Annotated in this window: 213 protein-coding genes and 8 tRNA genes (2 of these 221 only partly in view); 111 read left to right on the forward strand and 110 right to left on the reverse strand. The window is 45.1% G+C overall.

Annotation, left to right across the window (positions count from 1 at the left end; genetic code table 11):
- A protein-coding gene (efp, locus tag PGW99_RS07225; RefSeq protein ID WP_273776923.1) for an elongation factor P crosses the window boundary here: on the reverse strand, positions 1–15 show its 5' portion. The gene continues 555 nt to the left of window position 1, outside the view; only the first 15 of its 570 coding nucleotides appear in the window; the start codon lies at positions 13–15; its stop codon lies off the left edge, out of view.
- Between the two features lie 70 nt (positions 16–85).
- Here efp and epmB point away from each other — a divergent pair, with 70 nt between their 5' ends.
- From epmB to PGW99_RS07240, 3 genes are read left to right on the forward strand one after another with little or no spacing between them, the layout of a single operon-like run.
- Positions 86–1102 (forward strand): EF-P beta-lysylation protein EpmB, encoded by a 1017-nt coding sequence (epmB, locus tag PGW99_RS07230; protein ID WP_273776925.1) that lies wholly within the window; start codon positions 86–88, stop codon positions 1100–1102.
- A 13-nt stretch (positions 1103–1115) separates the two neighbouring features.
- Positions 1116–2867: a GTPase gene (locus PGW99_RS07235; protein WP_273776927.1), complete on the forward strand. Its 1752-nt coding sequence runs from the start codon at positions 1116–1118 to the stop codon at positions 2865–2867.
- Positions 2849–4972, forward strand: a complete 2124-nt coding sequence (locus PGW99_RS07240; protein WP_273776929.1) for an EAL domain-containing protein — start codon at positions 2849–2851, stop codon at positions 4970–4972. The genes PGW99_RS07235 and PGW99_RS07240 overlap by 19 nt, the downstream gene beginning before the upstream one ends.
- A gap of 72 nt (positions 4973–5044) precedes the next feature.
- On the opposite strand, the gene rpmE is transcribed toward PGW99_RS07240, so the two are convergent.
- From rpmE to PGW99_RS07260, 4 genes are all read right to left on the reverse strand, one after another.
- Positions 5045–5272 carry a 50S ribosomal protein L31 gene (gene rpmE / locus PGW99_RS07245; protein ID WP_273776931.1) on the reverse strand — a complete coding sequence of 76 codons (228 nt, stop codon included), beginning with the start codon at positions 5270–5272 and terminating at the stop codon, positions 5045–5047.
- 191 nt (positions 5273–5463) lie between these two features.
- On the reverse strand, positions 5464–6441 hold the full coding sequence (locus PGW99_RS07250) for a bile acid:sodium symporter family protein (protein ID WP_273776933.1): 978 nt from the start codon (positions 6439–6441) through the stop codon (positions 5464–5466).
- Between the two features lie 160 nt (positions 6442–6601).
- Entirely contained in the window at positions 6602–7003 is a 402-nt protein-coding gene (gene gloA / locus PGW99_RS07255) for a lactoylglutathione lyase (RefSeq protein WP_273776935.1), read from the reverse strand.
- A 19-nt stretch (positions 7004–7022) separates the two neighbouring features.
- Complete coding sequence (locus PGW99_RS07260) at positions 7023–9170, reverse strand: AmpG family muropeptide MFS transporter (protein ID WP_273779464.1); 2148 nt, start codon at positions 9168–9170, stop codon at positions 7023–7025.
- 183 nt (positions 9171–9353) lie between these two features.
- Here PGW99_RS07260 and PGW99_RS07265 point away from each other — a divergent pair, with 183 nt between their 5' ends.
- The gene (locus tag PGW99_RS07265) at positions 9354–11987 is read left to right on the forward strand and encodes a Lon protease family protein (protein WP_273776937.1); all 2634 of its coding nucleotides are present in this window, start codon (positions 9354–9356) and stop codon (positions 11985–11987) included.
- Positions 11988–12049: 62 nt separating this feature from the next.
- Here PGW99_RS07265 and grxD read toward each other — a convergent pair whose 3' ends face one another.
- Complete coding sequence (gene grxD / locus PGW99_RS07270; protein ID WP_273776938.1) at positions 12050–12391, reverse strand: Grx4 family monothiol glutaredoxin; 342 nt, start codon at positions 12389–12391, stop codon at positions 12050–12052.
- Between the two features lie 163 nt (positions 12392–12554).
- Between grxD and PGW99_RS07275 the strand changes: the two genes are divergently transcribed.
- Positions 12555–13769, forward strand: coding sequence for an aspartate aminotransferase family protein (locus PGW99_RS07275; protein ID WP_273776939.1), 1215 nt, complete (start codon positions 12555–12557; stop codon positions 13767–13769).
- Between the two features lie 54 nt (positions 13770–13823).
- On the opposite strand, the gene PGW99_RS07280 is transcribed toward PGW99_RS07275, so the two are convergent.
- From PGW99_RS07280 to surE, 3 genes are all read right to left on the reverse strand, one after another.
- Positions 13824–14753, reverse strand: a complete 930-nt coding sequence (locus tag PGW99_RS07280; RefSeq protein ID WP_273776940.1) for a LysR family transcriptional regulator — start codon at positions 14751–14753, stop codon at positions 13824–13826.
- 94 nt (positions 14754–14847) lie between these two features.
- A complete protein-coding gene (locus tag PGW99_RS07285) occupies positions 14848–15657 on the reverse strand; it encodes a peptidoglycan DD-metalloendopeptidase family protein (protein ID WP_273776943.1) in 810 nt (269 codons plus the stop codon).
- Between the two features lie 124 nt (positions 15658–15781).
- The gene (gene surE, locus PGW99_RS07290; RefSeq protein WP_273776945.1) at positions 15782–16558 is read right to left on the reverse strand and encodes a 5'/3'-nucleotidase SurE; all 777 of its coding nucleotides are present in this window, start codon (positions 16556–16558) and stop codon (positions 15782–15784) included.
- A gap of 359 nt (positions 16559–16917) precedes the next feature.
- Between surE and PGW99_RS07295 the strand changes: the two genes are divergently transcribed.
- From PGW99_RS07295 to PGW99_RS07330, 8 genes are all read left to right on the forward strand, one after another.
- Positions 16918–17256 carry an MCR_0457 family protein gene (locus PGW99_RS07295; protein WP_273776947.1) on the forward strand — a complete coding sequence of 113 codons (339 nt, stop codon included), beginning with the start codon at positions 16918–16920 and terminating at the stop codon, positions 17254–17256.
- Between the two features lie 112 nt (positions 17257–17368).
- Positions 17369–18517 carry a D-alanyl-D-alanine carboxypeptidase PBP5/6 gene (gene dacC, locus PGW99_RS07300; protein WP_273776948.1) on the forward strand — a complete coding sequence of 383 codons (1149 nt, stop codon included), beginning with the start codon at positions 17369–17371 and terminating at the stop codon, positions 18515–18517.
- 93 nt (positions 18518–18610) lie between these two features.
- Positions 18611–19159 carry a gamma carbonic anhydrase family protein gene (locus tag PGW99_RS07305; RefSeq protein WP_273776950.1) on the forward strand — a complete coding sequence of 183 codons (549 nt, stop codon included), beginning with the start codon at positions 18611–18613 and terminating at the stop codon, positions 19157–19159.
- A gap of 133 nt (positions 19160–19292) precedes the next feature.
- Positions 19293–19778 carry an NUDIX hydrolase gene (locus PGW99_RS07310; protein ID WP_273776951.1) on the forward strand — a complete coding sequence of 162 codons (486 nt, stop codon included), beginning with the start codon at positions 19293–19295 and terminating at the stop codon, positions 19776–19778.
- 4 nt (positions 19779–19782) lie between these two features.
- Entirely contained in the window at positions 19783–20916 is a 1134-nt protein-coding gene (mnmA, locus tag PGW99_RS07315; RefSeq protein ID WP_273776953.1) for a tRNA 2-thiouridine(34) synthase MnmA, read from the forward strand.
- 13 nt (positions 20917–20929) lie between these two features.
- On the forward strand, positions 20930–21661 hold the full coding sequence (gene hflD / locus PGW99_RS07320; RefSeq protein ID WP_273776955.1) for a high frequency lysogenization protein HflD: 732 nt from the start codon (positions 20930–20932) through the stop codon (positions 21659–21661).
- Positions 21662–21714: 53 nt separating this feature from the next.
- A complete protein-coding gene (purB, locus tag PGW99_RS07325) occupies positions 21715–23103 on the forward strand; it encodes an adenylosuccinate lyase (RefSeq protein ID WP_273776956.1) in 1389 nt (462 codons plus the stop codon).
- 76 nt (positions 23104–23179) lie between these two features.
- A complete protein-coding gene (locus tag PGW99_RS07330) occupies positions 23180–23827 on the forward strand; it encodes a DUF2238 domain-containing protein (protein ID WP_273776957.1) in 648 nt (215 codons plus the stop codon).
- A gap of 95 nt (positions 23828–23922) precedes the next feature.
- Here the strand turns inward: PGW99_RS07330 and PGW99_RS07335 are convergent, their stop codons facing one another.
- The 8 genes from PGW99_RS07335 to PGW99_RS07370 form a co-directional block, all read right to left on the reverse strand.
- Positions 23923–24537, reverse strand: coding sequence for a cytochrome b/b6 domain-containing protein (locus tag PGW99_RS07335; protein ID WP_273776959.1), 615 nt, complete (start codon positions 24535–24537; stop codon positions 23923–23925).
- 194 nt (positions 24538–24731) lie between these two features.
- On the reverse strand, positions 24732–25694 hold the full coding sequence (sohB, locus tag PGW99_RS07340) for a protease SohB (protein WP_273779466.1): 963 nt from the start codon (positions 25692–25694) through the stop codon (positions 24732–24734).
- A 138-nt stretch (positions 25695–25832) separates the two neighbouring features.
- The gene (gene pstB, locus PGW99_RS07345; protein ID WP_273776960.1) at positions 25833–26747 is read right to left on the reverse strand and encodes a phosphate ABC transporter ATP-binding protein PstB; all 915 of its coding nucleotides are present in this window, start codon (positions 26745–26747) and stop codon (positions 25833–25835) included.
- Between the two features lie 13 nt (positions 26748–26760).
- On the reverse strand, positions 26761–28137 hold the full coding sequence (pstA, locus tag PGW99_RS07350; protein WP_273776961.1) for a phosphate ABC transporter permease PstA: 1377 nt from the start codon (positions 28135–28137) through the stop codon (positions 26761–26763).
- Positions 28134–29513, reverse strand: coding sequence for a phosphate ABC transporter permease subunit PstC (pstC, locus tag PGW99_RS07355; protein ID WP_273776963.1), 1380 nt, complete (start codon positions 29511–29513; stop codon positions 28134–28136). Before pstC ends, pstA begins: the two co-directional genes overlap by 4 nt.
- 105 nt (positions 29514–29618) lie before the next feature.
- Positions 29619–30650, reverse strand: a complete 1032-nt coding sequence (locus PGW99_RS07360) for a substrate-binding domain-containing protein (protein ID WP_273776966.1) — start codon at positions 30648–30650, stop codon at positions 29619–29621.
- Positions 30651–30968: 318 nt separating this feature from the next.
- A complete protein-coding gene (locus tag PGW99_RS07365) occupies positions 30969–32501 on the reverse strand; it encodes a pyridoxal phosphate-dependent decarboxylase family protein (protein WP_273776968.1) in 1533 nt (510 codons plus the stop codon).
- 2 nt (positions 32502–32503) lie between these two features.
- Positions 32504–33874, reverse strand: a complete 1371-nt coding sequence (locus PGW99_RS07370) for a diaminobutyrate--2-oxoglutarate transaminase (protein ID WP_273776970.1) — start codon at positions 33872–33874, stop codon at positions 32504–32506.
- A 482-nt stretch (positions 33875–34356) separates the two neighbouring features.
- Here PGW99_RS07370 and PGW99_RS07375 point away from each other — a divergent pair, with 482 nt between their 5' ends.
- Complete coding sequence (locus PGW99_RS07375; RefSeq protein WP_273776973.1) at positions 34357–35058, forward strand: SIMPL domain-containing protein; 702 nt, start codon at positions 34357–34359, stop codon at positions 35056–35058.
- Positions 35059–35220: 162 nt separating this feature from the next.
- A complete protein-coding gene (locus PGW99_RS07380) occupies positions 35221–35700 on the forward strand; it encodes a hypothetical protein (RefSeq protein ID WP_273776975.1) in 480 nt (159 codons plus the stop codon).
- Positions 35701–35785: 85 nt separating this feature from the next.
- Here the strand turns inward: PGW99_RS07380 and PGW99_RS07385 are convergent, their stop codons facing one another.
- Entirely contained in the window at positions 35786–36904 is a 1119-nt protein-coding gene (locus tag PGW99_RS07385; protein WP_443098189.1) for a fatty acid desaturase family protein, read from the reverse strand.
- A 12-nt stretch (positions 36905–36916) separates the two neighbouring features.
- Complete coding sequence (locus PGW99_RS07390; RefSeq protein ID WP_273776977.1) at positions 36917–37984, reverse strand: ferredoxin reductase; 1068 nt, start codon at positions 37982–37984, stop codon at positions 36917–36919.
- Positions 37985–38121: 137 nt separating this feature from the next.
- Between PGW99_RS07390 and fabR the strand changes: the two genes are divergently transcribed.
- Positions 38122–38820, forward strand: a complete 699-nt coding sequence (gene fabR, locus PGW99_RS07395) for an HTH-type transcriptional repressor FabR (RefSeq protein WP_273776978.1) — start codon at positions 38122–38124, stop codon at positions 38818–38820.
- A 48-nt stretch (positions 38821–38868) separates the two neighbouring features.
- Here the strand turns inward: fabR and rapA are convergent, their stop codons facing one another.
- The 8 genes from rapA to PGW99_RS07435 all read right to left on the reverse strand — a co-directional run bounded on the left by rapA (position 38869) and on the right by PGW99_RS07435 (position 47223).
- A complete protein-coding gene (gene rapA, locus PGW99_RS07400; protein ID WP_273776980.1) occupies positions 38869–41706 on the reverse strand; it encodes an RNA polymerase-associated protein RapA in 2838 nt (945 codons plus the stop codon).
- Between the two features lie 141 nt (positions 41707–41847).
- A complete protein-coding gene (locus PGW99_RS07405; protein ID WP_273776982.1) occupies positions 41848–42492 on the reverse strand; it encodes an RluA family pseudouridine synthase in 645 nt (214 codons plus the stop codon).
- A 127-nt stretch (positions 42493–42619) separates the two neighbouring features.
- Entirely contained in the window at positions 42620–43330 is a 711-nt protein-coding gene (locus PGW99_RS07410; protein WP_273776983.1) for a phosphopantetheine-binding protein, read from the reverse strand.
- Positions 43331–43482: 152 nt separating this feature from the next.
- Positions 43483–43899 carry a GlcG/HbpS family heme-binding protein gene (locus PGW99_RS07415; protein WP_273776984.1) on the reverse strand — a complete coding sequence of 139 codons (417 nt, stop codon included), beginning with the start codon at positions 43897–43899 and terminating at the stop codon, positions 43483–43485.
- A gap of 85 nt (positions 43900–43984) precedes the next feature.
- Positions 43985–45283 (reverse strand): glutamate-1-semialdehyde 2,1-aminomutase, encoded by a 1299-nt coding sequence (gene hemL / locus PGW99_RS07420; RefSeq protein ID WP_273776985.1) that lies wholly within the window; start codon positions 45281–45283, stop codon positions 43985–43987.
- Positions 45284–45330: 47 nt separating this feature from the next.
- The gene (gene thiE / locus PGW99_RS07425; RefSeq protein ID WP_273776986.1) at positions 45331–45948 is read right to left on the reverse strand and encodes a thiamine phosphate synthase; all 618 of its coding nucleotides are present in this window, start codon (positions 45946–45948) and stop codon (positions 45331–45333) included.
- 165 nt (positions 45949–46113) lie between these two features.
- The gene (locus PGW99_RS07430) at positions 46114–46542 is read right to left on the reverse strand and encodes a YqaA family protein (protein WP_273776988.1); all 429 of its coding nucleotides are present in this window, start codon (positions 46540–46542) and stop codon (positions 46114–46116) included.
- A 45-nt stretch (positions 46543–46587) separates the two neighbouring features.
- Positions 46588–47223, reverse strand: coding sequence for a hypothetical protein (locus tag PGW99_RS07435; RefSeq protein WP_273776989.1), 636 nt, complete (start codon positions 47221–47223; stop codon positions 46588–46590).
- A gap of 105 nt (positions 47224–47328) precedes the next feature.
- Between PGW99_RS07435 and PGW99_RS07440 the strand changes: the two genes are divergently transcribed.
- Complete coding sequence (locus tag PGW99_RS07440) at positions 47329–47724, forward strand: DUF3144 domain-containing protein (RefSeq protein ID WP_273776990.1); 396 nt, start codon at positions 47329–47331, stop codon at positions 47722–47724.
- Positions 47725–47758: 34 nt separating this feature from the next.
- Here the strand turns inward: PGW99_RS07440 and PGW99_RS07445 are convergent, their stop codons facing one another.
- A complete protein-coding gene (locus PGW99_RS07445; RefSeq protein ID WP_273776991.1) occupies positions 47759–50530 on the reverse strand; it encodes a M16 family metallopeptidase in 2772 nt (923 codons plus the stop codon).
- A gap of 135 nt (positions 50531–50665) precedes the next feature.
- Complete coding sequence (locus tag PGW99_RS07450; protein ID WP_273776993.1) at positions 50666–51469, reverse strand: PhzF family phenazine biosynthesis protein; 804 nt, start codon at positions 51467–51469, stop codon at positions 50666–50668.
- 130 nt (positions 51470–51599) lie between these two features.
- Between PGW99_RS07450 and PGW99_RS07455 the strand changes: the two genes are divergently transcribed.
- Entirely contained in the window at positions 51600–52190 is a 591-nt protein-coding gene (locus PGW99_RS07455) for a flavin reductase family protein (RefSeq protein WP_273776994.1), read from the forward strand.
- 59 nt (positions 52191–52249) lie between these two features.
- Here the strand turns inward: PGW99_RS07455 and icd are convergent, their stop codons facing one another.
- Positions 52250–53503, reverse strand: coding sequence for an NADP-dependent isocitrate dehydrogenase (icd, locus tag PGW99_RS07460; RefSeq protein WP_273776996.1), 1254 nt, complete (start codon positions 53501–53503; stop codon positions 52250–52252).
- 199 nt (positions 53504–53702) lie between these two features.
- Here icd and PGW99_RS07465 point away from each other — a divergent pair, with 199 nt between their 5' ends.
- On the forward strand, positions 53703–54488 hold the full coding sequence (locus PGW99_RS07465; RefSeq protein ID WP_273776998.1) for a pseudouridine synthase: 786 nt from the start codon (positions 53703–53705) through the stop codon (positions 54486–54488).
- Between the two features lie 9 nt (positions 54489–54497).
- Here PGW99_RS07465 and PGW99_RS07470 read toward each other — a convergent pair whose 3' ends face one another.
- A complete protein-coding gene (locus PGW99_RS07470) occupies positions 54498–55874 on the reverse strand; it encodes a heavy metal sensor histidine kinase (protein WP_273776999.1) in 1377 nt (458 codons plus the stop codon).
- On the reverse strand, positions 55871–56542 hold the full coding sequence (locus PGW99_RS07475; RefSeq protein WP_273777001.1) for a heavy metal response regulator transcription factor: 672 nt from the start codon (positions 56540–56542) through the stop codon (positions 55871–55873). Before PGW99_RS07475 ends, PGW99_RS07470 begins: the two co-directional genes overlap by 4 nt.
- Before the next feature lie 120 nt (positions 56543–56662).
- Between PGW99_RS07475 and PGW99_RS07480 the strand changes: the two genes are divergently transcribed.
- The 3 genes from PGW99_RS07480 to paaI all read left to right on the forward strand — a co-directional run bounded on the left by PGW99_RS07480 (position 56663) and on the right by paaI (position 58094).
- Positions 56663–57163: a heme-binding protein gene (locus tag PGW99_RS07480; RefSeq protein ID WP_273777002.1), complete on the forward strand. Its 501-nt coding sequence runs from the start codon at positions 56663–56665 to the stop codon at positions 57161–57163.
- A 12-nt stretch (positions 57164–57175) separates the two neighbouring features.
- A complete protein-coding gene (gene uraH / locus PGW99_RS07485) occupies positions 57176–57574 on the forward strand; it encodes a hydroxyisourate hydrolase (RefSeq protein WP_273777003.1) in 399 nt (132 codons plus the stop codon).
- Between the two features lie 127 nt (positions 57575–57701).
- Positions 57702–58094, forward strand: coding sequence for a hydroxyphenylacetyl-CoA thioesterase PaaI (gene paaI / locus PGW99_RS07490; RefSeq protein ID WP_273777005.1), 393 nt, complete (start codon positions 57702–57704; stop codon positions 58092–58094).
- A gap of 23 nt (positions 58095–58117) precedes the next feature.
- On the opposite strand, the gene PGW99_RS07495 is transcribed toward paaI, so the two are convergent.
- Together PGW99_RS07495 and PGW99_RS07500 are read right to left on the reverse strand one after the other, a co-directional pair.
- Positions 58118–59182, reverse strand: coding sequence for a DUF2971 domain-containing protein (locus PGW99_RS07495; protein WP_273777006.1), 1065 nt, complete (start codon positions 59180–59182; stop codon positions 58118–58120).
- A 79-nt stretch (positions 59183–59261) separates the two neighbouring features.
- Positions 59262–60965 (reverse strand): M61 family metallopeptidase, encoded by a 1704-nt coding sequence (locus tag PGW99_RS07500; RefSeq protein WP_273777008.1) that lies wholly within the window; start codon positions 60963–60965, stop codon positions 59262–59264.
- A 180-nt stretch (positions 60966–61145) separates the two neighbouring features.
- Between PGW99_RS07500 and PGW99_RS07505 the strand changes: the two genes are divergently transcribed.
- The 3 genes from PGW99_RS07505 to PGW99_RS07515 all read left to right on the forward strand — a co-directional run bounded on the left by PGW99_RS07505 (position 61146) and on the right by PGW99_RS07515 (position 64981).
- Complete coding sequence (locus PGW99_RS07505) at positions 61146–62441, forward strand: D-alanyl-D-alanine carboxypeptidase PBP6B (protein WP_273777010.1); 1296 nt, start codon at positions 61146–61148, stop codon at positions 62439–62441.
- 492 nt (positions 62442–62933) lie between these two features.
- On the forward strand, positions 62934–63416 hold the full coding sequence (locus PGW99_RS07510; protein WP_273777012.1) for an FKBP-type peptidyl-prolyl cis-trans isomerase: 483 nt from the start codon (positions 62934–62936) through the stop codon (positions 63414–63416).
- A 131-nt stretch (positions 63417–63547) separates the two neighbouring features.
- Positions 63548–64981, forward strand: coding sequence for a cryptochrome/photolyase family protein (locus PGW99_RS07515; protein ID WP_273777013.1), 1434 nt, complete (start codon positions 63548–63550; stop codon positions 64979–64981).
- Between the two features lie 1001 nt (positions 64982–65982).
- Here PGW99_RS07515 and yaaA read toward each other — a convergent pair.
- On the reverse strand, positions 65983–66762 hold the full coding sequence (gene yaaA, locus PGW99_RS07520; protein ID WP_273777015.1) for a peroxide stress protein YaaA: 780 nt from the start codon (positions 66760–66762) through the stop codon (positions 65983–65985).
- A gap of 122 nt (positions 66763–66884) precedes the next feature.
- Between yaaA and PGW99_RS07525 the strand changes: the two genes are divergently transcribed.
- A complete protein-coding gene (locus PGW99_RS07525; RefSeq protein WP_273777017.1) occupies positions 66885–67523 on the forward strand; it encodes an alpha/beta hydrolase in 639 nt (212 codons plus the stop codon).
- A gap of 85 nt (positions 67524–67608) precedes the next feature.
- Here the strand turns inward: PGW99_RS07525 and PGW99_RS07530 are convergent, their stop codons facing one another.
- The 5 genes from PGW99_RS07530 to PGW99_RS07550 all read right to left on the reverse strand — a co-directional run bounded on the left by PGW99_RS07530 (position 67609) and on the right by PGW99_RS07550 (position 74156).
- Positions 67609–67974, reverse strand: coding sequence for a hypothetical protein (locus PGW99_RS07530; protein ID WP_273777019.1), 366 nt, complete (start codon positions 67972–67974; stop codon positions 67609–67611).
- Positions 67975–68097: 123 nt separating this feature from the next.
- Positions 68098–70344 carry a bifunctional prephenate dehydrogenase/3-phosphoshikimate 1-carboxyvinyltransferase gene (locus PGW99_RS07535; RefSeq protein WP_273777020.1) on the reverse strand — a complete coding sequence of 749 codons (2247 nt, stop codon included), beginning with the start codon at positions 70342–70344 and terminating at the stop codon, positions 68098–68100.
- A 3-nt stretch (positions 70345–70347) separates the two neighbouring features.
- Complete coding sequence (gene hisC, locus PGW99_RS07540; protein WP_273777021.1) at positions 70348–71439, reverse strand: histidinol-phosphate transaminase; 1092 nt, start codon at positions 71437–71439, stop codon at positions 70348–70350.
- Between the two features lie 66 nt (positions 71440–71505).
- Positions 71506–72615, reverse strand: a complete 1110-nt coding sequence (gene pheA / locus PGW99_RS07545) for a prephenate dehydratase (protein ID WP_273777023.1) — start codon at positions 72613–72615, stop codon at positions 71506–71508.
- A 194-nt stretch (positions 72616–72809) separates the two neighbouring features.
- Complete coding sequence (locus PGW99_RS07550; RefSeq protein WP_273777024.1) at positions 72810–74156, reverse strand: dicarboxylate/amino acid:cation symporter; 1347 nt, start codon at positions 74154–74156, stop codon at positions 72810–72812.
- Between the two features lie 417 nt (positions 74157–74573).
- Here PGW99_RS07550 and PGW99_RS07555 point away from each other — a divergent pair, with 417 nt between their 5' ends.
- The gene (locus PGW99_RS07555) at positions 74574–75587 is read left to right on the forward strand and encodes a glycosyl transferase family protein (RefSeq protein WP_273777026.1); all 1014 of its coding nucleotides are present in this window, start codon (positions 74574–74576) and stop codon (positions 75585–75587) included.
- A gap of 59 nt (positions 75588–75646) precedes the next feature.
- Here the strand turns inward: PGW99_RS07555 and PGW99_RS07560 are convergent, their stop codons facing one another.
- Positions 75647–75919 carry a YeaC family protein gene (locus PGW99_RS07560; RefSeq protein WP_273777029.1) on the reverse strand — a complete coding sequence of 91 codons (273 nt, stop codon included), beginning with the start codon at positions 75917–75919 and terminating at the stop codon, positions 75647–75649.
- A 2-nt stretch (positions 75920–75921) separates the two neighbouring features.
- Entirely contained in the window at positions 75922–76827 is a 906-nt protein-coding gene (locus tag PGW99_RS07565) for an NAD(+) kinase (protein ID WP_273779468.1), read from the reverse strand.
- Between the two features lie 296 nt (positions 76828–77123).
- Here PGW99_RS07565 and mrcB point away from each other — a divergent pair, with 296 nt between their 5' ends.
- Complete coding sequence (gene mrcB / locus PGW99_RS07570) at positions 77124–79514, forward strand: penicillin-binding protein 1B (RefSeq protein ID WP_273777031.1); 2391 nt, start codon at positions 77124–77126, stop codon at positions 79512–79514.
- A 12-nt stretch (positions 79515–79526) separates the two neighbouring features.
- The gene (locus PGW99_RS07575; protein ID WP_273777033.1) at positions 79527–79706 is read left to right on the forward strand and encodes a hypothetical protein; all 180 of its coding nucleotides are present in this window, start codon (positions 79527–79529) and stop codon (positions 79704–79706) included.
- An 86-nt stretch (positions 79707–79792) separates the two neighbouring features.
- Here PGW99_RS07575 and PGW99_RS07580 read toward each other — a convergent pair whose 3' ends face one another.
- On the reverse strand, positions 79793–80695 hold the full coding sequence (locus PGW99_RS07580; protein ID WP_273777034.1) for an NUDIX domain-containing protein: 903 nt from the start codon (positions 80693–80695) through the stop codon (positions 79793–79795).
- A 140-nt stretch (positions 80696–80835) separates the two neighbouring features.
- Between PGW99_RS07580 and hemP the strand changes: the two genes are divergently transcribed.
- A complete protein-coding gene (gene hemP, locus PGW99_RS07585; RefSeq protein ID WP_273777036.1) occupies positions 80836–81006 on the forward strand; it encodes a hemin uptake protein HemP in 171 nt (56 codons plus the stop codon).
- A 94-nt stretch (positions 81007–81100) separates the two neighbouring features.
- Here hemP and PGW99_RS07590 read toward each other — a convergent pair whose 3' ends face one another.
- Positions 81101–82852, reverse strand: coding sequence for a GspE/PulE family protein (locus PGW99_RS07590; protein ID WP_273777037.1), 1752 nt, complete (start codon positions 82850–82852; stop codon positions 81101–81103).
- Between the two features lie 265 nt (positions 82853–83117).
- Between PGW99_RS07590 and PGW99_RS07595 the strand changes: the two genes are divergently transcribed.
- Positions 83118–84392, forward strand: coding sequence for an MgtC/SapB family protein (locus PGW99_RS07595; RefSeq protein WP_273777039.1), 1275 nt, complete (start codon positions 83118–83120; stop codon positions 84390–84392).
- A 12-nt stretch (positions 84393–84404) separates the two neighbouring features.
- Here the strand turns inward: PGW99_RS07595 and tsaA are convergent, their stop codons facing one another.
- Positions 84405–85124: a tRNA (N6-threonylcarbamoyladenosine(37)-N6)-methyltransferase TrmO gene (tsaA, locus tag PGW99_RS07600; RefSeq protein ID WP_273777040.1), complete on the reverse strand. Its 720-nt coding sequence runs from the start codon at positions 85122–85124 to the stop codon at positions 84405–84407.
- A gap of 102 nt (positions 85125–85226) precedes the next feature.
- On the opposite strand from tsaA, the gene PGW99_RS07605 reads away from it, so the two are divergent.
- The 4 genes from PGW99_RS07605 to PGW99_RS07620 all read left to right on the forward strand — a co-directional run bounded on the left by PGW99_RS07605 (position 85227) and on the right by PGW99_RS07620 (position 88820).
- A complete protein-coding gene (locus tag PGW99_RS07605) occupies positions 85227–86006 on the forward strand; it encodes a ferredoxin--NADP reductase (protein WP_273777042.1) in 780 nt (259 codons plus the stop codon).
- A gap of 308 nt (positions 86007–86314) precedes the next feature.
- A complete protein-coding gene (locus PGW99_RS07610) occupies positions 86315–86962 on the forward strand; it encodes a TetR/AcrR family transcriptional regulator (protein ID WP_273777044.1) in 648 nt (215 codons plus the stop codon).
- 233 nt (positions 86963–87195) lie between these two features.
- Positions 87196–88566 (forward strand): prephenate-dependent tRNA uridine(34) hydroxylase TrhP, encoded by a 1371-nt coding sequence (gene trhP / locus PGW99_RS07615; RefSeq protein ID WP_273777046.1) that lies wholly within the window; start codon positions 87196–87198, stop codon positions 88564–88566.
- Positions 88566–88820 carry a YfhL family 4Fe-4S dicluster ferredoxin gene (locus tag PGW99_RS07620; protein WP_273777047.1) on the forward strand — a complete coding sequence of 85 codons (255 nt, stop codon included), beginning with the start codon at positions 88566–88568 and terminating at the stop codon, positions 88818–88820. The genes trhP and PGW99_RS07620 overlap by 1 nt, the downstream gene beginning before the upstream one ends.
- Positions 88821–88937: 117 nt before the next feature.
- On the opposite strand, the gene ahpF is transcribed toward PGW99_RS07620, so the two are convergent.
- The 3 genes from ahpF to glyA all read right to left on the reverse strand — a co-directional run bounded on the left by ahpF (position 88938) and on the right by glyA (position 92668).
- On the reverse strand, positions 88938–90500 hold the full coding sequence (gene ahpF, locus PGW99_RS07625; RefSeq protein ID WP_273777049.1) for an alkyl hydroperoxide reductase subunit F: 1563 nt from the start codon (positions 90498–90500) through the stop codon (positions 88938–88940).
- Positions 90501–90736: 236 nt separating this feature from the next.
- Complete coding sequence (rnk, locus tag PGW99_RS07630; RefSeq protein ID WP_273777050.1) at positions 90737–91141, reverse strand: nucleoside diphosphate kinase regulator; 405 nt, start codon at positions 91139–91141, stop codon at positions 90737–90739.
- 273 nt (positions 91142–91414) lie between these two features.
- Positions 91415–92668 carry a serine hydroxymethyltransferase gene (gene glyA, locus PGW99_RS07635; protein ID WP_273777052.1) on the reverse strand — a complete coding sequence of 418 codons (1254 nt, stop codon included), beginning with the start codon at positions 92666–92668 and terminating at the stop codon, positions 91415–91417.
- A 356-nt stretch (positions 92669–93024) separates the two neighbouring features.
- On the opposite strand from glyA, the gene PGW99_RS07640 reads away from it, so the two are divergent.
- The 4 genes from PGW99_RS07640 to PGW99_RS07655 all read left to right on the forward strand — a co-directional run bounded on the left by PGW99_RS07640 (position 93025) and on the right by PGW99_RS07655 (position 95532).
- Positions 93025–93471: a hypothetical protein gene (locus PGW99_RS07640; protein ID WP_273777053.1), complete on the forward strand. Its 447-nt coding sequence runs from the start codon at positions 93025–93027 to the stop codon at positions 93469–93471.
- Between the two features lie 91 nt (positions 93472–93562).
- Positions 93563–94252 carry a putative quorum-sensing-regulated virulence factor gene (locus PGW99_RS07645; protein WP_273777054.1) on the forward strand — a complete coding sequence of 230 codons (690 nt, stop codon included), beginning with the start codon at positions 93563–93565 and terminating at the stop codon, positions 94250–94252.
- Between the two features lie 95 nt (positions 94253–94347).
- Positions 94348–94956, forward strand: a complete 609-nt coding sequence (locus PGW99_RS07650; protein ID WP_273777056.1) for a hypothetical protein — start codon at positions 94348–94350, stop codon at positions 94954–94956.
- A 213-nt stretch (positions 94957–95169) separates the two neighbouring features.
- Positions 95170–95532 carry a hypothetical protein gene (locus tag PGW99_RS07655; protein ID WP_273777057.1) on the forward strand — a complete coding sequence of 121 codons (363 nt, stop codon included), beginning with the start codon at positions 95170–95172 and terminating at the stop codon, positions 95530–95532.
- Positions 95533–95584: 52 nt separating this feature from the next.
- Here the strand turns inward: PGW99_RS07655 and PGW99_RS07660 are convergent, their stop codons facing one another.
- Together PGW99_RS07660 and PGW99_RS07665 are read right to left on the reverse strand one after the other, a co-directional pair.
- The gene (locus PGW99_RS07660; RefSeq protein WP_273777058.1) at positions 95585–97555 is read right to left on the reverse strand and encodes an acyltransferase family protein; all 1971 of its coding nucleotides are present in this window, start codon (positions 97553–97555) and stop codon (positions 95585–95587) included.
- Positions 97556–97741: 186 nt separating this feature from the next.
- A tRNA-Arg gene (locus PGW99_RS07665) sits at positions 97742–97818 on the reverse strand.
- A 190-nt stretch (positions 97819–98008) separates the two neighbouring features.
- Between PGW99_RS07665 and PGW99_RS07670 the strand changes: the two genes are divergently transcribed.
- The 7 genes from PGW99_RS07670 to PGW99_RS07700 all read left to right on the forward strand — a co-directional run bounded on the left by PGW99_RS07670 (position 98009) and on the right by PGW99_RS07700 (position 104393).
- Positions 98009–98944, forward strand: a complete 936-nt coding sequence (locus PGW99_RS07670) for an ABC transporter ATP-binding protein (protein ID WP_273777060.1) — start codon at positions 98009–98011, stop codon at positions 98942–98944.
- On the forward strand, positions 98941–99714 hold the full coding sequence (locus PGW99_RS07675; RefSeq protein WP_273777062.1) for an ABC transporter permease: 774 nt from the start codon (positions 98941–98943) through the stop codon (positions 99712–99714). Before PGW99_RS07670 ends, PGW99_RS07675 begins: the two co-directional genes overlap by 4 nt.
- Positions 99711–100526: an NADPH-dependent 7-cyano-7-deazaguanine reductase QueF gene (gene queF / locus PGW99_RS07680; protein ID WP_273777064.1), complete on the forward strand. Its 816-nt coding sequence runs from the start codon at positions 99711–99713 to the stop codon at positions 100524–100526. Before PGW99_RS07675 ends, queF begins: the two co-directional genes overlap by 4 nt.
- A gap of 25 nt (positions 100527–100551) precedes the next feature.
- Positions 100552–101202, forward strand: a complete 651-nt coding sequence (locus PGW99_RS07685; protein WP_273777066.1) for a hypothetical protein — start codon at positions 100552–100554, stop codon at positions 101200–101202.
- A gap of 127 nt (positions 101203–101329) precedes the next feature.
- Positions 101330–102472 (forward strand): rod shape-determining protein RodA, encoded by a 1143-nt coding sequence (gene rodA, locus PGW99_RS07690; RefSeq protein ID WP_273777068.1) that lies wholly within the window; start codon positions 101330–101332, stop codon positions 102470–102472.
- Between the two features lie 53 nt (positions 102473–102525).
- Positions 102526–103491: a lytic murein transglycosylase B gene (gene mltB, locus PGW99_RS07695; protein WP_443098219.1), complete on the forward strand. Its 966-nt coding sequence runs from the start codon at positions 102526–102528 to the stop codon at positions 103489–103491.
- 290 nt (positions 103492–103781) lie between these two features.
- Positions 103782–104393: a septal ring lytic transglycosylase RlpA family protein gene (locus PGW99_RS07700; protein WP_273779469.1), complete on the forward strand. Its 612-nt coding sequence runs from the start codon at positions 103782–103784 to the stop codon at positions 104391–104393.
- A 604-nt stretch (positions 104394–104997) separates the two neighbouring features.
- Here the strand turns inward: PGW99_RS07700 and tsf are convergent.
- Positions 104998–105873, reverse strand: a complete 876-nt coding sequence (gene tsf / locus PGW99_RS07705) for a translation elongation factor Ts (protein WP_273777071.1) — start codon at positions 105871–105873, stop codon at positions 104998–105000.
- Positions 105874–106013: 140 nt separating this feature from the next.
- Entirely contained in the window at positions 106014–106760 is a 747-nt protein-coding gene (gene rpsB, locus PGW99_RS07710; protein ID WP_273777073.1) for a 30S ribosomal protein S2, read from the reverse strand.
- 206 nt (positions 106761–106966) lie between these two features.
- Here rpsB and map point away from each other — a divergent pair, with 206 nt between their 5' ends.
- The 3 genes from map (at position 106967) to PGW99_RS07725 (ending at position 109280) form a co-directional block, all read left to right on the forward strand.
- Positions 106967–107797: a type I methionyl aminopeptidase gene (map, locus tag PGW99_RS07715; protein WP_273777075.1), complete on the forward strand. Its 831-nt coding sequence runs from the start codon at positions 106967–106969 to the stop codon at positions 107795–107797.
- A 135-nt stretch (positions 107798–107932) separates the two neighbouring features.
- Positions 107933–109153, forward strand: coding sequence for an MFS transporter (locus PGW99_RS07720; protein ID WP_273777076.1), 1221 nt, complete (start codon positions 107933–107935; stop codon positions 109151–109153).
- Entirely contained in the window at positions 109146–109280 is a 135-nt protein-coding gene (locus tag PGW99_RS07725) for a hypothetical protein (protein ID WP_273777077.1), read from the forward strand. Before PGW99_RS07720 ends, PGW99_RS07725 begins: the two co-directional genes overlap by 8 nt.
- A gap of 145 nt (positions 109281–109425) precedes the next feature.
- Here PGW99_RS07725 and sthA read toward each other — a convergent pair whose 3' ends face one another.
- On the reverse strand, positions 109426–110841 hold the full coding sequence (gene sthA, locus PGW99_RS07730; protein ID WP_273777079.1) for a Si-specific NAD(P)(+) transhydrogenase: 1416 nt from the start codon (positions 110839–110841) through the stop codon (positions 109426–109428).
- A 210-nt stretch (positions 110842–111051) separates the two neighbouring features.
- On the opposite strand from sthA, the gene lipA reads away from it, so the two are divergent.
- Both lipA and PGW99_RS07740 read left to right on the forward strand, forming a co-directional pair.
- Positions 111052–112065, forward strand: coding sequence for a lipoyl synthase (lipA, locus tag PGW99_RS07735; RefSeq protein WP_273777081.1), 1014 nt, complete (start codon positions 111052–111054; stop codon positions 112063–112065).
- A 135-nt stretch (positions 112066–112200) separates the two neighbouring features.
- Positions 112201–112593 carry a carboxymuconolactone decarboxylase family protein gene (locus PGW99_RS07740; protein ID WP_273777082.1) on the forward strand — a complete coding sequence of 131 codons (393 nt, stop codon included), beginning with the start codon at positions 112201–112203 and terminating at the stop codon, positions 112591–112593.
- Positions 112594–112686: 93 nt separating this feature from the next.
- On the opposite strand, the gene PGW99_RS07745 is transcribed toward PGW99_RS07740, so the two are convergent.
- Positions 112687–113226: a cysteine peptidase family C39 domain-containing protein gene (locus tag PGW99_RS07745; protein ID WP_273777084.1), complete on the reverse strand. Its 540-nt coding sequence runs from the start codon at positions 113224–113226 to the stop codon at positions 112687–112689.
- Between the two features lie 338 nt (positions 113227–113564).
- On the reverse strand, positions 113565–115802 hold the full coding sequence (locus tag PGW99_RS07750) for an NADP-dependent isocitrate dehydrogenase (RefSeq protein WP_273777086.1): 2238 nt from the start codon (positions 115800–115802) through the stop codon (positions 113565–113567).
- An 836-nt stretch (positions 115803–116638) separates the two neighbouring features.
- On the opposite strand from PGW99_RS07750, the gene ahcY reads away from it, so the two are divergent.
- From ahcY to pal, 11 genes are all read left to right on the forward strand, one after another.
- A complete protein-coding gene (gene ahcY, locus PGW99_RS07755) occupies positions 116639–118021 on the forward strand; it encodes an adenosylhomocysteinase (protein ID WP_273777088.1) in 1383 nt (460 codons plus the stop codon).
- 76 nt (positions 118022–118097) lie between these two features.
- Positions 118098–118934, forward strand: coding sequence for a methylenetetrahydrofolate reductase [NAD(P)H] (metF, locus tag PGW99_RS07760; RefSeq protein ID WP_273777090.1), 837 nt, complete (start codon positions 118098–118100; stop codon positions 118932–118934).
- Between the two features lie 40 nt (positions 118935–118974).
- A complete protein-coding gene (locus PGW99_RS07765; RefSeq protein ID WP_273777091.1) occupies positions 118975–119688 on the forward strand; it encodes a 16S rRNA (uracil(1498)-N(3))-methyltransferase in 714 nt (237 codons plus the stop codon).
- A 357-nt stretch (positions 119689–120045) separates the two neighbouring features.
- A complete protein-coding gene (locus PGW99_RS07770; protein ID WP_273777093.1) occupies positions 120046–122316 on the forward strand; it encodes an NADP-dependent malic enzyme in 2271 nt (756 codons plus the stop codon).
- An 89-nt stretch (positions 122317–122405) separates the two neighbouring features.
- Positions 122406–123641: a multifunctional CCA addition/repair protein gene (locus PGW99_RS07775; protein WP_273777095.1), complete on the forward strand. Its 1236-nt coding sequence runs from the start codon at positions 122406–122408 to the stop codon at positions 123639–123641.
- Positions 123642–123969: 328 nt separating this feature from the next.
- A complete protein-coding gene (ybgC, locus tag PGW99_RS07780) occupies positions 123970–124377 on the forward strand; it encodes a tol-pal system-associated acyl-CoA thioesterase (RefSeq protein WP_273777097.1) in 408 nt (135 codons plus the stop codon).
- 22 nt (positions 124378–124399) lie between these two features.
- On the forward strand, positions 124400–125098 hold the full coding sequence (gene tolQ, locus PGW99_RS07785; RefSeq protein WP_273777098.1) for a protein TolQ: 699 nt from the start codon (positions 124400–124402) through the stop codon (positions 125096–125098).
- Positions 125099–125551: a protein TolR gene (tolR, locus tag PGW99_RS07790; RefSeq protein WP_273777100.1), complete on the forward strand. Its 453-nt coding sequence runs from the start codon at positions 125099–125101 to the stop codon at positions 125549–125551.
- Between the two features lie 2 nt (positions 125552–125553).
- Entirely contained in the window at positions 125554–126708 is a 1155-nt protein-coding gene (tolA, locus tag PGW99_RS07795; RefSeq protein ID WP_273777102.1) for a cell envelope integrity protein TolA, read from the forward strand.
- A 100-nt stretch (positions 126709–126808) separates the two neighbouring features.
- On the forward strand, positions 126809–128095 hold the full coding sequence (gene tolB, locus PGW99_RS07800) for a Tol-Pal system beta propeller repeat protein TolB (protein ID WP_273777103.1): 1287 nt from the start codon (positions 126809–126811) through the stop codon (positions 128093–128095).
- Between the two features lie 41 nt (positions 128096–128136).
- Positions 128137–128712, forward strand: coding sequence for a peptidoglycan-associated lipoprotein Pal (pal, locus tag PGW99_RS07805; protein WP_273777105.1), 576 nt, complete (start codon positions 128137–128139; stop codon positions 128710–128712).
- A gap of 54 nt (positions 128713–128766) precedes the next feature.
- On the opposite strand, the gene PGW99_RS07810 is transcribed toward pal, so the two are convergent.
- The gene (locus PGW99_RS07810; protein WP_273777107.1) at positions 128767–128955 is read right to left on the reverse strand and encodes an NF038105 family protein; all 189 of its coding nucleotides are present in this window, start codon (positions 128953–128955) and stop codon (positions 128767–128769) included.
- A 172-nt stretch (positions 128956–129127) separates the two neighbouring features.
- On the opposite strand from PGW99_RS07810, the gene PGW99_RS07815 reads away from it, so the two are divergent.
- The 5 genes from PGW99_RS07815 to PGW99_RS07835 all read left to right on the forward strand — a co-directional run bounded on the left by PGW99_RS07815 (position 129128) and on the right by PGW99_RS07835 (position 132429).
- Entirely contained in the window at positions 129128–130099 is a 972-nt protein-coding gene (locus PGW99_RS07815) for a class 1 fructose-bisphosphatase (protein WP_273777109.1), read from the forward strand.
- A 59-nt stretch (positions 130100–130158) separates the two neighbouring features.
- Positions 130159–130935: a TrmH family RNA methyltransferase gene (locus PGW99_RS07820; protein ID WP_273777110.1), complete on the forward strand. Its 777-nt coding sequence runs from the start codon at positions 130159–130161 to the stop codon at positions 130933–130935.
- Between the two features lie 169 nt (positions 130936–131104).
- Positions 131105–131725, forward strand: coding sequence for an RNA polymerase sigma factor (locus tag PGW99_RS07825; protein ID WP_273777112.1), 621 nt, complete (start codon positions 131105–131107; stop codon positions 131723–131725).
- Positions 131715–132035 carry a hypothetical protein gene (locus PGW99_RS07830; RefSeq protein WP_273777114.1) on the forward strand — a complete coding sequence of 107 codons (321 nt, stop codon included), beginning with the start codon at positions 131715–131717 and terminating at the stop codon, positions 132033–132035. The genes PGW99_RS07825 and PGW99_RS07830 overlap by 11 nt, the downstream gene beginning before the upstream one ends.
- Positions 132025–132429, forward strand: coding sequence for a DUF3106 domain-containing protein (locus PGW99_RS07835; RefSeq protein ID WP_273777115.1), 405 nt, complete (start codon positions 132025–132027; stop codon positions 132427–132429). The genes PGW99_RS07830 and PGW99_RS07835 overlap by 11 nt, the downstream gene beginning before the upstream one ends.
- Positions 132430–132496: 67 nt before the next feature.
- Here the strand turns inward: PGW99_RS07835 and hda are convergent, their stop codons facing one another.
- Both hda and cxpE read right to left on the reverse strand, forming a co-directional pair.
- Positions 132497–133204 (reverse strand): DnaA regulatory inactivator Hda, encoded by a 708-nt coding sequence (gene hda, locus PGW99_RS07840; RefSeq protein WP_273777118.1) that lies wholly within the window; start codon positions 133202–133204, stop codon positions 132497–132499.
- 14 nt (positions 133205–133218) lie between these two features.
- Positions 133219–134415 carry a chloramphenicol efflux transporter CxpE gene (cxpE, locus tag PGW99_RS07845; protein ID WP_273777120.1) on the reverse strand — a complete coding sequence of 399 codons (1197 nt, stop codon included), beginning with the start codon at positions 134413–134415 and terminating at the stop codon, positions 133219–133221.
- 132 nt (positions 134416–134547) lie between these two features.
- On the opposite strand from cxpE, the gene purM reads away from it, so the two are divergent.
- Positions 134548–135618 (forward strand): phosphoribosylformylglycinamidine cyclo-ligase, encoded by a 1071-nt coding sequence (gene purM / locus PGW99_RS07850; RefSeq protein WP_273777122.1) that lies wholly within the window; start codon positions 134548–134550, stop codon positions 135616–135618.
- Complete coding sequence (gene purN, locus PGW99_RS07855; protein ID WP_273777124.1) at positions 135615–136244, forward strand: phosphoribosylglycinamide formyltransferase; 630 nt, start codon at positions 135615–135617, stop codon at positions 136242–136244. Before purM ends, purN begins: the two co-directional genes overlap by 4 nt.
- A gap of 59 nt (positions 136245–136303) precedes the next feature.
- Here the strand turns inward: purN and PGW99_RS07860 are convergent, their stop codons facing one another.
- Together PGW99_RS07860 and sppA are read right to left on the reverse strand one after the other, a co-directional pair.
- Positions 136304–137107, reverse strand: coding sequence for an alpha/beta fold hydrolase (locus PGW99_RS07860; protein WP_273777126.1), 804 nt, complete (start codon positions 137105–137107; stop codon positions 136304–136306).
- Positions 137108–137124: 17 nt separating this feature from the next.
- The gene (sppA, locus tag PGW99_RS07865) at positions 137125–138141 is read right to left on the reverse strand and encodes a signal peptide peptidase SppA (RefSeq protein ID WP_273777128.1); all 1017 of its coding nucleotides are present in this window, start codon (positions 138139–138141) and stop codon (positions 137125–137127) included.
- A 138-nt stretch (positions 138142–138279) separates the two neighbouring features.
- On the opposite strand from sppA, the gene PGW99_RS07870 reads away from it, so the two are divergent.
- The gene (locus tag PGW99_RS07870; RefSeq protein ID WP_273777130.1) at positions 138280–139269 is read left to right on the forward strand and encodes a lysophospholipid acyltransferase family protein; all 990 of its coding nucleotides are present in this window, start codon (positions 138280–138282) and stop codon (positions 139267–139269) included.
- On the opposite strand, the gene PGW99_RS07875 is transcribed toward PGW99_RS07870, so the two are convergent.
- The 3 genes from PGW99_RS07875 to PGW99_RS07885 all read right to left on the reverse strand — a co-directional run bounded on the left by PGW99_RS07875 (position 139187) and on the right by PGW99_RS07885 (position 143646).
- Complete coding sequence (locus PGW99_RS07875) at positions 139187–141640, reverse strand: DNA internalization-related competence protein ComEC/Rec2 (RefSeq protein ID WP_273777131.1); 2454 nt, start codon at positions 141638–141640, stop codon at positions 139187–139189. The genes PGW99_RS07870 and PGW99_RS07875 overlap by 83 nt on opposite strands.
- Before the next feature lie 94 nt (positions 141641–141734).
- Complete coding sequence (gene lolD / locus PGW99_RS07880; RefSeq protein WP_273777133.1) at positions 141735–142418, reverse strand: lipoprotein-releasing ABC transporter ATP-binding protein LolD; 684 nt, start codon at positions 142416–142418, stop codon at positions 141735–141737.
- Positions 142411–143646 carry a lipoprotein-releasing ABC transporter permease subunit gene (locus tag PGW99_RS07885; RefSeq protein WP_273779470.1) on the reverse strand — a complete coding sequence of 412 codons (1236 nt, stop codon included), beginning with the start codon at positions 143644–143646 and terminating at the stop codon, positions 142411–142413. The genes lolD and PGW99_RS07885 overlap by 8 nt, the downstream gene beginning before the upstream one ends.
- A gap of 25 nt (positions 143647–143671) precedes the next feature.
- Between PGW99_RS07885 and PGW99_RS07890 the strand changes: the two genes are divergently transcribed.
- On the forward strand, positions 143672–144259 hold the full coding sequence (locus PGW99_RS07890) for a PilZ domain-containing protein (RefSeq protein ID WP_273777134.1): 588 nt from the start codon (positions 143672–143674) through the stop codon (positions 144257–144259).
- Here PGW99_RS07890 and PGW99_RS07895 read toward each other — a convergent pair.
- Both PGW99_RS07895 and PGW99_RS07900 read right to left on the reverse strand, forming a co-directional pair.
- Positions 144256–145167 (reverse strand): DMT family transporter, encoded by a 912-nt coding sequence (locus tag PGW99_RS07895; RefSeq protein WP_273777136.1) that lies wholly within the window; start codon positions 145165–145167, stop codon positions 144256–144258. The genes PGW99_RS07890 and PGW99_RS07895 overlap by 4 nt on opposite strands.
- A 9-nt stretch (positions 145168–145176) precedes the next feature.
- Positions 145177–145647 (reverse strand): YaiI/YqxD family protein, encoded by a 471-nt coding sequence (locus PGW99_RS07900; RefSeq protein WP_326518364.1) that lies wholly within the window; start codon positions 145645–145647, stop codon positions 145177–145179.
- Between the two features lie 266 nt (positions 145648–145913).
- Between PGW99_RS07900 and PGW99_RS07905 the strand changes: the two genes are divergently transcribed.
- The gene (locus PGW99_RS07905; protein ID WP_273777138.1) at positions 145914–146846 is read left to right on the forward strand and encodes a hypothetical protein; all 933 of its coding nucleotides are present in this window, start codon (positions 145914–145916) and stop codon (positions 146844–146846) included.
- 473 nt (positions 146847–147319) lie between these two features.
- Here PGW99_RS07905 and serC read toward each other — a convergent pair whose 3' ends face one another.
- The 10 genes from serC to PGW99_RS07955 form a co-directional block, all read right to left on the reverse strand.
- Positions 147320–148399, reverse strand: coding sequence for a 3-phosphoserine/phosphohydroxythreonine transaminase (gene serC, locus PGW99_RS07910; RefSeq protein ID WP_273777139.1), 1080 nt, complete (start codon positions 148397–148399; stop codon positions 147320–147322).
- Between the two features lie 331 nt (positions 148400–148730).
- Positions 148731–151703 carry a DNA gyrase subunit A gene (gene gyrA / locus PGW99_RS07915; RefSeq protein ID WP_273777141.1) on the reverse strand — a complete coding sequence of 991 codons (2973 nt, stop codon included), beginning with the start codon at positions 151701–151703 and terminating at the stop codon, positions 148731–148733.
- Positions 151704–152078: 375 nt separating this feature from the next.
- On the reverse strand, positions 152079–153011 hold the full coding sequence (locus tag PGW99_RS07920; RefSeq protein ID WP_273777143.1) for an FAD-binding protein: 933 nt from the start codon (positions 153009–153011) through the stop codon (positions 152079–152081).
- Positions 153012–153028: 17 nt separating this feature from the next.
- On the reverse strand, positions 153029–153778 hold the full coding sequence (locus tag PGW99_RS07925; protein ID WP_273777145.1) for an electron transfer flavoprotein subunit beta/FixA family protein: 750 nt from the start codon (positions 153776–153778) through the stop codon (positions 153029–153031).
- 574 nt (positions 153779–154352) lie between these two features.
- Positions 154353–155255, reverse strand: coding sequence for a site-specific tyrosine recombinase/integron integrase (xerA, locus tag PGW99_RS07930; protein ID WP_273779474.1), 903 nt, complete (start codon positions 155253–155255; stop codon positions 154353–154355).
- Positions 155256–155294: 39 nt separating this feature from the next.
- The gene (locus PGW99_RS07935) at positions 155295–155912 is read right to left on the reverse strand and encodes an alpha/beta fold hydrolase (RefSeq protein WP_273777147.1); all 618 of its coding nucleotides are present in this window, start codon (positions 155910–155912) and stop codon (positions 155295–155297) included.
- Between the two features lie 114 nt (positions 155913–156026).
- A complete protein-coding gene (gene dapF, locus PGW99_RS07940; RefSeq protein WP_273777148.1) occupies positions 156027–156872 on the reverse strand; it encodes a diaminopimelate epimerase in 846 nt (281 codons plus the stop codon).
- Between the two features lie 6 nt (positions 156873–156878).
- A complete protein-coding gene (gene lysA, locus PGW99_RS07945; RefSeq protein ID WP_273777150.1) occupies positions 156879–158129 on the reverse strand; it encodes a diaminopimelate decarboxylase in 1251 nt (416 codons plus the stop codon).
- A 21-nt stretch (positions 158130–158150) separates the two neighbouring features.
- Positions 158151–158366 (reverse strand): LPS translocon maturation chaperone LptM, encoded by a 216-nt coding sequence (lptM, locus tag PGW99_RS07950; RefSeq protein WP_273777152.1) that lies wholly within the window; start codon positions 158364–158366, stop codon positions 158151–158153.
- Positions 158367–158503: 137 nt separating this feature from the next.
- Positions 158504–159901 (reverse strand): amino acid permease, encoded by a 1398-nt coding sequence (locus PGW99_RS07955; RefSeq protein ID WP_273777154.1) that lies wholly within the window; start codon positions 159899–159901, stop codon positions 158504–158506.
- A 268-nt stretch (positions 159902–160169) separates the two neighbouring features.
- On the opposite strand from PGW99_RS07955, the gene radA reads away from it, so the two are divergent.
- Together radA and PGW99_RS07965 are read left to right on the forward strand one after the other, a co-directional pair.
- Entirely contained in the window at positions 160170–161561 is a 1392-nt protein-coding gene (gene radA / locus PGW99_RS07960) for a DNA repair protein RadA (protein WP_273777155.1), read from the forward strand.
- Positions 161562–161663: 102 nt separating this feature from the next.
- Positions 161664–162626, forward strand: coding sequence for a Tim44 domain-containing protein (locus PGW99_RS07965; RefSeq protein ID WP_273777157.1), 963 nt, complete (start codon positions 161664–161666; stop codon positions 162624–162626).
- Positions 162627–162956: 330 nt separating this feature from the next.
- On the opposite strand, the gene PGW99_RS07970 is transcribed toward PGW99_RS07965, so the two are convergent.
- The gene (locus tag PGW99_RS07970) at positions 162957–164129 is read right to left on the reverse strand and encodes a S1C family serine protease (RefSeq protein WP_273777159.1); all 1173 of its coding nucleotides are present in this window, start codon (positions 164127–164129) and stop codon (positions 162957–162959) included.
- A 178-nt stretch (positions 164130–164307) separates the two neighbouring features.
- On the opposite strand from PGW99_RS07970, the gene PGW99_RS07975 reads away from it, so the two are divergent.
- The 7 genes from PGW99_RS07975 (at position 164308) to PGW99_RS08005 (ending at position 167234) form a co-directional block, all read left to right on the forward strand.
- Positions 164308–165066 carry a Nif3-like dinuclear metal center hexameric protein gene (locus PGW99_RS07975; protein ID WP_273777161.1) on the forward strand — a complete coding sequence of 253 codons (759 nt, stop codon included), beginning with the start codon at positions 164308–164310 and terminating at the stop codon, positions 165064–165066.
- A 152-nt stretch (positions 165067–165218) separates the two neighbouring features.
- A complete protein-coding gene (locus PGW99_RS07980) occupies positions 165219–165845 on the forward strand; it encodes a superoxide dismutase (RefSeq protein WP_273777163.1) in 627 nt (208 codons plus the stop codon).
- Between the two features lie 149 nt (positions 165846–165994).
- Positions 165995–166070, forward strand: a tRNA-Asn gene (locus tag PGW99_RS07985).
- A 5-nt stretch (positions 166071–166075) separates the two neighbouring features.
- Positions 166076–166151: transfer RNA gene (locus tag PGW99_RS07990), tRNA-Asn, on the forward strand.
- Between the two features lie 114 nt (positions 166152–166265).
- Positions 166266–166547 carry a hypothetical protein gene (locus PGW99_RS07995; RefSeq protein ID WP_273777165.1) on the forward strand — a complete coding sequence of 94 codons (282 nt, stop codon included), beginning with the start codon at positions 166266–166268 and terminating at the stop codon, positions 166545–166547.
- 106 nt (positions 166548–166653) lie between these two features.
- Positions 166654–166729: transfer RNA gene (locus PGW99_RS08000), tRNA-Asn, on the forward strand.
- 58 nt (positions 166730–166787) lie between these two features.
- Positions 166788–167234: a DUF2726 domain-containing protein gene (locus tag PGW99_RS08005; RefSeq protein ID WP_273779475.1), complete on the forward strand. Its 447-nt coding sequence runs from the start codon at positions 166788–166790 to the stop codon at positions 167232–167234.
- Between the two features lie 8 nt (positions 167235–167242).
- On the opposite strand, the gene PGW99_RS08010 is transcribed toward PGW99_RS08005, so the two are convergent.
- The 5 genes from PGW99_RS08010 to glnA all read right to left on the reverse strand — a co-directional run bounded on the left by PGW99_RS08010 (position 167243) and on the right by glnA (position 170854).
- A complete protein-coding gene (locus tag PGW99_RS08010) occupies positions 167243–167461 on the reverse strand; it encodes a hypothetical protein (protein WP_273777167.1) in 219 nt (72 codons plus the stop codon).
- 202 nt (positions 167462–167663) lie between these two features.
- Positions 167664–168542: a 4-hydroxybenzoate octaprenyltransferase gene (gene ubiA / locus PGW99_RS08015; RefSeq protein WP_273777169.1), complete on the reverse strand. Its 879-nt coding sequence runs from the start codon at positions 168540–168542 to the stop codon at positions 167664–167666.
- An 11-nt stretch (positions 168543–168553) separates the two neighbouring features.
- The gene (locus PGW99_RS08020) at positions 168554–169015 is read right to left on the reverse strand and encodes a chorismate--pyruvate lyase family protein (RefSeq protein ID WP_273777171.1); all 462 of its coding nucleotides are present in this window, start codon (positions 169013–169015) and stop codon (positions 168554–168556) included.
- 57 nt (positions 169016–169072) lie between these two features.
- Entirely contained in the window at positions 169073–169348 is a 276-nt protein-coding gene (locus PGW99_RS08025; RefSeq protein WP_273777172.1) for a hypothetical protein, read from the reverse strand.
- 90 nt (positions 169349–169438) lie between these two features.
- Complete coding sequence (glnA, locus tag PGW99_RS08030) at positions 169439–170854, reverse strand: type I glutamate--ammonia ligase (protein WP_273777173.1); 1416 nt, start codon at positions 170852–170854, stop codon at positions 169439–169441.
- Between the two features lie 633 nt (positions 170855–171487).
- Between glnA and PGW99_RS08035 the strand changes: the two genes are divergently transcribed.
- The 7 genes from PGW99_RS08035 (at position 171488) to PGW99_RS08065 (ending at position 177666) form a co-directional block, all read left to right on the forward strand.
- Positions 171488–173254, forward strand: a complete 1767-nt coding sequence (locus PGW99_RS08035; protein WP_273777174.1) for a bifunctional metallophosphatase/5'-nucleotidase — start codon at positions 171488–171490, stop codon at positions 173252–173254.
- A gap of 216 nt (positions 173255–173470) precedes the next feature.
- Positions 173471–174055 carry an anthranilate synthase component II gene (locus PGW99_RS08040; protein ID WP_273777175.1) on the forward strand — a complete coding sequence of 195 codons (585 nt, stop codon included), beginning with the start codon at positions 173471–173473 and terminating at the stop codon, positions 174053–174055.
- A 17-nt stretch (positions 174056–174072) separates the two neighbouring features.
- Positions 174073–175134 (forward strand): anthranilate phosphoribosyltransferase, encoded by a 1062-nt coding sequence (trpD, locus tag PGW99_RS08045; protein WP_273777176.1) that lies wholly within the window; start codon positions 174073–174075, stop codon positions 175132–175134.
- A 9-nt stretch (positions 175135–175143) separates the two neighbouring features.
- On the forward strand, positions 175144–175950 hold the full coding sequence (gene trpC / locus PGW99_RS08050; RefSeq protein WP_273777177.1) for an indole-3-glycerol phosphate synthase TrpC: 807 nt from the start codon (positions 175144–175146) through the stop codon (positions 175948–175950).
- Positions 175951–175961: 11 nt separating this feature from the next.
- Positions 175962–176651, forward strand: a complete 690-nt coding sequence (locus PGW99_RS08055) for a Smr/MutS family protein (protein ID WP_273777178.1) — start codon at positions 175962–175964, stop codon at positions 176649–176651.
- 91 nt (positions 176652–176742) lie between these two features.
- Positions 176743–177291, forward strand: coding sequence for a GTP cyclohydrolase I FolE (folE, locus tag PGW99_RS08060; RefSeq protein WP_273779476.1), 549 nt, complete (start codon positions 176743–176745; stop codon positions 177289–177291).
- 15 nt (positions 177292–177306) lie between these two features.
- Positions 177307–177666 (forward strand): cupin domain-containing protein, encoded by a 360-nt coding sequence (locus PGW99_RS08065; RefSeq protein ID WP_273777179.1) that lies wholly within the window; start codon positions 177307–177309, stop codon positions 177664–177666.
- 43 nt (positions 177667–177709) lie between these two features.
- Here the strand turns inward: PGW99_RS08065 and PGW99_RS08070 are convergent, their stop codons facing one another.
- From PGW99_RS08070 to hemE, 4 genes are all read right to left on the reverse strand, one after another.
- Positions 177710–179596 (reverse strand): Lnb N-terminal periplasmic domain-containing protein, encoded by a 1887-nt coding sequence (locus tag PGW99_RS08070; protein ID WP_273777180.1) that lies wholly within the window; start codon positions 179594–179596, stop codon positions 177710–177712.
- Between the two features lie 88 nt (positions 179597–179684).
- Positions 179685–180155, reverse strand: a complete 471-nt coding sequence (locus PGW99_RS08075; RefSeq protein ID WP_273777181.1) for a DUF3015 family protein — start codon at positions 180153–180155, stop codon at positions 179685–179687.
- Positions 180156–180317: 162 nt separating this feature from the next.
- Positions 180318–181115, reverse strand: coding sequence for a DUF817 family protein (locus tag PGW99_RS08080; RefSeq protein ID WP_273777182.1), 798 nt, complete (start codon positions 181113–181115; stop codon positions 180318–180320).
- 5 nt (positions 181116–181120) lie between these two features.
- Positions 181121–182194: a uroporphyrinogen decarboxylase gene (hemE, locus tag PGW99_RS08085; protein ID WP_273777183.1), complete on the reverse strand. Its 1074-nt coding sequence runs from the start codon at positions 182192–182194 to the stop codon at positions 181121–181123.
- A gap of 203 nt (positions 182195–182397) precedes the next feature.
- Between hemE and PGW99_RS08090 the strand changes: the two genes are divergently transcribed.
- From PGW99_RS08090 to PGW99_RS08105, 4 genes are all read left to right on the forward strand, one after another.
- Positions 182398–183606 carry a L,D-transpeptidase family protein gene (locus PGW99_RS08090; RefSeq protein WP_273777184.1) on the forward strand — a complete coding sequence of 403 codons (1209 nt, stop codon included), beginning with the start codon at positions 182398–182400 and terminating at the stop codon, positions 183604–183606.
- A 143-nt stretch (positions 183607–183749) separates the two neighbouring features.
- Positions 183750–184400, forward strand: a complete 651-nt coding sequence (locus PGW99_RS08095; protein ID WP_273777185.1) for a potassium channel family protein — start codon at positions 183750–183752, stop codon at positions 184398–184400.
- 15 nt (positions 184401–184415) lie between these two features.
- Complete coding sequence (locus tag PGW99_RS08100) at positions 184416–185762, forward strand: TrkH family potassium uptake protein (protein ID WP_273777186.1); 1347 nt, start codon at positions 184416–184418, stop codon at positions 185760–185762.
- 138 nt (positions 185763–185900) lie between these two features.
- On the forward strand, positions 185901–186602 hold the full coding sequence (locus tag PGW99_RS08105) for a DUF542 domain-containing protein (RefSeq protein WP_273777187.1): 702 nt from the start codon (positions 185901–185903) through the stop codon (positions 186600–186602).
- A gap of 31 nt (positions 186603–186633) precedes the next feature.
- Here PGW99_RS08105 and PGW99_RS08110 read toward each other — a convergent pair whose 3' ends face one another.
- From PGW99_RS08110 to greB, 4 genes are all read right to left on the reverse strand, one after another.
- Positions 186634–187701 carry an ArsO family NAD(P)H-dependent flavin-containing monooxygenase gene (locus PGW99_RS08110; protein WP_273777188.1) on the reverse strand — a complete coding sequence of 356 codons (1068 nt, stop codon included), beginning with the start codon at positions 187699–187701 and terminating at the stop codon, positions 186634–186636.
- Positions 187702–187895: 194 nt separating this feature from the next.
- Positions 187896–188813: a cation diffusion facilitator family transporter gene (locus tag PGW99_RS08115; protein ID WP_273777189.1), complete on the reverse strand. Its 918-nt coding sequence runs from the start codon at positions 188811–188813 to the stop codon at positions 187896–187898.
- 196 nt (positions 188814–189009) lie between these two features.
- Positions 189010–189099 (reverse strand) — tRNA-Ser (locus PGW99_RS08120).
- Positions 189100–189193: 94 nt separating this feature from the next.
- Positions 189194–189682: a transcription elongation factor GreB gene (gene greB, locus PGW99_RS08125; protein WP_273777190.1), complete on the reverse strand. Its 489-nt coding sequence runs from the start codon at positions 189680–189682 to the stop codon at positions 189194–189196.
- 362 nt (positions 189683–190044) lie between these two features.
- On the opposite strand from greB, the gene PGW99_RS08130 reads away from it, so the two are divergent.
- A complete protein-coding gene (locus tag PGW99_RS08130; protein WP_273777191.1) occupies positions 190045–191157 on the forward strand; it encodes a transglycosylase SLT domain-containing protein in 1113 nt (370 codons plus the stop codon).
- 59 nt (positions 191158–191216) lie between these two features.
- Here the strand turns inward: PGW99_RS08130 and PGW99_RS08135 are convergent, their stop codons facing one another.
- Together PGW99_RS08135 and ttcA are read right to left on the reverse strand one after the other, a co-directional pair.
- Positions 191217–191600, reverse strand: coding sequence for an SCP2 sterol-binding domain-containing protein (locus PGW99_RS08135; protein WP_273777192.1), 384 nt, complete (start codon positions 191598–191600; stop codon positions 191217–191219).
- Positions 191601–191812: 212 nt separating this feature from the next.
- The gene (gene ttcA / locus PGW99_RS08140; protein ID WP_273777193.1) at positions 191813–192724 is read right to left on the reverse strand and encodes a tRNA 2-thiocytidine(32) synthetase TtcA; all 912 of its coding nucleotides are present in this window, start codon (positions 192722–192724) and stop codon (positions 191813–191815) included.
- A 497-nt stretch (positions 192725–193221) separates the two neighbouring features.
- Between ttcA and PGW99_RS08145 the strand changes: the two genes are divergently transcribed.
- On the forward strand, positions 193222–194079 hold the full coding sequence (locus tag PGW99_RS08145; protein ID WP_273777194.1) for a lytic transglycosylase domain-containing protein: 858 nt from the start codon (positions 193222–193224) through the stop codon (positions 194077–194079).
- A gap of 161 nt (positions 194080–194240) precedes the next feature.
- The gene (htpX, locus tag PGW99_RS08150) at positions 194241–195146 is read left to right on the forward strand and encodes a protease HtpX (protein WP_273777195.1); all 906 of its coding nucleotides are present in this window, start codon (positions 194241–194243) and stop codon (positions 195144–195146) included.
- A 99-nt stretch (positions 195147–195245) separates the two neighbouring features.
- Here the strand turns inward: htpX and PGW99_RS08155 are convergent, their stop codons facing one another.
- The 3 genes from PGW99_RS08155 to PGW99_RS08165 form a co-directional block, all read right to left on the reverse strand.
- Entirely contained in the window at positions 195246–195818 is a 573-nt protein-coding gene (locus PGW99_RS08155; RefSeq protein WP_273777196.1) for a DUF4112 domain-containing protein, read from the reverse strand.
- 7 nt (positions 195819–195825) lie between these two features.
- Positions 195826–198933 carry a multidrug efflux RND transporter permease subunit gene (locus tag PGW99_RS08160; protein ID WP_273777197.1) on the reverse strand — a complete coding sequence of 1036 codons (3108 nt, stop codon included), beginning with the start codon at positions 198931–198933 and terminating at the stop codon, positions 195826–195828.
- Positions 198934–199174: 241 nt separating this feature from the next.
- On the reverse strand, positions 199175–200134 hold the full coding sequence (locus PGW99_RS08165) for an MBL fold metallo-hydrolase (RefSeq protein WP_273777198.1): 960 nt from the start codon (positions 200132–200134) through the stop codon (positions 199175–199177).
- A 100-nt stretch (positions 200135–200234) separates the two neighbouring features.
- Here PGW99_RS08165 and PGW99_RS08170 point away from each other — a divergent pair, with 100 nt between their 5' ends.
- The gene (locus PGW99_RS08170; protein ID WP_273777199.1) at positions 200235–200609 is read left to right on the forward strand and encodes a diacylglycerol kinase; all 375 of its coding nucleotides are present in this window, start codon (positions 200235–200237) and stop codon (positions 200607–200609) included.
- Positions 200610–200683: 74 nt separating this feature from the next.
- On the opposite strand, the gene groL is transcribed toward PGW99_RS08170, so the two are convergent.
- From groL to PGW99_RS08190, 4 genes are all read right to left on the reverse strand, one after another.
- Positions 200684–202318, reverse strand: a complete 1635-nt coding sequence (gene groL / locus PGW99_RS08175; protein WP_273777200.1) for a chaperonin GroEL — start codon at positions 202316–202318, stop codon at positions 200684–200686.
- A 58-nt stretch (positions 202319–202376) separates the two neighbouring features.
- Positions 202377–202667 (reverse strand): co-chaperone GroES, encoded by a 291-nt coding sequence (locus tag PGW99_RS08180; RefSeq protein WP_000065579.1) that lies wholly within the window; start codon positions 202665–202667, stop codon positions 202377–202379.
- A gap of 177 nt (positions 202668–202844) precedes the next feature.
- On the reverse strand, positions 202845–203621 hold the full coding sequence (locus PGW99_RS08185; RefSeq protein ID WP_273777201.1) for a metallophosphoesterase family protein: 777 nt from the start codon (positions 203619–203621) through the stop codon (positions 202845–202847).
- A gap of 1 nt (position 203622) precedes the next feature.
- Positions 203623–204543 (reverse strand): diacylglycerol/lipid kinase family protein, encoded by a 921-nt coding sequence (locus tag PGW99_RS08190; protein WP_273777202.1) that lies wholly within the window; start codon positions 204541–204543, stop codon positions 203623–203625.
- A gap of 405 nt (positions 204544–204948) precedes the next feature.
- Between PGW99_RS08190 and PGW99_RS08195 the strand changes: the two genes are divergently transcribed.
- Entirely contained in the window at positions 204949–206781 is a 1833-nt protein-coding gene (locus tag PGW99_RS08195) for a phosphoenolpyruvate carboxykinase (GTP) (RefSeq protein WP_273777203.1), read from the forward strand.
- A gap of 188 nt (positions 206782–206969) precedes the next feature.
- Positions 206970–207398 (forward strand): hypothetical protein, encoded by a 429-nt coding sequence (locus tag PGW99_RS08200; RefSeq protein ID WP_273777204.1) that lies wholly within the window; start codon positions 206970–206972, stop codon positions 207396–207398.
- A 25-nt stretch (positions 207399–207423) separates the two neighbouring features.
- Here PGW99_RS08200 and PGW99_RS08205 read toward each other — a convergent pair whose 3' ends face one another.
- On the reverse strand, positions 207424–208089 hold the full coding sequence (locus tag PGW99_RS08205; protein WP_273777205.1) for a class I SAM-dependent methyltransferase: 666 nt from the start codon (positions 208087–208089) through the stop codon (positions 207424–207426).
- Positions 208090–208179: 90 nt separating this feature from the next.
- Complete coding sequence (gene folD / locus PGW99_RS08210) at positions 208180–209028, reverse strand: bifunctional methylenetetrahydrofolate dehydrogenase/methenyltetrahydrofolate cyclohydrolase FolD (protein ID WP_273777206.1); 849 nt, start codon at positions 209026–209028, stop codon at positions 208180–208182.
- Positions 209029–209180: 152 nt separating this feature from the next.
- Between folD and PGW99_RS08215 the strand changes: the two genes are divergently transcribed.
- From PGW99_RS08215 to PGW99_RS08225, 3 genes are all read left to right on the forward strand, one after another.
- A tRNA-Cys gene (locus tag PGW99_RS08215) sits at positions 209181–209254 on the forward strand.
- 10 nt (positions 209255–209264) lie between these two features.
- A tRNA-Leu gene (locus tag PGW99_RS08220) sits at positions 209265–209351 on the forward strand.
- Positions 209352–209672: 321 nt separating this feature from the next.
- Positions 209673–209759: transfer RNA gene (locus PGW99_RS08225), tRNA-Leu, on the forward strand.
- A gap of 149 nt (positions 209760–209908) precedes the next feature.
- Here PGW99_RS08225 and PGW99_RS08230 read toward each other — a convergent pair.
- The 4 genes from PGW99_RS08230 to rlmE form a co-directional block, all read right to left on the reverse strand.
- Positions 209909–210223, reverse strand: coding sequence for a DUF5713 family protein (locus PGW99_RS08230; RefSeq protein ID WP_273779478.1), 315 nt, complete (start codon positions 210221–210223; stop codon positions 209909–209911).
- A gap of 64 nt (positions 210224–210287) precedes the next feature.
- Positions 210288–211139, reverse strand: a complete 852-nt coding sequence (gene folP, locus PGW99_RS08235; protein ID WP_273777207.1) for a dihydropteroate synthase — start codon at positions 211137–211139, stop codon at positions 210288–210290.
- 134 nt (positions 211140–211273) lie between these two features.
- On the reverse strand, positions 211274–213163 hold the full coding sequence (gene ftsH, locus PGW99_RS08240; RefSeq protein WP_273777208.1) for an ATP-dependent zinc metalloprotease FtsH: 1890 nt from the start codon (positions 213161–213163) through the stop codon (positions 211274–211276).
- Positions 213164–213296: 133 nt separating this feature from the next.
- Positions 213297–213947 (reverse strand): 23S rRNA (uridine(2552)-2'-O)-methyltransferase RlmE, encoded by a 651-nt coding sequence (gene rlmE, locus PGW99_RS08245; protein WP_273777209.1) that lies wholly within the window; start codon positions 213945–213947, stop codon positions 213297–213299.
- Positions 213948–214142: 195 nt separating this feature from the next.
- On the opposite strand from rlmE, the gene yhbY reads away from it, so the two are divergent.
- Complete coding sequence (gene yhbY, locus PGW99_RS08250) at positions 214143–214466, forward strand: ribosome assembly RNA-binding protein YhbY (protein WP_273777210.1); 324 nt, start codon at positions 214143–214145, stop codon at positions 214464–214466.
- A gap of 11 nt (positions 214467–214477) precedes the next feature.
- Entirely contained in the window at positions 214478–215014 is a 537-nt protein-coding gene (locus PGW99_RS08255) for a DOMON-like domain-containing protein (RefSeq protein ID WP_273777211.1), read from the forward strand.
- 50 nt (positions 215015–215064) lie between these two features.
- Here PGW99_RS08255 and PGW99_RS08260 read toward each other — a convergent pair whose 3' ends face one another.
- Positions 215065–215529, reverse strand: coding sequence for a hypothetical protein (locus tag PGW99_RS08260; protein ID WP_273777212.1), 465 nt, complete (start codon positions 215527–215529; stop codon positions 215065–215067).
- A gap of 313 nt (positions 215530–215842) precedes the next feature.
- Between PGW99_RS08260 and carA the strand changes: the two genes are divergently transcribed.
- The 5 genes from carA (at position 215843) to PGW99_RS08285 (ending at position 222522) form a co-directional block, all read left to right on the forward strand.
- Positions 215843–216982 (forward strand): glutamine-hydrolyzing carbamoyl-phosphate synthase small subunit, encoded by a 1140-nt coding sequence (gene carA, locus PGW99_RS08265; RefSeq protein WP_273777213.1) that lies wholly within the window; start codon positions 215843–215845, stop codon positions 216980–216982.
- A 14-nt stretch (positions 216983–216996) separates the two neighbouring features.
- Positions 216997–220230 carry a carbamoyl-phosphate synthase large subunit gene (gene carB / locus PGW99_RS08270; RefSeq protein WP_273777214.1) on the forward strand — a complete coding sequence of 1078 codons (3234 nt, stop codon included), beginning with the start codon at positions 216997–216999 and terminating at the stop codon, positions 220228–220230.
- Between the two features lie 90 nt (positions 220231–220320).
- Positions 220321–220797, forward strand: a complete 477-nt coding sequence (greA, locus tag PGW99_RS08275; protein WP_273777215.1) for a transcription elongation factor GreA — start codon at positions 220321–220323, stop codon at positions 220795–220797.
- Positions 220798–221274: 477 nt separating this feature from the next.
- Complete coding sequence (locus PGW99_RS08280; protein WP_273777216.1) at positions 221275–221907, forward strand: CatB-related O-acetyltransferase; 633 nt, start codon at positions 221275–221277, stop codon at positions 221905–221907.
- 177 nt (positions 221908–222084) lie between these two features.
- A complete protein-coding gene (locus tag PGW99_RS08285) occupies positions 222085–222522 on the forward strand; it encodes a universal stress protein (RefSeq protein WP_273777217.1) in 438 nt (145 codons plus the stop codon).
- Positions 222523–222592: 70 nt separating this feature from the next.
- Here the strand turns inward: PGW99_RS08285 and PGW99_RS08290 are convergent, their stop codons facing one another.
- The 3 genes from PGW99_RS08290 to PGW99_RS08300 form a co-directional block, all read right to left on the reverse strand.
- Positions 222593–224092 carry a cation:proton antiporter gene (locus PGW99_RS08290; protein WP_273777218.1) on the reverse strand — a complete coding sequence of 500 codons (1500 nt, stop codon included), beginning with the start codon at positions 224090–224092 and terminating at the stop codon, positions 222593–222595.
- 235 nt (positions 224093–224327) lie between these two features.
- Positions 224328–225227, reverse strand: a complete 900-nt coding sequence (gene ypfJ, locus PGW99_RS08295; RefSeq protein WP_273777219.1) for a KPN_02809 family neutral zinc metallopeptidase — start codon at positions 225225–225227, stop codon at positions 224328–224330.
- A gap of 68 nt (positions 225228–225295) precedes the next feature.
- Positions 225296–226216: a DUF808 domain-containing protein gene (locus tag PGW99_RS08300; RefSeq protein WP_273777220.1), complete on the reverse strand. Its 921-nt coding sequence runs from the start codon at positions 226214–226216 to the stop codon at positions 225296–225298.
- Positions 226217–226418: 202 nt separating this feature from the next.
- On the opposite strand from PGW99_RS08300, the gene trpS reads away from it, so the two are divergent.
- Entirely contained in the window at positions 226419–227432 is a 1014-nt protein-coding gene (trpS, locus tag PGW99_RS08305) for a tryptophan--tRNA ligase (RefSeq protein ID WP_273777221.1), read from the forward strand.
- 61 nt (positions 227433–227493) lie between these two features.
- On the opposite strand, the gene PGW99_RS08310 is transcribed toward trpS, so the two are convergent.
- Positions 227494–228489, reverse strand: a complete 996-nt coding sequence (locus PGW99_RS08310) for an NAD(P)H-quinone oxidoreductase (RefSeq protein ID WP_273777222.1) — start codon at positions 228487–228489, stop codon at positions 227494–227496.
- A gap of 132 nt (positions 228490–228621) precedes the next feature.
- Here PGW99_RS08310 and PGW99_RS08315 point away from each other — a divergent pair, with 132 nt between their 5' ends.
- Positions 228622–228948 (forward strand): thioredoxin family protein, encoded by a 327-nt coding sequence (locus tag PGW99_RS08315; protein ID WP_273777223.1) that lies wholly within the window; start codon positions 228622–228624, stop codon positions 228946–228948.
- Between the two features lie 33 nt (positions 228949–228981).
- On the opposite strand, the gene PGW99_RS08320 is transcribed toward PGW99_RS08315, so the two are convergent.
- A complete protein-coding gene (locus PGW99_RS08320) occupies positions 228982–229959 on the reverse strand; it encodes a LysR family transcriptional regulator (protein ID WP_273777224.1) in 978 nt (325 codons plus the stop codon).
- 205 nt (positions 229960–230164) lie between these two features.
- Here PGW99_RS08320 and benE point away from each other — a divergent pair, with 205 nt between their 5' ends.
- Positions 230165–230686 carry the beginning of a benzoate/H(+) symporter BenE gene (benE, locus tag PGW99_RS08325; RefSeq protein ID WP_443098220.1) on the forward strand. It continues 681 nt past the right edge of the window, so only the first 522 of its 1203 coding nucleotides appear in the window; its start codon is at positions 230165–230167; the stop codon falls past the right edge of the window.

A 230686-nucleotide genomic window follows, 5' to 3' on the forward strand; every position in this document is an offset into this window, starting at 1 on the left:
AGAATAATTGGCCATGACTGGCACACTCCAAACTTACTAACTCAAATCTAATAATGCTAGACTAGCATTATTTTTAACGTGTGGCATGATAAACTATTTATATCAAGAGCAAAACTGGCAATCACAACTCAGTGACCTGATTACTGACCCGCTAGAATTACTCACGACGCTTGAGCTATCACCCGATGACTTATTATCGGGCGCGATTCTGGCTTCTGAACAGTTTAAATTGCGTGTGCCACGTGCATTTGTCGGAAAAATGAACATTGGCGATCCTTATGATCCGCTTCTGCTGCAAGTTCTTCCTCATCACCTCGAACTAGAAGATCATCCTGGCTTTGTAACGGATCCGCTCGGTGAAGAAGCAGCCAATCAATTTCCCGGTATTCTACATAAGTATAAATCGCGCTTCTTGCTGACCCTGACAGGGGCATGTGCTGTACATTGCCGTTACTGTTTCCGTCGCCATTTCCCCTATCAAGAGAATCTTCCAAAGCGCGAAGACTGGCCACAGATGAAAGCTTATATTGAAAGCCAGCCCGATATTAATGAAGTAATTTTAAGCGGTGGTGACCCCCTTACCTTATCTAATCGCAAACTTGCCGAGTGGATTGAACGACTTGAATCCATCGCGCAAATAAAATTTTTGAGAATCCATTCACGGGTTCCGATCGTAATCCCCAACCGTGTCGATAAAGAGCTGATTACGCTGTTAAAAAACAGTAGGCTACGTATTATTCTGGTGATACACTCAAACCATCCAGCTGAGTTAGATGACTTCACCTGCTCCAAACTTTCTGAGTTGGTTCAACATCATATTACGGTATTGAATCAGGCAGTATTATTAAAAGGGGTGAATGATTCAGCCCCAGTCTTGGTAAATTTAAGCTATCGCCTGTTTGAGGCAGGGGTGATGCCCTACTATTTACACGTACTTGATAAGGTGAAAGGGGCACATCATTTCGATTTATTGTCATCACAGGTGAATGACATTTATCGTGAAATTTTAGCGAATCTACCGGGGTTTTTGGTTCCTAAACTGGTCAGGGAAATAGCGGGCGAAAAGAATAAAACACCGCTTTTTGGGGATTCAACTTTTTGAGTTTTACAACAATATGATGAATAGTGCGATTTCGGATACTTTTCAGACACCTACCGCTTTAATACGCGACCATTTAAGTTTTTCCGGTACCTCCGTGAAAGAAGTACAGGACTGGATTTCTTCGTTGTCTATTCTTCAATTGGGTGACTCATCTAAATTGCTGTTTAATGCCCTGATCGAAATCTCTGAACTCAAATGTGCGGAAACCTTGCGTTTTGACCTGATCCAGGTCTTGCACCATAGTATTGAAAATGTGCTATTAAGTTTGGAAAAACATTTTTCCAATCATGCCTTGATCAGTTCAGACCGGAATGAACATATTATTGAATTGGCGATGTTGCTGCGCAGTTATTTCGCCAAGATCTATCAGGACATTACCCTGCGCAGTCACGATCAGTTACAACATCAGAAATTTTCCCTGTTTGCCTTTAGCCAAAAGAAAAATTTACAGACTGCACGCTCCCTGGCAACTTTTTATAGTTTGCGCCAGTTTGCAGGCCTACTCTATCAACAGCAAATGTTGTATAGCAGTGCCTTACCAGGTCAATGGCAAGCTGCCCATCGACTCTATAATCTGGCATTGGAGCATGACTATTACAACACCAGCCTCAGTCAAATTAAAGAAAGTGCACATGGCCTACAGAATATTGCTCAAGCCTATGCTCAATTAATCCTATTGGATATCTTCAACACGCACCAAATCCGTCCGTCAGAAATTAATGCCTTGTACGAATGTACTTTTGATTGGGCCCGTCTGATTCAACTTTCAACACGAGAAAATAATACGAGTAAATATCTGGTCGATACACGTACAGATGAACGACCGGTATTCAATAAAAAGCAAAGCGATGATTTTCAGGCCAATCTATTCATCAGCACACAAAGTCTACTCGAGCATATCAATAACACCTTAGGTAAAAATCCAGAGTACCTTTCAAAGAATGAAAAACTGTTCCTGAGCCCTGCATTAAAACACCATGTGCAAACTATTCTCGATAATGATCACATCGAACGTCAGCATGAGCGTTATGAATATTCAGCACAGTTACAGTTATGTTTTAGCTTGATGACTGCACATTTTTACATGTCAAAAGCGAAAAATTTTTACGAAACGCTAGAAATCAGCACACGCTTTGACAGGTTGAATGAATCACGAATGCTGGCAGGTTGGACAGATGCGAGCACTTCAGGCACGGCACACACCAAGTTACTCGATCGAGAAGCAAAACAGATTTATCAGGCTGACGTGATTGATATTAGTGCCAATGGTTACCGCATTAAATGGACCGGTGAAACGCCAAAAAATCTTCGTACCGGTGAATTCATTCTGGTTCAGGAAAATAACCAAGGAAAATGGCGCTCTGCGGTCATTCGCTGGATTAAACAAGCGGCTGATAAAAGTTTAGAGCTTGGCATAGAAATTCTGGCGCAAGAGATTTATCCTTGTGCAGTGCATATCAAGCCAGAACGACATCTAGATAACTACCATCCCGCGCTGATCTTACAAAATGAACAAGATGGCCTAGTGAAAACCAGTCTGGTTCTGCCGGGTTCACAAATGTTTAAAGATCAACAAACCATTTATTTACGTCTCGGCAAAGAAGAAATCAAAATCTATCTACTGAAGACACTGGCAATCACACAAAGTTTTGTCCAATTTGAATTTGAATTATTAAATGATCAGCAGCAATCTATTGTAGATCAGTTTATCCACCAGAAGGCCGATGAATTGAAAGATCATGATTTATGGGAATCATTAAAATGAGAAACTCTTTACTGTCGAAAAAGTTAAAGCGTACAGAAACTCGCTTACTCATTATTGATGACAACCAGATTCGTTATAACCAAATTCTTGAGTTGCTGGATGCTAAAGGCCATCAGGTTAAAGCCTGCTTACTCGACGATATCAAAAGCTTTGAAAAACAGCTGCACAATGTCTGGGATGTGGTAATTTTTGGTCGTGCCTATGACTTGAAAGTTGAACAGGCGATTGCCTTGATTCAGGCGTCAAAACAACCGCACCTCCCCGTCTTGATGCTTAAACCTGAGGATTATCAGTTCGAACAATATATGACCTTTATCAATAAAGGCATTTATGATCTGGTCAATCTGGATTACAGTGCTCGTTTTTATATCGATGTCATTCGTGCCTTATCTTATAGCCGTCTGGTACAAACCCAACAGCATCTAGAAGATGAACTGGAAAATGCCCAGTCACAAGCACAATCCTTAGTCGAAGACAGTAATAAGGCTGTTGCCATCATCCAGGAAGGTATCCATTTACAGGCAAACCCTGAATATTTAGCTTTATTTGGCTTTAAAGATGAAGATGAGATTATTGGCCTCCCCCTATTAGATGTCTTACAACCTGCAGATCTAAATGATTTTAAACAGCGTTTTAAGAAAATTTCACAGGGTCAATTTGATCAGGCATGTTTTGAGATGCATACACGCCAGTCTCAGGCAGCCAGTAAAAATCCTTTACATATCGAGTTCTTGCCTGCTGCTGAAGAAGATGCTTTACAGCTGACGATTGATTGTGGCACTGCAAGCAATTACGCTACGCCACATTCCAAAACCACCGAAGGATCTGAAAAAAGCGTTCTGCAGCAACCTGCGAAGACCTATCAACACATTAATCGCACCTTGCTCAACCAGCCCGCGAATTGTAATGCATTGGTTTCAGTTTCATTAGCCACATGTCCTAATGAAATTTTCCATACCAATCTCAACACGCTGCAAGGTTATTTCCACAACATCCAAAACTTCCTGAAAGAACAGACTCACTTACCTGTCTTTAAAATCGAAACGGGACTTTTTGCTGTACTGGTGCAGGCTGAATCAGCTTCGGTATTAAAATCGCGTTTAGCAGGCTTAGCCGCCCTAGAAAAACCGCAATTGTTGGCTGTAGGCAATAGCAGTTACCCACTCCACTTAAAACTGGGTTATGCTGAATTAAAAAGTGAACTGGGCAATGAAGATCAATTGGAAGAATTGCTTAACCGCGCCTTCCATAACAGTCTGGCAACCCTGACTCAAGCATCGGATCTTGAATTATCCGCCAAACTTGAAACGACTCCATTAGGTTTTGAAGCCGATCCACAACTCTTGGAACAGCCAACAATTTTGCAGGCTTTACAGCAAAGACTGGAAAGTGGTGATATCCGGCTAAAATATCAGCAGCTGTATGATAAATACGATACTAATTTGTATACCTATGAAGTCACTAGTGGTTTCATCTATGAAAACCAATGGCACAATTTAGCCGATTTTAGAGAATTGGCGGATGATCCAGAACTGTCTATCAAAGTCGATCGCTGGGTATTGGTAGAGGCGTGTAAGCAACTCCATAACTTTATTACGCAGTATCCTGAGGCTAAACTAATTGTCAATCTGAATTCTCCGATCCTGCTAGAAGATCCACAATTCCCACAACTCGTGGAAAAACTGCTGACCATTGTGGGCAGTCGCGTTAGCCATCCATTGATTCTACAATTCTCGGAAAAAGCACTCAACCATGATCTCCCTCTCGTACAGAAACAGATACGGGTATTACGCCAGCATGGTGCTGAGATTTCATTGCGAGATTTCGGAATGTCGATGTACAGTGACTCCTTCCTGAATCAGGTCGAGATTAATTATCTGAGCTTGGATAGCCGCCTGTCTACCATGCTGGCAGACGATGCGCAAGTCGAACAGCTGCAAGAGAAAATTGCCAACTTCCTGATTATTCGTCCGGTTGAAATTCTACTTTCCGAATTAAATGATATGAATCTGTTCGCAAATGCCTGGAATGTCGAAGCGCGTTATTTGCAGGGTGACTATTTCCAGAAAAAACTCGATCATTTAAGCGATGTGCAAGATCATTAAGATCTTGCCAACCCAGATAAAAATGCAGAGACAAAAAAACGGGCGAATTGCCCGTTTTTTTCATTTTGAGGATTAACCACGTTTGATAGAACGTGACATACCTGCAAAACGTTGTTTGAACTTGTCGATACGACCGCCAGTGTCGACGTTCTTTTGCTTACCAGTATAGAACGGGTGGCATGCTGAACATACGTCAAGATAAAGTGTTTCTTTACCTAAAGCTGAACGGGTTTCGATCACGTTACCACATGAACAAGTTGCAACAAGTGTTTCGTATTTTGGGTGAATATCGGCGCGCATCGTCGATTACTCCTAATTGAAGAAAGGCTTAAGCTGTCATCGCAATTGATCACTCCCAAAATTAGGGGAAAAGGCGAAAATTCGCAGATCAACACCACAACAGACCATTCTTTTGGCCCACCGAGGTTCTAAACCAGAGCTAAGCACAACAAGTGGCACGCATTATACGTGAACTCCTGCCAGATTGCGAATCATTCTATAGATGAATCTGAGGATTTCGACCAGGCATTGGCTAATATGCCACACACCATCAACTGGATCTGGTGAAAAATCATGATCGGCAACAATAGAATCCCGAGAGGTAAACCCATAAATAAAATTTGCGCCATAGGAACGCCACTGGCCAAAGTTTTTTTGGAGGCACAAAAGAAAATCGTTTTCTGATCGGCAAGGTCAAACCCAAGCAATCGCGCACACCAAAAAGCCAAACCCATAATCACGGCCAGTAAAACCGAGCAAACCAGAATCAGCACGAACAAAGTCGATAAGTCCACTTGCTGCCATAGGCCATTGACCACTGCACCGCTGAAAGCACCATACACCACCAATAAAATCGACCACTGATCAAAATTTTTCACTAAATTCGGAAATTTTTGCATTTTGGGATAGATCCAAGGTCGCATCAATTGACCCAAGACAAAAGGCACCAGTAACAAGCCAATAATCTGCAGAATCGCCTGACTCGGGTCATACTGTGGCGTATTACTCCCCATAATAAACAAGCTCACCAGCAATGGAGTAATCAACATACCAATAATGTTGGAAAAAGAGGCACTACAGACGGCTCCAGCGACATTGCCTTGTGCCATAGAGGTAAACGCGATGGAGGACTGCACGGTTGAGGGCAAGAAGCATAAAAATAGAAAACCCCAATACAGCATTTGCCCCAATAAAGGTTCCAAGATCGGTCGAGCCAAGAGCCCCAATCCCGGAAACAAAGCAAAAGTAAACAGGAAAATAATACTGTGTAATTTCCAGTGGAATAATCCCTCACGGATCGCATCACGTGATAATTTGGCGCCATGCAAGAAAAACAGCAATGCAATTGCACTGGTAGTGAGTACAGAAAAATACTCGGCCGCCTGCCCGGAAATCGGCCACAGACTCGCCAGCAAAACCATTACAAACAATAGAATGGTAAAACGATCCAAAGCCAACAATTTCAACATGACATGCATCCTGCATTTCGATAGTTAATAAAAAGCCCAGCAGACGAAATTCACCAACAGGTCAAATTTCGTCAAGCTGAGCTTAGGGGATTCGGACTGAACTTTCAAGAAAATCAAGCAGAATCGAATGATCTCTTAATCATCCAGTTCAATCGCCTTATTAATTATTGCGGGCATTCTCATCTTGCTGAATCAGCTCGACTTTATAGCCATCCGGATCCTCAACAAAGGCAATCACGGTGACGCCTCCTTTCATGGGCCCTGCTTCACGCACCACTTTACCACCACGGGCTTTGATCTCTTCACAGGCTTGGTAGGCATCCTCGACAGCGATCGCAATATGGCCATAACCATTACCGAGGTCATAACTTTCAGTATCCCAGTTATGCGTCAATTCCAGCACAGTTGTGCTGTCCTCATCACCATAACCGACAAAAGCCAAGGTAAAACGCCCTTCTTCATAGTCACGCTTGCGTAATAAGCGCATACCTAAAACTTCAGTATAAAAAGCCAATGAACGTTCCAGATTCCCCACACGGAGCATGGTATGTAACATACGCATTATCTTGTCCTCACTCTCTCTAAACTTGCTGTTGTTGATGTTTTGCCAGAAGGCGTGCGACCCAGAGAATCAAGATCAGGATCGGAATTCCCATCAGAGTGGTCATCAAGAAGAAGCTTGGATAACCGATATGGGTCACAATCGTCCCCGAATAACCGCCTAGAATTTTCGGGGTCAAGGTCATCAAAGAGCTAAAAATGGCATATTGTACTGCGGTAAAAGATACACTGGTCAGGCTAGAGAGGAATGCAATAAAGGCTGCTCCTGCCAGTCCAGATGCTAAATTATCCACGATAATGGCAAAATACAACCAAACACTGCTATAAGGCTTGATGACTTTCCCTTGAAGTTCAATATCCTTCTGATCTGCTTTCACAAGTCCTAGCGGCTGTATATCCACATCGAGTCCGGTCGTTTTCGCACTACCACTCTGATATTGCAGGGTTTGGGCTTTTAAGACCTGGCCTTGAGCATTAATCACCTGCGCTTTTAACTGGTGGGAGTCTGAAGCTGCAAGTTGTTTTCCATCAACCGCAGCGCTCCAGATACCAGCATCATCCACGGTAGCATCGAATTTTTTACCATCCAGCCACACTTCTATTTTTTCGGAACGTGCGGTATCCAGACCAAAGACCTGTCCACGAATGACCAGACTTTTTTCAGCTTCTTGTGTATCAACCCGATTGTCGGAAGTCACAGGTAAGATCTGTAATGCAAGTCTGGAATCACCCGATTCAGTTTTCAAATAAGGTAAACGGACATTCATCCTTTGATTCGGCTGATCCGTATAGGCTGCATGCACTTCAAGATGATCCGTCTGCAATAATTGTTCAGCTGGGATTTTCAGTTTCCAGTATCCGACCTCATCGGCTGTCGTACGGTAATGTTGCTCGCCGATCTGAATCTCAACCGGTGCTAAAGCATTGCCTGATTTTACCAAACCAATAAAAATCAGATTGGTTGAACTGGCCAGGATCGCACCGATCAACATGATTTTCATAATGTTAAAACGCTGAGCCAGCAAACCACCCAGAAAACCACCAATCAAGGTAAAGATCACCCCGTAGACTTTTACCGCTTCGGCAATTTGTTCCTTACTGAAATTTAAATCCTGATAGAACACATTGGAAATCACACCCGCGATAATGTCAGAAATACGGTAAAAACCAATCAGCAATAACAAAACCAATGCCAGTTTCAGGCCATAACGCTGGAAAAAATCCTGAATCGGGTTAATCCAGGTCTCATGTGCCATCTGCTGATTCACCACTTTAGCCTTAACCAACAGTGATCCCAGCACAAGTGCCACCAACGCTGAACCAATAAAACGAACGCTCTCTAGCAAAAACTTTAAAAAGGTATCGCTAATTTGTGCGGCTTCTATGACTGCCTGCACCAGTCGATCGGAATAGATATAGCTCAGAACAAAACCAGCAACCGCGACCAGAAACACCAACACCAGACGGAAATAATCGCTGCGTGCATAGGTTTTATAAACTCGTTCGACCTTCGGTTCACGAATGATGAATGTCGTGATGACACCAACCAGCATCACCGCCGCCATGCTTAAATACGTGTATTTCCAGGCCTCATAAATATAGTTGCCTTTCGCAGTACCGAGATACGCTGCCAAAAATAAGGCACCTGCCCCTGCAACGATCATCCCGATACGATAGCCTGCATTATAGGTCGAGGCCAAAACCGTCTGCATTTGCGTCTCTGCCAGTTCAATCCGGTAAGCATCAATCACAATATCTTGGGTAGCCGAAGCAAAACCCAACAATACCGCTCCGATAGCCATCTGAATTAAGGAACTTTGTCCTAAGGCAGGATTGGAAAAGGCCATAATGCCGATGGCAAGGATAATCAGCGATTGGGCGATCAGTAACCAGGCACGACGCCGACCAAGACTGCGGGTGAGTACAGGAACGGGTAATTCATCGATTAACGGTGCCCAGACAAATTTAAATGAGTAACCTAACGCGGCCCAGCTAAAGAAAGTGACGGCACTTTTATCAATACCGGCTTCACCGAGCCATAAAGACAAACTGGAAAAAATCAGCAGAATGGGAATACCGGCAGAAAAACCTAAAAACAGCATAATGATCGCACGGCGATCCCAAAAGGCCGTAAAGGCGTTTTTCCATCCTGTTGATTGTGTGGTCATCCGCGTCTGTTGTTCCATGATCTTACAAAGATTGTTATTCAAACCGTTAATCACAAATGTTGCAACCCGATTTGTGCAAGGATTATTTTATTTTGTTGATAAACCGGACGGCTCGCTTGATATTTTCGGTTAAACCTGTATACCTTAAAATCTATTACGCAGCTTCAGTTTTGGATTTTCACAGTGACGCAAAGACTCGACCAGATGACTTGTTCTTCCACCCCCGCTTTACTTCCCCAAATCGCAAAAAATATTCAGGAAAATCCTTCTGCATTTGAGCAAGCCGACATTCAGGGTACATTACAAAAAACCGCATTACACAATAAACAACTCACCCATATCCCTAACCTGGAAAATATTCCTGCTTCAACCAAACGGATTAAACCATTAAATAACTTTCTCGGTCAGGATCGTGCGAAAGCCTCAGTAGAAGCAGGGATCTCATTACCTTATTCCGGCTACAACATTTTTGCTGTCGGTACCGCAGGTCTTGGTAAAAGAACCATGATTCGACGTCTGTTACAGCAGCATGCCAAGAGCATGCCGACCCCAGACGACTGGGTCTATGGTTATAACTTTCAAAGCCCGCGTCAGCCAATTGGCCTATGTTTTCCAGCAGGTCAAGGAAGCAAATTTGCCGATCTACTGCATCAAACCTGGCAAACCTTACTCAAGCAGCTCGAACGCCGTTTTAGTGCAGAAACCTATCACAATAAAATTGAACAGATCCGCCAACGTACCGGCACGGAACAGCAACAAGCGTTGATTGCGATCACTAAGGAAGGTGAAGCACTCGATTTGAAACTGATTTCACGTCAGGAAGAACACTGTTTTGTTCCTGTTCATCTTAAAAATGACCAGATGCAGGAAATGACACAAGATGAAATCAATGCTTTAAGTAGTAAAGAGCGTGCCGAAATCGCCGCCAATATCCGCTATATGGATAAAAAGCTGGAACGTCTCGGTTTACATCTGGGCGATCTCGAAGATGATGCTCGTGACCGTGTCTTTGACCTCAATCGTGATATTGCAAAGCAGGTGGTACTACCACGGATCGAGCAAATTCTGAATAAATTCAGTGAAGTTAAAGGCTTAGAGCAGTATCTAAAACTGTATGCTCAAGACATCATTGACCATGTAGAAATGATTCTGGATCAGGAAGAAGATGATTTCTCTCCGGCGATGTTTAGCCGTATTCCCGCGCGCTATCAGGCGAATGTCATTGTCAGCAATAAAGCTAACAGTGGTGCACCGGTTATTTTTGAAGACTTTCCAACCCACTACAATTTGTTAGGTCACGTTGAGCAACTGACGCATAACGGTACTATTACCACGGATTTCACCCTCATTCGTGCGGGTGCCTTACATCGTGCCAATGGCGGTTTTCTCATGCTCGAAGCTGAGCAATTATTGGAACAACCGTATGCTTGGCAAGGTCTGAAACGTGCACTGAAATCGGGTCAGTTAAAGCTCTCTTCGCTAGAACATATGCTTACCCTGACCGGTAGTATTTCGATTGAACCCCAGGCCATTCCACTGAATTTAAAAGTCGTTTTGCTGGCCGAACCGGAAATTTACTATGAAATTCTGGAACTAGAACCTGAACTGGGTAGTATTTTTAAAATCCGGGCAGATTTTACTGATACCCTGCAACGTACAGCAGAAAATGAACATGCTTACATGCAGCTGATCGCTGATTATGTACAGGCAGATAAACTGTTGCCGTTTGACCGTTCTGCACTCGCTGCCCTGCTAACCGATTCAAGCCGTCAAGCTGAAGATCAGAGTTCACTCTCCCTGCATGCGCTGACTTTGGGGGACTTGATCCGTGAATCGCATCACCATGCGGTACAGGCAGAAGATAAAATCGTCTCGGCCAAACATATCAACACAGCCTTACATAACCGCCAATACCGCTTAGGCTATTTGCGTGAATTGTATTGGCAGGATCTGTCAAGTGGAACTCAGCTCATCGAGACACGTGGCCACCGCCTCGGCCAAATTAACGCCATTTCTGTGATTCATTATGCGGATGTAGAGTTTGGCTTGCCATCGCGTTTGACCGCTTCTGTCTATCAAGGCGGTGGAGATATTCTGGATATAGAACGTAGTGTAGAGCTGGGTGGTTCATTACATGCCAAAGGTGTGTTACTGATGGCCAGCTTTCTGAAAGCCCACTTTGGCCGTGAACAGATTTTGCACTTCTCGGCTGCATTGGCTTTCGAACAAAGCTACGGACAAATTGATGGCGACAGTGCCACCGTTGCTGAACTCTGCGCCCTCATTTCAGCCATTAGCCAAATCCCGATTGATCAATCCTGGGCAATTACCGGCTCTATGAACCAGCTTGGCCAGGTGCAGCCGATTGGGGGTGTCAATGCCAAAATTGAAGGCTTCTATGATGCCTGCAAACTGCAAGGTCTAACCGGTAAACAAGGCGTCATTATTCCGCGCCAGAACATGCAACATCTGATGTTACGCCAGGATGTGATTGATGCCGTACAGGCCGGACAGTTCCATGTTCATGCCATTGATACCATTGATCAGGCACTGGAAATCCTGATGGCCCGCCCTGTTGGCACCCTCAACAAGAAAGGCCGTTATAGCAAAAACTCGATCTATGCGGCTGTGATGGAGCAACTGGAATACTGGCAAGCAATCGAAGATGGTGCTGAACTGGAAGAAGAGCCGAAGAAAAAGAAAAAAAAGAAGAAAAAAAAGAAAGCAGATGAAAGTGCTCGTCCGGATCAATCACTGAATGCAGAACAGAAAGCGAGCGATGAAAATACCAATCAGTCTGCAGAACTGGTGAATTGAATCAGTCAAGCCCCATAAAAAAAGCGCCTGATCAACAGGCGCTTTTTTTGACTGTAAGCAAATTATGCTTCAGGTGCTGCACTATGTGCTTCGATCAATGGCTTGAGTTCGCCGCTCTGGAACATTTCAAGCATGATGTCGCTACCGCCAATCAACTCACCATTCACCCACAATTGTGGGAAAGTTGGCCAGTTGGCAATTTTTGGTAAAGTTGCACGAATATCTGGATTTTCAAGAATATTCACATAAGCAAACGGACGGCCAATCTGACTGAGCGCTTCCACAGCACGTGCTGAGAAACCACATTGTGGAAATTGCGGCGTACCTTTCATGTAAAGGAGTACAGCATGTTTAGCAATTTGATCGCGAATTAATGCTTCAGTATCACGTGCTTGTTCAGTCATAGAAAGATCCTCAACTCATCTGCGCGCATTATACCTAAAACTTCGGCAAACAGGACCAATCGCCACGATATTTCTGTTTTAATTTTACATTTGGGCTTTTATTCTGAGGCAGATTTTGCTTATATAAACTTTTTCTAGTCACTTAACAGATAAGAGTTCTGTCATGAATCATATCACCCTTGCTCCGGTACAACCTGATCAACCATCTCATTTGATGCCAACTTATGGCCGTCAACCGATCAGCTTTGTACGAGGACGAGGTGCTTATCTTTATACAGCAGATGGCAGTGAATACCTAGATGCACTCACCGGGATTGCCGTATGCGGCTTAGGTCATGCCCATCCTGTGATTGCAGAAGCGATTGCTGAACAGGCAGCCACCCTGATTCATACCAGTAACCTGTTTGAAATTCCATGGCAAACGGCCGCTGCACAAAAACTGGCTGAAGTCTCCGGTATGGAAGAGATTTTCTTCTCCAACAGTGGTGCGGAATCCAATGAAGGTGCAATCAAAATTGCACGTAAATATGGCCACCAACAAGGCATCAGCCATCCTAAAATTATTGTGGCAGAGAAATCTTTCCATGGCCGTACCCTTGCGACGCTTTCTGCGACAGGTAATGCCAAAGTGCAGGAAGGTTTTGCTCCACTCGTAGAAGGTTTTATCCGTGTGCCTTTTGGCGATATCGAAGCCATTCAGGAAGCAGCGATCCAGCACCCAGACATCGTGGCGATTTTGATTGAACCGATCCAGGGTGAAGGCGGTGTCAATACTGCACCACAAGGGTTTAGCTATCTTGAAGACGTCCGTCAGATCTGTAACCAGCACAACTGGCTCATGATGCTGGATGAAGTCCAGACGGGTAATGGCCGTACCGGAAAATATTTTGCCTATCAGCATACCAATATCGTGCCAGATGTTTTAACCACAGCAAAAGGATTGGGTAATGGTTTCCCGATTGGCGCGGTCATGACTCAAGGACGTGCTGTTGGCGTATTGGCAGCAGGCAACCACGGTTCAACTTACGGTGGTACGGCTTTGGGTTCGCGCGTAGTCTATACCGTGATCGACCTAATGCAAAAAGAAAACACCATGGAAAATGCCGCTCAAGTGGGTCAGTACATCGTGGATCAACTGCGTGAAAAACTGGCAGTCCAGAACGTGATTGTTCGTGGTTTCGGCATGATGATCGGGATTGAACTACCAAAAGCTTGTGCGGAACTGGTGAATATTGCTCGTGATCAGCAAAAACTCATTATTAACGTAACCGCTGGCAATGTGGTACGTCTGTTGCCGCCATTGAACATGACCCGCGAACAGGCTGACGATCTTGTGCAGCGTCTGGTTCCATTGATCCAGGATTTTCTTGCAGCCTAATGATTTAATGCATTGAAAAAGCCGCGGTTCGCGGCTTTTTTTATTCTTCAGCTTTTATAAAGCGTCTTGAAAAATTCGGCCACCGGGTAACTGGCTAAAATATTGTTTCAATGCATCAACACAGCGATGGATTTTAATCGGTTGTTGTTCTTGTTTCGAAATCATCGCACATAAAGTGAACGCGGGTAATTTCCATTCCGGAAGGACTTCCACTAACGACCCGTTCTTTAATTCTTTTTGCACATCCAGATAAAAAATGCGTGCAATACCGTGGCCCTGTTTACACAAGGATTTGGCGACTGAAACATTATTGGAATGCAAACGGGCATTCATCTCAACCTCAACTGCTTCGCCAGTGCTGTTGTGCTGAAATGCGAAATGCCGATCATTCTTGATGATATTGGTTGGAAGCAGTTCATGATGCTGTAAATCTTCCGGCCGGGTGAGCGGTACGGTCTGATTTAAATAGCTCGGTGCAGCAACCAGAATCTGTTCAACCGGTGTTAATGGTACAGATGCAATATGCTGATCTTCTGCCTGAGGATTCATCCGCAGTGCAATATCAATCCGCCCTTCTATCAAGTCGACATCATGGTTATTGGTTTCTATTTTAACGGATAGGCCACGATGCGCCGCCATCCAGTGCGACAAAGCAGGCACCAGATGGTTTGCCCCCAATTCAGGCGTCGTAGCGATACGTAATTCACCAACCAGATCATCACGCAATTCATTGATACGCGTTCTGCCGCGTTCCGCAGCAGCGAGCATTTCTTGGCAGCTGTGGAAAAAAGTCTGGCCCGCCTCAGTCAAACTCAGCTTTCGTGTCGAACGGTGCAGAAGGGTGACTTCCATTTCATGTTCTAAGGAGCGAATCTGTTGGCTGACAGCACTGGTGGTAATGCCCAAAGCTCGGGCAGCACCACTGAATGAACTTTTTTCTACAACACAAGCAAAGACACCCATTGCTCGAAGTTGGTCTAACATAAATTTCCCTCTGAAATTATGAGATGCTCCATCCTTTTTGATAAAAGCAACTCATTGTATTATACGAGGAATTTCACATAATGCATTATTTTTATCAATTAGTTGGTAAAACACCGACAGGATTCACCGGCTTACCATCTAAACGGACCTGAAACTCCAGCATCACACGATTGGTTCCACTCGATCCCATCTCAGCAATCTTCTGCCCTGCTTTCACATTTTCACCACTTTTCACATTCATTTTACTGTTATGTGCATAGGCAGTGATATAACCATCAATATGCTTAATCAGCACCAGATTGCCATATTCTTTTAAGCCATCTGCAGCGTAGACTACCTGACCATCTGCTGCTGCATATACAGGATCCCCCATATTACCCGCATAGCGAATCCCCTTCACATTGCTGGCTAGATTGAAACCTTGCAGCACGGCACCATTACTTGGTTTCACCCAACGTAAGCTACTCGCTTTCGCAATTGCAACCGAAGTAGCTGATTGAACAGGTGGACTGCTCACGACTGGGGCACTCGGAAAATTCATACTTTGACGTTGAATCGGTGCAGCTTGTGTAACAGCTTGGGTCGTAGTACTGCGACGCGCTGTCCCAGATTGTTTCAGGCGTAATGACTGATTCACATAAATCCGGTAAGGCGGTGTAATATCATTCATTTCAGCAATACTGGTGTAACTCAAGCCGTAGCGCGCAGCAATCCCACTCAAGGTATCTCCGGAACGCACAGTGTAGAACTCAGGAGCAATCGCATAACGTGCAGGATTATTGACTTGAGGTTTAGAGGCACAACCAGTCAGTGCAATCGTTGAAACAACGGCTACGGACAACACGATGGTTTTTAGCATATTTGTCGGCACATAAAAGAATGGCTGTTGTCGAAGCAATTGCATTGATCTCCCTCTCCAGGTTCAGTCAAACATAAAAATCAAGATGGGCTAAGGTTAACAAAAAAGACAGCTAAAACACCTGTATCCAGCTGTCTTTTTCACAAAGTTATAACATTCTATTTTGTTTTTATCGCATTGCACTTAATTGGTTTTGTAAACTGCTGAGAACCTCATAATTGGTTGCATCCATCTGAATCGGGGTAATGCTCACGTAACCATTCGCAACCGCAAAAAAATCGGACTGAATATCAGCAACATTTTTACGAGGTTCAGCAACTGCTTCACCGGCCAGTCCGATCCAGTAGACTTGACGGCCACGTGGATCGACATGGCTGGTAATCGGTTTAGACTGTGTCCGGCAGCCCTGATAGGTAATCTGTGCGCCCTGTAGCTCTTCCACATCTGGAATATTGATATTCAGGATATGGCGTGGAGGCAATTTGGGCACCCCTGCGGCAATAAAATCATGCATCCATTTTGCTGCAACGGCATAATCATTCGGATGCAAATAAGAACGAACATTACTCCCTGCCAAGGAAACCGCAAGTGCTGGCTGTTTCATCAGACGCCCTTCAAATGCAGCACCCACGGTTCCCGAATACAGCACATCATCACCAAGGTTGGCACCACTGTTAATGCCGCTGACCACCAGATCAAATTCGAAATCAAACAGGCCATTCATAGATAAATATACACAATCCGCCGGTGTACCATTGACTGCCCAGACATCTTCAGCAATCGGTACAGCACGTAAAGGGCGGTCTAGGGTTAGGGCACTAGAAAAACCGCTACGTTCGCTTTCTGGTGCCACAATCACGACACGGCCTAACGGTCGTAATGCGTGTGCAAGTGCTTGAATCCCGGGTGCAAAAACACCATCATCATTGGCAAGAAGAATATTCACAACAATCTCAATCTATTAATAAACAGCGAAAAGTAAAAATACAAAATCGATTATGGATTATAGCGACTTCAACAGTTTCATCCAGTCATTACATGAACAGGTTCACAACTTCGGTGTAAGCCTAGATCTATAAGCTTCGCGTTTATTCGTTGCCCCGCTACAGTCATTCAAACCATACATGAGTTATTTAAATAACACCCCAGACATGTGATTCAAAGCAACAGCATTGATACATTTTTTTGCGACATTTCGATTGCAAAAGCATTAGGCTATTTTGCATTATGGTTTGATCAAGACGCATCAGGAATAACATGAAATTCAACTGGATAAAAACGTGTGCATATGGCCTCGGATTAAGCATGGCGTTCGTACTGAGCAGTACTCAGGCAGCCTCTACGGAAAATATTGAAGTCACTCAACAGCAAATTACTCAAGAAGAGCTGGCAGCGATTTACGTTTTGTCGGACATTTGCCCGAAATTGGTCGGTGATAACCCACAGTTCAAGCAAGGGATGGCAGCCTTAGCCGCTGAACATTTGCCACAAGAAAAAGATCCCGTTGCTGCATTAAAACAACTGAGCCAAACAGCGCAATTCGAGAAAGTCCTGAAAGAAGCTCAAAACGATGCCCAAGTGGCTGGAGATACTGAAAATAAACAAATCTGTGAAGAGATCATGGCCTACGATCGCAAAAACTAAATAGTTACAATACATTCTGAAATAAGCCGACTTTGCCCATAGCAGTCGGCTTTGCTTTGTCCTAAAATGCTAGCTCGTTTGTGCCCCTGTACTAAGATTGGAAACACCTAGAATGACCCGAAAAAGCGCCATTGCTGCATTGTTACTTATACCTAGTTTTTCTTATGCAGCAACAGTCTTATCCTCTCCACCAGAATTAAACAATAAATCATATGTGTTGATGGATTACGAGACGGGACAAATCCTGGCTGCCAAAAATGAAAATGAAAAGCTAGCCCCTGCATCGATGACCAAAATGATGACCAGTTACCTCATCGAGCAAAAATTATTAAAAGGCGAACTGACGGAAAATGAAAAAGTTCGCATGAACGAATCCGCATGGTGCCGTGGTAGCAGCACAGAGTCCTGTATGTATGTCCCATTGAATGGTACGGCAACCGTATTGGAGATGCTGCGCGGGATTATTATTCAATCGGGTAACGATGCTTCTAAAGCCATGGCAGAGCACATTTCTGGCAATGAAGGGACTTTTGCTCATGCGATGAACCAAGAAGCAAAACGTATTGGCATGACCAATACACACTTCATGAATTCAACCGGTATGCCAGCTGAAGGTCACTACTCTACAGCGAAAGATATGGCAACACTGGCACAGCACATCATTAAAGACAGCTCAAAATATTATCCAATCTATTCAGAAAAAGAATTTACCTTTAACGGTATCAAGCAAGGTAACCGTAATGCCCTGCTTTATACCGATCCAAGCGTGGATGGTTTAAAAACCGGTCATACTGAAGAAGCTGGTTACTGTCTGACAACATCCAGCAAACGTGGTCCAATGCGTCTGATCTCGGTGATTTTTGGTGCACCAAGCATGAATGAACGTGCTTCACAAACACGTGAACTGCTCGCTTGGGGCTACGCGAACTTTGAAACCGTTAACGTACAGCCAGCCAATCAGGTGCTTGCAAAGAGCAAAGTCTATTTTGGTAAAGAAAATGAAGTACAAATCGGTCTAGCGGAAAACTTCAACGTCACTATGCCAAAAGGCCAAGCTGACAAGATCAAAACCCAGTTGGTGGTTCAGCCTAAACTGAATGCGCCACTACAAAAAGGTCAGGTGATTGGTAAATTAGTGGCAAGCCTAGATGGTAAAGTGATTGCTGAAAAACCACTCGTTGCCTTAAAACCAGTAGAAGAAGCCGGCTTCTTCTCACGTCTGATTGACCATATCAAGCAATTCTTCAGCAACCTGTTCTAAATTCAGGTCGCTGCAAAAAAGCATTCATATCTACGGTATGAATGCTTTTTTATTTTATACTTTATCCCTATCTATAAAAATTCAGCTAAACCTATGCAAAAGAATATCCGGCCGTACCTCGAACATCAGCCCCAAATTGATTCCAGCTGTTATATTGATGACATGTCCGTCGTAATTGGCGATGTCAAACTGGCCGAAAATGTTTCGGTTTGGCCTTTTGCAGTCATCCGTGGGGATGTCAACAGCATTGAGATCGGCCGTAATAGCAATGTGCAAGATCATGCCATGCTGCATGTCAGCCATAAAAATGAGGTAAAACCAAATGGTTCTCCGCTCATCATCGGGGAAGATGTCACCATTGGCCACCATGTCACCTTGCATGGCTGTAGCATTGGTAATCGGGTCTTAATCGGGATCAATACTGTGGTACTCGATGACGTGATCATTGAAGACAACGTGATGATTGGTGCAGGTAGTCTGGTACCCCCACGCAAGGTATTAAAAAGCGGCTATCTGTATGTGGGAAGTCCGGTACAGCAGGTACGTCCACTGACCGAAAAAGAAATCGCCTTCTTGCCATATTCAGCCTTACATTATGTGAAGGTCATGAACCACCATAAAGACAATCAGGCTGCAGATTAAAGATTTGCTAGTTTAGACATGTGAGCCTGATGATCAGTATTTTATCTGATATCAGGTACCTCACGGTTAGATCGGCATAGCCATGTAGCGAGAAATTTCGTAGAATACGACTTTTATCCTATGGTGCTTTTTGATGACCGCTTGGACACCCCATGTCACTGTTGCGACTGTCGTAGAAAAAGACGGGCGTTATTTATTCGTTGAAGAACATACTGAAGGGGTGGTTCATACTGTCTTCAATCAGCCTGCAGGTCATGTGGAATGTGGGGAAACCCTGATCCAGGCCGCGATCCGCGAGACCCAAGAAGAAACTGGCCACACGGTGGAAATTGATTCCTTACTCGGGATCTATACCTATACACCGCCAATGTTTCCTGATCGTACCTATTACCGCTTCTGTTTTTTGGCACATAGCATTGAGTATGATGCTTCAGCTGAGCTAGACGATGGTATTACCGGCATTTGCTGGATGAGCTTAGATGAACTGCAAGCTTCAGCACGTGCGCGTAGTCCTTTGGTTATCAAAGCCATTCAAGATGCCCTAGCGGGTCAGAAATATCCACTGTCGCTAATTTATGAGCATTTTTCTCCCTCATTAACCTCTCATTTGGATGCCTAATCCTATGCAACAACGTGTCATTGTCGGTATGTCAGGTGGTGTAGATTCTTCTGTTTCTGCAGCGCTATTACTTCAACAAGGGTATCAGGTTGAAGGTCTTTTCATGAAAAACTGGGAAGAAGATGACGGCACGGAATATTGTACAGCACTGGAAGATTTGGCCGATGCACAGGCTGTATGTGACAAACTCGGAATTAAGTTGCACACTGCAAATTTTGCCATGGAATACTGGGACCGGGTGTTTGAACATTTTCTGGCGGAATATGCAGCTGGCCGTACGCCGAACCCGGATATTCTCTGCAATAAAGAAATCAAGTTCCGTGCTTTTCTCGACCATGCGATGACACTGGGAGCAGATTTTATTGCCACAGGCCACTACGCACGTCGAGGTGAGACACTCTACAATTCGAAAGGCGAAGCCTACGCCCCTCTGCTGCGCGGTTTGGATAAAAATAAAGATCAGACCTATTTCTTGCACGCAGTACATGGTCGCGAAATCAATAAAACCCTTTTCCCTGTAGGTGAAATTGAAAAACCACAGGTGCGTAAAATTGCCGAAGAATTAGGTTTAGTGACCGCAAAGAAAAAAGACTCAACCGGTATCTGCTTTATTGGTGAACGCCGTTTTAATGATTTCCTTAAACAATATTTACCCGCTCAACCCGGCAAGATCGTGCTAGATAATGGTCAGGAAGTGGGTGAGCATCATGGCCTGATGTATTACACCTTGGGACAGCGCGGTGGTATCGGTCTCGGTGGCATGAAAGGTGCCCAAGAAGGTGCCTGGTTTGTGCTGTATAAAGATGTTGAAGGCAATCGTCTGGTCGTTGGTCAAGGACATGAGCATCCGCTGATGCAAAGCACCATGCTCTGGACAGACAATGTCGACTGGGTTGCTGGAGAACAAGAAATTCCCGCGAATGGTTTACGCTGCACAGCTAAAACCCGTTACCGTCAGCCAGACCAAGCCTGCACACTGTATCGCGATACGCCAGACAGTAGCCGAATTCGTGTTGAGTTTGACGAGCCACAACGTGCCGTGACACCGGGTCAAAGCGTGGTATTTTATCAGGATGAGAGCTGTTTGGGTGGCGGGGTCATTTTACAGACCAACGCACCTAAACCGGATTTTATTTAAAGGAATGTCAGGCATGGTTGAGCTACCTTTTCAGCAACCACCCGCTTTAAGCACACGGCAAAACCGTGCACTGGCCTTGGCTGGTGTTTTTCAGGCTGCCCAGCTCACACATATGACGGCTATGAGCGGGCGTCACAGCATTGGTGAAAGTGGCAATTTCTATTTTGAACAGTTGCTCAAAGCCAGCCTGAATATTCGCCCCACTCGCAATCATTCCACTCAAACGCTGGATTTTTTTCATCAGTTGGCTGATGTGTCCTTGGGACTTAAAACATTGGAAAGTAGTATTACCCAGCCCTTTTCGGTGATGCCCAAATCCAAATTGCCCAAACTCAGCCATGCCAAATTACCGCTTTCCTATGCGATGTCACTACTGCAACTAGAAAAAAAAGTCTACAGCAATCCTAAATACGTTGAAATTATTGAACAATCACAGCAAAAAATTCTGAAACAGCTGTCTTTCTTCGACAATAATTATCTGCATCCAAGCATTCTTGCCAATCTGGCACAGACCTATGTGGATACCGCCGGTCAGATCAACCCGCGGATTCTAGTCAGAGGAAATCCAGAAGCGTTTAAAGACAGCCAGCACACCAACCGGATTCGTGCCAGCCTGTTTACTGGCTTGCAACTGGCGCATCTCTGGCGTCAGCTGGGTGGCAGCTCCTGGAACATGATTTTTAGCAAGCGTAAGCTATTGCACGATATTCAAGATTTGGCCCGTTTGCAGTATCAGGTCATTTAACCATACTGCAAAGACTTTCACTTTTACCTTTATTCCATGATTAAGGAATCCCTATGAATGCTTTAACCGCACTTTCTCCACTTGATGGACGTTATGCCAGCAAATGTGATGCGCTGCGCCCTTTCCTTTCTGAGTTCGGCTTGATTCATGCTCGTGTAACGGTTGAAGTACGTTGGTTACAAGCCTTGGCGAACCGCCCTGAAATCACTGAAGTTCCTGCATTTTCAGATGAAACCAATGCAGCACTTGATGCAATCATCACACAATTCTCTGAAGATGACGCTAACCGTATTAAAGAAATTGAACGCACGACCAACCATGACGTGAAAGCCGTTGAATATTTCTTAAAAGAGAAAATTGCAGGGATTGACGCACTGAAAAATGCTGGTGAGTTTATTCACTTTGCCTGTACGTCTGAAGACATCAACAACTTGTCACATGCCTTGATGTTAAAAAATGGCCGTGAAGTGCTTGCAGCATCTATGCAAAAAATCCTAGATGCGATTGTCGCTTTGGCTGAAACCCATGCAGACCAACCAATGTTGTCTCGTACTCACGGTCAAACTGCCAGCCCAACCACTTTGGGTAAAGAAATGGCCAACGTCGCTTACCGCTTGGCACGTCAAATCAAACAATTCAATAACGTAGAATTGCTTGGCAAAATCAACGGTGCTGTAGGTAACTACAATGCGCACCTGTCTGCTTACCCCAATATAGACTGGGCTTGCCATTCACAAGCTTTTGTTGAATCTTTGGGCTTAACATTCAACCCATACACTACACAAATCGAACCACATGATTACATGGCTGAACTGTTCGATGCGTTACGTCGTTTCAACACCATCTTGATCGACTTTAACCGTGACGTCTGGGGTTATATTTCTTTGGGTTATTTCAAACAAAAACTTAAAGAAGGCGAAGTCGGTTCTTCAACTATGCCGCACAAAGTGAACCCAATCGACTTTGAAAACTCTGAAGGTAACTTAGGGATTGCCAACGCCGTATTGGCACACTTGGGTGAAAAATTACCTATTTCTCGCTGGCAGCGTGACCTTACAGACTCAACAGTATTGCGTAACATGGGTGTTGGTTTTGCACAAAGCTTGATCGCATTTGATGCCTGCTTAAAAGGTATTGGTAAGCTTGAGTTGAATGCTGCACGTTTACTTGAAGACCTTGATCAGGCTCAAGAAGTTCTGGCAGAGCCAATCCAGACGGTAATGCGTCGTTACAACGTAGAAAAACCATACGAGAAATTAAAAGCACTTACTCGTGGTCAAGCAATGACTCGCGACATGATGGTGAATTTCGTGAATGGTGAAGAACTTGTACAAGTTCCTGCCGCTGACCGTGCACGTTTGGCTGAAATGACACCTGCAAGCTATACCGGTAATGCCGCTGAACAAGCAAAACAAATCAAGGTGTTAATTGAAAAACTGTAATTGTTGACAATTCACATTCAAAAAGCGAAGCTCTATGCTTCGCTTTTTTATTTTTAAGAATAACTCGATAATCCCCATGATCTATAAAAATTTTGGCATGGCCCATTGGGGCAGTTTAGGACTGGTACTACTGGCCTCTCTGCTTGCATCAATTCATCCACTTGAATTTGCTGCCTACCTGCTACATCAGTCTGGCACTGTGGTTATGGTGATCTTGTTAATTCTTCTGAATAAACGTTTTGGTTACAGCTTATGGGCGTTCCATCTCTACAACGTATTTTTGATCCTACACATTATCGGTGCCCATTATCTATATTCTTACGTTCCCTATAATGAACTATTGATCCACGAGTTCGGGTTTGATCTCGATCAATTTATGGGCTGGCCCCGCAATATGTATGATCGGCTGATTCATTTTGGATGTGGTTTATTACTTTATCCTTTTATTTACCGCACATTTGAGGCCTGGCTACCACCGGTCAAGCCCTATGTGCTGTTTCTGCTCGCTATTCAGTTTATTATGGCCTCCAGCTTAATTTACGAGCTACTGGAATGGTGGATTGCACTGACCATGTCACCAGAAGCTGCAGAAAACTATAATGGCCAACAAGGTGATGCGTGGGATGCCCATAAGGACATGTTCTTGGCCATTCTAGGCGGTGTGTTTTATGGCCTGCCTGCCTTATATGCTGCCCATCGTAAAAACAAACAAGTTTCTTACTAAACAATTTATGACGTTCTTATAGAAAAAATGGGCAAATCGATTTGCCCATTGTCATTTTTATCATCCTAATTTTTATATGTATGATTCAAACACAATTAACTGAGATACCAATACCAGAAAGCCATTAACCCACCTAACATCAAAGCCATACTGAACAAAGCGGTTCCTGAAAATTCCTGTCCCCAGAACATTTTTTTTGCCCAGAATTTTTTCTGAACCCCCATATTCAACAGTAGCGATGCAATATGCAATAGCACGGCAGTTAAAAACAGGTTAGCCAGGAATTCATGTATTTCTTTTAGCGTATGATTAAAGGTATTTTCTGTAGCATAGCCAAAAATTACAGTAAAAGGTAACACCAAAAAAATCAGCAAAATACTGACCTGAAACAGGCCGGAACTTAAGGCTTGAAGACTAGCTTGTGATATCAAATGAGCAGGTGCTTTGAAAACCCGCTGCAGAAAGTTTTTGCCGATGGTCAACCGCTTACGCAAACCAAACGGCTGACTCACCCCAAGCATCGGTGCCAGAAATTGCCATACCAGACGCAATCCCAAACTGATCGCCAAGGTATAACCAAACATCATGTGCCAGTCATGCCAATCTTCGCTATCACCGGTCAAATAGGCAGCTAAAAAGCTCAACATAATAATGAGATGCAGAAAGCGAATTGCGCTATCCAAATGAATCTTGCTCTGCAAGGTCTGCATGAATGATTCCCCCTAAATGTTATACTTATTTTACAATCTCTAACTTAATCAATGATTAAACGACAATGCATATTTTGATGAATGAACATCTATAATGCTCAAATTTAGCAAGAAATCATACATAACATCACGATAAATTATTTAAATAAAAAGCACTGAGATTCAGTGCTTTTTACAAAGTCGCATCTAGCTCATTAAAGCTGGCTATCACGCAACTGAACGAGACTGTGGTTAGTCTTAGTCACCTGATTAATCAACTTATCCACCAGAGTCGGGATGACATGATCCGCCAGTTGTGCAGCCTGTAATCCGAGCTTTTCACCGAGTGTAGGCTTGCGGCGGGTACTGATCACATAAATGTCATGCTGGGCCAATAATCCGAGTAGATATTCATCTGAGGTCTGTAACTGATCCACCAAATTCAGATCCAGAGCATCCTGACCATACCAATGCTCACCAGTAGCAATCTTCTCAACATTCAATTTAGGACGGTACTTTTCAACAAAATGTTTGAACAGTCGATGTGTCTGCTGTAATTCCTGCTCGAATTTGGCCTTACCCTCTGCGGTATTTTCACCAAACATGGTGACGGTACGCTTATATTCCCCCGCCGTGTACAGCTCAAAATCTACATGATGCTCTTTCAGCAAACGATTAAAGTTCGGCACCTGTGCCACCACCCCAATCGAGCCTAGCACCGCAAACGGTGCAGAAAGAATCTGATTGGCGATACATGCCATCATGTAACCCCCACTCGCCGCAACTTTATCGACACAAATGGTCAAATGGAAACCGGCATCACGTAACCGCACCAATTGCGCAGCGGCTAAACCATAACCATGCACCATTCCTCCCGGGCTTTCTAGACGCACCACCACGCGGTCACGTCCGGCTTTGGCTGTAGCGAGAATCAAGGTGATTTCTTCACGCAGATTTTCAACCGCTGAAGCCTGTATATCTCCTTTAAAATCAATCACAAAAATTTTCTGGTTTTGTTTCTTGCGAAGTCTTGCCTCTTTGGCCAGCTGTTGACTTAATTGTAATAGTTCAAGTTTGGATGCTGTATTCTGTGCAATCTTTTTACGTTGCTCATTCACCCGGGCATTCAAATGAGTGACATGAAGTTCCGCTGGAAATTTAGGCAAGTGAAATAACATACCGGTACTATTCTCAAAATTCATTTACGATCATAAAGATGAAGGCCAATCGCTTAAAATTCAATATGTTTTTTGCAATAGAGAATAAAAAAGCCGTTCACACTCTAGTGCAAACGGCTCCTTCACCGAGGAAATCGATTAACCGAAACGTCCGGTAATGTACGCTTCTGTCAACTGATGATCAGGTTGAGTAAAGACTTTCTCAGTTGAGTTCACTTCAATCAAGTCACCCAAGTGGAAGTATGCTGTACGATCCGACACACGTGCAGCCTGTTGCATTGAGTGCGTCACAATCGCAATGGTGTACTGAGTGGATAATTCAGAAATCAATTCTTCGACTTTTGCTGTCGCGATTGGATCGAGTGCAGAACATGGTTCATCCATCAAAATCACTTCAGGACTCACGGCAATAGTACGCGCGATACACAAACGTTGTTGCTGACCACCTGAAAGACCTGTACCTGGCTGGTTCAAACGATCTTTAACTTCATCCCAAAGACCAGCTTTGCGTAAGCTGTTCTCTACGATTTCTTCCAAATCATATTTGTCACGTGCCAAACCATGCAATTTTGGCCCATAAGCCACGTTATCAAAAATTGATTTCGGGAATGGGTTTGGTTTTTGGAACACCATACCCACTTGTGCGCGCAGCAAGACCACATCTAGATTTGGATCATAAATATCCTGGTTATCCAGCATGACTTTACCTGTCACACGACATGAATCAATCGTGTCATTCATACGGTTTAAAGTACGCAGGAAGGTCGATTTACCACAGCCTGAAGGACCGATGAAGGCAATCACTTCATTTTGATAGATCTCTAAATCGATCCCTTTGATGGCTTCAGCTTCACCATAGTAGACATGCACATCGTTGGTACTGATTTTGACGGTTTTATCCGCATTTTTTTTGCTTGAAGTACCAGTTTCGAATTGCGAAGTAAACGAAGTGCTTGGACGGCTTGGCTCAGTAGACTGAGAAGTAAATTGTGTATGTTCAGAATTCACAGCTTTATCCTGTTTTAAGGAATTTGTTACATCAAGAGTATTCATGGTGTGGCCTCAATTACCAACGCACTTCGAATTTTTTACGTAGCCAGATGGCTAGACTGTTTAGTCCGATCATCAAGGCAAGAAGTACAATAATCGCTGCAGCAGTACGACCTTCAAAGAAGTTACGTAGCTCGTTACCCTGCCATAAGTAGACTTGTACTGGTAAAGCAGTTGCCTGATCCATTGGAGTCGCAGGAATGCTGGCAACGAAGGCACTCATACCAATCAATAGCAGTGGCGCAGTTTCGCCCAATGCATGTGCAACACCGATAATCGCACCCGTCATGATGCCTGGAAGTGCTAATGGCAAGACATGATGGAAAACCGTTTGTACTTTAGATGCACCAAGCCCCAAAGCCGCCTGACGGATCGAAGGAGGTACAGCTTTTAGCGATGCACGTGTAGTAATGATCACCGTTGGAAGCGTTAATAAACTTAACACTAGACCACCCACCACGGGTGCAGACAAAGGCAAATGCATCCAGCCAATGAAGATCGCAGCACCTAGCAAACCAAAGACAATCGATGGAACAGCAGCAAGGTTATTGATGTTCACTTCAATAATATCAGTCCAGATATTTTTTGGTGCAAATTCTTCAAGATAAATCGCACTCGCAACACCAATTGGAATTGAAATCAGGATAACGATCAACATCATGAACAATGAGCCCATGAATGCACCTGCCATACCTGAAGTTGCTGGCGAACTGCGTGAATCTGGATTAGTAAAGATATTGGTGTTGAACTTGCTTTCCAAAATTCCTTTTGCTTCCAGATCATCAACTAGCTTACGAGTATCTGCATCAAGCTGTTGTTGATCATCTGGCAAGCTACGGTCAATTTTACCGCTCATCCAGACATCAACGTTGGCATCTGCAAGAAAAGTCATTTCTTTCTTTTGACCAATTAACGCAGGGTCTGCCATCACCATGTCACGTAAACGATACGCTTCAGAACTGGTATAAATGCTGTTGAGATAATCACGACGAGCTTCAAGCGTTGGATCTTTTGCAATCATGCCATTCACAATCAGTGCATCCCAATCCACCATACCCATCTTGGTTTGCCATTCGACATAACGCGCTTGGTATTGTGCTGGGTTTTCATTGGCATTCTTGGCCGGCTGTGGGCCAGCATCAATCAGATCAGGATCGAAATATACCGGAATCGTGATGCTCGCTTGCCAGAATGCAGGCAAGCCTTTTGACATGATGCTACCAAATAATAGCGCTACGAAAAACAAGCCCACCACGACAGCGGAAAGACCAAATAAACGGAAAGTCTTCTCTTTGCGGTGACGCTTAGCCAAAGATTTCGTGATCTTGTCTTTACGCTCTTCACGTAACTGAGCGGCATTTTGGTCCAGAAGAGATGTATTGGATGTACTCATTCGTATTGCTCGCGGTATTTACGCACGATGTAAAGTGCGATGATGTTCAAACCTAGGGTAATCACGAATAACGTAAGACCCAATGCAAATGCCACCAATGCTTGTGGACTAGAGAAGTCAGTATCACCTGTTAGCTGTTTCACAATGGTTACAGTCACGGTTGAAACGGCTTCAAATGGGTTTGCATGCAGTAATGGACTGTTACCCGCAGCAAGAACCACGATCATGGTTTCACCCACTGCACGAGATACAGCAAGCAGGAACGCACCAGTAATCCCTGGTAAGGCAGCAGGTAAAACCACCTGACGAATCGTTTCCGATTTGGTTGCGCCGAGTCCCAAAGAACCATCACGGAGTGCACGAGGTACCTGAGTAATAATGTCATCTGATAAAGATGAAACGAATGGGATAATCATGATGCCCATTACGAAACCAGCGGTCAGTGCACTTGTTGCATTGATTTCCAGACCGACACTATCACCGAGCATTTTAAAGAATGGGCCAATGACCATCATGGCGAATACGCCATATACAATCGTTGGAATACCTGCAAGCACTTCAATGGTTGGTTTAGCCCAAGAACGCAAACGCGCAGAAGCGTATTCTGCAAGATAAATCGCGATCATCAAACCGATCGGTACCGCCACCAGTAAGGCGATCCCGCTCACCATCAATGTACCCCACAACAGTGGAAGTAAACCGTAGCTTCCTTCGGCATTACCTGAAGTACTGAAACCCGGGTTCCATTCAGTTCCAAAGAAGAAATCAACAGGGCTGACAAAGCGGAAGAAATGCATTGCTTCACCGAACATTGACATCACAATGCCCACGGTGGTCAAGATGGCAACGCCTGAACACAAAGCCAAGGCAACATTAATGACACGTTCCACCTGGTTACGTGCACGATATTGCTGGCTCACATGTTTTTTCGCCCAGACCAAACCAGCCAAGGCAACACTAATAATGACAGCTAATTTAGCGTATGCACTGATACTTTGCATTTTCGCCAGTTGTTGTGCTGCAGCAACTTCATAAGCGGCAGGTTGATCACTTACACCAAATCCTGATGCAATCGACTGTACGCGATCCATAAGCACTTCAACTGCTGCCTGATCCATCCCTGCTGCAACAGCTGCAGGCAGATTGGTTAGAACCAGGTGACGAAGAATGGTCGGTTCAGCAAGACCCCAAACAATCAAAATTAAAAAAGCAGGGATGCCACACCACAATGCAACCAATGCCCCATAGTAACCAGGACGTGAATGCAAAGAAGCCGAGTTATTTCCCTGACCTGCTAGAGTACGGCTCTTACGAAGCCCAATCTGATACGCAATGGCTACAAGAGCCAATAATACGCCAATTAGTAGCAGATTCATGTATTCTCCACTGTTTTTTCAATTTTCATTCTTTGAAAAAACCTCGATTTAGCAAAAAAAGCCGATGCTAGAGTTTCTCTAGCATCAGCTCTGATTTGTTTAAACTTAGTTTACAGTTTTACCTGCTTTGAACGCTGCAAGAACTTTTGCACGTTCTGCATCGCTCATTGAGATCAAGCCAGCGCGATCCAATTTAGAACCTTTACCAGATACTTTCTTGTTCAGGAAGTATTCTACGTATTGTGGTAAACCTTTGATTGATTTCAAGTGGTCGCCTTTTACATAGAAGTAAAGTGGACGAGATACAGGGTACTTACCTGAAAGTATCGTTGCTTCGCTTGGTACAACGTTGTTTACAGTTGCAACACGCAATTTGTCACGGTTTTGATCATAGAAGCCTAGACCGAATACACCTACAGCGCTTGGAGAAGTTTTCAAACGTGCTAGAGTTTCAGTATAGTCACCCGCGATTTCAATTACGCGACCGTCTTTACGGAAAGTAGAACATGCTTTTTTCTGTGCATCTTTGTCTAGGTTTTTGAAGTATTCGTACGCTTCACAACCTGCTTCAACCATTTTCTCTTGGAACACTTCACGTGTACCGTGGTTAGATGCTGGGATTACCAAAGTGATTGGTTCGTTTGGAAGTGATTTATCAATCTGGTTCCAACGCGTATATGGGTTAGCAACCAATTTACCTTTAGATGGCAATTGCGCAGATAATGCAGCAAATACATGGTATGGCTTCAATTTAAAAGCAGCTTTATGCGAGTTTGAAGCAAATACAATACCGTCATAACCGATTTTGATTTCGTGTACTTTAGTTACACCGGCTTTTTTACAAGCAGCTAATTCTGTATCTTTAATTTTACGAGAAGCGTTCGCAACGTCGATAGTATTGTCACCAACACCTTGACAGAACTGTTTTAAACCAGCTGAAGAACCACCAGAACCAACAACTGGTGTTTTGAATTGTGGGAAAGTATTACCGAATTCTTCAGCAACGATACTTGCGTATGGAAGTACAGTTGATGAACCAGCGATCTGGATAGTGTCACGTGCTGCGTTAGCTGCAGTAGCAATAGTGGCACCTGATACAGCTAAAGCGATTGCGATTTGACGTGGGCTGAAGCGCATGCTCTTCTCTCTTTAATGTGAATGTAGTTTGCTGTACGTCACTTTTTTGTAGTGCGCTGTACATTTTCGATAGGTGCATTTTGATTTTAAAATATGACAATTAAGTGACAACTTGATGACGCTTTGATGATTTTTATAGTCTTATCTTTGATTTTATTAAAATTCTTTAATTTTCAATATGTAACACAAAATATTTCTTTGTGAAAATGATCACATTGTTTGTAATATTTTTTTAAATGCAAAATTGAGACAATAAAAACGGCCACCAAGGTGACCGTTTCTAGATACTACAGATTTTTCAGTGCAGAAATATCGAAATTAATCGATTGGCGGCACATACGTTCCAGTTGCAATCGCATCTTTAATACGGTCTGCTTCTGCCAGAACCTGAGTCAACAACGCTTTAACATTGTCAAGTGTCGCCACCGGGCTGAGGGTAGTCATTTTCAATGACTGAACCTGACCTACCTTGGTTACACCAATATTGGCTTCACCACGCGCAAACAGCTCATCTGCAACGTTCTGGTTTAAGGTATCAAGGAACTCAGCAGGATAGCCTTCTGGCACCACACGGAACAGCACAGATGCAAATTGCGGCTCAACCAGCAACTCCAAGCCTTGAGTTTGCTTGATGTAATCCGCGACTTCACGTGTCAGTTTCACACCATGGTCAATCATAGAGCCATAGAGCTCTTCACCCAGGGCTTCAACGGTCATCCAAAGTTTCAATGCATCAAAACGGCGAGTCGTTTGCAACGATTTAGAGACCAAGTTTGGTACACCATGCTCTTCGTCGTATGCAGAGTTCAGATATTCTGCTTCGTAGTGCATGAAACGATAGTTCGCTTCATCTTTCAGCAAGAAAGCACCGCACGAAATCGTCTGGAAATAATGCTTGTGGAAGTCCAGCGTAATCGAATCGGACAATTCGATCCCATCCAGCATGCCACGGTATTCATTAGACAGGATCAGTGCACCACCCCAAGCAGCATCGATATGCATCCATGCGCCATACTTATTGGTGATCTCACGGATCTGCTTCAATGGATCAATCGCACCGGCATCGGTTGTCCCCGCAGTTGCAACAACACACGCCACGATTTTGCCTTCTGCCTGTAAATGCGCCATGGTTTTTTCCAGGGCATCCACATCCATTTGAGCATTTTCGTTGACCGGTACAGTCACAACAGACTGGAAGCCCATGCCCATCATGGCCATGTTCTTTTGTACCGAGAAGTGTGCGTTCTCCGAGCAGATCACTTTAACGTTACGCATCGCCTCTGCAGGGATACCGTCACGTTGTACCGACCATGGGTTACCGTTTTCGTCTTTCCAGTTCTTGGAAATACATGCATCTCGTGCCAGTAACACACCCATCAGGTTAGATTGAGTACCACCTGAGGTGAACACACCTGCCTGGCCTGAACCATAACCAACTTTTTGGCGGAGCCAGTCAATCAGCTGCACTTCCATCAATGAACCTGCAGGACTTTGATCCCAAGAGTCCATCGACTGGTTCGTGGCATTGATCAACACTTCTGCAATCTGGCTGGTCACCATGGTTGGGCAGTGCAAATGAGCCAATGAGTGAGGATGGTGAACTTTCAAGCTTTTATTCAGGAAAAGCTCAACCATACGTTCAAGCGCTTTATGGACACCTAAACCTTCTCTTGACGGGTGGAAAGCAATTGCTTTACGCAATTCCTTGATGCTACCACCCGTATACATTTTGTCGTTTTGCAACCATGCTGCAACTGCGTGCGTTGCTTCAGCCATTGCTGACTCATAGTCAGCAATAGACTGCGCATCATTGCAGAGTAACGCTTTACGATGTTCTGCAAAATCAACCATGATTAGCCTCGTACCGCTTTCAATGCTTCAGCAACGGCTTTCTTGAAGCGAGCGATCACTTCAACACATTCGTCTTGAGTAATGATCAACGGGCAAAGTAGACGGATCACTGTACCGTTACGACCACCTTTTTCCAGCAACAACTGGTTGTTGAAACACGCTGTTTGAATCGCAGCAGCCAATTGTGCATCCGCAGGATAAGCACCAATATGATTTGGTTGCTGGCGTTCATCAACGATTTCAATACCAAGCATCAAACCACGACCACGAACATGACCAATACATGGGAATTCAGCAGCAAGTTTTTTCATTTCTGCTTGCAGGAAATCACCGCGTTCTTGTGCATTTTGTGCAAGGTTTTGCTCTTTGATCACTTGCAGTGAAGCTAGACCTGTACCCATCGCTAACTGGTTACCACGGAAAGTACCCGTGTGACCTGCAGGTTGCCATGCATCAAATTTACGTTTGATACCGAGTACCGCAAGTGGCAAGCTACCACCAACGGCTTTAGACATCACCACAACATCCGGCTCAATACCAGCATGTTCAAAAGCAAACATTTTACCTGAACGGGCAAAGCCAGCTTGAACTTCGTCTAGAATTAACACGATGTTGTGTTTTTCAGTCACTTCACGGATTTTTTGCAACCATTTTGTTGGTGCAATAACCACACCGCCTTCACCTTGAATTGCTTCAAGAATCACGGCAGCCGGTTTTGTCACACCGCTTTCTACATCTTCAATAAACTGTTCAAAGTAGTAAGTTAAAGCGTCAACACCTGCTTCACCACCTAAACCTAACGGGCAACGATATTCATGCGGATATGGCATGAACTGTACGCCTGGCATCAAGCCATTAACTGCATTTTTAGCACTCAGGTTACCTGTCATGGCCAAAGAGCCATGGGTCATACCATGGTAGCCACCAGAAAAACTGATCACTGAACTGCGGCCTGTATACGTTTTCGCAAGCTTGATCGCAGCTTCAGTCGCATCGGCACCAGAAGGTCCACAGAACTGTAAGCAATATTCTTCTTTACCACCTGGCAAGTGAGAAAGTAAAGCTTCTGTAAATGCATCTTTTAATGGAGTAGTTAAGTCCAAAGTGTGCAAAGGAAGACCACTTGCAAGGGTATCCTGGATACTTTTGATCACCGCAGGATGGTTATGACCTAAAGCCAATGTCCCTGCCCCAGCTAAACAATCAAGGTACTTTGTACCTTCAACATCAGTAACCCAGCAACCATGTGCTTGTGCAATTGCTAGCGGTAATTTACGCGGATAGCTACGCACATTCGATTCCATTTGACTTTGGCGAGTCAAGTAGTATTCGTTAGTGGAATTGGTGGCAGGGTTTACAGAAGTAACGCTCATATCGGATTACCATCTCTGATAAGGGTAAAAGAAATAAGTCTGGTGACTTGTGGTCCTTTGACTCGGTGCTTGTTAGAATCTAGTGAAGACACAACAGTGTTATATATCTTATAACTAGGAGCGCGATGATACCTAATTTTCAAAGAAAATAAACGTATTTTGTGCAGTTTACCGAGCTAGATTCATGGAAAAACTTTATCAATCTCATTATTAGATTGAATTATCATCATACTATGTGACAAGCCAAAGAAAACTTTAATTTTTATACGATTTATTCCACATGTTTCTACCTCGTAGCATCATCCTCTTTCATCAAAATTAATCGATTGATATTTATTGTTTTTTTATAGAAAACCTGCCCAAGCAAACTACCCTTCATTACAATTTAAAGACAAAATCTACCTAATAGACTCATAGAGTAGAATTATTATCTTACACAACAGCCAACAATTTCTTAAGAATCAACAAACAAGGTTAACAATATGCGTCGTTTTATCTTATCTAGCGTTTTACTGAGCAGTTCAGTACTTGCCCATGTGCAAGCTCAACCCGTAGAAAGTCTGAATTATCAAATTATCAATCTACAAGCTGAGGCCTCACGTGAGGTGTCTAATGACGAAATGCAAGCCATTCTGTTTATTGAAAAATCCAACCGACAGCCTGCCGAATTTGCTGCTCAGATGAACCAATTAATGTCTCAAGCAATACAGACTGCACGCAAATATCCTCAGGTGAAAGTAAAAACGGGTTCGCAGAGCACTTACCCGATTTATGATACGGATAACCGTAAACTGAAAGAATGGCGGGGTCGTGCAGAAATCCAGATCAATAGTCAGGATTTTAAAGCTGCCAGTCAGCTCATCAGTGAATTACAGCAGAATTTCCAGACTGAATCGATTAGCTTTAGTGTATCTGACCAGCAACGAAAAACTGTTGAAAACGAATTGATGATCGAAGCTTCGAAAAACTTTCAACAGCGTGCACAAGCCGTCAGTAAGGCTTGGAACAAAAATCAGTACACTTTGGTTAACCTCAATCTCAACACCAACAACTATTTTCCACAGCCAATGGTACGTAGCAGCATGAGTAAATTGGCGAGTGCAGAGGCCATGCCTGTACAAGACATGAGTGCAGGTGAATCAAAAATCAGCGTCAATGCAAATGGCAGTATTCAATTAAAATAAGTCAGATGAAGAGGGTGAGTTTACTCATCCTCTTGACTCCCACTAAAGCACTATGAAGTTTTACTTTATAAATCTTTACATCTCGGATATTGTGAAAATGAATTAGTTCACAGTACATTAATGAAGCAAATGATAAGAATAACAACATGTAGGACGACCTCAATGAAGAAAATACTGTTATTTAGTCTCATCGCTGGCTGTAGTCTTCCCTTGTGGGCAGCAGATCTACAATGTGAAGGATCCATCAAAAATCGCACTATTTATAGTAATATTCAGGTCAAAAAGAACTGTTCTTTGGAAAAAGTGACGGTTACGGGCAATGTTTTACTGGAGAACCAAGCCTCGTTGCATTTAAATCAGGTCACCATTAAAGGCAATCTGGAATCACATGATACCTTTGACCACGTGTCTGCTAAAAGCAGTCGTTTTAATGGTAATATTCAACTAGAAAACGGACATCGTGTAGATTTAATAAACAATCTTATTCTTGGAAATTTAGCTTTAGAAAATAACAAAGCACAGATCCAGGTCAGTCAAAATACCATTCAAGGCAATATGACCTGCTCCAATAACTTACAAAATCCGCAAGGTCAGCAAAACGAGATTCTGGGCAACAAAGCCGAGCAATGCTCAAGCCTCTAAGATCTATCTTGAATTCATCACTAGATAATGAAAAACCCCCAAATAGGTCACTATTTGGGGGTTTTTATTTTGGGTTTATTCAGTCTTATTTGTTAAAAGGCAACGCGTATTTGAAAATACGACCAATCACCTGTCCATACTGTTTAACCAGGCTGGCATTGTTATAGTTCAAACCATATTTTTTACATACGGCTTCAACTTTTGGTGCCATTTTACGGTAACGACGTGCTGGAATATCTGGATAAAGGTGATGCTCAATCTGATGGCTCAAGTGACCTGTCATGATATGGAACAGCTCTGAACCCGTTAAGTTTGAGGAACCACGAATCTGGCGCATATACCAGTGACCACGGCTTTCGTCTTGTAGAACGGTTTTCGGGAACACTTCCACATCTTTAGTAAAGTGACCGCAGAAAATCACACTAAAGGTCCATACATTACGAATACCATTCGCTGCCAGGTTGCCTAGAAACACAGGTAATGCAGCCGGACCAGCAATTAACGGGAAGAAAACATAATCTTTAAACAGCTGTTTGCCAATTTTCTTCTGTAAAGGTTTCCATTCTTCTTTCAGTTCCTGCTTGGTTTTGCGGCCCATCCATACTTTACCAATTTCCAGGTTCTGAATCGCAACGCCCCACTGGAACAGCAAGCAGAATGGGACACTATAAATCGGTTGTAACAAGTAACCTGGTTTCCAGCGTTGTTCTGGGAATAAGCGTAGCAAACCATAACCGATATCATCATCCATACCTTTAATATTGGTATAGGTATGATGTTTGTAGTTATGGGTTTGACGCCAGTTGTCTGCAGTCCCCACGATGTCCCATTCAAAAGTTTGACCCTTGAATTTTGGATCGTTCATCCAGTCATACTGGCCGTGCATAACGTTATGGCCTAATTCCATGTTTTCTAGAATTTTAGACACGCCCAACAAGCCTGTACCTAACACCCACGCTGGTGGGAACCAGCCTGCAAAAAGCAAAGCACGGCCGGCAATCCCGGTATAACGCACTGCTGAATAGATCTTGCGGATGTACTTAGCATCTTGTTCACCCAAATCATCCAGAACTTCTTGCTTGATGGCATCAAGCTCTTTAGCGAGTTCATCCAGTTCGGTTTTGCTTAATTCACGGTTTTTCGGGTTTTTAAAATATTGGATTTTAGATGCAACTTTTGATGCAATATTCGCTGGCATATTCATAGAACAATACTCTTAAAGATCAATCACAAGGTCAGACTGGGCTGCGTTTACACACAATTTGAGCGCATCACCTGGCTCTGTACTTTGTGCACCATTGACTAAGTTTTTCGTTGCACCTTGCACCTTGTTACAGACGCATTTATGGCAGATTCCCATACGGCAACCATATTCTGGGTTCAGGTTGGCTTGTTCCAAGCCCACCAGGATAGACTGGCCTTTTGGAATAGCCACAGTCTTGTTGGATTTACTCAGGGTAATATTGACGAAACCAGTTTCATCTGAAGCCAACTGGGTCAGACTAAAAGCTTCACCTTTGAACTGTGCTGCACCAGTAAACAATTGCTCTGCTGTCGAGACGAATCCAGACGGACCACAAGCATAAACAGTCAGCTGATCAAGCTGTTGCAGGTCTTCAAGATGACGGGCATTTAAGCGCTGATCCGCTTCAACATCCTGGGTATAGAATACTTTGAACTGAAACTGAGGATGCTGGTCTGCCATTTGTTCAAAACGTGCTTTAAACGCAACATCCTGATGGGTTTTCACCCAGTACCACAATTGTACCGGTGTTTGCTCGGCCTTATCCTGTTCAAGCAAGGCTGTAAGCAAGCTCAACATTGGGGTAATCCCGCTACCGGCTGCGAGTAACAACAACGGTTGTATTTGTTGTGGAAGCTGCATGTCACCATAAGGCTGACCGAATTCAATGACGTCGCCCACTTGTGCCTGCTCAACCAGCCAGGTGCTGACTAGCCCCTGCTCAACTTTTTTCACGGTAAGCATGACATGTTCAGCGTCAATGCGAGTCAGACTATACGTCCGCTCATAACGACGGCCTTTGATCTCAACAAAAACCGGATGATGCTGCCCTGCCTGCCCCATCACAAAGTGACGATTGCAACGTAATGTCAGACTGACAATCCCGTTGGCAGTGGTTTCTTTCTGTGTAATTTGGCCCAAGGCTTGTTGAACGGACCACATAGGGTTGATCTTTTGCAACCAAAAATTTGCTGCATTCGGATCGAAAACCGCTTCCGCAAGGATATTCAGGGGAGATTTTCGTTTTTGTAGAGCTTGCATGACATCTGAACTCTGATGATTTTTAATTATTATACATGTGTATATATATTTGTATATACATTCGTGCAATTTATTACATTTCCCAAGCTGCAGTGTTGTGGCTATAATCCGAAGAGATGTCCAAATCATGGAAAACTATGCCGTCCTCTTCTACCGTTCACAACAGCATTGATACTCGTGCTCAAGACAACCTGAATGTCCTTGAGAAAATGCCTACACGCAGTGTGGGCCGTAAAGCCACGATCACGAAAGAAGAATTGTTTCAGGCGGCATTGAACCTGATTGGTCCAGAAAAAAGTATCGCTTCACTCAGCCTGCGTGAAGTTGCACGTGAAGCCGGCATTGCACCCAATAGTTTTTATCGCCATTTCAAAGATGTTGATGAACTGGCTATTGCCCTGATCGATCGTGCCGGCATTGTTCTGCGTCAAATTATTCGTGAAGCACGTTTGGAAGCGACTAAACAGAACAGCATTATTCGCAGTTCGGTGGAAATTTTCCTGCAACAACTGGATGCTGATGAAGGCAACCTGAGTTTATTGCTGCGTGAAGGGTATACAGGCTCTTCCTCCTACAAACAGGCAGTGGAACGCCAACTGAATTTTTTTCAGCAAGAATTACAAGAAGATTTGGTTCGCTTGGAGCAACTGCACAACAATAAACTGTATCGTCCAGAACTGGCTGCCAAAGCCATTACCCAACTGGTCTTCCATATGGGTGCCAAAGTGATTGATCTGGATCAAAATGAACGTCGAGTCGTGGCAGAACAAACCATGATGATGATCCGCATGATTCTGGAAGGCGCACGTCATTTACATGAGGAACCAAACGCTTAAACGCGATAACAAAAAGCGCCCGAAGGCGCTTTTTTATGCTCTGCAGTATTATGGTTTAACCACCACCAGAACCTGAATGGCTTCCGGTGTCACGGCTAAACCGTTTAACAGGCTCAGACCTTCTTGTTGCAGCTTTTGTAAACGGTCAATTTCATCCTGACGAATGCTCGGGTTGAACTGTTTCAGATAGTTCAAACGATCGATTTCATATTGCCACTTGCTGCCATAGATCTCTTTCGCCTGCTGTTTCAGACCATCCAATGAACCGCGTGCAATTTCCAGTGCCTGTGTATATCGTTGTTCGATCACTTCTCGGCGTGCTTTTACCACCTGACGGCAGCTATTGCCATCTAAATGATGCAAGTACGGTTTCAAAATGGTTGGATCGATTTTAGCAGAGAGATCCTGACCATTTTCACTGAGCAAGACACGAATCAACTGTTGTGGCAAGCTGGCCGGTAGATTCAAGGCTCTCGGTGCGATCACATCAACCTTAAACCAGACTTCAAGCAGCACGGTCCCTTGTTTCAAGGCATTGGATTTGAGCAGTGCAACATTGGTACTGCCAAAGGCCTGGGTTTGCATCATTTCCATGACGCTTTCGATAAATGGATGCTCAAGGGTGAGATATTGTGCATCTTCACGAATCTGAGCCTGATCACGATAAAAGGTCGCAGTCATGCCTTCTTCATCCAGCGTCAGACCTTGCACCTGCATCTGGTCGGTCGGCTTGATGATTACCGTACCATTGCTTTGCTCATCAAAATCGATATTGGTGGCGGCCATGAAGCGTTTAACAAACATCGGCAACAGGGTGTTGTCATCATAATCTTCCAGTGCCTGCACAATTTCTTGCGCTACCACAGGACGGCATGAGTTGTATTCGAGCAAACGGTCACGTCCAGCCTGCAGTTCGACTTCAAGTGCCTGACGCTGAGTATTCACTTCTTCCAGTAAATCTTCAAACACCTGACCTTGATCAGACAACAGACAGTCTTTCAGATCGACAATAAAGTTTTCCTGCAAGGTCTGCGCCGTTGGTGAAATATTACTGAAAATGTTCAAAGCTTCGTTGTACCAGCGGAACATGCGTTCTTGCGCAGTTCCAATCAGATAAGGCACATGAATCTGGATACGGTTTTGCTGACCAATACGGTCCAGACGGCCAATACGCTGCTCGAGCACATCTGGATTGGCAGGTAAATCAAACAGGATCAGATCCGAAGCAAACTGGAAGTTACGCCCTTCTGAACCAATTTCAGAACAGAGCAGGATTTGTGCACCATAACTTTCTTCTGCAAAGTATGCAGCCGCCTGATCACGTTCCAACAGACTCATGCCTTCATGGAACATGGCAGTACGGATACCGGCATGCAAGCGCAAGGCATTTTCCAATGCTTCCACTACAGGTCCACTACGGGCAATCAACAAGACTTTTTTATGCTTGAGTTCTTTGCGCAGGATGTCCATTAGCCATGGCACACGCGGATCAGTCTGCATCCATGAGCCATCAAGCTGCGATTCTTCTGGCCACATCTGCTCGCGCATTTTGCCGTCTTTCGACCAGTTTTCTGGCGCCGGCAGTGGCGCAGGCTGACAGTCACGCCCCGGGAATCCCTGAATCGCTTCACGGGTATTACGGAACAGGATACGGCCTGTTCCATGACGATCCAACAATTCATGAATCGCACGGAAACGCTGTTCTGGCTGGTCTTCAATACGATGACCCAACAAACCTTCCAAAGCTGCCAAATGCTGTTCGCTCAGAGGCTGGTCAGACATCAACACTTCAGCAATTTTTGCCGTGTGTTGGTATTGTTCTTCTTCATCCAGGAAGCGGTCTAACGAGCTAAAACGTTGCGGATCGAGCAAACGTAGACGGGCAAAATGACTTTCCACCCCGAGCTGCTCTGGAGTTGCAGTCAGTAACAATACACCCGGAGTCAGTTGAGCCAACTCTTCTACCAGGTCATAGCGGTCATTGCCACCGTCCTCTTCGTTCCACATCAAGTGATGCGCTTCATCCACCACCAGCAGATCAAAGCCGGCTTCAACGGCCTGCTCACGCAAGTCCTCATGGTCAATCATCAGATCGACACTGGCCAGGATACATTGCTCGGTCAGGAACGGATTCTGTTCCGGATCGTGTTCCTTAATGGCTGCGGTACGCACCAAATCAAAAATCGAGAACTGCAGATTGAAACGGCGACGCATTTCAATCATCCACTGATATTGCAGTGAATCCGGTACCAAAATCAGTACGCGTTCAGCACGGCCGGTTTTCAGTTGCTGGTGAATGATCAGACCCGCTTCAATGGTTTTACCCAAGCCAACTTCATCGGCCAAAAGCACACGCGGTGCAAAACGCTTACCCACTTCATGCGCGATATACAGCTGATGCGGAATCAAACCGACGCGTGGTCCAACCAGACCGCGTAACGGACTGGTCTGCATCTGGGCCTGCATTTGCATGGCCTCAATACGCAGGTCATACCATTCTTTATAATCGATCTGGCTGGCCAACAGACGGTCGAGCGGTTTGGATAACTGGATTTGTGCGCCAATCCGGGTTTCATTCAGGGCCTTACGTTCCTGTTCACCATCTTCAAGTGTACGCACCACATGATAACGGACCACGCCCTGCTGCTCTTCGAGTGACTCGACCATCCACAGGTTGCCTTCCTGATCGTGGACTTCATCTTGCGGGTTAAAGATAATTCGCGATAAAGGTGCATTATTGCGGGCATAGACCCGGGTTTCATCACTTTTGGGGAATAAAATGCTGATGGAACGCTCATCCACATCAATAAGAACCCCTAGACCGAGTTCCGTTTCTGTATCTGATAGCCAACGCTGACCAATAGCAAATTGCTGCAATTTTTCCACCTTTATCTTAAGTTAGGACTACATCTGATCATTCAGACGGTACGTACACGTTGCACGGTGTAGTCTTTTTTCAGCATTCTATTTTGACACAACCACTCATGAAAAGTGAGTAGATTCAGTCATCATAAAATGGTTGTTACATTAAAACGGCGCTGCACAGTAAAAGTTCAGCATTTCATCGCTCTGAGGATGTGCGAAACTTAACTGTTCCGCATGTAAACATAAACGGGGCGTCAATTCCTGCTGCTCAGGCTGAGCATACAAGGTATCTCCTACAATCGGATGACCTAAATACTGCATATGCACACGCAACTGATGCGAGCGTCCGGTAATCGGCGTCAGCTTGACACGGGTGACTGGCTGATCGTGCAGAGTAAAATGCTCAATTGCCTGCCAATGGGTCAATGCCGGTTTCGCTGCGGTCGGATCCGCGATATGCAGGGGGGGCCGTGTCGGATCATAGACCACAGGAACATCGATGGTTCCTTCACCGGTCAAATGCCCCGCCACCAGAGCGTGGTAGGTTTTCTCGGTCTGGCGTTCCTGAAACTGGCGGGAAATTCGGTTCTGTCCCAAACGGGTGAGACCAAAAACCAGAATACCTGAGGTATCCCGATCCAGACGATGAATTAATAAGGTTTTGGGTTCTAAAGCGACAAGACGGGTTAACACACTGTCTTGCAGGTCTTCACCTTTGCCGGGCACGCTGAGGATACCAGAGGGTTTATGGATCACCATAAAGTCTTCATCACGATGAATCAGGTGTTCGGTTAGAAAATTAGGCAATGTTCTATTCCAAAGGTGATTTCGAAAACGAGCCGGCAATAATAAAAATCTTAGCCCAGAATTACAATGCAAAATCAGCAAATCTGCTCAAGTTTTTCTGCTTTTCACCAAAAAGCATGACTCGACTTTAACGCTGCGGATGCAATGGCAATTGTTGCAGTAACGCCTGCAAGTTTGGACGCTGCAAAAAATCCTCATAGCTAATATTCGCTCCGTTGGCACGCCATAGGCCAATCAGAGTTACCATGGCCACTGAGTCTAGACCATACTCACGTAAATCAGTCGCTAGATCTATTTCCATCGGGTGTAAATCCAGCTGTTCCGCCACGGCCAACAAAATGCCCTTTTCGGATAGAATCTGTTCAGCAGGTGCACTCAGGGACCAGAGACGAGTCAGACTATAAGTATTCATATGATGAATCTGTTGCTGACTCATCGAATCAATCCACTGGATATGCTGCTCGACGCTACTGGCCAAAACTGCGTCATCCACCACACAGACCTGCTCTGTCACACTATGCACATGTCTTAACACCTGATTAAACAAGCCATCCATCTGGCCGGCCAAGACCAGTTGACTGTCAGCAGCTAAATATTGCCCCAACGCCATCAGTTCTTTTTCTGGCTGGTCACTGTTAATCGAAAGTACAGGGATTTCCAGCGCCTGGGCTTTTTTCAGCAGACGCTGCAGATGCACCGCCAAATCGCTTTCAGCCCAGCCTGATAACTGTTCCAATGCGTTTAGATTCAGCAGGATCAATACACTACGGGAGGACTGAATCGACCATTTGGCCTGACTGGGTGTGAGCTGGATTTTTTTAGGTAAGGCATACAACATGGTCATTCCAAACAGCAGTAATCAACAGACAATACATTCAGGTCGGACAACTGACCCTTGGCAAAATTTCCTCGCGCGGCAAAAGCACTCGAATTTTTATCTTAGAACTGATCAGATAAAATAAATCCACCAGATCAGCACCTTGCTTTCGCTTAATCTTGAGCCGCCAAAAACTGTGCAATCGCAACTTGGGCAATTTCAGCATCTTCATAGGATTTAACGCCTGAAACACCAAAAGCACCGATGACTTGACCTTGATAAAGAATCGGTTCACCACCTTCCAGCATTCCCGAGAAGCTTTGCATGGTGACAAACCCGATCTGGCCTTTTTGAATCAGGCTTTCCAACACTTGTGAAGGAATCCGGCTGAGTGCTGAACAGCGTGCCTTTTCTACCGCTAGATTGGCAGTCATTGGAGATGCGCCATCTAGACGTTTCATCGCCAGCAGACAGCCCGAATCATCGACCAGTGCAATACTGACATTCCAGTTTTTCTGTTTGGCGTAATCGACAGCCAACTGCAGCAATTGCTCAGCATCCTGCTCGGTTAAATAGGCTTTGGTTTTCATTGTTTCATCTCTATATCGTCAATGCGAATTCAATTAGGTCGACACGAAAAAAGCCCAGAGACTGGGCTTTTTGCTTCCTGCCGGATTATTTCATTTCAGCAAAGGTTTCACGCGCAGCCTGAATGGTATAAGCAATATCTTCATCACTGTGGGCAGAGGAGATAAAGCCGGCTTCAAAGGCAGAAGGGGCAAAATTCACACCACGCTGCAACATGCCATGGAAGAATTCCTTAAATGCTTCCACATCGCAAGCCAGCATGGAATCAAAGCTGGTAATGTCCTCTTGATCGGTAAAATACAAACCAAACATCGCGCCCGCCTGCTGGGTCTTGAACGGAATGCATGCTTCATCGGCAGCCGCCTGTAATCCGCTCAACAACTTTTCCAATTGCGCAGAGAGATTTTCATAGAAGCCCGGGGCACGTAAATGCTTAAACATTTCAATCCCGGCGCGCATCGCCAACGGGTTACCGGACAAGGTTCCTGCCTGATACACCTTACCGAGTGGTGCAATGCATTGCATGATTTCGCGTTTCCCACCGAAAGCGCCCACTGGCAAACCTGCGCCAATAATCTTGCCCAAAGTGGTCAAGTCCGGTTTGACATTGTAATGCGCCTGCGCGCCACCTAAGGCCACACGAAAACCGGTCATCACTTCATCAATAATAAACACGGATTTATATTCATCACAGACTTCACGAATCGCTTGCAGGAAACCTTCCACCGGTTTCACCAGGTTCATGTTGCCCGCCACAGGCTCAACAATCACTCCGGCAATTTCATGGCCGAATTTGGCAAAACATGCTTTTAAGGTTGCAATATCGTTATACGGCAAAGTCAGAGTGTGTTTAGCAAAATCAGCCGGTACACCCGCTGAAGTCGCTTCGCCTTCGCCACTGGTCAATAATCCGGAACCGGCTTTCACCAGTAAAGAATCCGAATGGCCGTGGTAACAGCCTTCAAATTTCACGATCTTGTCACGGCCAGTATAACCACGCGCCAGACGGATCGCGGTCATGGTCGCTTCAGTTCCCGAGTTGGTCATACGCACCAGCTCAATCGACGGCATGATTTCACAGATAATATCGGCCAATGTGGTTTCATGAACCGTTGGCGCACCAAAGCTCAAACCGTCCTGCGCTGCTTCCTGTACCGCCTTGATAATCGCAGGATGGGCATGACCTAAAATCATCGGTCCCCATGAACCGACATAATCTACATAGCGTTTGTCATCTTCATCCCACAAATACGCACCTTGGGCTTTTTTAATGAAGACTGGTGTGCCACCTACCCCGTTAAAGGCACGTACAGGAGAATTGACACCGCCTGGAATATGTTTATTGGCCTGTTTAAATAACTGTTCTTGCTTTGCAGATAAACTCATGGAAAGTCTCAACTGATTTTAAATTCTAAATAACGATCAAATCTGGCTTAATTTTGGCTAAATAAGTTCGCCCAGGCCTGCACACGTGCAGGAATCTCTGGGGTTGGCAACGCCAGAATATCACTGATCACCGCACACAGGTTCGCACCACTTTGCACAACCACCCCGGAATTTTCCACCGTCAGACCACCAATCGCACAAATCGGCAGATCAAACTGTGGACGGGCAGCTTTTAGCGTTTCAAGGCCGATATGACCCGCTTCAGGCTTGGTTGCTGTTGCATAGATGGCACCAAAAGCCACGTAACTCGCGCCATCCTGTACCGCCTGTTCTGCCAGTGCAATCGAGTTGGCACAGGTTCGCCCAATGATGGCATCTGCTGGCAAACGGGATCTGGCTTCATAAATTTCGCCATCCGTTTGTCCCAAATGCACACCCAGCCCGAATTGCTCCGCCAGTTGCAGGTTGTCATTAATCAAAAAAGGCACCTGATACTGCTGACAGAGCTGCTGAATGCGTTCGATTTCAGCGGGCTGATCGGGTAGCGATACTTTTTTGCGACGATATTGCAAGATCGCCACATGGCCGGTTGCGAGCGCAGCCTGGAGTTTTTCCAGTAACAGATCAATCGGATGATCATTGGTGATCAGATATAAACCGCGCATAATTCCTCGCCTACCGACAGAAATACAAAAGACCTCGCGAGTATAGCAAAATCAGGCTCATGCTCTCTCCTCTTACGTTTATTTTATAAGGATTCGCGTGTTTTTCTTCCACATTTAAATGAGAAAACTATCCACGGATGATCAGCACATTCTTTCAGGATCTCTTCAGCCCATAATACCGCGATAGCCCAGATACAACACCAGATAGCGTGATACTTTGGCAATGCTGACCAAAATCAGAAAACGCCACCAGGATTCTTTTAAAAATCCGGCAATCAAGGTCAAAGGATCACCAATCACCGGTACCCAACTCAGCAATAGCAAACCCGAACCATACTTGGCATACAGCGCTTGGCTCTTAGCAATTTGCTGAGGCGAAAAAGCAAACCAGCGTTTATGCTGAAAATGCAACAATGAACGCCCCAGATACCAGTTGACTGTCGAACCAAGAATGTTGCCCACTGACGCGACCAAAATCAGCAGCCAAGGTGCATAGCCTGAGTAATGCAGGCTTGAAACCAGTACGGCTTCAGACTGTAATGGCAATAAGGTCGCTGCGCCAAAAGCACTGAGAAACAGGATCAACAGAATCATGCGTGTGTTCGATTCGGTTGATTTAAAGTAGGCGCATCCAACCGATTAGCCACGATATTTACCATAGACTTTCCAGGTATTGTTGTCCGCCAAGGGATCGCTATAACTGTCACTGCGCTGTTTACGCGGCTTATCGCGAGCGTCCACCAATTGAAAATGTGGCTCCACACTCAGCACAATCCCGTTGACATAAAACCGGGTACGCGTGTACTCACTCTGCCCATGCTGGAACACATAAGTGCGCAAATCAATAAATTCACGATGTGCCACTAATGCAGCCGTATCATCACTGTGCAACCACTGGCTCATCGCCTGCACCTGTTCCGGTTCAAACTGGCCGCACTTGTCGAGCAGACTGGCGATACCACGAAAGGTTTTCGATTCTTTGGCACGGGTTTTATTGATACGGATGCGATCGACATGAAAATAAAACAGCGGCAGATTCAGATGGCTGGGTAAATGCACGGCATCGAGGACTTCGTCTTGCATAAAAGGTTGAAACAGATCCTGAGCCCGTTCAATCAGTCCCTGCCACTGTCGATAGTAACCATCGACCTCATGCTTCTGGCCATAATAGATCGGCAACCCTTCCACATGCGCCAACTGCACGGGAGGCCAGATATTCTGTCGCAGTAAGGCAATGTCACTTTTCAGGCTTTGTACCGCAATCGCATCTTGCATTGGTGCATCCACACATACTTAGGCTATTTTTAGACTACGGCAAAGGTTCAGTTTCTGCAAGGCTTTGCCTATAATAGAGCCTTATTCTTGCGTTGGAAAATTGCCATGTCTCAAAAAATTGAAGCAACGGATGTCACTGAAGAAGAAGCGCTCAATGCTGTTTTTTTTGAACGTGCTGATGGATTTATCAAACAGGCCAATGAGTTTTGCCGTCCTCAACCCGGACAGCAGCCGAATCCCGCCGAGTTGCGTGGACAAGTGAGCGCGGCCATGCTGTTTGCAACTGCACGTTTTAATACTTGGGTGGCTGCCAACAATTTTAAAGATGGCAAGGAAATGCTGGATGCCAAAGATCAGGTGATGGCCTATCTGGTTCAGCAATTCCAGATGATGCTCGAAGACAATTACGATGAATACTGCGAGCAGTTTGATAACTATCTGCGTTTCCGTAAAAACGAGGAATTTCATCTGCACAAGCATGACCATGATCACGAGCATTAATCGCTCAAAAGAAAAGCCCCAGATGGGGCTTTTTTTACGACTTTTGTTTTGGCGCAGGCTGTCCATACTGGTCGGCCATTACCTCGACCAACTGTTCCGGTTTCAGATATTTCTGGATGACACGATCCAGATCTGCCTTGGTCAGTTTGGCAATTTGCTGGTCACGCTCCGCACGATGGGCCAGCGTTTTACCCAGCTCAAGCTGGCTGTTGAGCATACGGTGAATCGAGCGTTCATCTTCAAGTGAGGTGACACGCTGTTTCATAATGTCGGCTTTTGCGGCTTCCAATTCCTGCTCGGTCACACCACTGGCCAATAAATCTTTCAAGACTCTATGCACTGCCTGGCTCACCTGTGCCGCTTTGCCTGCGGTGTAGTTGGCTTCAATGGTCAAAGCTCCGACATCCTGATGCGCATCCAGTTCCAACTGACTGCCAAAACCATACACCAGTGCATTCTTCTCGCGCAGCTCTTGTGCCAGACGGGAAGATAGTTGTGAATTGCCTAAAATATGGCTCAGTACCAGCAAGGCCGGCGCATCCGCATGATAGATGCCGACTGGCATACTCAGCATACTCTGATAATTGCCAAACTCACGCTGTTCAGACAGCACATGTAACTGCTGGGCAGGATAACGGTGATATTGCGGTACCACTTTGCTGAAAGCCTGCTGAGAATTCCATTGTCCCAACTGCTGTTCCAAAGTTTTTTGCATACTGGCTGGATCAAACTCGCCGGTAATGGCGATTTGTGCATGATTCATGGCAAAAAACTGCTGATAAAGCTGTTTGACCTTGGCTTGAGTAGACTCATTCAGCTGCTGTTTGGCCCATTCAGGTTCAAAGTGATAACGTAGATCTCCCGGCTGATAAATTTCCAGTTGACGTGCCATGGTCAGTGCTGCCACGGTTTCCGGTTCGGTATAAGGACGGTTCAGGCTGGCCAGACTTTGTGCCTTGATCAGGTCAAACTGGGATTGCTCAAAGCTCGGTTGCTTCATCAGCCCGAGCACAAAATTGAAATAATCCGCGAACTGCTCTTTTTTCGCCTGGATGCGAATAGTCACCCCATTCCCGCTGGCTTCAGCGGTTGCTTCACCGCCTGCCGCAATCGAACGGTCGGCAATTTCTTGCAAGCTATGCTGATCTGTACCGCGTAGCAACAAATAAGCCATCAAGTCCAGCACCTCACCCTGTTTAAACAGGGATTGGGCATTGCCAAAATCAACGGTCAGCGTGGCATAGGTTTTATTGTCACGCGTCGAAGTTGGAAACAAGGCATAACGCAGGCCATTTTTCAGTTGACCGCGCTGGATTTTTTGTTCAGTCGTGTCTAGCAGTTGATGAGAGGCCGTCACAAACTGCTGCACTTCCTGGCGATAGATATTCGGATCTTTTAACGCTTGTGACGGCATTTGCTGGCTAGCCAATGTTTTGCTTGGCAAGGCCTTTTGCTGCACCGCCTTTTTTTGCGCTTCAGGAGTCGGTTGAATATCACCGGTGATGCGATGCTTGGCATTCAGGAATGCATCAAGCTGCTGGTTCACTTCAGGCAAACTCAACTGCTGGATGCGCTGCTGATCGGCAAAATACTGCGACCAGTTGCCGTCCTCCGTCACTACATAATCACTTAACATGCTTCCCACGGCCACCGCATTGGTGAGCAAACTGTCATGATCATTCTGAATCAGGTTTTTCACCCGTTTCAATTCCGTTTCAGTAAACGGTGCATTCTGCTCCACGCCCTGAGTCAGGCCTTGCTCGACCTTTTGAGCATCATGGTTCGGTGCATAAATTGCGCCGAGAAAAACTAGATTAAAATCCTTTTCTGACCAGGTGGTGGCCTGTACCTGAGTGCTCAGTCCGCTTTCCACCATGCCCTGATACAAATGCCCACTCGGCTGCATGGTATACAAATACGGCGTTAAAGCCAGAATTGGCTGTAACTGTTTATTCTGGCCATCCATATAAATGTGGAATCTGGCCAGATCACTGCCCTTTTTCACCACAAACTGACGCTGCTTGATCTGGCTGACATCTAACGGTGCCACTTTCGGTTGTGCAGGCACCTGACGTGCAGGAATCGGACTAAAGTACTGGTCGATCTGTTTCAGCACCTGGGCCTTATCAAATTTACCGGCAATCACCATCACCGCGTTATTCGGTGCATACCAGGTCCGATAGAAGCGTTGCAGTTCCGGCATCTTGATGGATTTCAATTCAGCCAGGTCACCAATCGGCAACCGTCCTAATGACTGGTTGCCATAGGCCGATTTCCACATCTGATCAATCAGCACAGCAAAAGGCTGATCCAAACGGATTTCACGTTCGCGTTTGACGATCTCAATTTCACTGGGCACAAACTTCTGTTGCAGTACCAGCTTATCCATGCGCTCGGACTCAAGATAGATGATCTCATTCAGCGCTTTCGCATCCGGGCGAACAATGTTGGTGTATTTGGTCGAGTAATAATCCGTGCTGGCATTGGTCATCAAGGTATATTGATCCAGACGGCGCTGAAACTCATCCCCTTTGACATTCACCGTGCCTTTAAACGCCAGATGTTCCAGCAAATGAGCCAAGCCGCCTTTGCCCTTTGGATCATTTAATGCACCCGTGAAGTACACCGTGTTCATAAACACTTTATTTTCTTTTTCATTCGGCGCAAGAATAACGCGGAAACCGTTGTCCAGCTTGTATTCTTCAATATTCTGCTGGCTTTTCACCAAGACGACTTCTGCACCTGAGACGGCACTGACCGCCATCACGCACATAGCAAGGGTAAGTTGCTTGAACCGCATCAACATAATCGTTCCAATTTTCTTTGAGGATTTCAAACCGTTATCGAGTTTTATAATAAAAAATCAGGCTATTTTTAAATAGTAGAGTTTTGCAAATACAGCCTAGCACACACACGGGTGATGCGGAGAAAAGATCTGTTTTTATAACAGCAACTCGGCGCGCATATACATTTTGGCATAGCCAGAAATTTCGATACGTCCATCGGCCTGTAAACAACACTCCAACTCACCACCACGTTTGGATGCCTGATAAGCCAGAATACGCGGCTTCTGCAACTTTTCCGCCCATAGTGCAGCGATACCGGTATGCAACGAGCCAGTGACCGGATCTTCAGGAATCCCCTGATGCGGAGCAAAATAACGGCTGACACAGTCATAAGCAGCCCGGCCAGGTGCAGTGACAGCTACACTGCGTGCATAGTCTTGGCCAATCTGTTCGATCAAGCGCATGTCCGGCTGTAGCTGTTCTACGGTTTCGGCATCCTCACACAACACAATAAAGGCCTGACTGTTTGTATACACTTCAACGAGATGATCCAGTCCCAGCGCTTGCGTCAAGGCTTTGGGATAATCTTCCACACGATACGGCATACGTACCGGAAAATTCATCTGGATCTTGCCGTCCTGCACTTGCGTAATATGAAACACGCCCAAGTCAGCCACATGAAAATGGATCTGAGACACAGTGGTATAGTCTTGAAACAGTACAAAACTGCTGGCCAAAGTGGCATGCCCACAAAAATCGACTTCATTGGTCGGTGTGAACCAGCGAATGGCATAGTTTTCAGCATCAATGATTTTGACAAAAGCCGTTTCGGAAAGGTTATTTTCCATCGCAATGTTCTGCATCAAAGATTCGTCCAGCCATTCTGGCGTGATCAACACGGCGGCAGGATTGCCCTGAAACAGATTGCGGGTAAACGCATCAACCTGATACATCTTCATATGACTGTTCTCTCTTCATGTTCATGCCGTTCTATCCCAACGGAGCATCGGGTTTTCGCCTATGCTAGGCAGCAGGATTGGGCTTCTTTTATAATACAAAACATGACATTTTCCAGAAGAATGAATCGTTATGTTTGCCCATCTACAGCCGGTTGAACTCGAAAAATCATATCGTTTAATCAATCACGGACCGACTGTTCTTGTGTCTGCACAGTATCAGGATGAACGTGATGTAATGGCAGCATCTTGGGCCTGTGCCGTCGAATTTTCTCCAGCCAAAGTCAGCGTGGTACTGGATAAAAGCTGCAAAACCCGCAGCCTGATTGAACAGTCCGGTTACTTTGCCTTGCAAGTAGCGACCTTAAAACAGCTGGAGATACTGTACCATTTGGGAACGCACAGCTTGTATGATCTTCCCGACAAACTCAAGCAGAGTGGAGTCCGTTTATTCCAGTTTGAAGGCTTCGAGCACATTCCAGTCGTGCAGGATTGCTCGGCTTGGCTGTTATGTCAACTGATTCCTGAACCGCACAACCAGCAAAACCACGATCTGTTTATGGGTCGTGTGGTGGCAGCTTTTGCGGATGACCGGGTGTTCCATCATGGACACTGGCATTTTCAGGATGCCGCGCCGGAATGGCGCAGCCTGCATCATGTCGCGGGTGGACATTTTTATACGATTGGTGAACCTGTCAGCGCCAAAAATGCAGTCACACGCTGATCTCTCAAAGACAAAACCCACGGTCAACGCGGGTTTTGACTGGATTACCAATGGGAACATTATTCCATATTGTTGATAATCGCCTGGCCAAATTCGGAACAACGCAACAAGGTTGCATCTGGCATCAGACGTTCAAAGTCATAGGTCACGGTTTTTGCTGCAATCGCTCCCGATATCCCTTTGATGATCAAATCCGCTGCTTCGGTCCAGCCCATGTCACGCAGCATCATTTCCGCAGACAGGATGATCGAACCCGGGTTGACCTTGTCCTGCCCCGCATATTTTGGTGCAGTACCGTGCGTGGCTTCATACATGGCGATAGCCCCGCCAATATTGGCACCGGGTGCAATCCCGATCCCGCCAACTTCAGCCGCGAGTGCATCGGAAATATAGTCACCGTTCAGGTTCAGTGTGGCAATCACTGAGTAATCCGCCGGACGCATCAGGATTTGCTGCAAAAAGGCATCTGCGATCACATCTTTAATGATAATGTCCTTGCCGGTTTTAGGATTTTTAATCTTGACCCAGGGACCACCATCAAGCAGCTCGCCACCAAAACGTTCCAGTGCGATTTCATAACCCCACTCTTTAAAGGCTCCTTCGGTGTACTTCATGATGTTGCCTTTGTGCACCAAGGTTACAGAAGGCTTGTCATTGTCGATTGCGAACTGGATGGCTTTACGCACCAGACGCTGCGTGCCTTCTTTCGAGACCGGCTTAATGCCAATGCCGCAGTTCTCTTCAAAACGGATCTTGGTGACACCCATTTCTTCTTTTAAAAATTTGATGACTTTTTTCGCTTCTTCAGAATCCGCTTTCCATTCAATCCCAGCATAGATATCTTCCGAGTTTTCACGGAAAATCACCATGTCGGTCAATTCGGGATGCTGCACCGGTGAAGGTACGCCCTCAAACCAGCGCACCGGACGTACACAGACATAAAGATCCAATTCTTGACGCAACGCCACGTTCAGAGAACGGATCCCGCCACCGACTGGCGTGGTTAAAGGCCCCTTGATCGAAACCACAAATTCACGCAGAGCCTCAAATGTTTCTTCCGGCATATAGCTGCCATAGATGGTATTTGCTTTTTCACCGCAATATACTTCCATCCATTCGATCGAACGTTTGCTACCATAGGCTTTCAACACGGCTGCATCGACAACAGCCTTCATTGCTGGTGTAATATCAACACCAATCCCATCGCCTTCAATGAACGGGATGATTGGATGGTTGGGTACATTAAGGGATAAGTCAGCGTTTACTGTAATTTTTTCACCGTCCGCTGGTACTACGATCTTCTGATAACCCATTGTGCAGGTTCTCCTCATGGCGCTGGCAAATTATAAATGTAGGCTTATTTTTAGGAATATACTTTTATCTTTTGTATACGCGTTTTATCTTAGAGCAAATGAATTCTTGAGGTGATTTTTGTGGAAAATATGATCATTTTTCCAATGAATCCATCCTCGCTATTTACTTATTTTTTACAGACTAAAGTTGCAATTTTTCATGAAAATCGTTCTATTTAACAAGCCCTTCGACGTCATGTCGCAATTTCGTGAAGATGAAAAGCATTTGACGCTCTCGCATTTTATTCACGATCCTGACTTGCGTATTGCCGGTCGTCTGGATTTGGATTCAGAAGGATTAATGTTTTTAACGGATCACGGCGGACTGAATCAGTTTATTACCAATCCGGCCAGCAAAAAATACAAGACCTATCTGGCTCAGGTCGAAGGTGAAATTACCGAAGAAGCTCTTGAGCAGTTGCGCAAAGGGATTGAACTCAATGATGGTATGACCCTGCCTGCACGCGCGCACAAAGTGGATGAGCCGACCTGGTTATGGGAACGTCATCCACCTGTACGCTACCGTGCCAGCGTGCCAACCTCTTGGGTGGAAATCCAGATTTGTGAAGGTCGTAACCGCCAAGTGCGCCGCATGACAGCTACTGTCGGCTTCCCGACTTTACGACTGATCCGCACCAAAATCGGTTCCATCGATTTGGTGCAAATGGGATTGCAACCTGGTGAGCAGAAAGAAATTGAACCTCTACTTTACCCAGACTTTAAAGATGTGCCAGCAGAACAGCCCTATCGCTCGCGTTCTTACGTGAAAAAACCGGGCGGTACTGGTGGAAAACCACTGCATCAAAAGAAAACCAAAGAAGGTGAAAAGAAAAAACCATCTGGCACCAAGCGCATCTGGCAGATGGATGAAAGCGAAAAACCGCGTCGCAAGACCAACGGTACGACCCGTCCCAACACCAAAAGTCGCGGCCGTCGTCCTCGCTAATCCTTTCGCTTACACCGTCTTGGGAAATGTTAAGCGAAATATCACACCTTGTGCTTGGTTCATCACGGTCGCCTGACCGTGATGTAACTGCATAATCGAAGCCACAATCGCCAGCCCTAAGCCTCCCGTCTGCGCTTTGCTGTGCCGACTACGATCCACCTGGTAAAAACGTTCAAAGAGATGCGCGAGATGGTTTTCCGGAATCGTAATGCCTTCGGTCAGCACCTCAACGTGAATGTCTGTTTCACTCTGCTGTGCGCACAGCAGGATTTTTCCGCCCCATGGGCCATAATCAATGGCATTCATCAACAGGTTGGATAAGGCTCGCTTGAAAAGATCGGGATGGGCGCTGAGTTGTAAATCCGGGGTGATCTGGACATCAATCTGCATCTGACGCTCTTCAGCCAGAAAGGCAAAATACTCCACCACCTCCGCAACCACGCTTGCGACATGAAACGGCACCCGCTCTAGCGGCACAGTGCTCTGTTCAGCACGCGCAATAAACAGCATGTTATCAATCATGTGTTTGAGGCGTTCATATTCTTCCAGATGCGAATCTAACAGCTGTTCCAGCTCCTGCGTTTGCCGCGGCTGCATCAGCATAATCTGAGTTTGTCCCATCAGGTTGTTCAAGGGGGTACGCAATTCATGGGCAATATCTTCGGAAAAACGCGCCAACTGTTCATAACTGGCCTGAATTTTTACCAGCATTTCGTTCATGGCCAGACGTAACTGTTCCACTTCCAATGTCGAACTGGCGATATCCAGCAGCTCACCACGTTCGGGATGATGAATCATTTGCGTTTGTAGCACCAGCGCATTCAGCGAGCGCAACAAATATTGCCCTGCCCAGCGTGCCAGTAATGTGGCCAAGACAGTACCCAACAGACTCAATAGTACCAGCCGACCCAAATAAGCATTCAGGATCTGATCGCCTTCATCCAGCTGTTTACCTGCCAACAGCAGATAGGGCTGTTGCTGGAATAACACGGTTTTATAGGCCAGCCGGGTCGTAGCATTGTGCGGTTGATTATTCAGGTAAATGATTTCTGGACTTGTAGGCAAAGGTGGTAATTGAATTTGTAAGGGATTGATCGAGATCAGGGTCTGCTGTGCATTTCTCAGCATCAACAGATTATCTTCCTGCCCCAACATATTTTCATACAGTTCAGGATGCACAATTAAGATCTGGAAGCTTTGCTGGTCTTGTAAAAACAGCTCAATCCGTTCCAGTCGTGCTTTTAAAGCCTGATCCTGCTGTTCAGCCACGATGCGCTGCATCTGCTGGTAAGACAACACACCGATACAGCCAAACACCACACAGCAAATCAGGCCAAAGATCCAGCTGAGCCGTGCAATTAAACTTAAATTTCGCCAAAACTTCATGGCAATACATCCAGTTTATAGCCCAGACCGCGAATGGTATGAATCAGTTTCGGCTGAAAATGGTCATCTATTTTGCCACGCAAACGGCGAATGGCGACATCCACCACATTGGTGTCGGTATCAAAATTAATATTCCAGACCGATGAAGCGATTTGTGCTCGGGTCAGCACCTCACCACGATGCTGCATCAGCAACTGTAACAAGGCAAATTCTTTCTGGGTCAGCTCAATCTTGATTTGGTCACGATGCACCGTATGTTGCACACGATGCAAACACAAATTTGCGACCTGATAGCTTTCGTTTTCCATCTGCCCACTACGGCGCAAAAGACTTTTAACCCGGGCCAACAATTCAATATACGAAAACGGTTTGACCAGATAATCATCCGCCCCTAGCTCCAGTCCTTTCACCCGATCCAGCACATGATCTTTTGCGGTCAGCATCAGTACAGGCACTTTAGTAAAAGTTCTCAGGGTTCTAAGAACCTGCCAGCCATCTAGCTCAGGCAACATCACATCCAGAATCACCAGATCAAAATGGTATTCTTTTAGGCAAAGCAAAGCGTGCACACCATCTTGCGCAAGCGAACAGAAATAACCGGACTCTGTTAAGCCTTTGGCCAGAAAACTGGCAATTTTGGCTTCATCTTCAACAATTAAAATATGCATGTCGCTAGTCTAGCCTGTATCACCAGAAGAAAGATGACAAAGCTGTAATCTGATTATCATCTTGCCGAGGCTTGAGAGAATTTAAGCTAGTCGCATCATTTTAGTTTATCTCAACGCATAATGAAGAAATTACTTTTCAGCCTAGCCTTTTCTAGTGGCCTGTTAGCCCAAACCGTCTGGGCGACGCCGGCTACAGCCTATATTCTTGATTTAAAACTTTCCAATCAATTGGCACAGCAGGTTATGCAAACCTGCATTAAAAAAAGTAAACCTGCTGCGGTAGTAATTCTAGATCAGACTGGGCAGGTGTTGGCGAGCCAGCGACACGAAAGTGTTGGCCCGCATAATCTGATTGCAGCACAACGCAAGGCTTTCACTGCCTATTCCACGAAAACCAGCACCTTGGATTTTATGCGTTCTGCTCAGAAAAATCCGGATGCCACCAACCTGAATACACTGCCTGAACTCCTGCTGCTTGGAGGTGGCGTCCCGCTTTTGTATAAAAACCAGCTGCTGGGTGCCGTAGGTGTCGCAGGTGCAGGCGGTTCGGTACAGGATCATGCCTGTGCACAACATGCAGTTGGTCAAATGCTTAAAACCCTTGAGAACTCTCAACGCTAAAAAGGATACGTCATGAAAAAATTACTGTTCGCAACCGCTAGTCTGTTTCTTTCCAGTTATACGCTGGCGCAGAATCCATTGAGTGTGCATGTGCTGAACCTGGAAAATGGCTTGCCTTCAGCTGAGGTAAAAGTGACCTTAGAAGAACAGCAACAAGGCAAATGGGTACAGATTGCGCAGGCCACGACCAACGCACAGGGCCGGATTAGCGGGCTTTTCCCAGAAAATAAAACATTTGTCAAAGGACTGTATAAAGTGACCTTTAAAACCGGAGACTGGTTCCAACAACGTCAGCAAAAGACCTTCTTTCCAGAAGTTCCGGTCATTTTTACCGTGGATGGTTCAGTCAATCACTACCATATTCCACTACTGCTCAGCCCTTATGGTTATTCAACCTATCGGGGCAATTAATCTTGTCTAAACTCAGAAGGCCCGCAACTGGGCTTTCTTTTATCTTGCCATTTCGGATCTATAATGCTATTTATGATTCAAATTATAATTAATTTAAAATAAAACGTATCTAAAAAGGAGTTTTGCTATGGATCAGCCCGTCAACCAGATGTTTAATCAGGACATGTTAATGCAGCAATTGGGAGCCCATCTGGTTTCACATCAACACAATACGGCGCAAGTTGAACTGAAAGTGACTGAACAGCATTTACAGGGCCATCAAACCTGTCATGGCGCAGTCATTTTTGCACTAGCGGATGCGGCTTTTGCAATTGCCTGTAATAGTGGTGAACATCCGGCGGTCGGCCAGCATTGCAGTATTAATTATTTAAAACCCGGCTTATTGGGCGATACCTTAACCGCGAAAGCTGAACATAAAGCCAGTAGTGGCCGTAGTGGAATTTATGACATTACCATCAGCAATCAGAAACAGCAGGTTGTTGCTGAGTTTCGTGGAACTTCGCGTTTGATTGTTAAGTAATCGTTATTTTGTTTTTTTAAAGCTCATGAAAGTGGGCTTTTCTCATTTAAACCCAATCTCCTATACACGTTATCTATTTCATCTAAATTGAAATATATTTTAATTGGGATAATATCCTCCTTATTCTTATAAAAACTTGCAAATATTATCGGCTCATTTCTTATTTCAGATTGATATGTAGATATCGCTATAGAATTTAAATAATCGAAGTAAGGATCTCGTCTAATAATTTCGGCAACTTTGTCGAAATAATCTGACGAAACATCCCAAGCATAACCATTATAATCAATACACGATTTATCGATGAATTTTAAAGTGTCTTTATATTTAGTTCCGTCCTTATATAAATCCTCAATCTCAATGCAGTTAAACCTATAACTATTAGGTTCAAGTTCGATTTGGTAATACTTGATTCCTCTGCCTTGCAATTCTTCCATCACTTGTTCTTGACATACTTTTGCAGCAGTCTCAGGAAGTTCCTCATTTTGAGATGACAAATCTTGTATAGTCTTAGGCATGCGCAAACCGAAATAAATTGCTTTTACTGCTCGAAAGTCATACTGTACTCTTCCATAATTATCCGTAACAATTCTAATTTCTTGTTCGTGTGCCCAGCTTGTTGATTTAGTACCTGACGTATACTGAAGTAATTTTTGAAAACTCTTATTATCATTATTAAGAAGTTTTTTTAAATCCAATTTTGGGGCAACATCTTGATACATAACATCAAGTGATATACTAGAGGATGTCCACTCCATTAGTTTTTCTAAATCATATTCAATACAAAAACCTGCATGAGAATCTGCATAATAGGCCCAAAGCAACTCATGCATAGCTGTTTTACTCAATGAATAAATGCCAACTTTTTCACGGATCTTATTACAAAGGTTATTCACACAATCTTTTAAATTAGCAACATCTTGAGCATATGTTTTTTCTAATAATTCGATTTGGTGATGAATCTGATCCTCTAAGAATAAATTTTCAAAGGGATCATTTAATCTGGATGGATGCGGAGCATAAAAATAATCATCTTTCAAAGAATTTAAATCACGCTGTGTACCATATCTATATTTGTATACTTTCATACTTTACTAACTTTTTTCTGTTTATAACAAAAAACCGATGTCTTTAACATCGGTTTTTTCACTTTAATCTGGTAATAAATTAAGCCTTTAACCAAGTCTCCAGTTTTGCCTGATCTTCAACTTTTAGCTCAACCGTGGTTAACCCAGTTTCCCCACCCTGCACTTCAAACTGCATCAATTCATCACGGCGGAAAGCAAACACTGTAAAAGTCCCCTGCTGTTTGGCGTATTTGGCCAGGAGTTTTTCTGAAGCTTTCAAACCATCAATCGCGATAATCACATCATTGGCAGAAAGGCCGGCTTGTGCTGCTGCACCATCACGGCGTGCTTGCTGAACCATTACGCCTTCAGGTTTATCTACCAGTTTCAAACCAAATGGCAAAGACTTGTCATTTTTCAGCGCGTAACTGAGACCAAACTCAGGCAATAACTGATCCAATGGCAATTCATCGGTGGTATTGATCAGGTGATTGATCTGCTCCACCCATTTTTGACCGGTAAGCTGTTCACAGATTTCAAAAATGCTGCGCTCATGCACCTGAATGCCCTGTTGTGCATTTTCATACAATTTACGCATCACGGCATCCAGACTCGAACCACGTAACCGCAGCCCTAAATCCAGACACAAGGCCACCAGACAGCCTTTGTTGTAATAGCTGGTGCCAGCATTGTTGGAGTTTTCATCCTGGCGGTAGAATTTCACCCAGGCATCAAAACTGGATTCAGCGACTGTTTGAATGAAACGCCCTGGATTCTGCAGATAACGGTCAATCTGGGTTTTTAGCAATTTCAGATAAGAATCTTGTGAAACCACGCCACTACGTAGCAAGATCAGATCATCGTAATAAGACGTGAAACCCTCAAAAATCCACAGCAGTGAGGTATAGCCTTCCTTATTCAGGTCGTAATTGACGAAATTTTCCGGACGGATAAATTTTACCAACCAAGAGTGGAAATATTCGTGGCTGCACAATCCCAAGAAACGTTGATAGTCTTCTGAAGGTTCCGCAGGTTCATCGGCTTTCGGCAAGTCTTCACGTGGGGTAATCAGACTGGTACTGTTCGGATGCTCCAGACCACCATAACTGTTGCCCGTCGCTATGGTCATAAAGGTATAGTCTGCAAAGGGTGCGGAACCGAACATCGCGATTTCAGTGGCACAGATTTTTTCAATGTCCTGCTTCATGCGCGCGGCATTCATGGCGTGCTGGCCAGACACCACAAACTCATGTGAAATGCCCTGTGCTTCAAAGCTGAAACGGGTTTGCTCTGCCAGCTCAAAAGGCGCATCAATCAGTTCCGCATAGTTTTGTGCTTTCAGTGTGTAACGACCACGTACCAGACTTTTCGCAGTCAAACCGGTGGCCAATTGAAAATGCTTGAGCTCATCCGGCAGGAAAATTTCCAGCTCAATCGGTGCCAGCTCTTGGCCTTCCAGCCCCAGACAGGCACAGGCCGGATTGACGTATAAACGGTTCTGATCGACATAGGCACCGCGTACTGACAGATCATAGGCATACACATCATATTCCACGGTGATCAGTTCGTGATCGGTGTTAAACAGACGCCATTTGTTTTTTTCGAACTTGCTGATTTTCAGTTGGCGGCCCGCTTCGTCGTAGGCTTTGACGGCTTCAATATGTTTGGCAAATTCACGGATCAGGTAGCTGCCGGGAATCCAGCTCGGCAACCAGAGCACCTGGTTGGGATTTGCCAAAAAACGCGCTGTAACGTGGATTAAATGTTGACGGTAATCATCGAACTCAATTTGATAATGCAACATAAGTCGGTATTCAGAAGCTATAAGCAGATAAATTGGCAATTAGCTTAACATTTTTTTATCCCTGATGCGGGTCTGTATTATTTGTCTACAAAATGGACTAGCCTTGCGAAAAAAAAAGGCATAGCATGCCGGTGTTTTCTGCATTTATTGCCACGGGATGGCACAACAAGGTATTGTCCGTTGAAAAGTTTCATTTACCTCTTTGCATTCTTCAGTTTTCTCTGCTCGACACTGGCCAATGCCAGCCTGCTCAATATTGTTCCAGAATCGGTTGAAGCTGAGGCCTGGACCATTGTCGATGCCCATTCCGGGCAAGTGATTGCCGAGCATAATAGCCATGTACAGCGTGCACCTGCTTCTCTCACTAAAATGATGGTAGCCTATATTGCCCTCAAGGAAATTCAGGCAGGTAAACTGCGCAAAGACGAAGTACTTACTGCAACACCGGTGGTGAACATGGTGCAGTGGGATGAATCGCAAATGTACCTGAAACCGGGTGAAAAGATTTCAGTGGATCAACTGTTGGCTGGTTTGGTGGTGATGTCAGCCAATGATGCAGCGGTGACTCTGGCGGAACGGATTTCAGGCAGCGTACCTAAATTCGTTGCCCGTATGAATCAGGAAGCCCAAGCCCTCGGCATGAACAATACCCATTTTGCCAACCCGGCCGGGATTTCCATGCCCGACCATTTTTCCAGTGCACACGACTTGGCACTGCTCGGTGAAGCACTGGTGACCACTACACCCGATTATCTGTTTTATTCCAAGCAGCAAAGTTTCAGCTATAACCAGCGTTTCCACCGTGCCACTAACTTGTTGTTAAAACAGGATCCTACAGTCGATGGTTTAAAAACCGGTTTTACCAAAGCCGCTGGCTATAACCTGGCCGTCACGGCCAATCGTCCAACCTTAAATCCAGACCTACAAAACCGTCGTCTGATTGTAGTGGTCATGGGAACCAAGAGTGCGATCAAACGGGCTGAAGTTGCGCACAAACTGATGAACTTGGCCTATAACTACACCCGTGATGAAGTGGTGATTAAGCGCCATCAACTACTCGCAGAACTGCCAGTGGTCAAGTCCACCTTAAAAATGTTCAAACTGGAAACTGAACAGCCGAAAACGGTCACCACTTCTTTATATGACCATCCCTACCCGATTGACCTGCAGGCTTTTGACAATCAGCGTCAGCGTTTGGTGCTGAATAATCTGACCATTGAGCCGCTACAGACTACAAAAACCCGTCTGAACATTGAAGTACATGAAAAACAACTCACCGCCCCATTGGCGCAGATCATGCAACTGGCCAGTGTGCATGTTTACCAAAATAATCACCTAATCCAGACCATCCAGATTCAAGCCAAAGTACAGATTGAAGAAGCCAATATTTTCCAGCGTTTCTGGATGTGGTTGGTTAACTTGCTCCCTTTTGGTGATCAATCCAGCTATATGGTAAAAACCTACCCTCTGGATTAATGTTTAGACCCTAAACATTCGTGCTAAGAGAAAAAAGATGGCTGAATCTGCCATCTTTTTTATGCCTGACGCATACCCTATACCCTATCTATAGACCAAAAACCTGCCACATTCACTACAAGACAAATCTATGGCTGTTTTAAATTCTTAGAACAAAGTACGATTTCATCTTCTCTTGAACAGCGAGCATTTGTAAAGCGACTAGGTCAAGTGACTGTGCAAGATCCAGATCAGCACATGAAGGACAAAAAAACTATTGATCAATCCTCTTTACTGATGATCTACGGTGATGCTGAAATGCAACCTCATTGAATCCAAGTTTTTATGTGAAAAAAATTGCCCCTTCTAAAAAAAATAATCTTGAAATTATCCAATCAACCCTAATTAATGAGTGAATTGACATCAAAAAGTAGAAATTTGCGCGAAGGTAGTCTACAAACGCCGCTTTTCACTTTATGATGTAACCCTGAAAAAATTGAATGGATCAATAACATGACCGCTATTGCAGATAACCACGTGGTTTCATTCCACTACACTTTAACAAATGCTGAGGGTGAAACTCTTGACCAGTCTCAAGGTGAACCACTTGCCTATTTGCACGGTGCAGGCAACATCATCCCTGGCCTAGAAAAAGCGCTTTTGGGTAAAACAGTGGGTGAGAAATTCACTGTAAACGTGCCTGCAGCAGAAGGTTATGGCGAATACAACCCAGCACTTGTACAAGAAGTTCCAGTACAAATGTTCCAAGGCGTAGAAAATGTACAGCCTGGCATGCAATTCCAAGCGCAAACTGATGATGGCGTACAAATCGTTACTGTTAAAGCGGTTGAAGGCGACAACGTGATCGTTGATGCCAACTTCCCATTAGCGGGTCAAGATTTGACGTTTGAAGTTGAAATCGTTGAAATCCGTGAAGCTTCTCAAGAAGAACTTGATCACGGTCACGTACATGGTGCAGGTGGTCACCACCACTAAGATCAACTTGATCGATAAAAGCAAAGCTTCGGCTTTGCTTTTTTTATGCCTGCACGGCTGATCTTCACAGATTTTTCTCAGGTCTGCAGCATAAAATATCGCTATAGCTAATTTTGCAGAGTTTGGATCACATGTCGGCTTATCAACTCATCTGGTTTCGTCAGGATTTACGCATTCAGGATCATGCTGCTCTCTGGCACGCTCAACAGGCTGGCCCTTGTATCGCACTGGTGATTTTGTCTCCTGAACAAAGCCGTTTACATGATGATGCCCCGATCAAGCTCGACTTTTATCTACGCCAGCTCGTACAACTGAAACAGCAGCTGAATGCACTCAACATTCCCCTGTTGATTGAAACCGTCAATCTCTATGGGGACATTCCAGCTTTTATTCATCAGTTGATGCAACAGCTTGAGATTTCACAAGTGTTTGCCAATATGGAACTGCCGGTCAATGAACAGCAACGTGACCAGCAGGTCGCGGCTTATCTCCAGCAGAATGGTCAACGTTTCACGCTGCTACAAGATCGTACCCTGTTCCCAGTCGCCAGTATTCGTAACAAGACGCAGCAGCCTTATCAGGTCTTTACAGCCTTTAAGAATGCCTGCTACGAGCGTCTGCAGCATAGCCTACCAGGTTGTTTCCCGGCTCCACACCTACAGCAACAGAACTGGCCGGATCTCAGTGCTTTCAATCAGCAAATTCCTGAGCTAGAGGCCTGTTTCGGCTATACGGTCACGGCGAAACAACAAGCTTTATGGCCCGTGGGTGAACAACATGCGCTGTCTGTGCTCGATGATTTTGTTGAACAGCGGGTCAAACAGTATAAAGAACAACGTGACTTTCCAGGTATCAGGGGAACCAGCCAGCTGTCTGGCTATTTAACCATTGGTATCTTATCCGTGCGTCAATGTATCCGGGCACTGTTTAGAGAGCAGCAAGGACAATTTATTCTGGACAATCCCGGGCAGCAGACCTGGCTGAATGAGTTGCTCTGGCGTGAATTTTACCAGCATATTCTGTTTGATTTCCCGCAGGTGTCCAAACACCGTGCCTTCAAAACCGCTACAGAACAAGTGCAATGGCGTGATGACCCGGAAGGTCTACAGCGCTGGCAACAAGGTCAAACCGGCATCCCAATCGTGGATGCAGGCATGCGACAATTGCTGGCGACGGGCTGGGTGCATAATCGGGTGCGTATGATTGTGGCGATGTTCCTGACCAAGAATCTGTTGATTGACTGGCGCCTCGGGGAACAGTGGTTTATGCGGCACTTAATTGATGGAGAGCTTGCCGCCAATAACGGTGGCTGGCAATGGTGTGCCTCCACAGGTACGGATGCAGCACCGTATTTTCGGGTGTTTAATCCAATCAGCCAGTCCGAAAAATTTGATGCGAACGGTGATTATATTCGCCAATGGGTGCCTGAACTGGCACATTTAAGCGCAGAACAGATTCATGAGCCGTATGGCAAAAATCCGATATTACGACTGAATTATCCACGTCCGATAGTAGATTTAAAATCCAGCCGCGTGCGTGCGATTGAGGCTTTTAAAAATCTTTAATAATGTCCAATTCAAACCAAATAGAACAGAAATTTTTATAGCCACACTTTCAATGAGTTGCTGAAAACGGCGGGATTGATGAAGAAATACGATAGACCTTGGTAACAAAACTTTACTTTCCCATGGTATACTCCATTTGTTCATCTACCCAACGGTATTCTAGTTGAATTTGGCATTTCCTTTGCTAAAAATACACTGATTGAACTGCTAGATTGGATTCTCTCCCTATCCAGGAAATACTGCTCGTTCAGATCAAGCTTGCGTCAACAAAATCGCCCTTTAGATTTTGTTTTTGGCATTTATCCCAATCAGACCTCCAAGCAACAATCAAAAACTGAATGGTGCTGATACAGAACTGTATCCGCCTTGATCGTTCAACGAAGTCAAGACGACGAAATTAAGTGTAACCAAGAAACACATGGATGCTTTCGCGTGTAATGGATTGAAGTCCTTGATAGGATTTTGAGCTCATTTCATTCGACTGCATTATGATGAATGCATTTGGCCAAGTTTTTTTAATTTTCGGCAGCAGTGAATTTGATGTGTCTTTCTGCGGTTAACTCAAAGATCTAGTCGCCATTTGGTGTGCATATAACACATGCACCAGCGTAATTCCGCATTATACGTCTAGTCATTGAATCAGCGAATACGATAGATGTACTCAATCTTGTTTCTTTTAGCGGACATTATTATGCGTAATTTTTTTATAGTATTTCTCATCTCCTATGCTTTAGTGGGCTGTCAAGGTGCTGTTACACCTCAGCCACCAACTAATCAGCCACTGATCCAAGATACGCCTAGCGGTTGGGTCGGTTAACTGAAAAAGCCCCAATCATGGGGCTTTTTTTACCACACGACGATCAATAAAATCAGCCTAATCGCTTTAATTTACACGCCAAAACAGCTACTTAAAACTATAAAAAACGCTAGCCAACGCCAGAATTGATTTAGGCCTGCCGAAATGTTCTACGAATTTCGACGGATGGATTAGCTCTATATCCTCAGGCAGTCTGTTCATCGCGCTTAAACACCAATTCTTGTGCAGTAGAATTATCCGCATCAAAATAATAGCCTTCGCTGTTAAAGGCTTTGAGATCTTCTGCACCTTGAGGTTGATGTTCAAGCATAAAATGCACCATCAGACCACGGGCTTTTTTGGCATAGAAACTGATCACTTTGTATTTGCCATTTTTCTGGTCTAAAAACACGGGTTTGATGATCTGTGCCTGAACCTGCTTTTCTTTTACCGCCTTGTAGTATTCATCAGAAGCCAGATTGACCAATAAATCAGATTCAGCATCCAGCAGATCCGCATTGATTTGCTGGGTGATGATTTCTCCCCAGAATTCATACAGGTTAGATCCACGTGTATTGCGTAATTTGGTTCCCATTTCCAGACGGTAGGGCATCATCAAATCTAGAGGTCGCAACAACCCATACAGACCAGAGAGCATACGCAGTTGTTGCTGTGCAAGATCAATTTGTTGGTCATTCAGCTGATAGGCATTCAGACCGGTATAAACATCCCCTTTAAAGGCAAACAGAGCCTGACGGGCATTTGCCAGGTTAAAATCCGGCTGCCAATCCTGAAAACGCGCAACATTCAATTGCGCAATCTTCTCACTCACACTCATCAGGCTAGCAATCTCGGTCGCAGACAATTTCTGGCAATCCTGAATCAACTCCTCTGAATGTTGCAGTAAGCGCGGGAAGGTATGAAGATCTGTGGGTAAGGCAGAATCGTAATCGAGTGTCTTAGCAGGAGAAAGAAGAGCGAGCATGGATAACCTGGTCAAATAATAATGAATCAAACGATAACAGTCGGCTCATTTTAACGCCACTTTATGTTTTTGTTGCGTCAAGGCAGTAAAATATTCCTTCTTCCATTTTCTCCTGTGCCTGTATGTCTGAACAAATTTTTATCCCTGGTCCTGTCGGTCAAATTGAAATTTTTGTTGATGCGCCGCAGGATAAAATCAAAGGCTTCGCGGTCGTTTGCCACCCTCATCCGCTACAAGGCGGCAACCCACAGCATAAAGTGCCTGCCCTGCTGGCGCAGATTTTTGTGGAACAAGGCTATGTGGTCTATCGTCCAAGTTTCCGTGGTTCAGGTCAAAGCGCTGGCGTACATGATGATGGCTTTGGGGAAACACAAGATATTTTGGCCGTGATTGCGCACTTAAGAAACCTGTATCCAGATTTGCCTTTTTATGCCGGTGGTTTCAGCTTTGGTGCGCATGTGCTGGCCAAGTGTCAAGCCAGTCTAGACATAACCCAACAGCCACAACAACTGATTCTGTGTGGTCTACCGACAGGGAGTGTCATTGGTTTACGCCATTATCAGACTCCAGACATTCAGGGTGATCTGCTGTTTTTGCACGGCGAACAGGATGACATTACTCTGCTTTCGGATTTAATTGCTTGGGCATCTCCACAAAAACATCCCATCACGATTTTACCGGGAGCCAATCATTTCTTTACCGGTTATCTCAAACAGCTCCGTCATGAAATCAAGCGCTTTCTGCTGAGTCCTACGCGCTAAAATATAATGTCTAAACATTTCATTCAGTAAGATATCAAAAAAGCAGCAAAAGCTGCTTTTTTAGGATTTTTCAGATCAATGCCTTTTACTTCCACTCAAACCCGCTAAAACGATCGTCACTTTTCAGGCTGTTTTCCACCGCTTGGGCTAACTGTTTCACCACGCTTTCCGTTGCAATCTTATCAAACCAGTCCTGTTCCTGTTGTGGATGGGCCGAAATTTCACAGACCAGATGCCCGTCCTCATCACGCTTTTGACAGCTCACGGATAATGGCAAAGTCCGATTCTCGACACTGACCTGCAACTGATTCGGTGTTTCCCCTACAGTATTGGTCGCAAAGCCATAGTGGCTTAGCTGCTCAGACAATACGGAAGCAACCTGTGCTTGGGTTTGGGAGGGATAAGCAGAAGACGTTGCATCTGGATGGGCGGTAAATTGTAATTTTTTCATCTCGTATCCCCAAGGGTATTATCGTTATCGGGGATTAGCATAAGCAATAAAATGCAAACAGCCAAGCATTTGCCTGGCTGTTTCTCGGATAATCTTGCGTTCGGTTTTTGAATCAATAACCGATTAGTTACTGACCTGAATGGTTAATCCAGCTTGATTTGCTAGCTCGGTAAAGGTAGGAAAGCTGGTCGCGACGGTTTCTGTACCCACAATGGTAATTTCACCTGCAGTACGTAAGCCCGCCATACTGAAGCTCATGGCGATACGGTGGTCATGGTGTGATTCAATCTGCGCACCTTGGAAAATCGCGGACCAGTCACCGTCTTTGCCTTTCCCTTCAATGATGATGCCGTCAGCCGTTGGGGTACAGTCAATGCCCATCGCTTGCAAACCATCAGCCATCACCTGGATACGGTCAGACTCTTTCACACGCAGTTCAGCCGCCCCGGTCAATACCGTCTGGCCTTCCGCACACGCCGCAGCAATAAATAAGGCAGGGAATTCATCAATTGCGAGAGGCACCTGATCTTCAGGCATGTGAATGCCTTTCAGGGTACGGCTACCACGGATACGGATATCCGCAATCGGCTCGCCACCCGCAATGCGTTCATTTTCCACGCTAATGTCTGCACCCATCTGTTTCAGGATATCAATCACACCGGTACGCGTTGGGTTGATGCCCACAGCTTCCAGAGTCACATCCGAACCTTCGGTAATCGCTGCACCCACCATAAAGAATGCAGCTGAAGAAATATCCGATGGCACCTGAATGTCTGTGCCGACCAATTTACCGCCACCTTGCAGGCTAATACGGTTACCTTCAGTTTTTACTTCATAACCAAAGGCACGCAACATGCGTTCAGTATGGTCACGGGTTGGTTCTGGTTCAGTGACCGAAGTTTCACCCTCTGCCCAAAGACCCGCCAGTAAAATACCGGATTTCACCTGTGCAGAGGCCATTGGCAAATCATAATCGATGCCTTTGAGCTGCTGGTTCCCGGTAATGCTCACTGGTGGTGTGCCTTTCTCACCCGTGGTCTGGATCTTGGCACCCATCAAACGTAATGGTTTGGCAATTCGCTCCATTGGACGTTTAGAGAGTGATGCATCACCGGTCATCACGGTATCAAAGGCTTGTGCCGACAGCATACCGGACAGCAGACGCATACTGGTGCCTGAGTTGCCCATGTACAACACGCCCGCCGGTTGTTTCAAGCCATGCATTCCCACGCCATGAATGGTGACTTCACCATTTTTTGGCCCTTCAATGCTCACGCCCATATCACGGAATGCCTGCAAAGTCGCCAAGGCATCTTCACCTTCAAGGAAACCAGTCACATGCGTGGTGCCTTCCGCAATCGCACCAAACATGATGGAGCGATGTGACACAGACTTGTCACCTGGCACGGTAAATTTACCTTTAAATGTCTTCTTTCCCGGCAAAATGGTAAATTGTTGTGTCACCTTATTGTTCTCCATCAAGGGTTTCTGGGCTAGCATATGGTTAAAGTGCTGACGCGCAGCTTGGGCATGTCCTAGTAAGCCCATAATCGCCTGCGAATCTTCGTCTTCAATCATTTTACGCAAGATGGCGAGCTGCTGCTCAAAACCATCTACGGCATTTAAAATCGCTTTCTTATTGGCAAAGAAAATGTCATGCCACATTTGCGGATCGCTCGCGGCAATGCGCGAAAAATCACGGAAGCCGCCTGCAGCATAACGGAAAATATCGAGATTATCCTGGCGGTTGGCCAATTGCTCCACTAGGTTAAAGGCCATCAGGTGTGGAAGATGACTGGTATGGGCCAGCACTTCATCGTGCTTTTCGACATCCATACAAATCACTTCTGCTTTGGCCGCAGCCCACAGATGAATCAGTTTTTGCAGCGCCCAGTCGGCACTCGTCGGCAAAGGGGTCAGGATCACCTTGTGATTGGCAAACAGATCCACTTTACCCGCATGTACGCCGGTGTGTTCACTGCCCGCTATCGGATGCCCCGGCACAAAACCAGCTGGAAGCTGCTCGCCAAATACGGCTTTGGCCGCTTCTACCACATTGCCTTTAGTACTGCCAACATCCGTTAAAATGGTATGTTCAGACAAATATGGCTTGATCGCTTCCAGCACTTTTTGCGTCGCGCGTACTGGCAAAGCCAGTACCACCAGGTCAGCGCCTTGTACCGCTTCGGCAGGATTACTAAAGCCTTGCTGAATCAAGCCTAAGGCTTTGGCATCATCCAAGGTTTTTTGCGAACGTGCAGAAGCAACCACGCAATCTGCCAGTTGTTCAGCAGCAATCACACGAGCCAAGCTGGAGCCAATCAGCCCCAGCCCGATAAATGCAACTTTTTCAAACAGTGGGTGTGCCATGGTTTAAGCTTTTGCCTCTAAGCCTAACACTTTTGCCAGTGCGGTCAGGAACTTGGCATTTTCTGCTTCTGTACCGATCGAAACACGCAAATGATTGCTAATTCCGACTGGACGCACGATCACACCTTCTTTTAATAACGCATTAAAGGTTTGTCCGGGATCAGCCTGCACATCGACCAAGATAAAATTGGCGCGTGACGGTACATAATTCAGACCCAAGGCCTTAAAGCCTTCTTCGAGCTGCTTCATGCCGGCTTTGTTCACTTCACGTGATTTCTCGATGAAGGCTTCATCTTTCAATGCAGCGACCGCAGCCACCATGGCTAAATGGTTGACGTTAAATGGTTGACGGATACGGTTCAGATAATCAGTCACTTCAACAGATGCCAAAGCAAAACCGACACGTAATGCAGCCAAGCCATAGCACTTGGACAAAGTACGGCTGACGATCAGGTTAGGATATTGCTCAAGATATTTCAGGCTGTTGAAGTTTTCTGGGAAATATTCCACATAAGCTTCATCAAGAACCACAATCACATGGGCTGGAACTTTCTGCATGAAGGCTTCAAATTCAGCTTCTTCAAACCAGGTGCCGGTTGGGTTGTTCGGGTTGGCAATAAAAACGAGTTTAGTGTTGTCCTTGATTGCAGCCGCCATCGCATCGAGGTCGTGCGCAAAGCCTTTCGCTGGAACTTCAATCGCTTCAGCATGAATCGCCTGAGTCACCAAGGCATACACGGCAAATGCGTGCTGGCTATACACCACGGAATCTTTTTCTGAAACGAAAGCACGGGCAAACATTTCCAGCAGATCATTTGAACCATTACCCAGGGTAATACGGTCGTGTGCAAAGCCAAATTGTTGTTGAATCTGATCTTTCAGGATAAAACCACCACCATCCGGATAACGGCCAATTTCTGCCAGTTCTGCAGCAACTGCTTCTTTCACTTTGTCTGAACAGCCCAATGGGTTTTCATTTGAAGCCAGTTTGACAATATTGCTAATCCCTAACTCACGCTCAAGCTCACTGATTGGCTTACCCGGTTGATAAGGTTTTAATTTTTCAATGCCTTCATTCGCAGGGACAAATGTCATTTCACACTTCCAATTATTTTAGCTAACAGCAAAAAGGGACCGGTATGCCGGCCACCGAAAAGAAATTTAGAGTACTGCCGCCGGATAAGAACCCAGTACACGCAGCTCTTTCACCAATGGGCGGATTTCTTCAATCGCAGCCGCGACGTTTTCCTGTTCGATATGACCTTCTAAATCAATAAAGAACACATAGGCCCATTTTTCTGGCAAGGCTGGACGGGTTTCAATACTGGTTAGGCTAATGCCATGTTTGGCAAACGGTGCCAATATGTCCAGCAAGGCCCCTGCACGATCATGCGCAGAAATCAACAGGGAGGTCTTGTCGTTGCCACTTGAGGGTACTTTTTCACGGCCAATGACAAGGAAACGCGTGGTATTTTCCGGATTGTCTTCAATATTGCTATGCAGAATTTCCAGATCATACATTTTCGCAGCAATATCAGATGCGATTGCGGCGGAGTGCCATTCATTACGGATACGGCGTGCGGCTTCAGCATTGGAACTAAGCGCCACACGCTCCACACCCGGATAATGGGCATCGAGCCATTGACGGCACTGTGCCAAAGTTTGCTGATGCGCGTAGATTTGTTTAATGCTGTCTTTACGGGTGTTTTCTGACACTAAAAATTGATGGTGAATGCGCAGTTCCACTTCACCGATCACATTCAGGCTTGAGCTTTTGAAACAATCCAGCGTGTGATTGACCACACCTTCAGATGAATTTTCGACCGGTACAACACCATAGTGTGCGCTGCCCGCTTCCACTTCACGGAACACTTCATCGATGGTTGGCAAAGGACGTACCAAGGCATCCTGACCAAAATGCTTTAAAGCAGCAGCCTGGGTAAAGGTTCCTTCAGGACCTAAAAATGCAATACTTTGTGGGGCTTCGAGTGCCAGACAGGCCGACATGATTTCACGAAATAAACGTGCCATGGTCAGATCAGACAAGGGACCGGTATTACGTTCCATCACTTTACGCAGCACTTGCGCTTCACGTTCAGGGCGGTAAAACAACGGATTCTCTTCGGATGCAAATTTGGCTTTTGCTACCGCTTCGGCCAAACGCGCTCGACGATTTAATAAATCCTGAATTTGCTGGTCAACAGCATCAATATCATTGCGAATTTGTGCTAAATCTAGAGAAGTCGAAGAGTTCTGATCATCTTGGATCATTGTAATGCAGCCCCTGCAGAATCGTTTATGCTCAACAGTATAACAATAGTTAGCTTTCAAATGTTGCGCAATACAACTTTGATGGATTCAGATTTAAAAACAGGCAGTTGTTTTTATACACAGCGTAATTCCCAATCATGTAAATTTTCAAATAAAAAAGGAAGCCGAAGCTTCCTTTTTAGAACATCCCACTGTTATGCATGAGGTGCTTGCGACTGCTCAAGCATTTTACGATCCACTTCAGCCGGGTTATTTAAAGCATCTTGCAATTTTTGCTGATCTAACTGACCGACCCATTTCGCCACAACAATCGTCGCCAGAGAGTTACCGACCAAGTTGGTCAATGCACGCGCTTCAGACATGAAACGGTCAATCCCTAAAATCAATGCCAGACCCGCGACTGGAATATTCCCCACTGCCGCAAGCGTTGCAGCCATGACGATAAAGCCTGAACCGGTCACACCTGCTGCACCTTTAGAGGAAATCAACAACACCAGCAACAAGGTAATCTGATGCGAGATATCCAGCTGGGTATTGGTCGCTTGGGCAATAAAGATTGCCGCCATGGTCAAGTAGATTGAAGTACCATCCAGATTGAATGAATAGCCTGTTGGAATGACCAAACCCACCACGGATTTCTCACAACCCGCAATCTCAAGCTTCTTCAACATACGAGGTAAGACGGATTCTGAAGAAGACGTTCCAAGTACAATCAGCAATTCTTCACGAATCATCCGGATCATTTTCAAGATACTGAAACCTGCAAAACGGCTGATGGTACCGAGGACCAAGAAAATAAATAATAAACAGGTAATATAGAAGCAGATAATCAGCTGTGCCAACTGTGCCAGACTGCCGATACCATATTTACCAATGGTAAAGGCCATCGCACCGAATGCGCCAATCGGTGCAAGCTTCATGATCATATTCACGATGTTAAAGAACACATGCGAAATCTGATCAATGAATTTTAGAACCGGTTTACCGGCATCGCCCAATTTGTGCAGTGCAAAACCAAACAGGATCGCAAATAGTAGAACCTGCAGGATTTCACCTTCCGCAAATGCACCGACCACCGTGTTCGGAATGATATTCATCAGGAAATCAACGGTAGATTGCGATTCACCACTGCTGACATATTTCTGAATACCGGCGGTATCCAATGTTGCAGGATCAACATTCATGCCTACGCCAGGCTTCACGATGTTAATGACCACTAGGCCAATAATCAGAGCCAACGTCGAGACAATTTCAAAATAAAGTAAGGCCACGCCACCGGTTTTCCCGACCGATTTCATGCTTTCCATGCCGGCGATACCGCTGACCACGGTACAGAAGATCACTGGAGCAATGATCATTTTAATCAAACGGATAAATGCATCACCCAGTGGTTTGAGCTGTTCACCCAAACCCGGAATATGTTGTTCAACGCCATTGATCAGCTGGGTTCCGCTTGGGGAATAATGCCCCACCAGAATACCTGCAATAATGGCCACAATCACCTGGAAGTACAGTGATTTATAAATCGGTTTTTTCGCCATAGCAATTACTTCTTAAGATATTCCTACATGTAGAAATATACGATTGATGATCTATTCTTACGAATACACAGCCCTTCACCCCTTTTGCAAAGCTACAAAAGGCAAAGGAGTTTTTTGTGGAACAAAAAACCCCCATAGACAGAAAACAATCACGTTTTCAAAGATTAAGTGGCATCACGCCAGTAATATTCATTAGCAAGAGAAAGATGCCAATGTGGTTGAACAGGAGATGGTATATAACCTTGGCTGTTTAAAAATTCTTAACACAGCACAACAAAAAACTTACAACGTAATTTTGACCAATTGTTAAAACACACCCCATTAGACATTAGTCGCATAAATCGTCTAGGCAGCGTATTTTTCATTTTTATGTCATAGTGCGGACATGAATACTGGCTGTAAAAGACTGATGACGTTATGAACACCAAAAAAAACCTGTATCAAGACTTCGAACATCCTTTCGCTCAGTACGTGCGGATTTTAGGCAAAGGAAAAACCGGTGCTCGCTCCCTCACCTATCAGGAAGCCTATGATGCATTTAGCATGATTCTCAAAGGTGAAGTCCTTGATGTTCAGCTCGGCGCTTTCCTGATGTTATTGCGGGTCAAGGAGGAGTCTGTCGATGAGCTTGCTGGTTTTGTCCAGGCCACCCGTGATCAGCTTAAGTTTAAAGCGCTGCAGGTTGACCTGGACTGGTCCTCTTATGCGGGCAAGCGCAAACATTATCCCTGGTTTTTACTCGCTGCCCTCACTTTGGCACAACAAGGTTATAACGTTGTCATGCATGGCGCTGCCGGACATACCATAAACCGGCTCTACACTGAGCAGGTGCTCGAATATCTGGGTTATCCGATCTGCCAGACAGATCTCGACGTGGAGCGGGAACTGACAAAAAGACATTTTGCCTATTTGCCTTTGGCTGCCATTTCACCAGTGCTGAGTGAGCTAATTGGCTTGCGCAATGTCATGGGACTGCGCTCCCCGATTCACACCTTGGCACGTCTGATTAATCCGTTTAATGCGAATGCGACCTTACAAGCGATTTTTCATCCGGCCTATCGTAGTTCACACCAGCAGGCAGCCTTGAAACTCGGCTATCTAAACAGTGCTGTCATTAAAGGGGAAGGTGGAGAGTTTGAACGCAATCCGGATGCCAAGACCCTGATCTGCGGGATTAAAAACGGCGAACTTTACGAACATGAATTGCCAAAACTGACCGCCGAGCGCAGTCCGGTTGAGGAAGAATTAGATCTCGCCACTTTTAAAGCGGTCTGGGAAGGAAAACAACAGCATGCCTATGGTGAAATTGCCATCACTGAAACCATGAGTATTGCTTTATATACCATGGGGGTGTGTGATTGTTTTGAAACCGCCATGCAGCAAGCGAAAGAATTTTGGCAAACACGTCATCAAACCGCAAAGCTCGGATAAAACTTGCAATAAAAAAGGGCACATAACAGTGCCCTTTTTTCTATCTTAGGTTGAAGGAATTAGACAAAGCGGATTGGCTTGAACTCTTCGTCATCTTTTGGATCATGCGAATCGCAATGTTCGTCTTCTTCTTTCGTGCCACGGTCGATATAACCGGTACGTTCAGTTTCTGGCAGGTTTTTCATTTCCCAGGCGATCACCGCTTGCATACAGGTTTGACGCTGCTCCTTGGTCAATGCCACACCATTCGGCCATTTGCCAATTTCTACCGCAGTTTTCAGACGCTCAACAATTTCCGGATTTAATATGGCAAGCATTTGTTCAATATTCATGGTTAATCCTGCTGATTAAATGAGTCAAAATCTTGATTCCAACCAAGTTTGGTACGGCATGCCATATAAAAATCATAACCTGGTGGATGCAGCAAATTTAATTTAAACGGGTGCTTGCGGATATGCAAACTATCTCCGACATTCAATGAAACACTATATTGCCCATCGGCACTGACCATTGGCATGACACGATTTTCACGTATCACGATTTTCACTTCACTGTGGCCGCCGACCACGATTGGACGCGAAGACAGGGTATGCGGATGCATCGGCACCAGCACAATCGCATCCATACTCGGATGCACAATCGGCCCGCCACCCGATAAGCCATAAGCTGTTGAGCCGGTCGGTGTCGCAACGATCAGGCCGTCACTATGCTGACGATAGACATACTGACCATCAATATTAAGTTCAAAATCAATCATGTGCACAGATTTACCAGAATGCAGCACCACATCATTCAAGGCAATCGCATCATAAATGGTTTGTCCATTCGAGCGAATTTCCATTTCCAGCAGGAAACGGCGATCGAGCTGAAACTGCCCTTGCAACACCTGATCAAGTTTAAAAATGGCTTCGGCGGGTTTGATGTCGGTCAGGAACCCTAAACGTCCACGGTTCACCCCAATCACAGGGGTATTATGTTTTACCAAGGCACGCGCGGCATGCAGGAGAGAACCATCACCGCCCACGACAATCACCAGATCGACCACTTCACCGAGCAAATTACGGCTAACGGTCTGAGTATTCTGGTAAGGAACCAGTTGAGCTGTTTCTTCATCAAATACCGGATGGAGCCCTAAAGACAATAGATGATCATGAATCAGACACAGGGTTTCCACAACAGATGATTTATCAGGTCGCCCTAACAATCCGATATTGCGAAAAGACTTATGTGAAATGTGCAAATGACTCATTGTCAGCCTTGTTTTATCTGCGTTTCAGGGGGATCCATAGCACGGGTAAACATCTCACCCATATGAAGGTAATGACACGGGGTATGCCACAACACATCCCTACCCTTCATGAGTACCTTAATGAATCGTCGCTATCATAGCATTAACTTTCTTGATAAAAAAAACATTGAATCGTCAATTGATAGGGATTTCTGCTGCTATTTTTCGTTTTGATGACGGTTTAATCATTGCAAAATCAGTAAAAGCTTCGCATGATTATGCGATTCGGATGGTTTCCTGCTATTTCTATGAAGTCTCAACGTGGTATTGGTGTTTTTGCACTGGTCTTTTCAGTGCTGGTGATCGGTGCAGTTCTTGCGCTCAGTATATATTTGATTCGTCTTGATAATATTATTCGTGACAAATTTGAAGGGCAACGCTGGGATATCCCAGCGAAAGTTTTTGCTCGTCCTTTAGAAATTTATAATCAGGCCCCTGTCTCGCAGGATGACCTGACGCAAGAATTACAACTACTCGGTTACAAAAATACCAGTAATTTCACTAAATCAGGTAGCTACGTTGTGCAAGGCAGTACCTTGTATGTGCATACCCGTGGTTTCGATTTTGGAGATAGCCAGGAACCTGAGCAAGTACTCGAAATCAACTTTGCTGGTGATCAGATCAGCGAAGTTCGTGCAACCAAACCCTCCAACACCGGGATCGCACGCCTAGAGCCAATGTTGATTGGCGGTATTTATCCGCAGCACAATGAAGATCGTGTCTTGATCAAGCTGAATAAAGTACCTCGTCCACTCATCGAAGCGCTGATCGCAACAGAAGACCGTAACTTCTATAAACATCATGGAGTGTCAATCCGAGGAACTGCCCGTGCCCTCGTCAGTAACGTGACTGGAGGAAAGCGCCAAGGTGGTTCAACCCTGACACAGCAGTTGGTAAAAAACTTCTATCTTTCTCCGGAACGCACCTATAAACGCAAGATCAATGAAGCCTTGATGGCACTTCTCATTGAGCTGCATTACAGCAAAGATGAAATCCTTGAAGCCTATCTGAATGAAGTGAATCTGGGACAAAATGGTAACTATTCCATTAATGGTTATGGTCTGGCCTCCCAGTTTTATTTTGGCTTACCGTTACGTGAGCTGAATATTTCCCAGCAAGCATTCCTGGTGGGTCTGGTACAGGGTCCGACGTTGTATAATCCATGGCGCAACCCGGAAGGGGCCAAAAAGCGTCGTGATGTGGTGTTACATAACATGCTGGTGATGGGTTATCTGGATCAAGCCCGTTACGAGCAAGAAACAGCCCGTCCACTCAATGTCATCGATAAACCAAGCTTAGGTCCATCCAAATTCCCGGACTTTATGGATATTGTACGTCGCCAGTTACGTAGCGAATATCAGGAAATGGATTTAACCAACAAAGGGGTACGCATTTTTAGCACCCTCGATCCAGTTGCTCAAACCCGCGTGGAAACAGCCTTTAAAACCTCGGTAGCACGCTTGGCAAGCGGCAATCCAAAACGCCTGAAAGATTTACAAGGGGCTGTGCTGGTTTCAAATCCACAAAATGGCGAACTGATTGCCGCAGTCGGCTCAACGCAGGACTTCACAGGCTTTAACCGGACGCTGGACGCCAAACGTCAGGTTGGCTCACTATTAAAACCCGTTATTTATTTAAGCGCACTGGAATCAGGCCGCTATACCTGGGCCAGTTCAGTTCAGGATAGTGAAATCAGTATTGAAAGTGATGGCAAAGCCTGGACACCAAAAAACTATAGTGGTGGCCCACATGGCTTTGTGAGCCTGCAAGAAGCACTGGCCAATTCTTACAACCTGTCTGCGGTTCGCCTCGGCCAGGAGTTTGGCATGGCAACCTTTAGCAGCAATTTGCGCAAATTTGGTGTGCAATCCAATATTCCATCCTATCCGTCTATTTTCCTTGGAGCAGTTGACTTATCTCCAATCGAAGTCATGGGCTTGTACGGCAACTTTGCGACGGGTGGACAAAAGAATCCGGTCAAAGCCATCCGTTCTGTTGTCGATGCTGACGGCCGCTTACTGCAACGTTACGCCATGACGGCACAACAGACGATTGATCCTGCTGCAGCCTATTTGCTGAATTATGGTTTGCAACAAGTGATGTATTCGGGAACCGGTCGTGCAGCCTATGCCAGCTTGCCAAGTAGCTTAAAACTGGCGGGTAAATCCGGTACCACCAACGATACACGTGATTCCTGGTTTGCCGGCTACTCGGGTAACCATTTGACTGTGGTTTGGCTAGGTTTGGATGATAACAAAACCACTGGATTGACAGGTTCTTCAGGTGCTTTACCGGTCTGGACACAAGTAATGCAGCAATTACGTCAGACCCCTGTTAATCTGCGCCAGCCAGATACCGTGCAGTGGCAATGGATTGATCGTGCCAGTGGTGACCTGTCTGCAGCAAACTGTGCCGGTGCTGCCTATATCCCATTGTTACGTCATACCGTACCACGTCAGGCGACAGCATGTGCCCTATCCAGTTATCAAACGGAAACTACAGGTCAAGCTGCCAGTGAACCCGCAAGTGGAGTTGTTCCTGAAACTGACTCAATCGAAAACTATATTCGTGAAAGTGAAACTCCGGTTTCACCTGATGAACAAAATAAAGTGATTTCGAGTGGCAGTTATCAGAATTAAGGAGCAAATGTCATGCGTAGAAGCTGTTGCGCTTTGGCTGTGATCAGTATTTCGGCGCTCAGTGGTTGTCAAAACAACAGCACTTTGCCGGTTGCTCCGTCGGTACCACAACCGGTCAAGGTCATCATCCCCTCTGAAGGTGTGACCATCACACCTTATCAACCGGATGAGATCAAACGCCAGAAACTCTAGCCAGGATCGATAACCACAAAAAGGCAGTCAATTGAAGTTGACTGCCTTTTTTATTTGTTCTAGATACTCGGTTGACCATGATTCATCTAGAATTGGCGAATTCCTGCCACCCCATAAGCAAAATGCTGCTGGGCGATTGCTAAATCCTGAGGCTTAACCCCCCCCAAAGCGAAGACAGGTAAATCCGCAATGCTGGCCCATTGAGCAAATGCTGTCCAACCCAGCCCTTTTGCCTCAGGATGTGTCGGTGTGGCAAATACCGGACTGAGAAAAATTGCATCACAGCCAATTTGCTGGGCATGCTGGATTGATACATCATCATGGCAAGCCGCCAGATGACGAATCCCGACCGTGAGTTGTCCTTTCCTTAAACCCATCAACTGACGTTGCGAAAGATGTACGGCGAACACAGCTTTTTGCTGCTCAGGTTTTAAGCTCAACCACAAGGCATGCGGCACAATCAGTCGGCTCAGCTGACCTTCAGTGCACTGTTCCAGCTCAGCCATTGCATAGATGGGTTGCAGATCCGTACGCCAATACATGAGCTGTTCATCGGATAAATGTGCACAATCCGCTAAATTTGCGCTGATCTTGATCTGATGGGGCCAATACAAACGTTGCAGCATCGCACGGTTGGCTTTGGGGAAATTGAGTACAAGCAGTTGATCACGCTGATACCACGTCCACGGCTGCTGAATGAGATCCAGTAATGAGGCAGGTACAGCGGCCTGGAAAATATGCAAATTGACAATCACATCATCATATTCATGACAGATCAAGTCAAAAGGATGCCATTCTTTGATGCCAATTCCCACTTCCTCAAACACCTCACGGCGACAGGCCTGTTCAGGGGTCTCTCCTGCTTCGACTTTTCCGCCAGGAAATTCATGTTTATTGCCCTGATGTTGTGTAGCTTCACGCCAACCGGCCAGCACTTTTCCATGATGCAGAAGAATAGCAATCGCGACATCAACAATCGGTTTTGGCATGTGACTTACTCTTTGAACGAACTGTTTTAAATTGTAAGCAAATTAGCGGCTTTTAAGGATTTTGACAAATCTAGATTGACAGGATCATTTGATAATGATTATCATTTATAAAATCATAAAACTCTGATGGAATGATTCCCATGAATGTACCTTTTCAGCTTTTTAACCGTCACTCTGAAAATCAGTATGCTCTGCCAATGCTGTATTCCAACCATTTATTTGCCTTAGGTCGTGAGATTCGCATTCTACATGCCGGGGAAGAATATCGTTTACGTTTAACCCGTAACAACCGCCTGATTTTGACTAAGTAAATGCAAAACTGAAATGAGTGATTGCCTATTGCAGCAGTATTTCACCCTGTCTACTGCTGCATACAATTATTGTATTAACCTAGCAAAGAATGCCTTAGGTGAGCGGTACAACACGGAGCACTTCATCCAGCGTCGTCACACCTGCCATGACTTTACGTGCACCTGCAATACGTAATGGTTCCACTCCTTCTTTTTTGCTCTGCTGCCGCAACTGATCAAGGCTTGCATCACTGCTCAGCAACTGTTTCAGTTCCAGACTCAGCGGCATAAATTCATAAATACCAATACGACCCCGATAACCGGTATGACGGCATTTTTCACAACCGACCGCCTGATAGATTTGCTGCGGCATTGCTAATGTATAATCAAAAGTAAGATGTTGCCATTCCTGAACATTAATCTGCCCCTGCTGTTTGCAATCCGGACAAAGTTGACGCACCAAACGCTGTGCCAAAACGCCCAAAATCGTGGCTGCGGTTAAAAATGGCTGCACACCCAAATCATGCAGACGCGTCAAACTGGAAGGCGAATCATTGGTATGCAAAGTCGACAAGACCAAATGCCCGGTTAACGCGGCTTGAATCGCCATATTGGCCGTATCCTGGTCACGAATCTCCCCGACCATAATGATATCGGGATCCTGACGCATCAAAGCTCGCACCCCTTCAGCAAAACCCAGTTCAATGCCGGAATTGACCTGCATCTGGTTAAAACTCGGTTCCAGCATTTCAATCGGGTCTTCAATGGTACAAACATTGACTTGATCAGTGGCGAGCTGTTTTAGCGTGGAATACAACGTCGTGGTTTTACCGGAACCGGTTGGCCCCGTCACCAAAATAATGCCATGGCTGTGCTGGGTGAGTGTCTGCCAGTCCTCGAGCAAATGACCTTCAAAACCAAGCTGCTCAAAACTGCGGACCAGCACGTCCGGATCAAAAATACGCATCACCAATTTTTCCCCAAACGCCGTGGGCAAGGTGGATAAACGCAGCTCAGTTTCTTGTCCTTTCGGCGTGCGGGTTTTCAGACGGCCATCCTGGGGTTTACGTTTCTCCGCCACATTTAAACGTCCCAGAATTTTAATCCGGGAAATCACCGCAGTAAGGGTCGTAGCCGGCATGTGATAAACTGTGTGCAGCACACCATCTATACGGAAACGGACCTTGCCTTTTTCCTTGCGTGGTTCTAAGTGGATATCGCTGGCACTCTGTTCAAAGGCAAACTGTAAAATCCAGTCCACCAGTTTGACAATATGCTGGTCATTCGCATCCGGATTCTGCGTATCCCCTAACTGCAGTAGAGCCTCAACGCCTTTATTTTCCAGTTGTCCGCCCGCCTTTTGTGCCGAACTCACGGCCCGACTGACTTGATAATATTCAGTCAAATAACGTTGTAACTGTTCTGGATTCAGCAAAACACGCTGGATTTTTTTCGGCCGTAGACTGCGCTCCAAATTGGCCATCCAATCAGTAACAAAAGGCTGATCGGTTCCGATCAGAATACTGTCGGGCTGGATTTCAACGGCCAAAATTTTATTTCTAAGGGCAAATTCCTGTGACATGATGCTAGTTAATGCGGCCACGTCGGCTTTTAATGGATCAATAATATAAAAAGGTAAGTCCCCTTTGGCAGACAGCCATTGACACAAGCGGCTTAAGGTCAGTGTGGTTTGCGGAAACAAGGCATCTGATAGATGGAAATAGGCAATCCATTGCAGCGGGTGCCAGTGCATTTGTTCTTTTTGACGGTGAGTGGTTTGTACCAGCATGCGGTCACGTTCGCTGATCCGTCCATCTTTTTCTAATTGGTCCAGACACCAAGTGGTATCTACAACAAAATCTCTCATATGTTTCGGTCATTTATTTGTTGGACTTACTATAACAAATCCCTCTCCTCATTCAGCTAGCTTCCATTCAGGTTTACCTGTCTAATTTTCGGAGAAGTGCTGCATCCATCACAATTGGGTTGTTAATATGTTGAAGAAACAGACGGTTTGGACTTTTGCTCCACGAATACAAGTTGAAAAGAATAATGCTATGCTGTTCGATAACAGCGACCTTCAACGCCAATAACAAAAAACAACCAGAGCGTCATCACCTTCGGGGGCAACTATGGAAATTCCAGAACTTATATCCTTACAAAACGCCCCATTTCAGGAGATTTCCATTGTGATGGCAGCGGCACTGGGTTGTGGCCTGCTGATCGGATTAGAACGCGAACGTAACAAGCAAAAAGAAAATAATATCAGCTTTGCCGGACTGCGCTCTTTTGCCATCTGTGCGGTACTGGGTGCCCTGTGTTTCCTGTTTGGTATTGCCACCGGGATCGCAGGCGCCTTGATAATCGGCGGGATCAGTCTAGTTTCACTGGTCAAGAGCCAACCAGATGATCCAGGGGTCACCACAGAATTGGCCTTTATTAGTACTTATTTTATTGGGGCTTTATGTCTGTGGAATATTCCGGTGGCTGCCAGTTTGTCAGTCGTGCTGACTATTTTACTCATGGGCAAACAGTCCATGCATGGCATTGCAGGACAATGGATTACCGAAGCGGAATTAAGGGATGGCATTATTCTGCTGGCACTAGTTCTGATTGCCTTACCGCTGATTCCGAATACCCCACTTTGGGGTCCGGTGCTCAATCCCTATCTGTTATTAAAATTGCTGAGCTTGATCTTAGCTGTTCAAGCACTGGCACATTTGGCTAAACGCTTGTTGTCCTCCAATCATGCTTTAATGCTCTCCTCCTTAGCTTCTGGTTTCGTGTCCAGTACTGCGCTGATTGCCAGTTTAGGTCTAGAAGTCCGTGATGGTCGAGCTAATCCGGTGATTAATGCTGGTGCAGCCTTGATGTCCTGTGTTGCGACCTTGGTTCAACTGCTCATCGTGGTCGGGGGAACCAGTATCGCTTGGCTCAAGGTAATTATTTTACCAACGCTGCTTGCCATACTCATTTTGGCCTTTTGGTCAGCTTGGTTGATGCGTAAGGCTCCAGCCTCTGAAGCCACGGTCAATCTAGACACACGCATGTTTAGCCTCAAAGAAGCCGCCATCATTGCCAGTGCCTTAACGCTAATCCAGGCCGGTGTCTACGGACTTAGCCTGTTACTGGGTGATGCTGGGCTGTTGGCCGGTACATTACTGGCAGCACTGTTTGAAATTCATGCGGCGATCGCAGCCGTTGTTGCCCAAGGCGAACCGCACAGCGCACAAAGTTCAACCTTGCTGTTCGCGCTGATGCTGGGTCTTAGCGCACATGCGGTAGCCAAAAGCATTAATGCCTGGATTTCTGGCGGTTTACGCTATGCACTGGCTTTTATCCCCGCGCAACTGCTGCATATGGCGATTTTGGTGGGACTGCTCTGGACGATGACCGAATTTTTTTAACAGGAAAGCGCTCTATTCAGCCAAATGCAATCCTACGATACACACCTGTTGCTGCTGCACCTGGAAACTAACATCCAAGTCAGCAAAACGCATTTTATACAAACGTTCTGGGTCATCCTGATAGGCAGGTCGCGGATCCAAGGAGAGCACCTGCTGCAACTCATTTATCAATTGTATTGTGATCCTCTGCTGCTGCAAAGCAAGCTGTTTCTGACCCTCTGCCTGTTCTGACCAAATGACCTCTTTACGTGTTGGCTCATCCTGTGCGTAGCCACTTTCTGCTTCCACAATTGCATCGGAATATTGAATATAGGGTTTGATATCCAAAATCGGGGTACCATCCAATAAATCACTGCCCATGACATAGACCCGAACCGACTTACCGATTTTTTTGACCTCTTTAAGCTGAACCACAGACAATCCAATCGGTGCTGGCCGATACATGCTTCGGGTGGCAAATACCCCGATTTTGCGATTCCCACCTAAACGCGGTGGACGTACTTGTGGACGGAATTTGTCTCGCTGCTGATTTTTATTGTCATGAAACTGCCAAACCAGCCATAAATGGCTAAAGGCTTCAATCCCTTCAAAAGCCAGCAGATCATTATAGGGTTCAGCCATTTCGATATAGGACTCAACCTGAACCAAATTGGGCTGGCGCGGGATTCCAAATTTCTCACGGTAAGGTGATTTCATATGACCAATTATTGGCAGCGTGAGTTCTGACTTCATCACTTTTTCTGATAAACACAATTAAATATATTCAGTTTATAGACAATGATTTTAGATTAGAATAGCAACCTGTTCTAATTTGATAACTTATTGAGACCTTTAATGGCTGCATTTAACGTCGAAAAGATTACTCACGTACACCACTGGAATGACACTTTATTCAGTTTTAAAACCACTCGTGACCAGAGCTTGCGTTTTAAGAATGGTCAGTTTGTGATGATTGGACTTGAAGTCAATGGCAAGCCATTAATGCGTGCTTACTCAATTGCCAGTGCCAATTACGAAGAAGAACTCGAATTCTTCTCGATCAAGGTTCAAGATGGTCCATTGACTTCGATCTTGCAAAAAGTACAAGTGGGCGATGAGATTTTAGTGTCTCGCAAACCGACAGGAACGTTGGTTCTTGATGACTTGTTGCCAGGCAAAAACCTTTGGTTATTGTCTTCAGGTACAGGTCTGGCACCATTTTTGTCAATCATCCGTGATCCGGAAACTTATGAACGCTTTGAAAAAGTGATCGTGGTTCACGGTACACGCTTTATCTCTGAGTTGGCTTATCAAGACTTGATCTTGAACGAACTGCCAAACAACGAATTCTTCCAGGAATTGGGTATTCAAGACAAATTGGTATATTACCCAACTGTGACACGTGAGCCATTTAAAACTCAAGGCCGTTTAACTGCGCTGATTGAGTCGGGCCAAATCTTTAAAGATCTAGGCTTACCAGCGTTCAACCGTGAAGATGACCGTGCAATGCTGTGTGGTAGCCCACACTTCCTACGCGATGTGGCAGGTTTACTTGATCAGCATGGTTTGAAAGAATCACCACGTATGGGTGAAATGGGTGATTACGTCATCGAACGTGCTTTCGTTGAAAAATAATTGATCCCATTACCGACCACCTTTTAGTGCATCGGGGCCTGCGGGCCTCGATTTTTTTGACCTCGATTTGGCACAATCTAATTAAAATTTAAGGTAATTTTTACAGTATCATTGAGATAAATCGATACTGAGCATCTGGCTTAAACCGATTATTTACTGTATTTATCATGCAATTAACATGAACTTGATTTAAGCTCTAAAACACAACACGCTTAGCCCTATTTGAAAAAATAGCTCGGAGAATGGTCTAATTCCGAGTAAAAACGTGGGAATGGTAAGCTAATAGAAAGAACGAATAGGAACAAAGCATGAATATTGAACGCCATAAACAATTCTTGCTACGAAAGGAACGTATTCTGGATGTTGCTGAAAACTTGTTACTCGAAAACAATCAGCAAATTACACTAGATGAATTGGTTATTGAATTAGATATTGCCAAAGGCACCTTATACAAACATTTTAAAAGTAAAAATGAGCTGTTGCTTGAACTGATTATCCGCAACGAAGAGAACATTCTCGCGCTTTCTAAAAAGTACAATAATGACTTCAAGGTGTATGTACCGCAGTATATGCTGCATCATCTGCTGGCTCCTGAACGCACCATCTTGCTCCACCAAATTGAAGAGAACCTGACCATGACCGAGTCCTCTTTAAATCACCTGTTTGACAAACTTTATCAGATTCGCCAAGACCGTATTTTAGCCATCAAAGACATGACTGAAGTGTATTTGAAAGCACATGACAGTCCCATTTCCATCCGTGACTACCACTCTTATATCTGGTCATTAACCTATGGTGCCTGCCTACTGCTCAATTCCAGTTTTTATCAACGCTCTATTGGCTCGCGGAAAAAAATGATCAACCTGTATGTCAATCAGGCACTATCCTTACCGACACATCACTTTAGTCTGGATGATGATTGGCCAGCCCAATCTTTGATAGCAGACCAGACATAGTCTTATACAGAATCGGGGGTGAACCCCGATTTTTTGCATGATCTTGCTTTTTCTTAACCCACCCTTTATTAGCCAAGATATTAGATTTTTACGCTGAGATTCATCGCCTTAGCTTCCATTTCAAACCCATTAAATCCATAATTCCGAGTGTTTTAGTAGGTTGTACCTAGGACTTGAAATCCTTAAAATAATCCCCTATTTTTTCCCTGTCTTTAGCTCAAGCGGCGACCAACATGCAAACTGAACTTCTCTCTCCTGCTGGCTCCCTAAAAAACATGCGTTATGCCTTTGCTTATGGTGCAGATGCGGTGTATGCGGGTCAGCCACGTTATAGCTTACGTGTACGTAACAATGAATTTGACCATGACAACCTGCAAATTGGCATTAACGAAGCCCATGCTCTAGGAAAAAAATTCTATGTCGTGGTCAACATCCAGCCCCATAACAGCAAGCTGAAAAACTTTATCCGTGACCTTGAGCCTGTGGTGGCGATGGGGCCGGATGCCCTGATCATGTCTGACCCAGGTCTGATCATGATGGTACGTGAAGCCTTCCCGGATATGCCAATTCATTTGTCAGTACAAGCCAATGCGGTCAACTGGGCCACGGTCAAATTCTGGAAAAGTTACGGCCTAACACGTGTCATCTTGTCGCGCGAATTATCCATTGAAGAAATCGAAGAAATTCACCAGCACGTCCCGGACATTGAAATCGAAGTCTTTGTGCATGGTGCACTGTGCATGGCTTACTCTGGCCGCTGCCTGTTGTCTGGCTACATGAACAAACGCGATGCCAACCAAGGGGCGTGTACCAATGCCTGCCGCTGGGAATATAAGATTCACGAAGCCAAAGAAGATGAAACTGGCGATGTCATTCCTGTAACTCAGGTTGAAGAAAAGCAAGGCTGCTGCTCCAACGAAAATGACCAGCATCAGTTTGATGAACCTGTGCTGTTACAACGCAATGATGAAGATATGTTTGCTGCCGAAGAAGATGAACACGGCACGTACTTTATGAACTCGAAAGACTTGCGTGCGGTGCAACACGTCGAACGTCTAACCCAAATGGGCATTGCATCGCTGAAAATTGAAGGCCGTACCAAGTCTTATTTCTACTGTGCACGTACTGCACAAATTTACCGTAAGGCGATTGATGATGCATTGGCAGGCCGTCCATTTGATCCAAGCCTGATGCTACAACTCGAAGGTCTAGCCAACCGTGGCTATACTGAAGGCTTCCTACGCCGTCATGTACACAGTGAATATCAAAACTACGAAACCGGCTCTTCGCGTTTTGATTTCCAACAGTTCTGTGGTGAAGTTCTGGAACGTAATGGTGATTACATTAAAATCGATGTGAAAAACCGTTTTGTGGTAGGGGATTCTTTGGAATTGATGACCCCACAGGGCAATATCACCTTTACCTTAACTGAAATACGCGATAAAAAAGGCAATTCAATCGACGATGCCAAAGGTTCTGGTCATATCGTGGAAATTCCAATGCCACAAGATGTCGATATCAACTATGCTTTGCTGATCCGTAACTTGCCAGATTCTAAAGAAAGCATCACTGCTTCCTCGCTGGCTTATAATGCAGGTGCATAATGGCCTTATTGATTACGGATGCCTGTATCAACTGTGACATGTGCCTGCCAGAATGTCCGAACACGGCCATTTTTGAAGGCTCGAAAGTCTATGAAATTGATCCGGCACGCTGTACCGAATGTGTGGGTTTCTACGATGAACCGACCTGTATGGCAGTCTGTCCAATCGATTGCATCATTAAAGACCCTGAACATGTCGAGAATCAGGAACAGTTAATGGAAAAATTTAACAGCCTCAACTTATTCGCTAAATAAATCCTCGCATAAAAAAGGAGGGTTGAAGGTGTTATCCATTCAACCCTCTAAAGAGGACAATCCATATCAAGATGAAGGAAGTTTGCTTCCTTCATCTTTTTTTATTGCTTATTTTGCTTATTGCCCGCTACGAATAATGTAATCAAAGGCAGAGAGAGAAGCCTTCGCACCTTCACCCGTAGCAATGATGATCTGTTTGTATGGCACTGTCGTGCAGTCACCTGCAGCAAACACCCCTTTTACATTGGTTTCATTGCGTTCATTAATCACAATCTCACCACGGCTGTTCAGTTCCACCACCTCTTTCAGGAAGTCGGTGTTTGGTAACAGACCGATCTGAACGAAAATCCCGGCCAAGGCTATTTCATGTTCTGTACCCGTCGTACGATCCTGATAACGGAGTGCCGTCACCTGGCTGCCATCACCGACGACTTCCGTGGTCAAGGCTGATTTGATTACGCTGGTATTTGGCAAGCTGTTTAATTTGTCCTGTAATACCTGATCGGCACGCAAAGTATCCGAGAATTCGAGCAGGGTGACATGTTCTACAATCCCGGCCAAATCAATTGCCGCTTCTACGCCTGAATTCCCCCCACCAATCACTGCAACACGTTTGCCTTTAAACAGTGGACCATCACAGTGTGGACAGTAAGCCACACCACGAGTACGGTATTCCGCTTCACCCGGAACATTCATTTCTCTCCAGCGCGCACCGGTTGAGAGAATAACGGTTTTCGATTCAAGTTTTGCACCATTTTCCAGCTCCACTTGCACCAGACCATTCGCGGTTTTGTCTGCACCGACCAAATGTTTCACTCTTTGCAGACTCATGATGTCCACACCATATTCACGAACGTGTTCTTCCATCGCCGCAGCAAATTTAGGTCCCTGGGTTTTCTGTACGGAAGTGAAGTTTTCAATATCCATGGTGTCCATGACCTGACCACCCAAACGCTCCGCCACAATGCCGGTTTTGATGCCTTTACGTGCGGCATAGATGGCAGCAGTATTACCCGCAGGACCACCACCGATGACCAACACATCAAAGGCCGCTTTGGCATTGAGTTTTTCTGCATCTTTTGCGGCTGAATTGCTGTCCAGTTTGGCAATGATTTCTTCCAATGTCATACGGCCTTGACCGATATGCTGGTTGTCCTGGAATACCATGGGAACCGCCATGATTTTGCGTTCTTCAACTTCCTCTTGGAAAAAGGCTCCATCAATCATAGTCGCTGTGGTACCCGGGTTGTAAATGGCGATCAGGTTTAATGCCTGCACCACGTCCGGACAGTTATGACAGCTAAGCGACACAAATACATCAAAGTCAGCTTTTAGGTTCAGCCCTTTAATCTGAGCTAGAACTTCGTCAGACACTTTTGGCGCATAACCGGAAACTTGCAACAAGGCGAGAATCAATGAGGTGAACTCATGTCCCATCGGCAAACCGGCAAAGTTCACCCGCGGCTGTTCACCAGCCTTGCCAATCCCAAAACTTGGACGACGGCTGTTTTGACCGTCAAAGCGAGCAGTGACTTTGTCAGACAATACGGCAATTTCTTCCACCAGTTCTTTGATTTTGACAGCTTTGTCGGAGTCATCGAGAGAAGCCACCAGTTCGATTGGGCCTTGTAAACGTTGTAATAAAGTTTTCAGTTGTGCTGTAGTGTTCTGATCTAACATGTTTTTCTCCAAAGCAGCCAAGTTCAATTCAATAGAACTATCATAGGCTGAATGAAAAAATAGATAAAACAGTTTATTTTTATAAAATTGATCGGATTATAAAATTAGAGTTCCCAAGATCTCACCTCTAAGGCTCATTGATGGCAACTTTCGGCATTTCGAGAGGCCACTGGCTTATCGCTTACGACAATTGTTGATGGAAAAGCCCCATTCATAGGGGCTCATTAGTGAAAAATTTACAGATAATCACCTTCTCGTTCAGGCTGATATAAAACCCGAATCACTTTAATCTGCATGAGATGACCATCCGGTTGTGGCCATTCAATTTCCTGCCCTTCGCTCAAACCTAAAATCGCAGCACCCACTGGAGCCAGAATATTCACCTGTCCTTTTTCACCACGAAAATCATGCGGGTAAACCAGATGAATTTCTGTAGATTCAGCGGAAGGTGCAATATTGATTAACACTTTGGCATTCATCGTAACCACATTTTTTGGCATGTCTTGTGGTTTCATCACTTCAGCTCGCGCCAACTCATCTTCTAAATGAATGACCGTCGGGGTGAGTTTGGACTGTGATTCCAGCATTGTTTGTAGACGTGCCAGATCCTGCTGGGACACAATAATCGAAGGTTTGACCATGCTTTTAATCCTTTTATCCTTATTAAGATGTGCTATTTCATTGTGAATAAAGTATTTATCTTTAAAATTAGATTTAACCTGTATTGCCCTCAAAGTACAGCTTCAAATATGTATCTGCTTGATCAGCTTTATTAGAAAAACCTAGCATTCGAGCCAATAACACATCGAATGTTTGATCTTTTATGCTTTATTCGGCATATGTGCGGACTGAAGACAATAGATGAGACATAAAAAAAGGTCTGGCAAGCCAGACCTTTGCTTGTTTACTGCAAATTATTTTGCATAAACAGGGAATTTTGCACAAACTGCTTCAACTTTTGCTTTTACAGCAGCAATCACAGCTTCGTCACCTTTGCTGTCTAGGATATCTGCCATCCAGCCTGCAAGTTCACGCACTTCCGCTTCACCAAAGCCACGAGTAGTTACTGCCGGTGTACCTACACGGATACCAGAAGTCACAAATGGAGAGCGTGGATCGTTTGGTACAGAGTTTTTATTGACAGTGATATGTGCTGCACCTAACCATGCATCAGCATCTTTACCCGTAATGTCTTGCTTGATTAGAGATAACAAGAACAAGTGGTTAGAAGTACCACCAGAAACAACATCATAACCACGGTCAATGAAAACTTGCGCCATAGTTTGCGCGTTTTTCACAACCTGTTGTTGGTAAGCTTTGAAATCATCAGACATTGCTTCTTTGAAGCAGATAGCTTTTGCTGCAATCGCGTGCATCAAAGGACCACCTTGGTTGCCTGGGAATACTGCAGATTGTAATTTCTTCTCGATTTCTTCGTTAGCTTTCGCAAGGATTAAACCAGAACGTGGGCCACGAAGAGTTTTGTGAGTCGTTGTTGTGGTTACATCAGCGATTTGTACTGGGTTTGGATAAACGCCAGCTGCCACCAAACCAGCAACGTGTGCCATATCTACAAATAGGTAAGCACCTACTTTATCCGCTATATCACGGAAACGTTGCCAATCAACAACACGGCTGTAAGCAGAGAAACCAGCAACGATCATGCGTGGCTTGTGCTCAAGTGCAAGACGTTCAACTTCTTCGTAGTCGATTTCGCCAGTTTCAGGGTTTAAACCGTATTGAACAGCGTTATAAGTTTTACCAGAGAAGCTGACTTTTGCACCGTGAGTCAAGTGACCACCGTGTGCCAAGCTCATACCCAAAACAGTATCGCCCGGATTTAAAAGCGCAAGGTAAACAGCAGAGTTCGCTTGAGAACCCGCATGTGGTTGTACGTTTGCGTAATCCGCACCAAAAAGTTCTTTTGCACGGTCAATCGCCAATTGCTCAATAACATCTACATATTCGCAACCGCCATAGTAGCGTTTACCAGGATAGCCTTCTGCATATTTGTTAGTGAGTTTTGATCCTTGAGCTTCCATCACTGCTGGTGAGCAGTAGTTTTCAGATGCAATTAGCTCGATGTGCGCTTCTTGGCGCTCACCTTCAGCAGCAATGGCTTGAGCTAATTCTGGATCAAATTCAGAAATAGAGATATTGGCAAACATTCGCGAGGTCCTATCAATTAGGGCTTTTTTAGCCGTGCTATGATTGCGGAATATTGTAGCATGAACTTTGAAATTAAACAGAATGAACTTTGTTCAGTTTCAGATAAAAATCGCTCATCCAAAGCCAATCAGCAACAAACTTTTAATATTTTTAAGTGTGGATTCAATCCATTGTTGCGTTCTTAAAATAACCCGCTTCTGACACTCATCCCTGCCGAACTCAGTGAATAAAAAATTGACTCTAAATAAAGTGACTCACTTAAAGGTTATCCAGCCTCTTAATCTAAAGTCCGGAATTTTCTTTCCATGCGCATTGTTTTAGCATATCAAGCAAAATAACATTTCAACTTAACTATATGCTCGCTTTTATCTGCTTAATTCTGGGGATTTTTATCGGCTACACGATGTGCCGGGCACAGTATCGAACATCGAAGACACCCGCCAAAACCCTGTACCGTTATCAGACACCTTTGACCCAGCAACAACGTCTGTACATGAAAAGTTTTCATCAATCGGATAGCGACCGTATCCGTGAACTCAACTTGTTAAGTGCAAATCAAAGTATTTTTCTACGCTTACTGAAACAGACTTTTTCAGCAGATGAAATTGCGATTAAACAGCAACGTTTCATCGTATTAGATCAAGACAAAATGCCTTACGCCATTTTTGAATATCGTGAGGGACATCAACCCAGCAAATTGGTGGATCAGGAAGATGGCTTGCCCCTTTTTCTATATAAAGGCCTGCTGTCGAGTGATGCACTCAAACAGGATTATCATCAACTACATAGTGTTAAAATATAGCAAATGGCACGATAAAGACGCTTTTAGATTTGTTTGCAACGTTGTGAAATGCTAGATTGAGCCAACTTTTTTGCCCGCCTGGAATACCGTCATGCACGCAATTATTCTCGATACTGAAACCCATACCTTGAATGGCCTTCCTATTGAGATTGCTTATGCACCGATTGAAATCAGCGAAGGTAAATTAAGCCTCGACAAACAGCAAATGTTTGATCAACTTTATAGTGTGAATGAGCCGATTTCTTATGCGGCTATGGCCGTCCATCATATTTTAGAGTCGGATTTGCTCGATCAACCGGATTATCACAGCTTCGAATTACCGGAAAACACCAGTTATATTATTGGCCACAATGTTGATTATGATATTCGAGCGATTGAAAAATGTGGTGTAAATACCTCCCACATTAAAGCGATTTGTACGCTTGCACTGGCTCGTCGAGTGTGGCCTGAGGCGGATGCACATAATATCTCGGCATTGATTTATATGATCAGTAAAGGGAGTCCCAAAGCGCGTGAATTATTAAAAGGGGCGCATCGTGCTGATGCCGATATCATGCTGACCGCTAATATTTTGATGCATATTATTTACCATTTAAATATTCAAACCATTGAACAGCTTTATTTAGCTTCGGAAGATGCCCGTATTCCGCGCACGCTGAACTTTGGTAAATATAAAGGTTATGCAATCAGTGAATTGCCGGATGATTATGTGCGCTGGTTATTACGTCAGGAGGATCTTGATGTTTATTTGCGCAAAGCTTTAGAAAATAATCTGAATTAAGTCACAATCATCGGATTTGTAACATTTTATTCATATTAGTGTCATTATCGGCGCTTATCTTAACCTTAATTTATTGTGGGGAGATAAATTAAGGCATGTTGAACTACTATAAAACCGAATTGGGCATTGAAGCCATACAACAACGTTCTCGGGAATTAAACGCACGTCAACGTCGTCTACTGGTGGTTATTGGTACTGAAGCTTTTGATTTACTCAGCGATTCCCATAAGGAGCGCTTAGCACCGCCAGAACTGCTCGAACAGCTACAGGATATGGGCCTCATTGTGCCTGCAACTGTAGATGAAATGGCCAATCCAGATGAGGCCAACGTGAATGTTTCTGAAATTCAAGTATCTAACTCAACACTTGAACAAAATAGTAGCCCTACTGCTAGTGCTGCCAATAATAACCAACCCATTCAAACTTCACTAGGCCATGCAGCAGACGAGCAAGATGCGCTCACCTTAGAAGCGCTCAGCTTTGAAGAAATCAAACAGTTAATGGCGCAATTACTCTCTCAGTACTGTGGTCTGATGGCCAAACAACTTTCACTGAAAATCCAAAGTGCAGAAGATTTGCGCAGCCTGAAATTATGTCAGATGCAATGGATTACCTGCTTGCAGGAAAGCCGGATCTCTCCACAGCAATTGAACCTTGCATTACAGCAGATCAATTTTTCTTTGCAGCAACTTCAACGCTCCTGAATAGATTAGAGTTAATTGATGTTGCATGATTGATAAAAACGCTTAAAAAAGCCGAACAAAAACAATAAAAATTTAAAAAATAAAAATAAAATCAATAAATTACTTAATAAAAATAATCACCTTACATTTTTTCATAACGATAATTACCACTTTAGCGTTATGGCGATAATTCACAATAAGCGCCATATAACATCTTTTCATGGGAGGATGTATATGGCCACAGCGCATTTTATTAAATTTGACCCTGCAGATAATCCAATGCAATTGAGCAAAATCGGCAATTGGGTCATGACTTATCTCAGTCCCGAAGATGAACTGGTCAATATCCGTCTAGCCTTTACCACGATATTACCGCAACACATCAGTGAACATTTACAGCCTCTCAGGATTTGTATTGCGAAAGCTGAGGCTGACAACCATTGGCAGATTGAAAACATTGAATGCTACGACAGCCAGCAAGGTAAAGATGTCCATTTTCATGCTGATGATGCAATGGGTCAGTTGGTCCTTGATAAACTCTTTCATGAATTTGACCACTATGATATTCCCCTCACCCTGATCCGATCTTCCACTTAAGCTCACGGCATCGTGAGCTTTGTTTTCTAAATGACTTCGGAAAACCCTTGGATTACGGATGGACAAGCGCCTGTAATAAGTAAGCGGGTACACGGTGATCCCTAAGATCAGCTTCAGCGATCAGAATCGAGCCTTCCATACTTAAATGATTGGCATCGAAATATAAGGGTTTATTGTGGAGATATGGCGAACAAAAACCATTTGAGCAAATGCGTTCACGCAGACTCAAAACCTGCACATTCGGATAATGTGAGGCCAATTCTACAAGGATCTGATTGGCTTTCTGTTCAGCTTTGAATGGATAGCCTTCGCGCTTGCCACATTGAATAAAGGGCATGCGGATACTTTTTTCTTGGCATTGAAGATCATACGTCGGGAAAACTGGGACTTTACTCGCCAGAATGACCTGCTGGCCAGACTGGGAAAAATCACGCAGCATATTTTCCAAATCTTGTCTAAATTGCTGTTCACCCGCCAGAGTCAAATAATTATTCCAGCTTCCCCCAATAAATAAGGTCTTGTATTGAGCTGCAACTGCCCGAATTTTTCGGTTATAAGACTGACAACTCGTGACCTGATTCGCTGCAGCATAAGTACCGATGACGTTCTCTGCAAATGGCGCACAAGCACTATGCGTATAGTTTTGAAATGAACCACCCCAAGTTTCCACAATTTTTTTCAGATAACCCACATAATGCGCCGCATTAGAATCTCCGATCACCAGAAAATTGGGCGGTGTAGACTTTCCAATTTTACAGTGTGTCTGCTCGAAGACCTGCTCATCAAATACAGCCATCTGGCAATTAAAAGTGTAGGCATTGGCAGGCAATAAATTAGGTGCTAATTGCTGCATTTTTTCACTAAATTGCTGAGTCCCCTGAACCTGCAAAGTTCCCTGTTGCTGAATTACCCAAACAGATAACGCAATGACAGCAGTAAAAACCATTGCGATCAGCCAGTAACTCTTGTTTAACTGGGTTGGATTCCTAAACGGCTTTTCCACCGCGTAATAAGAAAATAACGTCAGCATGACAATCAACAGCAGACTGATTACCGCGAGTTGGGGATTCATCTCAGCATAGGCATAGCGCATAAATGCCAACACCGGCCAATGCCACAAATACAGTGAAAATGAAATCAGACCAACAAAAACCACGGGCTGAATCGCAAGTCCAGCGTTGATCCGGTTCTTTTCATGCGTCCCAGCCAAGATAAACAAGGCAGCACCGAAGGTGGGAATCAAGGCACTCCAGCCTGGGAAATTCATCGATTTATCAAACGTGATACTTGCGTAAGCAATCAGCCCCAAGCCAAATACGGAGGCCAAATGATAAATGACTAAAGGTACTTTTTTCAGCTGAGTAGAAAGCAGGTATGCTAGCGTTCCGACCAACAGTTCTCCGGCTCTCGCCGGCAACATATAATAGGAAAAGGACGGATTAAGCTTGAGATAATATTCACTTAAAGCAAAAGACCATAAAGCAAGTAAAATCGTACACAGCCACAACCAGCCAAGACGCTTCATTTTTGCCAGCACAAAAATCAACAATGGCCAGATCAGATAAAACTGTTCCTCCACGCCCAGCGACCAGGTATGCAATAAAGGCAGCGTATCTGAGGTTGGCGCGAAATAATCGGTTCGAATTCCCTGTAAAAAATACAGATTGGACACCGAAAATAAGGCAGCTAATCCAGATTTGGCGACCAACAACCCATCCGTGGGCGTATAAAAGGCACTACAGACGGCAACCGTGACGCCAACACAAAATAAGGTAGCTGGAATAATCCGTCGAATACGGCGCAAATAAAAGTCGCTAAAACTAAAGCGCTGCTCTGCAATCGCGGGAATCAGGATGCCGCTGATCAAAAAACCTGAGATGACAAAAAAGACATCAACCCCGACAAAGCCCCCAGGCAGCCAATCTTTAGAAAAGTGATAAATCACCACACTTAACACGGCAATCGCACGCAAGGCATCAATATCACGACGATATTTTTTCTCGTGCTGGGGCTGACTTCTCATTGTCGTGGCGATCCTATGACATTTTCATTGAACAAGTTTTAAACCGTTAGATGGCTATTGCGCACAAATAGAGGCTTTTCACCCATTGCGATGGAATAATCATAAACTTGTAGAGATGAGCGATTAAAGCAATTTTGCAAGCGTCTTTTTATTATTTTATCTTTTTATTTCATTAACTTATAAAAATGGTGCGGTCAGCGGGAATCGAACCCACGACCCCAGGCTTCGGAAACCTGTACTCTATCCAACTGAGCTATGACCGCATTTTGTGGCACATCATAACAAAAAAAACTGCAAGGTAAAGCATATTCATTTCTGTCAGTGCATTTAATGTTTATGCTTTAAACAAATCCTGAAGATCGTTTTTTCCATTTTCAGAATTCCATGCGAGTGACTTGGTTTATTGGCCCAGATCGCTCAAAATACCCTTTCCATTGACCATGTGAGAAATTCATGACGGATGCATTGACGCTAAGGGATTTGTGCAAGACTTATCGAAATGGTTTTCAGGCTTTAAAAGGCATTAACTTAACCGTGCCTGAGGGCGAATTCTACGCGCTTCTGGGGCCGAATGGTGCCGGCAAATCAACAACGATCAGCATCATCAGTTCGCTCACGAAGAAGACTTCTGGAACCGTTGAAATCTTTGGGCATAATCTGGATACCCATCCTTCACAAGCCAAGCAATGCCTCGGGGTTGTACCTCAGGAATTCAACTTCGGTCATTTTGAAAAAACCTTTGATATTCTAGTGACTCAAGCCGGTTATTACGGTATTCCGAAAAAGATTGCCGAACAACGTGCTGAACATTATCTGGAAAAGCTCGGTTTATGGGAAAAGCGTAATATTCAAGCCCGTATGCTGTCGGGAGGAATGAAACGGCGCCTGATGATCGCACGTGCCATGATGCATGAACCCAAGCTACTGATTCTGGATGAGCCAACAGCTGGCGTCGATATTGAATTACGCCGTTCGATGTGGGACTTTCTGACCGAGATGAACGAACAAGGAACTTCAATCATCCTGACCACACATTATCTGGAAGAAGCGGAAATGCTGTGTCGTCGCATTGCGATCATTGATCGTGGAGTGATTAAAGAAGACACCAGCATGAAAAATTTCCTGAATCAACTCACTGAGGAATCATTCATTTTTGATTTGGCTGCGCCGATTGAAACCCCACAACTGAATATTATCGGGGTGAAATTCAATCTGCTTGATCCGGTCACGCTCGAAGTTACCATGGACAAAGCCCATAGTATGAATGAACTGTTCCAGTTACTCGAAGCTCAGAATATTCAGGTACGTAGTATGCGTAACAAATCCAACCGTCTCGAAGAACTGTTTGTGAAAATGGTGGAGAAAAATCTGGAAGGAACTTCGGCATGAATTTCAGTCAATTACAAACAGCATTAGGCACTCTGGTTCGTAAAGAAATCCGCCGCTTTATGCGGATCTGGCCACAGACCTTATTACCGCCTGCCATTACCATGAGCCTGTACTTTGTTATTTTCGGTAATTTGGTCGGTTCACGTATTGGTACCATGGGTGGCTATAGCTATATGCAGTTTATTGTACCCGGCCTGATCATGATGGCAGTAATTACCAACAGTTATGCCAACGTGTCCAGCAGTTTCTTTAGTGCCAAGTTCCAGAAAAGTATTGAAGAGCTAATCATGAGCCCGGTGCCCCTGCACCTGATTTTATGGGGCTATGTGATTGGTGGCGTCTGCCGAGGTGCATTGGTGGGTCTGATTGTCACCATCATGAGCCTGTTCTTTACTGAACTGTCAATCCAAAACTGGTTTGTCACCATTTATACCGTGCTGATCACTTCCCTGCTGTTTTCAATCGGTGGCTTTATTAATGCGGTTTATGCCAAGTCTTTTGATGACATTTCGATTATCCCGACCTTCGTCCTGACCCCTTTGACGTATTTGGGCGGTGTTTTCTACGCCATCAGTGCCTTGAGTCCATTCTGGCAAAACCTGTCACTGATCAATCCAATCGTTTATATGGTCAATGCCTTCCGTTTCGGCATTTTAGGCCACAGTGATGTGAATGTTTCCTTATCACTGATCGTCATTACGCTATGCTGTGCTGCTTTATATGGCGTGGCCTACTATTTACTTTCTCATGGCTCAGGAATGCGTGAATGAGTGTAGAACTGTCTCTTTTGGGTAAAGACACCGATTACCCAACACAATATCAACCCGATATTCTGTTTCCGATTGCGCGTGCACAAGCACGTCAGCACTATGCGGATGTTCCGGGTATTGCCAACGGCAAAGACTGGTGGCATGTATTTGAAATGTCATGGCTGAATCAGGCAGGTATTCCACAGGTGGCGATTGGACGTCTGGAGCTGCCGGCGTCATCCCCTAACCTGATTGAATCTAAATCCTTAAAACTGTACTTCAACAGCCTGAATTTCCATCAGTTTGCATCACGCGAAAGTCTGATCGCAACGGTACAGCAGGATTTATCACAGGCTGCGGGTGCAGCAGTCACATTAAGCTTATTTCATGTTGATGAACTGGAGATTGCCAAACCGCAAGGTATCTGCCTAGATGATTTCACACCGACGCAACTGAGTCAGCATCCGGATGCCAGTTTGCTACAGTGGGATGCTCAGACAACATCAGTCGAAGATGTACAACTGTACTCCCATTTATTACGCAGTAATTGTCCGGTCACAGGTCAACCTGACTGGGGCACAGTATTTATTCGTTATCAAGGTAAAAAACCTTGTTATTCCAGCATCTTGGCCTATATTATTTCCTACCGTCAGCATAATGGTTTTCATGAGCAGTGTGTAGAACAAATGTTTGCCGATCTATGGCAGACGCTGCAACCGCAAAAACTGATGGTCTACGCCACTTATACCCGCCGTGGTGGTTTAGATATCAACCCATGTCGGGTATCGGATCTGAGCTGGTTACCCAACCCAATCCGCTTGGCACGACAATAAAACGAGAATATTGAGGTTTTGCTCCATGGCATTTTTTGGTTTTACGCCATCTGAAGCATTGTTAAATGACATTCAGACCATTATCGAAAAAAAGAAATCGAAAGAACCGTTGTATCCACTACGTGACAAAATTGCCCTGCAAATCAATGAAGAAATTATTGATGCACTGTTGACCGGATTGGTCCGCAATTTACCGCGCAGTGAAAAAACAGAAGTTGCAGAGAAATTGGCCGGTTATGTCAAATCAACAGTTGCTGTTTTACTCAAACAGCTGCTGAGTAAAGCAGATAATACGGTGGTGCAACAATCAATTGCCTTCTCCGAACATAGCCTGTTACAAGACCCACAAGGTCAATATAAAGTCGGCCAGCCGCTTGATGCTGGTCTGGTCACGAACTTGAAGCACAGTTTTGCTGAAATTCAGGCCGGACGTGGTGTAAATAAAGCTGCCTTGGCCGAGCTGTATAAACAGTTTGCCGATGAAGCGGTTCGTCATTTTATGTCAGACTTTACCAAGACGCTTGACTTGGGCATGATTAAACGTAAAGCGGCAGATCTTGGAGCCGCTGGGGTTAGCAAAGCCGTCAATATCGCAATTGATAAGCTCATTCCCAACATGAACAAAGATGAATTAATTGCCCTAGCGAAATACCATGACAGTCTGTTTTTTCACTAAGCGGTCTTGCCAATCGGAAACCTAGCCTCGGCTAGGTTTTTTTATTGCAAAATATTGATATACATTGTGTCCAACTGGGTTTATGTTAGCATGCGCTCAGCATCGACCGACCCACGTTTTAAGCCCCATGTCTCCGAGTTCTCAATACAAATTCCTCCGCCAAGCACCTCGTGATGGCTTGAGTACAGCAATGTTGCCCTCACGTTGGCAACGCCTGCATATTGACCCTTGGTTATGCCTGTTTCTGGTGCTGAATGCCATGTTGGGATTGACTGTCCTTTATAGTGCTTCTGCTCAGGATGTAGGCCTGGTTTCCAAGCAGGCCATGAGCTTCGGTATCGGCTTCACGGTGATGTTTACCCTCGCCCAGATTCCTCCCAAGGTCTATCAGGCCTTTTCACCTTATTTCTATGTGTTTGGGGTCTTGTCTCTGATCGCCGTAATGGTGTTTGGTGAAGTCCGGATGGGTGCACAACGCTGGATTGACATTCCCGGTTTTGGCAGTGTACAGCCCAGTGAATTCATGAAAGTCGGCATGCCCATGATGATTGCCTGGTTTTTATCACGCAAGCCTCTACCACCAAGCCTGTCGAATGTTTTGATTTCTTTAGTCTTGACTGGTATACCGTTTTTATTGATTGCTGAACAGCCCGATTTGGGTACCTCGTTGCTGATTTTAGCCAGTGGGATGTTTGTTCTGTTTCTAAGTGGCTTGTCCTGGAAAATGATTGGCGCGGCAGCAGCAGGACTCGGGATCATTATTCCCATTGCTTGGGAGTTTTTACTGCACGATTACCAGCGACAACGGGTTTTAACTCTGCTCGATCCGGAAGCTGATGCACTGGGTACCGGCTGGAACATTATTCAGTCCAAAACAGCAATTGGCTCAGGTGGATTTTCCGGCAAAGGTTATCTTGAAGGTACTCAATCACATCTACACTTCTTACCCGAAGGCCATACCGATTTCGTGATCGCAGCCTATTCGGAAGAATTCGGCCTATTGGGCGTGATGATTCTGATCGCACTGTATTGCGCGATTATCTTCCGTACCTTTCAGATCGGGCTAAACTGTTTCCACAACTACGGCCGCTTGCTCGCCGGTTCACTGGGTTTGTCGTTTTTTGTTTACGTGTTTGTCAATGCTGGTATGGTCAGTGGTATTTTACCGGTTGTTGGTGTGCCCTTACCCTTTATGAGTTATGGGGGTACCGCCATTATCACACTCATGGCCACCTTTGGTCTGGTGATGTCTATCCATACGCATCGATAATAGGAAAATCATAAATAATGTTGGATCTTGGTATTTTTAAAAAATTAAAGCAGATGGCGATATTAGGAGGCTGTCTAACCGTAACAACATTGAGCCATGCCAACGATTTTTACAATCATCCGGATTACCTCAGCTTTAAACAAAAAACCATACAAACCTATGGCCTGAGCAGTGAACAGATTGATCAGGCCATGAATGGCACACAAAATTTACCAAATATTATTAACATTATGAATCGGCCGGGTGAAAGCAAACCTTGGTATGAATATAAAAGCAATTTTTTGTCTGAAAGCACCATCCAAAAAGGGGTGAACTTCAAACGTCTGTATGCCGACACCTTAAATCGTGCCGAACAACAATTCGGTGTGCCACAATCCATCATTTTAGGCATTTTAGGGGTGGAAACCGGTTTTGGCAGCAATAAAGGCTCTTTTCGCACCCGAGATGCTCTGGCAACGCTGGCTTTTGGTTACCCACGTCGTGCCGCTTACTTTAGTGATGAACTAGGTGCACTGATTGCCTGGAGTACCAAAGAAGGCTATCCAACAGAAAGTATTCTCGGTTCTTATGCCGGTGCGATCGGCTATCCACAATTTATGCCAAGCAATATCAGCAAATTTGGTGTGGATTACGATGGCAATGGGCATATCGACCTACGCAACTCTGCAATTGATGCCATCGGTTCAATTGCCAATTATCTGGCACAACAGGGTTGGCAGCGCAATCAGCCGATTGGCTTTTTAGCTCGTTATACGGGTCGTGACCCTCAAAGTATTATTTCCTCAGATTTAACCCAACCTACACCCTATGGTGCACTAAAAAATCAGGGTATTTCTCCACTCAATCCGATTGTCAAAATAGATGATTTGGATATGGTGAATGTCATTCAATTACAAGAGTCTTATGGCCCTGCGTATTACTTAACCTACCCGAACTTTCAGGTCATCACCACCTATAATAAGAGCCGAATGTATGCGACCGCCGTGTGGCAATTAGGCACAGAAATCGCCGACCGTTAAGGTCGGTTTTCTTATAAATACAAAAAGTCAATATTTTTTATCCATTTTTTGCTGACAAAAACAGCATTTCACACCATTTGTTACAATATTGATTATTATTTGATCAACTATTGTTAATATTACAGCATTTTCATATTAATTTTAGAGGAAACACTAGACACCTCAGCACAAGCATGAATATTATCCCCTACCGTCAAATGCAGTTGCAAAGTGAATTTACAGACAGGTTCGCTTTAATTTCAACCGCTTCACTCAGTTGAAACGAGCAAAATGTCACTAGGAGTTTTATGATGCATTCTACACTGAAATATATCCTGACCGCCGCGATTGGACTAACTGTAGCTCAATCGCATGCTGAAATGGTGCAATCTTCATCTTTTAATAATGATGCAGAAAACTCGAGTTTAGCAGCTCGTATCTTGAGTAAAGATTCTCAAAAATTTAACGCTCACTTCTCTAATTTAAATACACTGTCTATCACTGAACGTTCAGGTGACCAAATCCGTCGCCAAACTATTGCCAGTAAAATTGAAATTCCTGAAGAAGAACCTTCAGTCATTGAAAAGTTAAATACCGTTGCCTCAAATACCGTACGTAAATTCAGCCAGACTGGTATGGCATCTTGGTATGGTCGTCAGTTTCATGGCCGTAAAACGGCGAATGGTGAAACTTTCGATATGAATGAGTTGACTGCTGCGCACCGTAGCCTACCACTCAACTGTTACATTCGTGTCACCAACAAAACGAATGGTAAAAGTGTTGTCGTAAAAGTTAACGACCGTGGCCCATTCCATGGTAACCGTGTACTCGACTTGTCTTACGGTGCGGCAAAACGCTTAGGAATTACCAACGCTGGTACAGCAAAAGTGAGTATCGAGCGCGTTGAGGGGCCAAATTCTTAATTTAAGTACTCACTCCTAGACATTTGCATTTGACTCGAAAAGCCACTGTTGTGGCTTTTTCCATTTTTAAATGCTGTGATTTTTCTAGATGGTTTTAATCCGTTTATCTGAAGCGTAGAGTCGCCAAATTCATGCATGAATGAGATATGGTTACTCATCTTGAACCTGTCATTTGATCTGCCCATTTTAGGCTTATGTCAGGGATCAACAAAAACGCAGTGACTTCCGCCTATTTTTGTGTGGTTTTCCACCGAAAAATCCCGCTTTAAGACGTGCAAAATTAACCTATCTAAAATCTATAAAAGTAAAATTGATTTATTAGCGCTCAATTGCGCTCTAAGCTCGATAAAATCCTTTTGCACAACCTTCCCTACACCCAGCAAAGAAAACATGCTAAAAATCGCTTCCTATGCGCAAATACAACACATCATCGAATTATTTATTCGGTAAAAACGGTTTTATCGATTATTTCAGGGCAAAACTCAGCAAAAATGAGGCTATTTTTGAACCCAATTGAAAGAGACTGAAGATTCAATTCGGATACGATAAAAATAGACCATAAAAAAAGCCCCAAACGGGGCTTTTTTTAAAGAAGATGCAAAAATTATTTTGCAGCAGCTTGAGCAGCAGCAACTTCTTCAGCGAAAGAAAGTTCTGCTTTTTTCTCGATACCTTCACCCACTTCGAAACGAACGAAGTTAGCAACAGTTGTACCTGTTGCTTTCAATACGTCAGCAACTTTCTTGTCATTGTCAATCACGTACATTTGACGCTCAAGAACCACTTCGTTCAAGTATTTCTCAACTGAACCAGATACCATTTTCTCAACGATATTGGCTGGTTTGCCAGATTCAATTGCTTTAGCTTCAGCAATTTCTTTCTCTTTAGCAACCAATTCAGCAGGAACTTGTTCAGCAGTAACGGCAACCGGGTTGAATGCAGCAACGTGCATTGCGATGCCTTTACCAGTGTCCGCATCACCTGTGTAAGCAACAACAACACCGATTTTCAAACCGTGTTTGTAAACAGCCAAGTTTTCGCCTTCAACGATTTGCGCACGACGAACCTGGATGTTTTCACCAATTTTTTGAACAAGCGCGATACGAGCTTCTTCAACAGTTTGACCATCTTCAAGTTTCAATTCAGCAATTTTAGCAGCATCAGTTTCGTTTGCAGCTAAAGCAACCGCAGCAACTTTCGCAGAGAAACCAGCAAAGTTTTCGTCTTTAGCAACGAAGTCAGTTTGACAGTTTACTTCTAGAAGGATCGCTTTATTGCCTTCTTGAGCAATTGTGATCGCGCCGTCAGCAGCGATGTTACCTGCTTTTTTAGCAGCTTTTGCTTGACCAGACTTACGAAGGTTGTCGATTGCAAGTTCAATGTCACCATTCGCTTCTGTTAAAGCTTTTTTGCATTCCATCATTGCAAGACCAGTACGGTCACGTAATTCTTTTACCATGCTCGCAGTAACTGCAGTCATGTTGATCTCCTAAAGTCGGTAGAAAAATGAATCTATTCAACAAAAACGGCCCAAAGTAATCTCTGGGCCGTTTGCTTTATCGACGCTTTAATTTGCCACCATTACATGTCGCAAAAATGACAAGCCTGCGTCAAAACGCATTAAGCCTCAGAAGCAGGAGCTTCTTCGCCTTTTGCTTGAGCGTTCGCTTGAGTTTGAGCGTATTCTTTACCAGCAAGAATCGCATCAGCCATAGCTGAAGCGTAAAGCGTTACTGCACGGATCGCATCGTCGTTACCCGGAATAACGTAATCAACGTTGTCTGGGTTAGAGTTTGTATCAACGATACCGATTACAGGAATACCCAAGTTTTTCGCTTCTTTGATCGCAATCGCTTCGTGGTCAACGTCGATTACGAACAATGCGTCAGGTAAACCACCCATGTTTTTCACGCCGCCTAAAGCACGTTCAAGTTTTTCCATCTCACGAGTACGCTCTAAAGCTTCACGTTTAGTGAGTTTAGCGAAAGTACCGTCAGTAGATTGAGTTTGAAGATCTTTTAAACGGTTGATTGATTGACGAAGAGTTTTCCAGTTCGTCAACATACCACCTAACCAACGGTGATCAACGTATGGTTGACCTGCACGTTGAGCTTGTTCACGGATGATTGCAGAAGCAGCACGTTTTGTACCAACGAACAAAACTTTGTTCTTTTTGCTTGCTAATTGGTTAGCGAAGTTCAAAGCATCATTTAACGCTGGAACAGTGTGCTCAAGGTTGATGATGTGAATTTTGTTACGCGCGCCAAAGATGTATTGACGCATTTTTGGGTTCCAAAAACGAGTTTGGTGACCGAAGTGCGCGCCTGCTTGAAGAAGGTCGCGCATGCTTACATTGTAATCTGCCATTTTCTTTACCTTAAAGTTGGGTTAGGCCTCCATATGTCCGCATTCTCCACTCTAAAAAGAGCACCCAGAGGAATGTGACGACATATGTGCGGATTTTGTTATCCCATTACCAATGTTCATGTAATTAATTCATGAAAAGCATTTGATAAAATGGGCGGCTATTTATACCATAGACGTTTACAAATTACCAAAAGTTTTTGATGATCATGAATAGTACGTATCAAGCCCCTGCCCGTTTAATCAAAACGCCTGAAGAAATTGAGAAAATGCGTATTGCAGGACGACTGGCGGCGGAAGTACTGGAGATGATTAAACCGCATGTTCAGCCAGGTGTAAGTACGCTGGAACTCGACCGCCTCTGCCATGACTATATTGTCAATGTACAAGAGGCCATTCCAGCCTGCCTAGGCTATGGTGCAGCACCGGGTCGCCCTGCTTTTCAGCATACCATTTGTACTTCGGTCAACCATGTGGTGTGCCACGGTATCCCATCAGAAAACAAGATCCTGAAAAAAGGCGATATTCTGAATATTGACGTGACCGTCATTAAAGATGGCTATCATGGTGATACCAACATGATGTACATCGTCGGGGGGGAGACCACCATTTTAGCTGAGCGTTTATGTAAAGTAGCCCAAGAAGCGATGTATCGTGGTATGGCGAGCGTCAGACCGGGCTCAACCATTGGTGATATTGGTAATGCGATTCAAAAATATGTTGAATCAGAACGTTTCAGTGTGGTTCGTGAGTACTGTGGCCATGGCATTGGTACGACATTCCATGATGAACCCCAAGTCCTACATTATGGCCAGCAGAATACCGGCATGATTCTCGAAGAAGGCATGACCTTTACCATCGAACCAATGGTCAATGCCGGTGTTTGGCAAACCAAGTTGCTTGGAGACAAATGGACTGTGGTCACCAAAGACCATAAATTATCGGCACAGTTTGAACATACCATTCTGGTGACTAAAACCGGGATTGAAGTGCTGACTGCTCGCCCAGATGAAGATTTATCACGTTTTAATACGATTTAAGTCGTGCTCTCTGAAATACATAAGGTTGCCTTCTGGCAACCTTTTATTTTTACTGTCGGGTTGATTGCCAAAATACAGCCAGATCAAGTAAAACTGCCGACACCCTCCTTCACGTTTTGACCTTACGGATGCCTTATGTCAGAGACTCGTTTTTCCAAACCTTTAGTGGTGATGTTAATTGGAACAGCCATTATTCTGGCCCTCTCTCTCGGCGTACGTCATGCATTTGGTCTGTACCTGGTTCCGATGAGCCACGAATTTGGCTGGGGACATCAAGTCTTTAGCTTGGCCATCGCCATGCAAAATCTGATCTGGGGGGCAGTGCAGCCGATTACGGGTGCCTTTGCAGACAAATACGGTAGTAAAGTCGTGGTTGCAGTTGGTGGAGCACTCTATACACTCGGCTTGCTGCTAATGGCAGTCAGCTCTAGTGCAATGTTACTGAATTTAAGTCTCGGTTTAATTCTTGGACTGGCTTTATCCGCCACCTCGTTTCCAGTATTACTCTCTGCCGTGGGCCGGGCAGCGCATCCTGAAAAGCGTAGTTTAGCCATGGGAATTGCCAGTGCAGCAGGCTCTTTTGGCCAGTTCATTATGTTGCCATCTACACTTCTACTGCTCAAAAATTTGGGATGGTCAGCAGCACTGGTGGTGAGTGCAATTCTGATTGCCTTGATTGTGCCACTTGCCTGGATGTTGAAAGCTCCTATGTATCAGGCACCACAATCTGTTCATGCACACCAGACGACACCTCCGAATTTGGGCTTTAAGGATATTCTGTCCATCGCGGCCAAACATAAACCTTTCTGGTGGCTGGCTCTTGGCTTTTTTGTGTGTGGTTTTCAGGTGGTGTTTTTAGGCGTGCATTTACCCGGTTATCTGATCGATCATGGTTTTGATGCGACTACCGGTACTATTTTTCTGGCACTGGTCGGGCTGTTTAATATTTTCGGTACTTACGGTGCCGGCTGGCTGGGTGGCCATTTTCCTAAAGCCAAACTGCTCATGTGGTTATATGGTTTACGTGGCCTCGCGATTATTGCTTTTCTCATGTTACCGTTAAGTCTATGGACCATTTATGCCTTTGGGATCATGATGGGCTTACTCTGGCTGTCGACCGTCCCTTTGACCAACGGTATCGTGGCAAGCATGTTTGGCGTAAAATATTTAACGATGCTCAGCGGAATTGTATTCTTCACTCATCAGGTTGGTTCTTTTTTTGGCGGCTGGCTGGGTGGTCTGAACCACGACGTTTACGGTAATTATGATGCCGTTTGGCTTTTTTCGATTGTGCTGAGTGTTTTTGGGGTGATAGTACATTTCTTTGTCAATGAGGAGAAAATCGTTCATGACTAGTTCAAGCCTGCTATTCAAGCTCTTGTTACTAACGACCATTGTTTTCTGCTTTGCCTTGGCTGGAGTACTCTGGGGGAACACGCCGGAACTGTTTGACTACTTTAATCAGGCCTTTTGTGCACATTAAGCAGAGCTGAATTTTATCGCTAACTCAAACGCATAAAACGCGAATAAACTGACCAACCTTTATCTTTACGCGCTTTACCGTCGCTTTTAAGCTCACAGAAAAAAAGCCCCTCCGAAGAAGGGCTTTTTCAACGCAATCGCTTCGATTAGAACAGGCGATTCATCCCGTTTAATGCCGCAACACGATAGGCTTCCGCCATTGTCGGATAGTTAAAGGTCGTTTCCACGAAATATTTCAAGGTATTGTTCGAGCTGTTCATCACCGCCTGACCAATATGTACAATCTCTGCAGCGTTGTTACCGAAGCAGTGAATTCCGAGAACTTCCAAGGTATCGCGATGGAACAGGATCTTTAATTCACCCACGGTATCCCCGGTAATTTGTGCACGTGCCAAATAACGGAATGAAGACTGCCCCACTTCATAAGGGACTTTTTCTTCCGTTAATTGCTGCTCGGTCTTACCAATCGAAGAAATTTCTGGAATAGTGTAAATACCAGTTGGAATATCTGTCACCGGTTTGACATTTTTCTCACCACTCATATTGGCACCCGCACAACGCCCTTGGTCGTACGCAGCAGAAGCCAACGATGGCCAGCCAATCACATCACCTGCAGCATAGATGTGTTCTACTTCGGTTTGGTATTGCTCATTGACATGTAACTGACCACGGCTATTTGGCGTTAAACCGACATTTTCCAGGCCTAGGCCATCGGTATTACCTGAACGGCCATTACACCAAAGAATCGCATCGGCCTTGATTTTCTTCCCACTCAACAAATGCAAGACCACATGATCATCATGAGTTTCTAAATGGTCGATCTGTTCATTATGACGGATCAACACGCCCTGCTCACGCAAGTGATACGACAAGGCATCCGCAATCTCATCATCGAGGTAACTCAACAGTTTTTGCTGGGTATTGATCAGATCAACTTTATGATCAAGACCGATAAAGATCGAAGCATATTCACAACCAATAACACCAGCACCATAAATAATGATTTTCTGGATGGTGTAATCAAGATCCAGAATCTTGTCTGAATCGAATACACGTGGATGATTAAAGTCTAAAATCTCTGGATGATATGGACGGCTACCGGTCGCAATCACCAACTGTTTAAAAATCAGGGTTTCCTTAACACCATCCGGACTAAACACTAGAACGGTATTGGCATCCTGAATATAGGCACGGCCGTAATAAATATCGATGCGGTTGCGGTCATAAAAACGCGAGTGCGTATCAACCTGTTGCTGAATCACTTTGTGAGCATGGCGCAACACCTGTTTCATGGTGAAATGCTTCCATTCGCCCACTTTTTGGAACATTGGATCACGTTGATAGCGAAGGATGCTCGAAACGGTTTGACGCAAGGATTTACTTGGGATGGTTCCAACATGGGTACAGTTTCCTCCCAGTTGCTCACGCATATCGACAATTGCAACGCGCTTCCCCGCTTTCGCCAGCTTCATTGCAGCGCCTTCACCGGCAGGTCCTGAACCGAGAACTACAGCGTCATACTTGACGAAATTCCCACTAACGACCTCTTTCTTACGTGGCATTCAAAGCTCCTTCCACCAATCTATATACTAATTTTTTAATCAATTGTGAGCTAATATGCTGATTTCTGCCGTATTTCACAACCATATATTCAGTGATAGCCACATTTTCTAAATGAATAATGATTTTAACCCATTTCAGGTGACGTCCGTTATAATGACAACTATATTACCAAACATCCTCTCCCCTATTAAACAGTGGAAAAGTTGAATATGTCTGAAAACCGTAAGCCTGAACAGGGTGTCAAACTTCGTGGTGCAGAAAAAGTCGCTAGAATTCCTGTAAAAGTTGTTCCTACGGTTGAAGTGCCGCGCAAACCGGACTGGATCCGAGTCAAAATGACGGCACCAGAAGAAGTTCAACGTATCAAAACCACCCTACGTGCGCAAAAGCTGCATACAGTCTGTGAAGAAGCTGCCTGCCCGAATTTACCTGAGTGTTTTGGTGGTGGAACGGCAACTTTCATGATCATGGGCGATATTTGTACCCGTCGCTGTCCGTTCTGTGATGTGGCCCACGGCCGTCCAAATGCACTCGATCCGGATGAACCGCGCCATATGGCTGAAACCATTGCCAACCTCGGCCTCAAATATGCCGTAATCACCTCGGTCGACCGCGATGACCTGCTCGATGGTGGCGCACAGCATTTTGTTGATTGTATTAAAGAGGCACGTGCATTAAGTCCAGATACCTTACTGGAAATTCTGGTACCGGACTTCCGCGGACGTATGGATATTGCGTTACGCATCATGACTGAATGTCCACCGGATGTGTTTAACCACAATATTGAAACCGTGCCACGTCTGTATAAAGCAATGCGTCCAGGTTCAGACTATCAACACTCTTTAAGCCTGTTAAAAACCTTTAAAGACTATTGTCCAGACGTACCCACCAAGTGCGGTTTGATGGTCGGTATTGGTGAAACTGAAGAAGAAGTGATTGCCCTGCTTGATGACCTGAAAGCCCATGATGTGGACTATGTAACCATCGGACAGTATTTACAACCATCGACGCAGCATGCACCTATCGATCGTTTTGTCACCCCAGAAGAATTTGAGCGTTATGCTGAACATGGCCGCAAACTGGGCTTTAAAAATATCTGGTCAGCACCTATGGTTCGTTCCAGCTATTTCGCAGATCGTCAGTATTATGGTGAACCGGTTCCAGCAGTACGTCGCAAGGTAGATCCAGCCAAGAAAATCAATGTACAAACCATTGAAGCTTAAAATAGTGTTCTGATTTTAAAAGCCCTCTCACAAGAGGGCTTTTTTATACCTTAGTCACAACTGATCTATTTCTCGGACAGTTCCACATTTTTTCAGTTAAATTATTGCTCAGTTTAATTCTGAACAGAGAACAGCATGTCGCAAGAAGATTATAAAAATGGTTTACAGGTACGCACTGAAGTGATGGGCGAGGCTTTTGTCAAACGTGCACAAGACAATACCGTACCGTTCACTCAACCTTTGCAGGACTGGATCAATGAACATGCCTGGGGCTCAACCTGGCAACGTGAAGGCGTATTGCCGCGTAAATATCGCTCGCTCATTACCCTAGCGATGCTGACCGCACTCAAAGCACCGACCGAAATCAAAGGCCATGTACGTGGCGCACTCAACAATGGCTGCACAGTGGAAGAAATTCAGGAAACCTTGCTGCACAGCTTGCCGTACTGTGGCGCCCCTGCTGCACAAGAAGCCTTTCGCGCAGCCTTAGAAGTCATCACTGAATATCAACAGCCCAAGCAAGATTAAACCTCTTCATCTGTCTAGATTTGATTTTAACCTTGCAGCTAGACTTTAGAGTACAAACCAGAAAACGCTAAAGTCTAGATGGAGATATTTACATTAACTTATTACCGGCGTCTGAATCTTGGCATGACGGTCATCAATCACAATGGCTTGTCGACAGATCCCATCTGCTCGACGTTGTTGCTCAAATACCTGGGCAGACATCGGCTCAAAATTATCAAAGAAACAAATTTCCTGATCATCAATCGAATACACCAGGGATTGATTCCCCACGCCGTCCAGCGTGTCATAGTAGACAATCACCATTTTGCCACGCTTGATTTCATTCTGAATATCGGCATAACTTAAAGCAGCCTGAATCGGAATGCGCAAGGCTTTTGCTTCGGTATAACTCTGCCGTTCGGTTTTATCGATATTGGGATCAGGATCGGTATGAAAAGCCACCTCAAACCCGATTTTCTTTAATGCCACGGCCAGAGCTATGGTAAAAGTGCCCTGTTGATAATCATGGCGGCATAGCTTAATCAGCTCGCTCATTGCAATTTGTACCCCATGGTGCTGTAACACCATCCATACCGCAAACACTCCACAGTTAGCTTCGAGATTCAGCAATGAATCAGGCATCGTCATGGCCATAGCTTTAAGTCCAGAATTTGAGTCAATCGTTCATGATACTATTTTATCAACAGAAATCAGCGGATTCTCTTGAATTGACTGATCCTGCCTCATTTTTCAATCTTTCTGAAAATATTTGAGTCTGAATCACTTCACTGGCTTTGTCTTACTGCGGTGCAGCTCTCTTCAACACTTAAAACATTTATCTTAAAATCACCTTGCCATCTCATCCATTCCCATACAGTACAGATAGAATTCAACTAATCTCATCTATTGATTTGGTAAAAAATCAGCAATAAAAAAGCCGGTGCAGATGCACCGGCTTTTTTGATTTCATCGATGGTTAAACCGATTACATCTTACACTGCAGCAGAAGCAAGCACTGTGTTAAACGTTGCGCTTGGGCGCATCACAGCATTCACTTTTTCTTGATCAACGGCGTAGTAACCACCGATATCAGCAGGTTGACCTTGAACTTGTGCAAGCTCAGCAACGATCTTCTCTTCATTTGCAGCTAAAGCTTGAGCAAGAGGAGCAAATTTCGCTTTCAACTCAGCATCTTCATCCTGTGCAGCAAGCTCTTGAGCCCAATACATTGCTAGATAGAAGTGACTGCCACGGTTGTCGAGCTCACCCGTACGGCGTGAAGGTGATTTGTCATTGTCGAGCAATTTACCCGTTGCTTGATCTAGGGTCTTCGCAAGCAATTTCGCACGATCATTGCTTTCTTTGATGCCTAACTCTTCAAGAGAAACTGCTAGTGCCAAGAACTCACCGAGCGAATCCCAACGCAAGTGGTTTTCTTCAACAAGTTGTTGTACGTGTTTCGGTGCTGAACCACCTGCACCTGTTTCGTACATACCACCGCCCGCCATTAACGGAACGATAGAAAGCATTTTCGCAGAAGTACCCAGCTCCATAATCGGGAACAAGTCAGTGAGGTAATCACGTAGGATGTTACCTGTTACAGAAATGGTATCCAGACCACGTGCGACACGTTCAAGCGTATAACGCATTGCACGCACTTGTGACATGATGTGGATCTCAAGACCAGTCGTATCGTGGTCTTTCAGATATTTCTGAACTTTTTTGATCAACTCATTTTCATGTGGACGGTATGGGTCAAGCCAGAAGATCGCTGGCATGCCAGAGTTACGTGCACGAGTCACAGCAAGTTTTACCCAGTCGCGGATCGGTGCATCTTTCACCTGACACATACGCCAGATATCACCTTGCTCAACGTTTTGCGACATCAACACTTCACCTGTTTCAAGATCGGTGATGTTGGCAATACCTGCTTCAGGAATTTCAAACGTCTTGTCGTGTGAACCGTATTCTTCTGCTTTTTGCGCCATCAAACCAACGTTTGGCACAGTACCCATGGTACGAGGGTCGAAGTTACCGTTCCACTTACAGAAATTGATCATTTCTTGGTAAATACGTGCGAAAGTCGATTCCGGCATGACTGCTTTACAGTCGTACTGTTTACCATCAGCACCCCACATTTTACCGCCAGAACGGATCATGGCAGGCATAGAAGCATCTACGATGATATCGTTAGGTGAGTGGAAGTTGGTGATGCCTTTTGCTGAATCCACCATTGCAAGTGCAGGACGGTGTTCTTGGCAAGCGTGCAAGTCACGGATAATTTCGTCACGTTGTGATTCAGGCAAGCTCTCGATCTTTTCGTAAAGATTAGCCATACCGTTATTGACGTTAATGCCTAATTCGTCGAACAGTTTACCGTGCTTTTCAAATGCATCTTTGTAGTAAATTTTCACACAGTGACCAAATACAATCGGGTGTGAAACTTTCATCATGGTTGCTTTTACGTGTAGCGAGAACAAAATACCTGCTTCGCGACAATCTTCTAACTCTTTCTCATAGAAGTCGCAAAGGGCTTTTTTGCTCATGAACATTGAATCAATGATCTCACCATCCTGAAGCGCAACTTTTGGCTTAAGAACGATAGTTTCACCACTGTTAGTGATCAATTCCATCTTCACGTTACGCGCACGGTCAAGTGTCATTGATTTTTCGCCATGGTAGAAGTCACCTTCTTGCATGTGCGAAACGTGAGTTTGTGACCATTGCTTCCACTCGCTCATTGAATGCGGGTGTTTTTTAGCATAGTTCTTCACTGCGGCAGGTGCACGACGGTCAGAGTTACCTTCACGCAACACTGGGTTTACCGCTGAACCTAGGCATTTTCCATAACGTACTTTAAGCACCTTTTCTTCTTCAGTTGTTGGGTTTTCCGGATAGTCAGGAAGCGCATAACCCTTGGATTGCAATTCTTTGATGCAGGCCGTCAACTGGCCAACAGACGCACTGATGTTAGGGAGCTTGATGATATTCGTGTCCGGGTCCTGTGTAAGACGGCCCAGCTCTGCAAGATTGTCAGTAACCTTCTGCTCATCTGTCAGGTAATCAGAGAATTCTGCGAGCACACGTGCGGCTACAGAGATATCACTTTTGGTGATCTCGATGCCGGCTGGCTTAGTAAAGGTTTCAATAATCGGCAGTAGCGAATAAGTCGCCAACAATGGCGCCTCATCAGTCAGTGTGTAAATGATATTTGACTTTCCACCAGCCATATGTGTAGCCCCTTGTGTTAAATTGAGTTTTGGCGAACCAGACTTTTGGCCCAGCTCTACGAACTGATTTGCTTAAATAAAACCTCGAAAGTATCGGCTCTCAAGGCATTTCAGTCAATTACAAATCTTGTGATACCAACATTTCAAAAAAAAATACCAATCTTATCCGATCATTTTTAGTACTGAAATTCGTGTCTAAAGCTCAAGTTTTTCCAAAATGATCGGCAACATCATTCACATCCGCCATCTCTATTCATCCCTACTCAGCAGTTATCAAATTAAGAGTAGGATGCTAAATGACGCATGCTGTACAAGTCCCTAGGAATCCTCAACAAAGCGCAGGTCATAGAAATCATAGAACCTAATTATTGCTTACTCAAAAACCACGCACAGAAAAAGTCTCTTCAGTTTGGTCATACTCAAAAGGAAGTATCTCTGATGGAATTAAATCCGTCTTGGCTACGAAATCATGAGGGATGATATGCACCATAAATTTTACGTGCTAAATATTTCATATCCCCTACACGCTCCCTCAACTTAGGCATTAGCTCAGTTCTATTTTTGATAAGCCTCAGACTTCAGATACAGCTGGAAAGAATAAAACGAGACGTTTTACGCCCTGATCTCTTGCAAAATTATACGATTTCACAATGTGCAAATTACAATTGGAACAAAATCGATTTCCAAGTACAATATTCCCCTAGTCGAGGGATGCTGCAACATTTTGGGAATAACTACCCAAATTCGCCAGGCTCGACGATCGGTTGAACATTCGACTCAACCAACAACGGCATCCGCGAACTCAACGATCAACATGTTATTTCTAGGAGATCCTGATGAACGCGGTGAATGCTTCATTTACAGATTATAAAGTTGCCGATATTGCTCTTGCTGATTACGGCCGTAAAGAAATCAAACTTGCCGAAGCCGAAATGCCAGCCTTGATGGGCTTGCGTCGCCGCTATGCGGCTGCAAAACCACTTGCAGGTGCCAAAATCCTCGGCTGTATCCACATGACCATTCAAACAGCAGTGTTGATTGAAACACTGGTTGAGTTGGGTGCGGAAGTACGCTGGACGTCATGCAACATTTTCTCGACACAAGACCATGCGGCAGCTGCGATTGCTGCAAGTGGTGTACCGGTGTTTGCCTGGAAAGGTGAAACTGAAGAAGAATATGTATGGTGCCTGGAACAGCAAATCAATGTGAATGGCAAACCTTGGGATGCCAACATGATTCTGGACGATGGTGGTGACCTGACTGCTCTTGTTCATGAAAAATATCCTGAAATGCTTGAACGTATTCACGGTATTACCGAAGAAACCACCACAGGTGTCGCTCGTCTGATTGAAATGTGCAAAGACGGTTCTTTAAAAGTACCTGCGATCAACGTCAACGACTCTGTGACCAAATCTAAAAACGACAACAAATACGGTTGCCGTCACTCGTTAAACGATGCGATCAAACGCGGTACTGACATGTTATTGTCTGGCCGTCGCGCGCTGGTAATTGGTTATGGTGACGTGGGTAAAGGTTCTGCACAATCTTTACGTCAAGAAGGCATGATTGTACGCGTGACTGAAATTGACCCGATCTGTGCAATGCAAGCGTGCATGGACGGTTACGAAGTTGTTTCTCCATACAAAAATGGCGTGCCAACCGGTAAAAAAGAAGACATCAACCTTGAGCTTCTACAAAATACTGACCTTGTTGTAACAACAACAGGGAACTACCATGTTTGTGATGCGGCCATGCTCGACAGCTTAAAAGCGGGTGCGGTGGTATGTAACATCGGTCATTTCGATACTGAAATCGATACCGCTTATTTACGTGGTTACAAGTGGGTTGAAGTAAAACCTCAAGTACACCAAGTATACCGTTCAGAAAATGACAGCGATTACCTCATTCTGCTTTCTGAAGGTCGTTTGGTGAACCTGGGCAATGCAACTGGCCACCCATCACGCATCATGGATGGTTCATTTGCCAACCAAGTTCTAGCACAAATGTACCTGTTTGAAGAAAAATTTGCTGATCTTCCTGCTGAGCAAAAAGCAGCGAAAATCCGCGTTGAAGTTTTACCGAAAAAACTGGATGAAGAAGTCGCAGCAGCTATGGTTGCCGGTTTCGGTGGCGTATTGACACAATTGACTCAAGAACAGGCTGACTACCTCGGTGTAGCGGTTGAAGGCCCATTCAAATCAGATGCATACAAATACTAAGTAACCCAAGGGCAGTTGCATATGCATACTGCCCTTTTTACTCAGCCGATATTTGTACATCAAAAAAGGATTTGATATGAGCAAACGTGTTCCGATTTCTTTTGAATTTTTCCCGCCAAAAACTGATGCCGGTGCAGAAAAGCTGCAATTGGTACATCAGGAATTACAACAGCTGAATCCTGAGTTTTTCTCGGTGACCTATGGCGCTGGCGGTTCTACCCGTGAGCGTACGTTGGCCGCAATCGATGCCTTTAACGCTAAAGGCACACCGGTTGCTCCTCACCTGTCTTGTATCGGGGATGACAAAGCGCGTATTGCTGAACTTTTAGATTTGTACAAATCCAAAGGTATCAATCGTATTGTCGCCTTACGTGGCGACCTTCCTTCAGGTCAGGTGGGTCTCGGTGAGCTACCATACGCACAGGATCTGGTGCGTTTTATCCGTGAACATTCAGGTGATCATTTCCATATTGAAGTGGCGGCTTACCCGGAAATGCATCCACAAGCAGAAAACTTCGATGCGGATATCCAGCGCTTTGTAGAAAAAGTGAATGCAGGTGCCAATGCTGCAATTACCCAGTTTTTCTTTAATCCAGATGCGTACTTTTACTTTATGGATCGTATCCAGAAAGCGGGTATTGATATTCCAGTAGCGCCGGGCATTATGCCGATTACCAATGCCAGCAATCTGATCCGTTTTGCGGATGGTACGGGTGCTGAGATTCCACGCTGGATTCGTAAGCAACTGGCTGCGTATGGCGATGATGTGGAATCAATCAAAGCTTTTGGTCATGAAGTGGTCATCACACTCTGTGAACGCCTGATTGCTGGCGGTGCTCCAAGCCTACACTTCTACTCCATGAACCAGACCGAGCCAACACGCCAGTTAGTCCTTGACCTGGGTCTGAACTAAACTGCCTATATTCAACACACACAACCAGAGACACGTAACCATGACCCGTTTTTATATTAATGCTGATTTGACTGTCGAGGAAACTTGCGAGCTTTCTGAAACCGTCTTTCATCATTGGGTTCGTGTGCTACGTGCTCAGGTGGGTGATCAAGCCACCCTGTTTAATGGCAAAGGTGGTGAATATGAAGTGACCTTAACCGAGGTGTCGAAAAAGACAGCTTCTGTGCAGGTCACGCATTTTAGTCCAGGCGATCGTACTCCGGCTTTTAAAGCAGTGCTTGGCCAAGTGATGAGTAAAGGCGACCGTATGGATTATGCGATCCAAAAAGCCACTGAACTTGGCGTGGATCAAATCCAGCTTTTGACCTCTGAACGCTGTGAAATGCGCCTCAAATACGATCGTGACCAGAAGAAACTGGAGCATTGGCAAGGGGTAGCAATTGCCGCTTGCGAGCAGTGTGGTATGAACCGGATACCCCAAATTTTGCCACCGCTAGCACTCAGTGAATGGCTAAACAGTGAACTTCCAGCAACACGTTTAGTGCTTGCGCCGAACAAAGATCAGGTCAATGTACTGCAACATGCAAATTCAGAACTGGCCTTATTAATTGGCCCCGAAGGCGGCTTGAGTGAGACAGAAATTGAACAGGCAAATGCAGCAGGCTTCCAGAATTGGTGTATTGGGGAGCGCGTATTGCGTACAGAAACTGCACCGGTTGTAGCGCTTTCGATTTTAAATCACCATTTTGCTTAAGTCCGATTGCTTTTTATAGTTCACCCACAAAACAACCAAAACCAACTCAGCATTGATGTGCTTTTTTTCGCAAAATTTCTTTAAAATTCCTTCATTTCCTTAGATCTTCACCAAAACATCACATCGCTTAAATTAGCTTACTTTTCCATAGAATATCTGCCCAATTTGGGCGATATACCCTCAGATGCATAAACTTATATCTCTTGAGTATTACTCTATAAATTTGAGCTCTAAGTTTGTTCGAAAAAGCAGCAGGCTTGACTGGGCGAAGTGCTCAACTAATGGTATATTCGGGAGAATTTAGCAAAAACCCCCGCCAGCAACGCTGGAATAACTCTTGCAACAATCGAGACTCAGATGGACGATCAATCATTAAAACAGCAGGCTTTGTACTACCACGAATTCCCAACTCCAGGGAAAATCAGCGTGACACCAAGCAAGCAGCTGGTCAACCAACGTGATCTAGCGCTTGCTTATTCTCCAGGTGTTGCAGCACCTTGCTTAGAGATCGAACGTGATCCTTCGCTTGCAGCCAAATATACCGCACGTGGTAACCTTGTTGCCGTAGTCAGTAACGGTACAGCCGTACTGGGTCTAGGTAATATCGGTCCATTGGCCTCTAAACCTGTAATGGAAGGTAAAGGCGTTCTGTTCAAGAAGTTTGCGGGTGTCGATGTATTCGATATCGAAATTGCAGAAAATGATCCAGACAAGATTGTTGATATTGTTGCTGCACTAGAACCAACCTTTGGCGGAATTAACTTAGAAGACATCAAAGCACCTGAATGTTTCTACATCGAGCGCAAACTGCGTGAACGTATGAACATTCCAGTGTTCCATGATGACCAACATGGTACATCGATCATTGTGGGTGCAGCATTGCTGAATGCCCTACAACTGGTTGAGAAAAAAATTGACGAAATCCGAATTGTTGCCTCAGGTGCCGGGGCTGCTGCCCTCTCTTGCCTTGACTTGCTTTGCGCACTCGGTGTCAAAAAAGAAAATATCATCGTTGCCGACTCACGTGGTCTAATCACCACCTCTCGTGAAGGCTTGGATGATTCGAAAAAACGTTACATGCAAGACATTCAGGCGACTCAGTTACACGAAGTCATGAATGACGCTGACATGTTCCTCGGTCTTTCTGCTGCTGGCATCCTCACCAAAGAAATGGTGAAACAGATGGCGGCTAATCCGATCATCTTTGCTTTGGCGAACCCAGATCCAGAAATTCTGCCAGAACATGCGCATGAAGTTCGTCCTGACGTGATCATGGCAACGGGGCGTTCAGATTACCCGAACCAGGTGAACAACGCACTATGCTTCCCTTATATCTTCCGTGGTGCACTCGATGTCGGTGCAACCACCATTAACGAAGAAATGAAGATTGCCTGCGTACATGCGATTGCAAAAATGGCGCATGTTGAGGCAGATGCGGCAACTTATGGTGAAAAATCAGCTTCTTTCGGTCGTGATTACCTGATTCCGCGTCCACTTGATCAGCGCTTAATTCTTGAGATTGCCCCTGCTGTTGCTAAAGCTGCAATGGACTCGGGTGTTGCAACTCGCCCAATCCAAGACTTTGATTCTTACCGTCAACGCTTGTCTGAGTTTGTATATAACTCAGCCTTGATGATGAAACCAATCTTCGCCCAAGCGAAATCGGATCCAAAACGTATCGCATATGCAGAAGGTGAAGACCTACGCGTATTGCGTGCGGTACAAATCGCAGTGGATGAAGGTCTGGTTAAACCAATCTTGGTCGGTCGTACAGCAGTGATCGAAGCCAACATCAAGCAGTTGGGCCTACGTTTACAAAATGGCGTAAACATCGAAATCATTGATCAGGAAAAGAACCCGCACTATCAAGCATTTGCCGATGATTACTATCAAATCATGCAACGCAAAGGCGTGACCGTGGAATACGCACAACGTGAAGCACGTCGTCGTTCAACCCTGATCGCTGCGATGCTAGTTCGTCACGGCCTTGCAGATGGTATGCTCTGTGGTACTTACTCAAGCTATGACATTCACCTTGATTTCGTGAGCAACATTATTGGCTTGAAAGAAGGTCACAATACTTTCTTCACCTTGAATGCCTTGATGCTTGAAGATCGCAACCTGTTTATTGCAGACACCTATGTCAACACCAACCCGACTGCCCAGCAGTTGGCTGAAATGACTATTCTGGCAGCTGAAGAAGTTCGTCGTTTTGGTATGACACCACGTGTTGCTTTGCTTTCTCATTCTAGCTTCGGCAGCGACCAGACAGATCCAAGCGCGCAAAAAATGCGTGAAGTGTTCAATATCCTGTCTAAAATCGCACCGGAACTTGAAGTGGAAGGCGAGATGCACGGTGATGCTGCATTGGATGAAAACATTCGCCACTTTGCATTCCCGAACTCACGTTTCAAAGGTTCAGCGAATTTGTTGATCATGCCAAATCTGGATGCAGCAAACATTTCGTTCAACCTGTTGAAATCAACTTCTGGCAATAACGTGACGATTGGTCCGATCCTGCTTGGTGCAGCAAAACCAGTTCACATCTTGACGCCAACAGCAACAACACGCCGTCTGGTCAACATGACTGCTTTAACTGTGGCTGAAATTCAGCAAGATCAAGCCTAATCCCAGAAAGCCGAGTAAAAAGCTCGGCTTGCTGACTTGAGAAAACCTCTATTCTGTTGCATGATTGCCTCAAGAATAGAGGTTTTTTCATGCAAGTGTATTTAGTGGGTGGTGCCGTTCGAGATCAGTTACTTGGACACCCCTATCAAGAAAAAGATTATGTGGTGGTAGGGGCTCAACCCGAACAACTTTTAGCTCAAGGTTTTCAACCGGTGGGTAAAGATTTTCCCGTTTTTCTCCATCCTGAAACCAAAGATGAATATGCGCTTGCGCGTACAGAGCGTAAAGCAGGTCATGGTTATCATGGCTTTGAATTTTATACCGATCCGAATGTCAGCTTAGAAGAAGATTTAATCCGGCGTGATCTCACCATCAATGCCATGGCAATGGATGAGCAAGGTCAGGTCTATGATCCTTATGGTGGCCAGCAGGATTTACAGTTAAAAGTACTGCGTCATGTTTCGAATGCTTTTGTTGAAGATCCTTTGCGTGTACTGCGAGTGGCACGTTTTGCCGCGCGTTACCAGCAATACGGTTTCACAATTGCCGATGAAACGCTGGCCTTAATGCAGAAATTGGCAACTTCGGGTGAACTTGAAGCCTTAACCCCAGAACGGGTATGGAAAGAAACTTCTCGTGCATTGATGGAACGTGATGCAGATGTCTATTTTGAGGCACTACGTCGCTGCGGGGCTTTAAAAATACTTTTTCCTGAATTAGACGCCTTATTTGGTATCCCACAACGCCCTGAATATCACCCTGAAATTGATAGTGGCCTGCATACCCTCATGTCATTACAACAGGCTTGCCGTGCCAACTATTCCTTGGATGTCCGTTTTGCCGTACTGGTTCATGATCTGGGCAAGGCATTAACCCCAAGTGATGAACTCCCGCGACATATCATGCATGAAGAGCGCGGAGTGAAACCGGTCACTGAAGTCTGTGAACGTTTAAAAGTACCGACTCAGACCAAACAACTGGCGATTGCCGTCTGTAGGGAACATCTCAAAGCACATCAAGCTTTAAGCTTAAAACCGGGTACTTTGTGGCGCTTACTGCAGCGCCTGGATGTTTTACGCCGTCCCGAACGAGTGGAGGCTTTCATACAAGCCTGCGAGTGTGATTCACGGGGTCGTTTGGGGCTGGAAGATCGCCCCTATCCTCAAGCCGCTTACATGTTAGAAGCCATGCGTGTGGTTCGAAACATTAAAGCCCAAGATCTACCTCCTGAAATTCAAGGTCCAGATATTGGTGAAATGTTAATTCAACGTCGTATTGAAGCAATTGCTGAGCTCAAAGCGCAACATAAACATGATGTTGTCTAAGACATTACGATCATTCTATACACAGGCTGTCAAATCGACAGCTTGTTTTTTTTATGGATCGGTCCGATTTCAATCACTAACCTACCCATCAAAATAACTTAGCACGCTCTTACTGTAACCCAAGCTTACCGAATCACGTCGTAATCCTCCATGATTGATAGCTTGTGCCATTTGAGCTTAAAACCCATATTGCTAGAATCTACGCCATCTTGTGCCGGTCAAGTCCTTTCTCCTCTTGAGTTTGCAAAACAATCTCTCGGGTGGCTTGTTGCAGCACAGCCAATCTTACACTTTGCGGTCTTTCATCTAAAAATGGAACTACATTCTTATGGCTAATCTTTTTGCATTCCCAATTCGTATTTATATGGAAGATACTGATGCAGGTGGCATCGTCTATCATGCCAACCATATCCGTTTTATGGAACGCTGCCGTACCGAATGGCTACGTGCTTCAGGGATTGACCACTACTGGCATCAAAAAGATTATAACTTCGTGGTTCACAAGATCGCGGTGAAATACATGCGTCCAATTTTGATGGACGATCTGATCACGGTGACTGCAAGTGTAATTTCATGTAAAACCGCGTCATTTACCTTGCAACAACATATTTATCGTGGTGAAATCTTACTGGCTTCAGGTGAGGTTGAGTTGGCATGTTTAAATGCAAACATGATGCCTTGCCGCTTACCTGATGAAATTCGTGATCTTATTCGTAAAGAATTAGCGCAAGATTAAAAAAACTTGGCACATGTAACTTATGGCAACACAACTAGAATCAACTCTACATATCTCCGATTTAATTTTACAAGCGAGTCCAGTCGTACAACTGGTGATGCTGATCCTGTTTCTTGCATCGCTGTATAGTTGGTATCTAATTGCCAAGTTGCATATGAGTTACAAAAAGGCCCACCAAGAAGACCAGCATTTCCAGAAAATGTTCTGGTCTGGGGCCGAATTGAATACCTTATATAACAATGCCCAGCTCAATTCCAAACGTGCGGGCCTCGAAGATATTTTTTATCTCGGTTTGGGTGAATTTCTTAAACTGAAAAAACGTCAAGCTTCTCTTGAACAAGGGATTGAAAGTACTGAACGAATCTTACGTGTCGGCCTCAGCCGTGACCAAGGACAGCTCGAGCAAGGTTTGGGCACCTTGGCCAGTATCGGTTCGGTTGCACCTTATATTGGTCTATTTGGTACGGTTTGGGGCATCATGAATGCCTTTATTGGGCTTGCAGCAGTCGAACAAGTCACCTTAGCTACGGTCGCACCGGGTATTGCAGAAGCCTTGATTGCCACAGCAATTGGTTTATTTGCCGCCATCCCTGCCGTTCTGGCATTTAACCATTTTACGGCCAAAGGTGAAGCTATTTATTCAAACCGGGCACTGTTTGCCGAAGAAATGGTCGCGCTGTTACAACGTCAATCGGTTGGTACTGCACAGGAAGAAGCGTAAATGGCGATTCAACGTTCGGGCCGTTTTGAACGTATTAAAAAACCCCTGAAAAGTGACATGAACGTGGTGCCGTATATCGATGTCATGTTGGTTTTGCTGGTAATTTTTATGGTCACCGCACCCATGATTACCAGTGGTATTGACGTCGATTTACCACAGGCCAACAGTACCTCCTTTGCCTCGAAAGAATCACCAGCTATCGTTTCGCTTAGCAAAGATGGCCAATACTATCTGAACTACAAAACCTATAAAGATGACCAAGCGCTTAGCTTGAGTCAACTACAAGAAATTTTAACAACAGCACAAACGGAAGCAACAGCTAAACAGCAGCAACTCAGTGTCTTGGTGAATGGTGATCAAAGTCGTCCGTATGGGGATGTCGTCGCCTTGATGGCCAGTCTGCAAGAAGCAGGTCTCAGCCAAGTTGGTCTACTGACTGAACCTTTAAAATAAATATGAAGCATTCTCCTCAGCCACACGTGCAGCAAAAAGCCATTGCGATTGGTTTTACCCTAGGGGTACACACCGTTGCGCTGATTGCTTTACTTTATTTAGGTTTAAGTGACCCACCTAAACCACCTGAGCGCATGCAAGCGGTTCTCATCAAACCCGAGGATCTGCCTCACCCTAAACCTGAAGCAGACACAGAAATCAGTGAAACGGTCCATCAGAAAGTAGCAGCCGAAATTCAGCAAACAGCTGAGCCTGTGCCAGCGGCACCTGTTATTCCTAGCACTGCTGCCCCGATTAAAGTTGAAACTTCACCTGCAGAAACCACACTTGCCAAACAAGATGCAGAGAATGCGGCACGACGTGCTCAAGCCGAACAGCGTGCTGAAGCTGAAGCCAAATTAAAAGCAGAATTAGCAGCAAAACAGCGTGCTGAAGCAGCTGCTAATGCTCAGGCTACTGCGGATGCAAAAGCCAAAGCCGCTGCAGAGGCAAAAGCCAAAGCCACTGCAGATGCAAAAGCTAAAGCTGCTGCAGATGCAAAAGCTAAAGCTGCCGCAGATGCAAAAGCTAAAGCCGCTGCAGATGCAAAAGCCAAAGCCGCTGCAGATGCAAAAGCCAAAGCCACTGCAGATGCAAAAGCTAAAGCTGCCGCAGATGCAAAAGCTAAAGCCGCTGCAGATGCAAAAGCCAAAGCCGCTGCAGATGCAAAAGTCAAAGCCGCTGCAGATGCAAAAGCTAAAGCCGCTGCAGATGCAAAAGCCAAAGCCGCTGCAGATGCAAAAGCCAAAGCTGCCGCCGAAGCGCGTGAGCAAGCGGAACAAGAAGCCAAAGCCTCGGCGGCAAAAAAAGCGAGCGAAGATGCAGCTCAAAAGAAAGCCGAAGCCAAAAGAATCGCTTCTACAGCCAAACGTGACTTTACCAATAAAATTCAACGTGCTTGGGATGTCCCCGCCGGTTCAACGGGTAAACAGGCCACGGCACGCGTGACTTTAAGTGACAGCGGGGCTGTACTATCGGTGGTTGTGAGCGCGAGTGATCCAGACATGAAAGCCAGCGTCGAAGCGGCTGTACGTGCAGCAGCGCCTTACCCGATGCCTGCGGATCCCGATGCGCGTCGCGAAGCCCGTAGTTTTAGCTCAACGTTTACAGCACGATAAATTAATGATGCATAATTACAGGGTTTGAATAGATTTAAATCCGGTAATTATGCTAAACAGAAACACGAAGAAAAATCCCGAATTTGAGTGCAAGACAATTATGGAAAACATGCGTAAACCGCTACTTGCTTTAGCCCTAACCGCAACCTTTGGTCCAATTTTGCCAACAGCCGCCTTGGCTCAACTCCATCTTGAGATTGCTAAAGCCCCTGAACAGGCACCAAAAATTGCGATCGTGCCATTTAGCAATGATCAGTCTATTTACCCGATTGTCGAAAGTGATCTCAACCGTTCCGGACGCTTCAGCAGCTCTTCAAAAAATTTACCGCCAACATCCGCTACACTCAATCATTTACAAGCAGCTGACTGGAAAAATGCAGGTATTCCGTATGTGGTCATTGGTGATGTCAAGCCCGATGCCAATGGTAACTACCAAGTCCATTACCAGTTGTTTGATGTGGAAAAACAACAATATCTGCTCAATGAACTGTTAACCGTGCCAAGCTCACGTATTCGTCAAGCCGGTCATATGATCAGTGATGCGATTTATCAGGCCTTAACCGGAATTCCCGGTGATTTTAGCGGTCGTATTGCCTATGTCTTACGAAATCCGGCGACTCCCGATCAACGCTATACCTTACAAATTGCTGATACCGATGGTGAACAGCCACGGACAGTACTGTCCTCACGCGATCCGATCCTGTCACCCACTTGGACACCGGACGGCAAAAAATTGGCCTATGTGTCTTTTGAAACGAAACGTCCGGGAATTTATCTACAAGATTTAGCCACAGGCCAGCGTGAAGCACTGGCACGTTTTAGAGGGCTAAATGGTGCGCCAAGTTTCTCACCAGATGGCCAATCCATGCTATTTACCGCATCCATGCATGGTAATCCTGAAATCTACCAAATGGATTTGAATACCCGCCAGCTCAAACGCATGACGAATGATAACGCAATTGATACAGAAGCACGTTATGCACCGGATGGGCAATCTTTTATCTTTACCTCGGACCGTGGTGGTTCTGCACAGATTTACCGTTACAGTTTTGCCGATGGTTCAGTCAAACGCCTGACATTCCGTGGTGCATTCAATGCACGCGGTAGTTTGAGTGCCGATGGTAAAAAAATTGCGATGGTGCACCGTCCAGCAGACAGCAACTATAAAGTTGCTTTACAGGATATCAATACCGGGATTACCCAAATTTTGACACCTACCAGTCTGGATGAATCTCCAAGTTTTTCACCCAATGGCCAAATGGTCGTGTACGCAACACGCGAAGGGAACCGTGGCTTGCTGTCAATTATGTCAACAGATGGCCGTTTCCGGATGAACTTACCAAGCGAACAAGGTGAAGTGCGCGAACCGGCATGGGCACCCAAATAAAACCACCGACATGCTTTAAAAAACCATTGATGGAGCTTCAAATGAACCTGATTAAACTGTGTACGCTTCCCCTACTCGCAACGGCTTTGGTCATGACTGGCTGTGCAAGCCGCAAACCAGCCACTGAAATCGCAACAGGTAATAATCTCGGTACGGGCACTGCAACGACGGTCAATACCACTGGCCTCAGTGAAGATGCAGCACTCAATGCACAAAATGCTGCAGGTGCTTCTGCCAAAGGAGTGACTGAAGCCAATAAAGCATTCTTGGCCAAACGTGTCGTACATTTTGATTATGATAGCAGTGAGCTTTCTAGCGAAGATTACCAAACCTTACAAGGTCATGCACAATTCCTAGTGGCAAATGCCAACTCGCGTGTTGCTTTAACCGGTCATACCGACGAACGGGGTACACGTGAATACAACATGGCACTCGGTGAACGCCGTGCCAAAGCCGTGCAAAGTTTCTTATTGACCAATGGTGTACAACCGCAACAGCTTGAAGCTGTAAGCTATGGTAAAGAAATGCCAGTCAATCCAGGTCATACCGAAGAAGCATGGAAAGAAAACCGCCGTGTTGAGCTGAACTATGAAGCGGTACCACCATTATTAAAATAAGCATATCGCAAATAAAAAGCCCGGATACATTCCGGGCTTTTTATTTCTCAACTGTTATTGGGCTTCGTGTTTTTCCGCATCGGCCGCATGCATCGATTCAATTAAGTCATGTTTATTGAATTCTTTATATTCCGGCTTATTTTCATAGCCTTTCCATGCATCTTTGACACTTTCTGCGGAAATGTTTTCTAGGCTGATCGGTTCGCTAGGCGTTGGAGTTGCGTCGAACTTTTTCGTTGTCATTTCTGGCTCCTATGTCATTTCGTCCTTTAGACATCAACATAACATGTTCTTCAGGACTTTCAAGGGTAAAATCAGCGCAAATAACATGGTTTAAATTTTATTTTATTGCGTTCTCATCTAAAATACGCCGATTGATTCATTCACCCCCTTTTGCCGATTGGAGTCATCCTGTATGTCATATCGCACCCTATCCCAATATTTACAACAACAAGATGGGAATTTAACGCCTGAACTTTCACAAGTCATTGAAACGATTGCAAACACCTGTAAAACGATCGATCAGGCTTTACAAAAAGGTGCGCTTGCCGGCATTTTGGGAAGTGCTGAACATGAAAACGTGCAAGGTGAAACCCAGAAAAAACTGGATGTCATTTCGAATGATTATCTGATTGAAGCTTTACGCACTCACGCGCATGTCGGTGGTTTGGCCTCTGAAGAACTTGATGAATTCACACCAGCGCAAGAAAATGGTAAATACCTCGTGTTATTTGATCCACTCGATGGTTCAAGCAATATCGACATTAACATGTGTGTCGGCACTATTTTCTCGATTCTGCCAGCAAAAAATGCAGTTACACAGGCAGAAGACTTTATGCAGCCAGGTACTGCTCAAGTCGCGGCAGGTTATGTTCTGTATGGTCCATCGACCATGATGGCCTTGACAGTCGGTGCAGGTGTAGTATTCCTGACTTTAGATCCTGAAACTCAAGAATTCCTGGTCACCTCAGAAAATGTTCAGGTCGCGGAAGATACTAAAGAATTCGCGATTAATGCCTCTAACCAACGTCATTGGGAAGCACCGGTCAAACGCTATATTGATGAGCTGCTTGCAGGCAAAACCTCAGTACGTGGCAAAGACTTTAATATGCGTTGGGTGGCCTGCATGGTCGGTGATATTCACCGTATTCTATGCCGTAGCGGAATTTTCCTTTACCCTTATGATTTTAAAGACCCGAAAAAAGCAGGCCGTTTACGTCTGATGTATGAAGCGAACCCAATGAGCATGCTGATGGAACAAGCAGGCGGTGCTTCAACTACGGGTCGTGTACGGATCATGGAAATTCAACCGACGGAACTACACCAACGTGTACCCGTGATTATCGGCTCTAAAAATGAAGTTGATCTTGTCACCAGCTACCATTAATCATTTTGCTCAGCCGCTGATACAGTTTCATGCTGTAGCAGCGGTGGACGTTTATACTTATGTCAATTATTTTTCTTGAATCAAAAGATAACCCCAAAATTAAACATCTGCGGGGGTTGATTGAACAGAATTCTTACCGCAAAAAACAACAGCAAACCGTACTCGAAGGCACTCATTTATGCCTGGCCTGGTTACAAGAAAACAAGAAGATTAATGCGATTTTCACCACAGAAAATGCTTTAAAACATCCAGACTGGAATGATATTAATGAGCACTATCACGGTCATATTTTTGTGATCAGTGAATCATTGTATAAAGATCTCAGTACTTTAGGTACGACCCTAGCCTGTCTCGCGATTATCGATCTGCCAAAACATAACGACAGCATGCGTTACGATATCGATACTCTCATTTTAGAAAATGTGCAGGATCCTGGTAATGTAGGCACACTTTTACGTTCTGCAGCTGCAGCCAATATCAAACAGGTGGTATGTACCGCAGGTTCCGCTTCCCTCTGGTCACCACGTGTATTACGTGCGGGAATGGGTGCGCATTTTTCTTTGCAGACTTTTGAAAATGTCGCATTAACCGAAATTTTAGAAAAATTCAAAATTCCAGTCTATGTGACCAGTTCGCATCAATCACGTAGTCTCTACCAGCAAGATTTACGACAACCTTGCGTTTGGATCTTGGGTAATGAAGGTCAAGGCGTCAGTGATTATGCACTCGCACATGCCCAGTCAGTGGCCATTCCTCAGCCAGGTGGACAGGAGTCTTTAAACGTCGCAGTGGCAGGTTCAATCTGTTTCTTTGAAATGGTGCGTCAGCGTCTATAAATCTATAAAATCGTTACGTTATTTTACCTGCTCTGTATTGGCACCAAAAAACGATTACACTAGCTAAAATAATCGCTTGAGTTGTCAACCATTCCCTTGTTTTTGACGTTATATAATCAATAAAGTTAAAAATAAGGGTGGGTACTCCATGACAGGATTTTCCATCTCTATGGATCTAGCGCCCAAACAGTCCAAATCAGAATCAATGAGTGCTCAAACGAGTACGGTTGAACAACGCCTGAAGAATTTTATGCAGGATGTCAGTGGGCGTGCGTTGGTCATGATGGAAAGTGCAACGCAAGGCCAACAGGGGATCGCGACTGACCTGGTACAAGAGGCATTTATTGCCCTGCACCAGTCATATGCAGAGAAAACGCTAGAAGAATGGTATCCCCTGTTCTATACCATTTTGCATAACAAGTTACAGGATTGGCGCCGTAAAGAGGCACGCAGAGCCCAACCTTTTGCCTTTTTCAAAAAAATTAACTTAGATGATGATCAGGAAGAAGCGATCGAACTGGTGGATGAAACCAGCTTAAACCCTTCAGATTTTTTATCACAAGCGGTAACCGTAGAGGAAATCCAGCAGGCGATTGCCCAATTACCAGTTCGTCAACAGCAAGCCTTTATGTTACGTGCCTGGGAGGGGTTCGATACCCAAACCACTGCACAGATCATGAATTGTAGTGAAGGCAGCGTCAAAACCCATTATCATCGTGCCATTCAAGGGCTGCGTGCCAGTTTGGTACATTTGAATCCTTATTTGGGAGGATCATCCGATGAAAAATGATGATTTTACAAAACAGGTGACGTCCAAACTCGATGGACTCGCCCGGCAGCATAAAGATAAACCTATCGTCATGAATCATGTGCTTGAGCATATTCAAACGCGGTCAACTTCGCGTTATGGCTGGTGGAAAATGACTGGCTTTGCGCTGGCTGCTGCTTTGGCAGGTTTTATCGTATTGCCGAATGCACTGGAATTAACAGAGAAACCGCAAAATCAAGTAGTGGTTAGCCCTAAACTTTCACCACAAATGGTTGAAGACTTAGAAATGTTAATGGTTTTAGGCGAAGACAAGGTGCCACATGGCAGCTAAAAAATTAGCACTGGCTTTTTGTGCCATCGGGTTTTTACAGACCAGTTTCGCTGGATTTGAACGTTTCTGGATTTTTTCCAAAGATGCCAATACCCAGGTCAATGATACCTGGGAGGAACTTTCTGAGGGTGAGCAAATTGCGCTGATCAAACGCTACCAGCATCTCAAGGAATTGCCGGACCAACAAAGTGTTGCGCTACAGCAACGTATGGAATGGTTTACTCAATTGCCAGAACAGGACAAACAGAAAATGCGTGAAGCCTGGCAACAAATGAGTACACAAGAGCGCAATGAATTACGGCAACGGATGCAACATGCCACACCAGAACAGCGTCAGACGATTCGACAGGAATATATCAATAAATATGTCGGGATTAACACAGCCAACAAATAAATAAGCGATTAGATAGGTCAAAGTGATAAAAAAGCCTCGTAGTGAGGCTTTTTTTATGGCAATCAGTTTAACTGCGATATTCATCAATCAATGCATAAATCTGGCGTAAGGTGGCATTTGACAGTTTAGTCTTTTCCCCTTTTAACAATTTTTCTAGCTGCTCCAGTGTCTGTAATAATAAAGCGGCCTGATGCGGACCATGCAATAATAAATAGTCCACGATCTGCTGATCCAGATGTACCCCACGGCGTGTCAGCACTGAGTTGACCAAAGCCTGGCGATCGGCATAGAGGCTGCCAGTTGGCACCTTCACACTGACCGCTTGCGTTAGGCGTGATTGCAAATCGGGTAATTCTAGCTTCAGCTCTATTGGAGCAACACGTGAAGAAAAGACCAGTTGCCCACCTTCGGCATTTTGATAATTGATGAGATGAAACACTGCACGCTGCCAATGTGGCACACCGCTGATGGCCTCGATATCATCAAGGGCCACCAGATCATATTTTTCCAATGACGTAATGGCCTCAATCGGCGCATCTAGCAAGGCCAGCAACGATACTTTAATCGCCGACTTCCCCACGTCCAAATAAGAATCACAAATCGCGGAAAGCAGATGGCTTTTACCGGTACCCGCCCCCCCATAGATATAGAAACTACGGATCAGTCCAGCGTGTAACTGGCGCACGGCATCAATCACAGGCCCCCAACCTGGCCCCGAAAAATCACTAATTCGGGCATCCAGTTGCGGCTCAATATCTAACTGCAATTGACGCATATCTACTGTAAACCTTAAGGTTGATCTTGATCAATGTTAATCGATTTTTCAGTCGCTTGCTGATCTTTTCTGTCGGAATCTAGCGCCTGAAGATCTGTAGTGACCAGCAAATTCCCTGACTCAGCAGCCTGTTCAACTAAATTAGGCGGCCCATAAAATGCGCTATGCTCATAGCTCTCGCGTACATGCTTTAACAGCACCACAATAACGGCCGCCACAGGAAGTGCGATTAACATTCCAATCAGACCACCTAAATGGGCACCTGCCAAAACAGCAAAGACCACTGCAACCGGGGAAAGGCCAATTTTATCGCCGAGCAAGAACGGCTGTAAAATATAACCTTCTACGGCCTGCCCAATCATAAACACCACCACAACCAGAATCAGCTGCATCCAGTCGATACCAAACTGGAATAAGGTGGCGACAATCGCAGCAATGATACCCACGGCAAATCCTAAGTAAGGGATAATACTGGCCAGTCCTGCAACCATCCCAATAATCAAACCGACTTCTAATCCGATCAGTTGCAAACCTGATGCATAGACAATGCCCAACAAGAACATCACCAGAAACTGTCCTTTCACAAAGGCACCCAGCACACTGTGACATTCCCTCACAATCACCATGGCATTCGGTTCATAGCGACGTGGGATTAGGCGGTGGAAAGAATCCAGCATCCGCTCCCAGTCCAGCAAGAAATAGAAAGAAATAATCGGAATCAGAACCACGGTGCCCCCAATCTGAATAAAATTCAATCCGGATTGCGCCACTTTTAACACCATCGCCTGAATACTGTTCGCACTGTAATTGGTCTGAATATATTCCATAATGACGGTGGACATCTGCTCCGTGTCAATTTCCATCCGCTCCACATTAAAAGTGTGAGACACCCAAGGCAGGAAAGTGGAATTTAGCCAGTGAATCCCAGCGGGAATACTGTCACGCGAATAGATTAATTGTTTCCAGATCAGTGGCACGACATACCAGATCGCCAAAGTAATCAGAATCCCGATGCCAACAAAGACCACACTAATCGCCAACCAACGCGGTAGTCTCCAGGCATGTAAATAATTAACTAGCGGACTAAACAGGTAGGCAATTAAAAAAGCCCCAATAAAAGGTAAAACAACAGGTTTAAGTAAATATAAAATCCAGAGAACGAGTGCGATGCCTGCAAGGATAAAAATACGGCGCAAGGTACGATCGAGCATAGAATCTCGCCTTTTCTCAGTTTAATCGTTATAGAAGAAAATATTTTAGTAAAGATAGCATTTTAGCGCATAAATAACATAAGAGTTTCGTTTATTCAGGTTATAATCTCACGCCATTGCGGAGACTTCATTATGAGCAACTCAACTTCTACCCCTAACTCTGGTTTAAGCTATAAAGACGCTGGTGTCGATATTGAAGCGGGCGACGCACTGGTCGATCGAATCAAATCTGTAGCTAAACGCACAACTCGTCCTGAAGTAATGGGCGGTCTTGGCGGCTTCGGCGCACTTTGCAAAATTCCGAAAGGTTATGAAGAGCCAGTTCTTGTTTCAGGTACCGATGGCGTAGGCACAAAATTACGTCTGGCATTAAACCTGAACCGTCATGACACAATTGGTCAGGATCTAGTGGCAATGTGCGTCAACGATCTTTTGGTCTGTGGTGCTGAACCTTTATTCTTCCTCGACTACTATGCAACAGGCCATCTTAATGTGGATGTGGCAGCAAATGTCGTAACTGGTATTGGTAAAGGTTGTGAGCTAGCAGGTTGTGCATTGGTCGGTGGTGAAACGGCTGAAATGCCAGGCATGTATGAAGGTGAAGATTACGATCTTGCTGGTTTTGCCGTAGGTGTAGTTGAGCAAAGTAAAATTATTGATGGCTCTAAAGTCAAAGCTGGTGATGTCTTGATTGGTATCGCATCAAGCGGTGCACATTCAAATGGTTACTCACTGCTACGTAAAATTCTTGATGTAAAAAATGTCGATTTAACGCAGGAAATCGATGGTCGCCCATTGGCTGATGTCGCAATGGAACCTACCCGAATTTATGTAAAACCAGTGCTTGAGTTGTGCAAACAAGTGGATGTCCATGCCATGGCACACATCACCGGTGGTGGTTTACCAGGCAACTTGCCACGTGTCTTGCCAAATGGTGCACAGGTGGTAATTGACGAAGCTTCTTGGGAATGGCCAGAACTGTTCAAACTACTACAACGTGAAGGTGGTGTTGAACGTTTTGAAATGTACCGCACCTTTAACTGTGGCGTAGGTATGGTCATTGCTGTTGATGCTGCTGATGCGGAAAAAACCATTGAAGTGCTGAATGCACAAGGTGAAAAAGCCTGGAAAATTGGCTACATCCAGGACAATGCTGAATCGGTTGAAGGCGCAGACGAAAAAATCCGCGTAATTTTTGCATGATACGAATTGCTGTACTCGTTTCAGGCAGTGGTTCTAACCTGCAAGCACTCATCGATGCCCAGTTATCTGGGCAAATCGTAGGTGTATTGTCGAACAAACCAGATGCCTACGCGCTTACCCGGGCAAAAAATGCCGGGATCGATACTGCGGTAATTGAACACAAACACTTTCCAACACGTGAAGTCTTTGATCAAGCCATGCATCAGCAACTGCTGGACTGGCAAGTTGACTTTGTGATTCTTGCCGGCTTCATGCGGATTTTAAGCGAGAAGTTTGTGCGTGCGTGGGAAGGTAAAATGCTGAACATCCATCCCTCGCTGTTGCCCTTTTATAAAGGCATGCATACCCATCAGCGTGTGCTGAATAGTGGGGATGTCTTCCATGGCTGTACCGTACACTATGTCACGCCTGAACTGGATGCCGGTCAGGCCATCGCTCAAGGTATCTTAAAAGTCGGGCCACATGATGATGCCAATCATCTGGCACATCGTGTCCATGGGCTGGAACACCTCATTTATCCGCAAGTCGTGGAATGGATCTGTCGTGGCGATTTGCATTATGTGCAAGGCCAAGCCATCTTTAAAGGGCAGCCTTTAACTGACCCTGTGCAGTTCTGCAAATTCTAAAAAATAAAAAAAGCGCCTTCTCGAAAGCGCTTTTTTTTATTTGTCTTACAAGCAACAAATTAATGAGGTTGTCGAATTAATTGTTTGATCAACTGGGCCACTTCAACGGGATGCTCTAATGGAAACATATGCCCACCCGGCGTAATACTAAACGGAATATCCCATTTTTTCTCAACCAACTGGGGAAATTTACGCTGCAGGAAAATGCTCTCCTGCCCCACGACAAGATGGGCAGGAATAGACAGTTTCTTTTGCGGTAACCACCACAAAGAAGGATTGGTCCGGAAAATCTCAACCTCGGCATTTTTGGGAATGGTTAGTGTCACCCCACCACGCGGATCATCCTGTAAAGCATGTTCGATATAAGCATCAAAACATTCCGCATCAAAATCCCGATAAAATCCCTTAGGGCGCAGCAATTCCGCCGCCTGTGCACGACTCTCCCAATGATCACGACGGCGCGAAGACAAACCAGCCGGCGTGATACGATCCAAAAATTTCGCACTGAACATTTTTGACAGATGCAGGGTCAGTCCATCCTTCCCCATAATCAGTGGAGGATCCAGCATAATCACCTGCCGAAACAAATCAGGACGTTGCATGGCTGCCATAAAGGTCAGCGCAGAACCTAAAGAATGTCCCAAGCCAATCACGCGCTGACCTGATGCCTGTGATTCAATGCTTTCGATGACCTGCTGTACCAGATAAGGCCAATGATTGCTGATCGGATACTTAGGATTGGTTCCAATCAGCGGAATCGACACGACCTCATAATCATCAGACAAATGATCAAAAAGCTTTTGGTACACGGCAGAAGGAACACCATTGGCATGTGCAAAATGCATCACCGGCTTATTGGTCATCTCTTCTCACTCCGCAATTATTGTAATTTAGCGTTCTGGCTACTCTGTAATTGCTGACTGACCGACTGACTCAGTCCCTGCCCAATGGAAGTTCCCACTCGTCCAAGCACTGATTCCAGGGGATTACGTTCAATCGTGTAGTTTACGCTATGTTCCAGTTTCAGCTCGCGTTTCAAACTATTCATACTGCCTGAACGGTCCGCAATGCCAAGTTGAACCGCCTGTTCACCTGTCCAGAATAATCCTGAGAAAATCGCTGGATCAGTGCTTTTCAGTTTAGCCCCACGACCTTGTTTGACGGCCTGAATAAAATGGTTATGCACATTATCCAGTACCCCTTGAATATGCTGACGCTGTACCGGATTAATCGGTTTGGTCATGCTCAGGATATCTTTATTTTCACCCGCAGTAAGCGTACGGTCTTCAATTCCCAATTTTTGTGCTAAACCGTTAATACCATAATTCGGCATAATGACCCCAATCGAGCCAACCAAGCTTGAAGGGTTCACCCAAATTTCATCTGCTGCAGAGGCAATATAATACGCGCCTGAGGCTCCCATATCGCCAATCACCGCATATACTTTTTTATTCGGATATTGCTGCTTGAGATAACGGATTTCCTGCCAGATTTCATCTGACTGTACTGGTGATCCGCCTGGTGAGTTGATATTTAAAGCAATCGCTTTACTGTTTTTCGCTTCAAAAGCACGTTTTAAGGCTTTGATGGTATCTTCACTATTAACCGACTGGTTGCCCGAATCAATGGTTCCAATAATATTGACAACGGCAATATGTGAACCAGCCACGCCCGGTGCTGCAGTATCCTCAACCATGGAACAGCCTCGTCCCATCAAAATAAAGATCAGTAGGACATAGCCAAAGGTCAGGAATTTAAAGAAGATACTCCAACGCCGTGCACGACGTTGTTCTTCGACAGAAGCAAGAACAGCTTTTTCTAAAATTTGCCATTCCTGTCCATTTTTATTGTTCGTTTGTTGCGTTTCGTTCTGAGGTTTTGGTGGCCAATCGGACATACAACACAATCCAAATGATTTGTAAAGTTCATCATTATATACACTGTGTGGTGAAAAACTGTCTTCAAAGGGTGATTTACACTATAATATTTTTTTCGGCGCTTCACCTTTCTTTGACCGTTTTCACCGTTTTGTATCATGACGACATCACATTCAAACAGCGTGACCTATAAACTGCTTAAGTTTATCGGTCGTCAGCCGATCCAGGTTTCCCGTTTTATTGCTCGCTTACTTGCAAGTGCGGTCAATCTATTTCATCTGTCCAATACGGCAAAAACCATTCAGCTTAATTTGCAGATCGCTTTGCCCGACTTATCCGAGCCAGAACGCATCGACATTAGCCGTAAAGCGATCAAAAATGAGCTGATGTCATATTTCGAATTTTTCAGCATTTGGGGTTCTAGTAACCAGAAAAATCTGAGTCGCTTACATTCAGTCACGGGCGAACATTACTTTCATGAAGCACTGGCAGAAAACAAAGGTCTGGTTTTAGTCGTTCCCCATTTTGGCACTTGGGAAATCATGAATGTTTGGTGTGCTCAACACACCGCGATGACCATTTTATATAAACCGGTAAAAGACCCCGCAGCTGAACAATTTGTTCGTGAAGCACGTGGTCGTGAGCAGGCCAATTTGGTCCCCACGGATGAAAGCGGGGTACGCCAAATTTTTAAAGCCCTGAAACAAGGGGGAACCACGGTGATTTTACCTGACCATACGCCCAATACCGGTGGAGATCAGGTGGAGTATTTCGGTGTGCCTGTCGCATCAAGTAACCTGAGTGCCAAACTCATCCAGAAAACCAAAGCTCAGGCCCTACTCTTGTACGCGTTACGAAATGAGCAAAATGGTTTTGATATGTATATCGAGCCGATCAATGAACAGGTCTATCAGGGCTCAGCCGAGCATGGCACACGTGTGATTCATCAGGCGATCGAAGGCTTGGTTCATCGCTATCCTGAACATTATCACTGGAGCTATAAACGTTTTAAGGCTAATCCTGCACTGGCAAACGTCTATAACTTACCCTGCGAACAGGCACTGGTTAAAGTCCAGACCTTAAGACAGCATCAGCAACAGGCTCTCGCTGCAACCAACGCCACTGCTGTCGATGTGTCCGCAACTTGATTTCCTGTTCATTTAGCTGAAATTGCAAGGTTCCCGCTTGTGCTGTCGTAAGCAGAGGAATTCCTAACTCGCGCAATCTGGCCTGTAATTCTTGACTCGGATGACCATAGCGGTTATCCCAACCGACGGAAGCGACTGCTAATTTTGGCTTAAGCTGCTGCAAAAAGGCATAAGAAGAGCTATGCCGACTACCATGATGTCCTAGCACCAGCACATCAACTTTTAAATCTGGATAACGCTGCAATAATTGATATTCGGTTTCCCAACCGGCATCCCCCATGATTAGAAAGTTCTGAATGCCTTGTGCCTGGGTCACCTGTAGATACAATACACAAGAATATTCATTCCGATTGCTTTTCACCTTGGCTAAATCGGTATATATCGGTGACAGTACCCGCAATTGACTATGTTCAAATCGCCATTGCTGTCCTGCATGACAGTATTGAAACTGCTGTGGCAAAATGTCAGGCACGATTTCATTGGCTAATATCTGTTGGACAGGCAGGCCTTTTAGCACGGCCCCCAGTGCCCCACTATGATCCTGATCCAGATGGGACAAAAATAACTGCTGGAGTTGTGTAATCCCTTGCCGTGATAGATAGGGCAAGACAACCTGTTGACCAATACTAAACTTATCCTCGCGGTAATATCCACCGGTATCAATCATCAGTTTATGCTGTCCATCTTCTAATAGAATCGCTTGTCCCTGCCCCACATCCAGAATGTGTAAAGTCCATTGGGGATGTGTCGTGAAACCTAAAAAAACGGGCACTATCGCCAGTGCTGACCACGCTTTAGGAACTACACCACGTGGCAGAAACAGTAACAGCATTCCCAAACCTAACGATACAATTATCAGTGGTGTTGCAGCGAACCGATGCAGTTGAGGGTTGAACAGATGTTCCATCCCATTCAACAGGTACATCATCAGATTTAACAAGTGGTCGGTGATTTGAAAACCCAAACTCCCGAAGGGTTCCCAAATCAAATACAGACATGCCGAGACAATATTCAACGGTACAATAACACCGGCCAAAATCGGAATCGTCAGGATATTGGCCAGTGGTGCAATCCAGCTGAGTTGCTGAAAGAAGATCAAGACCAGCGGCAATAAAGCGATAAAAATCTTGCCTTGTGATTCCACAAGTAACCGAAAATGCTGAAAGAAACGTTGTAGCCCAGTAATCTCGGTACCCAAAGGTTGCTGCTGCAAAGTTTGATAAATTCTTAACAGGATAAAGCTGGCGCCAAAAGACAACCAGAAAGCCGCTGACAACACACTCCACGGATCAAACAGCAGTAAAATACTCGCACTCAGCAACAGGATACTCAGGCTACGCAGGGGCTGCTGCAATAAAATGACCGTTACCGTGACTATACTCATCAGCAAGGTCCGTAATGCAGGAATTTCAAAGCCAACAAAAGCGCAATATCCCAGCACTGCCCCTAAAAAAGGCAACATCAGCACATACACTTTGGGCCATTTTAAATACAACTGTGGTCGATAACGCCCGATGATACGTTGGAGTAGCCAGCTGACCAATAAAGCAAAAATTAAGACATGTGGTCCAGAAATCGCCAACAGATGACTGATGCCTAGACGCTGAAATTGTGCTTCAGTATGTGCTGATAACAGACTACGGTCGCCTGTAAGCAAGCCGAGCAATAAGCCTTTTTGTACGAAAGGCTGATGTTGAATAAATTCACGATAACCGTAACGCAATTGTTCAATATATAAACGGAATTGCATCCACCAACCCTGCTGTTGACGTTGATGTGCAGAAAAACCAAGAGCAGTGACCTGTTCTGTAGTCAAAGGTTGGATCATGTCCACACGCAATCCAGCCATCACATTTTGCTGTAGCCACCATTTTTCCTGATCAAATGCCCCGGATGTCGCATAACTATGTGCCGGTTTAAGCCTCCCTTGAATACGATAATACTGTCCTAATTGCAAAGAGGACGGGGATTGATAACCAGAGCTTTTCATCAACAACAACCACTGAACGGGTTTGGCATGCCACCCCAATACCTGAACCTTTTGCTGAACCGTCTCTTCCTTGAATTCACTGAGACGATCCGCATAAACCACCACCTCTACCTGTTGAGGCTGTGTTTCCCGAAACTGCAAACGTTTCGTTAAGGCATGGTCAGCATAGTAATGCCCACTAGAAAAAGCAGTAGAGACAAAGAGGATCACTTGCACAATCTTGATCGCTAGGAAATCCGTCTTGACCCATTTCAACTGAATCAATACCACTAGAATCAAGGAGAGGATGAATAAAACAGGCCAGATACTAAAAAGCAAAGGGAGACTACTGCCCATGCTTGCGATACCCAAGATCCAAGACAGCAAAATCAGCTTCAACATGAATAATATTGTGAGTTATTGTTTTTGAATGCAAAATATTAAAGCCCAGTAAACTGGGCTTTAACAAGATGAAAATTAGGATTCCGATAGACGGTTATGCCGGTACCCACAGACCATCTTGCATATGCAAAATTTGATCTGCAGCCTGAGCCAGCTGTTCATCATGAGTAACGATCAGCATCGCCATATTTAATTCTTTTTTCAGGTCGCTGAGTAATTCAAAAATACTCAGCGCTGTTTTGCGATCCAGATTTCCGGTCGGCTCATCCGCAAGCATTAGGGCGGGCTTGGTAACCAGTGCACGAGCCAACGCCACACGCTGACGTTCCCCGCCTGATAATTCCCCAGGTTTATGGGTCATACGATGCGATAAGCCGACACGTTCCAACAAATACTCGGCCTGTTGCTTCACCTCTTTATAGACACTGTCACGGCGTAACATTAACGGCATGGCGACATTTTCCAGTGCAGAAAACTCAGGTAAAAGGTGGTGAAACTGATAGACAAAACCCAGATACTGATTACGCTGATAGCCTCGTTCTGCTTCTCCCAAATTGTCAAAGCGTTGACCGTTGAGAAAAACCTGCCCTTCCGTTGGCCGCTCCAATCCACCTAGCACATGCAACAACGTACTTTTGCCTGAACCACTTGCCCCCACCACTGAAATAAACTCACCTGCATCGACTTTCAGTGATAGACCTTTAATCACTTCCACCTTGGATTTGCCATCCGTAAAGTGCTTATAAATATTTTTGGCTTCCAACACAGTTTTATTCATAGCGTAAAGCCTCAGCAGGTTGAATTTTAGCTGCACGTAATGCTGGATAAATGGTCGCCAAAAAACTCAGTAATAGTGAAAGGCTGACAATAATGACGACATCTTGCCATCTTAAATAAGAAGGTAAATAGTTAATAAAGTAGGCATCAAACAGATGTAAACCAAAGGCATTATTCAACCAGGAAATAAAATCACTAATACTGGAAGCAAAGATAATCCCCAAAATTGCACCGGTTACAGTTCCAATCACGCCAATCACGGTACCTTGCACCATAAAGATTTTGGTGATGGTTGCTGGTGATGCACCCAAAGTTCTTAAAATCGCGATGTCTGATTTCTTATCCGTAACTACCATCACCAGAGAAGACACGATATTAAAAGCGGCAACCAGCACAATCAGGAAGAGCAGCAAGCTGACCATGGCCTTTTCCATTTGAATCGCGCTGAACAGATTGCCATGGGTATAAGTCCAATCCGAAGCATAAAAGTTGCTAGGTAGTCCACGAACAATATCTGCCGCAACTTGAGGGGCAACAAAAATATCATCCAGTTTTAAACGCACCCCCTGTGCACCATCCGGCAAACGTAATAAGGTCGCAGCATCATTAAGCGCAATATAGCCCATCATGGAATCGACTTCGGCACCGATACTGAAAATCCCGACAATTTTAAAGCGCTTAAAGCGTGGAACTACTCCGGCAGGTGACGGTGTTGCTTCTGGCAGGACTAAAGTGACATTATCATTCAGGCCAAGTCCGAGGGCATCGGTCATCTGTTTACCCAATACAATACCAAACTCACCTTTTTTCAGCTGATCGATACTGCCTTCGACCATATGATTTTGGATAATCGAGACTTTCTTTTCGTATTCAGGTTCAATGCCCGTGACCATGATGCCGGCGACCTGACCTTGCGCGGTCAGCATCCCCTGGAGTTGGGTAAATGGTGCAACACCAGTAACATGTTCATGCTGTTCAACTTTTTTTGCAAGTTCTGGCCAATCTGTTAGAATTTGATTAGAAGAGACTGTTGCCTGCGGGATCATTCCCAAAACCCGGTTCTTCAGTTCGCGGTCAAAGCCGTTCATCACGGACAAGACCGTAATCAGCACAGCCACCCCTAAGGTGAGACCGATCATCGAAACCAAAGCGATAAAAGAAATAAAGTGATTACTACGCCGTGCGCGAGTATATCTCAGCCCTATATACAGCGAGATTGGTTTAAACATACCACCTAGTCCGAGGTAATTCATTATGGAAACATTACAGCATCAAAGCGGCATTTCAGAACGTCGTGTGATGTCTCGCATCGATGCTGCCTTGCGAATTAATTATCAGATGATTTCTGATGATGTTGCTCTTAATGATCCTTACGATCCTAATTTTGTCTTGCCGCGTTATTTTCTACTACTTGCAGAATTAGATCAATTTGATCATGCAATCAACTACGAATTAGAACAATTAAATGAAAAAGATCAACAAATTGCTCGAATCTTATCCTTATTTGATCAAAAATTGAATCTCATCACCGGCTCATTATACGATGCTATTGTACAATCCATGTTGCCAATCCCTAAACAGGTGAATTTTTCTGAAAGTGGTCTGAGTTTTTCCAGTGATAGTGCGATTGCCGAAGGTAGCTATATCCATGTGACCTTAAGCCATCCAGAAAATTTTTTCCATATTGCGGCCACCGCCCAAGTCGTCTATAGCAAACCTTCAGAAAATGGTCTCTTCCGTACGGGTGCCTACTTTGTGACACTCCATCCGCAAGATCGCGCCAAACTTGCGCAGGTTGTTGCAGAAGCTGAACAAAGTTCGACGAAATCCTCTGCAACTTAAGCAGAGGATTTCAATTTATGCGCCAATTCACGACTGGCCTTGAGATCACGGTAGAAATATAGAAACAGACCACATAACAGAATTGCCGCACCCAACAGCACCATGATTGATAAGCGTTCATGGTTAAACGCTGCACCCACTAACAAGGCCAACATCGGTGTCATTACAGTGGTTAATGACAAAGTGGTCGCCTGAATGTTTTGTACCAGTTTGAAATAACAAAACATCGCGATCAGAGATGCCATTACTACCGTATACATCAATGCAATCAAAGACTTGGTGCTAGGAATATGGTCTGGTGCATACTGCCAAATAAAGGGCAATAATGCCAAGGCACCCACGCTCGAAACCAGAATAGACCCCGTGGCTTGAGCCATGGGCTCCACTCTTGCATTGACTTTCTTTACCCAGAAAATCGACAAGGCATAGGTAAACACACTGATCAACATCAAGCCAATACCGATCGGATTCACATGCTGATTCTCGCCACTAAAGCAAATCACGGCTAAACCGGCGACTGCAACCAGCATCCCCATCCACTGCAAACGATTGAGTTGCTGCTGAAATCCGAACCGCCCAATTAAACCTGCCATAATCGGTGCCAAACCGAACATCAGTGCGATAATTCCAGAGCTGAGATAGCTGGTCGCGATGTAGGTAAAAATCTGTGAGCCAATAAAGCCTGTTGCACCTGCCAGATAGCTATGTAATGCCAATCTGCTCAACGGCAGATGTACGTTTAATATCCAAATCAAAGCCAAGGCAAGCGGTAAGGCAAAAAAGAAACGCAGGACCAAAGCCCACATCAAATGCAGATCAGACACACTCCAGACGATGGCTAGTGGCGTGGTTGACCAGATCAAGACTAGCATGGCGTAGGTCACGATCATATTGACTTTGGATGGCATCACTTCAGCTCACTGTGCCGTCTTGCGTTTTTGTTTCAGGATCGTTTGATCCAGACTACTGGAAAATTCACGTTTATCCCGCTCCGAAATTGGAGGTGGCCCGCCGGTTTGTACCCCTGCACCCCGTAAAGTGTCCATAAAATCACGTAAATGGAGACGTGCCTTAATATTGGACTGGGTAAAAATTTCTCCGCGTGGGTGAATAGCAATTCCACCCTTCTCAATTACTTGCGCCGCGAGAGGAATATCCTGAGTAATTACAATATCATTGCTTTGCATGCGATCAACAATTTCCTGATCAGCCTGATCTGCACCACTCAAAACCTGAATAGAGTTAATCCTTACCGAAGGGGTAATGCCCACATTCTGGTTGGCCACAAAAGTGACCTCAAGTTGATAACGATCTGAAGCCCGTAGAATCACTTCCCGCAGCATTTTAGGTAAAGCATCGGCATCCACCCAAAGTTTAAAGGGCAACACATCTCACCTTTTAATTGTCAATAAAACCATAGTGTAACAAACTCTCATGATGGGCTGCGGGCTAAAATTGCAAAATACCGAATGGTTGATATCAGATTCTCTAAAAATACTGGAGTAAATCCCGAAAATTGCACAATGATCAAAAACCGTATTCGCTCAGATCTAGCAGGAAGAAAAAATTCCTGGCTAAAATCGCACCTAGACCTTGAAAAACTGAGATCATCCTCGATTAAATAAGATAAATATCACCAAAATAAATTGTAGATATGAAAAATCCAAGCAGACCTGAACTGATCACAATTGATGATCAAAACTTTGGTAGCCATGTGGAACACTGGAGTCTACTGACCGATCAGCCCACCACCGAAGTACCCAAATGGTTAGGTCTTGCATTGGATCAACCGGTTATGCCGATGGGACTGTGTACGCAAGAAGCGGATATGGATCCTGCGGTCTGGTTCATTCAAGGACCAAACCACTCGGCCGTTCAGTTATGTCAGGTGATCGCTGTTGAAAACAATCGACCTAAAGCGGTTAAAACAGCTTTTCCGTGTTTTGAAAGTCCGTATAAACTGAATGCCCAAGTTGAGCGTATTATTTGCAGTAGTTCCAATACCCAAGCCGTGTTACGTCTCAAAGTCGGACAAAATGCAACCATTTACGCGTTTGACAGTTTGTATAGTGTCAATCACGATCAATATCAACAAGGTCAGACCTATCAAGCACAGCTGAGCGCTTGGGCTTATGAACTAGAAAGCGTCGCGGAAGGTGAACAAATTGTTGTGGATGATCCGGCATCTGTACGCTATCACCATGCCTTAAATGATATTTTGGCAGAACATCAGGGTGTCGCGCCGGATAATCTGCAGGAACTGTTAGATGCCTGGCAACCTAAATCGGAAGAAGATACCCTCCCTGTGACCGTTGATTTTTCAAAAATGGTGGCCTATTTATATGGTGAAACCCTCGGTCAGGAAGATGAAGCCTGGTTTCAGGGTAAAATCGTGGGTAAAACAGCCATGAGCTTTATGGATCAGGAATATACCCTTTATGATGTCACGTTAATTTTAGAAGAAAATCAGCCTGCAACATTGATCCGTATCGCGACAAAAAATGAGTCTTATAGAAACTTCTCGATTGGACAATATATCCGCGGCAATATCTGGATTCAGGCGCATATTCACAGCAAAATAGTTTAATTCTTCACATTTTCTCTTTTAAGCCAGCGACTTAAACTCACTGGCTTTTTATTGACATGCTATAGTTAATATACGCAATATACTTTTAAATAGTAGAAAAATACCGCCTAAAATATATAAAATATGCAACGATTTTATAGGCCATATTGCTTTATTCAGATTTATATTTATACTAAAAAATAATAGCAATATTAGATTCAACAAAAATATATAAGATTTAGGCTTATTAATGAAAACAATACCTGAACACACGACCAATTTGGTTTTGCCCGGTCATCCGCGACTCAAAATAGATAGGGCTGCCTGCTGTTTTTTTGTTTTAGGCATGTTTTTAGCAGCATTCACGATTCACCATTTCAGTCTATTTGCCTAAGAATTCACTCCTCATTTATGGCATCTGCTCAATGCTGTTTTTTAATGCGAATAAAAAAGCCCTCAATCGTGAGGGCTTTTAAATTTAGGATGAATAGTGATTAACCATTACGTTTCGCAAAGTCATCCATAAAATTCACTAATGCCTGCACACCCGCAAGTGGAACAGCATTGTAGATACTCGCACGCATGCCGCCCACAGAACGGTGACCCGCCAAGTTCAATAAATGGTTTTCTTCCGCTTCTTTCAGGAACAATTTTTCCAGATTGGCATCTGCCAAGGTAAATGGCACATTCATGATTGAACGGTTGGCTTCTGCAATCGGGTTCGCATAGAAGTCACTAGAATCAATATAGCCATAAAGTAATTTGGCTTTTTCCAGATTCACCTGATGAATCGCGTCTACACCACCTTGTTCAAGCAACCATTCAAATACCAGGCCAGACAGATACCAAGCATAGGTTGATGGTGTATTGACCATTGAACCATTCTTCGCTTGTGATGAATATTTCAAAATGCTTGGAATTTCAGGTTTTGCCTGATCCAGCAAATCTTCACGCACAATCACCAAAGTTAGACCTGCTGGGCCAATATTTTTTTGTGCGCCCGCATAGATCAAGCCAAATTTAGATACATCTAAAGGTGCAGACAAAATGCTTGAAGACAGGTCAGAAACCAATGGCGCTTCAACTTCAGGAATACCTGCAAATTGCAGACCACCAATCGTCTCATTGTCCGCATAATGCACATAAGCGGCATCTTTAGACAAATTCCACTGGCTTTGTTCTGTAATCGCCAATTTACCATCGACTTTGGTACCCGCTTCGATGACATTGATGTCACCATAACGCTGTGCTTCTTTGAGCGCTTTTTCTGACCAAATTCCGGTATGAATATAATCTGCTTTGCTGTTTTTACCGAGCAAATTTAAAGGAATGGCTGAAAACTGTAGAGATGCTCCGCCTTGTAAGAATAGCACTTTGTAGTTTTCAGGAATGTTCATCAGCTTACGCAGATCCGCCTCAGCTTTTTCTGCAACCGCGACATAGTCTGCACTACGGTGGCTCATCTCCATAATCGAGAGGCCTTTACCGTGCCAGTCGAGCAGCTCTTGTTGAGCTTTTTCTAACACAGCAGTGGGTAATGCGGCAGGGCCAGCACAGAAATTGTACGCGCGCATGATCTTTCCTTCATGAGATGAAACAAATTTTTTGGCATTTAATCACAGAATGAGTTTTCTTGCAGTATATTCGGACGGAAATATTTCAATGCTGATGCTGAATTAAAATCATCTTGCCAATAATGCTGAATTGAAAGGTTCACAAATTCACGGTGCCCTTTTCATCCAGGTTCGTTTTATTTCCCTTCAATGGCCAAATCCCAATTAAGATTCGATATATAAAGTGATATTTTTGCTCGCTTTTCGACAGCTCAAACTTGAATCTATGACTGCAGTAAATTACATGCAATAAAAAAGGATGCCTAAGCATCCTTTTTCAAGAGATTATGATTTAGCCTTCATCAGACTCATTTAGGTCCGATTCATTCTGGTCTGCATCATCAGCGATGGTCACATCATCTACTAGATGTTCAGATGCCAACAGATCTTCTTCTAGGTCATCTTCAACTGCTTCAATGGAAACTACACCCACCAGAACTTCACCTTCCATGAGGCGAATTAGGCGTACACCTTGCGCATTACGACCTGTGGTCGCGACTTCTGAAGCACGAGTACGTACTAAAGTCCCGCCATCAGAAATCAGCATCAATTCTTTGCTCACATCAATTGATACCGCACCAACCAACTCACCATTACGTTCGGAGGTCTTGATTGCAATCACCCCTTTACCGCCACGTTTTTTGGTTGGGAAATCATCCACTGGCGTACGCTTACCATAGCCATTCGCACAAGCGCACAGTACTTCACCCGTTTCAGGAACCACAACGAGTGAAACGATTCGGCTGGTTACACTTGAATCTGTAGAATCATCTTCTTCATTTTCAAGTTCATTTTCTTCTGCGTCTTCAGCGGCAGCGGTTGCAAAGCTGACACGCATACCACGGACACCTTTGGCAGAACGGCCCATCGCACGCACATCGGTTTCTGCAAAGCGGATGGCTTTACCTTCATTCGAGAACAACATGATTTGCTGTTCGCCATCGGTAATCGCCACACCAATCAAGGTGTCTTCGTCATTTAACTCAATTGCACGTAAACCATTTGAACGGACATTACTGAACTGTTCGAGCTCTACACGTTTGACTGTACCCGATGCAGTCGCCATAAAGACATAATAGTTTTTACGTACACATTCAGCTTGCTGGGCAAACTCAATGATAATTTCGTCATCTAAATCAGCGGTAGAAAGCTCAAGACCGATTTGCTTTAACTGAATACGTAACGTATCCGATAAATCATCGCCTTCAGCCAATTCAGTTAATGCCGCTTCAAGTTCAGCATAATGCGCATTGATGATGGCATTTTGCTGCAGTTTAGCTGCATGCGTTTTTACAAAAGCTTTGAAGTCAGCCAGACGTTCGGTGAATTTCTTCGGCGCATCAATTACCGGTAAAATTGCGGTAATCGTTTCATTGGCATCCAGCGGCAGCAAGTTCACCATTGGACGACCTTTGGCTCCGCGTGAAGCTTGCGGCACCTCAAAGACTTTCAATCGGTAAACTTTACCCACATTAGTAAAGCACAACACCGTCGCATGGTTGGAGGTGACAATCAGATGCTGAATGAAATCATCTTCCTTCATTGAAGTTGCAGACTTGCCACGACCACCACGACGTTGTGCCGCATAATCGGAAAGTGGCTGAGTTTTGGCATAACCGGTTTGTGAAACGGTCAGTACCACCTGCTCTTCTGGAATTAAATCTTCACGTGAGAAATCAATCCGTGATTCAATAATTTCGGTCCGGCGTGCATCGCCATATTGCTGTAAGACTTCCGCCAGTTCCTGACGGATAACGCCCATCAACAGATTAAAATCGTTGAGAATCGCGGTGTATTCGGCAATGTGACCCAAAATTTCCGAATACTCTGCATGTAACTTGTCTTGTTCCAGACCGGTTAAACGATGCAAACGTAACTCAAGGATCGCCGCCACCTGTGCTGGAGATAAACGGTAAATATTGTCTGTCAAACCGAATGGTCGGTTTGGATCTTCACCTTCAATCTCCTCCGGACGGATGGAAATTGAACCCGCTTTTTCTAACAAAGCGACCACACCACCTGCAGCCCATTCACCCGCTTGTAAACGCTCGCGTGCTTCACCTGGATTGGCTGAGGATTTAATGGTTTCAATGATGGCATCAATATTGGCCAACGCAACCGTTAAACCTTCCAAGATATGACCACGTTCACGTGCCTTACGCAATTCAAACATGGTGCGACGCGTCACTACTTCCTGACGGTGACGGATAAAGGCCGCAATGATGTCTTTCAGATTCATCAATTTTGGCTGACCGTTATCTAGGCAGACCATATTGATGCTGAACGAGTTTTCCAGCTGGGTATTCAAAAACAGGTTATTGACAATGACTTCGGCATTTTCACCACGTTTCAGATCGATGGCAATACGCATGCCTTCTTTGTCCGATTCGTCGCGAAGTTCTGAGATCCCTTCGAGCTTTTTCTCTTTGACCAGCTCGGCAATCCGCTCAATGGTTTTGGCTTTATTGACCTGATATGGAATTTCAGTGAAAACAATCGTGGTACGACCGATCTTGGCATCTTCTTCAAAATGGTATTTGCCACGAATATGCAAACGGCCTTTACCGGTACGATAGGCATCGACAATACCGGATTTACCGTAAATGATCCCGCCTGTTGGGAAATCTGGGCCTGAAATGTGTTCCATCAGACCTTCAATCGAGATATTCGGGTTATCCGCGTAAGCCAGACAGGCATTGATCACTTCAGTCATGTTGTGTGGCGCCATGTTGGTCGCCATCCCCACGGCAATACCAGCAGCACCATTCACCAAAAGATTCGGGATTCGGGTCGGCATGACCTGAGGAATACGCTCAGAGCCGTCGTAGTTATCTTCCCAATCCACGGTATCTTTTTCTAAATCAGCAAGAAGTTCATGCGTTAGCTTACGCATACGAACTTCGGTATAACGCATCGCTGCCGCGCTATCGCCATCAATCGAACCGAAGTTACCCTGACCATCCACCAACTGGTAACGCAAGCTAAAGTCCTGCGCCATACGCACGATGGTTTCATAAACTGCAGAGTCGCCATGCGGGTGATATTTACCGATGACATCACCGACCACACGGGCAGACTTTTTGTAGGCTTTGTTATAATCATTGCCCAACTCGTGCATCGCATAGAGTACACGACGGTGAACAGGTTTAAGACCATCGCGTACATCAGGCAATGCACGCGATACAATCACGCTCATGGCATAATCTAGATATGAGTGCTTGAGTTCATCCTCAATGGCAATCGGGCGGATTTCCGATACGCTCATGCATACTCCTTTCTATACCGGTCCTCTACACAACCGATATTTACTTATTTAATTTAGCTAAAATTGTACCCAAATTACCGGGCCAAAAATTTAAAATGCAGCTCGACATAATAGCACAATTGACCTGATTTTTGTGTGTATTGGGCTGGCTTTATCCTGTTAAATTCACACAATTTATTGATCAATAAACCAGCAAAGAGTCAGCATCAGGAGGCAGATCATCTCCTTAGCAGCCGACCAGCGAAATGGATGTGTAAAATTAAGGAATAAGCTGAGATCAAGTCCTTGGTAAAACCCAAACGATAAAAAACATTCAAGAATAAAAAAGCGCCCCTAAGTCTCCTTAGGAACGCTTTGAACTTGTCTAGATCGAGATTAGATCTTAGCAACGAGCTCTGGTACTACCGTATTTAAGTCACCCACTAACCAGTAATCCGCAACTGCATTAATTGGTGCTTCTTCATCTTTGTTGATCGCAACGATCACTTTAGAATCTTTCATACCGGCCAAGTGCTGGATCGCACCTGAGATACCCACAGCGATATACAGCTCAGGAGCAACGATTTTACCGGTTTGACCCACTTGCATATCGTTTGGTACGAAGCCTGCGTCTACAGCAGCACGTGATGCACCCAAGGCAGCACCCAATTTGTCTGCCAATGGATCAAGGATCTTGTGATAGTTCTCACCTGAACCGACACCACGACCACCAGATACTACAATACGCGCAGCAGCAAGTTCAGGACGTTCAGATTTCACGATTTCTTCAGAAACGAACTTCGACACGCCTGCATCTTTAGCTTCGCCAACGGTTTCAACAGCAGCAGAACCACCTTCAGCAGCCACGGCATCGAATGCTGTACCACGTACAGTTGCCAAAATCACCGCTTCTTCTGATTGAACAGTGGCAATCGCATTACCCGCATAAATTGGACGCTTGAAGGTATTAGCAGATTCCACTGAAATAATGTCGCTGATCATGCTCACATCAAGCAGTGCAGCGGCACGTGGCAAAATGTTTTTACCGTTGGTCGTAGCTGCAGCAAGAATATGCTTATAGCCTTTACCCAAGTCAGCAACTAGTGCTGCAACGTTTTCGGCCAACTGGTTTGCATAAACCGCGTTGTCAGCCAGTAAAACTTTGCCTACACCCGCCACTTTTGCTGCTGCATCGGCCACAGCTTGTGCACCTGAACCCGCAACCAGGACTGTGATATCACCACCGATTTTTTGAGCCGCGGCAACAACGTGTAAAGTAGCAGCATTTAATGTTTTGTTGTCGTGCTCAGCGATTACTAAAATACTCATGATTTCATCCCTGCCTTTTAGATCACTTTCGCTTCATTTTTAAGTTTTTCAACCAGCTCGTCGACTGATTTCACTTGTACACCCGCTTGACGCTCTGCAGGAGACTCAACTTTTAATGTTTTGAGTTTGGTGCTTGCTGTAACACCATAATCCGCAGGAGTTTTGCTATCAAGTGGCTTTTTACGCGCTTTCATGATGTTTGGTAAAGCTGCATAGCGTGGCTCGTTCAGACGTAAATCTGTAGTGATCACAGCTGGAAGTGCAAGCTCAACAGTTTGCAGACCACCGTCAATTTCACGTGTCACTTGAACTTTATCGCCATCAACTTTCACTTCAGAAGCGAATGTCGCCTGACCTGAACCGAGTAGCGCAGCAAGCATTTGACCGACTTGGTTAGAATCATCATCAATTGCTTGTTTACCTAAAAGGATCAGTTGTGGTTGTTCTTGTTCTACAACACCTTTGAGGATTTTAGCAACTTCTAAAGCGCCGATGTCATCAGCCGTTTCAACCAAAATACCGCGATCTGCACCAAGGGCCATCGATGAACGGATCTGTTCTTGCGCTTCTTTCGGACCAACTGAAACAACGATGATTTCTGAGACTGTTCCTTTTTCTTTTAGGCGAACCGCTTCTTCCACTGCGATTTCACAGAATGGGTTAATTGACATTTTTACGTTAGTAAGGTCAACTCCACTATTGTCCGGCTTAACACGAACTTTAACGTTGGCATCCACCACACGTTTTACTGCAACAAGAGCCTTCATGTAATCCTCGGCTGTTTTAGCAAAAGTAAATGATCTGAAAAGCGAAAAACTTTTCAATTGAAATTTTTAAGGTGTCTTATCTTGCAATGCGTATGGCATTTCGGTCAAGTCACAATTACCGAAACGGTCATCAATTTGCCTAAAATTCGTGAAATGCTTAGTTCATTTAAAAATGTAACCAATCTATTGATACAATTTGCCGCTGTTATAGTATTTTTTAATCTTTGATTTTTATTATTTTTTTATCTTATTTATGTCATCAGGAACACTGATTTAAACACTTTAAACCAGGAAAACAGTGTATTTTTTAAGCAAAACTAGATTTTACAGTCAGTGGCGAATTTGTCAGTTGTGACCAAACTATGATTTTCTATTTGGTTGCTTTAAATTTATTAGCGGGCTCTGATCTCGCCCAGTTGATTGATGATGGCTTATTAGATTTTAAATCCACTTTATTTAAAATGGTTGTTGGGCTTTCAGGTCATCACACTTCATCATTGAAAGCCACCTATAAGTAGTGGTTTCTATTTAGAGAAATCGTTCGGGCATTCAAGATTTCAAGCAATCCTTCATATTAGGACTTTGAGGAAGGATGCTTCTGTGCACGGGGATGTGCTTGATCATAGACTTGAGCCAAACGATCAAAGTCAATATGGGTATAAATCTGGGTGGTGGTCAGATTGCTATGTCCGAGCATTTCCTGCACCGCACGCAGATCACCACTATTCGACAACATATGCGAGGCAAAACAATGCCTTAATAAATGAGGATGCAAATCCACATTAACACCCGCTCGCTGGGCCTGAACTTTGACCCGATTTTCAATTTGACGCGGGCTGAGCGCATTTCCCTTTTGGCTAATAAATACTGGAGAATCGGGTTGCAATTCTCCCCCCCAAATCCGGTAAATCTGCAGCCATTTCAATAAGCTCTCTTTGGCTTTACGGCCAAAAGGAATAACTCGGGTTTTATTTCCCTTGCCGGTAATCCTTAACAGCTGGCGCTTAAAATCAATATCGCGAATGTGCAGACTTTGCAGCTCAGCTAGACGCAGGCCACTGGAGTACAGCAATTCCAGCATGCTTTTGTCTCTCAACCAGAGTTGCTGGTCCAATGGTTTTTCTGGCATTGGTTGATCCAGAATCTGCTGAACGGTTTCAATATCCAGCATACCTGGCAAAGGACGTGGCTGACGTTTGAGTTGCAAATCATCTGTGGGATTAAAACCTAGATATTGCCCCTGCTCCGCCCACTTCATAAATTGGCGAATGGCCGACAAATGTCGCTGCAAACTACTAGAGGCCAATTGCTGCTGTTCAACTTTTAACGCCAGATACTCACGTAAATCCGATGCTTCCACATTATTTAAAGTGAGGTTTTTCTGCTGACAAAAATTCAGAAAGGCTTGTACATCGCGTGCATACGCTTGCAAAGTATGCAAAGACTGGTTCTGGATGTGGCGCTCTTTCAACCACATGGCCAGTAACTGCTGCGGATCCGGGATTGTCATCAGCTCTTACACCTCACCTACTGCAAAGTCAGATAAATAGTCATAAACATGAGGCGCAACTTCAACTGCTCGAGTCTCAGCAAATAAATGATCTCCTCCCGGAATAATCGCTAAACGGGCATTCAAAAACTGCTGCTGCAAATATTCACCCACCTCTACAGGACTGATTGGGTCGTGATCACCCCACAACAACAGCACTGGACATTTGATCTCGGATAAACGCGAAGTGTAATCACACTGTGCCGTCACAAACCAGTCGGGATAATGTAAAAAACTATTTTGATAGGCCAGTCGCCAGTCTTCCACGGCAAAGGGCTGCAGATTGATCCCGCCTGAAGTGGCCATTAAAATGAGTCCTTTCACCAGCTCGGGTTGGCTTAACGCCGCTTCAACTGCAAAAATTCCGCCCATGGATTGGGCCACCAGAATACATGGCTGCTGGATCTGTCCAATGACATATCGAGTTAAACTCGAAAAATCATGAACCTCTGCTTGTGCAGGTGCATGGTCAAAACCGGGATAGGCCACAATTTGCGTTTGCAGCATGTCCGGAAGCAGTTTAATCAGAGGCATCCAAAATGCAGTCTTGCCCGAAGCACCCGGCAAAAAAATCAAAGATGGCATAAGAGAAGTGATTGCTTTTAATCTTGGTTCAAGCATAACGGATTTAATGCTATAAAAAAGCACCCATCAAACTGCATTTTGATGAGTGCTTTTTAATTTGATCAGAGCGGTGCTTTAGCCCTGAAAATAACGCAAGTCCAAACGACCTTCATAAACGTTCGCTGTTGGACCCGTCATCCACACTACATCGCCTTCACGCCATGCGATATGCAACTTGCCACCAGCCAGTTCCACTTCAACTTCCGGTGCCAGTAAACCACGGCGCATGCCGCTGACCGCAGCCGCACAAGCCCCAGTACCACAGGCCAGGGTCTCGCCTGAACCCCGTTCAAACACGCGCAGACGCACCTGTTTTTCATTCAGAACCTGCATAAAGCCGACGTTAACGCGCTCAGGGAAACGCGGATGCGATTCGACTTGTGGACCAATCGTTGCAACATCGGCAGTAAGTACATCTGGAACAATAGTGACTGCATGCGGATTGCCCATATTCACCACATCAACTTTCAGTTCCTGATTATTCTGCAGTTCAACCGTATATAAAGGATCGGTCTGTTCCGTCAGGAATGGAATCTGTTCTGGCGTGAATTTTGGATAACCCATATTGACCCGCACCCAGCCATTCGGGCCAAGCTCTGGCTCAACAATTCCAGATTTAGTCTGTACCTTGATTTTGGTTTTGTTGGTCAAATGACGTTCATGCACAAAACGGGCGAAACAACGTACGCCATTGCCGCATTGCTCCACTTCTGAACCATCGGCATTAAAGATGCGATATTTAAAATCCACATCCGGCAGATCCGGCGGTTCAACAATCAGTAACTGGTCAAAACCCACTCCAAAGTGACGGTCTGCCAGACGTTGAATAGTTTGTGCATCAAAATAGGCACGCTGGCTGATCAGGTCAACCACCATAAAGTCATTACCTAAACCATGCATCTTGGTAAATTCTACAAACATCTTAATTTACTCCTCTGGCAATAAACGTTCACGTTCCCATAAGGATTCAATGCTTTCGCGTTCACGAATCAAGTAAGCTTTGTCACCCGAAACCATGACTTCTGCTGCACGGCCACGTGTATTGTAGTTCGAACTCATAACAAAACCATAAGCACCTGCGCCAAGCACAGCCAATACATCACCTTGCTGAATCGCCAGCTCACGCTGTTTACCCAAGAAATCGCCGGTTTCACAAATCGCACCGACCACATCCCATGCTTTCGTTTCCACATCAGTACGTGGGGTCACCGCTTGGATGTCCATCCAGGCTTCGTAAAGTGCCGGACGAATCAGGTCATTCATCGCGGCATCAATGATGGCAAAATTACGATAATTGGTCGGTTTCAGTAAATCCACTTTCGTGAGCAATACACCCGCATTGGCAGAAATGCTGCGCCCCGGTTCCATATAGACTTTTAACCCGAGTTTTTCTAAAGCCGGTTTTAGCGCATTGGCATATTCTGCAACGCTTGGCGGCGTTTCATCTTTATAGGTCACACCCAAACCACCGCCAATGTCGATATGTTTGAGCTGGATACCCAGCGTTTTCAACTTATCGATCATCACAATGATGCGGTCTAGAGCATCTACAAAGGGCTTGGTTTCAGTTAGTTGCGAACCGATATGGCAGTCAATCCCGGTAATTTCCAGGTTCGGCAGTGAAGCTGCATATTGATAGGTTTCATACACGGTATCGGATGGAATACCGAACTTGTTTTCTTTGAGACCGGTCGAAATATAAGGATGGGTTTTCGCATCCACATCCGGATTCACACGCAGTGAAATCGGTGCTTTTTTGCCAAGCTGTGCAGCCACTTTCTGGATACGGTCTAACTCCGCATAGGATTCAACATTAAAGCAGGCAATCCCGACTTCTAGGGCTTTGGCAATATCGGCTTCTGATTTGCCTAATCCTGAGAATACAATTTTGGACGCATCACCACCTGCAGCCAATACACGCGCCAACTCGCCACCAGTGACAATATCAAAACCAGCGCCCAGCTTTGCCAACACGTTCAATACGGCCAAGTTTGAGTTCGATTTCACCGCAAAACAGATTTGATGATCGATAAAGCTAAAGGCACGATCCATATCTAAATAATGCTTTTCAAAGCTGGCTTTAGAATAAACATAAAGTGGTGTGCCAAATTGCTGCGCGAGTTGGTCAAGTGAACATTGCTCAGCGTGCAATACCCCATCAATACGGGTGAAACTCATGGATGTGTCCTTGTCTTCAGCTTAAGGTGTAGATGTAGAAGAATTAGATTCAGTAGTCGATGTAACCGGCTGCTGTGGAGCGGGCTGGCTTTTAGGATCGACATTCGGATAGAGCAAATATTTCGCGCGTTTATCGTAGTTTGGATCGTTTGGTAAATGCAAAGCACCAGACTGACCACATCCCACCAGCGCAAGACCGGTTGCACACATTGTGATGCAACAAATGAGGAGACGCATCTGACCACCTATCTAAGAAATGTCCGGAAGTATACCGTGATCAAGACCTTGACCAAAGTGTTAAAGCTTAGAGATTAAAGCCAGAATAAAAAAAACGCCAGCAAAGCACTGACGTTTTTTCAGCTCAGACAGAGCTGTTAAGCTCGGCGGCGGGTAAAGAAATAACCAATCGCCAGAATCACCAGCCAGAGTGGGCTAATTTTCAAGGCTTGCCAGGTGTCTTTTTCCAGCGAAAGTACATAAATCATGCCCACGAAAAACAGAATAACCACCCAGCAGGTAAACACGCCACCCGGCAGTTTAAACACAGACTTGGCATGTAATTCCGGACGCTGTGAGCGGTAGTTAATGTAACTCCACATGATCATAATCCACACACAGATAAACAGAATCGTGGATAAAGTCGTGGCCAAGGTAAAGGCATATACAGTATCCGGTACAAAATATTGTAATGCAGCACCAAACAACAGACAGATCACCGAGAAATATAAAGCATTCGCAGGAATCGCATGTTTACTCAGCTTGCCAAACATTTCTGGACCTTGTTGTTCACGCGACAAACCAAACAACATACGGCTGGTCGAAAACACCCCACTGTTCATGGAGGACATCACGGAAGATAACACCACCAGATTCATGATAATCGCGGCAGCTGCAACCCCAGCCTGACTGAACAGATTGACGAAAGGACTGATAGTTGGATCAATCTGGTTCCATGGCGTCACCGACATCACAATCAATAAAGCCAACACATAGAAAATAATAATCCGAATCGGGATCGAGTTGACTGCTTTTGGCAAGTTACGTTCTGGATCATGGGTTTCTGCCGCTGTGGTGCCGACCAGTTCCACCCCGACAAAAGCGAAGATGGCAATCTGGAAACCAGCCAGGAAGCCGGTAAGGCCGGTCGGGAATAAACCGCCATGCGACCACAAATGGGTAAAAGACGCGACTTCACCTGTAGTCGAAGTAAACCCGGTAAAAATCATCCAGAGTCCCACAGCAATCAATACCACAATGGCGATAATTTTCACCAAGGCAAACCAGAACTCCATTTCACCAAACAGCCGCACGGTGACCAGATTCAGTCCTAAAATAAACAGGATCGATGCAATACTGATCATGGCCCCTTCCATAGGGCTAAAGGGCTGTCCACCGTTAAAGAACTGCAAGTAGTAAATAATGGCGGAGAGATCGGCGATGCCGATGGTGATCCAGCACAGCCAATAGGTCCAGCCGACAAAATAACCTGCCCATGGTCCAATCAGATCCGTCGAAAAATCGATAAATGATTTATAGCTCAGGTTGGACAGCAGCAGCTCTCCTAATGCCCGCATGACTAAAAAAACCATCAGGCCAATAATCATATAAATAAATAAAATCGAAGGGCCAGCCAAGCTGATGGTTTTCCCTGACCCCATAAATAAACCGGTTCCTATCGCTCCCCCGATGGCAATCAGCTGCAGGTGTCGGTTTAACAAACTACGTTGCAGTTCGCCGTGCGCAACAGGCGAACCGAGGTTTTCATTTGACATTGTTATTCTCACAAATTTGATCTGATCAATAGGGCTCAAAATCAGGAAATTTTGCGCCGATCTTCGTTCTCTATAATGCGTTCCTCAGCTTTGCTTTATGTTGTATTTAGCAGCACGGTTATCCCTAATCCTTTAAATTACAGTATTCATCTCAGGTTGCAGTTTACGTGCCAAACTATTTTTTGGCGAGAGAAAGACTGAAAAATTGAGTTTCCTGCCCACTATTGCTACTCTCGGCATAGATTTTTTACTGGAACATGCATGCGATATGAGTAAGGTCAAAACCGTTTATCGTTGTGAACAATGTGGCAGTGACCACCCGAAATGGGCCGGTCAGTGTTCAGAGTGTGGTGAATGGAACTGCCTGACCGAAGTCCGTCTTGAGCCCGCAGTTTCGCATCGTGCCAAACCCAATTTAGGTGGGGGCTATGCAGGACAGGCCAGTCAGGTCACGACCCTCAATCAAGTTTCGGTCTCACATGAAACGCGCATGGCCACCGGTATCAGCGAATTTGATCGGGTGTTAGGCGGCGGGCTGGTCACCGGCTCGGTTGTACTGATTGGCGGTGATCCCGGCATCGGAAAATCCACCATCTTGCTGCAAACTGCAACCCATATGGCCAAAAGCAATAGCTCGGCGCTGTATGTGACTGGGGAAGAATCCCTGTCACAGGTCGCATTACGTGCACAACGCCTTGATTTGCCAACCGATCGTTTAAAAGTCATGGCGGAAACCTGTGTGGAACGGATTTGTGAAGTGCTTGCCCATGAAAAACCGGCCGTGGCGATTCTGGATTCGATCCAGACGCTCTATACCGAAAGTTTACAATCTGCACCGGGTGGCGTCTCACAGATTCGGGAATCTGCAGCCCTGTTGACCCGCTTTGCCAAAAATAGCGGAACAGCATTGTTTATTGTCGGCCACGTCACCAAAGAAGGGGCGCTGGCTGGTCCGCGTGTACTGGAACACATGGTCGATTGTGTACTGTATTTTGAAGGTCAGTCCGATTCACGCTACCGTATGATTCGCGCCGTGAAAAACCGTTTTGGTGCGGTGAATGAGCTCGGAGTGTTTGGTATGACCGACAAAGGCTTACGCGAAGTCGCCAATCCATCTGCGATCTTTCTCAGTCGCTATGATGAAGCGATTCCGGGTTCAGTGGTGATGATCAGTCGTGAAGGCACCCGTCCCTTGTTAGTCGAAGTGCAGGCCCTGGTCGATGATGCACAAGGACAGCCTCGCCGCGTCGCACTCGGTCTGGAACAAAACCGTTTAAACATGCTGCTCGCAGTGATGCATCGCCATGGTGGGGTGCAAACCAATGGTCAGGATGTCTATGTCAATATTGTCGGTGGTTTAAAAATTACCGAAACGGGATCCGATTTGGCTGTTTTACTGGCGTGTGCCTCCAGCTTACGTGGCAAAGCGCTACCGCAACAGTTGGCCGTATTTGGTGAAGTTGGCCTATCAGGTGAAATTCGTCCTGTACCAAATGGACAAGAACGTCTAAAAGAAGCAACCAAGCACGGTTTCAAGTACATTATCTTGCCACGTGCCAATGCCCCGCAAAAAAATATCCCTGGCGTTCAGGTCATTGCCGTGGCTCGTTTACATGAGGCGTTACAAGAAGCGATGCAACTCGCTGACGAGCTGTCTTAAATCAATCAAGATGTGTATGTAAAAAATAATTTTAATCATTGAAATTTGATGTATTTGCCTGCATAAATATACCAATTGATTTACTCAACATAGGAAAGTTCAATGGAAGTTCGACCGCGTGGCTTGATGGCCGGTATTCTCATGGCAGCTTTGGTGATGTCACCTTTAGCTGAAGCGAAACGTGCAGGTGGCGGCAAAAGCCATGGCATGACTCGTTCGACAACATCAAGTCAGACCTACCAACAACCGACCCAAGCAACTCCGGTTCAACCAACCACTAATTCCACAACAACCCCTCAAAAATCTGGCCCAGGTGTCGGTTCCATGGTTGCCGCGGGTGTCGCCGGTGCTGCTGTGGGTGCCGTTGCCGCAAATGCGCTAGCGGATGATGATGCAAGCCGTGCTCAGGCTGCCGAGGAAGAAGGTGGCATTCCAGGCTGGATCTGGATTTTACTGGCTGCTGCAGTTGCATTCTTCTTGTTCCGTAAATTCGGTGCAAAAAAAAAACTAGCCGCTTCTAATCCGTATGCTCCAAATGCGGGAGGTGGAACACCTTCCCCATTTGGTCAGCAACCCCCGAATGCACGGACTTCAGGTGACAACACCAATATCTTTGGTCAATCGGTAGGTGGTTCAACAGTAGGTACAGCAACACACGCGCTATTTGGTGGTGCATATACCAACAGTGGTAACCAGTTACCCGATGGTACTGAACCGGCAGTGTTCTTGCGTACCGCACGTCAGCGTTTCAATCATATTCAGGCCATGAACAGCGCCAACAATATTGAAGAGATTCGCCGTTATTTAACGCCTGAACTTTATCAATCCATGTATAACGACATCATGGCCAATCAGGATCACCAAGTGGCTGAATTCAGCAATCTAAATGCCATGGTGGTTGATACAGCAACTGAAAATGGTCAGTATGTGGTGAGCGTACGCTTTACAGGTAGCGTGACTGAAGATTTAAACAGCTTGCCGCAATCCTTTACCGAGATCTGGCACTTTGTAAAACCTGCAGGCTCGCAACAGGATTGGGTCGTTGCTGGTATCCAACAAGCTTAAAAACCGCAATCTTCATAGAAAAAACCAGCAGCCAGACTGCTGGTTTTTTTATAGCTATCAAGAGATGATCTGGCGTGATTTAAATATTGTTTATTCCCTTGCAAATCACGATACAAAGAACAGCCTATCTCGTATTTTTACCTCAAACCGGTTTGTAGATGTAAATAATTGACTTAAGGTTTCAATTAGATAGGCGAATCTACACAACCCTTTTAAATTTATCGATTCAGCCTAGCTCTAGTCTTTTGCTGCTCATCATCTATATATATCTACATTATCCAGAATAATAAAAAAGAAAAAGCCCCATTTCGGGGCTTTTGACCTATCATCTTAGCGTTTCGGCAATGGAACATATTGTGAATTTTGATTCAGCATTTTACGCTCCCCAACTTTTACCGTTAAGCTCAGTGTCTGGTCTTTACGTTGAATTTGCAGCTGTAAATGACTACCAGGGCTCTGCAATGCCACATAATTAATCAATTGAGATGCAGAAGTCACCTCTTCGTTATTGACCTGCACAATCTTGTCGCCTTGTTGTACACCTGCTTCAGCAGCCGGACCATTGGCTAATACATCCGCAACGATCACGCCTTTTTGCTTGGGTGCCAACACATCTTCCTGCGTTGCCGGTACAAGACTAATTCCCAACCAGCCACGTACCACACGACCGTCTTTAAGAATCGAGTTCAGTACCTGCTGACAGACACTAGCAGGAATGGCAAAGCCAATTCCGAGTGAACCACCCGACTGCGAAAAAATCGCTGTATTCACACCAATCAGATTACCCGCCACATCGATCAAGGCACCGCCAGAGTTACCCGGGTTAATTGCCGCATCGGTCTGGATAAAATCCTCATAAGTATTGATACCCAGATCAGAACGGTCTGTCGCAGAAATAATCCCTTGCGTCACGGTTTGTCCTACACCAAATGGGTTACCAATCGCGAGTACCACATCACCCACCTGATTACCACTTAACTTAAAGGGCAAGACTGGCAAGTTATTCAGTTCGACCTTGATCACCGCCAAATCAGTATCCGGATCGGTACCGACCACTTTAGCCTGAGCACGGCGACCATCCTGTAACGCCACCACTATCTGATCTGCTTGGGCAACCACGTGGTTATTCGTCAAAATATAACCATCCGGGCGTACGATTACCCCAGACCCTAGGCTGTTTTCATTCTGGTTTTGTTCCGGCAACTGATCACCAAAGAACTCACGAAACACCGGATCATTCATGAGGGGATGATCCTGTTGCTTCACCTTCTGTGTGGTAAAAATATTGACCACGGCGGGTGCGGCTACTTTCACCGCTGCACTATACGATGCCACCCCACCCGTTCGGGTTTTATCGACCAGAGGCTCCACTTTCTCAGCGGGCATTTTGACGCCATCTGGCGCAATCGGTGCTTTGGGCTGTTGCAGCTTTTGCCAAGTGACAAAACTGATAATGACAATCACGAGTAACACCCACGGTAACCATGCAAAGGTCCGGCGCACGTTCATATCCTCTAAGCTCGAACTAATTAATTGAAGAAACAGTATTTTCTGAAAATTATTCTAATCTAAATCCAGTTTAATATCTAAAAATGTCGCAAATGTTTTTGTCTAGCTTTAGTTAAGATCTAGTATATATTTTATGGCCTGAGATTCAGGATTAAAAAAGGGAAAGACGTGAATGGCTGAGCTCCAAAATATTCTGCAATGGTGTGAACAAACCCTGAAAGTTGCTGAATTTAAAGACTATGCACCGAATGGCTTACAGATTGAAGGTAAAGCCGAAATCCAAAAAATTCTATGTGCCGTTACTGCATCGCAACAAGCCATTGATGCCACGATTGCACAACAAGCTGACCTGCTTTTGGTCCATCATGGTTATTTCTGGAAAGGTGAACCCTACCCGATTACCGGAATGCGTGGTAAACGGATTAAGTCACTCATTCAGCATGACATTTCCCTACTCGCCTATCACTTGCCCCTCGATGCACATCCGGTATTGGGCAATAATGCTGCGATTGCTGAAATACTGGGCTTACAGAATATTGAGGCACTCGATCCCACCGAACGCAACCCGATTGGCAATATTGGCTATCTACCCCAAGCCCTCGGTCCAGAAGCCTTTAAAGATCTGCTCAGTGAAAAACTAGGCTTCGCAACAATCCATTTACCCGCAGGCAAACAGACGATTCAAAAAGTCGGTTTCTGTACGGGTGCTGCACAGGACTTTATTGACAAGGCCGCTGCACAAAACTGCGATGCGTATATTTCTGGCGAGGTCAGCGAGCGCACCTATTACGAGGCACAGGAACTCAATGTGCATTATTATGCCTGTGGTCATCACGCAACCGAACGTTACGGGGTGCAACAACTCGGAAAAGCCATTTGCCAACAGTTTGGAATTGAGTATAGTTATTTTGAATTAAATAATCCGATTTAACTCAACCCCTCGGGAAACTGGCATTCGTTTATGCGTATAAATTCAGGCTTTATTGTGTATTGTTATTTAAAAGCAGTGCACAAAAGTTTAAATAATCCATTACAATAGAGCGCGAATGTCAAAACCCAGCAAAATGCAAGGAATTGAAAAACATGACAACCATTACTTTACCAGCGCTACCATACGGCTACGAAGATCTTGCTCCGCACATCAGCAAAGAAACCCTTGAATACCACCACGACAAACACCACAACACTTATGTGGTGAATCTCAACAACCTGATCAAAGGTACTGAGCTTGAAGGTAAAACTTTAGAAGAAATCATCAAAGCAACTGCTGGCGATACTTCTAAAGCAGGTATCTTCAACAATGCAGCACAAGTTTGGAACCACACATTCTACTGGAACTGTATGGCGAAAAATGGGGGCGGTAAGCCAACAGGTGCACTTGCAGCGAAAATTGATGAAGCTTTCGGTTCTTATGAAAAATTCGTAGAAGAGTTCACTGCTGCTGCAACCACTCAATTCGGTTCTGGTTGGGCATGGTTAGTGGCTGACGAAGTAAATGGTAAACTTTCGATTACCAAAACTTCAAATGCAGACACTCCACTTGCACACGGTCAAGTCGCTGTTTTGACAATCGATGTATGGGAACACGCTTACTACATCGACTTCCGTAACTTGCGTCCTAAATACATCGCGACTTTCCTAGAAAGCCTTGTAAACTGGGATTACGCAAATGCGAAACTTGCAGGTCAACCTGCAGGCGTTGAAAAATAATTTTTATTTTTCATGTAAAAAAATCACCCCTCCGGGTGATTTTTTTATGCCTGACATTTTAATTATGCGCATTAATACAGCAAACAATTCTTTTTCTTCAACAATCTAGTTGACGTCCCCTGCTTTGCTACCTAAAATGCGCAGCAGATTCTCCAATAGCTCAGTCGGTAGAGCGACGGACTGTTAATCCGCAGGTCCCTGGTTCGAGCCCAGGTTGGAGAGCCAATTTTTCTCCCATAGCTCAGTCGGTAGAGCGACGGACTGTTAATCCGCAGGTCCCTGGTTCGAGCCCAGGTGGGAGAGCCAAGATTCAAGAAACCCACGCATCATGACGTGGGTTTTTTATTGGTTTATGATAACGACACATCAGAAAAATAAAACCTGCTCACAATGCTTAAAAATACACCCTGGCTCAAGTCCATGCTGTTCTGGATCGTTTTGATCAGTATCATCATTTTGATTTTTCGCTGCAGTACGCAACAAGAACAAAATAAAATGGCCTCTGATCTAGGCTATGAACGCCTATATGACTGCATGAACAAAATTCCTACTGATGCACGAACGAACTGGTTTAAGCAGATACAACAACAGCTTGCGACACCTCTTACCCAAAAAACCATGATGCAATTAATTCAACAATGCAATGTACACAAAACCGCTCAACCACAGCACTACTGGATCAATAAAATCAAACAGCTCTAAGCTGCAAGCATTTCGCTCAATAATTCAACAGTTGAGCCAAGATGACGATTATTTTACAGATTCAGCTTGACCCACTCTTAAAACCTGCCTAAAATCCGCTTCAGATTCTCCCATAGCTCAGTCGGTAGAGCGACGGACTGTTAATCCGCAGGTCCCTGGTTCGAGCCCAGGTGGGAGAGCCAAGATTCCAAAAAACCCACTCCTTCTGAGTGGGTTTTTTCTTTGCTCAAATTTAGTATTGTGTCTGATTCAAACTCTATTCTCTTCTTTGTGCTAGGTTGCATTGCAACGCTTGCGCTGATTGCCCTGATTTTTAAGCATCGGTTTTTTCGCCAACAGAAATACCTACCCAAACGGGTCATCACTCCATTTGAAAGGAAAATGTTTTTACGTTTAAAAGAAGCCTTTCCACAATACCATGTGTTAGCACAGGTTGCGTTCAGTGCACTGATTACCAGTGAAGACTATAAAATCCGCCAACGGTTTAACCGCAAAGTGACGGATTTTGTTTTACTAAATGCCAGTCTGGACGTGATTGCGATTATTGAGCTGGATGATCCTTCTCATATAGGCAAGGAGCAGGAAGATGCTCAACGCGATGCCATGTTGCATGAAGCCGGCTATCGCGTTTATCGCTTCACTCAGATTCCAACGCTTGCGCAGTTGCGCAAAACCATTTCAGGTTAATTTTTAGATTAAGGTTGCTGTGCTTCAGAAGCTGCTTGCTGCTTGAGACGCTCACGCTCTGCAATTCGTTTTAACTGCTCTTCGTGCTGCTGTTTATATTTCTTCTGATTTTCAGCATCACTCTTTGCCGCAATGAAGCCCATAGTGACCACGAAAATCGGAATCAATAATCCCAAGCTTGCAAAAATTAATACCTTAGGACTCGGTTTCTTGCTGTTTCCCGACATGACTTACCCATTCAACATCATTTAAGGACGTTCACTTTAACAAAAATGACTATAGAGACAAAGGCCAACCCCTACCGCACAGCATCAAATTGAAAATGAAAAAGTATCAACTGTAAAAAAGCCAGGTTTCACCTGGCAATAGACAATGCTTGTAAGTAAAGATCAGCCATGCAACTGAAGGTTTTAGAGCAGCGCTACATATTCAGAACAAGCCAGCAAAAATACCGACAAAAATGATCGCGCCTACCCAACGGTTATGACGGAAAGCCCAGAAACAGCGCTGAGGATCACGATCTCTGGTTTTACTCCACTGAAAGATGAAGTCCGCAACCACCACCAGTAAAGCCAGTAGACCAAAAGGAAACAGCAAAGCTTCACGGTATAAGGCTGTACCAATCAGCAATACACTACTCAACTGTAATAGGCTGATAATCTGAATATCATAACGACCAAACAAAATAGCCGTCGATTTCACCCCGATTTTTAAATCGTACTCACGGTCAGTAATGGCATATTGCGTATCATACGCCACAGTCCAGGCCAGATTGCCAAAATACAATAACCAGCAGGTGATATCTGGCATTTGTCCCACTGCCGTATATGCCATCGGAATGGACCAGGAAAAAGCTGCCCCCAAAAACACCTGAGGCAAGTTAGTATAGCGTTTCATAAATGGATAAATAAACGCGAGAAACAATGCGCCAAATGACCAGTAAAAGGTTTCGATCGGTAAGAAAAACAGCATGCTGGCACTTGCAGCGACCAATGCCAGAAAGACATAAATAGCTTCTTTGGCACTAATGATTCCCGTTGCCAATGGACGAGTTTTGGTACGTGCCACATGACCATCCACTTTACGATCCGCGAAATCATTAATCGCACAGCCTGCAGCGCGCATAAAGATCGTGCCTAAAATCATTGGAATCAGAATACCCATGTCAGGGATACCTTGATTCGCAATCCACAATGCCCACATGGTTGGCCAGAACACCAATTCTGTTCCAATCGGTTTATCAAACCGGCACAAATAATAATAGGCTTCTAAGCGTTCACGCCAAGTAATCTGTTGCACAATGGCCATAGCGGTTCATCTCATCTGTTTGCCAAAAACGTTTCAAAACTCGGCAGAAACGTTTCCTGGACAATAAATTTACATCCATGCCAAGTATAACAGCTTTGCCGGGTCCATCCGTCCTCTAGCCAGAGGACACGACGTTCACACGCAGGTGTGGTGCGCTGAAAGAGCAATTTGCCAATCGGCATGCGCCCAATATGTTGAAAGCGGCGTGCCCGTCCCTGCAAGCTTAAAATCGGAAATATACTTTTCGCTTGCACCCAGGGTTGCGCATCACAACCATACAAATACGATTCCCGCACCCAAGAGATATGTTGATAGGGCATCTGCATCCATTGGGCGTCGGCGAAGCTTAAACGCTGAAAATTCTCTTGGAGAGGCTCAACGCGAAAATGCCCCCCTGCGATCTGGGTAAGCTGCTCAGTCAGTGAGCCCGATGCGTAAAGCCAAGTTTTGAGTTCAGCGGGAATGTGCTGCATAACCCTACCTAATTACTTCATTAAATTGCGATGAAATGATTTAAACGTTGATTTTGATTAGCAGTTATCTGTTTTGGCAATCACTTCAAATTGACCACTCGCGTTTTTTTGCAAAATAAAGCCTTCAGCGCTAAGATAAAAACTTTGCGGATAAGCATAATCCAGCGCCAGTTCAGGATGTTTCAAACCGACAAATTCTGCCTGCTTATATCCTTCAGGCGTACGCCCCACTTCGATATAAGTCACCGGAGAAAAATTCATTTTAAAACCTTTACTGTGGTCTTTTACATCCACCCAAGGGTAAAAACTGGTGTGCTTTTTGCGCTGTGCCATATAATTGCCAGATGCCCTCTCTATAAAAACAAATGATACAAAAAAACCCGCGACTAGCGCGGGTTTTTAAGCAGTAATTTAAAATTTAAATTACAGGCTGTAGTACATGTCGAATTCAACTGGGTGAGTCGTGGTGTTCAAACGACGAACTTCTTCAGTTTTAAGCTCGATGTAAGCATCTAGCATGTCTTTCGTGAACACGCCACCTTTTAATAGATACTCGTGGTCTGCTGCCAAAGCTTCAAGCGCCATATCCAAGCTGTGAGCCACAGTTGGGATTTTCGCTTCTTCTTCAGGAGGAAGGTCATACAAGTTCTTGTCAGCAGCATCGCCTGGATGGATCTTGTTCTGGATACCGTCGATACCCGCCATCAACAATGCAGCAAAACCGAGGTACGGGTTCATCATTGGATCTGGGAAACGTGCTTCGATACGTTTGCCTTTCGGGCTAGAAACGTAAGGAATACGGATAGAAGCCGAACGGTTACGCGCTGAGTAAGCCAACATGATCGGTGCTTCGAAGTGTGGAACCAAACGCTTGTACGAGTTTGTAGAAGGGTTGGTGATCGCATTCAAAGAACGTGCATGCTTGATGATACCACCGATGAAGTAAAGTGCCATTTCAGAAAGGCCTGCATATTCATCACCAGCGAACAAGTTCTTGCCATCTTTAGAGATCGACATGTGAACGTGCATACCAGAACCGTTGTCACCTACCATTGGTTTAGGCATGAAAGTTGCTGTTTTTGCATATTGATGTGCAACATTCCAAACCGCATATTTGAACTGTTGTACTTCGTCAGCTTTACGAACCATAGTATTGAAGCTTACACCAATTTCCAACTGGCAAGATGCAACTTCGTGGTGGTGTACTTCTACACGACCTGGGCCCATGATTTCTTCAATTTTTGCACACATTTCTGCACGCATATCTTGTGAAGAATCTACTGGTGGCACTGGGAAGTAACCGCCTTTAACGCGTGGACGGTGACCAGAGTTACCTGATTCATAGTCGTTGCCAGTTGACCAAGCTGCTTCTTCAGCGATCAAGGTATGGCGAGCGCCTGACATGTCGATGTCCCATTTTACTTCGTCAAATACGAAGAATTCTGGTTCTGGACCGAAGAATGCAGTATCACCGATACCAGTAGATTTCAAATATTCTTCTGCACGGCGAGCAATCGAGCGTGGGTCACGTTCATAACCTTGGCCAGTAGATGGCTCAATAACGTCACAAGTCACAACAACTGTTGGCTCAGCGAAGAACGGGTCGATAAAACCAGTTTCTGCATCTGGACGCAAAATCATGTCAGATGCTTCAATGCCTTTCCAACCTGCAATTGAAGAACCGTCGAACATTTTACCGTCTTCAAACGTATCTTCATCGATTGAGTCAGCAGGATAAGTTACGTGCTGTTCTTTACCCTTAGTATCAGTAAAGCGAAAATCGACCCATTTAGCGCCACTTTCTTGTATGAGTTGAAGGACCTTGTTCGCCATGCTCATTTTGCTCCAATGAAATTTTATTGCACTTAGCAAGTGCGTGTTAGCAGTTGGTAAGTATAAAGCAAATCTCATACCAACTTTTAAAATCGTAACTAAAACATTGAATTCTTTATCAGAATATAAGATTTAGTGCCGTTGATTTGCAGCTATTATACTGTGTGCGAATGTAAATGCACCATATTCATTCAAGGATCGAAACTTTCGTTTGTAACGCTCTTTCAATTGAACCAAAACAGTGCAATAAAACTTAATGCATCAATTTAACTCTAGCTTTGTTATAGTGCAAAATCGACATAGAGTTCACCGTCCAAGTTAGAACTCAAAAACAATAAAACAAATACAACCAATTAATTTAAATACATTTATTAAATATAAAAATTAAAAACTGGTAAAATCAAGTGTATCCTCAAGAAAATTTATCCCATGTTTTGAGAAATAAATCGTCCAGTATTTAAATTGAATTGCCCTAAAATGGCGCTTTTTCCTTTTGTTTAATTTTCAAATCATAAAACGGCTAGCTTGGATGTTAATAACAGCACCTCCGTCACATAAATAAAAACTTCACTTCACCTAAGCGTCATCAGGATCAAATAAGCTATGACTCAAAATAAATCTAGAATGATCAGAACATTTATGCGCTGGAACTTATTCAAAAATACCCTTTTGGGCTTGGCAATTCTCAGCCTGACAGGCTGTCAGACCCTGAGTTTTCCAAAACAAGACGTTCAAAATGTGCACCTTTTTGCTTTTAATGATTTTCATGGCCATCTCGAACCGAGCCAGCGCTCTATTACGATTCCTGATCCACACAGTCCTCAAAACAACATCAAACTACCGGTCGGTGGAGCCAGTTATCTTGCCGATGCGATTGACAAGTTGCACAGCCAGCATCCGTCGCATGTGGTGATTTCTGCGGGAGACCTGATGAGTGCTTCGCCTCTGATCTCTTCCTTATTTCTGGATGAAGCCACCATTGAAGTCATGAACGAAATTGCTTTAGATTTCAATGTGATTGGCAATCATGAATTAGACCGCGGCACACAAGAATTGCAACGCATACAATCCGGGGGCTGTATCGCCTATACCCGTATGCAGCCTTGCCAAATTAATAGGGCATTCACGGGTGCGAAATTCGATTTTTTAGCGGCAAATATCTATTCAAAGCAGTATCCAGAGCAACGCCTGTTTCCTGCCTATAAAGTCAAACATTTTGACGGTATTCCGGTTGCCTTTATTGGTCTAACCTTGAAAACGGCACCAAGTAGCGTTGCCGCAACGGGAATTCAAGACCTGGTCTTTCGCGATGAAGCCGAGACTGTAAATGCCCTCATTCCTGAGCTGAAACAACAAGGGATTGAAGCCATCGTGGTGGTCATTCATGACGGTGTAATGGCTCAGCAACCACAAGCTTTTGGACAAAAAAGTTGTGAAGGATTGCAAGGACCGCTGCTACAGATTTTAGAACAGCTCGATTCAGAAGTTGATGTCGTGATATCTGGCCATACCCATCAGGCTTATCTCTGTGATTATGCAACCCGTAATCCGGCAAAACCATTTTTGCTGACTTCAGCAGGCCAATACGGAGACATGATTACCGACATCAATCTACAAATAGATGTAAAGAGCAAAGACATCCTGCATAAAGATGCCCGACAAATCCCGGTACAAAGTGAACCTTTTCATATCGGCACGACGCTCATCTCACCGAGTGAAGCCTATGAAACCTTCAGCAAGTCGGCGAAAGTAGAAGCAATCTTGCAGCCTTATCGTCAAGCAGTCGATCAGATTGCCAAGCAGGTGATTGCTCAGGCCAACATGCCGATTGTTCGCAAACTCACCTCTAGTGGTGAGAGTCCACTGGGACTGCTGATTGCAGATGCGCAGCAAGCCGCTGCAGTTCGACAGGGCTCTCTAGGTTCTGATTTTGCCTTGATGAATCCGGGGGGGATCCGTGCTGACCTGATGATCAATACCGAAAAACAGATCCGATTTATTGATCTTTATTCGGTACAGCCTTTTGCCAACACCCTCGTCACCATGACCCTTAGTGGTCAACAAATTCGTGACTTACTGGAACAGCAGTGGTCAGGTGCCAATGCCAGTTTCCCTAAAATCCTGCAGCCTTCCGCCGCCTTGAGTTACCAATATAACAACGTTGCCACAAACTCACCCCGTGCACGTAATATTCGAATTAATGGTCGTGCTCTGGCCGATCAACAAAATTATCGGGTGACTGTGAACAGCTTTCTGGCCGAAGGTGGTGATAACTTTAGCGTATTACGACAAGGTACTCAGCGCACAATTGCAGGCGCCGATCTACAGGCATTGCAAGATTATCTCGTTGAGCATGCGCCGGTCAGTGCCCCAATCCCCGGACGTATTCGGCTAATCAACGAATAAAGGCGACCGTCGAGAAGCTAAAAGTATGCTGCCTCGACACCCGGATGAACTTTGCTGTCCTATCTCAGAATAAATCTGATAAAGTAACCGCTTAGATCTCGCGACTTTCATTTAGAGTTTGCTGATCAGTCACTTTCTAAAATATGAGTAATATTGTGCGTAATACTATCTACGATCACAATTTACTGCCATACCATTCAAGAGGTTAAGCTCAATATGCTTCTCATGATCGACAATTACGATAGCTTTACTTATAACATCGTCCAGTACTTTGGCGAGTTAAATCAAGAAGTAAAAGTGGTTCGCAATGATCAAGTCACATTGGAAGATATTGAACGATGGCAACCGAAATACTTGGTAATTGGTCCAGGCCCTTGCTCACCAACTGAAGCCGGAATTTCCATTCCGGCTATTCAGCACTTTGCCGGGAAAATTCCCCTATTGGGCGTGTGCCTGGGACATCAAAGTATTGGTCAGGCTTTTGGTGGCAATATTGTGCGCGCCAAAACTGTCATGCATGGCCGTCTCTCGGATATGTATCACAGCAATCAGGGGATTTTTAGCAATCTGCCGAATCCTTTTTCAGCAACACGTTATCACTCTTTGGTCATTGATCAAGCCACCCTACCGGAATGTCTGGAAGTCACCTGCTGGACTCAGGAAGCTGACGGCTCAATGGAAGAAATCATGGGGATTCGACATAAGACATTGCCGGTTGAAGGCGTGCAGTTCCACCCGGAATCCATTTTGAGTCAGCATGGCCATCAGATTTTCCAGAACTTTTTAGATATTTACGCATAATGAGCGCAATACAAGATATGAATATTCAGCAAGCTTTAAACCATATTACTAAAAACATTCACCTCACCCAGGCACAAATGGAAGACGTGATGCGTCAGATCATGAGCGGTGAAGCGACCGATGCACAAATCGGTGCCCTAATGATGGGCTTACGCATGAAAGGCGAAAGTATCGACGAAATTACCGCTGCTGCACGTGTCATGCGTGACTTTGCGATCAAGATTGATGTCAGTGACCTGCCTTACCTGATTGATATCGTGGGTACCGGTGGTGATGGCCAAAACCTGTTTAATGTATCGACCGCCTCTTCTTTCGTGATTGCCGCGGCCGGTGCAACCATTGCCAAACACGGCAACCGTGGTGTTTCGACCAAATCCGGTTCTTCTGATTTACTGGAACAGGCCGGCATCAACCTCGATCTCGACATGCAACAAACAGAACGCTGCATTCGTGAAATGGGTGTCGGTTTCCTGTTTGCCCCCAACCATCACAAAGCCATGAAATATGCGGTTGGCCCACGTCGTGAACTCGGTATTCGTAGCTTCTTTAATCTGCTTGGCCCATTGACCAACCCGGCCGGTGTGAAGCGTTTCGTGATCGGCGTGTTTTCTGATGAACTGTGCCGTCCAATGGCTGAAGTGTTGAAACAGCTCGGTGCAGAACAGGTGATGGTCGTACATTCACGTGACGGCCTGGATGAGATCAGTCTGGCTGCACCAACACATGTGGCTGAGTTAAAAGATGGCGAAATTTTTGAATGGACCCTGAACCCGGAAGATGTCGGCATCAAATCTGAAACTTTGGCCGGTTTGGTGGTGGAGAATTCAGCAGAAAGTCTGAAACTGATTAAAGATGCCCTCGGCAAAAATAAATCCGACATGGGTGAAAAAGCCGCGCATATGATTGCTTTGAATGCCGGTGCCGGTCTGTATGTTTCAGGTCTGTGCAAAGATTATGAACAAGGGGTCGCACTGGCACAGGACATCATCTATGGCGGGCAGGCACTGGAAAAAATGAGTGTACTTTCAGAGTTCACCAAAACAATGAAACAACATAGCAACGAACAGGCAGTGGATTAAGGAAAGATCATGGTCGATATTGCCAATACCATTTTAGGAAAAATTGTTGATCGTAAAGTCGAGGAACTTGCCGCCCGTCGCCAGCAACGCAGTTTGCAGGATTTGGAACAGCTCGCACAGGCCGCCACGCCTGTGCGCGGCTTTGCCAAAAGCTTACGCAGCAAGCGTCCGGGAGTGATTGCCGAAATTAAAAAGGCCTCCCCATCGAAAGGCGTGATCCGGGAAAATTTCAACCCGGCTGAAATTGCCGAACAATATGAACGCGCGGGTGCTGCCTGTTTGTCTGTTTTAACCGATATCGACTTTTTTCAGGGCGCCGATGAAAACATCCAGATCGCCCGCAGTCATTGTTCACTGCCTGCTTTGCGCAAAGACTTTTTGATTGATCCATACAATGTGGTGGAAGCACGCGCCTTGCATGCCGACTGTATTTTATTGATTGTGGCGAGCCTGTCTGATCAGCAACTGGAAGAAATGTCGAAAACCGCTTTCGAGCATCAGCTTGATGTACTAGTGGAAGTGCATGATGAAGAAGAGCTCGAACGTGCATTAAAACTCTCTGAACGCTGCCTGCTCGGTGTGAATAACCGTAACCTGAAAACCTTTGAAGTGGACTTGCAGAACTCCATCCGCCTAAAAAACTTATTGCCGAAAGAACGTGAACTGATCACGGAAAGCGGTATTGCCACACCGGCCGATGTCGCCCTGATGCAGGAACACGGCATCCACAGCTTCCTGGTCGGTGAAAGCTTTATGAAACAGCCGCGTCCAGATGAAGCCTTCACTGCCCTGTTTGGTCATCCACAAAACGTTTAAATGTGAGTGCTATGAGTAAAAAAGATTCAGTGCTTTCTAAAGAGCAGCAAAATTTATTGAAGCAGTTTAAAAAGCAAATCTCTAGTCCCCATAGCAGCACACGGGCAGCACAGCAGGAGTCGAAAAAGACCTCTGCTGGCGCTGAAGAAACGGATGATCTGGATCTGTTTAAAAAAGCCCTACAAGGGGTGAAACCGCTACAGAACAGCAATATTGCCCAGGTCAAGCCGCCTGTACAGCGCAAGCTTGATGCACAAACTCTGGCAAAACGCGCAGCTGCCGAAGGTCCGCAAGAAGCTGAACTGACTGAACTATCGGATACGCAAGCCATGCTGAATCCCGTTGCCAGTCAAGCCAGCCTCAGTTACCGGATCGCGACCTTGCAACACCGGGTGTTTGAAGATCTGAAAGCTGGAAAATTGCGCTGGTTTGAAGCGGTGGATCTGCATGGATGTACTGTCGAACAGGCACGTGCTGCTGTGCTCCAGATCATTCAAATGGCGAAAGACGCCAACGAAAATGTGATTAAAATCGTCCATGGTAAAGGTCCGGAAGCGATTTTAAAAACCTACGTCAATGGCTGGTTGCGTCAGCATCGTGATGTGTTGGCTTTCGTCAGTGCACCGGAAAATCAAGGTGGAACAGGTGCGGTGCTGGTTCTGCTCAAGCGTGCCGAAAAAAATCCCAAGCACAAACAATAATCGGCATTTCCTGCAATAGTCCGATTTTTGAGAGTTTTCTGGTACAATGCCGTCCTTGTTCAATCAGTGTAAGTGAACACGTCTTATGTCTATGCAGCAATCCTACGCAAATATTCTGACCGCCGTTGGTGAGGATCTCAATCGTCCTGGCCTCAAAGATACCCCTGTGCGTGCTGCAAAAGCGTTTTCCTATCTGACTTCCGGGTATAACCAATCCCTTGAAGAAGTGACCAACAATGCGGTATTCCCTTCGGATAACCGGGAAATGGTACTGGTCAAGAACATCGAATTCTATTCGCTTTGTGAACACCATTTACTTCCATTTTATGGACGTGTGCACATCGCTTATTTACCAGAAGGTCAAGTTCTGGGTTTGTCCAAATTTGCCCGCATTACCGAAATGTTTGCACGTCGTTTGCAAATTCAGGAAAACCTGACCCAGCAAATCGCAGAAGCCGTGGTAGAGGTTACCGGTGCACGTGGTGCAGCGGTCGTGATTGACTCCGCACACATGTGCATGATGATGCGCGGTGTCGGCAAACAGAATTCAACAACACGTACGGTGTCATTCCTCGGTGATTTCAAAACAGACAAAGATGCCCGTCGTGAATTCTTGAGTGCCGTTCCAGAAAGCTATTAAGTCGAGTGTTGCGCCATGTCATCCATCTGGTTAGCAGGTCAAGGTTTAACCCAAAGTGAGGTTTCTGTAGACTATCCACGTCCGGATCGTCTGGTTAAAGGCAATCCGCAACGCCTGACCTTTAGTTTGTATGAACATCCCCATATGAACTGTGGCATCTGGCAATGTGAAGTTGGTGCTTGGAATATCCAGTTCGCCGACAATAAACAGGAATTTTTCCAGGTAATCGAAGGTGTGGTACGTCTGCATGACCGTGAAACTCAGACCTTTGTTGAGATCACGGCAGGTGACGCAGGTGTAATTCCTCCTGGCTTTGTCGGCACCTTTGAAGTGGTTGAAGCCGTTAAAAAATATTATGTAGTGGTGGAAGCGTAGTCCTTAGGGAAATGCTTCTTCAATGCTGGGTCAGTTATACAGTCTAGAAAAACCACGCATAACCTAAACCAAATTTGCTCCAATTTTTTCCCTTTTGCTGTTCAAATTGTCCATTCAAACGCAGCGCATGATTTGCATTCAGACTGTATTGCAGTTGTGTGTTCAGTCTGAAATTCCACTGCTGCTGATCTTCCCAATACGGCAGTTCCACTTGCACTAAACTATTCCAGTGCGGTGACCACTGGTTCATACAGCCCAGCGTCGGTCCCATGCCGAAACGCCAGCCGCGCTCTAGGTTTTTGCCAGCTTGGATATAACTTTGTAATTGTGCATAGCAGAGATGCTGCCGCGCATGATCGGCCCAGCTATAGCCCAACTGAGTCTGCACACTGGCAACGCCATGTTGTTCATGTTCACTAAACTGCCCGGCCTGTACCGCTTCCTGCTGCCAGCTAAAGTTGAAGCCCCAGCTGAGCGGTGTTTTAAAGGGCTGTACCGGGTTATAGGCATTCACGGACAACAGATCGAATTGTTCCAGCTTGAGCTCATCTTTGCGCACTTGCAGATTGCCCTGTAAAAATAACAGTTGTGTCCCAAAACGATAACCGGCCTGTGGGTCGAGTAGATCATGGTAGGCCTGACGCTGTCCCAATTCAACAAAGCTATCCCCTTGTACTGTCCCAGTATTCAAGCTCAGCATCCGCGCATCATGCCCTTGGGTTGGATCTTTGGTGGGACGTTGCGGTTCCTGCCGCTGCCGTTCAATGGCTAACTGGCTACGCAAACTCAGCAATTGGCGTAAACGCGGCTGCGCAAAAGCGGTTTCGACCTGACGTGCCACAAACTGCAAATACAGATCATCGTAGGCCATTTCCAGAATTTTTGCCCGCTCATCCACTGCATATTCAGCCAACAATGAAGCCATCTCCGATTGTTCAGCAAAGGCAACTTTATGCGCCACTTTAGCTAGATGATGGCCATGCTGTCCGGCTTGAGACAACAATTGCGTTTCCAAAGCGGGACGATACACCGTGTCTTTGACCAGTCCTTGTTGCTGCATGGCTTTCAAGGTTTGAATCGGAATCGAAGCATGTTTGAATTGCTGCTGCAGATTGGCTTCGGGACGGACAAGATCAATCAGACCTAGCAAACGGTAAGCACAGTTATCACTGACAAAGTAATAAGGAAAACTGACCTGCTGCATTTCCCAGATATGTTCGACCAGAAAACGCGTTTCATCTGGACTTAAATTCAGCTCATATTCCCATAAATCCCGGCTTTCGAAATCGCCATACTCCTTGACCTTGCGGTAATACGGCATTAAGGAATACTCACCTGGATATTGCCCGGTCAAGCCCTTCCAGGCGTAGGCCCAATTATCCTGATCATGAACCGTTGCCGCATAATTGACCGCATACGACACCAGGTTCAGCTGTTTTTGATCTTTTGGATCAAGCCGCAACAAGGTATGGCCAAACATCGAGCTGGGATTGCCCATAAAGTCTGTCGCATAAATCAGCGTGGCTTTGTACGGTTTGATCTGTCCGATCCAGTCTGCCAATTGCGGGCACTGCACAACTGGCAGTTGCTGTTCAGAAATCTGCAGTTGTTGCATCAACCAGCGGCTGCGTGCTGGAAATTTACAGCGAATCGATTGATCCGGCTCGGCCGCTGAAAATAATGCCGCAATATCAGCCTGCATTTCCTGTTTTAAATTTTTCTGCCCATCTGTTGCCAGAAAATAACCCGCATAACTGACCTCACTCTTCCCTTTTTCATCTACATACATGAGACGTTGCCAAGTGATCTGCTGATCCAACTGGTGTTGCTCTGCCAGATGTTGATAATGCTGGATCTGTACTTGATCAAATGCAGTGGCATAAGCCATTCCGGATAGCATTAAGGTCAACAGTGCAACAATCGCTTTCATGACGCAAAGGATTCTCGTATTGGATATTTTTATAGGACTGATAGAACAAAACCCTGTCATCAAGACAGGGGTTGCATTCACATCACGATTATACGTATGCTTTCAACACGTCATCTTTAGCCATGACCGCTTGTAATGAAGCCAATACCTGTAAAGTATTCTGATTTTGAGTGGAATAAATCTCTGAGAAATTCTGTTTAGAAACCGCAAAGAAACGTGCTTTGTCTTCAGCCTTGATGCTCATCAACTCGGCCAATACATTCAGACTCTCACCTTGACCAACCGCCATATCACGTGCCAGCGACTCGGCATTTTCGTTGGTAAAGGCCACGACTTGCGCGGTCACAGTTCCACCCTGACGGCAGCCCAATGTACCGAAGGTGATCCCGAGTAACTGGTTAGAAAAAATATGGTTAGTGGTTGCTGCCAATACTTTTGGCAGGATGCCACGCTGACCTGCCCATACTTCAGAACCGACACCACAACCCACATCACTGTCGGCCATCGCGACAGAAGAACCCGCTGCAAGCACAGTCGCTAACAAAACTTTTTTCAACATGAAATTCTCCAATTTTTATCAAATGCTTATTATCTCTGTTTGTGTAAGTTTGATTACACTCCCGGCAGATTAACTGGATCATGCCATTTACACAATCACAAGGCGGGTACTTGTATCACAACTCCCATAAAAAAATTTCCCAAATGTGAACCCCGCCACAGATCAGCTCAGTTTCCATCTTCCCTGCGGATCACGCTGCCCCAGAATCTTCAGCACCAACACCAGACTCAACAGCAGCAACAAATACCATGAACCCAATTTGCCCCAGCCCACCATATGCCAGGCCTCGACCTGACTCGGATACAGCCAGATTTTATAAAAGGTACTGATATTTTCCGCAATCCAGATAATAAAAGCCAACACCAACAAGACCGGTAACATCGGCAACTGGATCGAATGTTGCTGCAAGCGGAAATGAAGCTTGGTTTTCCAGAAGATCACCACACTCCAGACAAACAGCAAATTGCGAATATCAGGAACAAAAAACTTGCTCATAAAGTTCAAGTAAGACAACAGCGCCAAGAGCAGCATATGGGCAAAACCGGGTAGCTTCTCAAAAGACACCTGATACAAGCGTAAAGAGCGGGCAAAAAAACTACCGACGGCCGAATACATAAAGCCGGCAAACAGCGGTACGGTCAGGATTTTAAACAGCGCGGGTTGCGGGTACTGCCAGGAGGCAATTTCAGGATGGGTCAAAAAGATTTCCATCACCATCGCCATCAGGTGAAATAAGGCAATGACTTTTGCTTCCGCCCAGGATTCCAGTTTTAAATACAATAAGCAGCACTGAATCACCAAGGCATAGATCAGCAGATAATCATAACGAAACAGGCCATAAAACTCCTGACTTCCCATCGGGGCAGTCAGGGCAAAAGCCAGCAACAATAGAATTCCAAATAAGGCAGCCGAAGCTGCCTTATAGGAAAATTCAAAAAATGATTTAAACCAACTAAACAAATGGATTACCCCAAATATTTAGCGCTGTATTCATGTACGGTATCGATAAAGACTTTTGGCTTGGCTGGATCGACCCATTGGGTGATGCCATGTCCCAAATTGGCCACATAACCGGTTTTTTCACCGTTGGCATAGGCATCATCCAGCATGGCTTTTACTGCTGTTTCAATCGTCGCAGGTGAACCATATAAAGTCGCTGGATCAAGATTACCTTGCAATGCCGCGCGTCCATTCACAGTTTGACGTGCAACATTTAGTGGTGTGGTCCAGTCCAAGCCAAAAGCATCAGCACCCGTAGCCACCATCGGTTCCAACCACTGTCCACCACCTTTGGTAAACAGAATCACCGGAATACGGCGGCCGTCTTTTTCACGTTGCAGGCCAGCCACAATTTTCTGCATATAATTTAGTGAGAATTCAAGATACTCACGGTGTGCCAACGCCCCGCCCCAGCTGTCAAAAATCTGGATGGCTTGTGCGCCAGCATCAATTTGCGCATTCAGATAATCCGTTACCGCATCGGCCAAACGATCAAGCAAGGCATGTAAAACTTCAGGCTGCGCATACATCATCTGTTTGGTAAAACGGAATTCTTTGCTGGAACCGCCTTCCACCATATAAGTCGCCAAAGTCCAAGGACTGCCGGAAAAACCGATTAAAGGCACTTGCCCGCCCAGTGCTGAACGAATGGTCGAGACTGCATTCATTACATAATCAAGATCAGCTTTGGCATTAAATGCAGGTAAATTCGCCACATCCTGTTCAGTACGTACAGTTTTATGGAATTTTGGCCCTTCTCCGGCTTCAAAGTACAAACCCAGTCCCAAGGCATCTGGCACGGTTAAAATATCGGAAAATAAAATGGCCGCATCCAAATCATAACGGCGTAAAGGCTGTAAAGTGACTTCACAGGCAAATTCGGTATTTTTACATAAAGAAAGAAAATCACCCGCTTTCGCTCGTGTTTCTCGATATTCCGGTAAATAACGTCCGGCTTGGCGCATCATCCATACCGGGGTGGTATCTACCGGTTCACGTAATAAAGCACGCAGAAAACGATCATTTTTTAGCGTTGTCATTTACTTTCTCGAAATCATTTTGACCTGCCCGCATCATAACAAAAAGGTTATAAATTTAATAATTTCTTCTATGTTTAAAAATACTGAATCGTGCGTCAATAAAAGTGATCTTTACACAAAACAACTACTGCATCTGCATTTAATTTCTGCAATACTTGGTTAGTTTTGTTTATACATATGAAGAATTCTTAAGGTTGAATTACATGTTCGTTCGCTCATTACTCGCTATGAGTTTAAGCTGCATCCTTGCAGGCACCTCCTTTGCCGCATCTACTGCTGAGCAACCCTTAAAGCCGCAAGTGATTCCTGCGGGGGCTGTGGAAGATCCAATTAATCCCTTAGCAGTTGACAACAACAGCACCTCAGCTGCATCAGAAACCCAGATTTCTCCACAGGAACAGCAAGAGTTAAATCAGGCTTCCAAGACGCTGCAGGATCTCAGTAAAACCGAAGATCAAAATGCAGCGATTGGTACTGCACCCGCAAAAAATAATGTCAACGCAGCACAAGTCAGCTGGACCCTCGACAGCCTCAATCAGGCTGACTGGTATGAAAATATTGGCAAAGGCCAGTTCCCCGTCTATGCACGTGCCCATGTCATGCTTAACAACCAGCATGCTTCACCAGGCGCGATTGATGGTATGAGCGGTAAAAATACCCTCAAAGCGATTGCTTCCTTTCAGCAAATGAATGGGATCAAACCGACCGGTGAACTGAGCAAAGAAACTTGGGATGCGCTGGTCGCCAAACAGACCCGTCCAGCCTTTGTGGAATACACCATTACCGAAGAAGACTTAAAAGGGCCTTATGCAGCATCGATTCCTTCAGATTATGCACTGCAAGCCAAGATGAAAGGTCTTTACTACACCCGCGTGACTGAAATGCTGGGTGAAAAATTCCACATGGATGAAGATTTTCTGAAGAAACTCAATCCAAAAGCCACCTTTAAAAAAGCGGGTGAAAAAATCATTGTTGCTAATGTGCGTAATGATTTGCCGGAAGATATTCATCTGATCGTGGCACATAAAGGTGCGAAACAGCTTTATCTGTTCAATAACAAAAACCAGATGGTCGGCTCTTTCCCAGCCACCATTGGTAGTACTGATACCCCATCACCAACGGGAACCTACAAAGTGACTGGTGTAGCGAAAAATCCGTGGTACAGCTATTCACCGAGCAACTTTGTCCAGGGGAATAACCTGAAACCACTATCCTTACCCCCTGGTCCAAATGCGCCAGTGGGCAATATCTGGATTGGTTTGAGTAAAAAATCTTTTGGTATTCACGGGACACCAAGCCCATCCACTATTTCTAAAACAGCATCCCATGGTTGCATCCGTTTAACCAACTGGGATGCCAATGACTTGGGCCGTAAAGTGCGTTCCGGCGTTACAGTACGTTTCCTTGAATAATCTGTAAGCTATTTAAAAAACCACCGCAAGGTGGTTTTTTTATACCAAATCCAAGAATTCTGAAGGATTCACACAGCAGGCCTTTACAAAACCCATGCTTAACGTTAATAACAAAGGAAATCTACGAAGAAAGGAAAAATGCCATGGGACAGTTCGCAGTCATTGGCTTAGGGAGTTTTGGTGCAACCGTTGCACGTGAACTTGCGGCCTCCAAACATGAAGTGATTGGAATTGACAGCGAGAAAAAATATGTAGAGGAACTGGCACAAGACCTCACCCATGCGGTCATTGCAGATGCCACGGATGAACGTGTACTGCGTGAGCTCAATCTGCAAAAATGCGATGCTGTCATTGTTGCGATTGGGGAAGACATTGAAGCCAGCATCTTATGTGTGCTGCATTTGACCAATATTGGCGTCAAAAAAATCTGGGTTAAAGCCAAAACCAAAGCCCACCACATGATTCTGTCTCATCTGCAAGTGGACAAAATCATCCATCCAGAAGAGGATATGGGCGTTCGTGTTGCACAGGCACTCAACTACCCGATTGTCAGCCGTTATATGCGGCTGGATCACGACCATTATATTGTCAAGATCATCATTGACAGCAAATTGCATGGTGTTCATGCCTTGGGTGTCACTCAAAATACCGAACAGATCAAAATCTTGCTGGTACAGCGTAATCTCACCATGTTCTATGAGGTACAACCGACCTTCCATTTTGAAGAAAATGATATTCTAATTTTAGAAGGTCCTCTGACTGAACTGAAAAAACTGCTACGCCGTTTTGAATAAACGCCAAGGATGATGATGCGTATTTTCGATTTTTCCCGGTTCAAAAATAAAACCATTAATCTTAGCCCACCGAAAATTTTGGCGTTAGGCTTTCTGAGTTTCATTATTGTTGGAACCTTAATGCTGAAAATGCCGCTGGCCACCACACACCCGATTAGCTGGATGGACGCCGTGTTCACCGCGACCTCAGCTGTTACCATTACGGGACTCGCTGTGGTGGATACCGGTTCAACCTACACTACATTCGGTCAAATCATGATTTTAGTGATGGTGCAATTTGGCGGTTTAGGCTTTATGACCTTTGCGGTGCTTGCAGCGATGAGCCTTTCTCCGCGTATTGGACTGAAACAGCAAGTTCGGGCACAGGATGCCTTGGGCCAAACCAGTCTGGCCAAAGTGTCGCAGGTCGCACAAAGTGTGGTGCTGTACACGCTATTTTTTGAAATCATCGGCGCGATGATCCTGACCAGCGTCTGGACACCACAAGTCGGCTTTATGCCGGCCTTATACCAAGCCATCTTTTTTAGCGTTTCCGCTTTTAACAATGCCGGTTTTTCACTCTTTTCTGATAGCTTGATGCAGTTTGAACATCAACCAGTAGTGCTATTCACCATCAGTACGCTGTCGGTCATCGGGGCAATTGGTTTTTTAATCCTGATTGACATTAAACAGAATAAACGCTGGTCGAAACTGCAAACCAACAGCAAGATTATTCTGGTCAGTATAGCATTACTCAATCTCATCGGCTTTCTGCTCATCTGGCTCTTAGAGATCCATAATCCTGCCACGCTCGGCGCATTACCGTTTGCCGATCAAGTGACGGCTGCCTGGTTTCAAGCCACTTCCCCTCGTTCGTCCGGCTTTAACAGCATCGACACCGCACAACTTTATCCTGCAACCAGCTTTATTATCATGTTGCTGATGTTTATTGGAGGTGGTTCACTCAGTACAGGCGGTGGCATTAAAGTCGGAACTTTTGTGGTTTTGGTGCTCAGTGTATTGGCATTTTTAAGGCGCTCAAGCGAAATCCGGATTTTCAATCATGCGATTTCACGCGAGCTCAGCATGAAAGCCTTGGCCGTAACCTTTGTCACCTTCGCGCTCATCACGGTGGGCAATTTTATTCTGCTGGTGCTGGAACCCCAACAGGACTTTCTTGATTTGAGTTTTGAAGCGGTTTCTGCAGCCTGTACTGTGGGGTTGTCACGTGGTATTACCGGCGAACTCAGTTCTGCCAGCCTGATGGTGCTCAGCTTTTTAATGTTTGCAGGCCGTCTAGGACCGCTAAGTCTGGTCTATTTAATTGCAACACCAAAAGAAAGCCGCCTGAAACATCCGGCAGCAGATATTCAGATTGGCTAATCATTTGTCCGTCTGAACAACAGAATAGACTTATGACTCGGGGAATCCCCATTCCACCGAGTTTAATCAGAACATAACAATAAACCGGATGCAGAGAACGCTATTCAGCCTCTGTTTTCCTAAAAACAGGATAACAATATGCAAACCACTCTCGATATTACCCCTGAGACCACACTAGGTGAACTGGTGACCTTTTTTCCAGCGATCAGCAGTCAACTCAATGCCTTACAAATTGACTATTGCTGTCAGGGTGAACGCAGTCTAAAAACTGCACTGCAAGATGCCGGTTTAGCACTGGATTTTATTGAAAAAATCCGGGAGGACTATCAAACCTTCCTCAAGCAGGCAGCACCCGAGGTTCTGATCACTGAGTTGTCGGATGCTCAACTGGTTGATCTGATCCTGCATGTGCATCACCAGCCGGAACGGGTGCTATGGAAAGAACTGGATGAACTGGTCAATAAGATTCTGCTGGTGCATTTCCAGCACGATCCGCAACTGCTGTTACAGCTGCATCGGCAGTTCAGTTTATTGAAACTGGAGCTCGAACAGCATTTTACCAAAGAAGAAAAAATCCTGTTCCCCTTGCTACAACAGCCCAGTAAAACCGAAGCGGACTGTGCACAGCTCAAGCAGCTGATACAGGAGTTGGAAATGGAACACGAGGCTGCCGGGCAACTGGTTAAACAGATCATTCAATTGACTGGACATTTTAGCCCGCCTGATTTCGCTTGCCCAACCATGAAACTGGTATATGCCAAACTGCATCAACTGACCGATGACCTGTTCCTGCATATTGCTAAAGAAAACAGTGTACTGTTTAAACGTTACTTCAGTTAGGCAGATCAAGATCTGTTTACCGTCATCATTCCTAAACCTGATCTGCTTTGAGCATCGTCACAATTTCGTCGACGGTGCTACGTGCCGTACGAGTGACCCCGATTAAAGTCGCTGAGGCTGCTCCTGTCCACTCGCCATAGCCCACCAGCCATAAATGGGGCTGCTTAACCGAACGTGTGCCTTCGAGTTGCACCGTATGATTGTCTTCAACCACACCAAGCGAAGCCAAATGCGTGAGTGCCGCTTTAAAACCGGTACACCAGATCACGGCATCTATTTTTTGTGATGTTCCATCTTGCCACACCACACCCTCTGAGCTAAATGCAGCAAATGGCGGCCGACTATGTAATACACCACGTGCTCGTGCTTCTTTAACAGAATCAATCATCACAATGTCGCCAAACCCACCAGGTAATTGTTGAATGCTACGCCCTTGCTGTTGTGCTTTCAGACGTTCAGTCGCCCTCAAGAATAGAACCCGCCCATCAACGTCATCCGGCAAGAATTGGGGAGGTGTGGACGTAATCCATAGAGTTTCAGCGACCTGCGACACTTCAGCCAAAATTTGTGCACCCGAATTGCCGCCCCCTACGATCATGACACGCTGACCTCGAAATGCCTCCGCGTTTTGATACTGGGCCGAATGCAATTGTACCCCTTGGAATTTTTCCTGACCGGGATAACAAGGAATATACGGATGGCTCCAGGTCCCGGTAGCACTCACCACAGCCTTGGCCTGCCAGCATTGTTCACCGGCATATACGCTCAGCATTGAACCATCGGCCTGCACACGATCAACATGGACCGGACGGATAATCGGAAAATGATAACGCTGTTCATATTGGGTTAAATAGCTCACCACTTCATCACGCGTGGGATAATTCTGTTCTGTGCCAGGCATCATCCAGCCGGGTAAAGAGCTCCAACTATTTGGAGAAAACAAACGTAAGGATTCCCACGCATGCAGCCAGGCTCCCCCTGCTCGCGGCTGGTCATCCAAGATCAGGAAAGAGAGTCCGCTACGTTTGAGGAAATACGCCGTTGCTAAGGCTGCTTGCCCACCACCAATAATAATGACATCTGTTATAACTGTTGACATGTTGCCCCCCTGCATCAGCCTGTCACCTTATTCAACCTGAAACACTATAGGATCACAAGCATAGCGCTTTATTTTTAGCAGCTTCTGGGATCTAGCATAGATCACCATACGCTGTGGTTGGTAAGGGATGTACTCGGCTTATAAACATGAGTAGTCTAGACTTATCACTGGCCAAGTTGTCTACCCGCTTGCTTTCAGACCATATGGCATTTGGAGTGGTTCATCACACAATGTCGTGCATAGTCCACAGATTCCAGCTGTACGGTAATATGCTGAAGATCAAAGCGCTCATGTAAACAATGATGGAGATGATCCAGCAACTCATCTGCAGGCTGAAGATGAGCATCATAAACAACATGAACGGTCAGCGCGTGTTCTTGGGTGCTCATGCTCCAGATATGCAGGTCATGCAAATCACTCACCGCCGGAATAGCCAACAAACATTCCTGTACCGCCGGTAAAGAAATATGTTCAGGGACACCATCAAACAGCAAATGCAAAGACTGATGGAACAAGGACCAGGTTCCCCAGATAATCAGCAGTGAAATAATGAGCCCAAGCACCGCATCAATCCACAACCAGCCTTGCCAAAGATACAAGGCACCCGCCACGACCACGCCTAGGGAGACGGCTGCATCGGCAGCCATATGCAAAAAAGCCCCACGAATATTCAAATCATGGGCGCTGTCTTTTTGAAACAGCCAAGCAGTCAGCGCATTCACCCCCACACCAATCGCTGCCACCAGCATCATGGTCGAGGCTTCTACGGGACTTGGAGTTTGAATACGTTGCAGGGATTCCCAAGCCAATACCAACATCGCCAATAGAATCAGTACGGCATTGATAAAACTGGCCAGAATCGAGGCTTTTCGCCAACCATACGTATGTCGCTGATTGGCATGGATACGTGCAGCACGATAAGCGGCCCATGCCAGTAACAACCCACCCACATCCGTCAAGTTATGGCCTGCATCCGCGAGTAATGCCATAGACCCCGCTTGCCAGCCATAAAAGGCCTCGATTAGCACAAAACCCAGATTCAGCAGAATCCCAATCGCAAAAGCACGACCATAATGAGTATGATTGTGCGCATGCGTATGTCCATGTGCCATGCTCTAGGGTGCTCCTGCAAGTACTTTAAGCAAGTCTTATCGGATTTTAAAGTGAAATGCAACCGAGGAAAGAAGAGAGGTGTTTTGAAGAGAGATTGCTATGAAAATTCACATCGCTGTATTTTGCAGAAAAGCACGATGTCATAGCTATATACCTATAAAAAAACCCAGTCAAATGACTGGGTTTTTTGAATTCTGGCGGAAGCGGTGAGATTCGAACTCACGGAGGGCGTGAACCCTCGTCGGTTTTCAAGACCGGTGCATTAAACCACTCTGCCACGCTTCCAACGAGCGCTATCATATAAATAAAAATTCAGCTTGGCAAATCTTTTTATCAACCTTAACGCTCAACCGATCAAAATAGATACAATTTTGTTTTTCTAGCCGTTTTCTGGAATATCATAACGAATGGCATTGATATACCATAATTTTTTACCAGAGGGCGTCAGCACTTCCACTTCATCATCGACCTGTTTGGACAGCAACGCTCGTGCCATCGGAGAGTCAATCGAAATATGCTGCGGATGATGATCATAAATTTCATCCACACCGACAATTCTCAAGCACTTCTGTTCCCCCTGTTCATTCTCAATTTCTACCCAGGCACCAAAATAGACTTTACCTGCCTGCTGAGGGGAGTAATCAACAATTTTTAGCTCTTCCAGGCGCTTTCCCAAGTAACGTACGCGACGGTCAATCTTGCGTAGCAGTTGCTTGTTGTATTGGTAATCCGCGTTTTCACTACGATCTCCGAGACTCGCAGCCCAGTTCACTTTACGGGTAATTTCAGGACGTTCTTCATGCCATAAATGCTTTAGTTCGGCCACTAATTTATCATGACCAGAACGGGTGATTAAGTTTGATTTCATGATCAAAACCGTATTGAAACTTACATTTCATTTACAAGATGCCGTATTTTATGCTCTATTTCACCACAACTAAAGTGTATAAAAGTTTTTTATTTTTCAAATCATATTGTTATGAAACACCATCCACTCAAAAAATGTACAAAATTTGACAATGCATTTTTCAGCCAGTATTATGCGATCTCTTTTTATTATCGCTTATTTTTTAGACTATGTAGTTTTTCTACATAATTTCATTTTTATCTCATGTCATTCTGAATGACGTCATGACTGCCCACCCTTATTGAATTTATCAACTTGTTAAAAGTTTCAGGCAGACTTTTGCTGAACTTTTAAGGGCATAAATTACTTGTAGCGGAGACAACATGCACAGTAGTTCATCTTCGGGATCGAGGCTTAGCCTTAGCTCTCTGATTTCTTCTCTCCCGGTTAAAATCCTTGCGTTTAGTACAGTTTTCATCCCTTTCCACAGCATCAACGCCAGTAAGGCCTACCAGTATGATTCTGTGGTCAACAACAATCGCCTCACCGTGGTGGCGGTTGAAGATCCCAGCACAGTTTTCCAAGAGGGGAAATTGATGCACGGCTTCGGTTATGACCTTGCACGTAACTATGCGCAAAGTCTCAATGTAAAGCTAGACTTTACAACCGTTCCGGATAATGCAACTGCTTTGCGATGGGTTGCACAAGGCAAAGCCAATTTTGCAATGACAACCGCAAGTGTGGAAACTATTGAGGACAAAAAGCTCAGCTCGTTCTCGGCAACTTGTGGAGACTTCAGCAGTCTGGAACAAAATGGACTGAATCCTGAACTCAACTGGGTGTTTAAACACGCAGAAGATCCGTTAACACAAACTGCGAGCGGATTTATCTGTCAGGGAAAACAAAATGGTGCTATTCACCAGTTAGCTTCTTTTTACAACCAGAATGTGGTGCGTCCTGAATCCTGGAAAACGATCCAGCGTGATCTCAGTCAGCGTATGCCGATCTATCAGGCCAGTTTCAAGCAGACCGCTGAACAATACGATCTGGATTGGCACTTATTGGCTGCGATTGGTTATCAGGAATCCTACCTCAAACCAAACTCAGTTTCTCCCACGGGCGTACGCGGTCTAATGATGCTGACCAACAGCACAGCCAAAGCTATGGGCGTAAGCAACCGTAATGATCCGATTCAGAGCATTCAGGGCGGTGCAAAATATTATGACCGTATGCTGGACTTGTATGCTGAGGTTCCCTTGCCAGATCGCAATTGGTATGCACTAGTCGCGTATAATATGGGGCCAGGAGCCGTACAACAAATTCAGAAGCGTTTAACTGCACAGGGAAAAAATCCCAACAACTGGGTGAACCTGTATAGCTATCTGGACCGCAACAAGGCCGCCAATGGCCGTTACCGTCAGGCTGTACAGTATGTCACGCGTATTCGTGCCTATGTAGAACATATTAAAAGCACACCATATCTGGTGCAGCTTTAAGGCATAAAAAAAGCTTACCTTTCTCGGTAAGCTTTTTTATGGAATCAATCCAAGCCAACTTAGTTGGTTTCTGCCAGAATTTGTTTGAACAAGGTTTTCTGTTCTTGACTTGGTTTCACGGTTTGCAATGCCATCAATTGTGACATGTCCCCTTGCACTTTGATTTTACCCGCCATAAATGCCTGCATCGCCGCAGCCATATCAAACTCCAGAAAAACTTTACGCACAGTCTCTGCATCCATACTGAGTGTCGTTTTGGCATTGTCAACCAAACCCTTCTGGATTCTACCGCCAGCGAGAGAAGCTTCTTTGTCACCTTCTGGACCAGTCACCACGAGATTAATTGCCAGATTGGCCAACGCAGGCGGTAAGTTTAAGTCCCCTGCTGCCGCTGTTAATTTTTCTACAGTTGCAAACCAATCATCAGTTAAAAATGCAGGCATGATTTATCCTCAAGTTATTTGTTCATTCTTGTGTTGCCGATTATGGAACGACGTCAATCGCGCGATTACGCAAGTTTGTTCTTATAGCATGTAAATCAAAAAGCTGACGACAGAATTTTGCACAGCCCATTCATTTTTTAAAATAATCCAACAATCTCTAACAGAACAGACACCTTTAACCACTTGGATAAAGGTGCTGTATCCATAATGACTTAATCCGCAGCGAAGCCTAGGTTCACCATATCAATGCGTTTTTGACCAGCTTCAGTATCACAAGCGGTAAAATCAAATTCACGCTGACTATCCAAGGCTTCAAAATCGAAGAGTTCGCGATCAGCCAATTGTGATGGCGATACATTTTGCAAAGCACCGAAAATACTGTGTAAACGCTTCGGATGGGCTTTATCCCAGTCACGCAACATATCGTTGATAATCGCACGTTGCAGATTTTCCTGCGAACCACACAAGTTACACGGAATAATCGGGAACTGGCGCAGTTCAGCATATTTGATGATGTCTTTCTCTTCCACATAGGCCAGTGGTCGGATCAGAATATTTTTCTTGTCAGATGACAACAGCTTTGGCGGCATCGCCTTTAGACTGCCCCCATGGAACAAGTTCAGGAAGAAAGTCGCCAAGATATCATCACGGTGGTGACCCAACGCTACTTTGGTCGCCCCAATTTCCTGTGCAAAACCATACAAAGAACCACGGCGCAAACGCGAGCATACAGCACAGTAGGTTTTGCCTTCAGGCGTCAAACGTTTGGTAATGCTATAGGTATCTTTTTCCAGGATGTAATACGGAATGTTATTTTCTTCCATATAACGCGGCAACACATCTTCCGGGAATCCAGGCTGCTTCTGATCCAGATTCACTGCCACCACATCAAAATTGATCGGTGCGATACGTTTAAACTGCAACAAAATGTCCAGCAAGGTATAACTGTCCTTACCCCCAGAAACGCAGACCATGACCTTGTCGCCGTCTTCGATCATTTTAAAGTCACGAATGGCATGACCTACTTGGCGGCGCAGCTTTTTCAACAAACGATAATAAGCAGAGCTTGTTGGAAGTTCTGGTTTAAAATTAAATCCTTGTTCGGACTCAACTGGCGAGTACATAGACGAGATTCACCTATAAAAAAATACCGCGCAATTTTAGCCCATTCAGACAACAATCGCACCTAAAGAATATGCTTTTCTTCGCCTATAGCGATCTGGTCATCCGTCTGTCATTTCTGACCGGCTAAATTGGCTATTTTGCTGTTTAAAACAGCAAACTGTTGAAGTTTTATACTTTTCCACAGTTGTCCACAAAAGCTGTGGATAAAATTGTGGATTTCTTCAGGCTTGACACAGCGATTAATTGAAATATGAAGGGTTCCCTTTAAATTGATTATTTTTTAACCAATGAATTTAAATTAAAAAAATCATAGACTTAAATAAGTCAACCCATCTATAGACAAAAAAAATTAAAAAAATTTTTTGATTATTCTGCCAACAGTAGGCCTTGATTTTTTAAGTTTACATTGTTAAAAACCCCACGCTTTATCTTTCTATCTTGCTATTTTTTGTTAAACTCACTTACAAACGGTTTGACTGAATACGTTTCTTATACAATGAATAAATATTTAAAACTTTCTGCTTTGGCAGTTTTGGGGTATTTCACTAGTCTAGCGCTCCCAGCAACAGCTATGGCTGGGCAAATGGTCTATCAAATGCGTGATGCTAATGGTGCGACACTGTTTACCAATAAAAAAAGCAAATACAGTCACCTAAAAGTTGAGAAAAAAACCTATTTTCCCGACAGTAATATTCATAGCTACTCCAACTGGGGAAGTTCAGAAGCCTCAGTATTGCCAAGTTACAGTAAAAATAAAAATGCCTTTGACCATTTGATCCGTCAGGCCGCTCAGCATCATGGTGTGTCAGAAGGCTTAATCAAGGCCGTGATGCACACGGAATCAGGCTTTAATACCAATGCCCGCTCACCCGTAGGTGCCCAAGGTTTAATGCAACTGATGCCAGCCACAGCCCGACGCTTTAAAGTAGCCAATGTCTATGATCCTCAGCAAAATATCTTTGGGGGGGCTAAATACCTGAGCTGGTTACTTAAGCGTTTTAATGGCAACACCTCACTAGCACTGGCCGCCTATAATGCCGGTGAAGGCAACGTCGATAAGTACGGGGGGATTCCGCCCTTTCGTGAGACCCAGGATTATGTGCGTCGTGTGACCAGTCGTTACCAAAATTTGTATCGCGCCGGTTTAAGCAGTCTTTCAGGCAGCAATAGTGTTCAACCACAAGCGGAGAATATTGCACAGGCAACCAAACCAGCCGCGCTTAAAGTGACCAATACTACCGAAAGCAACAACACACGTAAGGTCCATAACAACCGCGCCATCATTAGGTCAGCCGATGGTACATTTACCGATGCCCCTGTGACTGCTTACGACACTTCACACAATTCCTTATAATTATTCAGTATTTACTTTTAACTAAAAGTGCAATTCAGATTGCACTTTTAGCATCGTTTTACCGTTTTTTTCTTGAATTTTTCTGTTATTCACCGCATATTAACTTTCTCGGTTTATATTAATAAATCAGATTATTTTTTTATTATAAGAGGATTTTCCCAATGATGCGGATTGGTTTGTTCTTGCTGACCAACCTCGCGGTACTGGTGGTAGCTGGCATTATTTTGTCACTCTTCGGTGTCGGTAGTTACCATGGCGCGGGTGGCTTAAATCTTGTCAACCTTCTGGTGATCTGTTTTGTCTTTGGTATGGTGGGATCAATGGTGTCCCTGTTCATGTCGAAATGGATGGCAAAAAAAACCACGGGTACAGAACTCATCGACCCCAATGCACCACGTAACCAGGCTGAAGCATGGTTGCTGCAAACCGTTGCTGAATTATCACAGCGTTCGGGTATTAATATGCCGGAAGTGGGTATTTTCCCTTCCTATCAATCCAATGCATTCGCTACGGGCTGGAATAAAAATGATGCCTTGGTCGCGGTTTCGACCGGCCTATTGGAACGCATGAACAAAGATGAATTACGTGCAGTACTCGCCCACGAGATTGGTCATGTGGCGAATGGCGATATGGTCACGCTGGCACTGATTCAGGGTGTAGTGAATGCTTTCGTCATGTTCTTCGCCCGCGTGGTGGGAGATTTCATTGATCGTAATGTATTTGGCCGTGAAGATGGTGAAGCCCCTGGCATCGCCTATTTCGTTATTACCATCGTCTTGGATATTGTCTTCGGGATTCTGGCCTCGGCCATCGTAATGTGGTTCTCGCGTCACCGTGAATATCGTGCGGATGAAGCAGGTGCGCGTCTCGCAGGCAAACAAGCCATGATCTCGGCATTGTTACGTTTACAAGCTGAAAGTGAAATGCCGGATCAAATGCCAAAAGAAATGAAAGCGTTCGCGATTGCAGCAGGTCAAGAGCAAGGCTTCAGTCTGGCTGCCCTGTTCCAAACCCACCCAAGCATTGAACAGCGTGTTGCCGCATTGCAACAGTTGAATTGTCCTTAACCGGAACAGCAGAACAATCATCCATCGTTCTGCTCTGATCAAAAGCAAAAGGGCTGCACATGCAGCCCTTTTGTTATCTGTCATTTAGTTCGCGGATGATCATGAATGACTTTTCAATCCCCATCCATCGATGATAAGCCAAAATCCTGTACACACCACCAACAGTATAAAAGCCAAAACCAGCAGATCCAGACTGTGCAGCCAAAGCCAACTGATCAATGGATGCCGCCAAAAGGCTGATTGCTGCTGTTTTTGTGCCAGACGCTCATGCAAATAGGGATGCTGGACATGCAGATCATTCTCCAGCGGGTATTCCTGTTGAATATGCTGATGAACCAGCTGCATCGCCTGTCGGCTGGGCTGAATCAAAATATCCAATAATGTGCCTAATATAGGCACCAAGCCCAAAACAGCATCCGCAAATGCCCACTGTAAAATCCGATTGCGTTGTGAGATAGGCAGCCCCAAGCGCTTCGCCTTATGCCAGACATACAAAGTCAGTATCAACCCAGCAATATCACCTAGTACAGGAATCATACCGAGCAAGGCATCCAAACCAATCCCTTGCCGAGTAAAGGGAATTCGGACCAGACTGTCCATGAGTCCCGCCCACTTGGCCAAATCCCGCTCGAATACAATCACCTCGGCTTTAGAAAGTGGTTTTTCAGACATGCTGTCTTTAATCACCTGTTTGATCTAAACCCGATTTGGTCTTAAACAGACTACGGATCAACACATACAGCAGTGGAATAAAAAACAAGACCAGCACAGTACCCGAGATCACCCCACCCAGTACACTCACGCCGATTTCTTTACGGCTGACCGCACCCGCACCACTAGCAAAGACCAGCGGAATGACACCAGCACCAAAGGCCAGTGAGGTCATTAAAATAGGCCGTAAACGTAAACCCGCCGCCGTCAAGGCCGCGACCAGTGCACTTTTGCCTTGAACCTGTGTCTGTGCAGCAAACTCGACCATTAAAATGGCATTTTTACAGGACAACCCCATCGTAGTCAGCAAGGCAATCTGAAAATAGATATCGTTTGGAAAGCCTGCCAGATAGCTGAACAGGATACTCCCGCCACTTCCCAGCGGAATCGCCGCAATGACAACTGCAGGAATCGACCAGCTTTCATATAAAGCCGCCAAACACAGAAAAATAAAACCGACCGACACCAGATACAGCCAGATGGCTTGATGACTGGACTGACGCTCTTCGAAGGACAAACCACTCCAGGCCAGATCGATACCAGGTTGCTGTTGCACCAATTGCTGCAAATCCTGCATGGCCTGACCGGAGCTAAAACCCGATGCAGTATCCGCTTCCATTTGCAGGGCCCGATACCCCATAAAACGGTTCACAGTTTCCGGCCCACTGCTCCAGCCGATGCGAGCAAAGCTGGCAAAACTCACCATCTGGTTTTGATTACTGCGGACGGACCAATCCTGTAAATTTTCCGGTTGGGCACGGAATTCAGCATCCCCTTGCATAATGACCCGCTTGATCCGACCGCGATCGATAAAATCATTAATATAGGAACCACCCCAGGCTGCCGCCAAAGTGGAATTAATCGCGGAAGTGCTCAGGCCAGCGACCTGTGCCTGTTGCTGATCAATCTCGATTTTCAGTTCAGCTTTGTCCGGAATGGTTTTCTGTCCCAGATTTTCAAAACTTGGGCTGTTTTTACTGTTATTTTGTAATTGTTTAAACTGCTGTTGCAGATAATCCCGCCCCTGTCCATTTAGGTCACGAATCCAGAACTCCAGACCATCGGTTTGTCCCAAACCACGTACCGCAGGAGGCAAACTGATCATGATTTTGGCATCCGGATGTTGAGCAAAGTGCTGCATCGCCCGCTTACGAATGGCTTGAGCAGAATTGGCCTGTCCGGAACGCGCATCCCAATGTTTTAAGGCAATGAAGCCCTGCCCCAGATTTTGCCCATTTCCGGAAAAGTTACGTCCATAGCGGATCTGGACCAAATCGATATTGTGTTTTTCCTGCTCTAAAAAATAACGGCGGATCTGCTCCCCGACCTCACGACTCTTCGCCATCGGCGCACCATCCGGCAGGCTAAACTGCACATTTAACATACCCTGATCTTCATTGGGAATAAAACTCGTTGGTAAGGCCCGATAAAACAGTGCAAAAATCCCTAACAATGCGGCAAATAACACCATACAGATGCTTTTATGCGCGAGTCCAAATTGTAAGGTATTGAGGTAAAACTGTTTGAGGGCTTGTAAATGCTGGTTAAACCCTCGTGCCCAGCCTAAGGGTGCAGCAGGCTGTAACATGAGGGCACATAAGGCGGGAGTGAGAATCAGGGCCACAGCAAGTGACAAGGTCATAGCAGCGACCAGAGTAATCGAAAACTGGCGGTAAATCACACCGGTTGAACCAGCAAAAAATGCCATTGGAATAAAAACAGCCGTTAACACCAGCGTAATCCCAATCAGGGCTCCTGAAATTTCCTGCATCGATGCGATGGCGGCCTGCCGTGCTGAGAGCTGCTGTTCATGCATCAGACGCTCAACGTTTTCCACCACCACAATGGTGTCATCGACCAGCAAACCGATTGCCAGCACCAGAGCAAACAGTGTCAAGGTATTGATACTGAGCCCTAACAGCCACAAAACGGCAAAGGTACCCAAAATCACGATCGGCACAGTAATGGTGGGAATCAGTGTCGCACGCCAATTCTGCAAGAACAGATACATGACCAAAACCACCAGAAGCACCGCCTCCAGCAAGGTCTTGATCACTTCTTTCATCGATTCCTGCACAAACGGCGTATTATCGCGTGGATAAACAATTTGATAACCTTGCGGTAACTGCTGGCGCAGCTGATCAATTTCTTGCTGAATCAAGGCGGAGGTTTGTAAGGCATTGGCACCCGAAGCCAATGAAACCGCCATCCCTGCGGAAGGATAACCATTAATGGTGTTGTAGGACTGATAGTTTTCCGCCCCCAGTTCAACCCGTGCCACATCTTTCAACAAAACAAAGCTGCCATTCGGATTGGCTTTGACAATAATCTGTTCAAATTGCTCAACACTGCTCAGACGTGATCCCGCTTTCACTTTCGCATTCAGATATTGGCCATCAAGTACTGGCAGCTCCCCGATAGCACCCGCAGCAACCTGCGTATTTTGCGCTTCCACTGCGGCGCGGATATCGCTCGGCATCAGTTGATACTGTCGCAGCTTGTAGGGATTCAACCAGATACGCATGGCATATTGCGAACCAAACACATCGACTTCCCCAACGCCCTCAATCCGGGAAATTTCCTGTTCGATATGATTGATCAGGTAATCCGAAAGCTCAATATTACTGCTCCGTCCGCTTTGGTCATACAGGCCAATGACCATATGCGTATCACCGAGCGACTTGGAAACATTTACACCCTGACGCTGCACATCATCGGGTAAACGGTTGAGTACCGAATTGATACTGTTTTGCACCTGAACCTGCGCAGTATCCGGATCGGTGCCATTGGCGAAACTCAGACTGATCCGACTGCGTCCAGAAGAATCACTGCTAGAACTAAAATACAGTAAATGATCAATCCCCTTGATTTGTTGCTCTAGGACTTGGGTCACACTTTCTTCCACCGTTTCTGCAGATGCACCACTGTACGTGGTCGCAATGGTAATGCGTGGCGGGGCAATATCGGGATAACGTTCTACCGGCAAATTCAGCATGGCAAACAGGCCAAATGCCATCAAAAGAATCGCCAATACCGCAGCAAAAATCGGACGTTGAATAAAGAATTTAGACAGCATGAACACTCAACATAGCTAGAAACAGACCAGAACAATCTCGGAACTGATACGAAAATCAACTGAATGGAGAATACAGATCTTCAGTGACAATCGTCAGCAATACAAGTCTATTGCAACGAAACGTGAACAAAACGTGTGAATAAGGAGAAAAGAGGAAAAGCAAGAACAGATCACATGCAAACAAATTCATAATCACACAGCTCGACCTGTTCGCAGTTCGGCTCATCCTTGAGCCATCCCCTTATTTTTCAGCATTCAGTACGTCATTAAAATGCACAGGAATCCACTGATACTGTTGCTGATTGACCTGGTAAATATGCCCCAATCCTGGAAAGGGTAAATGTGGCGCTGCTACCCATTTGCCTTGTCCGGCAATTTCGGCAAACATTTTCAGACGGGTCGCCACAGCAGCTTGCGGATCAATGTCATATTCAATCGCGGTTTTCGGTGCATCAAACTGTACGCTATGTGAATGTACGATATCGCCAATGAATACCATTTCCTGCCCTGCGGACTGCAAACTAAAACTGTGATGCCCGGGCGTGTGACCACGGCTATCTTGTGCCGTTAACCCATCAATCTGGCTACCATCTTGAAAGGTACGGAATTGTTTGCTGTTTTGGTAAGGGGTGACTGCCGCCTTGATCATCTGCTGGGTTGCCAGAAAGCCCTGCTGTTTTTCCAAGGGCAGCTGTTTAACTGTTTTCGGATTTAACCAGAAATCAGCTTCCCGCTGATGCACATAGATGGTGGCTTTCGGGAAGACTTTTTGCCCCTGCTGGCTGATACCACAGACATGGTCTGGATGCAAATGAGTTAAAAGCACGTTCTTCACCTGATCCAGCCTATAACCTGACGCCTGCAGATTTTTGGCAATCGATCCCAAATGCGGACCAAAACAACTCGCTGCCCCGCTATCCACCAAGGTCAATCCATTCGGTGTCTTGATCAGAAAGGCATTCACAGAGGTCTGAATCCCTTTAGCCTGATCGATATAATACTTTTGCAGGATTTGTTGGACCTGCTGGCTGCTAATGTCTTTAAACAAACCCGCCTGTAAAAAGTTGGTCCCATCCAGCAATGCAGTAATCTGATAGTCTCCAAAGGCCTGATGATAATAACCCGGAACCTGTTGTATTGCCGCATGAGCGCTCATCGTGGCACCACAAGCCAAGGCCATAAATACAGAACGTTTTTGCATGTTTTACCCTCTTGTCCCTTTCATTCAATGATTGATGTTTTTTAATGTAAAGTTAAGGTTAAGTTTATAATCTAATTTCAACTTTCAAGCATCTTATCCAATGAGTTCTTATTCTCCTTATAAAGGCAAAAATGGTCTGAAACGTATTGTGAATGCGGCAGGCTATTCAATTTCGGGCTTTAAAAGTGCGTTCAAACATGAGGCCGCTTTTCGCCAGATTATTTTATTGAATGCTATTCTGATTCCCCTCAGTTTTTTTGTCGAGGTTTCAGCAGGAGAACAGGCACTATTAATTCTGGTCTGTCTGCTGGCCATGATTGTTGAGCTGTTTAATTCTGCCATTGAAGCCGTCGTTGACCGCATCTCGCTTGACCGTCATGAGTTATCCAAAAATGCAAAGGATATGGGCAGTGCTGCACAATTTGTGGCTTTAACCATGATTTTTATTACCTGGACGCTGATCTTGCTCAAATAATCTTTAATTCAAAATATAGCCATAAAAAAATCCCCGCAAGTGCGGGGATTTTTTTATGGTCGGAACCGTATGAATTACATCATACCGCCCATGCCACCCATACCGCCCATATCTGGTGCAGCTGGTTTATCTTCTGGGATGTCTGTGATCATGCACTCAGTGGTCAACATCAAGCCCGCAACAGAAGCAGCATGCTCAAGTGCAGAACGTGTAACTTTAGCTGGGTCAAGGATACCCATTTCTAGCATGTCGCCGTATTCGCCAGTCGCAGCGTTATAACCGAAGTTACCTTCGCCATTTTTCACTGCATTGATCACGACTGAAGGTTCATCACCCGCATTTGCTACGATTTGACGAAGTGGCGCTTCGATTGCACGGCGAAGAATGTTGATACCCACGTTTTGGTCATCATTAGCGCCAGTTACACCGTCTAATGCTTTTGCAGCACGTACCAACGCAACACCACCACCGGCAACAACACCTTCTTCAACCGCAGCACGAGTTGCATGCAATGCATCGTCAACACGGTCTTTCTTCTCTTTCATTTCAACTTCAGTCGCGGCACCGATTTTGATCACTGCAACACCGCCTGCCAATTTAGCAACGCGCTCTTGTAGCTTCTCTTTGTCGTATTCAGAAGTTGATTCTTCGATTTGTGCACGGATTTGTTGAACACGTTCAGCGATTTGAGTGGCATCACCTGCACCATCAACAATCACAGTGTTTTCTTTAGAAACAGTGATTTTGTGCGCTGTACCCAAGTGTTCAAGTGTAGTTTGCTCAAGTGACATACCGATTTCTTCAGAAATCACAGTACCACCTGTCAAGATTGCGATATCTTGTAGCATTGCTTTACGACGGTCACCGAAGCCAGGCGCTTTCACTGCACAGACTTTGATGATGCCGCGCATGTTGTTTACCACTAGGGTTGCCAACGCTTCACCTTCAACATCTTCAGCAATAATCAACAATGGCTTGCCAGTTTTTGCAACAGCTTCAAGCACTGTGATCAATTCACGAATGTTGCTAATTTTTTTGTCAACAAGCAAAATGAACGGATTTTCAAGTTCAGCAGTCAATGTATCTTGTTTGTTCGCGAAGTATGGAGAGATATAACCACGGTCAAACTGCATACCTTCTACAACGTCAAGCGCGTCTTCGAAGCCTGAACCTTCTTCTACAGTGATTACGCCTTCTTTGCCCACTTTTTCCATGGCTTGTGCAATCAATGAACCCACTGTGGTGTCAGAGTTCGCAGAGATCGAACCCACTTGTTCAATCGCTTTAGAATCAGATGCTGGTTTAGCTGTAGCACGGATATTTTCCACTACAGTTTTCACTGCAAGGTCGATACCACGTTTTAAATCCATTGGGTTCATGCCCGCAGTTACAGACTTGATACCTTCATTAAGGATCGCTTGTGCCAAAACAGTTGCAGTTGTTGTACCGTCACCTGCGATGTCATTGGTTTTTGAAGACACTTCACGCACCAATTGCGCACCCATGTTTTCAAATTTGTCTTTTAGCGTAATTTCTTTTGCAACAGATACACCATCTTTAGTGATGTGTGGTGCACCAAAAGAACGGTCGATCACTACGTTACGGCCTTTAGGACCTAAAGTCACTTTAACCGCATCTGCCAGGATATTGACACCTGCAATCATTTTGCTACGAGCTGAATCACCAAATTTTACGTCTTTAGCTGACATCATAAACTCCGAATATTTTTAATTACTTGATCTGATTTTGATTGAGTTGAGTGAACTCTTAGCCTTCCAATACCGCTAAGATGTCAGACTCTTTCATAATAAGAAGTTCTTCACCATTCACTTTCACAGTCGTGCCGGCATACGTACCGAACAAAACTTTGTCACCCACTTTAACATCAAGCGCGCGCACACCGTTATCCGTGATTTGACCATTACCCACTGCAATCACTTCACCTTGAGAAGGTTTTTCAGCTGCAGAACCTGGCAATAAAATGCCGCCAGCTGTTTTTGTTTCTTCTTCAACACGACGAATTACTACACGATCATGTAATGGACGAATGTTGCTCATAAATAACTCCATCAGACTCAGTCTTTTTGTGATGAATGATGACAGCTGTCATTTTTACTGTAGCCATCATCAAAATGTTTAGATGACACTTTTGTGGGGATGGAAAAAAACCCTTCAAGGGCAAAATGAAAAAAAAATTGGTTTTTTTGTGTTTTTTTTCAGCAACTCGGGAAATTATTAACCCAGATTCCAGTTTCGTTCCCAGACAAAACGCTGTTGCTGTTCTTGATAGATGTAGTGTTCGATCTGGTGATTGGGATGAATCACGTTAAAACCATTCGGAATATTATTGTGTAAGCGCCAAGACGTGGCGGTACCCGCCTGAATGTCCAAGACAGGATGGGTCGCCTGAAGCTGATAAATTTGATTCAGATCATACACAACAGCCTGATGTAAATGACCATGCAGTAGCGCAAATAGCTGCTGTTGGCTCCAGAGCTCTAAAGCCATTTTTCCCAGCACAGGACAATCCTTAACGCCATGTGGATCGCCGGGTGGTGTATAAAAAGGTTGATGGGTCACAATAATTTTGAGTTTATTTGCCGGTGCCTCACTGAGTTTTTGCTGAATCTGCTGAATTTGAGTCAGCGAAATATGACCGCGCGTATGGTAGCGGCGGCGTACGCTATTCACCCCAATCACATAAAAATGTTCGCTTTCCAGCTCTCTTTCCGGCGCAGAAAAAAAAGCCTGATAGCTCATAAATGGTGTCAGAAAACGATCCCAGACATGATACAGCGGGATATCATGATTGCCGGGCACGACCAAATAAGGTGTTTTTAATGAATCCAAAAACTGACGGCAGGCAAAGAACTGGCGCAAGCGGGCACGCTGGGTCAAGTCACCGCTCACCACCACCATTTCCGGTTGCTGCTCCCAACAAAACTGCTGAATAGCATGCACACACTCCGATTTTTCAGTGCCAAAATGTAGGTCAGACAAATGCAGGAGCATGTTAAGGCACCCGAATTTTTACAGCATGCGGATACACACCAAACGTTAAAGGTGTCTCTATTTCTGCCAGCTCACCATCAATCGCCACCATCAATTTAGATTGTTTGCAACGCACGGTGACTTCAGTAGCACAAAAACTCTGAATCTCGGAAGCCTGTTCCAAGGTGCCACGCAGTAATAACCAGACCATTTTCAACAAGGTCCATTTATCGCCACTGGCAACCGCCACACCGGCAATTCGCCCCTTGGCTGCACATTCTGCCACCTGTAGATTCATCTGTTGGAGTTGTAATTGATTATTGCCAAAAAAGATAAGTGGCGTATCAATCGGATAATGTTCACCATTCACTTCCAATGACAACTGTAATTGTTCCCGTGCGCGTAACAGCACATCTAGAGCAGAACTGTAGGCATGCCAGGAAAAACGGCCTAGATAACGGTTGAACTGTTCCCTGCGCTGGATAAATAAGGGATATAAACCCAAACTGGCATTATTCAGATAGGCACGCCCATTTAAAGTTGCCACATGAATGGTGCGGTCTTGCCCAGTCAAAATCACGCGGGCAGCCTCCAACAGGTCTAGGGGAATATGTAAGGCACGCGCAACATAGTTAAACGTTCCCAAAGGCAAAATTCCGATCGGAATGTCACTCTGTAATAATTTCCCGATGACGGTGTTTAGTGTTCCATCCCCTCCAGCGACCACGATCATACCGGGAGTCTCAGCTTGGTGATGGTAGTCAATCAATGATTGCATCAATCCATCGAAATCCAGAACCTGATTCAGATCAAAAACCTGTAGTTCAAAACCGTATGCCTTAAACAAATCCAGTACACATGCGTAAAGCTGCTCACGGTGAGGGGCATGAAAACCTGATCGCTGGTTATACAAGATCGATAAGGGCGGACGGACTACTGTCATGACGATAGACCAAGATGAAGCATTTGATTTAATTTTGATCAATCAAGCTAGAATTTAAAGTGGCTTTATGTAAAATTCGAATTACCACCATTTATTTAATCAATGATCGTTATTCCAGTTTAAACCTTATTATGTTTATGATTTTTAATATTATTTAATTATTAAATAATACCCATAAAATATACGAATCGCACCATATTGGGGCTAAAAAAACTGTAAGTAACTGTTTCATAAACGCTTATCTGAATTTTTCTTGCCTCACTCCTGCCTTCGCCTGCTAAACGATAGTCTTATATTTTTCCGCGTTTTGTGCTTTAATACCGCCACTTTTTTATCGACTTCATCTGTTTGTTGTACCCCTTCAAATAGATTTGTACTTTGTACACATTTTAAGTAGGCCTCACCATGACCCCAGTGAACGCACCAGAATTCGTTCGTCACCCTAAGCTTATTGCATGGGTTGAAGAAATTGCGAAGTTAACCAAACCAGCTAAAATTGAATGGTGTGACGGTAGCGAAGAAGAATATCAACGTCTGATCGACTTGATGATCGCCAACGGCACCATGCAAAAATTAAACCAAGAAAAACATCCTGGTTCTTACCTCGCAAACTCTGACCCTTCTGACGTTGCACGTGTTGAAGACCGTACCTTTATCTGCTCAGCAAATAAAGAAGATGCTGGCGCAACGAACAACTGGGAAGATCCAGCAGTTATGCGCGAAAAATTGAACGGTTTGTTTGACGGTTCAATGCAAGGTCGTACCATGTATGTGGTTCCTTTCTCAATGGGTCCTTTGGGCAGCCACATTGCGCACATCGGTATCGAATTGACTGACTCCCCATACGTTGCAGTCAGCATGCGTAAAATGGCACGCATGGGCAAAGCAGTTTATGACGTATTAGGCACAGATGGCGAGTTCGTTCCATGTGTTCATACTGTTGGTGCACCACTTGCTGAAGGCCAAAAAGACGTTGCTTGGCCTTGCAACAAAGAAAAATATATCGTGCATTACCCAGAAACCCGTGAAATCTGGTCTTTCGGTTCAGGTTACGGCGGTAACGCACTTCTTGGTAAAAAATGTTTAGCACTTCGTATCGCCTCTGTCATGGGTCGTGAACAAGGCTGGTTAGCTGAACACATGCTGATTCTTGGCGTGACCAATCCACAAGGTGAAAAACACTACATCGCAGCAGCATTCCCGTCTGCATGTGGTAAAACCAACTTTGCCATGTTGATTCCACCAGCAGGTTATGAAGGCTGGAAAATCGAAACCGTGGGTGATGACATCGCTTGGATCAAACCAGGTGAGGATGGTCGCTTGTACGCAATCAACCCAGAAGCAGGCTTCTTCGGCGTTGCACCAGGTACCAACACCAAAACTAACCCGAACTGTATGTCTACATTAAGCCACGACGTTATTTATACCAACGTTGCGGTCACAGACAATGGCGAAATCTGGTGGGAAGGTCTTTCTAAAGAAGTTCCAGCCAACCTTACCAACTGGAAAGGTCAGCCACACGTTGCTGGTGAAAAAGCTGCACATCCAAATGCTCGCTTCACTGTTTCAGCTTCTCAATGCCCTTCTATTGATGCTGACTGGGAAAATCCAGCAGGCGTACCAATCTCTGCGTTCATCTTCGGTGGTCGCCGTGCAGACACAGTGCCTTTAATTTCTGAAGCATTTGACTGGGTAGATGGCGTTTATAAAGCTGCAACCATGGGTTCAGAAACCACTGCTGCTGCTGTTGGTCAACAAGGTGTTGTTCGTCGTGACCCATTCGCAATGCTCCCGTTTGCCGGTTACAACATGGCAGACTACTTTGCACACTGGTTAGAAATGGGCGAGAAAGTTGCTGAGAAAGCGAAAGCTGCAGGCAACAAACTTCCTGGTATCTACAATGTGAACTGGTTCCGTCGTGATGCTGAAGGCAACTTTGTATGGCCTGGTTTCGGTCAAAACATGCGTGTTCTTGAGTGGATTATTGACCGTTGTGAAGGTCGTGCTGACGCAGTTGAAACACCAATTGGCCGTGTTCCAACTTATGAACAATTGAACTGGACTGGTTTAGACTTCTCTAAAGAACAGTTTGAAACCGTGACTTCTCAAGACAAAGACCAATGGATTAAAGAGCTTGAAAGCCACACTGAATTGTTCAACAAACTGGGTGAGCGCTTACCAGAAGCTTTGAAAGCTCGTCAACAGCAATTGATTGAAGCTGTTAAATCTGCATCTTAATTCAGATTAGATAGTCAAAAAACCAGTTACTTCGGTAACTGGTTTTTTTATGCCTAAACGTCTGCAGTTGAACAACTTTGTGCAAATTTAGGCACTGTTTTTCCGAATAGAATTACGCTGCGCAGCATCGTTTCCAATTGTAAGCTATGGCATACTAAAATATATTCTTCAGGCTTGGAATTATTACCATGAACAATACTAAAAAATTAGGACTCTTCAGCCTACTCCTACTCGGGCTAAGCGCATGTCAGAGCACACCACAGGCCTATAATGGCGTTACAGGTTATCAAATTGAATCACGTTCGGAAGATCATGCAACACTTGCCTATACCCTCGCTGTACGCAGCAACCAGAATCTGGATGAACAAAAATTACAGAAAGCCTGCCAGAAAGTGTTAGGTTCCCAGAAAGATTATAAAATTACCGTATTAAGTGTGAGTGAAATCATCAATCCAACCCTCAACCAGCATCCGTATGGTGTGCAGATTGGTCAGTCACGTACTTCTTTTGAACTATCCAACACGCCTAGCCTGAACAACAGTCAAGACTATGCCACTCGCCAAGCACTGGAAACCAAACCAGCCACCTTACGCGTGGTTCGGTATACCTGTTCTTAATCATGATCTTTACAAGATGCTGTGTTTACAGCGTCTTGTAAAAGCTGACATTACGGAATTCTTTGGCCTCATCCAGATCAGGCCAGGTGCTCGCACTGCGCTCATCAACTTTTGTATATCGAGGATGACTAAAATTCTTTACCCGGCTGTCCGCAACCCACACCTCAGGTGCAAACTTTAAAAACTCATCGAGAAAAAAACGATTGCATTGATCATAGAGCACATCAGACGCCAGCAGCACATCCACTTGCTCTGCCCGATATAAATCATCCAGATATTCCAACTCAACCTGATTTAATGCAGCATTGGCCCGACAGGCAGCTAGACTCACCGGATCAATATCACAGCAAATGACCCGTTTTGCCCCTGCCATTTTTGCTGCAATCGCCACCACGCCTGAACCCGCGCCAAAATCCAGCACCACCTTATCTTGAACATGCTCAGGCTCTGCAAGCAACCATTGCGCCATCGCCAAGCCAGAAGCCCAACAAAAAATCCAGTATGGAGTGTCATTCCAGATCCGGCGAATCACCTCATCATCAAGTCGTTCTGTTGGAAAAACCGGAGGGATTAGCCACAACTCGATCTCCGCACCAGGCAACTGCTGTGCTTGTAATGCTGTACCTGGAATAATGGCATGTAATGCGGTTAATAAATTTTCAGGCGCTTGTAAGATTTTTACACCATCCATGACACAATTCTCTCATCGTGACTTTATTTCATTAAAAAGGCGGTGCAAACTTGATGTTTACACCGCCCCATAACAGCAAATAGCCCCGTATTAACCGAGTGCTTTTTCCGCTGCTTCTACCGTTTGACGGATCAACGTCGTAATGGTCATTGGACCTACACCACCTGGAACTGGCGTGTAAGCAGAGGCAATTTCTTCAACACCTTGTAGCTGAATATCGCCCACACCACCACCTTCACGCGGGTGGAAACCAGCATCAACGACTACTGCACCTGGCTTGATCCAGTCCTTCTGAATCAATTCCGCTTTACCCACGGCGCCGACGATAATATCCGCCTGTTTCACCAATTCAGGTAAGTTTTGCGTGCGTGAGTGGCAGATGGTTACCGTTGAATTGGCCTGCAAAAGCATCATTGCCATTGGTTTACCTAAAATCGCAGAACGGCCTACCACAACCGCATGTTTACCCGCGATTTCGATATTGTTTTCTTGCAGAATCGTCATGATGCCAGCTGGGGTTGCAGAACCATACGCTGCTTCGCCCATCGCCATGCGGCCGAAACCTAGACAAGTCACGCCATCCACATCTTTGGCCAATGAAATGGCATCAAAGCAGGCACGCTCATCAATTTGTGCAGGCACTGGGTGTTGTAGCAGGATTCCATGAACATCTGGGTTGGCATTCAATTTCTCGATTTCTGCCAACAACTGTTCCGTGGTGGTTTCCTGAGGTAATTCAATTTTCAGAGAATCCATCCCTACACGACGGCAGGCATTACCTTTCATACGAACGTAAGTCGCAGATGCACCATCGTCACCGACCAGAATCGTTGCCAAAATTGGGGTACGACCTGTTTTTGCTTTCAGCGCTTCAACGCGTTGCAACAAGTCAGCTTCAATTGTTTTCGCTAATGCGCGACCATCTAAAACCAATGCCACGGCACATCTCCAAAGTAGATATGAATCAATTCCGCAAATAATACATGATTCTGCAGGCAATTTTCTTCTATATGCTGATTTTATGTGCACCCACACCATTTATAGTATTGTTTTTTTTACAAAGCTTGCTAATATGTGCATCACCAAGACATGGCGGGGTGGCAGAGTGGTCATGCAGCGGACTGCAACTCCGTGTACGCCGGTTCGATTCCGACCTCCGCCTCCAATCTTGTAAAGCCCGAGTGGTGAAATCGGTAGACACAGGGGATTTAAAATCCCCCGCCCTCAAAGGCGTGCCAGTTCGAGTCTGGCCTCGGGCACCATTTTAAATCAAATTAAAATGGTGTAATAAAAATACCAGCGTCAGCTGGTTTTTTTATGCCTGCAATAATACATATCACATAAATCCTTTTCTGCTTTATGTTCAAATTTTAAAAGCCTCCTTCCAATTATCATCAACTGATCGTTATATTCCGCATACCACTGATTGATTCCCCCATCTCATCATGCACAATTTAATTTTTATGACCTATATTAGCCATTGAGCATGAATACGTAATTTTTAAACATTTAAGCGTTAAGATTGCTGATTTTACTGAAAATCTATTGCCAAGCTCCGTAGGCTTCTTTATGATTGCCGCTATGCCCGAGTGGTGAAATCGGTAGACACAGGGGATTTAAAATCCCCCGCCCTCAAAGGCGTGCCAGTTCGAGTCTGGCCTCGGGCACCATTTTAAACTAAGTTAAAATGGTGTAATAAAAATCCCAGCGTATGCTGGTTTTTTTATGCCTACTCCTAAATAGACTGATTGAGCAAAGTAAACATTGATCACAACGATAAAAGTCAGCTCAAGCCCATCAAGCTAACATCTTAAAACCTTTACCATTCCCGGTTGGCAATCAGCTCTTCCATTTCAATATCAAAATAACCTGCTTCCTGCAGCACCATCATCATGGCTTCAGCTATATAATCTGCTGCCGTATCATCCAGTGATGAATCGCAATCTTCGAATTTAGGCTTCATTTTGTTGATCTTACCGATGGTTTCATGTGCCTCATGATAAATTGCTTGATTCGACAATCCACCCTTTGCGACCTGCTTGGCAAATGGTCGCAGTAACTGTTTTAGCTCATCGACCAAAACATCCGGATAGTAATCATCGTCATACATCGGGATCAGTAAGTCATCCAGCATATTTTTACTCACAATAAAAATCCGAGTGCAAAACACTCGGATAAAATTTGATAATCATGTTTGATTAGGCATGCATTGTAGCATGCCAGACTTTGATCGCATCACTCATGGCTTTAACGTCATGCGCACGTACCATACACGCGCCCTGCTGGATACTCATCAAATGCGCTGCGACCGAACCTACCGCGCGATGATGGGCATCTGCACCGCCAAGCGCCTCACCAATAAAACGCTTGCGTGATAGTGCTGAAAGGATTGGATAGCCCATCTCATTCAGACGATAGAATTCTTGCAAGAGTTTCAGATTTTGTTGGGCATTTTTGGCAAAACCAAAGCCCGGATCAATCATGATATTTTCGCGGCGAATACCGGCTTGCAAGGCATCATCCACACGTTGTTGCAATTCTTGCATGACATCAGTCACTACATCATTATATTGATCCAGATTGTTCATGGTCGTGGGTTCGCCACGCATATGCATAATCATCACCGGAATATCGAGTTCAGCAGCGGTTTGCAAGGCATTAGGACGCGTCAATGCACGTACGTCATTCCAGATGTGTGCACCTGCCTCCACAGCAGCACGCATCACCTCAGGCTGTGAAGTATCAATCGATAACACGATATCATAGGCTGACAATGCTTCAACCACCGGAATTACTCGGCGGATTTCTTCTTCTACAGTCACAGGTGAAGCACCAGGACGAGTCGACTCCCCACCAATATCAATGACGGTCGCACCATCTGCCATCATTTGCAAGGCATGAGCAACTGCCTGCTCTTTTTCATTATGCCGTCCACCATCACTGAAGGAATCCGGCGTCACATTTAAAATCCCCATCACGTGCGGCTTGGACAAATCTAGGCTTAAACGTCCACATTGCAAGATTTGCTGGGGTAAAGGCATCAGCCGCATGAAACATCTCCTGATCGAAATTCAAGGTATTGTAACAAGCTCTCCGATGCAACAGGCTGAAATCTTTTCAAAGGATAAAGTGAACATAATAAAAAAGAGCCTCTGACGAGACTCTTTTGATGTATGAATAAGAATTAGTTTGCTGGTAAAGGCGGTGGTGTCGATGGACCGTTGCTCGGCGTTACATCTAACACTGGATTTTCAGCTACATACACTTTTGGTGGCTGTGGTTCACGACCTTCCATGATGTCACGGATCTGGTCACGATCAATGGTTTCCCACTCCATCAAAGCTTTCACCATCGCATGTGCGATATCCTTGTGATTTTCTAGGATACCCCAAGCCACTTTGTACTGCTCATCTAAAATACGGCGTACTTCCGCGTCCACTTGTTGTTGGGTCGCTTCAGAAATCGTACGGCTACCAATACTGCCCAAGAAAGATTGCTGTGAGTCATCTTCATAGACCATCACACCCATCTTGTCTGACATACCGTATTTGGTCACCATTGCACGGGCCAATTTGGTTGCACGCTCAAAGTCATTGGATGCACCTGTCGATTGCTGATTTAAGAAAATCTCTTCAGCGATACGACCACCAAACAGGATCGACAATTCATTCAGCATCTTGTCTTTGTAATGGCTAATCTGGTCTTGCTCTGGCAACTGCCAAGTGACACCCAACGCCCAACCACGCGGCATAATCGTTACTTTATGCACAGGATCGGTACCTGGCAAGATTTCAGCCACAATCGCATGACCTGCTTCATGATAAGCAGTTGCACGACGCTCTTCTTCGCGCAGTACCATTGACTTACGTTCAGGACCCATGAAGATTTTGTCTTTTGCATCTTCAAAGTCATGCATATCGACGGTGTTTTTATTGCGACGTGCTGCAAACAAGGCAGCTTCGTTCACCAAGTTGGCTAACTGTGCACCCGAGAAGCCAGGTGTACCACGTGCCAGAACTTTGACATCAACACCAGTGACTGATGGCAATTTTTTCAAGTGCACATTCAGAATCTGTTCACGGCCTTTAATGTCTGGCAGACCCACCATCACTTGACGGTCAAAACGACCCGGACGCAATAAGGCTTTATCCAGTACATCCGCACGGTTGGTCGCAGCAATCACGATAATCCCTTCATTGCCTTCAAAACCATCCATTTCCACCAACATCTGGTTCAAGGTCTGCTCACGCTCATCGTGACCACCACCGGTACCTGAACCACGATGACGACCCACTGCATCAATCTCGTCAATAAAGATGATGCATGGCGCATGACGTTTTGCCTGCTCGAACATGTCACGTACACGTGATGCACCAACACCCACGAACATTTCAACAAAGTCAGAACCTGAAATGCTAAAGAAAGGCACTTTAGCTTCACCCGCAATGGCTTTCGCTAAAAGCGTTTTACCGGTACCCGGTGGACCCACCATAAGTACGCCTTTGGGAATAGTTGCACCAAGGCGCTTGAATTTTGCAGGGTCTTTCAGAAAATCAACGATTTCAACGACTTCTTGTTTTGCTTCATCACAACCCGCGACATCAGCAAAGGTGACTTTGATCTGGTCTTCAGAAAGCATTTTTGCTTTTGACTTGCCGAAGCTCATTGGACCGTTTTTACCACCTGCACCACCACCCATGTTGCGCATAAAGAACATGAATAACAAAATGATTAAAAGTACAGGGAAGCTCGCGATGAGAAGTTGCATCAACAGACCTTGACGCTGTGGTGCAGTACCCACAACTTCAACGTTGTTTTTAATCAGATTCGGCATCAATTCAGGGTCTTGAACCGCAGGACGAATGCTTTCAAACTCTGAACCGTTGGTTTTTTGGCCACTAATTCTTTCACCATCAATAGTGACTTGCTTAATCTGACCTGCATTCACCGCAGCGACAAACTGTGAATAGTTCATCGCAGCAGGCTTATTGCGGTCACTGATGTTGCTGAAAATCAAAATCAGCACACCCAGTATAATCAGCCACAATACGGCATTCTTAAAGAGATCGCTCAAAGCTTTATTCCCATATCATTTCAATTTGATCATGCCCAGATTTGGCTGACCCTCACAAACAGCTGGTAAAACAGCTTGCAACAATTTAAAAAAGTACAAAATGCACAATTTTTAATTACTTGGCAAGTAAAGATTATCGCAACGCTTTTTTACGGCCTTGTCCAATCAAAAAAACTTCTTTCGAACGTGCCCGTGATGCAGCCGGCTTTGCCGTCTTAATCACATCAAAAGTATCAACAACTTGCTTACGGAACTCATCAAAACCCGTACCCTGGAAAACTTTCACTACAAATTGCCCATTTGGTCCAAGCACCTTTTGTGCAAAATCCAATGCCAACTCACAAAGGTAAATCTGGCGGGGCTGATCAACCGCTCTATTACCTGATGTATTGGGGGCCATATCAGAAATTACAACGTCTACCTGACGACCATTTAAAATATTTAACAATTTATCGAAAACTTCTTGTTCACGGAAATCACCCTGCAAGAAGGTGACATCAGGCAAGGCATCCATTGGTAAAATGTCTGATGCGATCACTAAGCCGTTGGCACCTACTAGCTTTCCCGCAATTTGTGACCAACTGCCTGGTGCAGCACCCAAGTCGACCACCGTCATGCCCGGTTTGATCAGTTTGTATTTTTCTTGAATTTCAAGCAGCTTGTATGCTGCTCGTGCACGATAACCCTCTTTTTGTGCTTTTTTCACAAAAGGGTCATCTAGATGTTCTCTCATCCACGCACGACTACTTTTAGACAACTTTTGGTTGGTAATGCGTGTAGCCATAACTCTCTAAGTATTAAAATCTGCTGACTTTGCATTGTACGTGAAAATAGTACATCTTGCAGTAGGCATGAATAGCTAAATCAGGGTGAACCCCTAGGAATTTTCTACGATGTCCATCGATTATTTCTACAGTTTTTACAGCGTTTAAAATTCGCATTTGCTATACTAAGCCGTTTTTAAAATTAGGTTATGGGTATGGCGGCTTTATCAATTCAAGAACGTAAGCGTTTACGTCAAATTGGACATGTATTAAACCCTGTGGTCATGATTGGCGGTCAAGGTCTTACGGATGGCGTGATCGAAGAAACCAACCGTGCATTAAATGATCACGAACTCATCAAAGTAAAGATCGCAGGTGAAGACCGCGAAGCACGTGCTGCAGTGATTGAAGCGATCCTTGAAGCAACCGGCGCTGAAGCCGTACAAAAGATTGGTAAAATTGTACTGCTTTACAAAAAGGCGCAAAAACAGAATCCACATTTATCCAATCTTGTCCGTCACGCGCACTTAGGGAATTAATTCCACATCATATGGCCAGTTACGAACTCAGTGCTTTTGATCGGATTCCGTCGATTTCTTTGGTCGGTGCGATTGAACAGCAAGCACCTTACTGTTTGAATGTCGGTTTCTGGTTACGTGACCCGAATCAGCTGGTTCAGTGGCCGAACTTGCTTGCCTCCAATCCTCGCCAGGATTTCTTATGGGAAGACACCTGCTTTGAAGTGTTCGTTGGCGTGAAAGACGAAGATTTTTATCGTGAAATCAATCTTTCCCCTTCGCAATCCTGGCAAGCTTATCAATTCGAGGAATACCGCTATCCTGAAGACATGCCGCCGCGTCCAGCATTTGATATTGAGCTTAATCAATTAAAACGCACGCATTATGGTTTAAATGTCAGCCTGGATCTGACCGAATTTATGCTACAGCATAAATTAAAGTGGCAAGATCTATACTTGGGTTTATCGGCTGTACTCAACACCACTGAAGGCCTGCATTATTTTGCGATGCAACATAGCAGTCCACAGGCGGATTTTCACAACAAGCGGGATTGGCTACACCAGTTTTAAATTGTGAATGACATAAAAAAAGTGAGGCCCTTGACCTCACTTTTTTTTAATCACTCTTTTTCAGCTTTTTTCACTTTACTCAGTACTTCCATCGTATGGTCTTTTGAGCGTTTTAAAGAAGCTGTCAAATTTTCTTTGTGCTTGCTAGAAATCTGTGAAACATCTTCTTTAATTTCTTTACCCAACTGGCTTAACTCATCCACAATCAGGCTGAACTCTTTTTTAAGCAATTCTTTTAACTCGCCCAAATCCTGTGGGGAAAGTGACAACTGCCCTTTTAAAGCATCAATGCGTTGCAAAAGATCATTCTTGAACTGGCCAATTTGCTCCTGAACGGAGGAATTAATTTCACGCACCTCTTCAGCAATCTTTTCTTTACCATCCGCGACCGTTTCTTCAAGCTGCTGTTTGGCATGCTGTGCTGTCTGACCAAGTTTCTCAGTCTGCTCCACAACTGCTTCTTTTAAACTTGTGCTTTTATCAGCCTTGTTCTGTTCATTTTCTTGTAACGTCATTGGATCTTCCTCTTATTGTAGGTGATGTGCTGATCATAAAGACTGATCTTAGCGCCTTTCTCGAAAGTTGTCAGACAATACGAATCTGCTTACATTTTATTGTTCTCTCTAAAAAACAGAAAAGCGGGGAAATTGCAAGATGATTATCTGGCTTATTCGCTATAAATAGCATGGACTTTTTAGGCTGACATGCGTACAATACGCTGTTAGGTTACAAGCGAGCAGACCAGGAAGGAGGGCGTGTTTTTTAAGACAGCCACCCTTTTTTTATGTCTACTCGCTTTTTTACAGCTAAAAATTCAGGAGCTTTGGTTTGAGCATCCCCGCCATTTTAGCCCTCGCAGATGGAACGATCTTTAAAGGTACGTCTATCGGCGCAACGGGTTGTACGACTGGTGAAGTCGTTTTTAATACTGCCATGACTGGCTACCAAGAAATCTTGACTGATCCAAGTTATGCACAACAACTTGTGACTCTAACCTATCCTCATATCGGTAACACCGGTTGCAATGCTGAAGACGTAGAGTCTGGACGTATTCATAAAGTATGGGCCAACGGCTTGATTATCCGTGACCTTCCTTTATTACATAGCAACTTCCGTGCAGAACAATCTTTGGGCGAATACCTGCAACAGCACAATGTTGTGGCGATTGCAGACATCGATACGCGTAAATTGACACGTATCTTGCGTGCCAAAGGTGCCCAAAATGGTTGCATCCTTGCGGGTGAAAACATTACAGAAGAAGAAGCTTTAGCAAAAGCTCGTAGTTTTGGTGGCCTGAATGGGCTCGACCTAGCAAAAGTTTGCTGTGACCCTGAAGGTTTTGAATGGACTGAAGGTTCTTGGCAGCTAGGCAAAGGCTTCACTCAACCTGAATTAAAATTCCATGTTGTTGCATACGATTACGGTGTCAAAACCAACATCTTACGTATGCTTGCGGATCGCGGTTGCAAACTGACCGTTGTTCCGGCAGAAACTCCTGCAGACAAAGTCCTCGCAATGAACCCAGATGGCGTGTTCTTGTCAAATGGCCCTGGCGATCCAGCGGCTTGTGACTATGCAATTGAAGCTGTAAAAACCATCGTTGAAACAACTCAAATTCCAGTGTTTGGGATCTGCTTAGGTCACCAAATTCTTGCACTCGCGTCTGGCGCAAAAACAGTGAAAATGCCACATGGTCACCATGGTGCCAACCATCCGGTGCAAAACATGCAAGATGGTACTGTGATGATTACTTCACAAAACCACGGTTTCGCTGTTGATTTTGACTCGCTTCCGACCAACTTGAAAGCGACCCACAAATCATTATTCGACGGTACGCTGCAAGGTATGCATCGCACTGACAAACCTGCATTCAGCTTCCAGGGTCACCCTGAAGCATCACCAGGTCCACATGATTGTGCTCCATTGTTCGATCACTTTATCGAACTGATTGAAGCCGCTAAACAGTAATTAAGGAGCAAATAATGCCTAAACGTACGGATATTAAAAGCATCTTAATTATTGGTGCTGGTCCAATTGTGATTGGTCAGGCCTGTGAGTTTGACTACTCGGGTGCTCAAGCCTGTAAAGCTCTTCGTGAAGAAGGCTACCGTGTTATTTTGGTGAACTCTAACCCAGCGACCATTATGACCGACCCTGCAATGGCGGATGCAACGTATATCGAACCGATTACTTGGCAGACTGTTGCAGCGATCATTGAAAAAGAGCGTCCAGATGCAGTTCTGCCAACCATGGGTGGCCAAACAGCATTGAACTGTGCACTTGCACTGGATGCCAACGGTATTTTAGAAAAATACAATGTTGAATTGATTGGCGCGACCAAAGAAGCCATCGAAAAAGCCGAAGACCGTAAACTCTTCGACCAAGCGATGCGTAAAATTGGTCTGGAATGTCCAAAAGCGGCGATTGCTGAATCTATGGAAGAAGCGCTTGAGATTCAAGCACGTTTTGGTTTCCCGGTCATTATCCGTCCATCGTTCACTATGGGTGGTTCAGGTGGCGGTATCGCCTACAACCGTGAAGAATTCATGGAAATCTGTGAACGCGGTTTCGACCTTTCACCAACCAAACAATTATTGATTGATGAATCATTGATCGGTTGGAAAGAGTACGAAATGGAAGTTGTTCGTGACAAAAACGACAACTGTATCATTGTCTGCTCGATCGAAAACTTCGACCCAATGGGCGTACACACCGGTGACTCGATTACAGTTGCCCCTGCACAAACATTGACCGATAAAGAATACCAATTGATGCGTAATGCATCTTTAGCGGTTCTTCGTGAAATCGGTGTTGAAACAGGCGGTTCAAACGTTCAGTTCGGTATCAACCCGAAAGATGGTCGTATGGTGATCATCGAGATGAACCCACGTGTATCTCGTTCATCTGCGCTTGCATCTAAAGCAACCGGTTTCCCGATTGCAAAAATCGCGGCGAAACTGGCAGTTGGTTACACCCTTGATGAGTTGAAGAATGACATCACCGGCGGTACCACCCCTGCATCATTTGAACCTGCAATCGACTATGTTGTGACCAAGGTTCCACGTTTCAACTTCGAAAAATTCCCGCAAGCGGACGCAACATTAACCACTCAGATGAAATCTGTGGGTGAAGTGATGGCGATTGGCCGTAATTTCCAGGAATCTGTGAACAAAGCACTTCGCGGTCTGGAAGTTGGTGCAACTGGTTTTGATGAAAAAATCGAAGTGGGTACTGAAGGTGCGCGCGAGAAGATTCTTCAAGAACTTAAAGTGCCAGGCCCTGAGCGTATCTGGTATGTGGCTGATGCGTTCCGTCACGGCTTTAGCTTAGATGAAGTTTTTGAAGCAACCAAAATTGACCGTTGGTTCCTAATCCAAATCGAAGACATCATCAAAACTGAAAATGAAATCAAAACCTTAGGTTTTGGTGATTTGAATACCGATAACATCCGTTCGTTCAAACGCAAAGGTTTATCTGACCTTCGCATCGCGAACCTGATGGGCATTTCACAAAAACAATTCCGTAAGCATCGTTGGAACTTGGGTGTAACCCCAGTTTACAAACGTGTAGATACCTGTGCGGCAGAGTTCGAATCTGATACCGCCTACATGTACTCTACTTACGATGAAGAGTGTGAATCTAACCCTTCTGATAAAGAAAAGATCATGGTGATCGGCGGTGGTCCTAACCGTATTGGTCAAGGGATCGAATTCGATTACTGCTGTGTACACGCTGCCCTTGCGATGCGTGAAGACGGTTATGAAACCATCATGGTGAACTGTAACCCTGAAACCGTTTCGACCGACTATGACACTTCAGATCGTTTGTACTTCGAACCGATTACCCTTGAAGACGTGTTAGAAATCGTACGTACTGAAAAGCCAAAAGGCATTATCGTGCAGTACGGTGGTCAAACGCCGCTGAAATTGGCTCGTGCTTTAGAAGAAGCAGGTGCACCAATCATTGGTACATCACCTGATGCGATTGACCGTGCAGAAGACCGTGAACGTTTCCAACAAATGATTCAACGTCTGCAACTTCGTCAACCAAACAACAGCATTGTCAAATCTGCTGAAGAAGGTCTGGCTGAAGCATCTAAAGTAGGCTATCCACTGGTGGTACGTCCATCATATGTATTGGGTGGTCGTGCGATGGAAATCGTCTACAACGACGAAGAACTGAAACGCTACTTACGTGATGCGGTTCAAGCCTCTAACGAAGCGCCTGTTCTTCTAGATCACTTCTTGGATGATGCCATCGAAGTTGACGTAGACTGTGTATCGGACGGTAAAGACGTGGTGATCGGCGGGATCATGCAGCATATTGAACAAGCCGGTATTCACTCAGGTGACTCTGCATGTTCGATTCCTCCGTACTCACTGTCTGAAGACGTTCAAAACGAAATGCGTCGTCAAACAGTTGCGATGGCCAAAGAACTTGGCGTTGTCGGCTTGATGAACGTTCAGTTTGCCGTGAAAGGTGAAGACGTTTACATCTTGGAAGTGAACCCACGTGCATCTCGTACGGTTCCATTCGTTTCTAAGTGTATCGGTGAATCTTTAGCAAAAGTGGCGGCGCGTTGTATGGCGGGTCAATCTCTTGAGTCACAAGGCTTTACCAAAGAGATTATCCCGGCTCACTTCTCTGTAAAAGAAGCAGTGTTCCCATTCAACAAATTCCCTGGTGTTGACCCAATCCTTGGCCCTGAGATGAAATCGACAGGTGAAGTGATGGGTGTAGGTAAAACATTTGGTGAAGCATTCTACAAAGCTGTCCTTGGCTCAAATGAACGCTTACCTGGTTTGCCAACTGAAGGTGAAGTGAAGCATGCGTTTATCTCTGTACGTGATTCTGATAAACCACGTGCAGTTGGCATTGCGAAACAACTGGTCGACTTTGGCTTTAAAGTCATCGCCACTGGCGGTACGTATGACGTAATCAAAGCGGCCGGTATTGAATGTGAACGTGTGAATAAAGTCACTGAAGGCCGTCCGAATATTGTGGACCGCTTGAAAAATGGCGAGATTCACCTCATCATCAATACCACTGAAGGCAAAAAAGCGCAGCAGGATTCATTCTCAATCCGTCGTTCTGCACTACAAGGTAAGGTGTACCACACCACGACCCTGAACGGTGCCGATGCTGTATGCCAAGCTTTGGCGATTAAATTGCCAATGGATGTTTACCGCTTGCAAGATTTACAAACTGTAGGTTAATCCATTACCGATAAGTCCCGTCACCTTATCGGTGGCGGGATTTTTTCATTTTTTTAGACTGTATTTTCCCAACCATTTCGAGGGACCAAAATGCAACGTTATCCAATGACTCCCGAAGGCAAAGAAGCCCTAGAGAAAGAATTACATCAGCTAAAAACAGTTGAGCGTCCACGTATTACCCAGGCGATTGCTGAGGCACGTGAACACGGCGACCTGAAAGAAAATGCGGAATACCATGCCGCACGTGAACAGCAAGGTTTCTGTGAAGGTCGTATCCAGGACATCGAGGGCAAATTAGGTGCTGCTCAAGTGATTGATGTACAGGATCTCGAACAGAATGGTCGTGTGGTGTTTGGGGTGACTGTGACCATTGAGAATCTCGACACTGAAGAACAGAAAACCTACAAGATTGTAGGGGATGACGAAGCCGATTTCAAAATCAATAAAATTTCAGTGAACTCGCCAATCGCGCGTGGCCTTTTAGGTAAAAATGAAGGTGACGAAGCCAAAATCGTAACACCACAAGGCGAAGTCGAATACGAAATTGTCAAAGTTGAATATCTTTAATTTTTAGAGATTATTCACTTTAAGCCCCTCGATTGAGGGGTTTTTGTTTTTCATACATTGTTTGCTTATAATTCAATCAAACAAAAATAATGAAATAGAAAAATGGATGAGCGCTTAATACAAACTTTTTATTATGCAATTGGTGGAGTTTTCTTAGGCATCATGATCGCTATTGCATGGTCTTTTCATATTGATACGCATACCAGTTCAGTGCAGATTATCTTGATTACTGCATGTGTTTCAGCACTTTGCGGTTTTCTATTTCCAAACCTTGTACCACATTGGTTTAAGATACTTTGGAATTTTTTTAGTTAAATCGAATCCAGCTTTAATTCATCATTAGATTTTTATATCAGCCTTCCCTTTTGAAGTAGCAATTCCTAAAACAAAGCCCTTTTCCTAGATCTCCCCCATGCTGCATAAAGAGGAGCTTAATTACGCTATAATTTCCCCAACCCTCCAACACTGTATTTTCCCATGGATCCACTGATCAACTCCCCGGTCAAACATTGGTGTGAATTCGAATTTATTGCCAAAACCGTCAAAAATCCAAATATTCACATCAAAGGAAATTACAGCTATTACAGTGCTTACTGGGATCAGGGCTTTGAACGCTGCGTGGTGCGTTATCTGCATGAAAAGCCATCGACGATCAAAAAACCTGTGGATCAACTGCATATCGGCAATTTTGTCAGTTTTGGGACAGAATGCATCATTATGATGGGCGGCAACCAGTTACACCGGCATGACTGGATTTCCAGCTATCCATTTAATACCAAGAGTTTTGTCGCAGCGGGTGACACTATTATTGCAGATGGCGCATGGATCGGCAGCCGAGCCATGATCATGCCGGGCGTACAATTGGGTGAAGGCTGTGTCGTGGCAGCAGGTAGTGTGGTCACCAAAGATGTACCACCTTATGCCATTGTGGCAGGTAGCCCTGCACAAATCGTGAAATATCGTTTTAATCAGACAGCTATCGAAAAGTTGCTGGCTCTAAAACTCTACACGCTGGATGAACAGCAAATGCTCGCCATGCGTGAACAATTACAGTCTGATGATATAGATGGGCTGATCGAGTATGTAAACACACTTCGTCAGCAACATTGAGTTTAAAATCTGGTGGCCCAATTTTACATGCCTATCCATCGAAAATTGTCAGACTAAATAAAGTGCTACAACTTTTGCCCAATCGCTTGTAATTTAGGTTCCGTCGCGATGCCTTTCTCGCTAAACTCAAACCATCAGCTTGATTTTTCAATAGCATTACAATAAGGAAAAATGGATATGGCCTATCAACATATTTTAGTCCCAATTGATGGTTCCGAAACTTCATTCCTCGCGGTACAACAAGCCGCAGAATTCGCCAAAGCGTTTGGCAGCAAAGTCACCGTAGTCGAAGTACTGCTGCTTGATCCATATATTGCAGATGAATATATCCGTACCGGCAAAAGTAATTCACTGATTGAGCGTGCACGCGAGTATTTGGTGAAAAATCTACAACAAGCCAAAGCCAAATTTGCAGAAGCAGGGCTAGACGTAGAAACAAAACTATTAGAAGGCGAATCTGTAAAAGATCAGATTGTACAAGGCGCACAAGATTTACAGGCCAATCTGATCGTCATCGGTTCACATGGTCGCAGTGGCTTAAAGAAATTTATCCTGGGCAGTGTGGCACAAGGGGTTCTGAATGAAACCTCATTACCCGTTCTAGTCGTTCGTTAAATGATGCTGCAGGGTGGAAGAAATTCAGCCCTGCAGTTCCTTCAATACCGTAAACCTTTCTTTTAAGCCATCAGAAGTTATTGGGATTTTCCAAACGCTGCACTTCTTGCACTTTTTCAGGATGATAGACAGCTGCAACACCATCTTCAGCTTTTACATCCACCAATCCTTCCGGTTTATAGATGGTAATAATCTCATTACCCTGCGCATCTTCACTGACAATATATTTAAAGCCCTTGCGGTTCAGTTTGTGACATAAGTGCTGATACCAGCCTTTAAAGCCTTCCGTTTCTTCATCAGGATTATAATAAAAGGCATTCATCACCGCCGGTAAACCTAAGCCACACACTACACCAGATAACAGTACGCTAATAAAAGCATAGCCAATCAAAATACTGCTGTAAGGACGTAATTCGGGTACGTTGGCCACTGCTAAAATCAACGCCAGCGAAATCCCGCCGCGTACCCCGCCCCAGGATAAAATCATCAAACTGCCGTTATAACTTTTGCTGCGAAAAGATGGGAAAAATGCAAAAGACAGGTAATTTCCCACGAAACGGGATAAATGCAGCATCAAGAAGGCAAAAATTCCACCTAAAATCAGACTGATACTTAAATCCAGAATAAACAGTTCCAGACCAATCAAGGTGAACAGGAAAGAATTAATAATACCTTCAACCGTATGCCAGAAATGGTTAATCTCACGAATCTCACGTGCTTCCAGGATATCTTTCCAGCGGTTACCGACAATCAAGCCCCCAATGACACAGGCAATCGGAGCCGAAGCATGTGCCAATAATGCTACCAGATAAGAACCACACGCCAATAAAGCAGTCGTGAGGATCAAAGATTCCATTTCATGCTTGCCACGCAGCAGACGTAAAATCGCCTGACCAAAGCCCCAGCCAATAATCACAGCCACCACAATTTCATACAGCAGGGTTTCCAGCGTTCCCACCAAGGAAAAATGTTCGCCCTGTAACACATACAGTAGCGTCATAAACAAGGCAATACACATGGCATCATTAAATAAGGATTCCCCTTCCAGCTTCACCATCAAATGATGCGGTGCCCGTACCGAGCTGAGCACCCCTTTAATCCCGATCGGGTCTGTGGCCCCTAAGGCTGCGCCAAGCAGCAACAACACCAGAATTGGGACCGGATGACCAAGCAGCATCTGAAAGCCATACACCATCCCTGCAAAGAACACTGCACACAGCACCAAGGCAATGCTGGCCAAAATCCCGATTGGCTTCCAGTGGCTGCGCAAATCCGAGATTTTGAACTTTAATGCCGAAGAGGTCAGGATAAAACAGATAACGCCATTTATCAGAAAATCATAGAAATCAATATGCCGAACCGCTTCCTCAATATTATGAATATTGATGGTAATAAACTGGTTGCCATGCAACAGGCTGGCACCCCACTGCAAAATAAACACGAAAATCGCAGAAACAATCGGCACTCCGATCGCTTGCGGAAAACCCAAAATGCGTTTGTTAAAAATGGTCGTCGCAATGGAAAGTGCAAAAATAACGGTAAAGGCTTGCAGAAAGAAAAAATTGCCCATATTCCCTGTCCGGTCTGCGTCATCATGCGGGCATGATCACAGGTGATAATCAGCCTTCAGTGTAAAACAATTTTTTAGCTCAGCCACTGTTGTATTTGAAATTTATAACAATCTTGTTTATGTCAGGCTGTATCTGACCATACAAGAGAGCCCTTGAAACAAGCATAAATAAAAAAGAGCGGTTTCGCTCAGGCATAAAAAAAACACGCTAGAGCGTGCTTTTTTCTGATCCGGGTTAAAGCTGACGAACAGAGAACGTATCACACTGTTGCATATCGCCAGTTTGCCAGCCCCGTTCAAACCAGCGCTGGCGTTGTTCACTACTGCCATGGGTAAAGCTATCCGGAACGACTTGCCCGGTTGAACGTTTTTGTAAATAGTCATCGCCAATTTTATGTGCTGCATCCATGGCTTCAGCAATATCCCCCTGCTCAAGGAACTGGGTACGCTGCTGATTATGGTGGGCCCAGATGCCGGCAAAACAGTCCGCCTGTAATTCTTGTCGTACCGAAAGTTGATTGGCTTCCACCTTACCGACCTGACTGCGCTGTTGCTGCACTTGTTCAGAAATTCCGGTAATGGTCTGGATATGATGTCCAACCTCATGCGCAATCACATAGGCTTGGGCAAAATCACCGGCCTGATCGCGTCGGGACAGTTCGGTCTGGTTCTGCTCACCAGATACCCCAAGCTCTTGGCGCATCTGCTGGAAGAAGCTGGTATCGATATAGACTTTCTGGTCGGCTGGGCAATAGAACGGTCCCATTGCGGATTGAGCCGTACCACAACCAGAATTCACTACACCACTAAACAACACCAGTTTGGGTGACTGATACTGGGCACCTTTCTGTTTAAAAATTGGAGCCCAGGTATCTTCGGTATCCGCCAGAATTGTACCCACAAAGTTTGCAGCTTCCTGCTGTTCCGGTGTTGGATTTTCTAGCGCTGAAGCAGTAGATTGTTGAGCCGTGACCTGTTGGGTCGCCTGATAGGCCTGTTGCGGATCGACCCCAAAAAACTTCCAAGCCACAAAGGCCACGATTAAACCCAAAATACTGATGCCACCGGCTTTAGCACCAGCGCCACCACGACGGTCTTCCAAATTTGTACTAACACGACGACCTTTCCAACGCATAAGCATCATCCTTTTTGGTTATTATCAATGAGGATTTCTGGCCAAATCAGCGTACTTTACGGGTTTAATTACGATGATTTCGGCCAGAATTTTTGTACTGCGCCCACCAATAGCAACACCAGAAAGCCTGCAATTAAGCCTAGTCCCAGATTCAGCAGGGTCGGTGTGATTGCTCCAATCACGTTGCCGACATTCGGAATCAGTTCCGCGCTGTCAGCAGTATGTTCGCTAAAGTGATGAATTAAAGGTACAGCATGGCTAATAATGCCCCCACCCACCAGGAACATCGCGACCGTTCCCACAATTGACAGGGTTTTCATTAAGATTGGCGCAAAAGCCAACAGCGCACGACCTAAATTTTGTTTCATTTGTGCATGTTGTTGTGACAAATACAAACCCAAGTCGTCAATTTTTACAATCATCGCGACTAAACCATACACACCAATGGTCATAATGATGGCAATCACACTCAGCACTGAAACCTTTTGCATAAAGCTCGCTGTCGCCACAGTACCCAACGTAATCACCACAATCTCAGCCGACAGAATAAAATCGGTTCGTACTGCACCTTTGATTTTTTCTTTTTCAAAGGTTTCTAGATCAATCTCTTCCTGAATCAGCTCGGCTTTGGCTTCTTCAGCCGTATGCGGCTTTTTCTTATGCAGAGAGTGGATGACTTTTTCCACACCTTCATAGCACAGGAACAAACCACCAATCACCAACAGCGGACTGATCAGCCATGGTGCCACCACACTGATCAACAAGGCCAAGGGCACCAAAATCAGTTTGTTAATAAAAGAACCTTTCGCTACCCCCCAAACCACAGGCAACTCACGATCAGCACGAATTCCACTGACCTGCTGCGCATTCAAAGCCAGGTCATCCCCCAAAACACCGGCAGTTTTTTTGGTGGCCATTTTGCTCATCATGGCCACGTCATCCAAAATTGTCGCAATGTCATCTAACAGTAAAAGTAAGCTGCTCGCCATGTTATATTCCTAGTGTCTTATTTATTCAGGCATTTTAAAGCGCCTGCCTGGTTTTATATATCAGCTTTGTATGAATAAAATGTTTTTTTAGATTTTTTCTGGTGTCTGTATTTACGCTAGCCCCCTAATCCAGATTTTATGCCTTACAATATTGGCATTCTTTAGATGAATGCTGTAGTAACCCTACCTTTTGGAATCAATAATGAGTAATCAAGATACTCGCCCAGTAATTTTGACGGGCGACCGTACCACAGGACAATTACACTTAGGACATTTTGTCGGCTCTCTACGTTCTCGTGTCGGTTTACAGGACAGCCATCATCAACACTTGTTACTCGCCGATGCCCAAGCATTGACTGACAATGCGGATAACGTAGAAAAAGTACGCAGCAACGTGATTGAAGTGGCAACCGACTATCTAGCTGTCGGGATTGACCCAAGCAAAACTACGATTTGTGTACAGTCTTGCCTACCAGCATTGAATGAATTGACCATGTTGTACCTCAATTTTGTGACCGTGGCACGTTTAGAACGCAATCCAACGATCAAGTCTGAAATCCAGCTACGTGGCTTCGAGCGTGATATTCCAGCTGGCTTCCTGTGCTATCCAGTGGCACAAGCTGCGGATATTACCGCGTTCAAGGCAACCGTTGTGCCGGTCGGTGAAGATCAGATTCCAATGATCGAACAGACCAATGAAATCGTGCGTCGTGTCAACCGTCAGATTGGCCGTGACTTACTGCCAGAATGTAAAGCGCTATTGTCGAATGTTGGCCGTTTACCCGGCTTTGATGGCAAAGCGAAAATGTCGAAATCTTTGGGCAATACCATCGTGCTGAATGCGACCGACAAAGACATCAAGAAAGCGGTCAATGCCATGTACACCGATCCGAACCATTTGCGTATTGAAGATCCAGGTCAGGTGGAAGGCAACGTGGTATTTACCTATCTCGATGCTTTTGACACCAACAAGGAAGAACTCGAAGAGTTAAAAGCGCATTATCGCCGTGGTGGTTTAGGCGATGGTACGGTGAAAAAACGTCTGGAAGGTATTTTAAAAGACCTGATCGGGCCAATCCGTGAACGTCGCAATGAACTGTCGAAAGACCCGGATTACATCATGGATGTGTTGCGTGAAGGTACGGAAAAATGCCGCATCATCACCCAGCAAACCCTGGATGAAGTGAAAGATGGTTTAGGTCTGTTCCGTTTCTAAGTCATTTTTCTAAAAATAAACCCGCTGATTGCGGGTTTATTTTTTCTTTCAGATCATAGAATTAGATGATGACTTCAACCATGATCTTGCCAATATGATCACCGGTATCCATGGCGCTATGCGCCTGTTGAATCTCGGCAAATTTAAAGGTTTTGTAGATCATTGGCAGACATTCACCTTTGGCCAACAATGGCCACACATGTGCCTTTAAACCCTGAGTGATTTCTGCTTTTTCTGCGGTATTGCGGGCACGCATGGTCGAACCGGTAATGGTCAAACGCTTCATCATGATCGGGCCTAATTTGGCCTCTTTCACTTTGGCGCCACCCAAGAATGCCAGATAAACCAGACGACCATCTTTACGCAGCAAATTCAGGTTACGTTCAAAATAAGGTGCACCGACAATATCCAGCACCACATCGACGCCATGATTCTCGGTTTTTTCATTGATATAAGTTTCGAAATCATCAGTTTTATAGTTGATGGCATCGGTCAAATGCGCAATCGCCTGCACTTTCTCATCTGAACCGACTGTGGCAAAGGTCTTAATGCCTAAAGCCTTGCATAACATCAATGCTGTCGTCCCAATCCCACTGCTGCCACCATGAATCAGCACAGTTTCGCCCGCTTTGGCTTTGCCCATCTGGAACAGGTTAGCCCAAACGGTAAAGAAAGTTTCCGGAATCGCTGCAGCCTGAATAAAGCTCACTCCTGCCGGAATGTTCAACGTCTGGCTGGCTGGCACGACACAATACTCGGCATAGCCACCGCCATTAGTCAAACCGCAGACTTGATCACCCACTTTAAATTCGCTAACGTCACTACCAACAGCTTCCACCACACCGGCCACTTCCAGTCCCGGAACAGGCGTGACACCTTTCGGCATCGGATACAGCCCCTGACGTTGCAGAATATCTGGACGGTTCAGACCAAAGGCATGGACTTTAACCAATACTTCATTGGCTGCAGGGACCGGAATATCGGTCGTTTGTATGGCTAGTTTTTCCGGGCCACCCGGTTCAGTAATCACTACCTGTTGCATGTGTGCCTGTGCCATTCACGCGATTCCTTGTTGACTGTATTTTTCTCAGCCCTGATTTAAACATAAACGCTGCCACGAAAAAACCCATCAGAACCGGCTATAATCCATAATCAGATCTCGGCAGCATTCGGTCATCAAGAGGATTTTATGGCAAATATCGTGGAATATAACGAAGATAACTTTTCGGATTTTGAACGTTATGAAGGCGTTGCCATGATTGGTTTTTATGCGCCTTGGTGCGAGTCCTGCGGCCTGCTCAACTTACGTCTGCAACAATTGGCTGCACAGTTCGACGAAGTTAAATTTGGTCAGGTCAATGTCGATCAGGCACCGATTGTGACCCTGCGCTACAATGTTTATGGTCTGCCAACACTGCTGATTTTTAAGCATGGTGTGATTGTCGAACGGATTGCCGGGCTGCAATCTCTGGCACGCTATGCGAAAACCCTACGTGCCACACTCGCAGCGGACTAATCCAGTTGGCGACTTTCACGAAAAAATGCTGCCTTAACTGGATTGAGATTTCTTAGCGTTTGTACTACTTGCCACACGGCGATGTTTCAGTGGTGATGACCAAGGATGAAAATCTGTTCCACTCAATTGTGCCGCAGCCTTCTCTTCATCTTCGAGCTCACGGATAATCCGGTAAATCATGCTGGAAACAATTGATTGTTCATTGGACTTTTTCATAATCACGATCAACTCGCGGTAAAAGGTTTCCTCGCCCAAGTGAATGACATTGAGATTTTTCTGCTGTTCACGCCACGGGTTGTTATGCGGAATTAGCGCCACGCCCAAGCCATTTTCCACCATTTTCACGATGGCTTCGACGTCTTCAAGTTCCAGAAATTCCTGAGGTTCGATCTGATGTTTGGCTAGAAAATTATTAATGATATTGCCGCCAAACGATGAACAGTCATAACGGATAAAGGGATATTTTTTCAGGATGTCCTTGTAATCCGTGGCAGTGACCTCCTTCGGCGTGACCAGCACAAACGCTTCTTTGCACAGCGGGTAATAACTGAACTCTTTGGACAAGGGAAAACACGGTCGAATAATCACGGCTAGATTAATTTCGCCATTTTCCACCATATTGAGTAAATTAAAAGACACCCCCGGTAAAATCCGGACTTTGGCATACGGCAGATAGTCTTTAAATTTCTTCAGCAATTGCGGAAAAAACCCGGATTGAATCGAGGAAATTGCACCAATTTTGATGGTGCCTTTGTATGCAATCAGTGATTCAGGCTGTTTGATTTTTTCCACCAGCTGCATAATTTCTTCAGCATGTTTCATCACCCGCAGGCCTTCTACATTCAAAGCTGCTTTACGGCCAATTCGTTCAAACAAGGCAATCCCGAGCTGCTGTTCCAGAGATTTCATTTGTGCACTGACAGCCGCCTGAGTCAAACCAATATGCTGTCCAGCGGCACTAAACGAGCCATACTGTTTGATTGCAATCAGTGTCTTTAACTCACTCAACATTGAATTTATCCCGCTCACATACAAATATTTATTATCAATAAGATAAAAATAATTAGTTTTCAATTAGTTTTTTTTGTGAATATGATGATGCCTATAGTCAATATTCAAATTTAGCAACACGATGATTGCATTATGCACATTCCATGCAGAGTGCTGATGTATTTCATTGAGTGACAAGGAGGAAGTCGTGAGCAATATCTTAAGGATGCTAAAACAGGACTGGTCTATTTCAGCCACAATCGCAGGTTTCTTGGCGGTGCTGATTTCCTATGCGGGTCCACTGATTATCTTTTTTCAGGCGGCACAACAAGCTCAGGTTTCTCCTACCATGATGGCCTCCTGGATCTGGGGCGTTTCGGTTGGTGCTGCGATTACCGGGATTTTCTTGTCGATCAAATACAAAACCCCGATCATTACCGCCTGGTCTGCACCCGGTACCGCTTTGCTGGTCACGCTGTTTCCGGACCTCTCTCTCAATGAAGCGGTTGGCGCCTATATCACAGCGGCCGTGGTGATGTTCCTGATTGGTTGGAGTGGCTATTTCGATAAACTGGTGAAAATGATTCCGCCGAGCATTGCTGCAGCGATGATGGCCGGTATTCTGTTCCAGTTTGGCTTAGGCTTGTTCAAAGCCAGCAACTCGATGCCTTATCTGGTGTTTGGCATGTTGCTGTGTTATTTGCTCGCAAAACGCTTTTCTCCACGTTATGCCATGATTTGGGTGTTG

The organism is Acinetobacter sp. GSS19 (genome assembly GCF_028621895.1).
GTDB lineage: Bacteria > Pseudomonadota > Gammaproteobacteria > Pseudomonadales > Moraxellaceae > Acinetobacter.

What these genes read in the sequence shown, in the direction of transcription:
- PGW99_RS07445 (WP_273776991.1), bottom strand. Translation starts at nt 50,530, where the DNA reads ATGTTGATGCGGTTCAAGCAACTTACCCTTGCTATGTGCGTGATGGCG.
- hemL (WP_273776985.1), bottom strand. Translation starts at nt 45,283, where the DNA reads ATGAGTTTATCTGCAAAGCAAGAACAGTTATTTAAACAGGCCAATAAA.
- PGW99_RS07475 (WP_273777001.1), bottom strand. Translation starts at nt 56,542, where the DNA reads ATGCATATTTTAATTGTTGAAGATGAAGCCAAAATTGCCAGTTTTCTG.
- PGW99_RS08170 (WP_273777199.1), top strand. Translation starts at nt 200,235, where the DNA reads ATGAGTTCTTATTCTCCTTATAAAGGCAAAAATGGTCTGAAACGTATT.
- PGW99_RS07605 (WP_273777042.1), top strand. Translation starts at nt 85,227, where the DNA reads ATGGCTGCATTTAACGTCGAAAAGATTACTCACGTACACCACTGGAAT.
- htpX (WP_273777195.1), top strand. Translation starts at nt 194,241, where the DNA reads ATGATGCGGATTGGTTTGTTCTTGCTGACCAACCTCGCGGTACTGGTG.
- PGW99_RS07905 (WP_273777138.1), top strand. Translation starts at nt 145,914, where the DNA reads ATGAAAAATCCAAGCAGACCTGAACTGATCACAATTGATGATCAAAAC.
- sppA (WP_273777128.1), bottom strand. Translation starts at nt 138,141, where the DNA reads ATGTCCGATTGGCCACCAAAACCTCAGAACGAAACGCAACAAACGAAC.
- PGW99_RS08025 (WP_273777172.1), bottom strand. Translation starts at nt 169,348, where the DNA reads ATGGCACAGCGCAAAAAGCACACCAGTTTTTACCCTTGGGTGGATGTA.
- PGW99_RS07370 (WP_273776970.1), bottom strand. Translation starts at nt 33,874, where the DNA reads ATGAGCGTTACTTCTGTAAACCCTGCCACCAATTCCACTAACGAATAC.
- ahpF (WP_273777049.1), bottom strand. Translation starts at nt 90,500, where the DNA reads ATGTTAGATCAGAACACTACAGCACAACTGAAAACTTTATTACAACGT.
- PGW99_RS07305 (WP_273776950.1), top strand. Translation starts at nt 18,611, where the DNA reads ATGCAAAAGAATATCCGGCCGTACCTCGAACATCAGCCCCAAATTGAT.
- rodA (WP_273777068.1), top strand. Translation starts at nt 101,330, where the DNA reads ATGTCTCCGAGTTCTCAATACAAATTCCTCCGCCAAGCACCTCGTGAT.
- PGW99_RS08055 (WP_273777178.1), top strand. Translation starts at nt 175,962, where the DNA reads ATGAGTAAAAAAGATTCAGTGCTTTCTAAAGAGCAGCAAAATTTATTG.
- PGW99_RS07670 (WP_273777060.1), top strand. Translation starts at nt 98,009, where the DNA reads ATGACGGATGCATTGACGCTAAGGGATTTGTGCAAGACTTATCGAAAT.
- PGW99_RS07995 (WP_273777165.1), top strand. Translation starts at nt 166,266, where the DNA reads ATGCTGTTCTGGATCGTTTTGATCAGTATCATCATTTTGATTTTTCGC.
- PGW99_RS07440 (WP_273776990.1), top strand. Translation starts at nt 47,329, where the DNA reads ATGTCTCAAAAAATTGAAGCAACGGATGTCACTGAAGAAGAAGCGCTC.
- PGW99_RS07260 (WP_273779464.1), bottom strand. Translation starts at nt 9,170, where the DNA reads ATGACCACACAATCAACAGGATGGAAAAACGCCTTTACGGCCTTTTGG.
- folP (WP_273777207.1), bottom strand. Translation starts at nt 211,139, where the DNA reads ATGCGGCTGATGCCTTTACCCCAGCAAATCTTGCAATGTGGACGTTTA.
- mrcB (WP_273777031.1), top strand. Translation starts at nt 77,124, where the DNA reads ATGAAGTCTCAACGTGGTATTGGTGTTTTTGCACTGGTCTTTTCAGTG.
- pheA (WP_273777023.1), bottom strand. Translation starts at nt 72,615, where the DNA reads ATGATCCAAGATGATCAGAACTCTTCGACTTCTCTAGATTTAGCACAA.
- PGW99_RS08320 (WP_273777224.1), bottom strand. Translation starts at nt 229,959, where the DNA reads ATGTTGAGTGAGTTAAAGACACTGATTGCAATCAAACAGTATGGCTCG.
- PGW99_RS07925 (WP_273777145.1), bottom strand. Translation starts at nt 153,778, where the DNA reads ATGAAGGCTCTTGTTGCAGTAAAACGTGTGGTGGATGCCAACGTTAAA.
- PGW99_RS07390 (WP_273776977.1), bottom strand. Translation starts at nt 37,984, where the DNA reads ATGCAAGCTCTACAAAAACGAAAATCTCCCCTGAATATCCTTGCGGAA.
- tsf (WP_273777071.1), bottom strand. Translation starts at nt 105,873, where the DNA reads ATGACTGCAGTTACTGCGAGCATGGTAAAAGAATTACGTGACCGTACT.
- PGW99_RS08135 (WP_273777192.1), bottom strand. Translation starts at nt 191,600, where the DNA reads ATGCCTGCATTTTTAACTGATGATTGGTTTGCAACTGTAGAAAAATTA.
- PGW99_RS07895 (WP_273777136.1), bottom strand. Translation starts at nt 145,167, where the DNA reads ATGCCATCCAAAGTCAATATGATCGTGACCTACGCCATGCTAGTCTTG.
- PGW99_RS08230 (WP_273779478.1), bottom strand. Translation starts at nt 210,223, where the DNA reads ATGCTGGATGACTTACTGATCCCGATGTATGACGATGATTACTATCCG.
- PGW99_RS07285 (WP_273776943.1), bottom strand. Translation starts at nt 15,657, where the DNA reads ATGCAATTGCTTCGACAACAGCCATTCTTTTATGTGCCGACAAATATG.
- gyrA (WP_273777141.1), bottom strand. Translation starts at nt 151,703, where the DNA reads ATGAGCGTATCGGAAATCCGCCCGATTGCCATTGAGGATGAACTCAAG.
- pstC (WP_273776963.1), bottom strand. Translation starts at nt 29,513, where the DNA reads ATGAATCTGCTACTAATTGGCGTATTATTGGCTCTTGTAGCCATTGCG.
- PGW99_RS07890 (WP_273777134.1), top strand. Translation starts at nt 143,672, where the DNA reads ATGGAAACATTACAGCATCAAAGCGGCATTTCAGAACGTCGTGTGATG.
- PGW99_RS07810 (WP_273777107.1), bottom strand. Translation starts at nt 128,955, where the DNA reads ATGACAACGAAAAAGTTCGACGCAACTCCAACGCCTAGCGAACCGATC.
- PGW99_RS08110 (WP_273777188.1), bottom strand. Translation starts at nt 187,701, where the DNA reads ATGTCAACAGTTATAACAGATGTCATTATTATTGGTGGTGGGCAAGCA.
- PGW99_RS08290 (WP_273777218.1), bottom strand. Translation starts at nt 224,092, where the DNA reads ATGGGCAATTTTTTCTTTCTGCAAGCCTTTACCGTTATTTTTGCACTT.
- PGW99_RS07770 (WP_273777093.1), top strand. Translation starts at nt 120,046, where the DNA reads ATGGACGATCAATCATTAAAACAGCAGGCTTTGTACTACCACGAATTC.
- dapF (WP_273777148.1), bottom strand. Translation starts at nt 156,872, where the DNA reads ATGTTTGTAGAATTTACCAAGATGCATGGTTTAGGTAATGACTTTATG.
- hda (WP_273777118.1), bottom strand. Translation starts at nt 133,204, where the DNA reads ATGCGTCAATTGCAGTTAGATATTGAGCCGCAACTGGATGCCCGAATT.
- PGW99_RS07240 (WP_273776929.1), top strand. Translation starts at nt 2,849, where the DNA reads ATGGGAATCATTAAAATGAGAAACTCTTTACTGTCGAAAAAGTTAAAG.
- PGW99_RS07480 (WP_273777002.1), top strand. Translation starts at nt 56,663, where the DNA reads ATGAAGAAATTACTTTTCAGCCTAGCCTTTTCTAGTGGCCTGTTAGCC.
- PGW99_RS07975 (WP_273777161.1), top strand. Translation starts at nt 164,308, where the DNA reads ATGGCTGAGCTCCAAAATATTCTGCAATGGTGTGAACAAACCCTGAAA.
- paaI (WP_273777005.1), top strand. Translation starts at nt 57,702, where the DNA reads ATGGATCAGCCCGTCAACCAGATGTTTAATCAGGACATGTTAATGCAG.
- trpS (WP_273777221.1), top strand. Translation starts at nt 226,419, where the DNA reads ATGAGTAATCAAGATACTCGCCCAGTAATTTTGACGGGCGACCGTACC.
- uraH (WP_273777003.1), top strand. Translation starts at nt 57,176, where the DNA reads ATGAAAAAATTACTGTTCGCAACCGCTAGTCTGTTTCTTTCCAGTTAT.
- PGW99_RS07830 (WP_273777114.1), top strand. Translation starts at nt 131,715, where the DNA reads ATGAAAAATGATGATTTTACAAAACAGGTGACGTCCAAACTCGATGGA.
- tolB (WP_273777103.1), top strand. Translation starts at nt 126,809, where the DNA reads ATGGAAAACATGCGTAAACCGCTACTTGCTTTAGCCCTAACCGCAACC.
- rpsB (WP_273777073.1), bottom strand. Translation starts at nt 106,760, where the DNA reads ATGGCAGATTACAATGTAAGCATGCGCGACCTTCTTCAAGCAGGCGCG.
- xerA (WP_273779474.1), bottom strand. Translation starts at nt 155,255, where the DNA reads ATGTGGTTGAAAGAGCGCCACATCCAGAACCAGTCTTTGCATACTTTG.
- PGW99_RS07465 (WP_273776998.1), top strand. Translation starts at nt 53,703, where the DNA reads ATGAAAATCGTTCTATTTAACAAGCCCTTCGACGTCATGTCGCAATTT.
- PGW99_RS08255 (WP_273777211.1), top strand. Translation starts at nt 214,478, where the DNA reads ATGGCCAGTTACGAACTCAGTGCTTTTGATCGGATTCCGTCGATTTCT.
- yhbY (WP_273777210.1), top strand. Translation starts at nt 214,143, where the DNA reads ATGGCGGCTTTATCAATTCAAGAACGTAAGCGTTTACGTCAAATTGGA.
- trpC (WP_273777177.1), top strand. Translation starts at nt 175,144, where the DNA reads ATGGTCGATATTGCCAATACCATTTTAGGAAAAATTGTTGATCGTAAA.
- tolA (WP_273777102.1), top strand. Translation starts at nt 125,554, where the DNA reads ATGAAGCATTCTCCTCAGCCACACGTGCAGCAAAAAGCCATTGCGATT.
- lysA (WP_273777150.1), bottom strand. Translation starts at nt 158,129, where the DNA reads ATGAGTTTCACCCGTATTGATGGGGTATTGCACGCTGAGCAATGTTCA.
- PGW99_RS08310 (WP_273777222.1), bottom strand. Translation starts at nt 228,489, where the DNA reads ATGGCACAGGCACACATGCAACAGGTAGTGATTACTGAACCGGGTGGC.
- hemE (WP_273777183.1), bottom strand. Translation starts at nt 182,194, where the DNA reads ATGACAACGCTAAAAAATGATCGTTTTCTGCGTGCTTTATTACGTGAA.
- trpD (WP_273777176.1), top strand. Translation starts at nt 174,073, where the DNA reads ATGAATATTCAGCAAGCTTTAAACCATATTACTAAAAACATTCACCTC.
- sthA (WP_273777079.1), bottom strand. Translation starts at nt 110,841, where the DNA reads ATGCCACGTAAGAAAGAGGTCGTTAGTGGGAATTTCGTCAAGTATGAC.
- PGW99_RS07375 (WP_273776973.1), top strand. Translation starts at nt 34,357, where the DNA reads ATGCGTCGTTTTATCTTATCTAGCGTTTTACTGAGCAGTTCAGTACTT.
- PGW99_RS07275 (WP_273776939.1), top strand. Translation starts at nt 12,555, where the DNA reads ATGAATCATATCACCCTTGCTCCGGTACAACCTGATCAACCATCTCAT.
- PGW99_RS07885 (WP_273779470.1), bottom strand. Translation starts at nt 143,646, where the DNA reads ATGTTTAAACCAATCTCGCTGTATATAGGGCTGAGATATACTCGCGCA.
- PGW99_RS08185 (WP_273777201.1), bottom strand. Translation starts at nt 203,621, where the DNA reads ATGCTCCTGCATTTGTCTGACCTACATTTTGGCACTGAAAAATCGGAG.
- PGW99_RS08100 (WP_273777186.1), top strand. Translation starts at nt 184,416, where the DNA reads ATGCGTATTTTCGATTTTTCCCGGTTCAAAAATAAAACCATTAATCTT.
- PGW99_RS08070 (WP_273777180.1), bottom strand. Translation starts at nt 179,596, where the DNA reads ATGAAAGCGATTGTTGCACTGTTGACCTTAATGCTATCCGGAATGGCT.
- mnmA (WP_273776953.1), top strand. Translation starts at nt 19,783, where the DNA reads ATGCAACAACGTGTCATTGTCGGTATGTCAGGTGGTGTAGATTCTTCT.
- PGW99_RS07510 (WP_273777012.1), top strand. Translation starts at nt 62,934, where the DNA reads ATGACCGCTATTGCAGATAACCACGTGGTTTCATTCCACTACACTTTA.
- PGW99_RS07280 (WP_273776940.1), bottom strand. Translation starts at nt 14,753, where the DNA reads ATGTTAGACCAACTTCGAGCAATGGGTGTCTTTGCTTGTGTTGTAGAA.
- carB (WP_273777214.1), top strand. Translation starts at nt 216,997, where the DNA reads ATGCCTAAACGTACGGATATTAAAAGCATCTTAATTATTGGTGCTGGT.
- yaaA (WP_273777015.1), bottom strand. Translation starts at nt 66,762, where the DNA reads ATGCTCGCTCTTCTTTCTCCTGCTAAGACACTCGATTACGATTCTGCC.
- PGW99_RS08160 (WP_273777197.1), bottom strand. Translation starts at nt 198,933, where the DNA reads ATGCTGTCTAAATTCTTTATTCAACGTCCGATTTTTGCTGCGGTATTG.
- pal (WP_273777105.1), top strand. Translation starts at nt 128,137, where the DNA reads ATGAACCTGATTAAACTGTGTACGCTTCCCCTACTCGCAACGGCTTTG.
- PGW99_RS07740 (WP_273777082.1), top strand. Translation starts at nt 112,201, where the DNA reads ATGTCGCAAGAAGATTATAAAAATGGTTTACAGGTACGCACTGAAGTG.
- PGW99_RS07980 (WP_273777163.1), top strand. Translation starts at nt 165,219, where the DNA reads ATGACAACCATTACTTTACCAGCGCTACCATACGGCTACGAAGATCTT.
- PGW99_RS08040 (WP_273777175.1), top strand. Translation starts at nt 173,471, where the DNA reads ATGCTTCTCATGATCGACAATTACGATAGCTTTACTTATAACATCGTC.
- PGW99_RS07330 (WP_273776957.1), top strand. Translation starts at nt 23,180, where the DNA reads ATGATCTATAAAAATTTTGGCATGGCCCATTGGGGCAGTTTAGGACTG.
- PGW99_RS08105 (WP_273777187.1), top strand. Translation starts at nt 185,901, where the DNA reads ATGCAAACCACTCTCGATATTACCCCTGAGACCACACTAGGTGAACTG.
- PGW99_RS07295 (WP_273776947.1), top strand. Translation starts at nt 16,918, where the DNA reads ATGGCGTTCGTACTGAGCAGTACTCAGGCAGCCTCTACGGAAAATATT.
- PGW99_RS07550 (WP_273777024.1), bottom strand. Translation starts at nt 74,156, where the DNA reads ATGGCGAAAAAACCGATTTATAAATCACTGTACTTCCAGGTGATTGTG.
- PGW99_RS08090 (WP_273777184.1), top strand. Translation starts at nt 182,398, where the DNA reads ATGTTCGTTCGCTCATTACTCGCTATGAGTTTAAGCTGCATCCTTGCA.
- PGW99_RS07955 (WP_273777154.1), bottom strand. Translation starts at nt 159,901, where the DNA reads ATGTCAAATGAAAACCTCGGTTCGCCTGTTGCGCACGGCGAACTGCAA.
- pstB (WP_273776960.1), bottom strand. Translation starts at nt 26,747, where the DNA reads ATGAATACTCTTGATGTAACAAATTCCTTAAAACAGGATAAAGCTGTG.
- PGW99_RS07965 (WP_273777157.1), top strand. Translation starts at nt 161,664, where the DNA reads ATGGAAGTTCGACCGCGTGGCTTGATGGCCGGTATTCTCATGGCAGCT.
- PGW99_RS07815 (WP_273777109.1), top strand. Translation starts at nt 129,128, where the DNA reads ATGTCATATCGCACCCTATCCCAATATTTACAACAACAAGATGGGAAT.
- cxpE (WP_273777120.1), bottom strand. Translation starts at nt 134,415, where the DNA reads ATGCTCGATCGTACCTTGCGCCGTATTTTTATCCTTGCAGGCATCGCA.
- PGW99_RS08165 (WP_273777198.1), bottom strand. Translation starts at nt 200,134, where the DNA reads ATGCAAAAACGTTCTGTATTTATGGCCTTGGCTTGTGGTGCCACGATG.
- pstA (WP_273776961.1), bottom strand. Translation starts at nt 28,137, where the DNA reads ATGAGTACATCCAATACATCTCTTCTGGACCAAAATGCCGCTCAGTTA.
- PGW99_RS07595 (WP_273777039.1), top strand. Translation starts at nt 83,118, where the DNA reads ATGGAAATTCCAGAACTTATATCCTTACAAAACGCCCCATTTCAGGAG.
- map (WP_273777075.1), top strand. Translation starts at nt 106,967, where the DNA reads ATGAATAGTACGTATCAAGCCCCTGCCCGTTTAATCAAAACGCCTGAA.
- tsaA (WP_273777040.1), bottom strand. Translation starts at nt 85,124, where the DNA reads ATGAAGTCAGAACTCACGCTGCCAATAATTGGTCATATGAAATCACCT.
- PGW99_RS08020 (WP_273777171.1), bottom strand. Translation starts at nt 169,015, where the DNA reads ATGCAGCACATTCCCGCTGAACTCAAAACTTGGCTTTACGCATCGGGC.
- hflD (WP_273776955.1), top strand. Translation starts at nt 20,930, where the DNA reads ATGGTTGAGCTACCTTTTCAGCAACCACCCGCTTTAAGCACACGGCAA.
- lptM (WP_273777152.1), bottom strand. Translation starts at nt 158,366, where the DNA reads ATGCGTCTCCTCATTTGTTGCATCACAATGTGTGCAACCGGTCTTGCG.
- glnA (WP_273777173.1), bottom strand. Translation starts at nt 170,854, where the DNA reads ATGAGCATGGCGAACAAGGTCCTTCAACTCATACAAGAAAGTGGCGCT.
- PGW99_RS08155 (WP_273777196.1), bottom strand. Translation starts at nt 195,818, where the DNA reads ATGTCTGAAAAACCACTTTCTAAAGCCGAGGTGATTGTATTCGAGCGG.
- PGW99_RS08065 (WP_273777179.1), top strand. Translation starts at nt 177,307, where the DNA reads ATGTCATCCATCTGGTTAGCAGGTCAAGGTTTAACCCAAAGTGAGGTT.
- PGW99_RS07870 (WP_273777130.1), top strand. Translation starts at nt 138,280, where the DNA reads ATGACGACATCACATTCAAACAGCGTGACCTATAAACTGCTTAAGTTT.
- grxD (WP_273776938.1), bottom strand. Translation starts at nt 12,391, where the DNA reads ATGACTGAACAAGCACGTGATACTGAAGCATTAATTCGCGATCAAATT.
- lolD (WP_273777133.1), bottom strand. Translation starts at nt 142,418, where the DNA reads ATGAATAAAACTGTGTTGGAAGCCAAAAATATTTATAAGCACTTTACG.
- hisC (WP_273777021.1), bottom strand. Translation starts at nt 71,439, where the DNA reads ATGACATTTGTCCCTGCGAATGAAGGCATTGAAAAATTAAAACCTTAT.
- PGW99_RS07750 (WP_273777086.1), bottom strand. Translation starts at nt 115,802, where the DNA reads ATGGCTGGTGGAAAGTCAAATATCATTTACACACTGACTGATGAGGCG.
- epmB (WP_273776925.1), top strand. Translation starts at nt 86, where the DNA reads ATGATAAACTATTTATATCAAGAGCAAAACTGGCAATCACAACTCAGT.
- sohB (WP_273779466.1), bottom strand. Translation starts at nt 25,694, where the DNA reads ATGTTATTTCACTTGCCTAAATTTCCAGCGGAACTTCATGTCACTCAT.
- icd (WP_273776996.1), bottom strand. Translation starts at nt 53,503, where the DNA reads ATGGGTTATCAGAAGATCGTAGTACCAGCGGACGGTGAAAAAATTACA.
- PGW99_RS07610 (WP_273777044.1), top strand. Translation starts at nt 86,315, where the DNA reads ATGAATATTGAACGCCATAAACAATTCTTGCTACGAAAGGAACGTATT.
- ahcY (WP_273777088.1), top strand. Translation starts at nt 116,639, where the DNA reads ATGAACGCGGTGAATGCTTCATTTACAGATTATAAAGTTGCCGATATT.
- PGW99_RS07620 (WP_273777047.1), top strand. Translation starts at nt 88,566, where the DNA reads ATGGCCTTATTGATTACGGATGCCTGTATCAACTGTGACATGTGCCTG.
- PGW99_RS07685 (WP_273777066.1), top strand. Translation starts at nt 100,552, where the DNA reads ATGGCATTTTTTGGTTTTACGCCATCTGAAGCATTGTTAAATGACATT.
- PGW99_RS08180 (WP_000065579.1), bottom strand. Translation starts at nt 202,667, where the DNA reads ATGAGCAACATTCGTCCATTACATGATCGTGTAGTAATTCGTCGTGTT.
- PGW99_RS08300 (WP_273777220.1), bottom strand. Translation starts at nt 226,216, where the DNA reads ATGGCGAGCAGCTTACTTTTACTGTTAGATGACATTGCGACAATTTTG.
- PGW99_RS07525 (WP_273777017.1), top strand. Translation starts at nt 66,885, where the DNA reads ATGTCTGAACAAATTTTTATCCCTGGTCCTGTCGGTCAAATTGAAATT.
- PGW99_RS07310 (WP_273776951.1), top strand. Translation starts at nt 19,293, where the DNA reads ATGACCGCTTGGACACCCCATGTCACTGTTGCGACTGTCGTAGAAAAA.
- PGW99_RS07875 (WP_273777131.1), bottom strand. Translation starts at nt 141,640, where the DNA reads ATGTTGAAGCTGATTTTGCTGTCTTGGATCTTGGGTATCGCAAGCATG.
- greA (WP_273777215.1), top strand. Translation starts at nt 220,321, where the DNA reads ATGCAACGTTATCCAATGACTCCCGAAGGCAAAGAAGCCCTAGAGAAA.
- glyA (WP_273777052.1), bottom strand. Translation starts at nt 92,668, where the DNA reads ATGTTTGCCAATATCTCTATTTCTGAATTTGATCCAGAATTAGCTCAA.
- folE (WP_273779476.1), top strand. Translation starts at nt 176,743, where the DNA reads ATGCAGCAATCCTACGCAAATATTCTGACCGCCGTTGGTGAGGATCTC.
- PGW99_RS08095 (WP_273777185.1), top strand. Translation starts at nt 183,750, where the DNA reads ATGGGACAGTTCGCAGTCATTGGCTTAGGGAGTTTTGGTGCAACCGTT.
- PGW99_RS07650 (WP_273777056.1), top strand. Translation starts at nt 94,348, where the DNA reads ATGTTGAACTACTATAAAACCGAATTGGGCATTGAAGCCATACAACAA.
- PGW99_RS07470 (WP_273776999.1), bottom strand. Translation starts at nt 55,874, where the DNA reads ATGAAGTTTTGGCGAAATTTAAGTTTAATTGCACGGCTCAGCTGGATC.
- PGW99_RS07410 (WP_273776983.1), bottom strand. Translation starts at nt 43,330, where the DNA reads ATGTTGTATGCCTTACCTAAAAAAATCCAGCTCACACCCAGTCAGGCC.
- PGW99_RS08010 (WP_273777167.1), bottom strand. Translation starts at nt 167,461, where the DNA reads ATGTCGGGAAACAGCAAGAAACCGAGTCCTAAGGTATTAATTTTTGCA.
- PGW99_RS07430 (WP_273776988.1), bottom strand. Translation starts at nt 46,542, where the DNA reads ATGATTCTGTTGATCCTGTTTCTCAGTGCTTTTGGCGCAGCGACCTTA.
- PGW99_RS08130 (WP_273777191.1), top strand. Translation starts at nt 190,045, where the DNA reads ATGCACAGTAGTTCATCTTCGGGATCGAGGCTTAGCCTTAGCTCTCTG.
- PGW99_RS08280 (WP_273777216.1), top strand. Translation starts at nt 221,275, where the DNA reads ATGGATCCACTGATCAACTCCCCGGTCAAACATTGGTGTGAATTCGAA.
- purN (WP_273777124.1), top strand. Translation starts at nt 135,615, where the DNA reads ATGATACGAATTGCTGTACTCGTTTCAGGCAGTGGTTCTAACCTGCAA.
- tolQ (WP_273777098.1), top strand. Translation starts at nt 124,400, where the DNA reads ATGGCAACACAACTAGAATCAACTCTACATATCTCCGATTTAATTTTA.
- PGW99_RS08145 (WP_273777194.1), top strand. Translation starts at nt 193,222, where the DNA reads ATGAATAAATATTTAAAACTTTCTGCTTTGGCAGTTTTGGGGTATTTC.
- dacC (WP_273776948.1), top strand. Translation starts at nt 17,369, where the DNA reads ATGACCCGAAAAAGCGCCATTGCTGCATTGTTACTTATACCTAGTTTT.
- purB (WP_273776956.1), top strand. Translation starts at nt 21,715, where the DNA reads ATGAATGCTTTAACCGCACTTTCTCCACTTGATGGACGTTATGCCAGC.
- PGW99_RS07435 (WP_273776989.1), bottom strand. Translation starts at nt 47,223, where the DNA reads ATGCAAGATGCGATTGCGGTACAAAGCCTGAAAAGTGACATTGCCTTA.
- PGW99_RS07765 (WP_273777091.1), top strand. Translation starts at nt 118,975, where the DNA reads ATGACCCGTTTTTATATTAATGCTGATTTGACTGTCGAGGAAACTTGC.
- hemP (WP_273777036.1), top strand. Translation starts at nt 80,836, where the DNA reads ATGAATGTACCTTTTCAGCTTTTTAACCGTCACTCTGAAAATCAGTAT.
- PGW99_RS07250 (WP_273776933.1), bottom strand. Translation starts at nt 6,441, where the DNA reads ATGTTGAAATTGTTGGCTTTGGATCGTTTTACCATTCTATTGTTTGTA.
- gloA (WP_273776935.1), bottom strand. Translation starts at nt 7,003, where the DNA reads ATGCGTATGTTACATACCATGCTCCGTGTGGGGAATCTGGAACGTTCA.
- trhP (WP_273777046.1), top strand. Translation starts at nt 87,196, where the DNA reads ATGCAAACTGAACTTCTCTCTCCTGCTGGCTCCCTAAAAAACATGCGT.
- PGW99_RS07660 (WP_273777058.1), bottom strand. Translation starts at nt 97,555, where the DNA reads ATGAGAAGTCAGCCCCAGCACGAGAAAAAATATCGTCGTGATATTGAT.
- PGW99_RS07535 (WP_273777020.1), bottom strand. Translation starts at nt 70,344, where the DNA reads ATGGCACACCCACTGTTTGAAAAAGTTGCATTTATCGGGCTGGGGCTG.
- PGW99_RS07725 (WP_273777077.1), top strand. Translation starts at nt 109,146, where the DNA reads ATGACTAGTTCAAGCCTGCTATTCAAGCTCTTGTTACTAACGACCATT.
- PGW99_RS07700 (WP_273779469.1), top strand. Translation starts at nt 103,782, where the DNA reads ATGCATTCTACACTGAAATATATCCTGACCGCCGCGATTGGACTAACT.
- queF (WP_273777064.1), top strand. Translation starts at nt 99,711, where the DNA reads ATGAGTGTAGAACTGTCTCTTTTGGGTAAAGACACCGATTACCCAACA.
- PGW99_RS07825 (WP_273777112.1), top strand. Translation starts at nt 131,105, where the DNA reads ATGGATCTAGCGCCCAAACAGTCCAAATCAGAATCAATGAGTGCTCAA.
- PGW99_RS07835 (WP_273777115.1), top strand. Translation starts at nt 132,025, where the DNA reads ATGGCAGCTAAAAAATTAGCACTGGCTTTTTGTGCCATCGGGTTTTTA.
- rpmE (WP_273776931.1), bottom strand. Translation starts at nt 5,272, where the DNA reads ATGCGCGCCGATATTCACCCAAAATACGAAACACTTGTTGCAACTTGT.
- ypfJ (WP_273777219.1), bottom strand. Translation starts at nt 225,227, where the DNA reads ATGCGTTGGAAAGGTCGTCGTGTTAGTACAAATTTGGAAGACCGTCGT.
- PGW99_RS08205 (WP_273777205.1), bottom strand. Translation starts at nt 208,089, where the DNA reads ATGGATGGTGTAAAAATCTTACAAGCGCCTGAAAATTTATTAACCGCA.
- PGW99_RS07655 (WP_273777057.1), top strand. Translation starts at nt 95,170, where the DNA reads ATGGCCACAGCGCATTTTATTAAATTTGACCCTGCAGATAATCCAATG.
- lipA (WP_273777081.1), top strand. Translation starts at nt 111,052, where the DNA reads ATGTCTGAAAACCGTAAGCCTGAACAGGGTGTCAAACTTCGTGGTGCA.
- PGW99_RS07360 (WP_273776966.1), bottom strand. Translation starts at nt 30,650, where the DNA reads ATGCGCTTCAGCCCACGTCAAATCGCAATCGCTTTAGCTGTATCAGGT.
- PGW99_RS07640 (WP_273777053.1), top strand. Translation starts at nt 93,025, where the DNA reads ATGCTCGCTTTTATCTGCTTAATTCTGGGGATTTTTATCGGCTACACG.
- PGW99_RS07530 (WP_273777019.1), bottom strand. Translation starts at nt 67,974, where the DNA reads ATGAAAAAATTACAATTTACCGCCCATCCAGATGCAACGTCTTCTGCT.
- PGW99_RS07515 (WP_273777013.1), top strand. Translation starts at nt 63,548, where the DNA reads ATGTCGGCTTATCAACTCATCTGGTTTCGTCAGGATTTACGCATTCAG.
- PGW99_RS07675 (WP_273777062.1), top strand. Translation starts at nt 98,941, where the DNA reads ATGAATTTCAGTCAATTACAAACAGCATTAGGCACTCTGGTTCGTAAA.
- PGW99_RS07555 (WP_273777026.1), top strand. Translation starts at nt 74,574, where the DNA reads ATGAACACCAAAAAAAACCTGTATCAAGACTTCGAACATCCTTTCGCT.
- radA (WP_273777155.1), top strand. Translation starts at nt 160,170, where the DNA reads ATGAGTAAGGTCAAAACCGTTTATCGTTGTGAACAATGTGGCAGTGAC.
- PGW99_RS07385 (WP_443098189.1), bottom strand. Translation starts at nt 36,904, where the DNA reads ATGAATATGCCAGCGAATATTGCATCAAAAGTTGCATCTAAAATCCAA.
- ubiA (WP_273777169.1), bottom strand. Translation starts at nt 168,542, where the DNA reads ATGGCCATTGTGCAACAGATTACTTGGCGTGAACGCTTAGAAGCCTAT.
- PGW99_RS07450 (WP_273776993.1), bottom strand. Translation starts at nt 51,469, where the DNA reads ATGAAGATGTATCAGGTTGATGCGTTTACCCGCAATCTGTTTCAGGGC.
- serC (WP_273777139.1), bottom strand. Translation starts at nt 148,399, where the DNA reads ATGCGCGCGTACAATTTCTGTGCTGGCCCTGCCGCATTACCCACTGCT.
- PGW99_RS07860 (WP_273777126.1), bottom strand. Translation starts at nt 137,107, where the DNA reads ATGACCAATAAGCCGGTGATGCATTTTGCACATGCCAATGGTGTTCCT.
- PGW99_RS08195 (WP_273777203.1), top strand. Translation starts at nt 204,949, where the DNA reads ATGACCCCAGTGAACGCACCAGAATTCGTTCGTCACCCTAAGCTTATT.
- PGW99_RS07720 (WP_273777076.1), top strand. Translation starts at nt 107,933, where the DNA reads ATGTCAGAGACTCGTTTTTCCAAACCTTTAGTGGTGATGTTAATTGGA.
- PGW99_RS07500 (WP_273777008.1), bottom strand. Translation starts at nt 60,965, where the DNA reads ATGTTGCATTATCAAATTGAGTTCGATGATTACCGTCAACATTTAATC.
- PGW99_RS08260 (WP_273777212.1), bottom strand. Translation starts at nt 215,529, where the DNA reads ATGACGTTACAAGAAAATGAACAGAACAAGGCTGATAAAAGCACAAGT.
- ttcA (WP_273777193.1), bottom strand. Translation starts at nt 192,724, where the DNA reads ATGTACTCGCCAGTTGAGTCCGAACAAGGATTTAATTTTAAACCAGAA.
- PGW99_RS07575 (WP_273777033.1), top strand. Translation starts at nt 79,527, where the DNA reads ATGCGTAGAAGCTGTTGCGCTTTGGCTGTGATCAGTATTTCGGCGCTC.
- metF (WP_273777090.1), top strand. Translation starts at nt 118,098, where the DNA reads ATGAGCAAACGTGTTCCGATTTCTTTTGAATTTTTCCCGCCAAAAACT.
- PGW99_RS07455 (WP_273776994.1), top strand. Translation starts at nt 51,600, where the DNA reads ATGTTTGCCCATCTACAGCCGGTTGAACTCGAAAAATCATATCGTTTA.
- rlmE (WP_273777209.1), bottom strand. Translation starts at nt 213,947, where the DNA reads ATGGCTACACGCATTACCAACCAAAAGTTGTCTAAAAGTAGTCGTGCG.
- PGW99_RS07495 (WP_273777006.1), bottom strand. Translation starts at nt 59,182, where the DNA reads ATGAAAGTATACAAATATAGATATGGTACACAGCGTGATTTAAATTCT.
- PGW99_RS08285 (WP_273777217.1), top strand. Translation starts at nt 222,085, where the DNA reads ATGGCCTATCAACATATTTTAGTCCCAATTGATGGTTCCGAAACTTCA.
- PGW99_RS08315 (WP_273777223.1), top strand. Translation starts at nt 228,622, where the DNA reads ATGGCAAATATCGTGGAATATAACGAAGATAACTTTTCGGATTTTGAA.
- mltB (WP_443098219.1), top strand. Translation starts at nt 102,526, where the DNA reads ATGGCGATATTAGGAGGCTGTCTAACCGTAACAACATTGAGCCATGCC.
- PGW99_RS07235 (WP_273776927.1), top strand. Translation starts at nt 1,116, where the DNA reads ATGATGAATAGTGCGATTTCGGATACTTTTCAGACACCTACCGCTTTA.
- PGW99_RS07775 (WP_273777095.1), top strand. Translation starts at nt 122,406, where the DNA reads ATGCAAGTGTATTTAGTGGGTGGTGCCGTTCGAGATCAGTTACTTGGA.
- PGW99_RS07820 (WP_273777110.1), top strand. Translation starts at nt 130,159, where the DNA reads ATGTCAATTATTTTTCTTGAATCAAAAGATAACCCCAAAATTAAACAT.
- PGW99_RS08190 (WP_273777202.1), bottom strand. Translation starts at nt 204,543, where the DNA reads ATGACAGTAGTCCGTCCGCCCTTATCGATCTTGTATAACCAGCGATCA.
- PGW99_RS07920 (WP_273777143.1), bottom strand. Translation starts at nt 153,011, where the DNA reads ATGAGTATTTTAGTAATCGCTGAGCACGACAACAAAACATTAAATGCT.
- ybgC (WP_273777097.1), top strand. Translation starts at nt 123,970, where the DNA reads ATGGCTAATCTTTTTGCATTCCCAATTCGTATTTATATGGAAGATACT.
- PGW99_RS07590 (WP_273777037.1), bottom strand. Translation starts at nt 82,852, where the DNA reads ATGAGAGATTTTGTTGTAGATACCACTTGGTGTCTGGACCAATTAGAA.
- greB (WP_273777190.1), bottom strand. Translation starts at nt 189,682, where the DNA reads ATGAAATCAAACTTAATCACCCGTTCTGGTCATGATAAATTAGTGGCC.
- PGW99_RS07935 (WP_273777147.1), bottom strand. Translation starts at nt 155,912, where the DNA reads ATGCCATCTTTGATTTTTTTGCCGGGTGCTTCGGGCAAGACTGCATTT.
- PGW99_RS07560 (WP_273777029.1), bottom strand. Translation starts at nt 75,919, where the DNA reads ATGAATATTGAACAAATGCTTGCCATATTAAATCCGGAAATTGTTGAG.
- rnk (WP_273777050.1), bottom strand. Translation starts at nt 91,141, where the DNA reads ATGGTCAAACCTTCGATTATTGTGTCCCAGCAGGATCTGGCACGTCTA.
- purM (WP_273777122.1), top strand. Translation starts at nt 134,548, where the DNA reads ATGAGCAACTCAACTTCTACCCCTAACTCTGGTTTAAGCTATAAAGAC.
- tolR (WP_273777100.1), top strand. Translation starts at nt 125,099, where the DNA reads ATGGCGATTCAACGTTCGGGCCGTTTTGAACGTATTAAAAAACCCCTG.
- PGW99_RS08115 (WP_273777189.1), bottom strand. Translation starts at nt 188,813, where the DNA reads ATGGCACATGGACATACGCATGCGCACAATCATACTCATTATGGTCGT.
- PGW99_RS07580 (WP_273777034.1), bottom strand. Translation starts at nt 80,695, where the DNA reads ATGCCAAAACCGATTGTTGATGTCGCGATTGCTATTCTTCTGCATCAT.
- PGW99_RS08035 (WP_273777174.1), top strand. Translation starts at nt 171,488, where the DNA reads ATGCGCTGGAACTTATTCAAAAATACCCTTTTGGGCTTGGCAATTCTC.
- thiE (WP_273776986.1), bottom strand. Translation starts at nt 45,948, where the DNA reads ATGCGCGGTTTATATCTGATCACCAATGATCATCCGATTGATCTGTTA.
- PGW99_RS07380 (WP_273776975.1), top strand. Translation starts at nt 35,221, where the DNA reads ATGAAGAAAATACTGTTATTTAGTCTCATCGCTGGCTGTAGTCTTCCC.
- PGW99_RS08075 (WP_273777181.1), bottom strand. Translation starts at nt 180,155, where the DNA reads ATGTTGAAAAAAGTTTTGTTAGCGACTGTGCTTGCAGCGGGTTCTTCT.
- PGW99_RS07335 (WP_273776959.1), bottom strand. Translation starts at nt 24,537, where the DNA reads ATGCAGACCTTGCAGAGCAAGATTCATTTGGATAGCGCAATTCGCTTT.
- PGW99_RS07415 (WP_273776984.1), bottom strand. Translation starts at nt 43,899, where the DNA reads ATGAAAACCAAAGCCTATTTAACCGAGCAGGATGCTGAGCAATTGCTG.
- groL (WP_273777200.1), bottom strand. Translation starts at nt 202,318, where the DNA reads ATGTCAGCTAAAGACGTAAAATTTGGTGATTCAGCTCGTAGCAAAATG.
- PGW99_RS07365 (WP_273776968.1), bottom strand. Translation starts at nt 32,501, where the DNA reads ATGGTTGATTTTGCAGAACATCGTAAAGCGTTACTCTGCAATGATGCG.
- fabR (WP_273776978.1), top strand. Translation starts at nt 38,122, where the DNA reads ATGCCGTCCTCTTCTACCGTTCACAACAGCATTGATACTCGTGCTCAA.
- PGW99_RS08200 (WP_273777204.1), top strand. Translation starts at nt 206,970, where the DNA reads ATGAACAATACTAAAAAATTAGGACTCTTCAGCCTACTCCTACTCGGG.
- PGW99_RS07645 (WP_273777054.1), top strand. Translation starts at nt 93,563, where the DNA reads ATGCACGCAATTATTCTCGATACTGAAACCCATACCTTGAATGGCCTT.
- PGW99_RS07745 (WP_273777084.1), bottom strand. Translation starts at nt 113,226, where the DNA reads ATGGCCATGACGATGCCTGATTCATTGCTGAATCTCGAAGCTAACTGT.